Origin of the sequence: Bradyrhizobium sp. CCGUVB1N3, from assembly GCF_024199925.1 — a bacterium.
GTDB lineage: Bacteria > Pseudomonadota > Alphaproteobacteria > Rhizobiales > Xanthobacteraceae > Bradyrhizobium.
Map to the genome: position 1 here is coordinate 8,650,101 of NZ_JANADR010000001.1, position 230,686 is coordinate 8,880,786.

Here is a 230,686-nt window from a genome sequence, read left to right on the forward strand (position 1 = left end):
TTGTCGGCTTGGCGCAGGAGCTTCCATTCCCAGGGCAGCAGTTCGTGCAGGCGCGATGCGGGAAGATCGGCGATACGGGCGAGGACGTCGGCGAGCCAAGCCTTGGGATCGACGTCGTTGAGGCGACAGGTCGTGATCATCGTCAGCATGATGGCGGCACGGTCGGCGCCACGCCGGCTGCCGGCGAAGGTCCAGTTGCGCCTTCCCAATGCGATGCCTCTCAATGCGCGCTCAGCACAATTGTTGGTCAAGCAGATCCTGCCATCGTCGAGGAAGCGGGCGAAGTCGTCCCAGCGCCTGAGCATGTAGTTGATCGGCTTCAGGACCTCGGAGGAGCGCGAGAGGGTTTCGCGCTCACGCAGCAACCAAGCGTGCATGTCCTCGAGAAGCGGCTTGCTCTTTTCCTGGCGCACGGCGCGCCGCTCGTCGGCGCCGCAGCCGTTGATGGCGCGCTCGATCTCGAACAACGCATCAAGGCGTCTGACCGCCTCCAGCGCGATCGGAGAGACCGGTTTGCCCTTCTTACCTTCCCGAGCTTTTTTCTCGATGTCAGCCAGCTCGAAGAAGCCCCGCCGCGCATGGGCAAAGCAAAACGCCGGCGTAATCGGCAGCACCTTCTTCTGCGGGTCGAACAGCGGCTCGAAGCGTTGTAGCAATCGGCTTGCAGGATACCGGCTAATCGCGAGGTGGCAGTAATGTGAAGGAACGTCGGCTCGGCGCGTGAACATCGAGAAATTCCGCGGATTCCGTGCGGGCTTTGCTCCGCATTATTTCTCGGCGACCTTTGCAGTCTTTTGACCAGCAGAGGAGTCGATGGTGCTGAAATCCAATGAAGACCTGATCGCGGAGCTCAAGGCCGTACTGGCCGGCCAGCGCTATCACCCGAGGACGATCAGTAACTACTGCGGGTGCGCGCGCAGATTCCTCGATTATCTCGAACGGCGAGAAATCCAGGTTGAGAACGTGACCGAGGCGCTGGTGTCGACATACATAAGCCATGCGAGTGGGATGTTGCGCAAACGCCATGGTCGATCAGGGCCACACCAGCACCCGATCCCGCGCGCCGGAATCCATGCGCTGGTGCGGCTTGCGCAGGGCCAGTGGCCGCCCCCTCCGAAAGCAGCCTGCGCCGCCGAGGCGGTGCGATTTGCGATCTGCGACGAATACGAGGTCTGGCTTCATGAGGCGCGAGGCCTCGCCCCCGCCAGTATCAAAGCATTGATCTGGGAGGCCCGGCACTTCCTGACCTGGCAGTTCAGGCGGAACGGCGACAATAGCCTGACGAGCCTGGGGGTCGACGACATCGACCGCTATATGGATATGCGCGCACCGAAGTTGACGCGCAAATCGTTGAGCGCCGTCGTAAACCGCTTACGCGCTTTGTTGCGGCATCTGCACCGGGTCGGCGGTACTGCGATCGACCTGTCGCCGCAGGTCATCGGTCCGCGGATCTACGCCTATGAGGGGGTGCCCTCGATTCTGGAGCGAGATCAGGTTGCCGCTGTCCTGAAGACTGTGAGAAAGGACAAGACCCCGAGGGGGTTGAGGGACCATGCGATCCTGCAACTGCTCGCGACCTATGGCCTGAGGTCGAGCGAAATCTGCAACCTGCGGCTTGATGACATCAACTGGCGGGCGGAATCGATCCGCATCCGGCACACCAAGACCAAGGCCTGTTCCTTCCTGCCCCTGATGGAGCCGGTCGGCGAAGCAGTGCTTGCTTATTTACGTGCGGGGCGGCCGGCGATCGACGTCCGGGAAATCTTCATCCGCGCGCGTGCACCCTATCGCAAGCTCAAGATGTTGGACAAGATGGTACGGCGCCGACTGCGCCAGGCCGGTGTCAAGCTGCCGGGCAAGAGCGGTGCCCATGTCTTCCGACATGCACGCGCGGTCGAAATGTTGCGCGCATCGGTCCCGCAGAAGGTCATCGGTGATCTGCTCGGGCACCGGTCGGCGGAGTCCACGGTGCCCTATCTCAAGCTTGCCACCGAGGACCTCAGGGCCATCGCACTCGACGTGCCGGAAGCGGGGGTGCTGTCATGACAACATGGCCCGATCCCGAGCGGCAGTTGATCGCGCGCTATCTGGCAGGGCTTAGCCTGCGACACGCCGACAGCCGCGCCTCTTACAGGCAGGTGCTGAACAGCTTCCAGGACGTCGCTGAATGCCATGCCGAGCTCGGCAAGGATGTTCTGGTGGCTTGGCTGCAGACATTGTCCGACCATTGGATGGCGACGACGCTGCTGAACCGCACCCGCATCATCGATCGGTTCCTCGATCACCTTCTGAACATCGGAGCGATCGAGCGCAATCCCGTCACCGCCTCGTGCGAGGCATGCAATATCAAGCGATGTCGGCCGGTCTGGCGCGCACTAGCGTCGCATGACCCCGAACAGGCCCTTGCCGAACTCCGCCAGCCCAAGCCGTTCGGCAGCATGCTGGGCGGGATCATGGCCGAGCACGTCGCGCTGATGCGCAACAGAGGATACAAATACACCTCGCAGCCCGCATGGTTCTTGCGGTTCGATCGGTTCCTGCAGTTGAATCCTGCGTTGCAGGATGAGCCGGTCGAGGTGATGCTGGAGCATTGGAAGAAGGCAAAAACCACACTCAATCACGCTGCGGAATGTGAGAAACTGGAGCGGATCCTTGCGAGGGTCCTGCGTCATAAGAATCCGTCGCTCCCGCCGCGCCGCCCGAACCCGCGTCCGCAGAAGGAATTAGCGAAACAGTGGCGCAAGCCTTACATCTATACGCCGACCGACGTGCGGCAGATGCTCGATATTGCCCGTTCCTATCCTTCGCAACGGGCCCCGCTGCGTGCACCGAGCCTCCATGCCATGCTCCTACTGGCCTATTGCGCAGGGCTTCGGCGTGGCGAACTTGCCCGTCTCGATCTTGGTGACGTCGACTTCCACGCCGGCACAATCACAATCCGGCAAACTAAGTTCTACAAGATGAGGATACTGCCGTTGCCCGACAGCGCAATCGCCGAGCTTCGGGCTTATCTCGATTTGCGGCGGCAGGCCGGTGCACCGCAGGACCCGCACTCCGCCCTGTTCTGGCACGAGGGGCGCAACGCCCGCTACACAAAGCAGGTCATCGCCTTGTTGCTCGTCGACGTGATCCGTCGAGCGGGGCTGAAGCCGCCAGAAGGGCGAACGGGTCCCCGTCTTCATGACCTGCGCCACTCAATGGTCGTGCACCGTATCCTCGAATGGTACCGCTCGGGCATCAATCCGCATGACCGGCTGCCGTTCCTCGCGACATATCTCGGCCATAAGGATATCCACTCCACCCTCGTCTACATCACTGTTACACAAGACCTGCTGCATCTTGCGAACGAGCGGTTTAGGGCCGTAGGCGCGCCATGCCTCGATCTGGGGCAGGAGGTGCGGCCATGAACAAGGCGAACGCGTTCCCGGATTTGATGCGTGCGTTCTTCTACGAATGGCTCGTCGAGCAACGCAATGCATCGATCCACACGGTCCGGTCCTATCGTGACACCTGGCGGCTGTTCCTGCGGTTCGTCGCACAGCGCACGGAAAAGAAGGTGGCGGTGATCACACTGGCCGATCTGACTGCCGACGGGGTGGCTGCCTTCCTCGGTCACGCCGAGCACGACCGCGGCGGTACGATCGGCACGCGCAACTGCAGGCTTGCCGCGATCCGCAGCTTCTTCAACTTCGTCGCGACCAAGGACCCCGCATCGATCGCTCAGTGCGTGGAAATCCTTCACATCCCGGTCAAGCGGGCGCCGGTATCGGAACCCTGTTATCTGGACCCGGCGGAGGTAGCAGCGATCCTTGCCCAGCCGGACCGCTCCACGCTCGAAGGCATACGCGATCACGCACTGCTCTCGTTCCTCTACAACAGCGGGGCACGGATACAGGAGGCTCTCGATCTGTGTCCCGGGGCGATCCGGTTCGATAGCCCAAGTTGCGTTCGTCTTACCGGCAAGGGCCGCAAGGAACGCATCTGCCCACTCTGGCCGGAAACCGTGCTGTTGCTGAAAAAGCTGCTGGAGCGACAGCCGCGTGCATTGGACCAGCGGCTGTTCGTCAACCGCTATAGCGAGCCGCTCAGCGCATCCGGCGTTCGGTTCAAGCTTGCTGCCTACGTGAAGGCGGCGGCCGAAACCACACCAACGTTGCGGACTAAGCATGTGACGCCGCACAGCTTCCGACACGCCACCGCCGTACACCTCGTCTCGGCGGGAGTCGACGTCACCGTTATCCGTAGCTGGCTTGGTCATGTGAGCCTCGACACCACCAATCACTATGCCAGGGCCAATCTGGAAACGAAGCGAAAGGCGCTGGAACAGGTCAGTGCTCCGGAATCGGTACGACATCCCCCGTCATGGAAGCGGGATACGAGCCTGCTCGCCTGGCTCGACACGCTCTGAAATAATGTGAAGGAACGTCAATCAAAGACAGCATCAATCCCGCATCCGGCGGCGTTCCTTCACATTACTGCCACCTCGCGATTAGCCGGCAAATGACGAGCTCGCCATTTGCCGGCGAAGGCGGCCAGATGCTTCTGGGGATGCTCGCCTCGTCGGTCGCTCGAGGCGTAATAGAGCGCCGCCGGCGGCGTGGGGCCGGCGAAGGGCCGGTCATCCCGCACATAATGAGATGGACGGTCCCCGCCCTGATAAGCTCCGAACGCATCCAAGAAGGAGGACAAGCTATGCCTATCATGACAATCGGGCTCGATATCTCGAAAAGCTGGTTTCAAATCCACTGGATCACAGAGGATGGAGAAATTATCCGCAAGAAGCTCGCTCGCGGGAAGGTTCTCGATTTCTTTTCACGGCTTCCAAGTTGTCTCGTCGGTCTTGAGGCTTGCGGCAGCGCTCATCATTGGGCTCGTGAACTAATAAAGCTTGGACACAAAGCACGTCTTATGCCGGCCCGCTATGTACGAGCCTACGTAAAGACAAACAAGCATGATGCCGCGGATGCGGAGGCGTGCTGGGAAGCCGTCCAACGCCCCGGCATGCGCTTTGTCCCTATAAAAACGGTCGAACAGCAGGGAATTTTAATGCTACATCGCACGCGCGATTTGCTCATTCGACAACGCACAGGCGCGATAAATGCTCTGCGTGGTCATTTGGGCGAGTTGGGCATCGTGGCCGGAAAGGGAAAAGCGAACGCGAGAGAGCTCATGACACTCGTGGATGTTGATGAGCGCATTCCACAGAGCGCGCGTAGCGCCCTGTCAATCCTTGTCGATCAGATCGAAGACCTTGAGCTTCACATTGAAGGCTACGAAAGGATGATTCTTGCAACCGCCAAAGACAATGAAGTCTGTCGGCGTCTCATGAAGGTAGTAGGCATCGGCCCATATGCTGCCACCGCGCTGGCGGCATCGGTCGACCATCCACAACAGTTCGCTTCGGCAAGGCATTTCGCTGCCTGGCTTGGATTAGTACCGAAGCAGCATTCGACCGGGGGTAAGGAGCGTTTGGGTGGTATCAGTAAGCGCGGCGACGGCTACATTCGTAAATTGCTGATACATGGCGCCCGAGCAGCCGTTCATCGCGTCCGTATCCATCAAGTCACCAATACCTGGATAGCAGAGCTGCTCGGCAGGCGTCCCTTCAATGTCGTGACGGTTGCGCTTGCTCACAAAACGGCCCGGATTGCTTGGGCGATTATGGCCAGCGGTGAAGATTACTGCGCGCGAGTATAAAACGAGCGTGGTTCCGTTTGCGAGGGCGGAAGCAGAGTGATGGCAACCGGTCGGACCGGGGTCGGCTAAGCCCGTTGGACCTATCGAGCTTCAGAGCTCGTCAACGTAATTGGGCGCCGATCCGCGGATCTCATCAAGGCTCGTGGCATTGCCATAAAGCCGGATAGATAGCTGCAAACGATCGTTAGTCAGAACAAAGCAAATGTACCTTGCAAAGCGGGGACCGTCCATAGATAAGTCCAGATCCGCCCGGTCGTGCACTTGCCCTTCGCCAGGATACGGATGGTGGTGTCGTCGCCATGGAGGCGCTCGGCAGCGAGCACATGGCGTTCGATCAGGTGGAAGAGCGGCATGACGGTGAAGGTCCCGTGGCCGACCTGGTCGGCCAGCGTCGACAACGGCAGGTCGATCCCCTCGCACTTGAAGCGCGCACTCTGCCGATTGAGCGGGATATGCATGCCGAACTTATCGAACAGGATCGTCGCCAGCAATTGTGGGCCGATGAAGCCGCGCGGCGTGGCATGGAACGGCGCGGGCGGCTGGCTGATCTTCTCGCAATCGCGGCAGGTGAACTTCTCGCGTACCGTCTCGATCAGCTTGAAGCGGCGCGGGATCTCCTCCAGCGTCTTGGTCACATCCTCACCGATCTTCGCCAGCCGGGATCCTCCGCAGCAGGCACAGGTCGTTGGAGCCTCAATGACCACGCGCTCGCGTTCGATGTCATCCGGCCATGGCTTGCGCACCGGCCGCTTGCGCATGAAGGGGCGGACCTTCTGCGTCTTCGCCGCTGCGGCCTGCGCGGCAAGCTCATCCTCGCTCGCCGTGATGACGAGTTCTTCAAGCTCCAACTCCAACTGCTCGAGCAGCCGTGCTGTGCGCTCGGAGCGCTGCCCGTACAGTTCGCGTTTGAGCTTCTCGATCCGCAGCTCGAGATGCGCGATCAGCGCCTCGTTGTCCGACAGCTCCGCCCGCGCACTGGCAGCCACCGCCTCGGCTTGCAACCGCGCCTCACGCTCGGCCTGCAGCGCCGCCAGGGCACTCACAAGGTCCGATGGAAGATCGTCCGGCTTCGATATCATGAAGCCATTGAATCAGATCAAGCAGCAGATTCAAACCCGTAAAACGGCTATCCGACCCGCGCCGGACGCTGGGTTTCTTGTGGGTTGCGCCAATCGATCCCGGACAACAGATAGCTCAACTGCGCCGGCGAGATCGTTACCGAATCACCGGCAACCGATGGCCAGATGAACCTTCCTCTCTCGAGTCTTTTGGTAAACAGGCATGCTCCCTGGCCATCGTGCCAGATCATCTTCACAAGATCGCTGCGGCGACCGCGGAAGACGAACAGATGACCGCTGAGCGGGTCTTTGCGCAGCACCTCCTGCACTTGGAGTGCCAACGACGGAAAGCCTCTGCGCATATCCGTGTAGCCTGTCGCGAGCCACACTCGCGCGCCTGTCGGAACCGGGATCATCGGCGCACCAGAGCATCGAGAACTCGACGCAGCGCGTCTCCATCAACGTCGCCATCGACCCGGATGCGATGTCCGCTACCAAGATCAATCTCGATGATGCCCTGGATCCTCCGCCGACGCGCCGGCGCCGTCGTCAATGACGCTTCGACCACATCCCGCGGCGGTACAGACGGCCCAATCTCGACCGGCACTAACGGCGCTATACTCGTCTCACCGTGCTTGCAAAGCTCTTTGCGCCACCTGAACAGCTGGCTCACATGAAGGCCGGCCATGCGAGCCACCTCGGAAACAGTGGCTCCGGGCTCGAGCGATGCTGCAACTAGCCGTTCCTTCTCATCCTGCGACCACCGACGCCGCCGCTCGACCGATGTGATCACCTCTGCCCGCGAAATCGTCATAGCGCTTCTCCTAGGATTGCCCCTAGGACCTGCAGCGTTCGCGTCCGTCAAACAAGGCGGCCCTCAACGGAGGAATACGCTGAAAACGTACTGTGAGGGGGCGAACATTGTCTTCACGCGTTGCCGACTGGGCGAGCGTCGCCACACTGCTCCAGACGGCGAAGATGAACCACGTCGATCCGTTCGCCTGGCTCAGGCGGTTGAGACCCCTGATGGCCGCATGCAAGAGCTTGGCATCAGTCGGAAAGGTGATGGCCTTCGGTTGCACCGTGGTGTCGACGGTGACCCGCTTGAGGTCCTGGCCGCGTAACGCGCCCGGCCGCGTGCGCCACCCGCAGGCTCTCAGCCAGCAGCAGCTCCAGCTTGTCGCCGAGCCGCTTGCGCCAATGGCTCAGGTCCGAGCGCTCGTGCGGGAAGGTGTGCTGGAAGAACTCTTCGCCGGTGAAGAACTGTCGAGTGGGCCGAGGGAGTTTCACCCTCAGCCCCTCACAGAACCGGACATGATACTCTCGCATCATCCGGCTCTTGTCACCCAACCGTTGCGTGACCAAGGCGCGTCCAGTGGACGAAGAATGAGGGATTGCGCTTCGCAATGCTGTTCAGTCGCCGCAGCTCCGTCCCCGGTGCCTTTTGAACGACTTGTACTTCCGCCGGAGCCAGGCCCCGAGACGTTCATCAAAGTACGTGAACAGCTTCCACATTTCCGTTGGATAGAAACGCCCATAATACTGCCACCACCCTTGAAGGATCGGATTGAGTATTCGGGCTATATCAGCCAACGGAAGCGGCGCATGCTGTGGCAGGCGCCAGCTCCTTATCCGCTCCCGCATGCGTTTGAGCGCCTGCGGGCTAACTGCGGGAAGGAAGCGCGTGAAGAGCTTTCCCCAACGGTTCTTCGCCCTACGGGGGTGACAGCAGCGTCTGCCGGTGTGTCAGCGCGCTCGTTAGGCGCCCTAGATAAAGAGGCCTCGAAGCGTGGGTTGTTCTTAGAGCCAGAGCAACGATCGATATCCATCCGGATATTCCCGCGTTAAATGTCACTTAACTGACGTTGTCTACCCTCATTTCGTGGGATTGGTAAACTCGCTTATATGGATGTGGGGCACATCCAGTTTGTGGATAAATAACCTAGCGCTGCGCGAACTGGAGGTGCCATCGGTTTGCGACCATTGTCGCCAATGGCAGTCATGATCCGTGCCGGTTCTCGCGCCTTGAGGATGGCCACGATGGCGTCAGGCTTGGTCCGTTCGAAATACGGGTCGATAAATTTGTCACGACAGCCCTTCGGCGCTTCGACAATCGGGATGTGGCGTTTCTCGGTCCGCTCCGTCACCCAGCGTTGAAACTGATTGGCGATGCCGCGCAGTGTGTCTCGGGTCATCGGTTATAGCTGGCGATAGGTATTGAAAAGGCCGACCACCCGCTCGGACTGCTGGAACGGTTGAATCAACTGGTGGATGCGTGCCATGTCGACGCCTTTCTCGGGTCCTGGCGTGCGTATCAATGAATTCTGAAGGAGATCGCCTATGTCCGCTGTCCGGGCCAGAACGGAAGGGCGCGGTGCGCGGTCAACCCGACGCGAGCACATCGAATCGGTCCGATGACCGGCATCGGGAGGCTTCGAAATCGATGTAGCGGAGAGTCTCAGCAGGTGAAGTGTTTAAGCGACGCGAGCCTAAGCCTCCAATCTGTCGGTTCGATAAAAGCGCTGATGGTGTTTGTCGACTTCGCTGACGCACCCGGCGCCTTCGGGAGCACGGAAGGGGTGGCCGATCACCTCACTGGGCCCGTGCGGGGTGACGATCACTCTGCCAGCTTGTTTGGGTGATACATCAGTTCCGAGTTACAGAAACATCGCGCTGCGATGCCGAGGGGCGCTTGACGTGTGGCACGCTGCGACAGTGGCTGGAATCCGGACGGCAGATTCGGCGCTGACCGAATATTCGCGAACAGCGATTAAGCCGATGCGGCGAGATCGTTTTGGCCAATAACGCATTTCTCTCAATTTGTCCTGGTCGGCAGGCAGCACCGTCTATCCGAGAGCGCTACGCAAAAATCTGCGACCGGAAGAGCGTGCGTTGGTCATCTTTGAGTAGGCACGACCCAGCTCTCTAGGGATGGCTTTCCTAGTCCTCCGTGCGGCCTACCACCATCAACCCGCGAGGGGTCGGCTATGCGCGCATGCCGCCGCTGCGCCTTCGGCTGCGCGGTGATCGCGGCCGCTTGAGGACACTGACGGACGCCATCGAGCGGGATCGGCCTCGCTCAGGATGGAGCCTTCAAATATCGCACGATCTTTCCCTTGCACAGTATAACGCCTTCGATCTCGCCCGCACTCTGATGGTACCGGTCACGCTTTTCCAAGTCGAAGGCGCATACGGCGTGATGCCGAGCGACGAACTCGACGACGCCGACGTGATCCTCGTCCACGAATACGATCCACACGAATTCATCCCGGCTCGTTGAGCCCGGTTTTCCCCTTGTGTGCCGCTTGCGAGCGGGCGGCCGCAAGGGAGGCTGCGCCGCGGCGGGCCGAATGCCCCGCATAATTCATCACTTGCCAAGCCGCGCCCTTGCCCCCTTCGCTCTTCGCGGCAAGGGCGGATGGTCCCGCAAGCTGCGGGAGTAGGAAATTCAAACGGGAAAGGGCCGGTACAGCGCCGGGAGGCAGACATGGAAAAGAAGGACATCGAAGAGCTGAAGACGCGTGTGCCCTGCGCTTCCGTGCTGGAGAAGGCCGGGTTTGCGATCGATCTGAAGGAAAGCACGCGCAAGGCCCTCAAATATCGCCGCGGCGGCGACATCATCATCGTCATCCATGACGGCAAAGGCTGGTTCGATGCGCTGTCCGACGCCAAGGGTGGATGTATTCTCGCTGGTGGAGCATCTCGACGGCCTCGCATTCCCGGACGTGCTGCAGCAGGTCACGGATCTCGTCGGCTTTGTGCCGACCGAACCTGTCTGGACACGAAAGTCCAGCGAGCACCAGCCCGATCTCTGTCTCGTGGATCGCTGGCGTGCGCGACGTGGACCATGGCGAGGCTCGCTGACCTGGTGCTATCTGCGCGACCGGCGTGGCATTCCGGAAGCGATCATCAGTGCCGCCATCCGCTATGGCGGATTGCGCGAAGGCCCGCACGGCAGCATGTGGGCAGCCCATCTCGACGGCGACGGCGTCGTGACCGGCTGGGAAGAGCGCGGGCCGGAATGGCGAGGCTTCGCCAGCGGCGGCAGCAAGGTGCTGTTTCGGTTCGGACCGGCCAATGCAAGTCGCATTTACGTCACGGAAGCCGCGATCGACGCGATGAGCCTCGCCGCAATCGAAGACCAGCAGCAGGATAGCCTTTATCTCAGCTCGGGAGGCGGTTGGGCGCCGGCGACGGTTGCCGCCATTCGGGTGCTGAGCGCGCGGTCAGGTGCACGCCTCGTAGCCGCGACCGATAACAATCGGCAGGGCGAGGTCTATGCCGAGCGGCTCGCGGTCATCGCGCAGGAGGTCGGCTGCGACTACCAGCGGCTTCGTCCCTGCGCCGATGACTGGAACGAGCAGCTAAGGACCCGCGCCTAATCCTCGCGTTTTCGAAACATCCGAGAGCGAAACACAAAGGCTCGCGATTTCGCTTGATGCGTACTCGGCAATGGTGCGCAGCAGGCGCGTATCTGCCGTGACGAATCTTGATCCGGTTCTGTGTGTCGCAATCAGATAAACGCAATCATAGGTCGGATGCGAAAGCTCGATCGCTCGGCGCGTTGCATCGCGATGCTGGCGTCGACGACGAGCGGTCAAAGCCGTTCGGACAACCGGTATTGGGCGAGGCCAAGCCAGGTGCGGGTGGCAACATCGCCGCTGTCGCCGTCGCTAATTCGTCGCCTGACGGTTATACGCTCGGACTGGTCACCGGTGCCCACGCGATTTCGGGCGCGCTGTATAAGACGTTTGCCTATAATCCGGTTGACAGTTTCGAGATGGTTTCGACGCTCGTCTTTTATGGGCTCGTCGTTGCCGTGCGATCAGACCATCCGGCAAAGACCTTGCCAGAACTGATCGCGCTCGTGAAACAAAAGCCCAACGAACTCAGTTTCGGATCGGCCGGATTTGGCAGTACCCATCATCTCGCCGGCGAACTCCTGAACACGACCGCCGGCATCAAGATGGTCCACGTGCCCTACCGCGGCGATGCGCAAAGCATGACAGCCTGCTTAGTGGAGAGGTCCCGGTCATCATTGGCACGACCGTCTTGTTGGCCGGGCAAATCGAAAGTGGAGCCGTCCGTGGGTTGGCCGTGACGTCACCTTCGCGCACGCCCCTGTTGCCGAACGTGCCGTCGGCCGAGGAAGCGGGCCAAGCGGGATATGACGTCCGGACCTGGGCAGGACTCGTGGCCCGGAAAGGCACACCCGCCGACATTGTGAGCAAATTGAACGCAGAAGCCGCCGCGATGCTTAAGGATCCCGCCGTTAAAAAGGCGCTTGAGACCGCAACCGGTGGCGAAGCGCGCGGAAGCACTCCCGTGGAGATGCGAACGCGAGATCGTGAAATGGTCGAAGATCATTGATGAAGCAGGCATAGCTCGCATCGATTGAGGGCAGTTCGTAGCAATCCTTATCGTCCATCATCGGCGAATCATCACCGACGATGTTGACTCTTGCCTTTCGTCGCGAGATTCCCGGTTGCGGGGAAGGCCGGCGCCGCCACGGCGACGAACATTTTCGATTATTTAGTATCTTTTTGAATTAATTTGATCGTGTGGCCCATTGGAGCTTCGTCCCGGAGAGGGGGATGCTCTTCCTGCCGGCGATTGAGGACGTCATGACCATGCTATTCCGGAACGCGGACTTGCTTCCTGCCGCGATAGCGCTCGGCGCGGTGCCTATCGCCAATCGCGATCCGTCATCTTCCGGCTTTTGGCTCGGCCTTGCGATGGCGTCGGTCGCAGCCATCGCAGTCATCGGGGCACGATTTTGGAACAAGAGGGACAATATCCCTTTGGACGAGGATCGTCTTGCGATCAGTGCCTTTTCCACCATCGTGGACGGGGTCGCGGTGTTCGACAAGCAGGGCTGCCTGACCGCGAATGACGCGGCGGCACGAATTCTCGGCTTGAAGAGCGGGCGCGATATGGTCGGCCTTCAATTGAGCGCCATCTCCCTCGACCCCCAGCCCAATGGCAAGAGCGTCGGTCAGTGCTTCGCGGAAACCGCAGCCGTCGTCGCCAAAAACGGAAGCGCGACGTTCGAATGGTGGCTTCGCCGGACGGATGGAACTCCTGTTCCGATCAGAGCCGGCCTGGTGCCCGCCACGTGCAGGGGCAAGCAGATCAACATCTGTTCCTGGCAGGACATCTCGGCCCTGGTCGAGATACGTGACGAGCGCAAGCGAACGATAAATGCGCTGGCCGATGATCTTGACAGGAGCGTCATGGGAGTTGTCGAAGCGGTCTCGTCACAGGCCGCCGAACTCAACCACGCGGCGGGCTCTCTGTCGTCCTTGGCCGAGCAAAATGAAAGCGAAGCAAAGGCAGTTGCACTTTGTTCCGAGCAGGCGTCGGTAAGCGTCCAGTCCATGTCCTCTGCAGCGACGGAATTGTCTTCCGCCATACAGGAAATTGGTCGCCAGGTTGAAGATTCCGCCACGGTCACACGGGCCGCAGTCACGGAAGCAGGCCGGGTGGACCGCATCATGAGTGAGCTTGCGACCGCTTCACAGAAGATCGGCGACGTGGTCAATCTGATAAACGCTATCGCAAGCCAGACCAATCTGCTTGCCTTGAACGCGACGATAGAAACGGCCCGGGCGGGTGAAGCCGGCAAGGGGTTCGCGGTCGTCGCTCAGGAGGTGAAAGCTCTAGCAAGTCAGACCGGCAAAGCGACGGACGAAATCGCCGTGCAAATCGGATCTGTTCAGTCCGCCTCTCGTGAGGCGGTCGAGGCCATCAAAGCCATTTCGGTCACAATCAACAAGATCAGCGGCATCGCATCGGCCATCGCTTCGGCCGTCGAAGAACAGGGGACCGCCACCACGCTCATTGCCCGGAACGTCCAACAGGCCTCAGACAGCGTCGACCAGGTAAGCGGAAGAATTGCGACTGTCACCCGGGCGTCCACAGAGACTGAAGAGGCCTCGAGCCAGGTCGTCAATGCCGCGCAGCATCTCTCTCAACACTCGGTGCGGCTCAAAAGTGACGTTAGCGACCTCGTTCTCAAGATGAGGGCGGCTTAGAAAGCGTTCCCCGACCTTAGTTAAGTCGCGATGGACTTCTGGAGGCCCACGCCCTTACCGCCTCACGGCGAGTTCTGGTCGGCACGAACGACTTCCGCGCAATGAGAGAAATGGAAGTGATCGCTGTTGGACCGGAATGACAGAAGGCAGGGATGTAGCGGTCAGGAGACTGATCTCCTCGCCATCTTCGAAACGGAGACCGGCTTGCGTTTTGCGCTTCATGTGGAAGTCAAGCATCCCGGGGATAGATTTAGGGAGGGCGGACGTCAGGCCACCGCGTATCCGATTAGAGCACACTGTTGGGCAACTGGCGCGCCTGCCAAGGTTTTGCGACACTCGATGGCCACGACCGCATTGCTATATGGTGAGGCAAAGCTCGGCGAATACGCAGCTCATGCTTCGCACTTTGCGACCGTTCTCACTTTTGAGGAAATCAAAAAGCACTTCCCGCATGTTGCGCCGTAGCGGAGGTTTGATCCGCAGCCGCTCGACGTCAATAGAACTCAAGATGGCCTATGCCGCTGCGGTCGCAGGTGAGGGGAGCGCGAAGCCGAAGCCAATGAAGGATGTGCCGCGCTCTGTCGGCGCGCTTAGCAGATCCTATTATCAGAGCGACGCATTCCGCACTCTGGGTGAGGGTAGCTAGTCCGGCTATCGCGGGCGCCTCGAGCAGATGCGACGCGACCACGGCCACCGTGCCGTCGCCAGTCTGACGAAGGAACGCATCGATGAGAAGATCCTCAAACCGCTATCCAACAGGCCGGGCGCAACTCAGGATGGATGCGAGCTGCAACGACGGCGGCCAGGCTCCCACTCGACTGCAAGCCGCACGGCTTGCGCAAGGCCCTCGGTCGCCTGCTGGCCGATGCCGGTGCAACCGCCCACGAAATCACGGCGGCACTCAGCCACCTGACGCTGACCGAACTGGAACGTTACACGCGGGAAGCCGACCGTCACCGGGGTGGCCGTCGCGCAAACCTGTTCTAGGGCGACCTTGACCACAAAGGTCTTCAGCCGAGGTAAACACGTCATCACGCCGCCTCGAAGCGTTTGGGAAACAGGCCGCGCTCGCGCGTAAGGACTACGAGGACCGTCGGCGCCGGCAGGCGCAAGGTGTGTTTCGGCGTGGGGTCTCAACCATGATCGGCATGGGGGTCCCATCGTTTCAATTCAATGAAATCAATGGCCTGAAGGGGTCCCGACGACGCCGATGGGGGTCATTTTTCGATCAGCATTCACAGCGTTTGCTCGACGCATGGCAGGACGACACCCTGCGAGCCTTCATGGACCCGTCAAAATCGGTCCATGCGGAGGCCTTTGCAACTGGATAGCCGCTTTACAGCTCAACCCCATGGTCCGCGAGAATCTGACGCGTCAGGGGGCCCTTGATCTCGCGGGCGATCTCGTCACGGATCTGCGCTCCGAACTCCCGCTCGGCATCTCTGTTGCCGATCAGGTCATGATCGGCAAGCCGTTGCTGGAGGCGGTTGTCGAACTCTTCGCCCATTGCCTCGACGAGCCGATCCTGCATCTGTGCGTGGGCTTCGGGGGCGATCCGGCTCACCACCGTCTCCCAGGGCTGCCAGCGGGTTGCCAGATAGTCGGCGAACCCCGTCGCCTCCTCCTCGCGCACCCGCGTCTCGGCCATGCTGAGATCGTAGTCGGTAACCCATGAGACGCCGAAGAAGCGCATGTCCGGGGCGATGTGCCGTAGCTCCAGCTTCTCGCGCAGCTTGACCTGATAGGCGAGATAGACCTCGATCTCGTCGACAAAGCGGAGCGAGTTGACCTTCTCCCGGGCGATTCCCTCGAGCGCGCCCAGGCGGAACAGAACGCGGCCCTGTTCGACGAGATCACCGAGCCGATGGTCATAGGCGCCGCCCTCGACGTCAGCGCTCAGTCGTGCGCTCTGCATGCCGTTCCAGGTCAAAGTGATGCGATCCTCGCAGCTCTCGCTCGCCCCGAAGGCCTGCTGAAAGTAGTGCTGGCGCAATTGCGGCCTCATCGCCGCCTGCTGCAGATCTTCGATCACGGCCTGCCGGAACTGGGGATTGCCAGAATTTACGGTGTCCCGCAGCCTGTCGAGAAAGCGCGCGTATTCGGGAGCACCCGCCTCCTCGGCGAAGTTCTGCCAGGCGGCCAATGACTCCGGCGCCTCGTCGAGCCAGTCCGCCACCACTTCGGGCAGCGGCCGCGCCTGAGTTTCCGCGATTGCCTCGTCCATCGAAAAGAAGACCCGAGGACCGACATAGCCTGGCGCATTCAGGGCCGCTGCCAGATTCGTCCTCACCCGCTCGGAAAGCGAATTATTCTCCAGATAAGCCATACACCCAGAACCCAGCTGCGTTAGCAGGGACTCCGGCAGGCTGGCCAGCCGGTTGTCGCGCGCCTCGAGCACCTGGAGCTCGGCCGGGAGGGTCTCGGGCAGACTGGTCAGCCGGTTGCCGCTGGCATGAAGCCTCTGGAGCTCAGGCGGGAGGGTCTCGGGCAGGCTAGTCAGCTGGTTGTCGCGGACGAAAAGCAACTGGAGCTCGGAAGGAAGACTCTCGGGCAGGCTGGTCAGCCTGTTGCCGTCGGCTTCAAGCTCTTGAAGTTCGACCGGGAGGTTATCAGGCAGGCTCATCAGCCGGTTGCCGCCGACGGCAAGTAACTGAAGTCCAGCCGGGAGGGTCTCAGGCAGGCTGGTCAGCCGATTGCCGCGAACGTCGAGGTCCTGGAGCTCGGCGGGTAGCGTATCTGGTAGGCTGGTCAGGTGATTGGCGCCGAGGGCGAGGGTCTGAAGGCCCTCCGGAAGTGTTGCGGGCAGGTTGGTCAGCTGGTTGCCGCCAAGGGCAAGTATCTGAAGTCGAGCCGGAAGAGTGTCCGGCAGGCTTGTCACCCGATTGCCGCGAACATCTAAGTGCCGCAGCTCGGTCGGCAAGCTTTCTGGCAGGCTGGTCAGGTGATTGAAGCCGACTTTGAGGGTCTGAAGGCGCTCCGGGAGTGTTGGGGGCAGGCTGGTCAGCTGGTTGCGGCCGATGGTGAGTGATTGAAGTGCCGGCGGCAGGGTGTCGGGCAGGTACATCAACTCGTTGTCGCTGACGTCGAGCGCCCCGAGATCGGGCGGAAGGGCGGGGGGCAAGGTCGTCAGGCGCAGGTGTGATAGGTCCAACTGTGGATAGAAGGCCCAAGCTTTGATTCGTCTTACGGCCTCGTGCCGGTCCTCCCCTTCTGTCTGCTCCTCTTCGCCAGCCCAACTGTTCAGGACCTGGCCAAGCTGCGATCGGTGGAGGACGGGATGTTCAACGTTCGTCGGATTGCTGGCAGGGGAGGCCTGCCGATCACTCAAAACTTCGCCCCACCGCGCGGGCGCCAGCGTGAGCCAGTGCCCTTCTTCTGAAGTATTGCTATGGCCCCGTCCAGGCTCTCGATCGAGGCTCAATTCCCCGAGATCATCCTCCCAAGGCAGGCCAAGCGTGGTTGGCCACTCATCATCGGCTTGCTCCGACGAATACTCCTCCCGATCGAGACTATGCGTCGGCAAGTGGACAGCTGAATCCATGCCGTGCCGATAGCCCATGACACTGAAATCGCCCTCTGGCACCAGGCCACGGCGATTCGCCGCCGCAAAAACCCCATGCTCATTGCAGCCCTGTTCAGATTCAACGGGCGGACTTGAGGGCAGCTGCGACGTGCCTTCGTCGACGAGGTCTAACCAGTCCGCATCTGTGTTCGACACTGCACAGGGGTGGCCGGGGAGATGTGGACTGCGGGCCGGGAGCTCGCGCAAGTGCAACTCGTTTAGCTGCTGCTCAAACCCCATTTGGTTCGCTTGCGGCTGCTGCACCTCATCGCGGTCTGTCCGCGCGAAATCCGGCGCTTCAAACGGGTTGTCATTGTTTAACCGATCCATCCCATTCTCCCTTGGCCAGATCCGAACAGCTACGCCGGATCCAGATCGAAACGTTCTGACTAAGAGGCGTAGTTTTCGAGAAGCTGACGAGAAATTAGAATGGGGGTCTCTGCCGATGAGGTCCCGTCGCGGGATTGGTAGGAATTGAAGGTGGAGTAGTCTCCGAGGTGATCAACCTCGAATTATCCGGCGTTGGAGCGCCGGACCGGAGACCACGCTGACCAGCAATATCACGAAGTCGCATGCCCCACAGTGTGAAGGAGAGATGGCTCCCCAACTTTTCGACGATTGGTTCGATCCGATTGAAACTGCTGTGCGGGAACGAGCGCGGGAATTTATTGAAGAATTGATCCGCGGTGAGCTTGATGCGGCCCTTGCCCGTCCGCGAGGCCGAGAAAGGCCATCAACTGGCGGGGATTGTCGAAGCGGGAGAAGTCGCCGACCTCGGCAACCACCGTCACGGCAACGATGAAGGCGACGCCGCGCATGGCCTGCACGGCCTCTACGAACGGCGTCATCGACCATTGTGGCGCCAGGTCCTCGATCCGCTTGGTCAAGCAGTCCACACGGGCCTCAGCGTCGGTCACGGCATGAATGTAGTCCTGCAGAACGATTTGGCTCGCCGGGTGATCGAAGCGCACCGTGGTGAGCCAGCGACGATAAGCCAGAGTCCACCCCTTCTTCCCGGCATAGATGCGGCCATGTCGGAGCAGGAAGCCTTGGAGATGTTGCCGCGCCTTGCCGAGCACACGCATCCCCGTGGCGCGGGCTCTCACCAAGTCGCGCATGGCCTCATGCGCCGCATCCGGAATCCACACCGCTGTCAGCTCGCCGCTCCGGTGCAGCTTGGCCAGCATCGCCGCATCGCGCCGGTCGGTTTTTACCCGATCCCCGGCCTTCATCAGGATCAGCGAGGGGGCCACCACAATGCAGTTGTGCCCCAGTCCCGTCAGTTGTCCCGATGCAGGCCATATCCGCAGGGGCCGGCTTCGTAACAAGAACTGACCTGCCGGTCACCCTTGCCAAGCTTCTTCGCCAGCTTGGCGATTTGATCGGCGCGATTAGGGATGATCCCCAAGTTAGGAACTTCCCCGCCGCGCATCCCTTCCGCCACTGCGACCGAAATCGTCGCCTTGTGCACATCCAGCCCTACGAAAATGCTATCGTTCATCAGGCCCGCTCCCCATGCTTGAGGCTCGGCGCCGGACCATCCGGCGCAACCCTCGATAGGAGCTTGCCGCGGGGCGGGCCGCCCGTCACCTCAGAGGGCAAACATAGGGTCTAGGCTAGTTAGCTCGAGTTGGACTATGATGGATTGGAGTGAGAGTTTAATGCTCTCGATGAGACAGGGCGGTGTGTGCATCGGGAGGTCAAAAAAGTCCATTGAAGACAAATGTGACACGCCGTTCTTGAACTAATTGCGCGCGTCCCAGGACCTCGCACCGGGCGCAGAGCGGCCGTTTGCGAACCTTGGTGAGGTGGCGACTGCCGTCATGGTCGTCGAGTCCCGTGTACGGTTCGCATAGGACCGAATGCATAGCGCGCAGACGAAGCCCAGTGATTCAGCGCTGGCCAACCGCAGAACACGATCTAAGCGGGATGTGGGTGCGACATCGTGGCTTCGCGCTTTGAGGCAAATCATCGCTGAATTTGACGCGACTATGCAGCGGATTGGCGGATTTCTGGCATGCGGCAATAAGGCTACCCGCCGTTGCGCGTACTGGCATAAGCTGCACATCACAGCTATCCAATCTTCCAATACCGTCTGCAACCTAAGCGATACGCTCGGAGCGCGCGTAACGATGAAAAGGGTGTGCGCGAAAGAGGGAGCCCAGTACGTCGTCTGCGCCTCCAGCCTTCAGCGCCAAGAAGAAGGGACCAGGGCAATGTGTCCAGCGCATAGTCGACATCTGCTGAATTCTGTGCCGTAGCAGAGGGTAGGCTCGCGTATTGGAGTTACATCATGCTGCGGGCGGGTCTGGATCGCTGCGACGGGTTGCTGGATGCGAAGGCCGGCGAGATGGTCTTCGTTTCGGGCGGCACCTTCCGGATGGGCTCGGACCATCATTATCCTGAGGAAGCGCCAAGCCATCGTGTATTCGTCGACGGTTTCTGGATCGACCGCACGCCGGTGACCAACCGGCTGTTCAAGCAATTCGTCAACGCGACCGATCACGTCACCGAAGCCCAGATCGTTCCCGACGCGAAGGATTATCCCGGCGCGGTGCGCGACATGCTCTATGCCGGATCGTTGGTGTTCTCGCCGCTCCCGCGCATCACGGATCTGAAGGATTGGAGCCAGTGGTGGACGTTCATGCGCGGCGCCAATTGGCGGCATCCCTACGGTCCGAAGAGCAACCTCCGGGGTCTCGACGATCATCCGGTCGTCCACGTCTCCTATAGCGACGCGCTCGCCTATGCGCGCTGGGTGGGCAAGGATCTTCCGACCGACGCGGAATGGGAGTTCGCCGACGCGGCGGGCTCGACGGTGAGGAATTCGCCTGGGGCAACACGCTGACGCCGGGCGGCAAGCACATGGCCAACATCTGGCAGGCAAACTTTCCTGTCCAGAACCTCGGCGAGGATGGGTTCGAGCGCACCTCGCCGGTCATGGCCTTTCCCCCGAACGGCTACGGCCTCTACGACATGATCGGCAATGTCTGGGAGTGGACCTCGGACTGGTGGTCGCCGAGGCATCAGACCGACGCGGCGAAGCCCTGCTGCATCCCGCTCAATCCGCGCGGCGGCCGCGAGGAGGCGAGCTTTGATCCATGTCAACCAAACATCCGTATTCCCCGTAAGGTTCTGAAAGGCGGGTCGCATCTTTGCGCACCGAACTATTGTCGTCGCTATCGCCCCGCTGCGCGTCATGCGGAACCGGTCGATACGTCGACCAGTCATGTCGGATTCCGGTGTGTGGTGCGGGTGTCCGGTTCTCCGCCGTCGGAGGGGCCCCCTAGGAAAAAGAAAGTAGGAGTATCAAATGCGCGACGACCTCAAAGACAAGCGCAAGGCTGCGGTAAATCCAGTTGTCAACGGCCCGAGGCCGTTGCTTCGCGGGCTGCTCATGGCGGCTCTGGTCGCGACGAGCCTGTCTCCTCTCATCAAGTTTCCTGCAAACGCGCAGCAGCCGAGTTCGGCGAAGCCCAACATCCTCGTCGTCTTCGGGGATGACATCGGTCAGTCCAACATCAGCGCCTATACCCGCGGGGTGATGGGTTACAAGACGCCGAACATCGACCGTATCGCCAATGAAGGCATGATATTCACCGACTACTATGCGGAGAACAGCTGCACGGCGGGACGGTCCACGTTCATAACGGGGCAAGTCTGCTTGCGGACCGGCCTTTGCAAGGTTGGCATTCCCGGCGCCGCGGTTGGCCTGCAGGACCGCGACATCACCATTGCCCAGGCGCTCAAGCCCCTTGGCTACGCGACAGGGCAATTCGGCAAGAACCATCTTGGCGATCGTGACGAATATCTGCCGACGAAGCACGGATTCGACGAGTTTTTTGGCAACCTCTATCACCTGAACGCGGAGGAAGAGCCGGAGCGTCCCTATTATCCCAAGAACGATACCACCTTCACCAAGAGCAACTCGCCGCGTGGCGTGCTCAAGGCCTCCGCCGACGGCAAGATCGAGGATACCGGGCCGCTCAATCGCAAGCGGATGGAAACCGTTGACGACGAGACGACGGCCGCGGCAATCGATTTCATGCAGCGCCAGGCGCGGGCCAACCGGCCGTTCTTCACCTGGATGAATACGACGCGCATGCATGTGTTCACCCATGTGCGCGCATCCATGCAGGGACAGAGCGGCATGCCGGGCAACGAATATGCCGACGGCATGATCGAGCATGACGGCGACGTCGGCAAGCTCCTCAAGGCGCTCGACGATCTCGGTATCGCCAACAACACCATCGTGGTCTACACGACCGACAATGGTCCCAATCAATGGTCTTGGCCGGACGCGGCGACGACGCCGTTCCGCAGCGAGAAGGACACGAACTGGGAAGGCGCGTTTCGCGTTCCCGCCATGATCCGCTGGCCCGGCCGTATCAAGGCCGGCGAAGTCTCCAACGACATGGTTTCCGGTCTCGACTGGTTGCCGACCCTGCTCGCCGCGGCCGGCGACACCGACATCAAGGAACGCCTGCTGAAGGGCACCGATCTCGGCGGCAAGACCTTCAAGGTCCATCTCGACGGCTACAATCAGCTGCCCTACCTGACCGGCCAGCAGCCGAAGTCGGCACGCAGCGAATTCTACTATTTCAACGATGACGGCGAGGTGGTTGCGTATCGCTTCAATGACTGGAAGATCGTGTTCTGCGAGCAGCGTCAGCCGGGAGGGTTCGTGGTTTGGGCCAACCCGTTCACCTGCCTGCGTGCGCCGAAGATCTTCAACCTGCGAATGGATCCGTTCGAGCGCGCTGACGTCGTCTCGGACCAATATTACGACTGGTTCGCCAAGAACGCCTATCTTGCGCAATACGGCGTATGGCGTGTGGCGCCGTTCCTTCAGACCTTCAAGGAGTATCCGCCAAGCCAGCGGTCGGCGAGCTTCAGCATCGATCAGATGATCGACGCGATGATGAAGAATCTCGACAAGACGGCGCCGAAATAGTCAGCGAGCACAAGCGCTCCGGCCGCCGATCCGGGCGGCCGGGAGACCACCCTCATCAGCGGACAGCCATGCCTGATCTCAAGATGAACCGGCCGCAAACCGTGACAGAGCCGGGAAGCACGACGAAATCGGCGGCCCGTGATGCCGTGCTCGAGCTCAAGTCGCGCATCGGAAAGGCGGTGCTGGGCCAGGACCACCTGGTCGAGAGCATGCTGATCGGCCTGCTCGCCAATGGCAACATGCTGATCGAGAGCCTCCCTGGACTCGCCAAGACCCGTGCGGTCAAGACCCTTGCGAAGAATCTGGCGGCCGATCTGTCGCGCGTGCAGTTTACGCCTGACTTGCTGCCATCGGACGTGACCGGCGCCGAGATCTACGTCCAGACCGACAAGTGCGGCCAGTTTCAGTTCCAGAAGGGACCGATCTTCGCCAACCTCGTGCTCGCCGACGAGATCAACCGCGCGCCGGCCAAGGTGCAGTCGGCGCTGCTCGAAGCCATGGAGGAGCGCCAGGTCACCGTCGCCGGCAAGACCTACAAGATGCCCGACCTGTTCATGGTGCTCGCGACCGAGAACCCGATCGAGCAGGAGGGCACCTATCCCCTTCCCGAAGTGCAGCTCGACCGCTTCCTGATGCATGTCGTCATCACCTATCCGGACGAGGCGACCGAAGGCGAAATCATCGCGCTCAATCGGGCCGAAAACGCCCAGCAGCCGAAAGGCCACGCAGCCGAGCCACCGCCGATCCCGCAGCAGGCGATCCTGAATGCGCGCGGCGAGATCGACGGCATCTTCGTCTCCGATCTCGCGCAGAAATACATCGTCGATGTGATCTACGCGACGCGCTTTCCTGGCCGCTACGGCGAGCCCTTGAGCAAATGGATCCAGGTCGGCGCCAGCCCACGCGGCAGCCTCGCGCTCGACCGCTGCGCCCGCACCCGCGCCTGGCTCGATGAATACGACTTTGTCACGCCGGATCATGTCCGTGCCGTCGTCCATGACTGCCTGCGGCACCGGATCATCCTCAGCTACGAGGCGGTGTCGCAAGGCGTCACGCCCGACCAGGTGATCGACAAGATCGCTGAATTGGTCGCAGCAGCCTGAGGCCAGCATGACCGGGACATCAGCCAAAACGCCAGGTGTCTATGTCGGTCTCGATGATCTGATCGCGCTCGAATATCGCGGACGCAAGATCTCCTTCCTGCCGCGCCAGCCAGTGCACAGCCTGCTCTCGGGCCGCTTCGCCTCGCGCATGCGCGGCCGCGGCCTGAACTTCGAGGAGATCAGGGACTATCGCGCCGGCGACGACGTCCGCTCGATCGACTGGAAGGTGACGGCGCGTCTGCGCAAGCCGCATATCCGCGTCTTCAACGAGGAGCGCGACCGGCAGACCATCCTCGTGGTCGACCAGCGCCTGTCGATGTTTTTCGGCAGCCGGCGCGCCATGAAATCGGTGACGGCGGCAGAGGCCGCAGCGATCGGCGCATGGCGGGTGCTCGGCGTCGGTGATCGCGTCGGCGCCGTCGTGTTCGGTGATCGTGACCTCGTCGAGGTAAGGGCGCGGCGCAGCCGGGCGACGGTGCTCCAGATCCTGGCAGCCATCGTCTCGTACAACGAGGCGCTCGGCGTCGGGCGCGGTCTGGTCTCCGCGCCGGCCATGCTCAACACTGCGCTCGATCATGCGAGGCGCCGGGCGCCGCATGATGCCGCCGTGGTCATCATCAGCGATTTCGACGGCGCAGACGATACCACGCGCGAGATGGTCGCCGCTATGGCCCGGCACAACGACGTGATCGCCGCGCTGGTCCATGACCCCCTGCAGAGCGACTTGCCGCCTTCAGCCAGCATGACCGTGACCGATGGCGAATTGCAGATCCGGCTCGAAGTTGGACGCCACAGCGTACGCCAGAGCGTATCGCAGGCCACGCAGGAGCGCCTGAAGGGTATCCTTGCCTGGACGCACGACCTCGGGGTACCCGTGCTGCCGCTCAGTGCCTCAGAGGATACCGCTGGCCAGGTTCGTCGTCTTCTTGGCGGCTTGTCGGCCCGTCACGGCGCAGGCGCCGGCCACAATCGGACGGAGGCGGCCCTTGGCTGAAGCTCCATCCACGACAGCCGATCCCGTAGCCGGCCTGATCGACTTCGCGCTGCCGCAGGAGGTGAGCCTCTGGCCGGAGACCTGGGAGGCGCGGCTCGCAATTGTCCTGCTGCTCGCCGCCATCGTCGCGGGCGTGTGGCGCTTCGCGCATCTGCGCCGCGTCAACCGCTATCGCCGGGAAGCGCTCGCCGAGCTCGATCGGATCGAGCACGCCCGCAATTCCGGACCGTCGGAGCTGCTTTCGAAGCTGACCGTGCTGGTGCGGCGAACCGCGCTCGCCGCCTTTCCGCGCGAGCAGGTGGCGCCTCTGGTCGGGCCGGCCTGGCTCTCCTTCCTCGACCGCAGCTATGGCGGCGAGGAATTCGCCGGCGGCGTAGGCCGCCTGCTCGTGAGCGGGCCTTATCAGCAAAGTCCGCTGGACTGGGCCGAACTGCAATCGCTGCTTCGTCTCGTCCGTCGCTGGATCAGGGGGCACCATGCTTGAATTCGCCTGGCCATGGCTGCTCGTGTTGTTGCCTCTGCCGATTCTGGTGTGGTGGCTGTTGCCGCCATACCGGGCGCGCCAGGCCTCCGTTCAGGTGCCCTTCTTCGACCGGCTGGCGGCTGCGACCGGACAGACGCCGCAGCGGGGCGCTGTCGTGCTGGAACGCCGCGCGGTGCAGATGATCGTGGCGGCAGCAATCTGGACGCTGCTCGTTGTGGCACTGGTGCGGCCGCAATGGGTCGGCGATCCCGTGACACGCGATGTCTCCGCGCGCGATCTGATCCTTGCCGTCGACATATCCGGGTCGATGGACCAGCGCGACTTCAAGACGCCCGACGGCGCGACCCTCACGCGGCTCGACGGGGTCAAGCGCGTCATCAAGGATTTCATCGCGCGCCGCAAAGGTGACCGTGTCGCGCTGATCCTGTTCGGCACCAGAGCTTATGTGCAGGTGCCCTTCGCGCAGGACCTTCAGACGGCGCAGCAACTGCTCGACCAGAGCGCGGTCGGCATGGCCGGCCAGCAGACGGCGATCGGCGACACCATCGGGCTTGCCATCAAGACGTTCGCGGCCAGCACGGCGAAGCAAAAGCTGCTGGTCCTCCTGACCGATGGCAACGACACGGCAAGCCGGGTGCCGCCCGAACACGCCGCCGACATCGCCCGCCAGAACGACGTCAAGGTCTACACGATCGGCGTCGGCGATCCTGCGGCCTCGGGCGAGAACCGCGTCGACCTTGCCGTTCTGCAATCCGTTGCGACCACCACCGATGGTCACTTCTTCCGCGCCGAGGACGGCGCACAGTTGCAGGCGATCTATGCCGACATCGATCGCCTCGCGCCGGCCAAGCTTCAGACCCAATCGTGGCGGCCCAAGCTGCCGTTGTTTCAGTGGCCGCTGGGGGGCGCGGTGATGCTTGGCCTGCTGCTGTGGATCGCGCTTCTCCTCGGCAGCGAATGGCGCCGGATCAGGACCTCCAGCCATGCATGACGTTGCCACAATCTCCTTCCACCTCTTGCGTCCGCTCTGGCTGCTCGCGCTGATCCCGCTCGCCATCGTGTTCGCGGTGCTGCTGCGACGGCAGAATGTGCGCGCACAATGGAGAAATGTGATCGCGCCGCACCTTCTGACGCATCTTATCGTGCGGCCGCAGCGGGGCGCCACATCAATCCGCTCTATCTCGTTGCGGCGGCCCTGATGCTCGGCATCATCGCGCTGTCCGGCCCGACCTGGCGGCGCGAGCTGCCGCCCTTCGTCGAGGACAAGGCGCCGCTGATGGTCGCGCTCGCCGTCGATTTCTCGATGGGCGCGACCGACGTCGCGCCGTCGCGACTCGAACGCGCCAAGCAGAAGATCAGTGATCTTCTCGCAGCGCGTGCCGGCGCCCGAACCGGGCTCATCGCTTACGCTGGGACCGCGCATCTGGTGATGCCGCTGACCGATGACCGTTCCGTCATCGCGCCGTTCCTGGGCGCGCTTGCGCCGGGATTAATGCCGGCGGATGGCAAGAACGTCGCGCGCGCGATCGCCCTGGCCGCGGATTCACTCGCGACCGAGCCGATCGCCGGCACCATCCTCCTGGTCGCAGATGATCTCGGGACCGTGGATGCGGCCACGGTCCGGCAAACGGCCGGGCGGAACAATCTCGTCGTGCTGGCGGTGAGCGCGGACGCGCCATCGCTGCCGGCCGGCACGGATGTCGTGCAGGTCAGTGTCGACGGCTCGGACGTCGTGCGACTGGAGCGCCGGATCGAAACACGCTTCCAGGCCGCGCAAGGCGATGCGTTCGGCACACGATGGCAGGATGAAGGCTACTGGCTCTTGCTGCCGCTCGCATTCCTCAGCGTGATCTGGTTCCGGCGCGGCACGACGGTCGCCTGGGCGCTTGCCCTGATCATCGTGATGCATGCGCAGCCCGCGAGGGCGGAAGAGACCCATCGTTTCGTCAATCTGTGGCTGACGCCGGATCAGCAGGGGCGGCTTGCGTTTGACCGTGGTGACTATGCCGCTGCGAAAACTCTGTTCGCCGATCCGATGTGGCGCGGCATCTCGGCCTATCGCGCGTACGACTTTCTCGCCGCTGCCGAGGAATTTTCGCGCGTTGAGACGCTGGAGGGCAAATTCGCGCTTGGCAATGCGCAGGCGCAGAACCACGCCTATGAAAAGGCTCTCAAGGCCTATGACGACGTGCTGAAGGAGCAGCCCGGCAATGCCGCCGCGAAGGCCAACCGGGCCATCGTCCGGTCTGCGCTTGATGCGCAAGAAGCGAAACGCCGCAAGCAGGGGCAGGACGACAGTACGCCGCCGGATGAGAAGGCCGACGAGATGAAAGTCGATCCCAACCAGAAGGGCGGCAAGAAGATCACGGTCACGCCGCAGGACGTCACCACCGCCGGCGCAGCCGAAGCCTGGATGCGCCAGGTCCAGACCTCGCCTGCGGATTTCCTCAAGCTGAAATTCGCGATCCAGGCGGCCGCTCCGGAACAGGGGAGGGCGTCGCGGTGAGAGGTTGGATCGGCTCCATCGCCCTGCTGCTCGCGGCCGTGCTCCCGTCGCAAGATGACCGCGCGCAGCAGGCGACTGCGCCCGAGCCGATCGTGCAGGTGACGATCGATCCGCCGCGCGTCGTGGTGGGACAGCAGACCACGCTTGCGATCTCGGTCATGGCGCCAAACTACATGACATCGCCGCCCGAACTGCCCGGCTTCCAGGTCCGCAACGCAGTGACCCGGCAACTGCAAAGCGTCAACACCAATGAGCAGCGGGACGGCGTGTCCTATGCGGGTGTTCGCTTCGAATACGCCATCTCGCCGCAGGAGCCGGGCTCGTACGCTGTCGCCGACCAGAGCGTCAGGATCAAATATGCCGCCGAGCCGCCGGCCACGCGCGAGGTGACCGTCGCGCTGCCGCCTGTGTCGTTCGAAGCGTTCATTCCGGACGCCGCGCGCGCGCTTCAGCCGTTCGTATCGGCCGACAGCATGACCGCCGAACAGGAGATCCGGCGTTCGTCCGACCAACTCAAGGCCGGCGACGCGGTCACGCGGACGGTGACGATCAAGGCAGAAGGCACGCCTGCGATGCTGCTGCCTCCTCAGCAGTTCCCTGCCATCGAAGGCCTGCGGCTTTATCCAGCGCAGCCGAAGCTCGAGGATAGGATTGACGGACGAACCGATGTCATGACGTCGACCCGCGTCGATTCGGCGACCTACATGCTGGAACGGCCGGGCGACTATGCGCTGCCTGCGGTCGAGATCGGCTGGTGGAACAATGCGAACGGCAAGGTTGAACGCATCCATCTCGATGCCGTGCCTCTCGCGGTTGCCGCCACCGCCGGGGCGAGCCAGATGCCGACCGATCGATCGGGGCGGGCATGGACATGGTCCGACATACGTGAACTCGTCGCGGATCACTGGCTGATCGTGTTGCTCGCGGCGGTTATCGCCGCATGCCTTGGCCTGATTGCGCCGCGTGCGATCAGGCGCATTGCGGCCGATCATCGCCGCCGGCACGAGGCCTATCGCCGGTCGGAGATGTTTGCCTTCAACCGGCTCCGCCGCGCGATCCGCCATCGAGACGCAGGAGCATCGTATTTCGCGCTGCTTGAATGGCTGCCGCATCTCAACGCCTCGCCGCCTTCGAATACGGCCGGCGCCTTCAAGGTCGCCGCGCGCGATCCGGAGTTGGACCGTCAGATCGGCGCGCTGGAAAGCGAGCTCTTCGCAAATCGGCGCGATCCGGCTGCCTGGTCTCCTCGACAACTTCTGCACCGCGTGGTCGCTGCTCGCCGCAGCCTGCGCCCGCGCGCCAGGCACCGCGACACGACAGCTTTACCTCAACATCTGAATCCGGTTGGGACTTCGAATGCCGCCGCGTATCGGAGCAGAAAGCCCGCCAGATAGGCGAAGCACAAGGAGACCACTTAGACGGAACGGACGATCAAGGCTCAACATCACGAGCGCTAACCAGACTCGAGAAGATCAAGGAGCGACGAATGACCAATGAGACGAAGAAGCAGGATAACGCCGTCGCCGATTCCACTTGTAGCGACAAACCAGCGATTCATCGGCGGGCCGTGCTACTCGGCACGTCGTCGATTGTCGCGACGGCAGCGCTGACGTCAGACGCTCTCGCGCAAGCTCAGAAGGCCGCTCCTGCGGCAGCGCCGCCTGCCGGTCGCAAGCCCAACATCCTCGTGATCTTCGGCGATGACATTGGCATTCCCCAGATCAGCGCCTACACCATGGGCATGATGGGCTATCGCACGCCCAACATCGACCGCATCGCGCGCGAGGGAGCGATCTTCACCGATTCATACGGCCAGCAGAGCTGCACCGCGGGCCGCGCCTCCTTCATTCTCGGTCAGGAGCCGTTCCGCACCGGCCTGCTCACGATCGGCATGCCCGGCGATCCCCACGGCATCCAGGATTGGATGCCGACGATCGCAGATGTCCTGAAGACGCAGGGCTACGCCACCGGCCAGTTCGGCAAGAACCATCTTGGCGACCGCGACGAGCATCTGCCGACGAAGCACGGCTTCGACGAGTTCTTCGGCAATCTCTATCACCTCAACGCGGAGGAAGAGCCGGAAGGCTATTTTTATCCGAAGGACCCGAACTTCCGGAAGCAATATGGCCCACGCGGCGTCCTCAAGGCGACAGCCGACGGCAAGATCGAGGACACCGGTCCCCTGAACACGGCGCGCATGCCGACGGTGGACGAGGAGTTCCTCGGCGGCGCCAAGGACTTCATCGGGCGTCAGGTCAGGGCAAACCGGCCATTCTTCTGCTGGTTCAATGCGACCCGGATGCACGTCTTCACCCATTTGAAGCCGTCGTCGCTCGGCAAGACCGGCAAAGGCATTCACGCCGACGGCATGGTCGAGCACGACGGAATGGTGGGCGAACTGCTCCAGCAGCTCGACGATCTCGGCATCGCCGACAATACGATCGTGCTCTACACCACGGACAACGGCGCCGAGCTCGCATTGTGGCCCGACGGCGCCCAGACGCCCTTCCACGGCGAGAAGGGTACGACATGGGAAGGCGGCATGCGCATTCCGATGATGGTGCGGTGGCCGGGCGTCGTGAAGCCCGGCACGCAATACAACGAGATCATCTCGTTGATCGATTGGTTCCCAACGCTCTGCGCCGCTGCCGGCATCCCCGACATCAAGGAAAAGATGAAGGCCGGTTTCGCCTGCGCCGGCGGCAAGAGCTTTCGAGTTCACCTCGACGGCTACAACTTCATGCTGTTCTTCAAGGGAGACGCGAAGGAGCCGCCGCGCGACGCGATCTACTACTTCGATCAGGGCGGCAATCTCAATGCCATCAGGTGGAATGACTGGAAGCTGAGCTTCGCGACGGCGTCCAAGGGCAATATCGCGACCGCGACCCGCGAAGTCCCCGCATGGTCGCTGATCGCAAACCTGCGCGTGGATCCCTACGAGCGGGGCATGGAGGAGGGCGGCGGAGCGATCGACTTCCTTGCCCGGAACATGTGGCTGATCGTCCCGGTGCAAGGCAAGATCAAGGAGTTCTTCTCCGACTTCAACCAGTTCCCCTATCAGGAAGGCAGCTCGCTGAACGCGAGCGGCATCAACTACGGCCTGCTCCGGCAACAGGCTGCCTTGAAGCGGCTTAATGAGCTCGAACGCTTGAAGCCGCAGTAGTGGGAGGATAACGGGGAAGAAGGACCAAGACCATGATGGCTCGGCTCGGCGCTGCGCTGCTTTTATGTCTCGCGATCATCACGGCTGCGGAGGCGCAGCCGGCCAATCCTCTGCCATCCTGGAACGACGGCGCGGCGAAGACGGCGATCGCCGATTTCGTCGCGCGCGTCACGCGAGACGGCGGCGCGGACTTCGTTCCGCCCGCCGAACGCATCGCCGTATTCGACAATGACGGCACGCTGTGGTGCGAGCAGCCGATCTATTTCCAGGCGGCATTCGGCTTCGGTCAGGTCAAGTCGATGGCGCCGCAGCATCCTGAGTGGAAGCAGAAGCAGCCGTTCAAGGCATTTCTTGCGAACGACAAGCCGCGCTCGCGGCGCAGGGCGAGAAGGGTCTGCTTGCGCTACTCGCGGTCTCCTATAGCGGCACGACGACGGACGCCTATGCAAAATCGGTCGCCGATTGGCTCGTCCAGGCAAGGCACCCGCGGTTCAATCGTCCCTATAACGAGCTGGTCTATCAGCCGATGCTGGAGCTGCTCGCTTACTTGCGCGCCAACGGCTTCAAGACCTTCATCGTGTCCGGCGGCGGCGTCGAGTTCATGCGGGTGTGGGCCGACAAAGCCTACGGCATACCGCCCGAGCAGGTGGTCCGCTCCTCCGGCGTCACGCAGTTCAAGATTGGCGCCGATGGAAAGCCGGTCCTGATGAAACTGGCGAAGATCGAGTTCATCGACGACGGTCCCGGCAAGCCGCCGGGCATCAATCGCTTCACCGGCCGCCGCCCGATCCTCGCCTTCTGCAACTCGGACGGCGACCAGCAGATGCTGCAATGGACCGCGGCAGGACCGGGCGCGCGCTTCCTCGGCATCGTCCACCACACCGACGCGCAGCGCGAATATGCCTACGACCGCCAATCGAAGGTCGGAAAGCTCGACAAGGCCTGGAACGAAGCCGTGCAGCGCGGCTGGACCGTTGTGGACATGAAGCAGGACTGGAAAACGGTGTTCCCGTTCGAGGGTGGCAGCACAGGAGCGTCGCGATGAGGCGACCGTCATGAGCGGCTACGATATCTTCGCCTGGATCGTGCTGGTGATCCTGCTTGCCAGCGCGATCGGCGTGGTCTGCATCGCCGGCTGGCTGCCGGGACATATCGCCAAGTCCCGCAACCATCCTCATGCGCAGGCCGTGATGGTCGCGGGCTGGATCACGCTGTTCTTCGGCTTCGCGCTGTGGCCGATCGCATTCATCTCGGCCTATCTCGACGTGCCGACGCGCAAGGCGGGAGATGCGTGATGGCCATCGCGATCCTCAATACGTATCTCGTGCTGCTGTTCCTGCTGGTGCACTTCAAGATCGTGCGCTTCAACCTGTTCTGGAAAGCGTCGCCTGCGATCGTGATGGTTCTTGTGCTGTTGGGGTTGCTGATCCCGATGGGGTGGGGTGCGCCGCAGGGCAATGCGCTTGTTGTGCGTAATGCGGTGTCGATCGTACCTGATGTGGCGGGCGAGGTGACGGATGTCCCGGTCGTCGCCAACGTACCGCTCAAATCCGGCGACGTCCTGTTCAAGATCGACCCGACGCCGTACGCGGCGCAGGTCAGGGCGATCGACGCGCAGTTCAAGCTGGCCAAGACGCGCCTCGGCCAAATGACGCAGCTCTACGAGCGCGACGCCGGTCGCGGTTTCGACGTCGAGCAGCGCCAGTCCGAGGTCGATCAGCTCTCCGGCCAGCTCGAGGCCGCGCAGTGGAATCTCGACAAGACCGTCGTGCGCGCACCGACCGACGGCTACGTCACCAATCTCGCGCTGCGCAAGGGCGCGCGCGTCGCCAACCTGCCGCTGTCGCCGGTAATGGCCTTTATCGACACCTCCAACACCATCATCGGCGTCCAGATCAACCAGATCGACGCGCGCCATGTCGCGCCGGGGCAGGAGGTAGAGGCCACCTTCAAATTTGCGCCCGGGAGGATTTTTCCTGGCAGGGTCGAGAGTGTGCTGCAGGCGATCGCGACCGGGCAGGCGCAGACGTCGGGCACCGCCGTCGTGCCAAAGGCGATCGAGGCCGCGCCCTTCATCGTGCGCGTCAGGCTCGACGATGCCAATTTCGCCACGCGCCTGCCGGCCGGCAGCGCCGGAACGGCGGCGATCTACACGGATCACCTCAAGCCGACCCATGTGGTCCGCCGCGTCATCCTGCGCCAGGTCGCGATCCTGAACTACGTCAATCCGTTCTGAGGGACTGCATGATGAGAGCCATCGTTGGAGCCATTCGCCATCGCACAGATGACTACGAGTACGCACGCGCAAGGCCCGTCACCAGAGGAGCTCGCCGCGCGCAACATCCAGCGTCGTGCGGTCGAAGCCATGATCTGGAGCATGCCGGCCGTGAATGCCGATTTGATGCTTGAGACCATGTTCAAGAAGGCGCAGATAAGGGGGCAGGCTGGCAAATACCTGATCCTGCCGCCGGGCAGCGAGGTTCCATCGGGACAGATCGCTCTTCAATCCGACGCGTTCATCGGCTTTGCGCTGCGGCGCTCCAATCTCGCCAGCCACAGTTACGCGGACGTCGCCAAGTCGGTCGCCTATGGCAAACAGATCAAGGTCTATCCGCTCGCGAAAAACCGCCACCGCCCAATTTCACCGACGCCTATGACGTCCTGTTCGATTCCACGATCCCCTCAATGCGAGTTTCTATCGTAGCCTCGATGCGTGCAGAACCAACCACCCTGGCTCGACCGCGACCGCGCCATGATCGATCAACTCGCGGCCATCGGCATCGAGAAGGGCAAGACGTTCAATCCGGCTCAGAAGACGGTCATGTTGCTCGACCAGGCGGGGCACGCGAGGCGCATGCGCTGCTGGCGCAGGTCTATGACGCGGGCTTCCCGGTGATCAACCCCGGCATCCGCAGGTTTCCTGCCGCGCTCTCGGAGATGGTGAAGGCGGCGAGCGGTAGCTACGGCGACCCAAATGCCTATTCGGTCGACACGTGAGGGGTGACCTACACCTTGGGCTACACCAGCACCAAGTGGCTCGGTACGGCGCAGTTCTATCTGAGGGCTAACAAGGACAAGGACGGCCAGGATTTCGATAGCCGCTGGGACATGCGATGGAGCCGCGGCTCGACGATCCCGTGATCACAGCCATCGCGCAGCGCCTGACAAGACGCTCGGTGTGAATGCCGATCGAAAAATGACCCCCATCGGCGTCGTCGGGACCCCTTCAGGCATTTGATTTCATGCAATTGAAATGATGGGACTCCAAGCCGATCATGGTTGAGACCCCACGCCAAAACACAATGCCGCAGAAAGAGCGCTGCGCGGCGTGGCTGTGGGCAGGCGCAACTGGACCTTTGCGGGCAGCGAGCGCGGCGCTCAACGTTGCGCCGTCATGCTGACGATGATCACTACCTGCCGTTTGAACGACGTCGGTAGGGTCGAGGGCCGGCGCGACGCACGGCCAATCATTCATGGCCGTGCACGTTTCCAGCCCCCTCCACCTCGCACGCAGCGTGCAGATTTCCCGCACTGCGCGCCCCCATTTCGCTTCACTTCAAAGCTTATGAGACCTATCACGCTGGGGCCGCTTTCGCCGCGCCGTATTCCACCTTGTAGCCATTGAACAGCTTTAAGGTGTTATACAACCACGGACTACTCCACAGCTTCCAACCGAAGCCCTGTCGTTTCCGAGCGTGCGCCAGATGGCGCCTGACCTTCTTCTCCAGCCACTCTTTGATGTAGCGAAAGCACTCGCTTGAGTGCCCGACCGCGAAGTAATTCACCCACCCCCGGAGCTTCGGATTGATCAGGCTTATCACCCTATCAACCGGTTGCGACCGGTGTCGGCGAAACACCTCCTTCAAGTTCCGCAAAAGCGCCGTCCGCTTCTTCAGCTTTGGCGTATACTGCGGTCGCATCACTCCGCGCAGACTGCAGAGATAGCGAAAGTCGAGCCGATCACGCTGCCCTCCTCGTGTGCATACGAGGAATCGGGGAAGTGAACCGCCACGGGTTTGCCGGAGGCTCCAACTCCTGAGAGGATGGAGCCATGACAAGCAAGACGACGAACAAGTTTTCACCCGAGGTCCGGGCTCGTGCGGTTCGGATGGTTCTGGATCATGCGAGCGAGCACCCGTCGCGGTGGGCGGCCGTGACCTCGATTGCGGCCAAGATCGGCTGCACACCGCAGACGCTGCACGACTGGGTCAAGAGGGACGAAGTCGATAGCGGACACCGGGCCGGCGTTCCGACCGACATGGCCGAGAAGCTGAAGGCGCTGGAGCGGGAGAACCGTGAGCTTCGGCAGGCGAATGAGATCCTGCGCAAGGCGAGCGCGTATTTTGCGATGGCGGAGCTCGACCGCCGGTCCAAGCCATGATCGCCTTCATCGACGATCATCGTGGGGCGCATGGGGTCGAGCCGATCTGCAAGGTCTTGCCGATCGCCCCTTCGACCTACCACGCCCATGTGGCCAGGCGGCGCGATCCTGCCAGGCTGTCGGCGCGCGCCAGGCAGGACGCTACCCTGAAGATCGAGGTTCGGCGGGTGTTCGATGAGAACTTCCGGGTCTATGGCGTGCGCAAGGTCTGGCGGCAGCTCGAGCGGGAAGGCTTCGATGTTGCCCGCTGCACGGTGGCGCGACTGATGCGGGACATGGGTTTGCAAGGAGTCATCCGCGGCAAACCCGTCAAGACCACGATCAGCGACAAGGCCGCGCCATGCCCGCTGGATCACGTCAACCGCCAGTTCAGGGCGCCAAGGCCGAACGTTCTTTGGCTCTCCGACTTCACCTATGTCGCGACCTGGACCGGCTTCGTCTACGTCGCCTTCGTCATCGATGCCTACGCCCGCAGGATCGTGGGGTGGCGGGTCTCGCGCACGGCGCATGCGGGCTTCGTGCTCGATGCGCTGGAACAGGCCCTGCACGATCGCCGGCCGGTCCATCGCGGCGGGCTCGTGCACCACAGCGACAGGGGCAGCCAATACGTCTCGATCAAATACACCGAGCGTCTGGCTGAAGCTGGTATCGAACCTTCTGTCGGCAGCGTCGGGGACTCCTATGACAACGCTCTCGCCGAAACCATCAACGGCCTCTACAAGGCCGAGGTGATCCATCGGCGCGGGCCATGGCGCAGCTTCGAGTCCGTCGAGTTCGCGACGCTGGAATGGGTGGACTGGTTCAACAACCGAAGGCTCCTCGAGCCCATCGGCAACATCCCGCCGGCCGAAGCCGAGCAACGCTACTACGCCATGCTGGAACAACCCGCCATGGCGGCATAACTTAAACCAAATTGCCTCCGGCAAACCCGGGGCGGTTCAAAGCGTATGTTTGGAATGCATTGAGAAAGGAGGGAAATGTGATGAGCCTGCTTCCTGCTGGGAGGAAGCATGAGCCCAAGCGGCGGTGACCTGCTGTCAACTGGCAGGGTGACGTAGCCCGCAGGTAAAGGGGATTGAGGCGAAACCGTTACGCCGAGATGGTTCCCGAGGCTGAGTGTCGGAAGGTTGAGGAACACGAACCGGTTCATCCGCGTCTTTGGGCTGAAATGTCGCCACCGCCTACACGGTTTAACAGGCGGAATGCTGAATGGTGTCGAAGGATATGTAGCCGGAGGCACCCGAACGCGAGCGTACAGGTAAGGCGTCTTGCGTGGGCCGAGGCGAGAACACAGCCAAACCTGAGGCAACGGCATCGACTTGCAGCAAGCAAGGGAAAAGGCTGCGACCGGCAATCTCACCGATGCGCTGGTAGTCCAACATATGAACGAGGGAAGGCATGAGCGGAATGGCAAGGGAGTTGCCCCCGATGTCCGCGATGTGGGTCATGATCGGAATCACGACGGCGGGGTGCGAATGCTGATCGAACATTGCCCCCCATCGGCGTCGTCGAGACCTTTCAGGCCGTTGATTTCATTGATTTGAGATGACGGGACCCCTACGCCGATCATGGTCGAGACCCCACGCCGAAACACGCTCTGCTCGCGCCAGCTTTGCATAATGGTCCACAATTTAGGCGGTCCATCGCATCCGCTTTGAAACTCAGTGTGCGGTCAGGTTACCGTCAGACCCGATCTGTATGCTGCTGGAAGTTAGAGCGCGGTCACTTCCGTGACCGCTCGCATGCAGATACAACACAGGAGAAAGACCTATGCCTGTAATCCGAGGCACAAACTCCGACGATCACTTGAATGGAACGCCCGACAGAGACTATATCGATGGCCGAGGTGGGAACGACTGGCTCTCTGGTGGCGCGGGCGCCGATGATTTAGAAGGCAATAAGGGCAATGATGCGCTCTCTGGTGGTGACGGTGACGATTATCTGTACGGCGATGAAGGCAACGATACTCTGTTCGGCAATCAGGGCAACGACAACTTCATCTTCACGAGCGGGGGCGGCAAGGATACCGTGAGGGACTTCACGATGGGGGACAAACTGCACATCGCGGATGGGATCAATAACACTAACATTCATACGGTTGCTAACGTTGTCGATCACATCCACGCGGTTGGCCCGGACACCACGGTTGTTGACCTCGGAAAGGGCAATTCGATCACGCTCTCCAATGTAAATGCTAACGATGTTCAGCATCACCCGGAGAATTATTTCTCCATCTCGCATATCACCGATCTACTCATCTGACTTGCTCGGTCAGCTTGGGCAGGCCGCGAGGTTTTCGTCCATGCCGTGATCGACAAGGCGGACGGCGTTGTTTTCCGCTGCACGCTGGATGGATCGGAGTCGCAGCGTTTTCTGGAGATCCCATCCTGGATGTTCGATCGCGCGGCATGTGCCTGCGGTTGCTGCCTGACGGCAGAGCCCTTTGTCAGCCTGGAAGCGCTCAACGCGTTGTCGGCGCTACTCGATTCAGTGGTCAAGAGCGCGGCATCATCATTGAATGAACCGCTTTGCGGTGCATGCGGAGTCTCTCACCACCAAAATCGGGGAGAGGCTCATGGCAAGCAGGACGGCGATATCGGCGAACCCGGTTCGGCGCAACCGGCGGTTCGGCATGCATCAGATGGGCCTGTTCGCGGGTGGCATCGCGCACAGCGCCGTTGGGGTCAGAGTGGCGGGAGTTGCCGAAGGAGGCGCAGGATGCGCTGGTGAACCGTAAGCGGCGTGTCTCCCGCACCTTGTTGCTGTTGAGCAGATCGGCAATATGCGTTCCGTCTTGACGAGGGCGGTTTGCATAGATGATCGGGCGTGTTATCGCAGCGACGGGTTCGGCGGCGCTGGAGCGACGAGGTCAAAGGACGGATCGTCTCGGAATCCTTTGTGCCGGGCGCGATCGTCTCGGACGTCGCGCGGCGCCACGGTCTGTCGCCGCAGCATTTGTCGATCTGGCGCAAGGCGGTGCGCGACGGGTTCCGACAGATCAAGCAGGCACGCGGCTTCCGCCAGTTCCTGTTGCCGGGCCTGGCAAACGTGCGTGCCGAATGGGCGATGATCTGCACCGCCCACAACCTCGTGAAGCTCGCTAACCTCGCAAGGCCGCATCAGCGGGATTTCGTGTCAAAATGCGCCAACCAGAAAGCTATCTGGACGGGTTCCTAGCCATGTGCGTAAGCTGAGCTGTTCGCAGTTTATTTCCGAGGTGAGGCGCATGTTCACGCCGAATGAGATTGGCGCACAGTTGATGCATATCGAGCGTTCGCAAAACGAAAGGAACGTTGATGTTTTGGAGGAGCATGATCCGGCCGCAGTCGCGGAGTGCGTTCAGCAGTTCATGCTAGTCAAGGAATTGCTGACCGCGCCCATGCTCGGTACTTCGTGACAGAATGGTGAATTACTTCTCGATGTGGCGAGTGGCTCCCAAAATCGTGGACATTTCCGGTCGCAAGGTCTCACCGTCATGATGACGCTGGAACCCGTTCTTACCCCGCATGGTTTGCTGACGCTGCGACAAACGGCGCAAGCTCCTGCGTTGGAGCCCGATCAGGGCTTGCGGCTGGAGAAAGCATTTTTACGGGGCTCTGGGCACGGATCGTTGTGGCTCGGCGCCAACGAAGTCGGGACGGTTCTCCCACCGGTGTTGTCGTATTGGCGAGAGCTTGGAATGCGCTACATGACTGCACTGTGCGTTCTTCCTAATATTGGAGACGGCCGTATCAAGCCACCTGTGCCGATTCCCGCCGATAGCGAGTTGGACACGATGGCAGCGGTCGTTCCGCCCATGACCGGCGCGGAATATTTGTCAGCGGCTGTCCTTGCCGATCTTTGGCGAGGTATGGATGCGGCCTTTGATGCCGAGCTGCTGCAAGCCAAGCTCTCCGTGCAGGAGTTTCTCGAGAGTCGTCATCCGGCCTGGAACCTGGTTGGACGCGTTTATTTTAACCTTGCGGAGAACCGGAAGGACGAGGAGGCCCCGTTCGCGTTTCTTGCGACCTACACGACCCGGCTTTCGGCTGAGGCCAGGGCCCAGCATCTGCCGCTCGGCAAGGCCTTGCAGGAGTATGCCGGCGCGAGAAACCGCGAACGCCTGCTGTCGCTGCTGATGCCCGTCCAGCGCGCCTCCGAGAGGTGCCTCTGGCTGAAGACCATGGTCGATGCGGGTGATATCTTTCACCCGCTGCGCTGGAGCCCACAGCAAGCTCTGCAATTCCTCAAGGATGTTCCCGCGCTCGAAGGCGCCGGGGTGATCGTGCGGATGCCAGCGAGTTGGCGCATGAACCGCCCGGCGCGCCCGCAAGTGAAGGCGACAGTCGGGGGCAATGCGCCATCACAAGTAGGAATGGACGCACTGCTCGACTTTCAAATGGAGGTGACGCTCGGGGGCGAAAGCCTCTCGAAGGCCGAGATCAAGCAACTCCTGGCTCATTCCGACGGATTGGCCTTCATCCGCGGCAAGTGGGTGGAGGTAGATCATGAACGACTGAATCGCACGCTTGAGCAATTTGAGGCCATCGAGTGCCGCGCCGCTGCCCATGGTCTTTCGTTCGGTGAGGCGATGCGCATGCTGGCTGGGGCTGGCATTGTCGGAGATGAGACTGCTGGACCAGCCGGCGTTGACTTGAGCCAGACCGTGGCCGGCCCCTGGTTGGCGGAGAAGCTGGCCTCCTTGCGCCATCCCGATCGGTTGTTGCGGGTCGGTCCCGGTCAAAATCTTCGGGGCACGCTGCGACCCTATCAGCAGTCGGGTGTGCAATGGCTCTATCTGCTGACGCAGCTCAAGCTTGGGGCCTGTCTTGCCGACGAATGGGGCTCGGCAAAACCATCCAGGTCTTGTCGCTGCTGCTGGTGCTCAAGAACGAGGCGAAGGAAAATTGCAAGCCGTGCCTGCTCGTAGCCCCCGCCTCTTTGTTAGCCAATTGGGCCGCGGAGATTGGTCGATTTGCGCCAAGCTTGAAAACAGTCGTGGTCCATCCATCGGCTGCCCCGTCCGAGAAACTGAACGCATACAGTGCGGACGAATTCGCAGACGTCGATCTCGTAATCACAAGCTACGGCTTTCTGACGCGCACGCCTTGGCTAGAAGCTACACCGTGGCAGTTTGTGGTGCTCGATGAAGCACAGGCCATCAAGAACCAGGCTGCCAAGCAGACAAAATCGGTCAAGAGGCTCAAGGCAGAAATGCGCATTGCGCTGACCGGCACGCCCATCGAGAATCGGCTCGGTGACCTTTGGTCGATCTTTGACTTCATCAATCCTGGCCTGCTGGGATCGTCGAAGGACTTTTCGGCATTCGTCAAACGCCTCGCCGACCGGCCACATAACTCTTACGGTCCGCTCCGCGATCTGGTGCGCCCCTATATCCTGCGACGGCTGAAGACCGATAAGAGCATCATTGCTGACCTGCCCGACAAGACCGAGGTGAAAACCTTCTGCCCATTAAGCCGCAAGCAGGCGGCGCTTTATCAGCAAGCGGTGGCAGAGCTGGCCAGCCATCTCGAAGAGGTCGATGGAATAAAACGAAAAGGCATCGTCCTGGCTTTTCTCATGCGGTTGAAGCAGATCTGCAACCATCCATCGCAGTGGCTCGGGGACGGCCGGTGGTCCGAGCACGACAGCGGCAAGCTCGGCGTCTGCGCGACATCGCGGAAGTGGTTGCTTCTCGGCAGGAAAAGGCACTTGTCTTCACCCAATTCAGGGAGACAACGGCGCCGCTTGCGGCGTTCCTCGGGTCCGTATTGGGAAGGCCCGGCCTTGTCCTGCATGGCGGGACGGAGGGTGCGCCAATTTCAGGAAGACGAAAACGTTCCGTTCTTCGTGCTCTCGGTCAAAGCAGGCGGCACCGGGCTCAATCTTACCGCAGCCTCGCACGTCATCCATTTCGACAGGTGGTGGAATCCGGCTGTCGAAAATTCGGCCTTACAAACCCGAATTGCTCAAGCTCCTCCCGAAAGCGCGGACAACGAACCTGCAAACCGTGCTGCCGTGGCTCTACTGCACCTACCATCAAAAGCCCGACACGGACATAGACGCAAAAGACGGCGAACAACCGTCAGTCCAACGCGGCGGGCGTGATCAGACCCGCAGGTTTTCAGCGCTGTTCTTGCCACGCTTGGGGTCGACTTTGACTTCATAAGAAATCTTTTGGCCTTCTGCCAACCCAGAGAGTCTAGCGCGTTCTACGGCGCTAATGTGGACAAAAATGTCGTTTCCGCCGTCGTCTGGAGCGATAAATCCGTACCCCTTTTGATCATTGAACCACTTCACAGTACCTGTTGCCATACGATCACGTCCTTTGCCGCTGCGCCCAGTCCGAGCGCGGGTGGGTAATGGTGCCGAGAAACAGAGCAATTGGCGTGCCGGACCGAAAATGCTGATCCCACAGTGATGGTGAGCATCGGGTCGACGTCAATGGACGCAAAGCTGACAACCGTGCGCGACTGCTAACATTCTCAGGCTAGCTCGATCAGTGTCGATTACTCGAAGGCATCACACGGCGGGATCGGTAAACGTCCGGTTCGCCTCACTGGGCTCCCATCACCCGCCGCTCCGGATCAGATCGGTACGTCTTCGAGACCAGCACAGAACGCCGAGTTCTCGATGAATGACATCGAATGTGAATCGGCGATTGCCGCGAGGTTCTGCAACGGCATGATGCGAGCGCCGTGTGCGGCAGTTGAATGTGCTCGACCCGATTAGCTCGCATATAACCGGGTTGTCTTAGGCTGGTCGCGCAGAAGGTTGACGCCGGTGTCGTCGTATTCATCCGTGTCAGGTCGATGACACAATATCCGCAACTCGACGCTGAGCCGCGGGGCTCGCACCAGCGAGACTGCACCTTTCTGTCGCCATTAAAGCTTTCACTGCGCAACTTTTTCAGGTGGCACACTCATTGCTAGTTAGGTCCCAGATCCCTGCTGGAATGAACGCGTTTGCGGCCGCCGGCGGACACCAGCCCAGCGCCGCACTGGTCATTAGGCGGCGGGGATGGCTGCGCGGCGTCGCCAGCTCAGCAGGAGGAGAATCATGGGTTTCTATCAGACGGAGCCGTTTAACACGGCAAAAGCCAGCTTCATCCACGGACCCGACGGATTCGGGCTATTTCTGGTCGAGGTTGAGGGTGATGCGCCGAACTTCACGACAGGAATTGCCCTAGTGCGCGATCCGCATTGGGTCGGCGGCCTGAAGATCGACGTGATGGGCTGGACGGGACCGCTCGGTGAAGGGTCCACGCCCTTTGCGGTCAAGGGCAGCTTCCCCGGCCATTATGTGCCGCAAATCGTCGTGTCCGGTAGCAATGGCACGCGCCTGATTCCGGTGAAGGCGATCCCGGCGGAAGAATCTGACGACTACGTGCGGCAGTTGGCCGGATGACCACAGCCGATCACCCGATCAATCCCCTTAAATAGGAAAGGATAGCTCTATGCCGGATACGACAACCAAAGACCACGTCGGATTGTTTCACGCCTGCTATCAGATTGGCGAAAGCCGCCCCGGAGGCAGAATCTTCAAGCTGGATCTGGTTGTCGACACGCCGAACAGGCGGATCCAAGGCTTCGGCAGCATCACCCAAGCTGTTAATCCGCCGCTCGATGTCACCACCTCCCTGCAAGGCAATTACAGCCAGCTGCCGACGCTCCCGCCGGCTCCGGCACTACTTCTAGTACTCCTTACTGGCTACCCGCCAATCCACTGGCCGACGCATGGCGGGCTTGGACCGCAGATTCTGCCCAACGTCGATCTGCGCATGACCCTGGTCCCGAACTGGCAATCGGGAATCGCCTCCTACCGCTATCGCAGCGGCCACGGCGATTGGCAGGAGATCGAGGCCGCGCCGGTCAAGCTGGTGTCTCCAGCCATCGCATGAACGATGGGCGGCGGCGATCAAGGTGAGAACGACGACTCGCGGCTGCCGTCACAGAAGAAGGCGCCGAGAGTGGCCGACACGGTTTTGTAAAGGACACCAAGCGCCTATCAACGTCCCTCGTTAGGGAAACGATTAATTGCCTAGAACGGAGTCTCGCACTGCAGGCAAGGCAACCAGGGAACAACACATGTCAATATGGACCACCCAGAACTAGAGTCTTGCGTCCTTTGGGGCGAGCGATGCGATTGTAACGGCAAAACAAAATCGCACTCAAAGTCAGGCTGAATTAGCGAGTTCGCTTGCTTGCTTCCACAAGGTCACCTGTAAGTTGCCTTACAAAAGGCGCTGGGAATGCGGTTGGAAGTCTCGCATGAAGCTCGTACGTGTGATCATTGGCTTGGTTCTCCTGGCCGGCGGGCTGTACGTCATCATCGGCGAGCACTTCGCTGGAACTTCGGCAGACGCCACGGTAAATGCTCGACTTTACGTCGTGCGTGCCCCGATCGACGGCCGGGTAACGCTCGCTGTCAAGAGCATTGGGACGCGCATAAACGCGGGGGAACTCGCGGCTGAAGTCACCGATGAGCGCTTCGATATCGCTCGACTTCTTGAGCTTGAGCGCGAGCGGGACAATCAACGCATCGAACTCAAACGGATTGCGGGGCAGCGTGACGCGCTATCGCGGTCGAGAGCCGGATTTGATGCGCAGTCAACCGACTATCAGCGTGGCAGGATTCGGCAGATTGAGGCGCGGATCGCTGAGACGAAGGCGACGCAGGATGCAGCAGCTGCACGCCTGCGCGAGGCGGACGCCGAATTCAAGCGCGCCAATGAATTGAACAATCGCGGCGTTCAGACGGTGGCCAACCTGGATCGGGCGCGCGCGACCTTCGATGTCGCGCAGCAAGACCTGGAAAGCGCGCAGCAGCGGGTCAACTATTTCGAGACGGAACTCGCCTCGGCCCGCACCGGCGTCTTCATAGGTGAATCCTACAACGATGCCCCCTTTTCGACGCAGCGCATTCGGGAACTCGATCAGCGACTGGCTGAACTGCATGTCGACGAGGAGCAGATCAAGGCGCGCATCGCTCAATTCGATCAGCAAATCGATGCCGAGCGTCTGCGCGTCAATCGGCTGACGTCCGCGACGCTCAGTGCCAAGGTCCCGGGTCTGGTCTGGGATATCCTGGTGGACGATGGCGGGTATGCACGGCGCGGACAAGACCTGGTCAAGCTCGTCGACTGCAACAGCCTCGTCGTCACCGCGGGCGTATCCGAATCGCTTTATGACAGCGTTTCCGTCGGCGCGGCGGTGCAGTTTCGGCTTTTCGGCGACGAGCGAATTTTCGATGGAACCGTCACCCGGCTCGGCGGAGCCGGTGCGTCGCCGCTTTACGCAAATCTCGCGGTGGGGCCCAGTCCGCAGCATCTGCAGCGCTTCGACGTGACAGTGACTGTGCCGGGCCTCGCACAACAAGCCGATCTTGGCTGCGCCATCGGGCGCACCGGGCGTGTTGTGTTTTCGAGCGGCCCGATCGCCCAATTCCGTCGCTTTCTCACACGGTACGGCCTCTAATGCTTCTGCTATCGCCACTCCTCGCCGCCCTAGCCTTAGGCGCCGTCATCATCGGGCTCCGCCTGACGGTTCTCCCACTGCTTAACCCAAGTCGATGGTACTGGCGCACCCTTCTGCTTGGAATGGCGGCGCTTCTCTCATGGCGCTACGTTGTATGGCGGTTTACCGAGACCTTGGTGCCGCTTGACTGGACCCCGGATGCCCTGGTCAGTTGGGGCTTCGCAACTCTCGAGGGCCTGACTGTTCTCTCCTCGTCAATCGCATTCGTGATCCTCTCGCGGGTGAGGGAGCGCACGGCAGAGGCCGACGAATACGCAGGATGGTGGTCACCTGGAGAAGCGCCAAGCGTAGACATCTTCATCACGACCTACAATGAACCGCTTGAGATACTCGAGCGGACAATCATCGGGGCCAAAGCCGTGCGTTTTCCAAAACTTCGCGTCTTTGTCCTTGACGATGGCCGCAGGGACTGGCTCCGGCTCGCCTGCGAGCGGCACTCTGTGGGATACATTGCGCGCTCCGACAACGCGCACGCCAAGGCAGGAAACATCAACCACGCACTTGCCGAGCGTGCCCGGGATCCAGATCGATCGGATTTTGTCGCCATCCTGGATGCGGACTTTATTCCACACGTCGATTTCATCGACCGCACAGTGGCGCTGTTTCACGATCAAAGTGTTGGCCTGGTTCAAACGCCACAGCACTTTTTCAATCCGGACCCGATCCAGCACAACCTCGGCATCAGCGCCGGGTACCCGGATGAGCAACGACACTTCTTTGACAATGTGGAACCGGCAAGGGATGCCTGGGGAATCGCGATCTGTTGCGGCACCTCGTCCGTGATGAGGGTGCGAGCAATACAACAGATCGGCCTGCTTCCGACGCAAAGCGTGACCGAGGACTTCCTGCTCACGCTCAAGCTCGCCGAAAACGGATGGCAAACCGTCTATCTCAACGAACCGCTGACCGAGGGTTTGGCTCCGGAGGGACTCAAGGAATACATCATCCAGCGGGGCCGCTGGTGCCTCGGCCTGATGCAGATTGTGCGCAACTGCTACAATCCATTTGGTTCCCATCGATTAGGTTTGATGCACCGAATCAGTGTCATCGATTCCGTTCTCTATTGGCTAACAACCTTTCCCTTCCGCTTGGCGAGTCTGATTTGTCCGCTTCTGTACTGGTGGCTCGGTATTACGATCATGAATGCCTCGCTCGTCGATATCATCAGATACTATGTCCCGTACTACGTCATGGTCCTGGTGGCCCTGAACTGGCTCTCGAAGGGGCTGTTTATCCCCATTGTCAACGATACGGCGCAGGTGATCGCCGCTTGGCCGATCTGTCGGGCCGCGGCGATCGGTCTCTTGACGAGAGGACCGCATAGATTCTCGGTGACAGCCAAGGGCGGCGACAGAACGAGGGTCGTCGTCCAATGGTCATTGATGCAACCGTTTCTAATCCTGCTTGGATTGACCCTTGGTGGCCTGATCGTGCCGCTGAATTCCGATTTCGTCTTCAATACCTCGTCGACAGCCAGCGACGGTGTCGCCATCGTTCTGTTCTGGACGGTCTACAACGTCCCAGTCTTGCTGGTGGCGATCGCGGCGTGCATCGAACGACCCAGATATAACCGACCGCAGCGCCAGGTGCTTGAACCGATCACGTTGACGATCGGAGATGATCGACACCGTGGCTGGCTCGTGAATCTCGGGCCGGAAGGCGCTCGCATCAGCGGACCATTCGGTCTTTCGGTAGGGGCGATAGGCAAACTGACCATCCCAGCTATCGGCGATGTCGAGGCGCGAGTTCTTGCGGTAACTCGTGACGGTTACCGGCTAAGATTTTCGTCGAGCACCGAACAGCAGGCCCAAATTATCAAAAAGCTCCACACCGCCCGGGCCCTTCCGGGATCCGATCGCGGCGACCTCGTTCGCATCATCCGCGAGTTGGCCCGGGCTCTGACCCGTTGAGGAGGCGTGATGGCGAACAGACGAATGAGCTTGCGCACGCTCGTGTTCTTTGGCGGTGCAACGTTGATGCTGGTTCCGGCTATGGTGACCGCGACATTGTACGCCGCGATCTTGGAGCAGCGCGGCGAGGAACTGCAGGTCGAAAAGTTGACAACCCGCGGCGAACTGAGCGCGAACCTGCTGGCGCGCCGCATCTATGGGGTTTGGATGGACGTGGCCCGACTGGCGGAGCTGATCGATCCTACTGACCTCGCGAACGCTCGCGAGCACATCCAATTCCTGAGCCGCCTGGATAGCCGCTACTCATGGCTCGGCATAGCCGATCTTGAGGGAAAGGTGCTGGCGGCCAGGAACGGGATGCTTGAGGGCGCAAGTGTTGCGCAGAGGCCATGGTTCAGACGCGGCCTGGATGCGCCGGCTGCGGTCGATGTCCACGAGGCGCAACTCCTGGCAAGCCTCTTGCCTGCGTCCCCTGAACCCTATCGGTTCGTCGATCTGGCTGCACCCGTGCGGCATGATAGTTCCGTTGTCGGCGTGATCGGAGCGCACCTCAATTGGACATGGGTGGAGGAGGGGATGGCTGCTTTGCAGCCGCCTGGAATCGATGTGCTGCTGCTGTCGCGGGACCGAACCGTGCTGTTTGGCCCGACCGATCTCGTCAACAAGCGGCTAAGCGTCGGCTCAGCGCTTGCCGCCAGCCGCGTCACCAGAGCGTTTTCGAACGAGCGGTGGCCTGACGGCAAAGACTATTTCACAGTGATCGTTCCGAGCATTGGTTTTGCAGATCTTCCGAGCTTCGGCTGGTCTCTCCTGGTCCGACAGAACGCCGACGACGCCATGTCATCAACCCGCGAACTGATCCGATCTTTCTGGATCACTCTCGGCGCTGGCGCGGTTGTCGCGCTGGCGCTGCTCCTATGTGCCGCCCAATGGATCAGAACGCCGCTGCGCCGGCTCTCGGAATCCGCCGAGGCCATCCTGCTCGATCCTGACTCGCCTCCGCCGCACCAGGAGACCAGGTTTGAGGAAGCGGCAAGGCTAAGTGATGCGCTGGCTCACGTGCAGTCCAAGCTGATGGGGCGTCGCTCCAACTCGTAGTTGCAGTCCCATGAACGAGAGTGGAGCAGCGCCGTGACTCGAACGATGATAGGAGGGACCTTTGTCAAGCGCGCTTGACATTGTGGGCCGCGCCTTTCGTTGGATGCCCCCTGCATGGCAATCGTCGCGCTTCGCGGCCGCAGGAGTGGCCGCGACCAGGCGTATTTCCCGCATCACCGCACGGCCCGCTTGACGTCGGCACGCGCGAACGGCCAGTTCTGGAGCGCATCGTCCGTCAAATCTCCGGCAACGGCCAACGCAGCCCAGCCGCCGCGGCGCGCGTCAGATTGTCCGGACGTTACTGCCGGCGATCCCCAGCATTGCCGCAATCTCGCGGGCGCTGCTTCCGCCTCTGGCACGCCGCAGCACGCAGCATCTGTCTCAATTGTCTCATGGTCAGTCTTCTCTTTGCCGGCATCAAGCTCTCCTCGTTCGCCACGAGGCGCTTGATGCCAAAGTTGCTGACCCAGGGCGGGTTCGCGGCCTCTCCCGCTTCATCGGCTCCGCATCAATGCGAGACCAGACGACGTGCGAGTGTTTGCGCCCAATCTCTTCATGGAAGCCACCCTGTGTTTCTGCCCCCTTTCGCGATGGTGCATGTTTCGCGGGATCGTGAGCACGGATTTCAGAGCATCGTGAGCAGAGATTTCAGACGATCGTGAGCACGGATTTCGCGGGATCGTGAGCAGTTTTTCAATGGCTCAGCCCGCTTCGGCCGACAACTCAACCGGCTTAGGAACTGCCTCGTCAGTGAACGAGGAAGGCCGATGCCCACCCAGAGATTGTCGATGCGCCGGATCAAAGAGGTTCTCCGCTTAAAACATGTTCAAGGCTTGCCGGAGCGAGCCATCGCGCGCACCCTGGGCATCAGCAACGGTGCCGTACACAGCTATCTGCGCCGAGCCGGGGCTGCCGGGCTGAACTGGCCGTTGCCGACGGGAATGACCGACGAGGACGTGGAGCTGCTGCTTTTCCCTGCGCCGAAGCCTGCGGCGCTGAGCCCCCAGCGGGCTGTTCCCGACTGGGGCTATGTCGACAAGGAGCTGCGTCGGCGCAACGTGACCCGCCGGCTGCTGTGGGACGAGTATCGCGCCACCCATCCCGATGGCTTCGGCTATACTTGGTTTTGCACGACCTACGAGGCCTGGAAGGGGCGGGCCCGACCTTCGATGCGGCAGACCCATCTGGGCGGCGAGAAGGTTTTCGTGGATTTCGCCGGCGACACCATCGACGTCATCGCCCCCTTAACCGGGGAAGTGCAGCCGATGAAGCTGTTCGTCGCGGCTATGGGCGCCTCCAATTATACATACGCCGAGGCCTGCCCAACCGAAGGGCTCGCTGACTGGATCCGGGTCCACATCAACCTTTTCACTTTCCTCGGCGGCGCGCCGACGTTCGTGGTCTGCGACAATCTGAAGGCCGCTGTCACCAATCCCGATCGCCACGACCCCGGCCTCAACCGAACCTATGCCGAGATGGCGAGCTATTACGGCACGGCCATTCTCGCAGCCCGGCCGCGACGCCCAAAAGATAAGGCAAAGGTCGAAGTTGCGGTGCAAGTCGCGCAGCGATGGATTCTGGCGCGGTTGCGCAACCAACGCTTCTTTTCGTTGGCGGAGCTGAACGCAGCAATCAAAATCCTCGTCGTCGAACTCAATGCCCGGCAGATGCGCGACTTTGGTGCCAGCCGTGCCGAACTGTTCGCCGACCTCGACAAGCCCAAGCTCACAAAGCTGCCGGACCTGGCCTACGCTTTCGCGCGCTGGAAGCGATGCCGGGTCGGCCCCGACTATCATATCGAGATCGACGGACACTGGTATTCCACGCCGTATCGGCTCATCCGTGAGCTTGTCGATGCGCGCATCGACGATAGGACGGTCGAGATCTTCCACAGCGGCCGCAGGATCGCCAGCCACGCCCGCGCGCCCAACCGGCGGGGCCACACCACCGTCACCGAGCACATGCCCAGCGCCCATCGCCGCTACGGCCAATGGACGCCCGCCAGAGTGATCGCCGCCGGCGATCGGATCGGCCCGTCGACCGCCGCCTTCTTCCAGGCGGTGATCGCGGCCCGGCCACATCCCGAGCAAGGCTTTCGCACCTGCCTCGGCATTCTGTCGCTCGTCAAAAGCTACGGCGCCGAGCGCGTCGACGCAGCCTGCCGGCGCGGCATTCTGATCAAGGCGCGATCCGTCGCCTCGATCCGCTCCATCCTCCAGAACGGCCTGGATCGCACCTTTCTCGACGAGCCCTCCGAACACCAACCCCTGCGCCACGGCAACATCCGCGGCCGGGATTATTTCCACTGAAGCCAAGGAGACCCGTATGCTCAACCATCCCACCCACGAACGCCTGATCGAACTCGGCTTGAGAGGCATGGCGAAGGCCTTCGAGGAGCAGCGACGATCGCCTGATCTCGAAGCCTTGCCGTTCGAAGATCGCATCGGCCTGCTGGTCGACCGGGAAGCGGCGGAACGCGACACCAGGCGGCTCACCACGCGCCTCAAGCTGGCCTCGCTCCGCCAGAATGCCTGCGTAGAGGACGTCGATTTGCGCATACCGCGGGGTATCGACCGGGCCGTCTTCGCCAAGCTCGTCAGCGGCGACTGGATCGATCGCCACGAGAATTTGCTCATAACCGGGGCGACCGAGCTGGTTGCATGATGCACATCTCCCTATGTCATTGATAGTCGAAGCTTTGTTGCCGGATATCTTGTGATACTGCACGACCGTTCTTTGCCGCAAGCCGAACTTCGTGCAGGTCGAGATCAGTCTCCCGGATCACATACGGTGCGCCGACGCAACTTTGCTTAGCCGGCAAGACGCCATCCTTGATCAACCGTACCACCGTCATCTTGCTGACGCCCAAACGACTGGCCGCCTCATGCAGGATCAGCTCTCCGCGCCCGCTGCGCTCGCCGTCTCGATACACAGCGACATTATGATCGTTGCGGAAGACGCAAACACGCTGCTGCGTCCACGTGTGGCCCTTCGCCGTTCGCATGCCAAGTCGATTGAGGATGGAGGCGATGCTCCCGTCCGGTAGCAAACGCGCTAGATCACGGATTAACTGTTCGATCGTGGCACTGGTCTTCCAACGATGCTGCCCGGCGCGGTTTTTCGCGACTTCCAGCATAGTGTGGTCGCCGCCCTTCCAGTGCAACTTGAGATGCAGCACGCCTGGCTCGACTGTAACGATGATCTCTTCAAGCACCGTTCTCAATATCCGCTTGCGTGTCGCGACCGAGGCGTCGGGATGCTTCCAAAGTCGCGCAACATCCGTCCCTAGCGCCAAAATCTCCGCACGAACAGTTTCGGTTACAGCGGGTGGAAGAGTCTCTCGAACGAGGCGTATCTCCTCCTCAAGGCGTGCCACCTCGGCTAGCCGTTCATTCCAGCGTCGTTCGAGATCTCCTGCAACAAGTCTATTGTCTGGATCAACGGCATCATATTGTCGATGAGCTCGAGCCGCCTCATAGCGCGCCTGTTCAAGCGCAAGCTCAATCTGTCGGAGCCGCTGCGCGCCATCGTGCTCGCGGTCGGCAATCGCTTGCAGCGCTGCTTCTAGGCCAAGTGGGGCGATTAGTGCCAACACCTCGGTTGATACTGCGGTATCGATGCGCATGTTGCCGAACGCAATACATTTCGTCCGACGCCCATGATTCACGACGGCATCGTTGCAGAGGTATCGCGCAACGCCTCGCAATCCGTTGTGTTGTACCTTGAGCTTACGTCCGCAATGTCCGCATCGCAGCAGGCCGACCAACAATCCACCACCGTTGCGCACGGACCCCGGCACCATCTCTCCCTTCATGTTGGCGTTCCCGTTGATGGTCCGCTGGTTCTTCTCATAGTCGTCCCAGAAGATATAACCTTCGTGATGATCACGAATCAAAACCTCCCATTCTTCCCGCGGCCGGCGCACGCTGCGCGTGATCAGTTTGCGCCCAGCTTCCACGCGAACCTGTGATCCGGTCCGGCCAAACACATAAGCGCCAGCGTAAATCGGATTGGTCAATAGTCGGTGGACCGTATTGTAACGAGGCAACTGCCATTCTACCATACGGCCACGCGGCCCATGCACGATAATCGGCATCTTCAAACCCTCGTCGCACAGCCAAATGGCCACCTGACGGACGCTGCCGAATTCGGAGAACTTGCGGAATGCCAGATGAAGGGCTTCGCGTACACGTTTATCGGGGTCAATCTCCAACCGGTCATCAGCGCTGCGCACATATCCGACCGCTACGCTCGTGTGAAGGTCGCCGCGTGCGGCCTTGAGGCGTAAGGCCTCTTGCGAACGCTGGCGCAGGATCGAAAGTTCGAGTTCGCTGAATGTCCCCTTCATCCCCAGCAGCAAACGATCGTTGATAAGCTTTGGATCGTACACGCCGTCTTCGTCGATAATCAGGCTGTTCACCAACGAGCAGAACTCCAAGAGCGTGTGCCAATCGCGTCCATTACGGGCTAGCCGTGAAGCCTCGATGGCGAGCACGGCGCCGGCTGCGCCGGTGCAGATTGCGGCTAACAGGCGCTCAAAGCCCGGGCGCGCGGTGCCACCGCCAGAGCGCCCCAGGTCTTCATCGATGACGATCACATTGTCCCAGCCAAGAGCTCGCGCACGCGTTGCGAGCGCGTACTGTCGCCGGCGACTCTCCGGATTGTTGGCAAGCTGATCGGACGTTGATTGTCGTACATAGACATAGGCGCTCCGCGACAGGTGATGAGGCGCGATCTTATTCATCGTTCACCTCGCTTACCTTTGCGCGGCCTGCGCCGCACTCGTCGAGCAACAGCTTGAGTAGACTCACGATCTCGGCGCGAACTATCGGGCCGAGCTGTTGCCGCTGTATTGCGTTTGTTGCGAGCTCCAATAGATCGAGTTGTTGCTGCTGTGAGTTCTGCTCCATGATCGTCTCCACCCGTTCGAATCGTGTCCGGAGAAGACGATAACGATACAAGTTGTGCATCAACGAGACCACGAAGCTCACGCAGCGAGTCTAACGAAAGCCGTGGGACTTCGACCGTTCGCAGGGCCGCTGCGCTGCTCTCAGTCATCCACGCCGGAAGCAAAACACGGCAGCCATCCGGCTGTTCGATCGCAAAGTGAAGGCGCCCCCCGTGAATGAGCCGCCTGTAGGCGACAACACATTCTCCAGCGTGAGGATGATGCGGATAGCGAATAACAACTTCAAACGGCTGTTCGTGGGCAGTATGTCGTGGGCCTGACCGGATTGGGCAAAAGTTGGTTAGCCTGTGCTCTCGGCCACAAGGCCTGCCGCGACAATCGTTCGGTTCTCTACCATCGCGTCCCAAGATTGTTCGAAGCGTTGGCGCTCGCGCGCGGCGATGGACGTTACGCCCGCTTGCTCAAAACCCTTAGCCGCGCCCAGGTTCTGATTTTGGACGATTGGGGACTGTCGGTGCTCACCGCCGCCGAGCGGCGAGATCTACTGGAAATCCTCGAGGACCGCCATGGCCGTGCCTCCACCATCATAACCAGCCAACTCCCCGTGGACACATGGCACGAAGTTATCGGAGAGCCAATGACTTCATGATGCCTCCTTCTTCGAACGCTTGGTGCGTCGTACCCGATTACGAAGCTGACTGATTTGGTCGTCTGAGAGCTCGATCTGCCATGGCTGGCCTTTGGTTAGCTGCCGACCTGCCAGCAATCCCCGCGCGAGATAATCGAACACCGTCTGCGGGGTCACCCCAAGCTCAGCCGCTGCGCCCTGAATCGAGAAGCTGCCGTCGGGCCAGCGCATCGGATTCTTGTCCACGCCGTTGATTTTAACGGTGGGAATGCCCCAGCGGGTACGTAATAGCCAGACATTCTCGCCTTTGAAGTCGCAGCCTCGAGCCGCGACGAAGCCTTCCTGATTGAGTATTGCCGCGATCTCGCCATCCATTTTGTGTTCAGCGTTCAACTCGACGATCCGTTGACGCAATCGAGCAATGTCGATGTAATCGCGGTAGGTGTGAACGCGGCGTTGCACGTGATGCTCGCTGATTGCGCCGGTCTGCCAGACGATCTTGAGCCACACCTGACCTTGGGCTCGCTTCTGATCAAGAACGACTTGGCGGATGACAAATCGAAGAATGCGCTTGCGATCAGCTGCCGACGTGGTCGCCGCGTTCCAAATCCGCGGCAGGTTCTCGGCGAGCGCTTGTAGCCCTGCGCGTTCCACTGGGCCAATCAGAAGCGGCTCTTGCGCGCGCCAACGCGCATGCTCCTGCTCGACCGCCTCGACGACGCGCAGCCTCTCCTCCCAAGCCCGCTCGAGTGAGCGCGCCACAAGACGGTTCTCGGGCTCTACGGCGTCATACTGACGCCGAGCGCGCTCGGCGTCGTAGCGGGCGCGCTCCACGCGAAGCGCCCACTGGCGCTCGAGCTGACGGCTCTCCTGCTCCAGTTGGCCCGCGGCTGCGATTGCGATCTCAATCTGATCCGGCACCAGAGCATCGAGGACCATCCGCTCGACCAGCGCGTCAACCGCCAAGGCCCGGACTTCCTGGCACATCGCACTGCCTTGCTGGTCCCGATCCGAGCGGCAGCAATAGACCGGATAGTCGGCATTCGGGCCCGTGTAGCGCATGCTCATGCGCCGTCCACAACGACCGCAAATCCCAATTCCCTGCAACAGGGCTGCCCCCTTGCGCGGTACACCCGAGTGTCCTGCCTCAAAGCGGCAGATGTTATCCGCCAGTCGCCCCTGGTTGGCCATGAACTCCTCCCAGCCGATATAGCCTGGGTGAGCGGCGTGGAGGCATACCGCCCAATCCGCGATCGCCACCTTGACCGTTCCCGTCAGCGATCCCGGCCGGCATCGGCTCGGATCCTTTTGCCGGCGGCCATAAACATAAGCGCCAGCATAGGCCGGATTCTGAAGGATATTAAGGACGCGTGTACTATCTGGCGCACGCCAGACGATCTCGTGTGGAGACGGTCCAAGCAGCGGTCGAGCCGGCAAGAACAATCCGTTCCTGTCCAAGTAACGCATCACACGGCGAGCGCTTTGCAGTTCCCGGAACTTGGCGAACACGAGATGCAGACGAGCCTGCACCTCCTCATCGGGATTGAGAATAATCATGCCTGCTCGATCGTAGGCGAGCCCGGCTGGCAGAGGTAGCCGCAGTTCGCCCCGCGCCGCCTTCTGGCGCTCCCCTTGGTGAAGGCGCATCCGAAGTTGATGCAACTCCGCCTCGCTCATGATGCCGGACAAGCCCAACAGCAAGCGGTCGTGGTAGGCGCGTGGATCGTAAAGCCGCTCGCCATCCGCAATGAGCACACCGAATACCGAGCACAGTTCGAGAAGCTGATGCCAGTCCCGGTTGTTGCGGGCCAAGCGAGAAGCGTCGAGACTCACCACAAGACCTGCGTTGCCAAGGCCGATCTCGGCGATGAGCTTCTGGAAACCATGGCGATCCACGCCGCCAGCGCCGGATTTGCCCAGATCCTCGTCAATCACCTGGACGCGCTCAGGCGGCCAGCCCAGACCGATGGCACGATCGACAAGGCGGTACTGCAGCTCGGTGCTCTCCTGATGTTGGCGCACCTGGTTCACGGATGACTGCCGCACGTAGACGTAGGCCAACTTGGCTCGGTGTGCGGTCGTGAGCCGCTCGTCAGCGATGTTCGATCTGATCAGCACGACCCAGTCCCCTTCCGGGCGTGCCGGGGATCGCTTGCATTCGCCGCATCAGCGCGGCGATTGTTTGAGCAATCTGCGTTTGCGTCGCGGTCGACAGATTCGGCCAAAGGCGCGGAATGTCGGCTGTCGGATGGCCGGAGGGATTTGCCAACGTCGGCAGGGGTCGATACGCAACGTGACCTGGAAGCGGTCGGTGGGTCATCGCGAATCACCTTCTCGTTGAGAAGGCCCAGACTCGCGCTCAAATGTTGCATCAATGGGATCAGCGTACGCACACTGATGCGCGGCAGATCGGCCGCGTTCGGGCAGGAAGTGATCGACGTCTCGGCAAGGTCCGTCGACGCGATCCGAACTCCCCGCCGTCGTCCGTCCGGCAGCGCGACAACAACGTAGGCGGGACCACGTCCCGACCGCTCCTTCAGCACTTCAAGCCGGTGCCCGAACAGAAAATGATGCGGGTCGGTGATCGTGACGTGAGATACGACCCGGTCAAGAATAGGGGCACTCTGTAGTGTTCGGTGATCCCACGCTCGCCGACGCCATTCTGGATCGCCTCGTCCACAACGCTCACCGCCTCGAGCTTGCCGGCGAAAGCATGCGAAAACGCAACGCCAAAACCATCACCCTTGACGAGCAGCCGAAACGCTGACCCTATCACCGCCTCGGCCGGAGCGAATTGCTCACGATCGTCTGAATTCAGCGCTCATGATCGCGCGAAATCGCTGCTCATCATCAGTGAAATATGCACGATGGCCCGGAGTTCATCCGGCGACAGCTCAATCCCTATCGGCCGGTTTGGCGCGTGATGACTGATTTTCGAATCAGTCATCACGCGCTATCTTCTTGTTTGAAACATGACTTTCTCGGAAGGCCGATATCCACCTTTCCGGGGCATGCTCAAGGAGCCGTCATATGCCGATGCTCCCCGAACAACCGAGCACGTCGACTCACCCATGCAGGCTTCTTGTCCCATCTTCAGCAACCACCGTGCGGCCAGACTCGCGATTAAGCAGCGCGTGGATACCGGCGGCCGGGACGGCAGCACTGAACAAGTAGCCTTGTCCTTCTGTACAACCATTGGCCACCAGATAGGCGAGCTGGCCTGCGTCTTCGATGCCCTCGGCCGTGGTCGTCAAGCCAAATTCCTTTGCGAGGCGAAGGATAGCACGAACGATCACCCGGCTGTCGGTACTGTCGTCGAGATGCGACACGAAGCTGCGGTCTATCTTGATCTTGTCGAGACGAAACGAAAGCAGCTTGCTAAGCGTAGCATAACCCGTTCCGAAGTCATCGAGCGCGATGCGGACGCCCGCTTGGCGGAGTACATCAATCACGGTCTTCGCAACCCCGATCTTTTCCACAAACGCGCTCTCGGTAATTTCAATCTCCAGGCGACGCGGACTGAATCCGGTTTGCCCAAGGATCGATAAAATGCGCTGTCCAAGCGCGGGATCACGCAACTGAATGGGCGAAATATTGAAGGCGAGCGTAAGCGTCTCCGGCCACGCATTGGCATCGAAACAAGCGCGACGAAAAAGTTGATCTCCAAGAGCGTTGATTAGGCCCGTTTCTTCTGCAATCGGAATAAACACGTCGGGCGGAATATGCCCAAATGTCCTGTTTTCCCAACGCGCCAGCGCCTCGAACCCGTTAATGCAATTACCCTTGAGCGAAACCAGCGGCTGGTAGTGCAGCTCGATAATATCGGCCGTGATAGCACTGCGAAGTTCTCGCTCGATCTGGATGCGCCGCTCGACATGCATGTCCATCTCTGGTTCGAAAAAGCGAACACACGACCTGCCATCGCCTTGTGCGCGATAAAGTGCACGCTCTGCGCGCCTGACCAATTCATGGAGATTGAGGCCGTCGATCGGAGCGATGGCGACACCAATTCCAACACCAAGCTCGGCCATCGCAAAGGTGTCGGCGGCGGACGCCACAATACGGCGCGCCAGATTGGTGGGATCCTCAGGGGAGCTAATGTCTGGCAGGACAATCCCAAATTCGTCGCCTCCAATCCTCGCCAGGACGCCATCCTTGCGCAAGATGTCGGTGAGCCTGTTGGCAAATTCGCATAGCGCCTTGTCCCCAGCTGCGTGGCCATGCGTGTCCTTGATCCTCTTGAAGCCATCAAGGCCAACCATCAGAACGGCGACTTGGTGGTGCGTGTTGCCGGCGATGCCAAGGCACGCATCAAGTTTTTCATCAAATAAGCGACGGTTAGGCAGGCCCGTCAATGGATCGTGTCGCGCCAGATCGCGCGCTTCTCCTTCCGCAATGGCTCGTGCTTTGGTTTCGCGCACGAGATCTCGATAGCGGCGGACACTAAAAATTGTCAGCGCAACGCTCAGGAAGAACGCGACGAATACGATGTCGTCGAACGCCGAATCCGCATAGCCGCGTCCGAGCTGAAACAAAAGAGAGCCAAGCTCATAGACATGCGCCGAGATCGAGGCAAGAACGACGCCCCCAAAAAGAGCAATGAAATCCCTCGCGGCAGAACTACGCCAATCGAACCAATCAGCGCGCAATATCCGTGATCGTGGAGTTGAGAAACTCATTACAGTCGAACCTTCGCTGACGCTGGTTGTTCCAGAGCGCATCCTCAGAGGTCGTATATACGATAACGTACCACCCGAGAATGTGTCGAGTTCGAAGCTCGAGCAACGGCTTCGCGAGCCGCGGCGATAAACGGCCGTCGGATCGCGATAGTCGTTCCCGGCAAGTGTTTTCGAGCGACCCTGCAAGGTGCACAACGCGGCCGAAGCCACGATTCGCACACTCAAGATGCCACTTCAAGCCTTTGAGGGCTCTGGGCCGCGCGAGTGGCAAGAGCGAATGAAGGGCAGCTGCATAATGGCTTACCTGGCGCAGCGCGGCATAGGCGACCTCCAGCAACTGCATGTTCCTAGGTCTTGAGCAGCGAAGAATACGGCGCGCCTGCTCGACCAGCTCCAGCTCGAACCTTGCGACCGCGAGCCATTGTCCTACTCGCGACGTTGATGGATAGGGCGGCTCGCTCGACCGCGAAAAGCAAGACGGGATCTACGATATTCGCCGTCACGGTGGTCCGAAGGCAGCAGGAGCACCATGGTCGCGACCCGCGAACCTTCTCGGTATCGCGATGGTCGACGAAGAACCTTCCGGTATCGTCGATGAGAGTCTTATAGAAGTCGGACGCCACCGGCTCGCTCACACCAAGTTCGCGTGCGACATCCGCGATCGGTCGGGTTAGAGTGTTGTCCCAGTGGCCCTCCCATCCAGAACTTGACGGCGCGACTTGCCAGGTTCTCCGGACCTCGCGATCGACAACAGCCGCTTCTCTCGCCCAAAAGAAGGCGGCTTGCGATCGCGACAAGTTGCTCGCCCTGGATTGGCAGAATCGGAAAGGCGACCCTGCCCACGCCGTCGACATCGATCGCCGGCATGCAGATCTCGCGCTTCCCGCCAACGGCAGAAGTCACCTGAACGCGTGACGGAACGAAAGCTGTTGAACAACGCCGTACCGACTAACGACATGGCAATTCCCGGCAAACAGCCTACGCGACAATCACACGATTGCGACCTTCAAATTTTGCGCGATACAGCCGCTGATCGGCGACGTTCAGGAACCCGTCAAGCGTGTCTCCATCGCGCCCGAACTCCGAAACCCCAACACTGATGGTGAGGCCGACCGACGGTTGAGCTCCGACGTCGAACGCAGCCCCTTCAATGGCCGATCGAAGGCGCTCGGCTACCGTGCAAGCCGCGTCAAGCGTCGCTCCCGGCAGCAACACCATAAATTCTTCACCGCCAACGCGCGCGACAGAGTCGTAAGGGCGGATCGCCTCCAGACACTTTCGCACGAATGCGCGGAGAACCTCATCGCCGACACTGTGGCCACGTGAGTCGTTGATATGCTTAAAATGATCGAGGTCGATCGACAGCAGAGATAATGGAGCACCGCTTCGTTTGGTCCGCGCGATCTCGTCGCCGATATGCTCGATGAAATGGCGCCGATTTCCGGCACCGGTCAGTGGGTCAGTGGCGGCAAGGCGTTCCAACCTTTGATTGCTCAGTTGCAATTGCTGTAGCGCTCTTTGGGTCTCGGCCATCGATTCGGCCAAGCGGGCCGTCATTTCGTCCTGGCTATAGATGGTCGAGAATGATTGCGTCGTTCGGAAAGCCTGGACAACGCCATAGCTTAGCAGGAAGAACCCGCCAGCAAAAATCGCGTGGGCGAGCCACCACATATGATTCCAAGGCGCCGCAAGAATGAATGCGAGCGACGATAACGCAAACCACGCGACCGAAATGCCGAAAATAAGCATGAGCGGGGAGTGAATCCGCCTCGTCAGCATAGCCGCGACGTTCAGCGCGCTGAATACCAGTGCGCCGCCCTCCATGGACAAGCGTACCGAGGGATGTCCCGCATAGGGGGAGTAGGCGATCAGCGCGACGGCTATGTCCATCGTTAAGAACAGGCCGATCCATATCAGCCATGCGCGCGCATCGGAACGCTTCTCAACCTCGTCTGACGGCTGGTTGTAGCTGAGTAGCCCAACGAAGAGCAGAATCGACATCACAAGACGCGACGCTGGCCCATAGAGCAGAAACAGCCAAATATTGCGGTGTGCCATCCCGGTGAAGGCGCCGTGCGGCGAATAGATCAGCACGAAACCGAGAAAACCCAGCGTCAACCAACGCAACAGAGGTTCGCCTGAAGACTGGTAGCAACGCCACGTCACATAGGTGACGAACAGTCCTTCGAGGGTGGCGACGGCAATCGCGAATTCGTGGAACAGGTGATTTTCGAAGGTTAGCGTAGGATCCTGATGGAAATACAGATAGGCGGTGAACTGGGCGGGCATCAGGGCGAAAGCGATGAGGAGAAGGCGCATATACGCCTGTGTGACCAGCCGGAGCGCCTTGGTCGGTTCGTGTACAGCAAGACTGGTGTTCATATGCATATACCGTCTCCCATGATGACCTGCGGTCGTTTCATGGACTCTTGAACGTCTCCGAGGGATACTCTGTCCCAGAGCACCGTTGGTCCCTGCTGTACTACCCAAATGAAGGAGCCATGGAGCGTCGCGGTCGGAAGGCCATACATGCCAACGCGCGCGGTCACCACTGGCCGGTGCTTTCCGTCCATCTGCTGCACCCCGTCGAACAGTCGGCGGCGTCGATAGGATCCGCCTTGTCGTCCAGGATCTGCCCAGGTCCCGCCGCTGGGATCAGCAGACCGTAGGCTACATTTGGCTACATTTATGTGTTCGAGCCCATCACGTTCAGCCTGCCCGCTCCGCTGACAGTCAGCGTGTCGTGTGTGTTCAACAGATGGTCCCAGCTGCTGCCGCGAGTTGTTACGGTCTGCGGGGCGTTCGAAAACGCACCATCGGAAGACGAGATAATCACGAGCCCGTTGAGGAAAGGTTCTGTGTATGACGTACTCATCCGTCTGCCCGCCGCCCGCGCCGCGGCGACATCGGTCCGCTACTGGTTCGGCTCCGAACCAACACGTTTGATGAGCAACGCCGTAAGCGTCAGCACACTTGGATTGACAAGTGTCTTGTAGACCATCTGAGGCCTCCTTCGTGTGGAATATGCCCGCATTGCACACCAAGGCTGTTAGCATACCTAAGCCTGTTGAGTTAGCCGCCTGCCAAACCTTGTAGGATTCTAACGCAACGAGATCTGCCGGCAAGCGCTACACTTGCGATGCTGGCACGCAACTTGCTGGGCTATGACGACATCACCGAATTCCTTTCCAGCCACCATCCACCCGCGGTGATGTAGGGCGGCCTCGCCTCAGGCGGGTCCGCTCGCTCAAAGATGCATGCTGGTGTGTTGCGTGTAAGCGACGTTTTGACTCGTTTTGACCCCACCTTGGGACAAGCGCCTGATAAACTCTCAGGTCCATGTCCGCGCGATTTGCTCATTCAGCTGAGACATGTCGTGAAGCGCCGTCGCGTCTTGGTGGGCGGATGACGGATCGTGTGGTAGGTAGTGGAACGCCACCATTCCAGCCGCGATTGCGGCTTGGATACCAACATCGCTGTCCTCTACCACCGCACATTGGCTTGGCGTAAAGCCCCTTTCTTGTGCGGCATGGAGAAAGAGGCCAGGCTCGGGTTTCCAGATGCCGATATCATAGGAGCTGAAGGTGCGGTCAAAGTAGGATGCAAGTCCGCTTATTTCGAGCGCCTGTAGCATCTTCGCTGGAGGTCCATTGGATGCAACGCACTTGGAATGGCTCAAGTTATCAAGCATCGCTACAACGCCGGGCATAGGCTTTAAATCGCGCGCAAATAACTCTGAGACGCGCCCGCGGTGGTTGTCTTCAAACGTATCGGGCAGGCGTCTGCCGATACGATGTTCGATGTCGGCGAGAATAGCCGAGAGCTTTTTGCCGCGGTATCGTTTGACCAATACCTCGCCAGGATCGCTCAATTCCGGCAGCAGGTCGAGAAAGGCTTGACTACAAAGGGTCTCGCTGTCAACGAGCGTGCCATCCAGATCAAAAATGACGCAGATATCTGGCATCTGCAAAAACTCCCACTGCCGTTTCAAGTCGTCCCAACCTTAGTGTCCGACCGAAAAATAAGTTGAGTGATATCAGCGAGTTCTGATTCCATTGGTGTTGCGAAGCATCTGGAGGGGTTGCTTCCTGTGCGGGCCAAGCGCGGGCGGCGCCCGAAATGGAGCTATCGCGACATCGTCGAGGCGGTGCTCTATCTGCTGCGCGGCGGGTTGCCGTGGCGCATGCTGCCGCCCACTCTGTTTCCACCAATGACCACGGTGCAGTACTATTTCTACCAATGGCGCGACAGCGGATTGTGGCAATCGATCAACCACGCACTTCTGATGCTGGCGCGCGAGGCGATCGCCGGCGCCCCTCGCGAGTGCTCGTGTTGGGTGCCGAACCACGCGCCGCCAATCTAAAAACGCTCTCTATTATGCGGAGCCGATATCGTCCAGAAGCGAGCAAAACCGCCCATCTTCGTGTCGACTCCGCATAATCATGACCGCCGCATAGTTGCGGAAGTCGACCGGCTTGGTCGCCACCATCACTCGAACCGTTCCGGATGGACCAATCACCGGCCAGCCTTCAGCGCGTGAACGATGGCCGCGATCATCGTCGCATCCGCGCCACGGCCGACCCGGATCGTGACGCCGTCGACCTCAATCTCGATCATTCCGACGTCGGACCTGGACTTGCATCGCGGCGGTTTGGGCTCGTTGCCAAGAACAGGCGTCTGCGCGACCGCGCCCACCACCGCCGGCACGAACTGCAAGTCTTCCGATCGGGAACGCTCGGCCGCGGCTTCTCTCAGTTGGCGGCGCCAACCAAACAACTGCTGCGGCGATAATCCATGGCGCCGAGCCACGGCACAGACCGAGTCACCACCCGCAACGATCTCGGCAACAATCCGCGCTTTGTCTTCGTCGCTCCACTTCTGCCGTAAGCGTCGTTCCGCTTGGCTCTTTGCCGCTTACACCTTCTGGATGACGATGCTCAATCGTTCCGCTCCAGACGCGCCGCCAACCCTCGCGGTTGACCGCGACTGGAATGGGCGTGCTCGATCGCCTCGTCAACGACAAACCAAAAGCGAGACAGAAAACGCTCTCGCACAATCTCATCAAGATCGCCTAGCTCGGCAGTCATCTCGCCAGCGCCAGCGATCCGCCCCCCGGCAATACGGTCTTTTGGCGCGGGCTGTCGCGCCTCACCGACATCGCGGTGGGCGCGACGGTCAGTCGGAGAAGAAATTGATACGCACGTTCAGCTCAGCATCTGCATGATTTGGAGCGATGGGGCATCTTTGACCAGTGAGATGAACAAACTTGGGTCAGGGATTGTGTGCTCGGCCAGCCGCTACGCTCGGTGGCCAAGCCTCCTCGAGTTTCATCTTTTCGAGCATAAGATCCGTGACAAGTTTGCGCAGGCGCCGGTTCTCGACTGCGAATTCTTCCAATGCACGACGCATTTCATCTATGCTAGGGGGAGGCGAACTCGTGCCCGCGTTACGCCCCTCCGAAGATTGCCCCTCGTCCTTGCTGAGCGGCAGTTTGCGCCAACGATGGAGCGTCATGATGCTCACGCCAAGCGTCTTGCAAATGGCCACCTGCGAACTGCCTCCTCCGGCCAGTTCATTTGCCTGAGCGAGTTTCAGTTTGATCTCTTGATGAGAATGTTTCTTCATTCGGACCACAAAACAATTCCGAGTAACTCGCCGCCAGCTTGAGCAGGGGGCAGGCCAATGTCAAATAACATACATGCAACGTTAGATAACTTACAAATGTCACTCAAGTGGCGATAAAGGAGTGGCGATAAAGCTGCCATATATTGGTGGTCCTAGGTGATAATCGCCAATTAGTAGTTGGTTTGATGTTGATAGGTGCTGCAGCGAGATGCAGCTGCCGCTCGCCGCGAACCGTCGTCGAGCAGATGGGTCGACTTCATCCTTGACAGGGATGGAATGCGGACATAACATTCGTCCTAACAAATAAGAGCGCATTCGTTATGCGTTGCCGATTGCGGGGCGAATGCAAGCTCTTAAATTTGGCTCAAGTTAGAGTATATTCAGCACGTTCAACGGCTCGTCGCATCTTCCTCAGTAAAACTTGAAGGGGGGGCCCATGGCCGTCTCGTACCTGACGAAAACTGAACTCGATGATTTTCTCCACCATAGCGGAAACCACATCGAGCCGAGTGTTAGGTCGGCATTGATCGACTCGCTCCAGCATAGCGGAGTATTTAGTGATTATCCCGGGGATGCCTCGAAGGCTGTGTTTCAATCTGGGCCGTTCTCGGGAGGGAGCGTTGCGCCGGGTGTTCAGATCCTTGACGTTTCGCAGTCAACGACCGTCGAGACCACGTCAGACCTGAAGGCGATTATTTTGAATGACGCTGGCGGCAAGAGGCTCGATGTGATTGGCGGGCATAATGATGTGTTCATCGCTATGGGGAAAGGTTCCGATAGCGTAAACTTATATGATTATGGGAACGATACGGTCTATGGAGGTAGCGGCAACGACGTTATCCGCGGTGGACACGGTAACAGCTCACTGTGCGGCGGCGCGGGTAACGACAGTATCTATGGTGGTAGCGGCAACGACACTTTGGTCGGCGGCAGCGGTAACGACTATCTTGAGGCGGGCACCGGCGCTCAGCTGCTCGAGGGCGGCAGCGGCAACGACATTCTGCGAGATTTATCGTCGGGCCACAGCACCCTTATCGGTGGTGATGGTAACGATACGCTAATTGGCGTCCAGGGCGATGTCTTTGAGGGCGGTGACGGCAATGACGTCTTCTGGGTCTACGGCGGCGAGTCAGGAGCGAACTCGACGCTGCGGGGAGGAGACGGCAACGATACATTCTATCTTCAGACCCACACTGGAAATGATACGATTATAGGCGGCGCAGGCTCGGACACCGTGGATTTCGCCGATCGCTCCTCCCTTGATGTCACCAAGGTCGATGTCGACGAGAAGACAAAATCCTACACGCTGCACTTCGAGGACAGTCAGACGGTGGTGGTCAGTGACGTCGAATATCTCCACTTCACCGATGGAGACGTGCAGTTGCCGAAGCTCTGAACCGGCGCCTGCAAGCTGCGCCGAGAAAGCTCCGCTGCTGAGAAAGCCCCGCTCATGGCGGGGCTTTGCCTTTGAGCTGAGCGGCTTTCGCATCTTATGTACGATGTCCTTTCGCTGGTGCCTGTGTTGTGGTTTGCTAATGTTGTCATCTGGCTCTCTCGCCGCGACTGGTGCGGGCGCGGATTAGTCTCTCACGATGAAGCGATTGCTCAACGCGGGCTCAGGATCCGGTACGGCGCAGCGCATCGCCCCGATGATGCTCGAACACGGTTGGGAAGAGACCCGGTTCGACATTGACCCGAACGTCGAACCAGATGTGATCGGCTCGATCCTTGAGTTGAGTGGCGCGTTCAAGCCTCAGTCCTTCAACGCGGTGTGGACATCGCACGTGCTCGAGCACCTGTATGCCCACGAGGTCTATCCTGCATTGCGGCAGTTCCATCAGGTCCTTAAGCTCGATGGTTTTGCCTTGATCATGAGCCCGGATCTGCAGTCGGTCGCTCAATTCATAGTCGACCATGGCATCGACGCAATAGCCTATCATTCGCCGGCGGGGCCGATCAGCCCGCTGGACATGCTCTATGGCCATTCGCGCGCGATCGAGAAGGGGCGCGTCCATATGGCCCACCGCACCGGATTTACGGCCGAGCGGCTCGGTAATCTCCTGCTGATGGCCGGGTTTCCGACCGTTTCGATCATCAGCCGAAATTTCGAGATCTGCGCGCTCGCGCTTATGCCCGAGACCGACGGTGAGGCCGTCCAGAGGTCTTTGTTAGAATCCGGCTTCAATTTTCAGGAAGCCCAAGCGTGAGGTATCCGTGAGTGTGGCCAAGCCATCCCTTACAATTTGAACGATAAGTGCGGTTGGCTTTTTCCGCCGTTAAATGTTATTATGGTAGCTGAATGTTAGTGTCCTAACATAATTGGCAGATCACTTGACCCCCATGACCGCCCACGGTGCCGATGACCGGAACTTGGCCGATGCGGCGCCCGCATCGGCACTTGGGTGCCTGATTATCATCGCACGACAGCACGGGCTGCACCTCACGTCCTCACAGCTCATCCAAGACAACCTGCTGCCGGACGAGAATGTCACAGTGCATCAGCTTGTCCGCTGTGCGGAGAAAGCGGGCATGCGCGCGAAGTGCGTCAAGCTCAATTGGAGCGGGCTCTCTCATCTGAAGAAGGCGCTCCCGGTCATCGTTAGGCTTCGCAATGGGAGCCACATGGTACTCCTGCGTGTGGAGGGAGGCGTCCACGATACGCGCATCGTGCTGAGAGATCCGAATGCCGCGGAAGACGCGCTGCTCGTTGTCGACCAACCACGATTTGCAGATATCTGGTCCGGCGATATCGTCCTGATCAAGCGCAACTACGAGATATCGGACGAAGCGCAGCCGTTCAGTTTCGGCCTGGTAGCCGCGCTGTTATTTCGCGAACGCCGCATGGTCCGCGACGTCGCGATGGCCGCATTGATCCTCGGGCTCCTCGGCCTGGCGCCGATCATGTTCTGGCGCTTATTGTCGGACAAGGTGATCTTCTACAAGGCGTACAACACGTTCTATGTGCTCTGCGTCGCGATGCTGGTGGTCATAGCCTTCGAGGCGACGTTCTCGTTCTTGAAACAGTTCCTTGTCCATCGCTTGACGACCAGGCTGGACGTCAAATTGTCGACCTACGTCTTCGAAAAGGTCCTCAATCTTCCCATCGACTATTTCGAGCAGACGGCCGTCGGCCTCGTCGCGCGCGACATTCGCGAAGTCTTTCGCATCCGCGCGTTCTTGATGGGGCAACTGTTCGGCACCATTCTCGACTCTACGACGCTGGTGTTCTTCCTGCCCGTCATGTTCTTCTTCAGCCCGGTCATGACGTTCGTGGTTCTCGCGTTGTCGACATTGATCGTCGCGTGGCTCGTCCTGATGTTGCCGAATTATCGCAAGGCGTCGACTGCCGTGCTGGCTGCGGAGGGCGCGCAGGGTGCATTCTTGGTTCAAACCTTGAATGGCATCCGGACGATCAAGTCGCTCGCGCTAGATACGCGGCAGCGCCACATGTGGGATGTTTTGGTCGCACGCGTCGCCAAGGCCCGGCTCGTGGAAGGCATGACTGGAAACGCCATCCAGTCGGTGGTGCGTCCGCTGGAGCGGCTGGCCGTCAGCGGCTCCTATGCGCTCGGCGTCTATCTCGCGCTCGAGAGCAACGACCCGGTCTATATCGGGGCGCTGTTTTCATTCCTGCTGCTGTCGCAGCGCGTCTCGGGTCCGCTGATGCAGATGGCACAGCTCATCAATCAATACGACGAGGCGCGAAGTGCAGTTGCAATCGTCGGTAATCTCGTTAACCTTCCAGCGGAAGAGAACCGTTGCGGCCATGGCGTGCGGTCGCCGCTCGAGGGCAAAGTGGAGTTTTCCGGCGTCACCTTCAAATACAAGGGAGCGCTATCGCCGACGCTGAACAACATCTCCTTGGAAATCCCGCTGGGGACTACTTTGGGCGTGATGGGCAAGAGCGGATCCGGCAAGACCACGATTACGCGTCTGCTGCAGCGGCTGCATTCCGACTATGAGGGATTGATCAAGATCGATGGCGTTGATGTTCGCGAGTACGACATCGACCATCTCCGTCGTAACGTGGGTGTGGTGCTCCAGGAGAATTTTCTGTTCAGTGGGACCATCCGCGAAAACATCGCTGCGGCCAAGCTGGACGCGTCGTTCGATGAGGTGGTCAGGGCGGCTAGGCTCGCGGGTGCGCAGGAATTCATCGACAAGCTGCCGCGTGGCTACGAGACGCATATCTATGAAGGTTCGCCGAACCTCTCGGGAGGGCAGCGGCAGCGGCTCGCGATCGCGCGTGCATTGATCGTCAACCCACCCATCCTGATTCTCGATGAGGCGACAAGCGCGCTCGACGCCGACAGCGAGGCGATCGTGAACGCCAACATAACGCGCATCGCGCATGGCCGGACTCTGATTATCATGTCGCATCGCCTGTCGTCCCTGACAAAGGCCGACGCAATTCTCGTGCTTAATCGTGGTGTGGTCGACGATATCGGGCGGCATGAGGAGCTCTTGGCGCGCAACGATATCTACAGTTCGCTGTGGTATCAGCAGAACGCGCATTTGATGCCGGCAGCCGGCAACGATCGAGCAAGATTCGGGAGGCCGACGCTTGTCTCCTAATGGCGCGCTTGCGACCGTTCGCCAATTTCAATCGGAAACGGATGCGATCCGAGAGGAGGCTGAGCCTCTGGTCGCACGAGCAACACTGTTTGTGCTCTCGGCCTTCCTGGTCACGATCGTTGCCATTCTGGCTCTGACGCGGATAGATCGCGTCATCACCAGCGTTGGGGGGCGGATCGTGCCGGTGGGACAGATCAGCGTCCTTCAGGCGCTGGATCCATCGATTATTAAGACGATTGACGTGCGGGAAGGCGAGCAGGTCCAACCGGGACGGCTTATTGCAACCCTGGACGCGACCTTTACGTCGGCGGACCTGACCCAGGCGAAGTCGCAGATCGCTAGCCTCGAGACTCAGGTGGCGCGCGATGAAGCCGAGCTGAACCAGCATCCGCTGGTCTTTGCGAGCAAACCAGGCCCGGACTACCAGAAATACGCAGCCTTGCAGAAGGCGCTCTATGATCAGCGGATGGCGCAATATACCGCTCAGATCAATAGTTTCGATTCGAAGATGAAGCAGACCCAGGCGACCATGGAGAAACTTCGCGGGGATGATGCGCGATATCGGCAGCGTGACGAGATCTTGCAGAAGATCGAGACCATGCGCACGACGCTGGCCGACCACGGCACGGGCTCGCAGCTCAATATGTTTATTTCCCAGGACACAAGGCTTGAATTGCTGCGGACCCTGGAGAACACCCATAGCAGCCTAATCGAAGCCCAGAATACGCTCGCCGCGTCAATCGCGGACCGTGACGCCTTCAAACAGCAATGGTTTGCGCAACTGAGTCAGGATCTCGTGACGACCCGCAACAAGCTCGATGAGGCGAGAGCCTCTTATGAGAAGGCGCTCAGGCACCAGGATCTGGTCCGATTGACCGCCGCCGAAGACTCGGTCGTGTTGACGATCGCAAGGCTCTCGGTCGGGTCGGTGCTGAAGCCCGGCGATCCCTTCATTACCCTGATGCCGACCGACACTAGGCTCGAGGCTGAAATTCGCATCGCCTCGCGCGATGTCGGTTTTATCCGGCCCGGAGACCCCTGCACGATGCGGATCGATGCGTTCAATGCCGCCGAGCATGGTACAGCCGAGGGCAAAGTGCGCTGGATCAGCGAGGGCGCCTTCACCGCCGACGATGATGGAAGGCCTATCGAAGCCTACTACAAGGCGCGGTGCTCCGTGGACTCGACGAACTTCAAGGATGTCCCGAAAAACTTCCGCCTCATTCCTGGCATGACGCTTGCGGGAGACGTCCATGTCGGCACGCGGTCGGTCGGAATGTATCTGCTTGGCGGAATGCTGAAGGGCATCCGGGAGGCCATGCGTGAGCCATGACGGCATTGACTCGATCGCTCCTCCAATGGCTTTGGCGCGCCTCTCGCAGCTCTGACGAAATGCGGCGTGGTCCGGCTGAGGCAGCGTTCGAGCGCGGCCACTATCTGGAGGCACTAAAGCTCTGGAAGCGAGCTTCGCAAAACGGCGACGCGGAAGCGGACTATCGGATCGGCATGCTCTACGCCAAGAACCAGGGAGTAGCGGGCAGCATTCCCGACGCCGCGGTGTGGTACGAACGTGCGGCGCAGCGAGGTCACGCCGAGGCGCAATATCAACTCGGCCTGATATATCTGTACGGAGTTAACGCCAGCCTCGGACCGAATAGGCCGGAGACCTGGCGTCAATCCTCCGCCGCGCGATTGGGCGATACCGCGTCGAATGTGCATCACCTGATATTCCCGCACGGGACCAGTGTCGCTAAGGACATTTGCGCCGCGTTTCGCTGGATATCGGCCGCGGCCGAAGCCGGCAAAGCGGATGCTCAGACCATCCTGGGCAATCTCTACAGCGAAGGGCGGGGGTGCATGAAGGACTTCGCTGCTGCACTTCGATGGTATCGGGCGGCAGCCGATCAGAAATTTGCACCAGCCGAGTTCGCGCTCGGCGATGTCTATTATCAGGGGCGCGGCGTACTCGTCGATTGCGCGCAGGCTGCGATCTGGTATGGCAAGGCCGCCGCGCAGGATCATGTGAGGGCACAGATTGGGCTCGCATTCATGACGTTGAAGGGTATGGGCTTGCCCGAGAACCCGACTGAGGCTGCTCGCCTGTTCCAGAGAGCGGCCATGCATGATGATCCGATCGCACTCTACAACATCGGCTTGCTACGGCTTAGCGGCAAGGGCGTCGCCAAAGACATCGATCGCGCCGAGACCGCGCTGCGCGAGGCGGCGCGGAAGGATTACCTTCCGGCAATTCAGGCACTCGCGGGATTCTATTCGAACGGAGCCGATGCTGAGCCCGATTCGCGGGAGGCGGCGGCTTGGTGCGAGAAGGCCGCTGAGCGGGGCGATGTGCGGGCGCAATTCCTAGTCGGCCGGTTCTATGCGACTGGTGTCGGTGTCTCGCCCAACATTCGTCGGGCCGCAAAGTGGTTCGAGCGCGCGGCCGAGAACGGTCACTTCACTGCCGCTTTCAACCTTGCAATCTTCTATCTCAATGGCTCCGGCGTTCAGCGCAATGTGGAGGCCGCGATCAAATGGTTCGAGCGCGCTGCCGATGGCGGCTTCTGCGCGGCGCAGGTGCAGCTCGGAAAGCTCTACTCGATGGGGGCGGGCGTTCCGAAAGATCAGGAAATGGCGTCCGAATGGCTGAGCAAAGCCGCCGGCAGCGGAGATCCTGACGCCAAGACCGCCTATGCGCTCTTCCTGCTTCATCAGAATGCGTCCGATGATGACGTTGCACGCGCGCACTCCTTATTGGGAGAGGCCGCCGAGGCCGGTCATCCCCCGGCGGCGTTTCAACTAGGCGCGCTGAAAATGGGTAGGTTCGGCGGGACCGTCGATATGCTAGGCGCCACCCCATGGCTCACGCGCGCAGCGGATGCCGGCCATGTCGAGGCGCAGTATATGCTGGGACTCCTCCATCTGGATCCGAAGAGCGGCGCCGAGAATGCGCAGGCAGCAGCATCATGGATGGCCAAGGCGGCGCGCGCGGGGCATGCAGCCGCACAATTCCGGCTCGCCGTCATGTACTGCACGGGCTACGGGGTGGGCCTGGATCTTGCAGAGGGTGTGAACTGGTACGAGGCCGCTGCAGAGCAGGGACATACGGTTGCGCAGTACAACCTTGCCGTGATGCTCGGGAGGGGACAGGGGCGCGAGGCTGACGTGACGAAGGCGACGGAATGGTTTCAGAGGGCCGCCGAGCGTGGCATGGCCGAAGCGCAGGTTGCGCTGGGCGACGCGTTGATGTCGGGCCGGGGCACCACGCGGGATTGCGACGCTGCGGTGAACTGGTATCAATACGCGGCGAGGCAGCGCAATGAGGGCGCCGTGCGCCGCCTCCGGTCGATTGGCGCGACAAGCGACAGGACCTTCACACGGGAGACAGAATCTCTGCGCTAGTCATCCTTCGAGTCTTAGACCTTCAATCTTACGACTCGACGTCGTTATTCAGTGAATTCTGCTCGACTTCTGAGGCTCAGTTCTTGCATCGCAGTCGTCGTGCGGCGCAATAGTCGCGTTGGTGATTGATCGAAAAATGGGAATGTCCAAATATACGTCCTTCGCTGAGATCGAAGGCTTGCTTGATGCCACGCCGTACTTCGATCCGGAGTGGTACGTCCGGCATAACTCGATCACCTTGGCACCCGATCAAACTCCCGAGCAGCATTTTAGGGACGTGGGGTGGGCCGCCCATCTCCAACCGAGCTTCTATTTTTCGCCCAGATGGTACTTGTCAAAGTATCCAGACATCAAAAGGGCTGGGATGAATCCCTACTCTCACTTCTTGCTGAGGGGGATCAACGAGGACAGAGAGGCCGCCGAATTTGTGAAGAGCGGAGAGCTGACTTTTGACGCATCAAAAGTGAGGCAGATTGTAAAGGAGTCAGGCCTTTTCTCCTCTGAATGGTACGTTTTCAAAAATAAGGACGTTGCGGGAGCAGGTATCGACCCTCTCTCTCATTTCAACGGGAAGGGATACCGCGAGAACCGGACGCCAAATCCAATTTTCGATTTGAAGTTCTACAAGTTGGCCAACAGCGATTTGGAGGCTTTCGGCTGGAATCCTCTTCTGCACTACATATTTGTTGGCTCGCTGAAGGACCGATCTCCGAACGCGCTGTTTTCTCATGCATGGTACTCAACCAAGTACGGTCCATTCAACGAAGATCGAACGCCCTTGGCTGACTTTTTATTGCACCTGGACGATCGGGATCCTAGTCCATTCCTCAATTCGGATTGGTATCTGAAAACGCATCCCGATGCTGCGGGCTACCCCGGAGGACCGCTTAAGCATTATCTGGAGATCGGATTTCTAGAAGGACGCGATCCATCGCCAGATTTCGATACTAACGGCTATATCAATGCAAACATGGACGTGAAGGCGTCCAAAGCAAATCCTTTGGTTCATTTCCTTCTGTTTGGGCAAAAGGAGGGGCGGGCTCCAAAACCGGAAGCCCGCAACCGACAAACCACACTATTTCGTGTCGGTGTACCCGAGTATGGCCCATTCGAGCAGGTGTTCTCATACGATCGAAAGGTTGTGGGATCTCCTAAGATCGCAGTCCACCTCCACTTGTTCTACCCCGAGCTATCCGAGGAATTGGCCGACTATCTAGCTAACATTCCGATCGATTTTGACCTCTACATATCTGTGCCTAAATCGGTCAATGACCTGCTGAGCATAGAGGCGCACTTCCGAATGCTTCTTCCGAATGTAGATCTGATCGACGTTTGGCATTGCGAAAATCGTGGTCGAGATATGGCGCCCCTTTTTGTGGATCTGGCTGATGAGATCCTAAAGTACGATCTGCTTTGTCACCTCCATTCAAAACGTTCGGCGCACAACTTCGCACATGGCGATTGGCGACGGTTTCTCTGTCACCATATTCTCGGATCGGAGGAACTCGTAAGATCTATTCTCAATCAATTTGAAACGCGGCCTGGTCTCGGACTGTTGCATCCGCCATACCATGGGGCGCTTCGCAGCCAACCAAATTGGGGCAAGAACCGAGCCGTTGTGGACGCTGCGCTCGATCGTATAGGCCTGGAGTACACCGGAGACGTGTGCCCGGATTATCCAGCCGGTTCATTTCTCTGGGTACGGCCACCTGCGATTGCGCCAATCTTAACCGCAAAGCTCACACTCGATGAGTTTGCTCCCGAAGAAGGACAGCTAGATGGAACGTTTGCCCATGCGCTTGAAAGGCTTTTGGGCATTGTTCCATTGACCCTTGGATACCAGGTAAGCTGCATCTCTGTCGACGTTGCGCACAACCTCACGAGCTACTATCACCCGAAGAGGCTCTATAAGCCTCTCGAGCGAGATCGTACGGAGGATATCCTGCAATATCGCGCCAGCCGGAAGAATAAGGGACGTGGGCGAACTGCTGTTTGCACAGCCGTGTTTGGAGATTTCGATACTCTGCTTCTTCCAGAAGTTTTGGAGGACGATTGCGACTACTATTGCTTCAGCGATAATCAAGTCGATGGTTATGGCGTATTCAACATTATACAGGCAGACTACCGCGATCCTGATCCGCGACGAAGCGCGCGTTACGTCAAAACGCACTTGACTAATTATTGCGTCGACTACGAGAATTTCGTCTGGGTCGATGCAAACGTCCTTATTCGGCGGACCCTCCAGCCCTATTTGGATATGCTAGGAGGCGATATTTCTCTGGCGGCAATCGCCCATCCGCTTCGAGAGACTTGCTTCGAAGAAGCGTCAATCTGCAAAGAGATGAAGCTGGACGAAGCCGATCTTATCAACGAGCAAGTCCGGAGGTACGTGACAATCTCCGAGTTGGCGTCAAGCCAACTGATCGAAACAAACTTCTTCTGCTTCCTCGGACAGCGCAAAGAAATTCGAGAGATGTTCAGGGTTTGGTGGACCGAAATGGACCGCTTCAGCCGCCGAGATCAGATTGGTATCAACTACGCGATCTTTAAGAGTGGCGTTAATTGGAAGCCTGTGTTCGCAGATCGACTCTCGCTTCGGGATGCTCCCGATTTCTGCCTCTTTGAACACGGCATGAATAAATGGCCCGGCCGGCCACTCTCGGATCAACCGTGGTACAGGCCTGCGAGAGTATCCTTTGCAGAGGGGGCGCCCTTGGACCGGAGGAGGGGCGCTAAAGACAAGACGGCAGCCAAGCGCTCCGGCGTGCGCGAGCCGACAGTGGATATCGTTGTCTGCGTCCATAACGCGCTAGACGACGTCTTGAAGTGCATTCGGTCGTTGGTCGATCAGGCGGATCACAACTTTAGACTTATTTTGGTTGATGACGCATCTGACAAGCCAACCAAATTGGCGATCGAGCGCTTTCAGTACTCTTGGCTAGAGCATACGATCCTACCACTTGCTGCGCGCGGCGGTTACACGAGGGCGGTGAATGCAGCACTGCGCCAATCGAAAGCGGATGCGGTCGTTCTACTCAATAGTGATACGCTCGTTCCTCCTACAGGCATTAGGAAGTTGCGCAGTGCTCTTTTCAGCTCGGATGCTCGCGGAATAGTTGGTCCACTCTCAAATGCTGCAAGCTATCAGTCCGTGCCTAGCGTTAAGGGAGCTGTTGGACAAACGGCCATCAATCCTTTACCCGAAGGCATGACTGTTCACGATTTGGATCAGCATCTTGAAGCGAGCTGGAATGGGATCTATCCGCTGACGCCCCTAGTCCACGGGTTTTGTCTGTGTATCCGACGAGCAGTGCTCGAGGCGATTGGCGAGTTTGATGAGAGTGCGTTTCCATTTGGATATGGAGAGGAGAACGATTTTTGTTTTCGTGCGGCGGATGCTGGCTTTGAACTGGCCATTGCCACGAACACGTACGTTTTCCATGCAAAGTCCAAGAGCTACTCCGATGCCGAACGAACCAAGTATATGGAGGCAGGCGCTGAGGCATTGTTCAAGAAGCACTCGAAACGGCGGGTAAAGGCTGCCGTGAAGTTTATGGAAGAGAATCCGCTCTTGAACAGCGTTCGTTCCCTGGCTGCTGCACTGTTTGATGATAAGGAAAAGCAGGTTAGCCAGGCACAAGCAATTAAGGAAAACGTTAGCCTAGGGCTGGAGGTTGTTGGGAAGTTGTGAGTTAGGTGGAGCTAAACCGATGGAACGACCCGTGTTGGAAGTGGACGGCAAAGTGCTTCCTCTTCCCCCGAGAGACTTGCTATTTATGAACGAAACTTGGGAGAGCTTTCCCAAGAATGGAGCGGGTCTTCTTGCTTTGGGCACTCGGGTTCTGCAGCTTCGCGGACGACCGGTTATCGACATTGGTTGTGGCTTCGGCCGTATCGCATACGCCCTAGCGGCAAAGGGATATCGCGGCAATTATTGGGGCGCGGACGTGCTTGCGCCTCAGATCAACTGGCTGCAATCCAATTTGTCTCCGGTGCTGCCAAATTATGAATTTCATCACTTTGACGCAATGAACGATCGCTACAATGCGTCGGGCAAGCTAGAAACGGAAGACTTCAGAATAGATAGGCGATACGCATCTCCTGATGCGATCTTTGTCCTAAGCGTCTTTACACATATGTATGAAGCGGACGTGATCACCTATCTGAAGGAAATTGTATCGGTCATGGATGAGAAGAGCGTGATATACGCTACATTCTTTCTATCGAATGGCGAGAGTAGGCGTTTGGAATCGCTCAAGCAGTCTTCATATCCAATGAAGTATGTGTTGAATGATCACTGTTCCTATTTCAACGCGGACGATCCGTTGCACGCGATCTCTTTTGATGAGATCTGGTTGCGAGAGGTCCTGGCTGAATTGGGCCTTCACACTGCGGCCGCATTCTATGGTACTTGGGCGGGAAGAAAGAGCGTCTTAAGCTTTCAGGATTCGCTCTTTTTGATGAAGGCTTAGCTTCCAGGAGGCCGTAGTTGGCCGGAGGCCGGTTGGCTGCAATCTTGCTGCCGAAGGTCGCAAGCCGTGGGAGCGCCTAGGTCAGGTCTTAGCTACACCCACAATCTTGGTACGTAATCTCTTTGGGGGCGGATTGGTGCCCAATCGAAATATCATCATGCTGTCGAGTAGCTCGATTGAGACCAGCCTACGTCGCAGGTCGGATATTTCAGTCTGATGTTGATTGATCCATTTGGCATCGTCGAATGATTCAGACGTTCCGGCTGCAACGAACCACTCATGCAATGTATCGAACTGTTGAATCAGAAAATTCGACAGGTCGGCCTTGCTTGGAGGTGCCTGCCAATACGCGGCATGAGTGTCCTCAATGACGTAGGCGCATCTAGTTGATCGTATGAGTGCCTGGAACGATGCGATCTGGTCGGAGACGAGGTGACTTCCATCGTCGATAACGATGTCGAAGCCCCCAAATTGTGCCGAGAGGTCTGACAAGAACCGTTGATCGCCCTGGTCTCCGATTGCGACCTTTATATTCGCTTTTTCGTACGTCTTGCAGTGTGGATTCTTGTCGACGCCTACAATAACGCTATCTGATGAAAAGTATTCACTCCAGAGGCGAAGAGAGCCACCGCGGTAGACGCCAATCTCAAGCAAGGCAACTTTTGGTGGAAGTCCGAGAAACAGTTCAGAGTACTTAGTGATATAATGTTCCCACTTATCGATGTCAGGGCGCGAATGCTTGTAGAATCGTTCCGCCAGTGTCGGCGATCGATTGTTAAAAGCGCGCGAAACAAGTCGACGTAGTCGCATCACAATCCATTCTGCAAACGTTGACTCTTTGAAGCGGTCGGCACCTATACTGCCTTCCCTATGGAGACTATATTACCAATGCTAGAGTTGCAACGAACTCTGTTGCGCTTCTGGAAAGCGATTCTTGTATTCGCGGTGCTTTGCGTTCTCGGACTTGCTTGGGCTGCAGATGAGAAGCGGCCCGCGATTGTGCTGGTAGATACTGTTTGGACCGGCACGAATTCACGATTTTCAAGTTTGACCGTGGGGGAGCGCGCGTTCATCGTATACTACAGCGCACAACGAAAATTCCGCGTTGCTTCCATAGATCTTGTCTCGGGAGCGGTGCAGCGTATTGAGCTTCCAGGTCGAACGCCTGGCTGGGACAGCCACGATGATACTAAGCTAGCTCTTGACGACCATGAAAGGCTGCATGTCATCTTTGTGAACCACGCTCAGCCTTTGAAATACTTTCATTCAGCGTCCCCGCTTTCGATCACAGACTTGTCACCGGCGTCAATGACGGGAAGAAACGAGGGGCACGTGACCTATCCCTCTTTTCAGAGGCTTGGAAAACGTCTGTTTATGGTCTTTCGGAATGGGGTAAGTGGTAATGGGGCGTGGTACGCGAATGTACTCAATGGTAGGAACTGGAGTCGCCTTTCCGAAGCGCCCCTCTTCTCTGATAGGATGGAAGATAAGTCCGTGAGTGCATACCCGACGCCGTTCGTAGCAGGGCCGAACGGTGAGATCAATGTCGCGATTGTCTGGCGGAAAACCCCGGACGTGGCATCAAATTTCAGAGTTTGCTTTGTCAAAAGTGGCGACCTTGCTGCTTGGAACAGAGCTAACGGTGATCCACTCTTCGGCTCAATCAATCCAACGAATTGCGATGTCGTAGATGATGTGGGTGAGGGGCAAGGCCTAGTCAACAATGCCCAACTGAACGTAACCACGGAGGGTACTCCGCTCATTGTCTACACAAAGTTCGATGAAGGCCGGAGAAATGGTATATACCTTGCGTATAAGATGGGAGGTTGGAGAACTGTAAAGCTGATTTCTTCCAGTAGCTCAACCGATATTGTTGGGAGGGGATCGCTCCCTGGACTTCCATCGTTCTCAGCGCCTACCATCGCAGGCGGAGTTGGCAAGATTCGCGTGAACTTTCCGAGTGAGGCAGCCGCTGACGTGAGCTTCAACGCAAGCGCTCTCGGTCTTGCCGATACCAAATCAAACGATGTTCCCAGGTTCCAATTTCCCGCAATATCGACCGACGATCTCTCCGAGCCAGTAACGCTTTCGTCAGTTGCGGAGCCCTATCCTCCGCACAGGTACGACGTCGTTTTTCGCTGGGTCTCGCAAGGACCGCATTCAGACATTCCTCGATCTTGCACCGATTCTCAGCCGCACGCTTGCATGCCGAGACCTGCACAGCTGTTGGCCTATATCTTCAAGCGTTAGACGACTTGGGCAAGCGCGGGAGGACTTGGCCTGCCAGTCTCGTTCGCTTCGCCGCACGCGGGAAGCCTACGGCAGCTACTCGGTCAACCCCAGCCGGTTCGCGGTATACCGACGCTCCAGGATCGCGTGCCACCACGGCTTCTGCTCGATATACCAGCGCACCGTCTTGTCGATGCCGCTCTCGAAGTTCTCCACGGCGCTCCAGCCGAGATCGCGTTCGAGCTTGGAGGCGTCGATGGCGTACCGTATGCACACGAGGAGGGCCGCGTGATCGGCTGGTGCGCGCGTAAACAGTCCGCTCTATGATCGTCGCGTGTGAGGTTCAGGCCGCCCGCTGATCGGCAGTGGCCTGTTTTTTAGCTTCGAGCAGGCGCTTCCACTGACCTTGCCCCCAAGATTTATCCAGTCCTGAGTTCGCTCTGGCTGGTGGATTTACCCGAATGGTCGGTGGTAGCGACGGGAGCTGGTGCGGAGCCATCGGCATAGCGCAGCGCCAGATCCCGTCGCGGGTTGCAGGTGAATGCGAACTCCGATGGTGTCTTCCATCCGAGCTGCGAGTGAGGTCGCGCATCGTTGTAGTCGGCCCGCCAATGTCCGAGTTCGACCCTTGCCTGGGCCAGCGAAGTGAATAGCGTCTCGTTCAGCAATTCGTCTCGGAGCCGGCCATTGAAGCTCTCGATGAAGGCATTCTGCGTTGGCTTGCCCGGCGCGATGTAATGCCAGGCGACGCGGCTCTGATCGGCCCATGTCAGGATGGCGTTGCTGGTCAGTTCGGTGCCATTGTCGCTGACCACCATTTTGGGCTTTCCGCGCTCGATGATCAGCCGGTCAAGCTCCCGAGCCACCCGGGAGCCGGACAGCGAGGTATCGGCCACCAACGCTAGGCACTCGCGCGTGCACTCGTCGACCACGGTCAGGATGCGGAAGCGGCGGCCATCGGTGAGCTGATCCGAGACGAAGTCGAGCGACCAGCGGTCATTCGGCGCTATCGGCACCACCATCGGCGCCCTGGTCCCGAGCGCTCGCTTGCGGCCACCACGGCGACGGACCACGAGCCTCTCTTCCCGATAGAGCCGGAACAGCTTCTTGTGGTTGACCAGATAGCCCTCCCGCTTGAGCAGAACATGCAGGCGCCGATAGCCGAAGCGACGGCGCACCTCGGCGATCGCTCTCATGCGTTGGCGTAGGGCAGCATCATCCGCCCGGGTCGTCCGATATCTAACGGTCATGCGGCAACAGCCGATGGCTTTACACGCCCGCCGTTCGCTCATCCCGTGGGCGTCCACGAGATGGGCGACAGCTTTCCGCTTCCCGGCGGGCGTCACCACTTCTTTCCCAGGAGGTCCTTCAACGCCGCATTGTCCAGCATGGCGTCGGCCAAAAGTCGCTTCAGCCTCGTGTTCTCGTCCTCCAGCGTCCTCAGCCGTTTGGCCTCCGAGACCTCCATCCCGCCAAACTTGGCTTTCCATTTGTAGATGCTGGCGTCGCTGACACCGTGCTTGCGGCACAGATCTGCAACCGACACGCCAGCCTCGTGCTCCTTCAAAATCGCGATGATCTGCTCTTCCGTAAAGCGGCTGCGCTTCATGCTCTGGTCCTCATATGGGCCAGAGCGAACTTCAATCTGGATTAAGTCCAGGGGGCAAGGTCACCACTCCCAGGGCAGCAGTTCGTGCAGACGCGAGGCGGGCAGATCAGCGATACGGGCCAGGACGTCGGCGAGCCATGCTTTGGGATCGACGTCGTTCAAACGGCAGGTGGTGATTATCGTCAGCATGACGGCGCAACGTTGAGCGCCGCGCTCGCTGCCTGCAAAGGTCCAGTTGCGCCGATAGCGGTACGACGACCCCACCTCGTTTAGGTGGGCGAGATGAGCGAGACTCGTGCGTGGATAGACAACGTGAGGGACGCTCATTCCATGCATCAAGACAGACATCACGACAGGCATGATGCCGCCTCCTATCAGCGGATCGAGGTGATCACGGGGGAGAGGCGACGGCGCAGTTGGAGCGATGCGGAGAAGGCGCGGATCGTGGCCGAGAGCGCCGATCCGGAGACGAGCATTTCCGAGGTGGCTCGACGCAACGGGGTCAACCGGGGACTGCTCAGTGTGTGGCGGCGCCAAGCGCGGCTCGCGTCGAGCGAAGTGCCGCAGTTCGTGCAAGTCAGGCTCGACGCCGCCGTCGAGGCGCAGCCAAACGCGATCGATAAGGCGCAGGTTCTGGTGAGTCCGGCCGAGCGGATCGAGGTGATGATCGCGGGCGCGACGGTGCGCGTGCCCGTCGGCGTCGACGCCGCGACGCTGGAGCGCGTGCTGGCGGCGGTGAGGTCGACGCGATGATCTCGTTTGGTCCAATGGTCCGCGTGTTCGTCGCGACGCAGCCGATTGACTTTCGCAAAGGCGTTCATGGCCTGGTCGCGCTGGTAGCGGAGGGATTAGGCGGCAAGCCCTACACCGGCGACGTTTATGTCTTCCGATCGAAGCGATCGGATCGTTTGAAGCTACTGGTTTTTGACGGCTCGGGAATGGTTCTAGCGACGAAGTGGCTCGAGAATGGGAGCTTCGCCTGGCCACCTGTTCGCGAGGGTACGATGCCGGTGACGGGGGGACAACTGGCGATGCTGATCGAAGGTCTTGCGGAGTGGTCGCGTGTGGTCCCGAAGGTGACGAAGCGGCCGACGAAAGTTGCCTGAATCGTCTTGTTTTGCTGGCGATTGCGAGTGTGTTCATGTAGCTCTGCGATATGGCGCTTCGCCCTGAAGATCTCCCCTCTGACCCTGCGGCTCTCGCCGAGATGGTGCTGGCTTTCGAAGGCGAGAACGACGATCTGCGCGCAGAGATCGCCACGTTGAAGAGCCTGATCTTCGGCGCGCGATCGGAGCGCTCGGCGATCGTCTGCGCCGAACAGATCGCGCTCGATCTGGAACGGACTGCGGGCGCGCAGCCTCCGGCCAATGACGACAAACCGGACGCGCGGAAACCGAAGCGGCGCAAACCCAGGCGCAACATCGGCGCGCTACCGGCGCATCTGCCCCGGGTCGAGCGGGTGATCGAGCCGGCGTCCACGCTCTGCCCGTGCTGCACGGGACAGATGCATCGGATCGGCGAGGAGAGCAGCGAAGCGCTCGATCGGGTTCGCGCGTGGTTGCGTGTACTCCGCACGATCCGTCCCAAATATGCCTGCCGCGCCTGTGAGGGCCCGATCGTCCAGGCCCCGGCACCGGTGCGGCTCGTCGAGGGCGGCATGGCGACGACGGCGCTGATCGCGCATATCGCCGCGGCCAAATATGCCTGGCAATCGACGCTCTACCGCCAGACGCAGATCCTGGCGGGCCAGGGTGTCGTCGTCGACCGTCAGACGCTGGCGCGCTGGATGGGGAGCGCGGCGTGGCTGGTCAGGGGCCTCTACGATCTGCAACTGAAGACCATGCATGGCTTCGAGCGGCTGTTCTGCGACGAGACGCCGCTGCCAGTTCTCGATCCGGGACGCGGTCGCACGAGGATCTGCCAGTTCTGGGCGCACGCGACGGACGATCGGGCGTGGAAGGGGCCGGCGCCGCCGGCGGTCGCCTACGTGTTCGCAGGCGGTCGCGGCAAGAAGGAGATCGTGGCGCAGTTGGCCGGCTTCGAAGGCGTGCTGCAAGTCGTGTGTGGACGCCCCGGTAAATGCAAGCAAAATCTCACTTCGGTACAGGCATGTGGTCGGGTGCTGACGTGTGTCCGGCCTCGTGATGCGACTTCGACACGTCGCGGGCCCTTATGGAATGCGTGGATCGGATTCAGTTCGGCTAGGCGTGCTTGTTGGCACTCATCGACTTAATAAATCTTCCAATCCAGTCTCTGACCGTTTGCCCATAATCCTCCGGTAGACCTTACCACATTCCCGACGTCTCGCTGCCTCTGATTCTGCGTTACGCAGTACCAGAAGCCGGAGTTTGATAGACGCCACCGTGGGCCATCAAGGCCCAAGCGATACGCGCCATTTTGTTTGCCAAAGCGACTGCGATCAGCTTTGGGGGCTTCTTCGAAACCATTCTCGCCAGCCAGGATCCGGCTGGCGCTCCATATCGTCTTGCCCATCGCACCACGGCGGTTGCACCAAGAACAAGGAGGCGTCGAAGATCTCGTTGGCCCATCCTGGAGATTTGGCCGAGCCTATCCTTACCTCCGGATGAATTCTGTTTAGGCGTGAGACCAATCCAGGCCGCGAAATCACGGCCTTTGGAAAAAGTCGCCGCCGAGGGCGCTAAGGCTTCCATCGCTGTGGCGCAGATTGCGCCGATGCCCGGAATGGTCATCAAGCGTGAGGCGACATCGTCCTGTCTGGCACGAACCCGTAGTCCTTTCTCCAGCTCTGCGATCTGTTTCGACAGGGATTCAATATGCTCTAGGAGATCCTGGCAAAGGCCGCGGGCGAGATCGGGCAGGTCGTGATATGTTTCCATCAGCTCCTTCAAACGAGAGATGTGTCTGATACCCTGAGCGACGATCAAGCCGTATTCCATCAGATGTCCGCGTAACGCATTGATCGTCTGCGTTCGCTGCCGAACCAACAGGTCGCGAACCTTGAATGCCATGGAAGAAGCCTGCTTCTCGGCACTCTTGACGCCGACGAAGCGCATCGTTGGGCGCGACGCGGCTTCGGCGATCGCTTCCGCATCTGCAGCATCGTTCTTCTGGCGCTTGAGGAATGGCTTCACGTAGGAGGGATTGATCAGCCGGACATCGTGACCGAATTTACCGATCTCCCGTCCCCAGTAATGAGCACTGGCGCAGGCCTCCATCGCGACCACACAGATTGGCAAGCTGGCGAAAAACTCGAGCAATCTGCCGCGGTTGAGCTTCTTGCGTAGAACAACCTTCCCGTCTGGCCCCGCGCCGTGGATCTGAAATACGTTTTTTGCCAAATCCAAACCAATGATGCTAATCTCGTTCATGGACGTCCTCCTTGCCGGGTCTTAAACACCCGCACTTTGGCACATTTGATGCCGTCGGGGGGGGCGTCCACTCCATCGGCTATGCCGCCTACGCCTCGCTGGTGGGCGATGCGAAGATGTCGGGCCAGATCCAGCTGGCGTATTGTCTCGTTCACGCGCGCCGCAACTTCGTGAGGGTGCACAAGACGACGAACTCACCCTTCGCCGCGGAGGTCATCGAGCGCATCGCAGCCGTCTAGGCGATCGAGGAGAGGATCCGCGGTCTCGGCGCCGGGGAACGCCGCGCGGCGCGACAGGCCGAGACGAAGCCGCTCATGGAGGCGTTGAAGGCTCGTCTGATCGCGGTGAAGGACGGGATCTCCCGCCGCTCGACGCTCATCAAGGCGATTGATTACATGCTCGAACGTTGGCAGGGTCTGATGGCGTTCCTGGATGACGGGCGGATCGAGCCGGACAGCAACACGGTCGAGCGATCGATCAGGCCGATTGCGATCGGAAAAAAGAACTCGTTGTTCAGCGGCGACGACGAGGGCGCTTCATACTACCCATCTGTCTATCTCCTTATAATTCAAGGCATTTCTGGTTGGCGTCGCAAGACGACGGACTGCGGCGCGATCGCCTGCGAGAGGCATCTTGGCGCACGTCCGGTCGCGTGAGATCAGATTGTTTGATGATCCATGTCGAGCCCTTGCATAAATGCTCCGCAGGCAATCGTCCCTCAATGATCATGCGACGTATCGTCGATGGACTGACGTCGAGCATCTCTGCTGCTTCGATTAACGAGCGCTCACCTCTATCCTGGCGTTCCCCCTCACGATAACGGGCGATCTCGCGGGTTCTGCGCAACGAACATACGCTCGTCCTCGTCCAGGACGCCCCGTGCGGGGTTGTTTTTCCGGAGCGATTAAGCAAGGCGGCGATCGAGTAGTCAGGCATTTGACGTGCGAGCATGCGCACAAGATCCACTACCTCGATGTCGGTCGTCCAACGCGTCACGCCGACACGGTTCTTCTTAACTTTCAGGCGGGTGTGATCGCCACCTTGCCAATGATGATGAGGTTCAGATGCTGATTGTCCTGATCCAGGTCGACGACGATTTCCGACAGCACTGTACGCAGGATCTTCTTCTTGATCTCCGACGTAACACCGGGGCGCTGCCAAGCTCTATTCAGATCGTCCCCGAGCTTAAGCAGCGCTTCGCGATCGCCGGCGCTAAGTCCAGGAGAAGGCGAACTGGCCAAACTCTCGATTTCTCGCTCAATTGTACGCACAGCTTGGATGCGCTCGTTCCAGCGACGCTCAAGTTCACCAGCGACGTGACGATTGTCGGGGTCGACCGCGTCATATTGGCGATACGCTCGGTTTGCTTCGTAATGCGCCTGTTCAAGAGACCTTTGGAGCTGAAGCAGTTTTTCCGACTGTTCGGCGCCCTGAGTTTTCATTGCATTTAGCGCAGCCTCAACGCCAAGCGGTTGAAGCCGCTCCAGCACCTCTCGCGCCACCATCCGATCGAGGCGCATTCCACCGAAGCCAAGACAGGCTGCGACGGCCGCCTTGTTGAAGTCTCCGCGGCAGACATATCTCTGCGTGTCGCCGCCTCTGCCGGAATACTGAACGTATAACCGCCGGCCACATCGCGCGCAGCGCAAAAGCCCAGGGAGAAGTGCTTCGCCGCGTCGGACGGCTCCTCGACCCAGGTAGCTCTTGCCGTTGGCATTGTCCGCAATGAGGCGCTGGTTTCGAACAAACTCATCCCAGGAGATGTAGCCCTCGTGATGGTCGCGGAGCAGCACGTCCCAGGCTTTCCAATCTCGTTGGGGATTTCGCTTTACCTTCTTCCGACCGTTCTCGACCGTCATCCAGACACCCCGTCGTCCGAACACGTAGGCACCGGCATACACAGGGTTGGTGAGCATGTGATTCAACGTCGTGTAGCTTGGTGTACGCCATTCGATTTTCGGATCGTGCGAACCTCCCGCGGCGAAGGGTAGTGCGATCTTCTCCTGGAGCAACCAGAGCAAGACCTGCCGGATCGATTGGAGCTCCACAAACTTCCTGAAGACAAGATCCAGGGACTCGCGGACACGTACGTCCGGGTTTTTCTCGATTCGATCATCCTTCGTCTTCACATACCCGACCGCGACCGTCGTGAAGTGCTCGCCGCGCCGGGCCTTTTGTTTGACGGCTTCGACTGATCGCTGTCGAATGACGCTGAGCTCCAGCTCGCTCATCGTGCCCTTCATCCCCAAGAGCAATCGATCGTTAATCGACCGAGAATCATAGACGCCATCTTCGTCGATAATGAGCGTGCCGACGGAGCCGCAAACTTCCAACAACGTGTGCCAGTCTCGACCGTTTCGAGCGAGGCGGGAAGCCTCGATTGAAAACACCGCACCGACGCGCCCCTCGCAGATTAACGCCAACAACCGCTCGAATCCACGTCTTGCAACGCCGCCGCCGGACTTGCCGAGATCATCATCAATAACCTCGACATCGCTCCAGCCGAGTGCGCGTGCGCGTGCCTCAAGGCCAGGTCTTCGATGCGGCGTCGATCAACTTGAACACCATCAGCTTGGCGGTTTTCGGCGAGAGCGATCCTTTCGTTCGCACCGTCCGGTGCCGCACCGTGGCGAACACGCTCTCGATCGGATTCGAGGTGCGCAGATGAACCCAATGCTCGGCAGGGAAGTCGAAGAACGCGAGCAGCACCTCACGATCCTTGATCAAGCACTCGACCGCAGGTCCGTATTTGGCACGGTATTTCTCGACGAAGGTGTCGATCGCGGTTTCGGCTTTCGCCCGGCTCGGCGCCAGATAGACGTTCCGCAGATCGTTCTTCATCGCGCGCTGCACGGATTTGGCGACCTTGTCGAGCACGTTGCTGACTTTGTGGCACCAGCACCGCTGGTGGCGCGTGCCAGGGAAGACCTCGTCGAGGGCCTTCCAGAACCCCAGCGCGCCGTCACCGACCGCCACTTGGGGAGCGATCCGCAGGCCGCGCTGCTTCACATCGATCAAGAGCTCACGCCAACTCTGGGCGCTCTCGCGGGCGCCGACCTGGAAGCCGACCAATTCCTTGCGGCCCTCCGGCGTCGCGCCGACCAGCACCAGGATACATTCGCTGTGATCCTCCATCCGGGCCTGCAAATAAACCCCATCGGCCCACAGATAGACGTAGCGCCGCGCCGACAGGTCACGTCGCTGCCAACGCTCGTACTCGGCCTGCCAGTCGGCCGTCAGGCGTGCAATCACCGACGGCGACAGGTTCGGCGCGTCCTTGCCGAGCAGCGCCGACAGCGCCTCCTGGAAGTCGCCGGTCGAGATGCCGCGCAGGTAAAGGATCGGCAGCAGGGCATCCAGGCTCTTCGTCCGCCGCGCCCACAGCGGCAGGATCGCCGAGCTGAAGCGGATCCGATCGGCTGAGCTGGCGCCGCGGTCTCTCACCTTGGGCCGGGCGACCTCGATTGCGCCGATCCCCGTGGCAATCTTGCGCGTAGGGCCATGGCCGTGCCGGACCACACGGGCGCGGCCACCCGGCAGCTTCAGCTCCGCCGTCGTCTCCAGAAACGCCTGCAGTTCGATTTCGACCGCCCTGGCGAGCAGATCACGGGCTCCATTGCGCAGGATTTCTGTCAGTGGATCGTCAACCGCCGACCGCTGACGGAAGGGGAGAATCTTGGTAGTCTCGTTCATGGCGTATCGCTCTCCTTGAGGTTCTGGCAGGCTGGACACCCGCCTCGATACGCCGCCTCTCTCAACCCGTCATCACCCAGTTTCGGCCATAGCTCTGACGAGATAGGCCCGCACGAACAGCATGCGACTGTGGCAGAGCCGGACGTGGGCGACCTTCACCATCACCGTGGTGCCGCTCAAAAGCACGACCTCGTGGCTCCAGTCGAACTGATAGGCTTCGCCTGGCGCAAAGCTCAGCGGGACATAGGCTGATGCTGTCGAGGTGCCGCGCTCCCGGCTCCAGCGTCGCGCGTAGCGACGAACCGCGTCATAGCCGCCGTTATAGCCCAAGCCGCGAAGCTCTTCGAACAACCGGATCAGCGTCAGCCGTTCCCGTGCCGCCTTGCTCTCATTTGCCGCCAACAGCCGGTCAAGCTCGGAACTCCACGGCCCCATCTTCGGGAGCGGCTGCGTCTCCCGTTCGTACCGAAACTCCGTTGCTTGAGAACGAATAACCTTGCGGACCACCTTCCGCGACACGCCGAGTTCTCGGCAGATCGCCATGATCGGACGACCATCAACAAAATAGGCGCGACGGATCTTGGCAATCGTCTCCACTACCAGCATCCCAACCTCGGCTTCCATGACTCAATGGAAGCCACTGTGGACCCTTGCCCCGGGGTCCCGATTGGATGCCGATTACCCCGAATACGGGGTCCTTATTCCATGCCGAAACACAGAGAAGAGCCGGCCCGTGGCGGTCGTGCTGCGGCCCGGCAAGACGCCGGGCGGCGTCGAGGTGCGTGCCCATCTGCGCCGCCTGATACGGCATATCCGGACGCGGTGGCACAAGACGCGAATTACGTTCCGTGGCGACGGGCACTATGCTCGGCCGGAGGCCATGACGTGGTGCGAGAACAACGGCATCGACTACATCTTCGGTCTGTCCGGTACCAAGCCTCTCGCCAGAAAAGTCGACGAGGTCGCCGACGACGTTCGCACGCGACGCGCCATCGAGAACCTGCCTGTTCTGCGCGGCTATACCGAGACGCGCCACAAGGCAAAGTCCTGGGATCACGAACGGCGCACTGTCGCCCGTATTGAGGCGACGATGCTCGGCCTCGACATCCGCTTCGTCGTCACCAGCCTCGATGTCGGCTCGGCCGAGTGGATCTACGACAGCCTGTATTGCGCGCGCGGCCAAGCCGAAAATCTGATCAAGCTGCATAAGACGCAGCTCGCCTCCGATCGCACCAGTTGCCGTTCGGCGCTCGCCAACCAGGTCCGTCTCGTTCTCCACACCGCCGCTTATTGGTTGATGCTTACCGTGCGCGGCGCCATTCCCAAAGTCCGGGAATTGGCCACTGCCGAGTTCGCGACGCTGCGTCTTCGTCTCTTGAAAATCGCAGCCCGGGTCGTCGAAACCGCGAGCCGCATTCGCCTTGCGTTCGCCGCGGCATGCCCCGAAGCCGACCTCTTCCGCAGCTTGCCCGGCGCGCTGCTCCCGCTCGGCCCGTAACCGACCGGGCCTGCGCCCGCTCACCCGCCCCATTCCGCGGCGGCACGCTGCATGCTGGTCGACATCTCGTTGGCCACCGTGCTTTGCTCCTCGATGGCGGCGGCAGTGGATGTCACGTATTCGCTGACATCATTGATTGCCTGCTTGATAGAGCTCAGCGCACTCACGACATCGCCCGATATGCCATTGAGGCTGCCCAGCGCCTCACCGAGGCCGCGCAGGCGATGAGCGGTATCGTCGAGTTGATCAATAACATCACGGGGCAGATCAATCTGCTCGCGCTCAATGCGACGATCGAGTCTGCGCGCGCTGGCGAAGCCGGACGCGGTTTCGCAGTCGTCGCTTCCGAAGTGAAGAGCCTCGCCAACCTTCGTGCAGGACAAAATGTCCCGCTCGCGCTACGGTGTGCTGCGTGGTCTGCATCTGCAAAATCCCCATCACCCATTGCAAACTGGTCGCCGTGCTGCGAGGCAAGGTCCTCGACGTCGCCGTCGACATACGCGTCGGGAGCCCAAAATTTGGACGTCACGTCGCCGTTGAATTGAGCGACGAGAACCGGCGGCAATTATGGGTTCCGCGCGCGGCTTCGCGCACGGTTTCCTGGTGCTCTCAGAGACCGCGGACTTTTTCTACAAATGCGACGATTTCTATAGTCCCAAGAACGAGATCTCGATCCGCTGGAACGATCCCACGATCGGCATCAACTGGGGGTATCGAACGTCGCTGTCGGGGAAGGATGCGGACGCGCCGCTCCTTGCCGACTCGAAAAACCTTCCAGCCTACGGGCAAATCTGATGCGGATATTGTTGACAGGAACCGACGGCCAGGTCGGAGGCGCATTGCAACCACTCCTGGCAGGGCTCGGTACGATCGTTGCGCCTGGCATCGCGGAGTTTGATATGTCCAAGCGTGAACGGCTTGTCTGCGAGCTCGACATCTTCAAGCCCGATCTCATCATCAACCCCGCGGCCTAAATCGCCGTAGACCGCGCTGAAGACGAGCGCGAGGTCGCATTCCGCATCAATGCTGGAGGCCCAGAGGTCATCGCCCAATGGGCGGCGAAACACCGCGTGCCGCTGGTGCATTTTTCCACCGACTATGTCTTCGACGGCTCCGGGGAGGCCGCCGTGGCGCGAGGATAGTCCGACGGGCCCGGCTTTCGGTCTATGGCGCGAGCAGGCTTGCCGGCGACACTGCCATTCGCGCGGCCGGCGGTCCGCATCTGACCGCGCGCACCTCCTGGGTCTACGCCGCCAAAGGCGCGAACTTCCTGCGCACCATCGCGCGGCTTGGGCCCGAGTGCAAAGAGCTGCGCATCGTTGCCGACCAGATCGGCGCGCCGACGACGGCGAGGACGATCGCTAGTGCCATTGCTGATATCGTGCTGCCAAATCTGTGAAACCTGAATGAGCACTTTGCGCGCAAAGGCGGCGTCGTCAATCTCGTCTGCACCGGCCAGACCAGTTGGCATGGCTTTGCGAGCACCATCGTCGCCGGCCTCAGGTCGCGCGGTCTGAAGCTCCAGGTGGAAACGATCGTTCCGATCGCCACGGCTGATTTCCCGACCAGCGCGATGCGGCCCTGCAACTCCCGACTCGACCTGTCGCGCCTGAACAGACAATTCGGAGTGATCACGCCGGCCTGGCAGGTGGCGCTGTCGGTCGAACTCGACGATTTCGTTCAGGAAGAAGCTGCGGGTATTGAGCCGGCGCGCCCGCTCCAGCGGCGAGCCTATTCATGATACAGTGGCGGATCGAGCAAAGAGCGCGCGGCGATCTTGAGGGGCGATGAGGCGCTGCCTCAAAACCCCAACGGCACGTCGCGCGCTGGCGCAAGATGATTGTAGCGAGGGTTACGCGGCCCCGGCGGCCAGGCGAGGCCGCTGTAGGGAATCCCATCGCGCGACAGCTGCGGATTGTAAGTGGGGTCCTCGTTGAGCCACTCACCCCAGCGCGCCCGAAGCAGGCTAAGTTCGTGCTCGAACCGGCCGCGTCGATCGGCACGATCATCCACACCGCGGCTCGCCGATTCGGTGTGGACCAGCTTCGCATGCGGCGTGAAAACGATGCGCTTGCCCGCCTGGCGCAGCCGTAAGCAATAATCCACGTCGTTGAAGGCGACGGCAAAGCGCGCTTCGTCCATTCCACCAACGGCAAGATAGTCGCTTCGTCTCGTCGCGAGGCAGGCCGCAGTCACGGCGCTGCATTCGTGCGCCACCCGGAGTTGATCGAGAAAGCCCGGATCGTTGGCGAATCTGTCGGTAAAGGCGTGCGACGCCGCAAAATTCATCCCCAACACGACACCGCCATGCTGAACGACGCCGCCAGGCCAGGTCAGGAGCGCGCCGACCGCACCGACATCAGGCTCGGCCAGCCGCGTCAGCATCTCCACGAGCCAATCGTCGGAGCTCGCTTCGATATCGTTGTTGAGCAGACACAGCACGTCGCTGTCGAGAACCGTGCAGGCTTGATTGTTGAGCCTTGCGAAGTTGAAGGGGCCTTCGACCCGCAAGGTCCGCACGCCGCGTCTCGCCAGACCTGCAAGGTAGGCCATGGTGTCCGGATCGGCACTGTCATTGTCGACGACAAGAATATCTGCGCGGCAGCGATCGACCGCGGGCGCGATGCTGTCGAGACAGGTCCGCAGGAGCGGGAGACGATCGCGGGTCGGTATGACCACAGTGACGCGCTGATACGCCATCGCTCGACCAATTCGGACCGCTGGAAAGAGATGGCCGCGCTGTGGAATCACGTCCGCGCTGATGCCGCGTGCGTCGAGGTGCATCTGGCTCGCCGCGGCAAGCTGGTAGCTTGCGTTCGCTCGATCGAGTTTAGGCAGCGTTGCCAGCGCTCCCGGCAAGTGAAGGATACAATCTTGGTGCGGACCAGCGTGATCGAGCAGGCAGTTGAAGAGGCGGTAGAGATTGTCGGGGCGGGCCTCGAGGCCTGTGCGCAGGACGTCCCGTCGCGCGGCGAACAGATGCGCACAATAGCCTTGCTCGAGCATTCTCTCATAGTCAAAGGCGGGAAAGGCTAGCGGCCAGAGTCGGCCGTCCTCGGCAAGAAAATCGAGATCGCCGTACAGGGCGATCGCATCCGGATAGGCGGCGAATGCGGCAGCGATTCGCGCCAGGGCATTTGGCTCGAGCACGACACCTGGCATCGCGATGACGATGTGATGTGCATCGAATGCGGCATCGTCCAGAAATTCCAGGATAGCGTCGGGGTCGACGGACAGCGGCTTACCGTCGATCACGCCTGCCATCCATCTTTCGTGGGTCTGGGCGTCCAGCGCGGCGAGGGTTTGCTCAGTGCCGGCGGCGCCGGCAACGACTACAGCGAGCGAAAGGCCACTCTCCTGCGGCGCCGGCAGCGGGAAGCGATCGCGCCAATTCACGTAGTCGGAGAGGGGAAGCGAAGCTGGAATGAGTTGATCATACAGCTTACCGCGCAGACGCTCGGCACCATAGCCGCCAAGGGCGTCGATCATTCCGGTGAGACCGTCAGGAAAGGCAACAAACACGGTCGTCGCCGGGATTGGCTCTCCGTTCCCCCTGCGCAAGGAAATCCTGTGAACGCGTCCGTTGGCAAAACGTTGGGGAACGTGGAGATGGAAGGCGCGTACGATCCGACGTGCGGCGGGTTCACCGCTATGGGTCCAAGCTGTAGCGTGAACCTGCGCGACGGCCTCTCCGTCAACAATCGCTTCCAAGAAGAGAGCGGGTTCGCTGTCGATCCAACCTTCGAAATGCAGCCCGCCAAGCCAGCGTAACTCGCATGTCTTGCGCAGATCAGCGAGACTTGCGTGGTCACGCGCGAGATCAAGAGGGCGGCCGACGGGCGCGTCAAGATTGGCTAGGCGCGCCTCGAGGGCGCGCGCGGCGCGAAGCAAATTTGGCTCGATCGCGATCGCGAACCCGCAACTCGCCTCGAGTCCTTGTTCAGCAAGCGCGGGAACGAAGGCGTCGGCATAGGCTGTTCTGAACACCAGCCCGTCTAGCAAAATCTCTACGGTGAAGCGGCGCTCCGGCGCCTGGGGCGAGTACACGAAGCCGGACAACGTGCCATCGCTCGCGAGCGCAAGGCGGCTGACAAGCTTTGGCGTGATCAACGGTTCGATCTGGGGGCGAGAGAGACGCGACATGCTCATAAAGGCGTGATCCAGTCGACCACGCAGTCGACAAGCCCTGCCGCGTCCACGTTGGCTTCAATGGCAAGGTCGCCTTTGCGGGGTTTCAGCGCGCCTCCGGACCAGTCGCGATAAGCGACCGGTCGTGCCGCCTGTTTGGTGGTTTCGACGAGAGGATGACCGAACGCGGGCTGCTCGAAATCAGTCAGGAGCCAGCCCGGATTGTACGGTGCAAGGACCTTACCCAGTTCATCCGCAGCAACCGCGCCCGTGACGAAGAGATTGGGCTGCGACATCAGGCGATCATCGCCGCACGTTGCCCCGGCGATGACGATCGGTAGCCAGGGGGCGCGCCTCCTCAGACGATCTGCCAATGTTCGTATCGTGCGCAGGGATACGGGCGATGGCATAGAGGGGACGATGACGAGAGAATTACCTGAGGCGGAGAGCGGAGGCAATGTCAGCGAGCATGTGGCCCAGTCATGTAGGACGGTCTTGCGATTGGGCCATCTTTTTTGCGCAAAGGCCTTAGCCGCTTTGCTGGGGACGAGAAGTAGGGTCGTCTCGGAGGGCAGGGAAGCGATCTCGCTCATGCTATCCGATATCAGCCAGCGATGGACCGGAAGATTTAGGCCCCGAATCAGCTCGATCAGCCGCGGCGGCGGGGTCGGCTCAAGGAGCTCGACACGTGTTGGTGATAACCGCATTAGGATTTCGTCGGCACTGGCGAGATCTGCCCCTGGGGCGAGGCTCAAACGCGTGGCCTGCGGCAAACCTCCATCGGCAGCCCTGAGATGAAGAACGTCGTGCTCCCGCAGGAGGAGGATCGCGCGCTCGCCATGCAACCGAAGATGGCGTATCCGCGCATCGGTTACAGCAGGGCAGGTCCGCGCGCTCGCGAGCACCAGCACCGACGGCTCCGCCGGCCATGGTAGCGCGCGCTCGAGCGCCGCGCGCGCTGGCCGTAGTGGATCGGCGATTTCAAAGGCGCGGCATTCCTGGCGGTAGTTCTGGAATCGCTGGTCCAAAATGACGAGATTGCGAAGCACAAGACCTCGCTTTTCCTCTTGAAAGGATTTCGAGCCATGATGGCCGACATAGACCGACGGTGCGCAAATATTGCGGAAGCCGTTGGCTCGCGCGCGGAGGCAGAGATCGACGTCCTCAAGATAGCCACGCTCAAAATTATCCGAGAACTCGCCCACACTGTCGAGGCAGGCGCGCGTCACATAGAGGCAGAATCCGATGCCGCTTGCGACATCGATTGCGCTGCCCGCGTTGGTGATGCTTGCGATGCGATCAATCGCGACGATCTCGTCATAGCCGGGCATCGGATTGACATCGTTTGGCGTTGGAAAGGAGAAGATATCGCCGTTATTGGAGAGCGGAGTGACAGTTCCGATATTCGGTGCGGAACGTGCTGCATCAGCCAATCGATCGACGAAGCCAGGTGGGACGAGCGTGTCTGAGTTGAGCAGCACGACATCGCCCGTCGAGATCTCACTCAGCGCCTGATTGATCGCGCCGACGAAGCCGAGATTGACCTCGTTCACGAGAAGGCGGATCTTCCCTGCTGCAGCGAGTTCGCTCAGATAACGCCGCAGCCCCACTTCGGGACTGGCGTCATCGATGGCGAGTACCTGAAAGGCGTTCTTGCGGGATCCCAGCGGGCGCCTTGCCTTGTCGAGACTCTCGAAGCATTCGATCGTTGCTCGTGTATCCTTATAGACGGGAACGATAACGGTCGGATCGACGTTCGATCCGAGCTTGGTGGAAGGGTGGGGAACGGAACGAAGGCTCACCGTCGAGGCGAGGTTGGGTGCCACGCGTCGGACCTGAATGATCTCTTCGCCGCATCTCAACGTCACGATCTGAGGTGCTACGGACGGCGGCCGTCGAACCAAAAAGGTCGTCGCCAGCACGTCCGCGCTCGCCAGAGGGTGAAACGGATTGGGCTCGAGAATGCTCGTCAGTGTGCCGTCTTCGGTTGCAAGGCTTATTTTGACGGGGAGAGACTCGGTCCAAGCGACCCAGCCGGTCACGTCATTGTCGAAAACACAGCAGGCCGCCCAATGCCGGCCCCCCGCGCGCCGTAGCTCCGCGATGGCAGCTCGAAGGATGGCCGGATTGGCTTCGCGACACATCAGTTGAGCGGCTGCGGCCCGTCGCCGATCGTCGGCAGCCCACGACAGCATCCGGCGGTTGGCGCCGACATCGGAAGGATCGACAACAAGCGCCTGCTCAAGGTCGGCCAAGGCAGCTTCGCTAAGTCCAAGCCGCCAAGCGGCCTCGGCGCGGAGAACGAAGCAGTGTGCTGCTGGTGGAGGCGCAACTCGAATGCGTCGATCGACGTATTTGAGCGCCGCCGCGAAGTCCTGCGCGGTCAGCGCCTCGGCTGCGAGGCGTTCGAGCGTGATATGCGCGCAAGGCCCACCAAGCGAAGGGACGTTAGTGACCGAGTCACGAACCATGCGGTGGTCCGATCTCGTTAGCCGACGGAACTCCCTTGGGAGCTCGACTGCGGAAAACACGCACCCTGCCCGAGCCGACTGGCTGACGTGCCGGCTTTGCGGGCACGACATTGTCCACTGCTGCTATTCGGTTGACGCCGATACGAATGCCGACCAGAGGCTCGCGGCTGGCCGGCCCCGACAGCACCACCCGTTTGCCGACAGCGCGCAAAGTCGCCGCGTTCAGGAACGTCGCTTCCGCTACGAACTCGAATCCATCGACCCCGCTGATTTCCAGCACGACGGCCGTGATCGGCAAGGCTCGTCCGCGGGTGCCAGCATAAGTCCCGAGTGAAACCATTTTGCCGCTGCCCGCGTGGCCATTGGCGAATTGGACCGCATAGCGAATATCGAGGCCCACAGGCTTCTCCGGCCAGTCAAGGGCAATTCCTTCGATGCGCGAAGGGGCCGTTGGACCTGCAATCCATGCGTTGGGCGCGACGACAACATCGCCGCGACCTGCAACGTGGCCGAGGACCTTGAGGTCCCCCATTGCAACATTTGCGTGCAAGACCGCGCGCTCACTTTGCGCGACGAGTGGTGCGCGGCCGGATGGAATCGGTTCGATACGAACCATAGCCGCGCGCGATCCTCCCGTTCGCATCGGCTGAACCTGAATCTGCAACGTGCCGGGCGTGTTGACGCGCACCATCAGACCGCAATTGGGCGCCCAAAGGTATGGCTCGCTCGCATCGGGATGCATGATAATTTCCATGCGCCCCTCATGTCCCTGCGTCGGCACAACCATAACGCGAGGCGGGAAGGCAAGATCGTCCGCTCTCGCGTAGCTCACGAAGAACAATCCCCGATCGAGACTGACGACTTTCTGCTGCTCAACAGCGTCCATCATTGCCCTCCAAATCCGATCCGATTAACAGGATTGCTGTTCGTTGCCGACTATCATGCCTGAACCATTTGAGAAACGGAGGGTCTCTCAGCGAACGAGACGCTTTTAGGGAGCGTTCGTAAGCGAACGGCGATACCGCCATTCCGGCGGCAACAGATACCGTGGGCATCTGTTCGGTTTTACATTGAGCCGCTCCGCCATTTGACAAAGCCTATTAATAGCTCGATCACATTCGCACTGTCATTGACGCTGATCAAGTTTCGACGGCAGCTTTGCCATAGTTGACGCGGAGTTGTTTGGTGCTCATCAAGGAGGCTCACGACAATTGCGATGGATGTAAGCAGCCCATCAAGACGGATGAGCACAACCAACGTCTGTCATGCATTTGTCATATGAATTTCAATCTGGAACAGCAGAATGTGTCCTGGACTTCGAACCCTTGAGGACACAAGTGGTACAGCAGTTTAGGCTTCGGGAACTGGCCGAGGGCTGATACAGTTACGTTTTGATTTTATAGCCATCCAAATTGGCGCCTTACCAAATGAGCGAGATGGAAACGGACCACTTTTGCACTTCGTTATCGGCCCGATAGAAGCGGGGCTTCGCGGCCGACCATTAGTGCCACCGACACTTCCTCATTGCACTTATTCACGTTGCGGCCACGCCCAGAGCTTCCCTGATGAAGATTCTGTTCGTTCACAATAATTTCCCGGCTCAGTATCGCAACATTGCGGCTGCCTTGGCCAGGGAGCCTGGCTTCGAGCTTGTCGCGGTCGGCGCACCGACTTCAAGATCGATGCCATCGGTAAGATTGATCAGATACGCACTTCCGAAAGCTGATGTTTCGAGAACGCATGCGTTTGCGCGACGCTTCGATATTGACTGCCGGCGCGCGGAGCAGGTGTTGTACAGTCTTTCGAACTTGGTGACGTCGGGGTTCTCGCCTGATCTGATCTTCGCCCATCCGGGATGGGGCGAGACCCTGCCGTTGCGTACGTTCTTCCCAAAGGCACGGTTGCTCCTCTATTGCGAATTCTTTTACGGGCCGGAGGGGCGCGACATGGGGTTTGACCCGGAGTTTCCGATGCCCGGACTTGATGGCCACGTCGGGCTCCAGTTGAAGAATGCGACGACCCTGCTCGCGCTCGAGGATTGCGAAATGGGCATCTCGCCAACGAGATGGCAGCAATCGACCTTTCCCCCACATTATCAAGGCAAGATCGACGTGATCCACGAGGGCGTCGATACGGCGCGCATGCGGCCGAACCCCCAAGCGTGCCTAATACTACCGAATGGTCAGCACCTTTGCCCTTCAGACGAGGTCGTGACGTTTGTCGCGCGCAATCTAGAGCCGCTGAGGGGCTACCATATCTTTATGCGGGCGCTGCCGGAGATCCTGAGGCGCCGGCCGAACGCGCAAGTCATCATCATCGGCAGGAATGGCGTGTCCTACGGGCTACCCCCCCCGACGGGTACAACCTGGAAATCAACGTTCCTTGATGAGGTGCGTGATCGCCTCGACTTGTCCCGTGTGCATTTCATGGGCGGCGTCTCGTATGAAACCTTTATTGCAGCCCTTCAGGTGTCATCTGCCCACGTCTATTTTACCTATCCCTTCGTGCTGTCCTGGTCGATGTTGGAAGCGATGAGTACGGGGTGTCTAGTGATCGGCTCTGACACGGCACCCGTGCGGGAAATCATCAGCTCCGGCAAGAACGGTTTGCTTGTCCCATTTTTCGCAGTGGACGAGCTTGCCGGACGGGTTATTGAAGCCCTGGAGCAGCCGACCAACTTCGCCGGGCTGCGCCAGAGCGCCCGCCACCACGTCGTCGAGCACTATGACGCGGCGCAAGTGTGCGTCCCGCGAATGCGCCGCCTTCTGGACTCAGGACGAGAGTTCGCGTCATCCCAGCGCCATTACGCACCAATGCCTGCGCGGAGTGGCAACAAGGGAGTGACTTAAGCCCGCGGAATGAGCCGCAGGTCACTGAGATGATATCTCTCGTGGCGTATAGTGGCAGCCCCCTGATTTCCTGAAGTGGACTCCGGATTTTGGACCGGCGGCTCAGGTGGTGCGGATGCCGTTCCGTTTTGATAAACGGAGCGGACCATGAAGAAGACGAGACGGACAATCGATGCGGCGCTGAAGGTAAAGATCGCCTTGGAGGCGCTGCGAGAACAATCAACGGTGACGGATCTGGCGCAGCGCTACCAGGTGCATGTGAATCAGATTTATGCCTGGAAGAAACAGCTTCAGGATCAAGCGGTTCGGACGTTCGACGCGGGCGCTGGTCGGGATGGCGAGGCGGCCCACGAACTGGAGGTCGAGAAGAGAGCGCGTCGACATGATGCAGTTCTGGTCAAGGGAGCGCAGATTGTGCTGCTCGCCGCCTGAGCTAGTCGCCACATGCATATGGATCGCGTCTCGCTCAAGCGGAGCGACCAGCAGTTAAACCTTGACAGCGCTCGCCTCTCAGTTTGACGACAATGGCCGGGGGATGTTTACTGGATCAGGCTTCAAAAGAACGTTTGCAAGTACTCGAGACAGAAGAACGATCGCTATTCCTTCTTGGTCGCTACAACTACGCTCGGCGTCTTAAAACCCTGAAGTGCCTCATCCCATAAGGCTTGACGAATCTCGGCGAGTTCCGCTATATGTAGTATGTCACGGTCTTCCAGTCCAGATTTCGTTGGATGGAAGCTAAGAGGGAACCCGGTGCGCCTGCAACGGCTACTCCGAGGCTGCCCCCGCAACTGTAGGCGGCGAGCGGTTGTCATCATGGTCACTGGCGCGACAGCGCTGGGAAGGCCGACAGCCCGCAGCGACCCGCGAGCCAGGAGACCTGCCGCGACAGAACGAACGTCCTCGGGCGGGGTGTCCGATGAGGCGCTTGCAACCGGGGACATTTGCCCGGTCCCGCAAGTCGTCCGCGCGGCCCCAGCCCCCAAACATCGTGGGGTTGCCGATGTCGCCGTCTTACGATTTCGATCAGCATGGTCATCTCGTTGAGCTGCCGAGTGTGCGGCCCCCAGCCCAGGCAAAGCCTATCGCGCCTGAGCTGTGTCTTGTGCCGACGCCATCGCCGGCTCCGCTGCCTTGGCCGCTCGCGCCATCGCCAAAGCCGTCCGACCTCACGCTCGATCGGTCGCGCAACGACCTGCTGACGTCGTTCGGCAAGCTGACGCTGACCGACCGTTATCTGCTCGCCGGCGAGGGCCTCCAGGATATGTTCGCGCGGGTGGCTTGCGCCTTCGCGGACGATGTTGCGCATGCCCAACGTCTCTATGATGCGATGTCTCGGCTGTGGTTCATGCCGGCCACACCAGTGCTCTCCAACGGAGGCACCACGCGCGGCCTACCGATCTCGTGCTTCCTTAACTCGGTGTCGGATTCGCTCGAAGGCATCGTCGGCACCTGGAACGAGAACGTCTGGCTTGCCTCGAACGGCGGCGGCATCGGCACCTACTGGGGCAATGTTCGCTCGATCGGCGAAAAGGTGAAGGGCGGCGTCACTTCAGGCATCATTCCGTTCATCCATGTTATGGATGGCCTGACGCTGGCGATCAGCCAGGGCTCGTTGCGGCGCGGCTCGGCGGCGGTCTATCTCGATATACACCATCCCGAGATCGAGGAGTTCCTCGAGATCCGCAAGGCATCCGGCGACTTCAACCGCAAGAGCCTCAACCTGCATCACGGCATCAACGTCACCGACGAGTTCATGCGTGCCGTGGGCGCCGGCACCGCGTTCGCTCTGCGCAGCCCGAAGACCAACGAGGTCGTCCGCGAGATCGACGCCCGGCAGCTGTGGCAACGCATCCTTGAGAACCGGCTGCAGACCGGCGAGCCCTATCTCTTGTTCATCGACACCGTGAACCGCGCGCTCCCCAAGCACCAGCGCGAGCTCGGCCTCAAGGTCTCGACCTCCAACCTTTGCAGCGAGATTACGTTGCCGACCGGCATCGATCATCGCGATGAGGAGCGCACCGCGGTGTGCTGTCTGTCGTCGCTCAACCTCGAGACCTGGGACCAGTGGAAGGAAAAGCCGGGCTTTGTCGAGGACGTCTTGCGTTTCCTCGACAACGTGCTCACCCACTTCATCACGGTGGCGCCGGACCGCATGGAGCGTGCCCGCTACGCCGCCCTGCGCGAGCGCTCCGTCGGCCTCGGCGTGATGGGCTTCCACTCGTTTCTCCAGGCCAGGGGCATTCCGATGGAGAGCGTCCTGGCCAAGTCGTTCAATCTCAGCATGTTCCGAAAAATCCGTCGCGATGCCGACGCGGCATCCGTGGCGCTCGCTCGCGAGCGAGGCCCTTGCCCGGATGCGCTGGAATGCGGCGTGATGGCGCGCTTCAGCCACAAGATCGCGATCGCGCCGACCGCCTCGATCAGCATCATCTGCGGCGGCACCAGCGCCTGCACCGAGCCGATCCCGGCCAACATCTACACCCACAAGACGTTGTCCGGTGCCATCTCGGTGCGTAATCCGCATCTCGCCAAGGTGTTGTCCGCCAAAGGCGCCGACACTTTGGCGACCTGGCAGTCGATCATTGCGCACGAGGGGTCGGTCGCCCATCTCGACATCCTGTCGGAGCACGAAAAAGCGATCTTTCGCACCGCCTTCGAGATCGACCAGCGCTGGATCGTCGAGCTTGCCGCCGACCGCGCCGCGTTCATCTGCCAGAGCCAGTCGATCAACCTCTATCTGCCGGCCGACGTGGATAAGTGGGACCTCCACATGTTGCACTGGACGGCATGGAAGCGCGGGGTGAAGAGCCTCTACTACTGCCGATCAAAATCGATCTCGCGCGCGGCGTTCGCCGGCAAGATCGCCGACCGCGATAAGGCCGCGCCGCTGCAGCCGCCGCAGCGCACGGACTATGAGGAGTGCCTCGCATGTCAGTGATCGATCTCTCGTCCGTCGATCCTCGCACACTGATCGGCAAAGGGCGCGTCGGCCTCCTCGACTCGACCGGCAGCTATGACGTCGATCGCTACGCCTGGGCTTACGAGTTCTGGAAGCGCCAGCAGCAGACCCACTGGATGGGCGAGGAAGTGCCGCTCGGGGCCGACCTGAAGGATTGGGCGTCGGACCGCGTCACCGCCAACGAGCGCGCGCTGCTCACCCAGATCTTCCGTTTCTTCACCCAATCGGACATTGAGGTCGGTGACAACTATCTCAAGCGCTACATTCCGATCTTTCAGCCGCTCACCGTTCAGATGATGATGGCGGCCTTTACCAACATGGAGACGGTCCACATCGACGCATATGCTCTACTGCTCAAGACACTCGGCATGCCCAATACCGAGTTCGAGGCGTTCCGCGGCTATGCGGAGATGCGCGCCAAGGCGGACTACATGCACGAGTTCGGCGTTGACACCGTGGCCGATGTTGCTCGCACCCTGGCGATGTTCGGAGCCTTCACCGAAGGCATGGCGTTGTTCGCGAGCTTCGCCATGCTGCTCAACTTCCCGCGCCATAATAAGATGAACGGCATGGGACAAATAATAAGCTGGTCAGTGCGCGACGAGAGTCTCCACTGCGAGGGGATCATTAAGCTATTTCACGAATGGCACTGCGAAACCGGGGCGGTGACGCGCACCGTCCGCGACGACGTTGTCGACGTCGCCAAGACCATGGTGAAGCTGGAGGAGAGCTTCGTCGATCTCGCCTTTGGTCTAGGCAAGATCGAGGGCATGTGCCCTGAGCAGATCCACGCCTACGTCCGCTATGTCGCCGACTGGCGACTGACCCAGCTCCGGATTGCTCCGGTCTTCGGATTCTTCGAGGCTAAGGAGAGCAGCTTCATCCAAGTCAAGGCGCATCCGCTGCCGTGGCTTGTCGAGAGTCTCAATGGCATCGAGCACGCAAATTTTTTCGAGCAGCGCGCCACGGAGTACTCCAAGGCAGCGAGCCGCGGCAGCTGGGACGGCGAAGACGGGGTGTGGGAGGCCTTCGGCCGTATATAGATAGATAATCCGATCCTTGTCCCCTGAATCCGGATCGTGCCGCTTTGGGAATCCCTGCCGATTCATTTCCGGTATTAGCTGCAGGCCTCTTTGAGTGATCGTCGGAGCCAACCGATGAAGAGATCGTCTGTTCTGAACGCGTCCTTCTCGCTTCAATCTCCGCGATGGTGGCAAGTGCGACGCTCATTTCAGTCTGAACCTCAGACCATTCTCGGAGCACCGCAACAGCGTTCTCGAAAGCCTGTTCACTGGTCATAATCTCCATGAAGCTGCGCTTTGAGCCGCGCGGCCGAGTAGTCCTGCGGGGGACGCACGGACGGCTTAAAAGTGTCATTCGGCCTGCAAGGTTGGACGCCGTAAGGCCATGAAGTCGAGATGTCCCTGGAAGGACGGATCGCGGCTGCCGAACGGGCGATCGTCGCGCGCAGGTCCACAGCCGGCCGGTTACATTTCCGAAGCGTTGTCTTGTGAGCTTTTGCCAAGCTCGTCGACTTCTCCTATGGGTCAAAATGCGACCTGCGCCCAACGTCCGCTCCCAGGCCAAACCAGACGTTCAAGTTCGGCAAGCCGGAGTGGGCGGACTCGTTGTTGGCTTAAACCGACTCGTCTTTGCCTTTGGGGCATATCAAGCAACGCAAGATCGACGCCGTTCAGCCCGGTGATGGTGTTGCGCAGGACCGGCAGCATGGAGTAAGAGCGCCAGCGTCGGCATGGCGGCAAGAATCCGAACGCGGAAAAGTCGAAGCCGAACCAGCGAAACGTCAACGATGCAATGGCGAGCAGAAGCGGGTGGAACAGCGCGAGCAGCACTGGCAAGTCTATGCAGCCCGCGGTGACACGCGGCAAGACGGTTGGTGGCTTAAGACTTCGAAATTGGTAGTGACGTTGCTGGCGTCTCGGTGCGAAACGTACCGTTACAACTCCATTCGAACACGCTTGCCGCGGGGCCACACTCGTTCGTCCGCGCCGTACAAAGTTTGCGCGGCGATCGAGAACAATCTGTCGGCGCGACGTTCTCCAAGGAATGTAACGATCTCTAGCACCTGTTGATCAGCGCTTAGTCTAAGTCTAGCTTGGCCGACCGCTCCGCAACAGCTGCCGATAACCATGTCTGGCCGCCCACTTGGCACGAGCGAGATGGGTTTCATACGCGCGGCGGGCACGCTCCGGTTCATGTTCGGAATCAATGTGCAACACGACCTTTGCAACTTCTCGCCAGTCGGCGTCCTCTGCATCTGCGTCCAGAAGGCGCATATAGGTGACAGCGTGTTCTTGGTCGTAGGGCGTCAGGATCGAATCCGTTGGCGCTGCATCATTGACATCCGGATCGAGCGGCGGATTTTGCATGGCAATTTTCCCAAGACGAGATCGGGTCAATGACGGTGCTTGGCTAATTTCAGGGTGGGGGAGCGCAGGCGCTAGGTCAAGATCTCATCTGAGCAGCGCACGGTCCTCCCAGCACACAATCAGTTGTCAGTCGACGTGATGAACTCTCGCCGATCCTAATTTTGGGATACCAGATCCTCTTCCTAGCTCGAGCTCTGAGTTTGTCCTCTGAACCGGGGGTAAGGTCGTCGGAATTTGGTGGGCGATGATATGAACGAACGCCACCGAATGCTCGATGGTGGGTTCCGACGAAATTACTCCATCCTGTGGCGGGCGTCGCGTTTCTGACGGACGGCGAGTTCCGCAGACGTCGCCGCCTGCTCGCCGTGGCATTTTATGGTTTGTGCAGTGCTTGGTTCAGGATCGTAGCCAGCCGCACGCCCGCCTTGCTCAGCTGAATTCCGACGTCATTTGTTGCGGTCGTGACATAGTCGTCCGTCAACCGAAAGCTTCCACGCGCGTTGGTCGCTGGAAGCTGTCCATACGCATCATCCTTCGACAGCGCGAACAGAGCTGGCCCCGGTTGTTTGGACAGCGCCCCGCGAAAATTAAGTGGATTCCTGCCGGGTTATGCTGAAGGCGGGGCTTTACGATTTTGCTGTGGCGTCGGGAGGGCGTAAGCCCGACCAGAGCCGCAGCAAAATCGTTGGCGACGATCATGCGGCCGTCACCATCGTTTGCGCGCCGAAGTAAGCCTCGTCGGGCGTGCGTTCGTCAAGGCTCGAGTGAGGACGTCCTCGGTTGTAGAACGCCAGATATTTGGAAATCGATGCTCGCGCCTCGAGCACGCTGTCGTAAGCACGCAGATAGACTTCCTCGTATTTGACAGTGCGCCACAGCCGCTCGACGAACACGTTGTCGCGCCAGGCACCCTTGCCGTCCATGCTGATGGCGATGTTCGCGTCCAGCAGCACGCCGGTGAAGTCGAGGCTGGTGAACTGGCTACCCTGATCCGTGTTGAAGATCTCGGGCCTGCCGTGCTTCGCCAACGCCTCCTGGAGCGCTTCGACGCAGAATATCGTCTCCATCGTGATCGATACGCGATGGACCAACACCCGTCGGCTGAACACATCGACGACCGCCGCGAGGTAGACGAATCCACGTCGCATCGGAATGTAGCTGATGTCCATTGCCCAGACCTGGTTCGGCCGCTCGATCTTCAATCCGCGCAATAGGTACGGGTAGATCTTGTGGCCCGGTGCGGGCTTGCTCGTGTTCGGACGGCGATAGATCGCCTCGATCCCCATGCGCTTCATCAGCGTCGCGACGTGGCGGCGGCCAATCTGCATGCCCTCACGCTGCAACAGCGATCGCAGCATGCGCGCCCCTGCGAAGGGATAATCGAGGTGCAGCTCATCGAGCCGGCGCATCAAGACAAGGTCCTCGGCCGAAACCGGCCGAGGTTCATAGTAAACCGTACTGCGGGCAAGGTTCAGGACCTTCGCCTGGCGCACGACAGACAGATCATGGTCGCGGTCGATCATCGCTTTGCGCTCAGCAGGCCCGCCTTGGTGAGCGCGCCGGACAAAAAATCGTTCTCCAACGCAAGCTCGCCGATCTTGGCATGTAACGCCTTCAAATCGACCGGCGCCTCGGCCGGTCCGTTGTCCTGCCCAAACACTCCGGCGGCGCCTTCCAGGAGTTGGGTCTTCCAGGTCGTGATCTGGTTCGGATGGACATCAAACAATTGCGCCAGCTCGGCCAACGTCTTCTCCCCCTTCACGGCCGCCAAAGCCACCTTTGCCTTGAATGCCGGAGAATGCGTCCGGCGACTCCTCTTCGTCATCTTCGCTCCTGATTCGCGGCAAGAAGCCTCGCCGCTCTCAGGCAGAAAATCCACTCAAGCTACTGTCCGAATTTGCGGAGCCAGCTCTAACGTCTTCTTGGCCCAGTCGGCAGGGCTTCCTGACTGCCACTGCGTCTGCTGATCCTTCGTGATATGCCCGATGAGATCGGAGGCAATCGTCTGTGAAATCGGGCCCCAGCTGGTCTACAAATTCGGGATCCCAGAAATGATAGCGATTGTCTGCACTGAGACAACGGTGACCGTCGCCGCGGGTACGCGCCGCGCGGCTAGCGGCTGGCATTGCAAACATCGACCACCAGGGACCTGTCCACCGATGGCGTCGGCACTACACAGGTTGTCGACGGCGCCGCGATGCAATCGCAGCGTCACAGGCCTGAGACATGCGGTGCTTAAAGTAAAAAAGACTACCGCGGAATATCGTTATGGCACGTACCTTCTCTCAGTGGCTCGGCGACTACTCTGATGCAATGGGTCTGGATGACGTTGGCAGATTCATGCTGGATCGAACACTGATTGTGCACGAAGTTATTTGCACGTTCGTTCATCCCTGCGGGGACCTGCACGACATAGCAGCCGTGCTACTCGACGCAGGCATGATTTCGACGGTCGCCAAGCATGATTTGGTTGAGCTGGCATTATCCCGAAATCTCGAGAACTTCCTGCTTGGTGCACCGCTGTTCTTCGTCAACCCGTCGAGTCAACACCTTGTCCTGGGTCAGAAGTTCGAGTTTGCACAGATCGACCCGTCGACATTCGCGCCGTTGCTTGATGCGCTCGCACTGCAGGCCAAAGCTTGGCGTGACGGGGGGAACGCCGCGCGATGACGGACAATTCAAATATCGCGGATTGTCCAGCGGCGACTGAGGCGCGATGCGGGTGCGCAAGCGATCCAACCCCTCAAGACAAAGCCGCTGCAGGCCAAGGCCAGGAGGAACAGGCCGGGCGCTGCGCGACAATTGACATTTCAAATGTGGCGGACCGCACGGAGACGGGGCCGGGCGAGTGCACAGGTGACACCCCCTCTATACGCATGTGGGAACGCATGTGGGATCGTGGCAGCGCGAGCGGGCCGCCGACGCTGACCGATGGCCAGCGACGAGCGCACGAAAGTGCATCTGAACAACTGTCAATCGCCTGTGAAATTGTCGCTGAGGGGACATCAGACTCTGAAGATCCACACGCCGAACAGGACGTTGCTGAACACGCAGAGCCGCCGTTCCTGGACGGAGTATTGCTGCCAACAGATGTGGACGCCCGGACGGAGCATCAAGACGCTCCCCCTGCTGGCCGCGCTCGATGGTGGGCTTGGACGGCCGCGCTATTGGGTGCGAACGGAGCATGGGGGGCGTCCGAGACCTTTGTTGGCCGCCTCGGTGAGGCTTTGGTGAGCGTACTTTCCGGTCACCCGGAAGATCCACGGAAGGTCAACGATTTGGCGATGGCGGCACATGCTACGGTCAACCTGGCGATGGGATTGGTCGCGGGTGCACGAGCGGGCTTGCACGTCTGGCGGGGGAGAGGCAATGCGGAAGCCTATCGGACGGGGTTTCGCGGTGAGCGGTCAGCGCTATCGCCGGCCCTCGCGATGGCGGGAACCCCTACCGTGCCCGCAAGCCAGCTCCTGCGTCTCTTGTTCAGCGCGATAGCGGCCGTGCTGACATTCGTCCTCGCGGCGCGCACCGGCATGATCGCGCTTTGGTACCTTCGAACCTCATCGGACGACAAGGTCAGCGCCTACCAAGCCGTGATTTTGTCCAACGCCAACACAGTCTACTGCTACAGTCGTGAGGTCATGAACCTCGTTGCTTTTGTCTTCGAGCTTGTTTCGCACGACGCCCTGCTGAGTCGGCCAGGATTTGCGGGCAGTATCGTCGAATACGGCGGCAACTGGGCAGTACAACGCTGGGCACGAAAGCGCTACCGCATCGACCCGGCTCGAGGCTCGGACCTTCGCTGGCCACCAATGTCCGCTTTAGCCGAGGCCGTCGACGTTGCCTTTATCTCCGCTGCTGCTCGTCTTGCCGAGCCGGACAGGCCCGTACGAATTTGGCGTGGTCGTCTGGCCGAGCGGGCCTCTGCCGAGGCAGATCCGCAGTCAACGCTTACCAACATTGATGCAATCGATCGGGTGACACAACGTGCCGTTGGTCGGCAACTTGTTGGCGAAATCTCGAATGTCCTGCCCGCGGAATTGCGCTTGCCATTGCTCGGGCTGCTGGCTGCGGGAACGCATTTGCGCGAACTGGCCTGGCAAGCCGAAAACGCCAGTCGTGGCCATGGTTCCGGGAGGCTCCCTAGTGATCTCGAGGCGCTGCCGCTCGTCGGGGGGCCGCCAAATGCAGGCCGTAGTGGGGTTCCGCCCACGCTGCGGCAAGAAGGTCAAGAAGGTATGGAGCTCCCGTCCCGAGGAGATGAGCGACCGGCGACTCCTGGATCCAGCGCCGCTTGGAGCCACTTGGATCTGCCAACCCAGTTGTCGGACCCCGCGGTTGACATACAGGCCAGCGTGCACGCGGAAGACTTGCCGCATGCAGACGACTTCACAAATATCGTCGGTCTGGGATGGGACCATAGTTGCCAATCAGCCCCCGATGTCCTGATCGGCTCATTGAACGGAAAAGGCCTCCTGCCGACGTCACCCCTCCAGTCACGAGCACATATTTACATCCATGGTCGTCCTTACACGCCGCAGCTGGGGCAAGGAACAGGGCAGGCGACCCCAAACAATCCGGCGGGACTTGGCGCTACGCTCATCCCTGGACGTGGGCTCGAATCCCACGCGCCCGTAGCAGCGGGGCATCGAAGGTTTCGCGGGGGATATGGAAAAAACATCGACACCGCCATCGACCAGGGCTGCGACGTCTGCGATGCCGACAGAGGATGCCAAAGGCTGTGGACTCTGGTCGTGTTTCAAGTCAGGGCTTGGCAAAGCCCTCCGAGGAAGTCGTCGCGAAAACTCGTCCGAGCGTCCGGATCAACGGGATGAACAGGCCTGCGGATCGGGCATCCCAGTGCAGCCTCCGCTGGCGCTCCGCCGCACGGAGTGGCTGGGTGACGAGCATATCACAGCGGATTACACGCTCCTGGAGCGGGAGTTGCAGAGGGACAATCCGGATCTCGCCGCCCGCACGCGGTTCCTGCGGCCCGCGCCGGCTCATTTGCTGCGCTTGACCGACGACCCGAGCGTCCTGCAGGAAACCTTGCAGGTGATCGTCAATGACGCGCATGGTAACGATACCGCCAACTTCCTGTTCGTGCCAGTGAACAATGGCGGTGCCAGTAGCGACGGTACGCATTGGTCGCTGCTACTCGTTGATCGCCGCGAGCCGGAAGGGATCGTTGCCTATCACTACGACTCATTTCGGAAACCTTCTCACGGCGCCGCGGCAAGACAGCTTGCAGTAAGGCTGGGCGCTCGCCTCGAGACCGCCCGCATAACCCAGCAGCGGAACCATTATGAATGCGGCGTCTTTGTGGTGGACGCCACACGGACGCTGGTTGGACGATTGGCGGAAGGACAGCGGCCTGATGACCAGCCGCTTCACCTCGACAACCTCGTGGCCGATCGGCGGGCGCTCCGGGATCGACTGAGCGGTCGTCCGCATTCGCAACGCCGAACTCGCTGATACGCTCGGGCTGATGGAGCTGACTGGCGCGTCTCTGCCGGCGACGCTGGGGACAAACAATCTAATCTACTCGTGCGCGGCGAGTTCGATGATCGTCGCTGTGTCGATGATCCTGCCGGCCAGGTCCTTGATCTGGATATCGTTCCCGGATTCGGCCAGTTCATCGGCCTTGGCGAGAGCCTGCTTTGCGGAGGAAACGACAACCCTGACAGCTTTCACGAGATGAGTTTGTATTTCTTGCTCGGCTTCCGGTGTGGCTGCACCTCCGGATCGGACGTCCGGTGGTTGAGCGCCCGCATGATGCCGATCCAAGCGAACATCGTAGGACCACCTTGCTCGGCCACAAGGATTAGCGCCTCCATAGCCGCTTGCCATTCCGGAGCGTCATGTACGGGCTTGAGAGGCTCGGCGATGTACTCGCCAGCGTCGCGCAGCGACACCAGCTCGCCGCCACGCACTTTGATCGGATCGTCAAAATGGGCGGCCCCACCCCCGATCTGTCATTCCTAGCGTTTAGCGCTAGGGGCGCTTTTTTGTCCACAGTGTCAATCGCGACACGCAGCGTCGGCGCGACTCGCCGTGTCCTTCATGGCGCTTTCTCCCTTAGCCTTGAGCCCGTCGCGAATGGCGGGCTCCCTTCGATAGCGCCTCAGTTGGCGGTCTCGGCCTGTAGGAGCCGGACATAGTTCCCGCTCTCATGCAACTCCAGCCAGCCGTGCTCGACCGCTGTCTTGATGCCGACGGCGAACTCCTCGCCGCTGGCGTTCAGCGTGTAGAGGAAAGGGGCACTAATCTTCTCGATATGGATGCGGCCGTCCTGGACAGGCTCAATGCTCTTTGCGAGTTCGACCAACTTGCGCGCTGCCGCTTCAGGATTGGCGAGGGGGCGTTCGGCGGTGAGTTTCATGCGGCGATCAGGCGGTGGGCGGAGCGAAAGTGGGAATCGAGAATTGGGTTGCTGATTGCCTCACCGCAGAAGCAGCGCGCAATCCCGTCCGGTCTCTGTGGGCAGCGGCAGCGCCTGATCATGCATCCGGTCCTTCCAGTCGGTCCAGTCGCGTTGCCGGCGCCAAGCCTAGTGATCGGCCTCCGTGCGCGCGCTACGCGAAGTGATGGACCGGAATCCCGTTGCAGGTGACCGTGAGCCAGCCGGGCGGATCTATGGTCGGCGCGGTAACGACCGGCAAATATTCGATTGCGGTAACCGAGAAACAGGAAGAGACTTTCACGGTCGGACCCAACAAGCCTCCACGGCTATCACCGAAGGAGGAGGGAATGACCGCTCATAATCCCCTGGTACGAGGAGAATCGCTCGTTCTTTGATCCAGCGCAACAGCAGCCGCTTCTTAGATGGCTTAGTTGCGTTTTGCTGTGAGTGTCCAACGGCGGGCAGATGGAAATGTCGCGCAGCATGCGACTCGACATCCTCGCGATCCTGATCGCGTTAGCGGCATTGTTTCTTGTTCGCGGGCACAATGCGGACGGATCTAAACTGGTTGCAGGCGGCGCCCCGGAAGGACATCGCCTCGCGGAAGCGTGGTGCAAGTCGTGTCATGCAATCCAACCGCAGATCGCAGGAATGTCGGATCAGGCACCGCCTTTCGCGGCAATCGCAAACAGGCCTGGAACGACCGCGCTTTCGCTGAAGGTATTTCTGAAGACCAGCCACCAGAACATGCCGAATTTGGTCATCGCGCCTGATCAGGCCGAAGCTCTCGCCAATTACATCCTTAGCCTAAGAACTATGGACTAGAGTGCTTATCGGCGCGATCGAGCCCTGCCGCCTTGCAAGGTCTCAAAGAACGCCACGATCGCGTCGATCTGGTATTTCTAGCTTGGTGTTGTGCAGAATATCCATCAGCCGGTAGCTCTTGAGGGGTGGGTTTCCGAAGGCGATGCCGGGCTGCCTGAACTCGAACAGGACGCTGATCGCGACCGGCATTCCCCGCAATTGGCCGAATATCGCGGCGATTTCGTCCTCACTGCAGATAGCTGCATGGGCGGGGTGTTGAGGCGACGAGGCGGGAGCTCGCGGCGCCAGGCGGAGGCCGGCAACGACCTCATGTTCAATCCACCGTCGCACCTCAATGGGTGCATTGCAAATCTGATCTGCGGTCAACGTAATTCCGATCATGGCGATGCTCCTTTTTTCCAGCATAGGACGTCGCCCGGGAACGATGTTGATGCTGATCAATCGGAGCAAACGGTGACGCCAAGCGATTTAATTGTCTCGCGCAGGCGATAACAAAAGTCCTCCAGGAGGGTTTGGAGATTCTCGGCGCTGGTCATTTTTTCGATCCCTTTCCGACCGGCGCGAATATCTGATTGGCGGGCGGCTGCTGGTCAGTCGGCAGGCCTATGGCGATAAAGCTGCGTTTCAGCGAGGTGTGGCAGGCATTGCAGCCGTCGGTTAGTGTGCGCATGGAGGCGGTGAACCTACGACCATCCCCAGCGTCGATCGCATCTGCGATTGAGAGCAGCGGATCCTTCATCGTGGTTACGTTGCTTACGGGAATGCCCGGGTAGAATACGGCAGCTTGGGCCAGACTATCCGTCAACTGTCGCAATTCGTACGCGGCCAGTTCCCAGTTCTTCGATTTGCCAGCGAACCACAGTTTCAGGTGCTGAAGCTGCGCCGCGTTCATGACTTCGACCAGGCGGGGCGCATATTGTCTGACAGTTGGGGAAGGTTCGAAGTCCGATTGGGCAGTCGCGGATGTGCCGGCGCTTGCCAAGATCGCAAGAGCCAAGCACGAATTCCGTAGGGTCATTTGACTGGTCTCCAGAAATGCTGTTTCCCTGAGCGGCTTGTGTGCCGCTCGCCGAAGCCCCCGAGCCCTCACTGCTCCAAGGTCTTCAAGAACGCCATGAAATCGCCGACCTGATCGGCATCGAAACGAAACTCCGGCATTGTCGGGTGCCCCGTGACGATCCCCTCGGCCAGGGCCTCTTGCAGCATCTCGATTGGATATCGTTCGTGTAACGTCCTGAACGGGGGAGCGATCTTGAGGGGGCTGGGGCTGACCTTGTCGGTCGAGTGGCACTTCGCACAGTACAGCAGCGCAAGACGCCGGCCTTGTTCGATGCTTGAAGCCGCAGTCGGGCTTGAGGAGAGAAGCAAATTCGCGGCAAGCATGGCGCCTGCCATGGCACGTACAGTGCTCTTCACATCGTGCTCCATCAGTGCGACATCATGACATGAACGGTCATACTGCGGAACGTCTCCTGCGTGACGCCGCCGAACACGGTTTCCTGAAGTCGAGAATGGCCGTAACCGCCCATGACCAGTAGGTCGACGCTTTCATCCGCGGCGATCGACAGGATGCTCGCTTGCAGATCGCCGGAAGCGAAACGGTCTTTGCCGGCAAGCCCTTCCGCGCGAGGTGTTTCAGGAGGCGTTCGGGCGATGCGTCAGACGGGACCTCGGATGCATTGAGGGTGATGATCGTCAGAGCGTCTGCCTCGGTGATGAATGGCATCGCGTCCCGCAAGGCGCGGGCGGCAACGCGACTGCCGTCCCAGCAGATGCCGACGCGTGCCGCCTTGAACGTGCCCCGGAAAGTATGGGGAATGAACAGCAAGGGCCCTCCCGACTGCATGAGGAGTTCCTTCGGAAGCTGGTTGTCGAACGTATCGACATCCGGGTCGCCTTGTGACACGATCGTCAGATCATAGAGGCGCGCCGTTGCCCCAGCTTTCGAAACGGTCTCGCCAACAGTCTCGCTCAGCGCGTATTTTCCGTAGTTGATTCGAGCGTTCTTCGCCTCGACCTCGAAAATGCCCAGTGCTGCTTGGGCGCGTTCCAGCGCATGTTCATATTCGAATTGCAAAGACGCTGCGACGGCTGCGCCGCCTTCAGCAACAAACGGCACGTTCGTCGACGCATAACCCGTCGCAAGTGCATCCAGATGCGCGCCAGCACTCATCGCCAGGGAAACGGACGCATCAATGGCGGGTCGCGGTGACCGCTCTGTTGGAATGTGCACCAGTAGGTCTTTGAACATGCGTGCCTCCCGTTCCGATCTTGTTCAAGAACAGCACATGTCGCCATTGAGGGTCTTGACTCACGTCAAAACGGCAGGCGGCCACCGGATTTCGTTTCGAGGCCGAGGAGGGCGTTACTGACTTGAAACCGCCAGGCGCTTGGCAATCTCTGCTGAAACGAGATAAGCGAGCGCAATGGCGATTATCGTCGTCAAGAGTGCCGCGGAAGGCGCGGTAAAGCCGAACAGTGCTGCCCAAGGGCCGAGCGCAAGCCCCACGCCTGCGATGAGGGCGCCGAGCGACGTCGCGATCAGGATGATGTGAGGTCGGTTTCCGCGCCAGGGCAGCCGGCGAGACCTGATGATGAAAATCACCAGGATCTGCGTCGATATTGATTCCACGAACCACCCCGTCTGAAACAGTGCCGCATCAGCTTCAAATAGCTTGAGAAGAACGGCAAAGGTGACCACGTCAAACAGGGAAGAGACCATTCCCATGATAATGGTGAAGCGAAGGATATTTGCCATGTTCCAGGCTTCCGGTCGCGCGACATCTTCGCGGTCGACCTCATCGAAAGGAATGCCAATTTCGGAGAGGTCGTAGATCAGGTTGTTCAACAGAATTTGCAGTGGCAGCAGTGGCAGGAACGGAAGAACGATCGAGGCCAAGGCCATCGAAAGCATGTTGCCGAAGTTGGAGCTCGTTCCCATTCGGACATACTTCAGGATGTTGGCGAATGTCCTGCGGCCTTCGCGCACGCCGGCCGCAAGGACTGAAAGATCTGGAGCGAGCAGGACCATGTCGGCGGCTGCGCGGGCGACTTCGGTCGCGCCCGTGACGGATATGCCTACATGGGCTGCATGGATCGCCGGGGCGTCGTTGACGCCGTCTCCCATGAAGCCGACCACGTGGTGGCGATGACGGAGTGCGCCAATGATCCGTCGCTTCTGATCGGGATCGATGCGGGCAAACAGGTCGATATTATCGACCCGGGCCACGAGCGCTGCATCGGTGAGCCCGGAGATCTCAACTCCGGTCATGATGCGATCCGACTGAAGGCCCACCGAACGAGCGACGTGAGAGACCACTGCGCCGTGGTCACCCGAGAGAATCTTTACCGTTATGCCCAGCGAGGTAAGCGCTTCAATGGCTGACGCTGCATCCTGCTTCGGTGGATCAGCGAAGACACAGAACCCGATCATGGTCAGATCCGCCTCGTCGCCAATGGCAATCGTCTGCTGTCCAGGCGGAATGGATTTGACGGCGACGGCTAGAAGCCGAAAACCGTCGCGGGCATATCGATCCTGGATGTCTCCCATTTGTTTCTGCCAGGCGGCGTCGAGCGGATGGGCCAGACCATCGATCTCCACGGCGACGCAACGGGCCAGGATGGCTTCCGGAGCCCCTTTTGCGATCAGGATGTGTTCGTCGCCTCGTGCCACCAGCACCGACAGGCACCTTCGCTTGAAGTCGAACGGCACTTCCGAGAGTCGAACCCAGCGTCTATGCCGCCGTCTTTCGCTGAGAGTATCGCCTGGTCGAGGGGACTTCTGACCCCGGCTTGGAAGGTGCTGTTGAGGTATGCGAGGCTCAGAATGCGATCACTAGGTCGCCCTTCTGGATCGACATGCGCTTCAAGCGTGATTTTGGCCTCCGTCAGCGTGCCGGTCTTGTCCACACAGAGCGTGTCCATCGCACCCAGATCGTGAATGGCCGACAATCGCTTGACGATAACTTTTCGATCCGCCATGCGCAGAGCGCCTCGGGCGAGCGTTACGGTCATCAGCATGGGCAGCAGTTCGGGTGTCAGGCCAACGGCGAGTGCGACCGCGAACAGGAAGGACTCCATTGCAGGACGTTGCGCGACGAGATGTGTCATCAATACGAAGAGGGTGAGAAACAGCGTGAGCCGAAGGATCAGCAATCCAAGCTTGCGGACACCCTGCTCGAGAGATGTTGGCGGCACGTTGGCTGCCAGCGCTGCAGCGATCGCACAAAATCGTGTGCCCGCTCCGGTCTTCACGACCATCATCTCGCCGCTTCCGCCGACAGTGCTGGTTCCGGCGAACAGGGCATTCGTCGCTTCCGCTGGCATCGCCGCGGAGCAGGGGGCATTGGTCTTGAAGGCTGGAAACGGTTCGCCCGTCATCAAGGCCTCGTTGACCTGCAATTCCTGAGCGTCGAGGACGATGCCATCGGCAGGTATGAGGTCGCCGATACGGAGTTTCACGATGTCTCCGGGGACGAGCGCCGTCACCGGTATCGTAACGTCCTTGCCGTCCCGGACGACGTCGGCCTGAATAGCAACGGATTCCCGCAACGCTTCGGCCATCAACTCGGCGCGATGCTCCTGAACGATATCCAGCGTGAGGGATAGAGACAGCACGGTTGCGATGATTACAAAACTGCCAAAATCGCCGCTTAGTCCGGATACGAGCGCGGCCGCCAGCAGCATCCCAATCAGGGGATTCCAAAGGCGTTGGCCAAGCTTGTGCAGGACCAACCGGCGTTGAGAGGCACCAGCGTGGTTTGCTCCGAAGATCGCCAGGCGCCGGTCCGCTTCGACTTGCGATAGCCCGTTCGGACCGGAGCCGAGCGCGCGGCAGAGGACGTCTTTTGGTGTTTGCCAGAACTCGGCAGCGGCCAAAGCCTTGGCCGCGCTAGGCTGCTCGATCATCGAAGGGCTCGCCGGCTTGTTGGTCGCTTGACCAGAAGGTAAGAGGCAGCTCAATCTTTGGGTTGATGCAGCTCAAATTCGGTCTCAGGCAACACAGTTAGGTTGCAGAGGCCAAAAGGAGCTCACCATGTCGCCTCCAGCATCCGTCAAGCGTCGGCTTGCGGCGTCGACTTGGTCTGGCGCATGCGGTCGGGGTTCTCCTTCAGCGCACCAGCCACTCCTTCAGCGCACCAACCAAATGGGACACCGACCTCACGGTCGATGGCTTCCACGCGGTCCATCAGGATATGAACCGAGGCATCGCCAGCGATGAGCCTCTCTTCCGGCAGATGCAGCGGACGCGGCACGAATCCGATCTCGCGCGTGCCTTTGTCGTCATAGTCGTAAATGTCGAGCGCCCAGTGCGCGTACACGCGTTCGGCCGAAGCGCTCGATTCGTCCCAATCCTGGAAAAAGCGATTCTCACGTGGCATGTAGTCGAACCAGTCCGGTACCAATTCCAGGAACGGCGTCTCGGTCGTGCCCTCTCGCGTCACTTCCCGCACCACCCGGCGTTCCATCTCCGGCCGCCGCGCCTCGCGCTTTTCGCGCTCGAGGCGCGCGCACGGCGTCAGGAAGCTCCGGACGTGGACGACACCGCTGCCGGCGCGGCCAAGCATCCGAAAGACCGGACCTTCGATGACCTTGTCTTCCGACATATCGTCGTGCGCGATCCATGACGGATCGAGCAATTCGTTCTTGCCCCAAGGGCGGTACGTTGGATTGACGATCGGCCCGGCACGCCATTCGACTTCCCGGCCAAGACGGATTTGCACATAGTCCGCGGCGCCTGGTCCAGTCGGCGCGAAGGCGTACACGCTGTTGCCGTGCCACTCCGAGATCTGAAGATTGCTCTCGCGCAATCGTGTCCAGAGGGCGCCGATGTCGTCGTTGTCCTTGGCGAGCTCGGCTTCCATCCACGGCCGGTATTCTGCGATCCGTGTTCCGTCGGCGCCGATCACCGAGCGTGTGTCGCGCCAATATTGGTCGTCGAGGCCGACCGCCGAAAAGTAAAATCCGGGGAATGCCTCTGTCAGCGCGGCTGCCAGCGCCGTTTCGTCAGCTCCGGCCGAAAGACGCGCGAGGACCGCCTCGATCGTGGCGGGATCGGGAAGTCGTGCTGGAATATTCTCCGAAGCCTCATCCATGATTTGATCCTATCATCGTATCTTTGTTCGCTGCGCGCTCGATCTCTTCCATCGACGCTAAGATGTGCTCGAACGTAAGCGGCAAGCTGAGCTTTCAATTACCCACAGTTGACGGCCGATTTAGACGATGCTCCCGGGACAAAATCTTGAATCGGCAGAATCTGTTGTGATTCCTTGTTGAGCACCTGATTCGGAAGCGCGGGGTGCTCGATGGGCTTGGTATTGAAGGAGCGCGCGAAGGCGCGTGCTCCGCGATCGAGGACCGGTATCGAGACGTGGGTTGATCGGGAAGTTGCGGGATGCGAGTTTAAGGATGAGCGGCTTGGCCGCCGGTTCGGCAAACTGCTCGCACAAATCGGGAGCGACATGGGTCAGAGCATCCCGCTGGTTTGTCAGGATTGGGCCAACACCAAGGCCGCCTATCGCTTCTTGTCCAACGAGCGGGTCAACGAGGCGGATATTCTTTGCGGTCATTTCGAGGCGACGCGCGGTCGCGTGACGACGACGGAGGGGCCGATCCTTGTGCTCCATGACACGACGGAATTCAGCTTCAAGCGCGACAGGCCGGAACTGATTGGCTTTAGGGGCTTGACCGGCCTTGGAACACCAGAGGAGGTCCTACAGCGGTGCGTACACAGTGCGGCATCCTTGATGCATTCGAGCCTCGCCGTGACGACCGAGGGGCTACCGCTCGGACTGACGGCAATCAAGTTCTGGACACGCAAGAAGTTCAAGGGGACGACGGCGCTGAAGCGAAAGATCAATCCGACACGTGTTCCGATCGAGCAGAAGGAGAGCATCCGCTGGCTGGAGAATTTACGGCAATCGACCGACCTTCTCGCGGCCCCTGGACGATGTGTTCATATCGGTGATCGCGAGAGCGACATCTATGAGCTGTTTTGCCTCGCCGAGGAGGTTGGAACGCATTTCCTGGTGCGAACCTGTGTTGATCGGCTTGCCGGAGACGGCAATCATACAATCGCCGACGAAATGGACGAGGTTACGGTCAAAGGCCTACATCGGATCGAGGTCAAGGACGACAAAGGCGATCCGGATGAAGCGCTTCTCGAAATTCGTTTCCGCAAGCTTCGAATTCTGCCGCCGATCGGCAAGCAGAAGAAATATCCCGCACTCACTCTAACCGTGATCCATGCTCAAGAGCGGGGAACGCCGAAGCGGCGAAAGAAGATCGAGTGGAAGCTCCTCACTGATCTCCCGGTCCAATCGCGCAAGGACGCTATTGAGAAGCTCGGATGGTACGCGTTGAGGTGGAAGATCGAAGTCTTCCATAAGATCCTCAAATCGGGCTGCAAGGCGGAGGAGTCGAAATTGCGAACCGCTGAGCGTCTGGTCAATCTGATCGCGGTATTTTGCATTGTGAGTTGGCGCGTCTTCTGGATGACGATGCTCAATCGTTCCGCGCCGAATGCCCTACCGCACACGGCGCTGACAGATCCCGAAATCAGGCTTCTTGATCACTTGGCGAAAGACAGAGGTGGCGATCGCTCTCGACGAAGCACGCTCTCGCGCTATGTCGTCAAGATCGCGCGGCTTGGAGGGTACTTAGCGCGTGCCAGCGATCCGCCTCCAGGAAATACCGTGATCTGGCGCGGGCTATCGCGGCTAACCGACATGGAGCTGGGTGCCACGATCGGACTCAAAATTGTGGGTAATTGAAAGGTCTCTTTGCCGCTTACGGTTCAGGCCCTGCTGGACAACCTGGTCTCGCGCGGGCTCGACCCGACGGCGCCAAGACTGTTCATCGCCGACGGCGCGAAGGCGTTGTCGAAGGCGATCCGCCGCACCTTCGGTTCGGCCGCAGCGATCCAGCGCTGCCAGATCCACCAGGCGCGCAACATCATGGAACGCCTGCCGAAAGAGCATCATGCGGCCACCCGTCGGGTGCTGCGCCAAGCCTGGGAGCTCGATGACGCCGACAAGGCTGAAAAACTGATCCGCAATCTCGCGCGTCGACTCGACCAGCAATGGCCCGGCGTAGCGGCAAGCATCCTCGAAGGCCTCGATGAAATCCTGACTGTCGTCCGGTTGAAGTTGCCGAAGGAGCTTCGTCGATCGCTCGCCTGTACCAACATCGCCGAGAACATGATGGGCACCATTCGCCGTGTCACGCGCAACGTCAAACGCTGGCGGGATGCCGGTATGGCCTTGCGATGGGTCGCGGCCGGCATGATCGAGGCCAACAAGGGCTTCCGACGATTGAAGGCGCATAAGCAATTGTCGGTTCTGCGTGCGGCTCTTCAAGCTCGCCACAATCGCATGACGATCAACCCCGTTGCCCACGTCACGAGGGCCGCGTAACATTCATTCCGGCAACGTCGGCCCGACCTAGTTCAACAGCGATCGGGACATCCCCACGCCACCGCTTCGCCCGCCTTCGACGCGGCGGTGCAGATGGCACGCTTGTCGGCCTTCATCACGTTCAGCCAATGGGCGAGGTACTGCGCATGGTCGGCACGCGGCTCAACCGCAATCCCCAGCTCCGCGCAAAGGAACGCGGCGCAAAGCTCCACAAGCTCTTCCATGGCATAAGCCCCGCTGCCGAACCGCCCGGACAAATCGCGGCCGCAACGCTGAGCCGGACCCGTCCAGTGGGTCTTATGCCGATATCGGCATAATAGAGAGCGTTTTTAGATTGGCGGCGCCGCGCCGAAGCTTCAAAATGCGCAGCTGCCAGCGCGCCGGTAATCTAAAAACGCGTTGGACGAAGCCGCCTAGCTCGCTGGTGCCGCTATGGAAATTGGATGCCGCTTCCCAGCGGAGAGCCCCGTCGCTGGGGCTCCGGGGACATGCTGGATGCGGTCTTGATAGCGAAACATTCTCATCGAGATATGGTCTCTCCATCGGAAAGACCGGCGACGCCTGCGTCTGGAGGGCTCGATGTCGGAAGCGCGACAATAGGTTGCCTGCCGTCTACCTTGGCAGAAAGAAAGGAAGATGATCGATGATTGGAAAATCCCGCCCGTCATGAAGTGTCCCGAAAAGGTGGGTCTTGTGACGCAACGGGCGCGAGCACCTCAATGCACACCATCTGCCCCTGACGGCAAAAGGGACATTCCCGCAGGGAAACGCCGGTCAGCTCCTCGACCTTGTCGCGATAATCGCGCTCTTCCTTCGGCTTTATCGGCGCGTCGGACTGCTGCATTCCGAGCAGGTCGCGGCAGCGGGCGAGTTTTTGCTTGCGGTAGCGGTTGCCCATGAAACCATAATAGCGGATGCGCTGAAATCCCTCGGGCAAGACATGGACGAGGAAACGCCGGATGAACTCCCCGGCGTCGAGCGTCATCACTTTTTGCCGGTTCTCGTTGCGATAGTCCTTCCACCGGAAGCGTACCTTGCCATCCTCGATATCGACGATCCGGTTGTTGGCGATTGCCACCCGGTGTGTGTAGCGTCCGACATATTCCAGAACCTGCTCAGCGCCTGCGAAGGGTGGCTTGGCATAGACCACCCAGTTGACCCGGCGGGCGGGATCCAGATAGCGCCGGAATGCGAGGGGATCGTGCAGCCGTTCCAATGACGAAAAGAAACGCAACTCGCCGGCGTCGAATGCCCTTTGCAGACTTTCGAGAAACAGTCGCCGGAAGAGTCGGGAGAGCACGGCGACTGGCAGGAAGAAGCCGGGACGGCACGCGATCCAGCGGCTCCCGTCCGGCGACAGCCCGCCACCGGGCACGACGCAGTGCAGATGGGGATGATGGCTGAGATTCTGCCCCAAGTGTGAAGCACCGCGAAAAACCCGATCTCCGCGCCGAGATGTCGCCGATCGGCAGCGATGGTTCGCAACGTCTCGGCGGCTGCGTGGAACAGGATCTTGTAGACCGTGCTGGCATTCTGGAAGGCAATCGCGGCGATCTCATCGGGAACGGTGAAGACGACATGGAAATACTGGGTATCGAGTAGCTCTTCCCGCCGAGCCTCGATCCATTCCGCTCGGGCGAGCCACTGACACTTGGGGCAACTGCGGGAACGGCAGCTGTTGTAAGCGATCCGTCGTTCGCCACAGCGGTCGCACTGTTCGACATGGCCTCCGAGCGCCGACGTTCGGCAGCGCTCGATGGCAGTCATTGCTGCGCGGCATTCGGTCGATAGCGAGGCCCAGTGCTGCTCGCGCCAGGCAGCACCGTAGCGACGGAATATATCCGCGACCTCCGGACCTGAGCGGCCCATGAGATCGCCCGTCAGAAATGTTTGTGCGCCGGCGGCGAGGAAGCCTTGGGGATCGGACGCGGCAGCAGTTCAAGCGGGCTCGTCGCTGCGCAGACCTTGTTGGTAGCGATCCGCAGATATTGAGCGGTCGTTGACAGGCTGCGATGGCCGAGCAAGAGCTGGATGGTGCGGAGATCGGTTCCAGCTTCGAGCAGGTGCACTGCAAATGCGTGCCGCAGGGAATGAGGTGTTACCGGCTTGGACAGCTTCGACAACAGATGTGCCTGGCGGCAGGCGGCATCCACGGCGCTTGTCGATATCGGTTCTCCAGCAACGGCACCGGGAAACATCCATGCCCCCTGGGACGCACGGCGCGCAATAGTCCGTCAGCGCCTCCAGCAATCTGGCCGACAGCATGACGTAGCGGTCTTTCTGTCAGGTGAATCGGATTCTAGATCACGACCAAGCCCAATTGCGCCACCTTCTCGAACGCGTCGGGGCCGATGCCGTCGCCATGTTCGATGCGAACGCGCTTTTCGCGCCAGGTCGCGACGGGCGCAAGTTCGGCCATCATCTTCAGCACACGGTCGGTTTTGGCATCGCCGACGACATGTAGCGCGAGCTGCGTCGGCCGCGTCAATCCAAGCTGCAGGATCTCGCGCAATTGCGCGTCGGTGAAGTCAGACCGCCCGCGCCATCCGGGCGACCGACATAGTCTTCGCGCTGCACGGAATCGATGGCCGCCCACGCGTCTGGAATGCAGCGGGCCGTTGAGATAATCCAACTTTGTAATTCTTCATCAGACGCGACGTTTATTGCACAAAGAGAAGCTCTGATTGGATGGAATGCGACAATCTTGTCTCTATGCTCGCGATCACCAATCAGCTTTTGTCGAAAGCAAGTCTCTCGCCTTTCACCAGTTTGAACTCCGGCTATTTCTTCGCCGCTAGGCGTTTCTCAAATTGTGCCGCCCCTCGAGGCTCCGCCATCAGCAGCACGACGTCGATAAAGGTCAGGATAGCTGATCCCTGATCAAGCTCCACTTATGCCGAAAACGTCTGGACTTGAACATTCAAAGGATAGCCTCACCGACGCCCGCAGTTGGCACGCGTTTTGAACGAGAGACCTCATCCAGAACAGCTACAGGAGTCCAAGTGTTATCACATAAGGTCATTGCGTATCTGCGACCTCGACGTGCGAGTTTGCTAATGCCCGGCGACATCGGGAACACGATTCAGCTGCAGCTGCTCCTACCGAGAGCGGGCCCGCGATTTCCTCTCATCGCAAACTCTAAAGCCCCTGTGCGGCTCGCTACGAGCGGGGTTGCATGCTGCCGGCGCTCTATCGGAGTGGACAAACGCCAGCCTGCTTTGGGAAGGAGTGTGATGACCTTCCTAGACCCAGGAAGCACCTGAGCCCGCCAAGAAACATTTCAGTTCAAGGATGACCCGCTGACGAGCTTTGGTCCCGCAGGGTCGCTAGTGCGACCGTCTGAGGAAAGAGAAGAGCTCGAAACGCGAAAACGAGATGCAGCCGACGAAACCTCCATTGGTGCCCTCTTCTGCGCATGTTCAAAAGGACTCGTCGTCCGTTCTAGCTTTGCAACTCTGACGCCCAGATTGAGACTTGGAACAGACATCATGACAGCGGAGACGGAGATCAAATCTGCGCACGCAAAAATGCAGGCGACTACCGTCTGGACACTGGTGCTCGGCTTTGCCGCAGATCCGTTGGCTCGATGGAGCTGGCCTGCTCCAGACCAATATCTTACGAGCATGCCTCAGTTCGTTGAGGCCTGCGGCGGACGAGCATTCGAACATGGCACGGCATACGTGACGGGAGGGGGGCACGCCGCGGCGCTCTGGCTGCCGCCCGGCGTGCAGCAAAATGAGGTGGCACTCGACGCAATTATGGCTCACTCCCTACGTCCGGAGATCAGCGAAGATATGGCACAGCTACGGCTGGGAATGGTCGAACATCATCCACCTGAGCCACATTGGTATCTGCCTCTCATTGCCGCCGATCCGAACTGGGTCGGACAGGGGCTTGGCACGTTGCTAATGGAACACGCTCTTAAACGATGTGATTCGGAGGGTGCCGCCGCATATCTCGAAAGCTCAAATCCGGAAAACATTCCCTTTTACGAGCGCCACGGCTTCAAGGTCATTGGTGAGATACAGCGTGGTGATTCGCCCACGCTAACGCCAATGTTGCGGACAGCCCATTGAGTGGTATCCGGCGAAGAGTAGCTTCGTACGCTTCAGTCCTATTGGTTAGCCTACGTTGCCAACCTTGATCTGGTTGCACTTCGTTTTCGACACGCTGAGCGCCAGAGCGGAGCGGGACAGCCGCCATGTGATCCGGCAGATCTGCTGAAGTTCTATCTCTACCGCTATATCAATCAGATCCGCTCCTAGCGTCGCCTCGAGCGAGAGGCCGGGCGCAATCTGGAACTGATCTGGCCATTGCGCGGGCTCGTTCCGGGCTATCGACCATAGCCAATTTCCGTAAGGAGTCGGCCGTTAACAAACTGGATTGAGCTGGGCCTGGCAAGCGAGCGTTCGCCATGGCAATCCCAGGAACAGGCGCAATAAGTCCCTGAGCCAGGCGAGGATGCGGCGCAAGTTGTGGCCGACGACTGAGAGGACGACGTTGGCGGCATCACCGGCGCGGCCTTTAAGGTAGCAGCGACCGAGGTGGCCTTCGGCCTTGAGGTGTCCGATGATGGGCTCGATGGCGGAGCGGCGGCGCAGCTCACGCTTGATGACACCGAAGACGCCGCGCTTCTGGCCGGAGGTGAAGACGCGGCGGGGATTTTGCGCGTCGTGCCCGCGGTATACCAACGCATCCAATCGTTCGTATCATTCCACCCGCTGAAGTTCGATTCCATACCACTCTTTCTCAGATTAGATGAGATAGGTCTTCATGGCCGACCCAAAGCTGAGTTCGGCAGCACGGGCTGCAGGATTCAGCTTGAGAATGTCGATCGTTTAGGTTGACATCCGGGCTGCCTGCTCGCTGGCGCGGCGCCAGCAACGTAACCAATTGGCGCGCCCTACCAACAGGGAGGCTTGAATTCAATTTGCGGCTTTCACCCACGACGATTCCAGAGACAGAGAAGAAAGATTGCGTCATCGGAGATTGCGGCTGTCGGCTGAAGGGCGGCACGCTGCACATCGGATCAAGCTTGGCGCGCCCACGGAGGCGAGGCGGAGCTGTCACAGGCTGATCTCGACTGCGCGTTTGGTCAGGCTCAAATTTGTCCGCCCGGAAATTTGGTCCAAGCCCTTCGCGCGTCAGGATTCTCACTCTAAAATTGAAACAGTGACTATGAACCTGTACCTATTTCAACCCTACAACCTGACGCTAGGTAAGCCTCAAGCCCTGTTGGGTAACAACCTAGCCGGCTATTGCGGTTGCGCGCCCGCATCGAGGACTAGGGACCGCCCCGACGATCGGTGATCTCCTGTCGCTTCAACAGCGAATGCGCGCTAGCTGCGGGCTTTCAACAGGCTGCCCATCCGGCTCCGGTCGCGGAAGCTGAAATTGTCGAAGCTTTAGCACCCCGCAAGAGGAACCCGATGGACATCCATGAGAATGCCTGGCTTACGCCGCGAGGCCGAGAGCGCGTTGTTCGGCTGGTGCAGAGCGTGCTGACGCCGGAGACCTCCGAACGAGCCGCAGGCGTCTGCCCGCGGACCGCTCGGAAGTGGATTGATCGTTGTTGCCCCGCCGCGTTCCTCACCCGGATTGATGGTGTGGAACGGCCCCATTACCGACAGCATCAACGCTCTAAAACGCGGATCGTTGCTGGCAACGCCACAAGGTAGGAGCCGTTCCGTGAAGCAGATTAGCACCATCGGGCGGCAGCATCGACAATAAGGATGGTCTGCGCCGATGCTGTATCGGTCGTGGCGCTTTGTCCTACCAATCTCAGCTCGATTCTGGGTCCGCTCCGCACATGTCCACTGAATAGCGCTTCCGCTTGTCCGAGCGGCAATTCCATCCATTCGGCGGGATCAGGATTAGGTATCGGCCATCCATCCTCTCTCTTACGGCACCGTCGATGTCGAGCACCTGATAACGTATGCCTCGTTCGTCAAGCGCTGCTTGGACGCAATGTAGGTATTCGACATCTCCCGGCATCCGGTGGGTCGTTCCCGCACCTGCGGTGCACATCTGCAGGACGCCGCGGTGCGCCTGCACATCGAAGGCAAGGATGTGGCTGCACAGACAGGCGAGCACGTTTTCGTTCACCAGGATATTCCAGAACGGGTGAGCGTATTCGTGGCCGATCTCGCGTTGATACGTGCCACAACAGAAACTGGTGGCCTTCGCCACGCGGATGAAGCGCGGGGATGGAATTTTTGACAGAGTTGATAGCCTTTCATTGCGCGGCATCGATTCATCGATTGCGCAACAAACAGCTGATTCTCGCCGAACGGCGCGTCAAGCTCGGCACTAAAACCTCAATAGCTGTCAATCGGCATTGAACTGGGACCCCGCGTATTGCCTCAGGAAGGAATGTTACCCGGGATGAAGGTCTGCGAGCTCCGCAGACCGATCTCGAAGCTGCGGCGAACTCGGTGGAGGGGCTGTGGACGGGGCGGAGTGATCATTACACGCAGCGCCGTCCACAGCCCCGGCCCGTATTTCCTCCAGCGGCATGGATACGATGATCGTTTCCGCCACCTTCCGCCGGAAGGACCGAAGCCGGCGTTGAACGATTGAATGCTGCTTGTCGCTAAACGAAGGATCGATGGTGATGAGCCTGCGTACGATGGCCAGCGCAGTGAGCTGCGGTTCGACAGCGAGCCAATTCTCGATCGTCGAGAAATGGGGATCGAGCTTCGAGGGCATGCGAATGCGCTTTTTGTATCGTCGTTTCGGCCGACGATGTGTGGCGCGTACCTCGGTGGCCGTTACCACGGTGCCGAGCGATTGGGCAAAAATCAGCGGATCAGCCGGCGATACGCCGACCGTCGTCACAAGACCGCGCTTGCCGATGCGTTCGCCGAGCTCTTCCTGCGCCGCACGGATGTCGGCAAGCAGTTGCACGGGATCCAGAGTGCGGTATGCCGCGCGCAGACGGCGCTTGATCGCCGATGCGAGTTTCGGGTGTGCCAGCGCACGTTCGTACGGCGTAGCCGGCGGATGATAGCGTTTGATGACCTTCGCGCCCTCGCGGCGCTTCTCCTTGAGCTTGAATGACGGCTGGAAGAAGTTCACAAGCAGGCGCGCCGCCGCGTAGAGACGCGCCATCACACGGGCCGTCGCGACCCCATCGAACCGCCCGTAGCCGACGAGCCGCCGCACCACCGCGCCGTTCTTCTGCTCCACGAAAGCCTGATCGTTCTTCTTGTAGGCGCGGGACCGCGTTACCTCGATCTGCTGTGCTCGGCACCATGGAACAACGACGTCGTTCATGAACGCGCTGTCGTTATCGAAGTCGGCACCCCGGATCACCCACGGGAACAGACTTTGTGCTCGCGTCATCGCTTCGACGACGAGGCTACCATCGCGGGTCACCAGGGGCAGACATTCCGTCCATCCCGTGGCGATATCCACCATGGTCAGCGTCTGGATGAACGAGCCGGCCACGCTGATTCCACCATGCGCGACCATGTCGATCTCACAAAAACCAGGCGGCGGGTTGGCCCAGTCGTTGAAGGTTCTGATCGGCACCTCGCGTCGAATCGCCGAGTAGAATCCAACCCGCCGCCGGCGCCCCCCGGCAGCCGCAACTTTGACGTCGATCAACATTCGATCGATCGTCGCCGCACTCATCGTTACCAGTAGCGCGCGCTCTTCGCTTGTCGGCCTCAGCCGACCATGCCGCTCGAGTGCAGGCAACAGCGCTGGGATCATCGATACTAGGCGTTTGCCGCAGACGCGATCCGAGGCTTCCCACAGCGCGACCAGCGCGTCGCGCACACTGGCGTATCTGCGCCGCCGACTTCTCGCTGGTTCGGTTGCGCCGGTGACTTCCTCTTTCGATGGCGGTCCGGTTCGATCCCTTGCAAGCGACAGTGCTCGCACCGCGTGCTTGCGCTGCCAACCCGTCGTTGCCGTCAACTCATCAAGGATGCGTCCCTTCTCAACTCGCCCTGCCGTACGGTAACGCTTCGCCACCGCCGCCAAAACCTCGCGCCGTGCGCCCATGCTGATCCCGCTTGCCATTGGCGCCACCGACCTGATTCGGTGACGCTGCCCCAGTCATCGGCGCGGAATCCTCCGGTACGCAAGAAGGTCGTCGCAGATCTCGACCCGTGGATCGCCACGGCCAGCTTGAGCCTGATCGCCTCTTTTGCGAGTGGCATCATCAGGGACAAAGCCGCCGTCCGTGCCGCCATCACCGAACCTTGGTCCAATGGCCAGACAGAAGGGCAGATCACGAAACTAAAGCTCGTGAAACGCCAGATGTATGGACGGGCGAAGATCGACCTCCTGCAAGCGCGGCTGATAGGCGCCATCTAGTTGAGGCAAACCGTCATCGAAGTTGCGTCAGAGCCCTTATTCCATGCCGAAACACAGCATGTGATGCCCCGCGTGCTTGGCCCCAACCGTCGTGGATTGCACTTCGCGATCTACGACGCTGGAATCGCCAGCCATGGGCACCAAGTCGCGCGAGGTGATCTTGGCGTGGTCCGATCATGAGCGCGACGATGCGCGCTCATGAGGCGCGGGAGCTCGCTCTGAAAGCCGCCCGGGAGGCCGGACCGGGCGGAGGCCGAAGCATGGTCGGTGCGCATGGAAGCAGGATAGCGGCACTTCAATCGATTAGTCTGACCTCGACAGCTCTGTACCTTGAGCGCTGTCTGTTGAAGCGAAGAGCGAAAGTCACGCGCGTGCCCGGCACCAGATCAGGCCCTGCGCAGTCGCGAAGTTCCGACATGTGCATGAACAGATCTTCGCCGTTGCAGTCATCAGGCCGGATGAAGCCCCAGCCCTTTTCAACGTTGTACGAGATTACCGTTCCAGTCCGCATCTTTGCTCTAACATTTCGCGACTCGATATATCGCCGCCTAAACGGCCTGCGCGGCTGCTTCGGAGCTGCGGATACACTTTCCAGCCCTAACTTGCCCGAGCAAAGAACTCGTGGACATGGCGGTCTCCTTTCCCGCTTAGGGAGATACTAATGCTGTGGTACTAAGCCGTTCGTGTTCGTACCCGCGTAGCGACGGGGCGGACCAGACGCTAGCGGCGACGAGCCCGCCCCTAACATCACCGCATGAGCATTCGGTGATGCTGTCCAGAACCGAGCAAGGGCCGTGCCGAATCGAGAACTGGAGCTTCTACAGGCGCTTCGTAGCGGGGTTCTAGGGTCAAGTTGTCGGCGTTTGTTTGAAACTCGACAGTCGACGCGATACTCCGTCCCTGCCAGGTCCCGCCGACCTGCGGACCAATGGCAGGATCACGTTCGCCGTGTCCGATCCAGGCTCCCGGTTCGTCCGGACGGTTTGCGACAACAGGCGCCATCCTGACGCCTTGAGGTGACACAACCAGTGATAAGATAAGTGTCGGGCAGGAAGGCGGCCCGACTTCGGTCCGCAGGAGCTTGCCCGGCGCTCAACTGCGGAAATGAATGAGGCCACGAGACATGCAGCCCCGCGGCCTCGCCACCGGAATATAGCGAAAATACAGTTTAACTATCAAACTCCCCGCCGGTGTTCCTTCAGTAGAACACCATGTTCCAAAGATTGACAATCCGGGCGGCTACGGAGAAAGGCGCGCAACCGCCAATCGTAGCGCCGGATCTTTCGCGGCTGGCACAGCAACCCGTTCTCGTCGTGCCCGGACGCCCCATAACGTCGCCATCTTCCCAATAGGTTTTCAGACCCATAGGCACTGTTTGAGCCGGCAGAAGCAATGCTCGATGCTGTTGCGCTGTTTGTAGGGGCGTTACCGTCGCGGGAATGGTGATCCTGCGGGTGTGGTTTGATGGTATCACTGCTGTTGCGCCGATTTATGCGATGATCGTACGCAGAACGGCCGATTGCCGAGCACCGCATCGTTCAGTGCCGCTCGCTCACCGGACGCTTCTTGATGCGAGACCTCGATCAAACAAGAACCGCTACCTTCCATTTCGCAATTCTTCCGGCCGCCGTGGCAGCCGATGGATGCCCTGTTGTCGTTCTTGCGACGTCAAACCTCCGGCGCTTCGCATTTTTCGGCTATTTCGCTTCCCAGATGTCGCTTCCACTCAGTACTTTCGGGATAATGTCCGCGTTGGACTTTCGCGGCTGCAACCTTGGCTTCCGGGCCGCGATTGCGGCTGTCGTTCGTTTGATCACAGTCTCAGCCGTACCGTGGCGGCCGGAGCTGCTCCAGTCCATCCTCGATCACTCGGAGGTCTTCAAGTAGAGAAGATCGCGACTGAGCCGGGTTGGTGCTGGATGTGGACTGTAGTGTTCCCAGCAACTGGCCGCGAAGTTTTCGCATATTTTCCAGGGCTTGCCGGTTCTTCAAACGTACATAAGCGGAAACGATCGCTTCGATGGTTGTTGGCAAATGGGTTGCTCCGAATACAAAGCTCTAAAATACGTTGCATCGTAACCCATTCAAGACAACCTGCAAGACCGCTCGATGAACACGTTGTCCATCCAGCCCGCGACCGTCCATCGAGATCCTGACGCCGGTGGCGGCCAACGTGCTGGTGTAGCGGCGTCAACAGGTAAAGGCGTCTAGATCGGCGAGCGGTGGCATGAAGCCGAGCGTGCTGCAATCGACGCAGGATCGCGAAGAGCGGCGAGAGGATAACGCGCGCTCAGGCCGTACGTCGGCTGGTCGAGCTCGGGCTGAGGACGAAGAAGTGAGCAGGAATGCATTGAACGATTTGAGGTGACCATGAAGCTGCTGATCGCGCTAATCACGCTGTTTTTTGCGAACGGCGCTTTTGCTCAAGCTGCTCCACCCAGAACAGCAAAGATGCCATCCACTCATGTTAAGCCGCAGGCGCCGCTGGGTTGTAAACTAGTCGGGACGGTCAGAGGCACGAAGATCTGGGCAGGTGATTGCGTTGCTGCGACATCACCAGTGGACACGCCAGCGCCGTCATCACCGCCCGGCCCGTCAGCCGAAGGCAATGCGCCCGCAGAGAAGCAGTGATGGGCTCAAAGGCGCTCACGCGAGTCGCCGGCTTCGGGCTGAGGGCGAGGAAGGGCTGAAAGTGAGCGATTCGGGCTCGTCATTGGGCCCACCGGATATGAATGGTTGGCGTCATAAATCTGCAATCATAGCGTGCTACGCTGATCATCTTGACTGCAAGCTCGGAGTGAAATAAAGGGCGGGGTTTTCTCAGTTAGAGACTTATCAACTGGATAATCGGCATATGGCCTACGATTTGGCTACGGTGCAGATGCTCCGCAGAGTCCTTGATGAAGTACTTGTTAGCCCCAGGTTCACTCGGCAGAAGAACCGCTCTGCGCTCGAGATGGCTGAGTACATTCTGTGGCTTGCCTCTCGGGGGGAGCGCGAGCCATCAGCGATCAAACGGCGCGTGCTGGATGAATTTTTGACGAACGCTAGTAGCTGCAGCGCAAAGCCAAGACTGGTGGGCACGGCTTCGGTAGCGGCTCAGGCGACGGCTGGCCCGTGAGTTAGCGCTGTGGGTAACAGAGCGCCTGATTCCCATACGGCGTTCTGAACGGCTGCCGTTTCGCGATATTCCTATCACGCGGGATTGGCCAACGATGGTGAGAGGATCCACGTCTGAACGGGGCATCCTCAAGCGCGGTCTTTCTGGTCTACAACTAGCAGCTTTGAAAAAGCTCGCGGATAGCCCAGCTGACAATTGGTGGAAGGAGGTGCTGGAGAGCAAGGATCTCTTGCTTGCGGTCGGGAATGGATACCTGAACGCTTATGTCAAAGGTTAGAGCGTCTTCAAAATTGCTTTCGAAAACGGCGGCAGCGGCGATTGCAGCCAGCTTCCGCGATCCACTAAAAATATCTGGTGAAGCTGGAACTTGAGAATAAGGATCCATATATGTCGTAGCCGTCCAGCGCCGGCGGCGAGCAGAGTGCCGCAAGGGCGAGTTGGCGGCCAAGCGCTTTCGAGCCCCACTGTGATACGCCAATGCCGCACGACCGTCGCATGCGGCACGCGATCAGGTGACGTGATTGCGATCCGGTCGGATCGTTGGGCGATCGGCGGATGTACCTGATCTCAACGATCCGGGAGAAGCCCCGGCGGGCTACGGCTCGCCGGGGCTTCCTTGCCTGTGTGGGGCTGTCGTTCTTACGAGATGCCGTCGGCGCGGTCAGCCGAGAGGTCGGGTTTGCCTGAAATGGAAACCGCTCGAAGTGAACCGCCTGGCCACGGCACGCACGTCACGTTCGCATGTTTCGAGCGCGATCTTCTGGGCGAGCATGACGTCTCCGATCGGCAGAGCGCCGGCCGGCGAAAAACATAATCCCTCCCCCAGGCGGCCTCTTTCGTCGATCTCGCACACGTTCACCGAGGCCCCGAGGTGGATCCTGTATCGCTGTCCGCTGTCATTTCCGACGACCTCGAAGTAGCCCTTTTGGGCGAACTGCTCCCGCTGCGCCGGCGACAACCATTGCTGCAAGAGGCGCAGCGACCGGCCCTCCGGCGTCCGCTCGGCGCCGTGCCTGATGATAAGGGCCCGCATCGCTCGCCCCCGGGAACGGCCGCCCGGCGGCATCGATCGAAAGCCAAACATGGCAGGAACGCCGACTTAGCCGCCGACCAGCCTGGGGAAGAAGACGGTTTCTTCCGCCTTCGGGTCGAACGATCGGATCTGCGAAACCTGACCTGGACCGGTCCGGACCGCTGCGGTAAACCCGATATTCGTCAGTTCGTAGAACCGCTGCTCCGCCTTCGCCAGTTCTTGTGCGTCGTCGAGGTTGAAAGGATGACGGCTGTCGCCGCTGTGGTCCATCACGATCTGGATTGCCATAATCGCCCTCCTCGGATTGCTGATAGCCATGGGACCTCGATCGAGTATCGAGCCAAAGTCGTGGATTTTCAAGGGTGGAGCATTCCATCGCAAGTTGCCGCTGGTCTACTGATCGCAGCGGCGTGCAGCCCAAGGCCGTTGCGCATCCGACCGACGCGCGGCTGATGCATCGGGCAATCGTCAAGCTCATCGGGCTCGCCAAGCGCGCCGCCATCATGATCGGCCGCAATACCCACGCTGTCCAGTTCAAGCGCGCCCGGCGCCAACTCAAGTGCCTGCGAACACGGCTTGGCCGGATCATTCGCGGCATCCGCCGCAAGATTGATGGCGATGCGGTGCTGGAAGCTCGCTTCGGCCCGCTGCTCGGTTAGCGCAGCAGGTGCGCAGCCAGGATCAGGATCGGCGCAGTCCAAAGGTCCATGCGTTACATGCCCCGGAGGTCGTGTGCATCGGCAAGGGTAAAGCCCGCGCGCCTTACGAGTAACGGCATGGACACGCCGCTCTCAGCAGCAACATAAATCTCCGGCAAGAGAAGGAGCACAAGCCATGTCCGCTACGAACATTGTCATGATCGGCATCGATCTAGGGAAAAACACATTCCATGTGGTGGGGCTCGATGCTATGGGAGCAATCGCCCTACGCAAGAAGCGATCGAGAAATCAGCTGGAGCAGTCGCGGGCCAATGTTCATGGACCGCAACTATCTCAAAGGCTGTGCCGGCAACCGAACCAACGCACTCGCGGGGGCCGGCTACAACGTGTATGGGGTTAGCTCCTGTCAAGAGCTCAATCCCTGCAGGTATTTCGCCTGTCGTCGTCAGGCGCCAGAACGCAATGAGCAATTTGCGCGCCAGCGCCACGATCATGGTCTTGCGCGTGCAGCCGCGCGCGCCGGCCGCGCGAGCCCGGAACCATTGGGCCAATGCGCTGTCCTTTTGGAAAAGGAGAGGGCGCCAGGCCAGTTGGATCGTCCCACGCCGTACCCGGGCGTTGCCAGCACGAAGGCCCTTCTCACGTCTTCGCTTGCCGCTCTCATCGGGAGCGCCCGTGAGGCTCGCGTAACGCGCGACCGCTCTGCGATCTCTCAATTGCCGGGAGAGACACTCATGTTCGACCCTGTCCACTGTTTCGATTCCAACGCCAATGATCCGCTCCAGCAATTTGATCATCGCGTGCGCGCCGCTCTCGGAAACCTGCAAGCGCTGCAATCGAGCCGCCTCGATCTCCCTGATCTGCTCTCTGATGAGGCCAAGACGGACCATGTCCCGGCGCATCTCGGCGACAGTGTTGGGCGGCAGCGGCACTCCTTCCGGCGTGCGCAGCGTCTCGAGCCGTTTTGACGCATGACGCAGCAGCGCCGGCTTAAGATTGCGAATACCCAGGCGAATGAGACATGCCTTCATTCGATTGACAATGCTGGTTTGTTGGCTGACGAGGTTCTCACGCTCGCGGTTCGGGGGCCGACGTCCTCTTCATCGAGACTTGGGTTTGCTGCCATTTGGCAATGGTTCGGCTCGCCGCGCAACCAACTGAGCACGGTTTGCAGGTTCGTTGTCCGCGCTTTCGGAAGGAGCTTGAGCAATTCGGGTTTGTAAGACCGAGCGCAGCCGTGGGCACGAAAACCCAAGGGATCACAAACCATTCCTCATCGACCAACGTGTCTTCCGTCAGCCTAGTAGAGCGCGCGGTTTCGTCGCGCCTCGAGTAGAAAATGGCTGTTGCAAACGTCTAGAGCACGTTGTTTTTTACCGGAATCGGGATTGATCGGGATAGGGGGGTGCCTCACGACACCGCCCCTCCCACACCACCAGGCATACGGGTCCGTACCATGGCGGTTCGACCGAGTTATGCTTCGGCGGGCACGTAGAGTCGGGGAAGCCCGAGTTGATCGAACGCGTGGTTGCGCAGGGCTTTCTGGATCACCGGATGTCCTGACATGCGCCAGGGCCCCGTCGATGCTGAACTGGCGGTAGTCGCTGCTTGGATCTTTGAGACGCCACGACGGCGCAGTTCCTTAAAGCGATTGTGCCCGTTCCGCCACTGCCGCCAAAGATACATGCGTAATCTTCGGCGGATCCATGCTTCCAGGTTCGTGAGCACCACGGGGGTCTGGCAGAAGCCGAAGTATCCGCGCCAGCCGATGAGGTATGGCTTTAGATCTTCGACCAACCGCGACAGACTGACCCCGCGCGTCCGGCGGGTCATGTCCCGAATCCGCGCCTTGAACACATCGAGGGCCTTTGGCGCGATGCGCCTCTCGCCTCCGTCGTTCGAGACGCTGAATCCCAGGAACTTGCGCTCCTCCGGGCGTGCCACCGCGCTTTTCGCCTCGTTGACCCTCAGCCGCAGCTTGTGGGTCAGGAACCGGCTCACTGAAGTCATGACCCGTTCACCGGCGCGGTAGCTGCGAACATAGATGTTGCAGTCATCGGCGTAACGGCAGAAACGGAGACCGCGTCGGGCCATCTCCTTGTCGAGGTCGTCGAGCACGAGGTTGCTTAAGAGGGGCGAGAGCGGGCCCCCTTGCGGGGTCCCTTCCTCCACCGGTCGGACCAAACCATCCTCCATCACCCCGGCCTTGAGAAAGGCCCGGATGAGTTTGAGCACGCGTTTGTCGGTCACCCGTTTGGCGACGCGCCCCATCACGCTGTCATGATTGACACGGTCGAAAAACTTTTCGAGATCGAGATCAACCACGATGTTGTAGCCCTCGGCGATGTAATGCTGCGCCTGGGCCACCGCTTGATGAGCGGAGCGTTCCGGTCGGAAGCCGTAACTGTACTCAGAGAACGTCGGGTCCCATCGCTCTTGGAGAACTTGCAGCAAGGCTTGCTGGATCAGTCTGTCGACGACGCATGGCACGCCGAGCTTTCTGACCCCGCCGTCCGGCTTGGGTATTTCGACCCTCTTGACCGGTTGCGGCTGGTAGGTCCCCTCGAGCAGCTGGGATCGAATGTTTGGCCAGTGCTGACGCAGGTAGCCTTTGGCGTCTTCGATGGTCATCCCATCAACGCCGGGGCCGCCCTTGTTTCCTTGCACACGTTTCCACGCTATTTCGAGATTTCCTCGGGCGCACACCTCCTCCATCAATGGTTTCGCAAAAGCCGGGCTTTCGGGGTTTGGCTTCGCCACGAGTGGTTCGGTCCCTTCGCATCCGCGGCCACGGGTTTCACCCCTGTCCTCGGTTGCCAAGGCCAGCTCGTACTGGGTCTTCTGCCGCTTTCCACTCATGAGTTGCCAATCCTATTTGCCACTCTCAATCGTTCGGGCCTTCGGCCATCGTTTCCGGCTCAGCCTATCCGTTGCTCCGCCTTTCGGCCTTGGAGTGCCTCAATAGCCTTGCCGACTGCTTGACCTGATATGCCCTCTGCTGACTTCTGCCTCGCGGTCAGATGGTCTTTCGGCCACCTCAGTCGCCAGAGGCGACACGCGGCAGATCTCCCGGGGTAAGCTCAGTCGCCTTCGGCGCACAACCGCCGGATCTACGCTTCGCGTCGTTGATGGATATGGACTTCGCGATTCGTTGCCCGCTCGTCCGACGCTTGCGCCTCGTATCCGGTTTTTGTTCATCGGCTCGCGCCTTTGTTTCGCGCTTCCTTCAGACTCCGCCTCGCGGCGACAGCCCTTGCGCATCACTACCCTTCACCTCCATCAGGTTGGTGGAGGACTTTCACCTCCGAGCTACTGAACATGCCCGGCACACAACGAAGCCGCTGTCGCGGCATGTAGGGAGGCATAGCAAGGATTGCCTCCTGTCTGAGAGGATTGCGGGTTTTCGAAGCCCAACCCTTCAGACAGGAGGTTTTCCGATGGCTGAGATCAGCCCACTTCGCCGCCGCATGATCGAGGACATGACAGTCCGCAATCTGTCACCGGCGACGCAGCAATCCTACCTCAACGCCGTAGTGAAGTTGAGCCGGTATTTCGGTCGCTCTCCCGACCGCCTCGACCTGGAGGATATCCGTGCCTTCCAGCTTCATCTGGTGGCGACGGGGATGTCCTGGCCGGCGCTGAACCAGATCGTCTGCGCGCTGCGGTTCTTCTACGGTGTGACGCTTGGTCATGACACCGTTCCGGAACGCATCGCCTATGCGCGCCAACCGCGCAAGTTGCCGGTCGTGCTGAGCGCCGACGAGGTGGTGAACTTTCTGGAGGCGATCCCGAGCCTGAAGAGCCGTACCGCGCTGACCACGGTCTATGCCGCCGGACTGCGCGTATCGGAAGTGGTCCTCTTGAAGGTTGTCGACATCGACAGCCAACGGATGTTGGATGTTGCGTCATACTACACCTTCAGTGTTTTTGAGAGGGTCGAAGAGGTCCGGAGCAACTGCAGGGACTTGAATTCGTATGCCTTTTGCCCGTCCGCGATAGACGTGAACGGCCTTAAGCTCGCCGCGCTTTACACGTTGCAAGATGGTTTGCCGCGAGACGCCGAGTAGATTCATGGCCTTGAACATCTTCACGTAACCTTCCGGCGCGCTCTCCACAAAGCGCGACCGCAGCTCGTCATTGATACGGATGCGCCACGGCGCGCCAGGTGTGATCTGCTCTCCGGCAATGAAGCCATCGTTGAGGCTGCGATGCAAAGTAGAGGGTGCGATCCCGAGAGCGCGTGCTGCTTTCTCGATCGTCATGCACTCGCCGTCCTGCACTTGCTGTTTCGGCTCGAAGCACGGGATCTCCCAGTGCGTCCGCAGGCTCGACACACGATTTGCCGTAAACGACAGTCCTGTGGCCGTTGTACGGCCTTGGCGATTGAGGATGCCGGCGATCTTGGTGTCGGGATAATGTGCAGCCAGTCGTCGCAGCAGATCGATCGTATCGTCGGCGGTGCGGATCGGCGATGGATGCGAGTGCGGCAATGGGACATTAACTTCACTGAAGAGACCGCCGCGCCAACGCAGCGTCAGGTGAGCATTGTATTTATCGCGCTCGACTCTCAAGGTGACATCGTCGAGCAGCGTGCGGAGCAACTCCTTGCGATCGCGATCGCTCGTCGTGGGAGCGAACCAGATACGCTTGAGGTCTTTACCGAGTGCAAGGATCGCGTCGCGTTCTTCGTGCGTAAGCGAGCGCGGTCGGGCATGTTCGCGGTCCGAGAGTTCGGATTCGGCAGTCTTCAGTTCCAGCAGAGCGCTTTCCCATTCGGCTTCGAGTCCACGCGCGACGAGTCTATTCTCCGGGTCCACGGCGCGATAGCGTCGCTCGGCGCGCTGCGCCTTGTAGCGCGCGCTCGACGTCGCGACGGAACTGCGCGAGAGTCGTCTCGTGATCGGCGTCGAATTGCTCGATCGCCTGGAGCGAGGCGTCCATGCCTGCGGGCGCGAGAGCCGCAAGGAACGCTTCGGCGACAGCCGCATCAATCTGCACACCGCCGATGTTGAGGCAGTACTCGCCCCGGCCGTTGACGATGTTCTTGCCGGCGCAGTGGTATCCGGGCGCCGAGAACCGGCCGCTGTAGTGTACGGCCAGGCGCCGACCGCAGTGTCCGCATACGGCGAGGCCTTGCAGGAGTGCTGCGCCTTCTCTCACGGCACCCCCGCTCTGGTGCGGTCGAGGACGGATGTTCTGCGCCAGGCGTTTCTGGTTCGCCTCGAAGGTATTCCAATCGATGTATCCGGCATGATGGTCACGAATGAACACCGGCCACTGCTCGCGGTCGCGTTGTCTGATGCGCTTTCGGATTCGACCGCTCGCATCGAGATAGCATATCTGCTGGGTGCGGCCATACACATAAACGCCGGCATAGAACGGGTTGGTGAGGACCTGGTGGATCTTTGTGTAAGTGGGGGCGACCCAGCGGAGATCGACAAGGCTGTTGGAGTGCAGCGGAAAGCGCAGGCCTTGCGAGCGGAACCACAGCCACACGCGTCGTGCCGAGCCGAATTCGGCAAAGCGGCCGAAGACAGCATGGATCGCGGCTTGCACCGACTGGTCAGGATGCAACAGCACCTCCCCGTCGGCGTCGCCCCGTACCAAGCCCACCGGCAGCCCGCGGTGCAGTTCTCCGCGTGCGGCCTTGTTGCGGATGCCACCGAGCAGGCGCGCACGCAGCACATGCGGCTCTGCCTCTGACATCGTACCTTTGAGCCCGAGCACCAGGCGGTCATTGAACAAGCCCGGATGATAAATCCCATCTCCATCACCGATGAGCGTGTGGGTCAGGCCACATAGATCGAGCAGACGGTACCAATCAGCATTATTGCGCGCTAGTCGCGAGACTTCCAAGCCGAGCACGATGCCAACCTGGCCGAGGCCGACCTCCGCGGTCATACGCGCGAAGCCGGTGCGCTCGGAAAGGCCGGAACCGGAAATACCGAGGTCCTCATCGATGACCTTCACCTGATCGCGTCGCCAACCAAGCCGCGCGGCGCGTTCGGCTAACTCGTACTGACGGGCAGTGGACTCGCGATTATGCTCGACCTGCGTCGTACTGGACTGACGCACGTAGACGATTGCGCATCGGCGTAGGTGCTCAGCGGTGATCTTGCTCAGTTCGTTCATCGTTGTGATCTCCGGCAGTGGCGATTGCTCGGGCGATTAGTCGGGCGAGTCGCAGCACGAGATGTGCGCGCTGCTCTTTATCGAGGGCCTCCCATACGGGTACGGCCCCGCGCTGAGGTGGTGGGTCGAGAAAGCTTAGCTGCTGCATGGCTGTCCTCCGATTCCGGTGGCAGGACAGTATGCGCGGCATCCAATTGCCGCAGCAAAGCGTCGACGATCGTCCGGGCGTGCAGCAGCTCGGCGTGGGAAGCCAGGAATGCCGCTCGAGCGCATTGCGGGCTTGCACGCGGTAAATGTTGTGCGATAGGCAGATCTGTCCACGCGGCCGGTACAAGGGCACGGGTACCATCGGGCAGTACAAGCGTCAGATGAAGTTCGCCGCGTCGATGACACCAGCCAAGCACATTAAGCGCAGATCCCTCGAAGGGATGGCGCGACCGAACGATGGTTACCTGATCGGGATAGTCGTCGAGATGATGAGCGCGGTGGTGGGTAATCTGTCGAGTAGTCTTTCGGGAGTCTCGATCATGATCGGGTCCTCCGGTTTGTCGAACATCGAGTCGGTGATCCGCGCCTGATCAGCTTGATCCGGCGCTGGTTGAAAGCGGGCGTCTTGGAAGACGGAGCGGTGCACCCGAGCGAACAAGGAACGCCACAAGGCGGATCGATCAGTGTACTTTTGAGCAACCTCTACCTTCATTACGTTCTCGACCTCTGGTTCGAACGCGTGGTGAAGGGTCGGTTGCGGGGCGAAGCCCGACTGGTGCGCTATATCGACGACTTTGTGATCTGCTTCCAATATCGATCGGACGCCATCCGCGTACAGGAGGCCTTGCGTCTTCGGTTGGGGAAGTTCGGCCTCACTCTAGAGCCGACCAAGACCAAGTTGGTCGAGTTTGGTCGGTTCGCGCAAAGACACGCGGGCAAACGCGGCAGAAACCGCCCGGAAACAATCTACTTTCTGGGTCTGACGCTCTATTGCACGCGAAACCAAAAAGGCAACTTCAAGGTTGGGATGCGCACCGAGAAATCTCGGCTAAAGCGCAGCCTTATGTCTCTGCAGGAGCTGATGCGGCGAATACGGCATTACAAGATCAGTGACCAGGCCGGTGAAATCAACGTCGTCCTGCGCGGCCACTATGCCTATTACGGCGTCGCCGGAAATCTCCGGAGTCTCGTAAAAGTTTATCGGGCCGTGGAGCGTTACTGGCGCGGAATGCTGCGCAGCCGCAGCTGGGCAGGCCGACGCCTCACTTGGGACGCCTTCAACCAAATCAAAGAACGGACACCGTTGCTGAAGCCTAAGCTGCGCCTCCCTTATCGGGAGCTGCAAGCGCTTGCAGTGCTGTGAACCAACTGTCGAAGAGCGTCGGTGCGGGAAATCCGCACGCCACGTTCTGTGGGAACCGGGGGCGGGCGACCGCCTCCGGTGACCCGGTGCCGAGAGGCGTTCTCTATGAGACGCCTCCGGCCTACCCTATTTGAGCAGATTGAAGGCTTGCCGCAGCATTTCTACGGCCAGCCGGAAAAGCCGAGCGAGACTGTCGAGCGCATTGCTCACGCTGAAGCGTTCTTTGCGGCAACTGGCGCGAACATTGTCCATGGCGGTAGCCGCGCCTGCTACGTGCCGTCGACCGACAATATTCACATGCCCTGCATCGATTTCTTTTGTGATGCAATCAGTTACTATGCGACGCTCGCGCACGAATGTACGCATTGGACGAAACACGAAAAGCGCCTCAATCGCGATTTTGGCCGCAAGCGCTTTGGTGATGAAGGTTACGCAATGGAAGAATTGGTGGCCGAACTTGGGGCGGCTTTTCTCGCTGCCGATCTCGGCCTCACACCAGAGGTGAGGGAGGATCATGCGTCCTATATTGCCTCGTGGATCAAAGTTTTGAAGCACGACAAGCGCGCAATTTTCACCGCATCTTCCCATGCGCAGCGCGCGGCCGATTTCCTGCATGGATCGCAGCAGGAGGAGTGCGCTGCGGCTTAGGCGGGGAGGGCGTCTGCCCCTACCGAAGCCCCTGCTCACCGGCGCAGCCCAAGGCTGCGCCGGTGATGCTAGTTTGCCCGGACGCTTGCTGGTGCGCGGACGGATCACGATGCTGGTATGTTTGTCGAGATGATCCACAACCTTGCGCAATTCGTGGCACCTGCGACGCCTTCGTCGAAGCCGAGATCATTGGGTATCTCAGCCGTCCTCGCACTCGAAGCATCGCCAGACTGGTGGGCCCTTGTCTCTTTGCGGCGAGACCAAGGTCATCGCTTGCTTGCAGCGGGGGCAGATAGGGATCGAGGCTGATCGAGGCATGTTGCAGTGCGTTGCACAGCTAAGCCGAAGCCGGACTAGGTGGGGGCTTGGTCGGTGACAATGATGAAGCTAAGTCACTCCGCAGTTTTGACACAGCCTCACCATGAGCCCTTTCCGCTAGCCGCTCAGCGAATTCGAGTACTTGTTTGCGTTCGGCCTCATCGCATATGTGTAGAAACGCCCGCATCAGCCGGAGCCCCTGCAATTCAAGCAAGCCGGATGAACAGTTGTCGTTCATAGTTGAAGTCCTTGCTACGATCGGCTTCTCTAGGCGTTTCTGCGCCAGATTGCAACGGTGGTTCTGGGCCGCTGCAGGTTGCAGACTGTTTCTTGTTTTGCTGCCTGATCCCAGTCAGCGATACGGGACGAGTCCAATGAGTTAGCAGTTTCGCACCTAAAAGGTCCATCCAAGCTTCAAACCCGACACGTGAAAGCGCTGGGATCGGCCGTAGCGCAGCCACGCACAGTCCATTACGATTGCCTGCATGAAGGAATCAAAGACGCAGCTTGAACTCATCGGTTGTTATGACTGCGGGACGCCGGTCGCCTTTTCGGCCGTCGCTTGCCCTACATGTGGGTCGAGCGAGCCGCTCGGGCCTTACGTGCATAGTCCGCGAGAATTGAAGCTGCACCGGATTGAGGAGAAGAACGACCAGACCTTGATGAGCATGACGCTCTTGTGTTGTGGGATCGGGCTCTTCTTCGGTGCGCTGATCGGAGGGATTTGGGCGGCCTTCGTGCCAGAGGGGCGCCTTGCGGATTTTTTGGGGGGCTGTCGCCATCCGACTTTTCATGCATTTTCTCCAGGAGGCCTCGCAAAGATCGCCGAAGATCTATCCGCCTACGTCGAACTATCGCGGCGTTGGGACGGAAAGCCACCTACCAAGGCTAGGAATTGATCCGAAAGAAAAGAACACGTCACATATGGGTTATGAGCGTCGTGCTCGACAAAGGTTCGGGGTGCTAAATCAACCGCAATCTGTCCTCATCAACGACATTGATCGACTGGCTGACCCGTCGCTCGCAGTAATGCTCCGCGTTCAGATCTGCTGCAGCCGCAATCTCATCCTTTCTCATGGAAGCGCATGATGGCTTGCTGATGGACGCGGTGTGGCAACGATTTTGGGCACAGCTCTTGGTGACCCCGCCGGGGTCCGCCCCTCCTACGGCATCGATCTCGACGTCCGGAACAAGGGCTTGCGGCGTCTCACCGCAACTTTGAAAATATAGAACTGACATTCTAGGATTCACAGGCGCCACCAACACGAGAGGGCTATGGTGTCCGAAATTCCGAGCTATGCCATTATCCTAGTGGCAGGAGTCGGTTCGCGCCTGCGTCCTTTGACCGAGGTTCGACCAAAGCCATTAATTGAAGTGGTTGGTATCTCGATCTTGCGCAACGCTCTCCGAAATCTCGCGGCTCTTGGCGTCGCCGAAACGACGGTCGTAGTCGGGTATCGCAAGGATGACATCATAGCGTCGTGCGGCGATACATTCGGAAAAATGAACATCAGCTACGTCGAATCTTCACACTTCGATCATACCGGGAGCGTCCATTCGCTTTGGCTTGCACGCGAGACCCTCGTAAAAGGCGACATATTCTTGCTAGGGGGCGATGTCTTTTTCGAGAGTTCCGTTTTTACTCGGATGCTCGATCATCAGGGTGATGTCGCAGCAATCGACATCTTCAATGAAACGATGACCGGATCGGCCGTGATACTCTCTGAGGGCGGTTACCTGCGCGAATTCCGGATGAACCAGGGGAGTGTCGACCTATCGACGGAACCACTCTACAAGTCCATCAACCTCTTCCGCTTCGGCAAGTCCACTCTGACAGAGAACCTCGTCCCGCGGTTAGATGCCCATTTTGCTTCCGGCGGCCGCACCGCCTATGTCGAAGAGGTTCTTGCTTGGCTGATCGCCGATGGTGAGCTGCGGATAAAGGGCGCGCTTTGCGATGGCCTTAGGTGGTCTGAGATCGACAGTGCAATAGACCTCGACACAGCCAACGGATTTTCAGAGGCCAGCGACGAAAGCCCTGACTTGCGAGCTGCAAACTGCCGCCGTTTGCGAATGAAGACCGATTTCCGGAGCGGAAGGACCCCTCAAGTCGAAATCGTTGATCCAGAGAGCCCTTTCGATGATAGCGCGACCTACTAATAATCCATCTGCGGCAAGAGATCATCAAGCGACGCGGCCGCACGCAGCCGATCCGCCTTCTGTCGCCACCTAAATGGGCACCAGATCGGCTTTCCAAGCCGGGCCGGCAAGGGGGGATTGGGATTGGCGGCCAATATCGATGTATGCCGCCAGCTGACCCGCGGGGCTGCAGCCCAAGTTCCCAAGTTCTGGGGCAAGCATAACGTTACCGCCTAGCGGACCGTCTATGGTCGGCACTCCACTCCCTGGCTCCATGTAGACGGTGTAGATTTGGCCGTTGATCCGCAAATTTGTGCTCTCAAGCGGTGTCCTCGGCACGTCGCCCCTTCTGATCAGAGCGCCGACCAGGAAAGGCGGAGCCCGGTCGCGGCGGTGCTCCCAGCCCAGGCCGACGAGGTGCCCGACCTCCCCCGAGGATTGACCCACGAAACTCGGAGCAGCCTCACCAGACGACGATGGCCCACAGATGTCTGGCGGCGGAGCATTCAAATCCCGACGCGACGGGAGCTCCGTACCTTCTTGCCGCACCGTAGGTGAAACCCTGCTGCTGCCTGCAGTTGGCGGCACCCCGACCGGCGGCGGCGCCTCGGGATCACTGGAGTGCCTACTGGCACCACGGCCACGACTGGCGTTTTCGGCTTGCCAGGTCAGTTCGCGCAAATGCGTTCCGGCAGCCAGCAGTCCAATCCATGGCCTACGCAATTCCTCGGGCACGACATTCGAGATTTCTCCAACAAGTTGCCGACCGACGGCACGTTGTGTCACCCGATCGATTGCATCAATCATAGTGAGCCTTGACGGCGGATCTGCCTCGACAGAGGTTTCCTCAGCCAGACGACCACGCCAAATTCCTACGGGCCTGTCGGGCTCGGCAAGACGGGCGGCACGTCGACGGCCTCGGTCGCAGCGGATATTGCCGGCCAGCGGAGATCGAAGCCTCCCGCGTGGTCGATGCCGTTGCGTTCTCGTACCCTGTGTTGTCCTGACAAGTTGAAGCCGTATTCTCCGATACTGGCCGCGAATCCTGGCCAGCTCACCAGGGCATCGTGCGAAACAAGTTGGAAGACATAAGCAACGAAGTTTGCGACCTCACGGGTGTAGCAGTAGGCTGTGTTGGCGTTGGACAGAATCACGGCTTCGTAGGCCTTGACCTTGTCCTTCGATGAGCTTCGAAGATGCGAAAGAGCACTTATGCCGGTGTGCGCCGCGACGCCGAATGTTACCACGGCCGCTGCCACGCTGGGTAAGAGACGCGAGAGCTGGCTTGCGGGTACGTTGGGCGTTCCCGCGACCGAGAAGGCCGGCGATTGCGCTGACCGCTCACCGCGAAACCCCGTCCAATAGGCTTCCGTATTGCCTCTCCCCCCGCCAGGTGTGCAAGCCCGCTCTTGCACCCGCGACCAATCCCATCGCCAGATTGACTGCGGCATGTGCCGCCATCCACGTATCGTCGACCTCCCGTGGATCTTTCGGGTGATCGGAAAATACGTGCACCACCGCCTCACCAAGGCGACCAACAAAGGTCTCGAACGCACCCAGGGCTCCGTTCGCGCCCAATAGCGCGGCCGTCCACCCCCACCATTGGGGCCGGCCGCTCGGGAGAGCATCTTGATGCTCCGGCCATGCGTCCTCAGCAGGTGGCGGCGCGACGCCGTCCGGAAGTAGCGACTCTACCCGCCCCGCAGCATCCTCTTCTGCGGCAAGCGGGCTTCCAGCCTCTGACGTCCCCACACTGACAATTTCACTCGTCATGGACAGTTGTTCAGATGTGCTTTCGTGCGTTCGTCGCTGGTCATCGGTCAGCGTGGGCGGTCCGCTGGCGTTGTCTCGATCCCAAACGCGCGAAGGCGTTGGATCGCTTGTGCATCGGCCCTGAGTGACAGGCTCCGCTGCACGGTCCGCCACATTTGAATTGCCGGTCATCGCCCCCCGCTCCGCCCGTCCCGCCAGGCTTTGGCCTGCAGCGCCAGCGCATCAAGCAACGGCGCGAACGTTGGCGGGTCGATCTGCGCAAACTCGAATTTCTGTCCTAAGACAAGGTGTCGACTCGACGGATTGACGAAGAACAGCGGCGCGCCGAGCAGGAAGTTCTCAAGGTTTCGGGATAATGCAAGTCTGACCAAGTCATGCTCGGCGATCGTTGTGACCATGCCTGCGTCAAGTAGTACGGCGGCTATGTCGTGCAGCTCCCCGCATGGATGAACGAACGTGCAGACAACGTCGTGCACGATTAGCGTTCGATCCCGGGCGAAGTCACCAACATCGTTCAGGCTCATTACATTGGAATAGTGACTAAGCCACTGAGAGAACGTGCGTGCCACAAGCGATTATCCACATCAGTCATTTTCACGTGTGCTGCAGAAGTTGACGAACGAGGAGAAGTTGAAATGACTTAGCCTAATTGAAGACGAGCTGTGCGATTGATGAGGGTAGGCCCCTCGGGATCGGCTTTCAGGAGCGGGTCTCAAACCACTTCAAGCTGCTGCGGCCAAAATCCGTGGTGGTGAGCGTTGAAGACAAAGCGCGGGGAAGACCCCGCGCAGGTATGTGTCCGGGAGACGAATGAAAATGAACCCTTCGATCACGCGTCGTTATACTTTCAAGTACCGTCAAAACCAGGGGTGGTGATTCTCCTGCGATAAACCTGTCGGAGGCCTGATGACTGGACAGGTGGCGGTCGGCGTAAAGGGGGCGTGAACCGGATACAGGCGATTGCACGGAACTGCAGGAACCAGTTCTCCGATGCCAAGGGAGAAGCACAAGCGGCCAAAACCGCGAGGCGAGAGTACCGATGCGGATAACTGGGGCGGACCGACCCGTACGAGCGTTGAAAGTCTGTAATGGGACTGGAGCAAAGGGGTCGGGTCAGGCGGTGGCATTCACCGAAACAACTGGAAACAGGATGAACTCGACGAATGCGACAAACAAACCGTTCAACATCGAGAAACGTCTCGTGTACGAGGCGTACAAAGCGGTCAAATCCAACAAGGGCGCGGCCGGAGTGGACAAGCAGACGATCGACGAATTTGAGAAGGCTCTGTCAGGAAATCTGTATAAGATCTGGAATCGAATGAGTTCGGGAAGCTACTTTCCCCCACCGGTGCTCGCCGTCTCCATTCCGAAGAAGACTGGAGGCGAACGGATTTTAGGTGTGCCCACTGTGAGCGACAGAATCGCGCAGATGGTGGTCAAGCAGGTCATTGAGCCGATTCTAGAACCAATCTTTCTTCCAGACTCCTACGGGTACAGGCCGAACAAATCGGCGCTGGATGCTGTAGGGGTCACGCGACAGCGGTCCTGGAAGTATGACTGGGTGTTAGAGTTTGACATCAAGGGTCTGTTCGACAACATCGACCACGATTTGATGCTCCGGGCTGTCCGGAAACACATAACGTGCAACTGGGCTGTGTTGTACATCGAAAGATGGCTCAAGGCGCCCATGATGAAGGAAGACGGAGCCATCATCGAGCGAAGCCGCGGTACCCCGCAAGGGGGAGTGGTCAGCCCGACTCTGGCGAATCTTTTTCTCCATTACGCGTTTGATCTCTGGATGACGAGGACGCACCCCGACCTCCCGTGGTGCCGTTATGCAGATGATGGACTGGTGCACTGCCGTACCGAGCTAGAAGCAGAAACCCTCAAGGTTGAGCTTCAAGCCCGGTTGGCAGAGTGCCATCTGGAGATGCATCCAACGAAAACCAAGATCGTCTACTGCAGAGATGGGAATCGCAAAGGCAACTACCCGAATGTCAGCTTTGACTTCCTCGGATTTTGCTTTCGCTCCCGTCAGGTAATGAATTCCCGAACCAACTCGCTGTTTGGAGGATTTACTCCAGCAGTCAGTCCATCGGCAATGAAGACCATGCGGGAAACGATTCGGGCCTTGAACTTGCGCCGGCAGACACACCTGTCCTTGCAGGACCTAGCCTCAGAGATCAATCCTCTCCTCAGGGGATGGATTGCATACTATGGGCGCTATACTCGGTCGGCACTGTATCCCTTCCTTCGATACGTCAATCAGACGCTCGTGGCGTGGGCGGTGCGGAAGTTCAAGCGCTTCCGCCGCACTAAAGCTGGTGCGAGTCAGTTCTTCCTAAGACTCGTCAAGGAAAGTGCGGAACTCTTTGTGCACTGGCGACTCGGTATGACTGGGACGTTTGCCTGATGGGAGCCGGATGACGGGAGACTGTCATGTCCGGTTCTGCGAGAGCCCCGGGGTGAAATTCCGCGGGGCTACTCCCCTTTAAACCTTGCACGTCTCAAGCGTGTGACGTGCCGAATACATCGACGCTCACGGCTCCCTCGAAACCAGCGGACCAGTGAGGTCATCGGCGCGTAGGCCCATGATGAAGGGCGATGTTTTCAATGGCGAGCGCTGGCCGCGCTAGCGCGCGCCCTTGGCGGCGGTAATCTGGTCGTCGCCGCGCAGATGACACTCTCTCCCAACTTGGTGTAACCGAAAACTTGTCGGCTCGCTTCTGCGAGCGGCGGTACGAATGTTGGCGTTATCCTCGGTTGAGCGCCAGTTAAGAGAATCACATGACGCAAAATGGATAGAATCAATGTGGCGCCCATACAAAATTGGTGACCCTGTTGGTGTTACAACAATAGGCCGCCGTGATGAGGCGCGGAAATTCGCTTATTCCTGATCAAACCTTACGTATCGGAAATTGGTGCTCGACTTTGCGACTGCTAAGCGAGATGCAACAACATGCGTTCGGTCAACTACCAAAACTAGTAGGCGATTTAAAAGACGGAAGCATGCTGACCAGACACGTCGAGAGCACGCTGCAGCTTCCGGCAGAACTCCTAGATTTGCCATCGTCATTGGTGGATCGCTTTCAGACGCGTCAGCTTCTTGAAAGCTGACCTCCCTAACATGAGAGCCTGGGTCGCTAGACGGCGCTGTCGCCTATCGACCGTAACGGAAATGAACGTCGGGCCTGGCGCGCAGGACATGGTGGCGACATTTTTGGTGAGCCGCCAGGCAGTGGGCCAGGTCCCGGTCAACATTTCCATCAGGTCTTGCTTGTTGTTCGTCGTGAACACGGCGGCGCCACAAGACGCACTTGTGACGGTCATCAATGTCACATCGGGGATGCACTATGTCGCTCAGCAACCTTTCGCCAGCCAGCAGCGGAAATCAGCCTCAACCGGCGTTTACCCCCGGGGCCACGTTGGCTCTGGGACCTTCTGCGTAGACGCCGGGCCTGACCCAGCAAAGCGCATTTTCGAACTTTGGATTGCGAGGCAGTTGAGTGAGCGCCTTACGAGATGAACAGTCACTCAAAGGTCGACGTACCCCAAAAGTTCGGCATCCTTCTGACCGATAGGTTGGACTCGGGCTCCTCAAACAACCTCCACCCTCACATCCGAGGATAATGCTATGCAGCTCAACACCTCTTCGTCATCCGCCAGCGCGGTTCCAGCTCTGTTCGTGCTTGCTCCGGGAAACACGGCCGTGAGTCCTTCCGTGCAGCCGCCCGGCCAGCAAGGCGACCCCTTCGAGGCCATGTTGTCCAGTTGCGCGCGGGAAGCTAAATCCGAGCTGCCGTCCCCGCCACCAGAGCTGCTGGACCCGAAGCTGCCTGTGCCGGAGGATCCCTTGGATCTGCTGCCGGCGAATGTGAAGGCGGCGGTTAAGGCAGCGGAGGAGGGCGTTCCCGCACCGGAAATGTCGAACGTCACGTGGAATGGTGGCACGCTGACCAATGCCGAGTTGCAGATCGTGGCAGTGCTGAACCGGCACAAGGACCAGCTCGACTGGCTCTCGCTGGCAAACAAGGTCAACGAGGCAAACAAGGTCAACGATCCGTCGACGCCGCCGGATCTGAAAGCCGCAATCGAGGGATTGCTCCAGGACCGCAACCTCTTCGATGCGATCACAGGGCTCGTTCCCCCCTGTGGGATCACAGGGGCCGTTCCCTGTGGAGTCCCATTCGCCCTTAGGTTGGGCACGTCCGCCGCCGACGATTTGTCCCACTTCTGCAGCCATCATCCGCAGGTTGCCGCATTCCAGGAGCAGCAGGCGCACGGCTACGAGCAGAACTACATTCCCTCTGATGGTACCGGAAATGGCCAACCGTCAGTCATGACCGTGAACGACGCAATGCGCGAGCTTTACCGGTATTCCGACTGCCTGCCCAAGAACCTGAGCCTGGCGGATTTCAAGCAGATCGTCGACGGCAACGCTCAAACAGGCAAGAGCCCGCCGCAGGTGATCGCGGCGGCTCAATACTTCCTCGACCACCCGGATGCCTGGAAGCAGCTGTACGGTGGTGCGATTGATCAGGTCCACAAAGAGGATTTCCTTCAAGTCGCTTCATCGTCGATGGGCCTCACGCAAACCGAGCTGAACACGCTCGACACGATCAACAAGAATCAGGGCGCCTTCTTTGGAGGCGGCGTGCTGACCCGGGACAAGCTGGCGAGCATGGCCGAGGACAAGAGTCTTGATCCGAAGGTACGGCAAGCGGCCTCGCAGCTGCTCTCGGATCCGCTATTGTTCGCACTGCTGAACAATTCGATTACGGGCTACAAGACCCATCACAAGTTCTTCGACTTCGGCGGCGGCCATACCGTCGATTCTGGCAATATCAGCAACAACGACTTCACGAACTTCTACAGCAACATGTCGGCTGCGAACCGCACCGTTCAGCAGACCAAGACCCATATTCCCAAAACCGCGGCCGAGCAGTCCGCGGTGGCGGACATGATGATGGGCGTGGCCGACCAGCCCGATATCAAGTCTGTGAAGAAAAATGGCGGCGCCCTCATGCATGCGCTCGACGACGTGACCAAAGTGGGCTCGAAGGTTCTTGATTGGACCGCCACGGCGGTCGGTGCGCTCGGCTTCATTCCGGGTCTGGGCGAACTGGCCGATGCAGCATCAATGGTCATCGAGTGCGAGTCGCAAGCGGCGAACCTTTTGCACACCGCTATTAGTGGGGGCAATATGAAGCAGGCGCTGGAAGAAGCCGGCCTCGGTGTCGCGGCGCAGGCGATTGGCTGTATCTCCGGGCCCGAAGTCAAAATCGCGATGCGCGAGGGGCTAGCGAAAGAACTAATTGAAAGGGCCGCGAATGCCGGGGTCGACTTGACGGTCTCGCAGGCGCAATCCCATGCGGAGGACTATTTGAATAATCTGAAGGAGCGCCTCGAGGCCAGTCCCATGCAAGCCGCATAGGCTCCGAGCCAGGTTGGCACGACGGCATCGTCGCAGAAGGTGGCCTGACGGGCGCACTTGCACTCCTCGATACGTGGAGGGCTGCGCACTGCTGATGTTTCAGGTTAACTCGCTGTGAGGGAGAAAGCGCGAGAGCGTTAGCTTTCCTTGCGTCGAATCTGAATTGGCGTTCGCGTTCAAATCGTCCGTCGGCTGTTGCCAGTCCCGGCTATTGCGGGCGAAGCGCGAGACCTCCCGCGCACAGACTGCGCCGACCTTGCCGAGGCAGACTTCGGCCACCATCCGCTCGGAGCCCGCGCGTTGGACGCTGCCGGCAGCGGAACGTCCAAGATCATCGTCGATCACCTCGATCTTGGACCACCCCAGCGCCGTCAATCGGTCGCGCATCGCGTATTGCAACGCGCTGCTCTCACGATTGTGCAAAACCCGATGGGCGGAGGACTGGCGCACATAGAGGATCGCCTTGCGCTCAAGGTGGTGAGGGCGGACCTTGTCACTGACCATGACCGTCTTCTCTCTTCGCGAGCGTTGCGCTCAGCCGCGTATGGTCCAGCACCAGCTGCGTCATTAGGTTCACCAGCGCATCCTGCGCCTCCTTCGGCAGCTCCCGCCACTCTAGAACCCCAACGGCGCTGTGCGCGATGCCACCCGCGAACAGGTCCATCTGATGCATGCCGAACCGGGTTCGCCGATATCGCCGTCCTGCTTGCCATGAGCCTCTCCCCGATTCTGGTCGTGAGAGACTCCGCATGCACCGGAAAGCGGTTCACTCAATGATGATGCCGCGCTCTTGACCACTGAATCGAGAGGCGACAACAACGCGCTGAGCGCTTCCAGGCTGACAAAGGGCTCTGCCGTTAGGCTGCAACCCCGAGCACATGCCGCGCGGTCGAACATCCAGGATGGGATCTCCAGAAAACGCTGCGTCTCCGATCCATCCACCGTGCAGCGGAAAACAACGCCGTCCGCCTTGTCGATCACGGCATGGACGAAAACCTCGCGGCCTGCCCAAGGGTGATGCCGGTACAGAACCTCACGACATACGGTCCCGTGGGGGTTCTCAAGCCTTGTTGTACAATTGCCGCCGTCCACATTCGAGCCTTGACGGCAGCACACCGGAGCAAGCCTACTTCACCTCGCTGCCGCTCCGCACGGCAGCCTAACCCCGGCAGAGGCTCCACTTATCGATGCGGAGATTCTGTTCAGACAACCGGGACCAGCTCACTGGTCCGGAGCGCCCTGCTCGCAAAGATAGGTGTGCAGCGCCTGCACGCATGCATCTGCGTTCTTGTTGTCCCGCTTTTCGCACGGAACGACGGTGAGATCGGCTTGGCGATAGTTGGGCGTGCGCTGCGCGACGAGTCCCTCGAAGCGCAGCTTCTTGATGGCCGACGTGTTGGAGCTCTCGGCGAGGTCGCTACCCTCCGCCTGGTCTATCCGCAGCAACGGACGGCTGGTGTCGTTTGCAAGGCGCTTCCATATCTCGTCTCGGTTGGTGTCAAGCCAGATCGACACCGCCTTGTCCTGGATGAGGCGCCGCGTTTCCTCGCGCTCGAACGCCCCACCGCCGGTTGCCAGCACCACGTTCCCTTTCTCTACGAAGTGCGCGATCAGGCTTGCCTCGCTGTCCCTGAACCACTGCGTGCCTTTGGCATCGAAAATCTTCGATATCGACATGTCGGTGGCCTGCTCGATCTGTCTGTCGGAATCGATGAAGGGCAGCCCCAGTCGTCTTGCGAGATACCGGCCGATGGTGGATTTGCCGGCGCCGGGCAGGCCGACGAGCACGATGGGCCGCGCACCGAGAGCAGCGACAATCTCTTTTGCAATGCCCGACCTCTCTGGCCTTCTTTTTTGTTCTTCGGCAGCTCGCAGTCCAAACGCTGCACTGGCGCCGCCTCTGATACCCGCTTCGCCGCCCCAGTGGGGGATGTTCCTGGCGCCATCGGGGATTGCGACCTCCTTGCAGACGGCTTGCACGCTCTGTGTGAGCTCCTCCGCCTTACCTTGCTCCAGCGCATCGCCGCTCGCTTGCTTGCGAAGCTTCTCCAGCTGCTTGTAGGTATCGTGATTGTCAATCTTGGCCCGGTAGCTGTCTGGCGTGTGGAACTCCACCTCGAAGCGGTAATCCTCCGGGGTGGCGAGCACGGTCTTGATGCCGACGAAGGTTGGATTGCGCATCCTGAACCAGTTGGTCGTGCTGACCTCGACGTAGCCCCGCTCCTCGAACGCCAGCATGGCCGCCTTGAAGGCGCGGGTAAAATCCATGTCAGGGACTTCGAAGACATGACGAACGGCGTTGCTGATCAGCTGTGCGGCACCGCCGGATGTGGCGCTCATGCCGGTGAGTTGGTCTGTAATGGAGCTTTTTGATTTCAAGCGATTGTCGAGATGGGGCATATTCACCTGGACGTTTGCTTTCCTGAGGATTCCGGTAACCCAGAGTGTCGTCGCGGTGATTTTCTCCTCTTGGGCCCGAGCGCGGTCAGCCTCCATTTGGGCGCGCTCCGAGGCCTCGGAGCGGGTCAGCGTGACGGTCATGGCGGAATTCCCGGCGACCGGCTGTCGATCAAAGGGGCCGGGCAGAATCCGCTTCTCCACCGCAAGCTTGATCGAGGCTTCCATGATTGAAGCCGCCAGCGTGGGATTGTCCTTCAGATCCTCCAAGGTCGCATCCGCATCGAACCTGCCCTGGTTGAGGGTCGCCGCCAGCCCCTTGCTGTAGGGCACCGACTTCAGGTCCGGCGTCTGTTGCAGGAGCCGCTGAAGCGCTTGGCCCTTTTTCATGAAGTTGCGAGCACCCGTGTCGGATTTACAGGCGTCGGTCCCGACCTTGCTGCCGAGGCTTAAGAGATTATTTGCGCTTTGCAGGAGGTCGTCGGCGTCGTAACCATCCGGGCGGGGATCGATGCGCGCAGGATAATGGTCGAGCAAGGCCTGGACCCTGTGGCGTGGGTCAGGCGTTGCCGGATAGGTCGCCGCCAGCTCCGGGAAAAGCTCAGAGAGCGCTGGGCTCAGCGTCGGGGTTGGGTCGCTCTCGCTTTCAACGTCCTCGGACAGGACCTGCTGATCCGCGCTCGCGGCCCACGCCTGGAGGCCGGAAACGAGCAGCTCGGCGACTTCCCCGGCGACCGGATGGTCTGCGACCTCGATCTCCTCGCTCGCCCGCTGGAGCTTGTCCTGGATATCCTGGCCACGCACCTGGTCCTGGTTCAACAGGTCACGGATGTCTCGCCTGAGCTCGTGGTGAATGCCTTCGAAAGTCCCAAACACGGCGCGCTCGGCAAACCAGTGTCGGGCATCATGCGATTGGGCCAAAAAGTCTCGCTGCAGGCAGCTGTACGTCTCCAGAACGTCCTGCGTCGCAGCGAGGATCTGGCTGGCACGACCGAAGTGGTAGAGCTCGCCCTCAATTGCCGGCGTATGCGACTTTGGCGGCTTGAGCGAGCGAAGTCCGCGCGCTTGCTCGGCCTGATCGAACTGCCGGACATGCTCATAAAGCTGCGGCCGGTCGGCGATGACAATGGCGGTGTCCCCGTCGAAGTCACCGTCAAGCTTCTTCTGTTCACCGATCGGAATGGCCACCAACGAGCCCGGGGCGAACAGCTCGGTCGCCTGGAGGATACCGACGCCGTCGACCGAGGTGTCCTCGGTGACGCGGTCCTTGCGCTTGGTCCAGTTCGAATGGGACTTGACGTCCTCGGCAGACATGACCAGCCCGTGGCCGGCGTAGTTGGCCGGCCACATCTGGTCCGGCACCACGATCAGAATGCCCTTGGCAAAAAACGTCGGATCGTCGGCTGACAAGTGCTCGGCCGACTTTTGGGCGACGTTAAAACTGTATTGCATGGCCACGCACTGATCCATGAACGCCGCCGTCGAATCGCCGTCCACTGCCGACCTGACCCGTCCGGCTTCGAACGGGCGCAGGTTGGGCTTGTCATAGGGGGACCGCCCGAGCAGCACGCCACTCGTTCCCGTCAAGGTGTCGCTCTTGAGCGTCGGCACATGGAGGCAGCCATCATCAGACGGTACGGCGACTGCGCCGGGACCATCGATATGACCGGCGGTCACGGTGCGAAACAGCTCTTCAGACGTCAGCTTGTCCTCTTGCCTGCGCTCGAGCCAATTCATGGCCTTCTCGCGCGCCTCATCCGCCACCTGCGCGCTGCGCGGATAATGGTGCAGCGCGGAGGCCGGCAGCGATGATCGCCTTCCTTCCCCAAAGGCATGCATCCGATCGGGACCTTCGCGGCGGCCGGCCCGGCAGACCGCTGGCATGCGCTCGGCCAGCGAGGCCTTGATGAAGCCGCAGCCGTCATGGGGGCGCAGGGCAATCGGGCCTTGCGGCCCACTCAGCTTGAAGGGATGCTCCTTGCTGGCAGGGCGGTCCGGCAGCAGCAACAGGTTGAAGGTGCCCTCCAGCGCGTAGTCGTGAGGCTCGAGATCTTTGATCGCCGGTGGCGCTGCAAACCCCCTGCGCTGAGTGTAGTAATAGGCCTCTTTGAAAGGCGCCCAGGCGCGTGACAGCTGCTCGAACGCCGTGCCGGGTGCGGTGTTGGCATAGGGAATGGCCAGCAGCTTCCCTCCGGAAGACGCGGCTGGCTGCTCGCCTGGCGCGCGGGCGGCGATCTGCGACACGGTCGGTTTTGGTGGTTTTAACTTGCTGCCGCCGAACAGGTCCATACGGTATGGCACCCCTTCGACGGTGACCGTGCGTGCCAGCATGAAGGCGCTCGGCCTTGCCGGCAGCTGGATCGCAACCACCGGCAACGCCCCCGACGTCAGGCGATGAAAAATCGAATACCGCGTCTCGGGCTCCGTGGCCACTCGCCGTCCCTGCAGGTCCACCACCGGCAACTGCATCAGTCCCGCGTCTCCCTGGGGCGGCCTCGGCTCGTGGTCCATGGATCGCAACACCTGATGGACGTCAAAGACGGACGCAGAATGTTGCGCCTGGATTTTTGGCGCATCTTGAGCCATGAAGGGGTCCAGCACATCGACCGGACTTTCCGCCTCGATCTGCGCGATCAGATTCCAGCTCATATTGGAAAGATCGCTTTGAATGAGGTCGCGTGCGCCAGCCAGGATCTCCCTGGTCCCGCGCCGCAGCTCTTGCTGCCTCATCCGCAAATCGGACTTTTTGCCCTCGACATACGGTCGTCGGTACAGATTCTCCAGGACCGCGCGGGCCTTGAGCACCTGATAGATCGACAGCGCGGGGCAACGGGTCGCCAGTGGTCCACGGGTCCGCTCCGCTTCGCTCGCGATGAGATGCGCCGCGATCTTCTGCTCCACGACGGGCTGGACGTCGTTCAGCAGATATAGAGCTTGCCTCCGGTGCCCGCGCAGCGGTTTCTGCGAGCTGCGGGCCAGCGGCAGCAGAGCTACGCACAGATTGCCAACGGTTTCGAGGTTGTTCTCGGCGGCAAAACCAGGGGCACGGCTCAATTCCGTAAGGCGATTGAGCCCTGTCGATGCGAGCAAGCCGAGATCGTCGAACAGTCGGACCTTTCCCAATGCCTTGCAAATGTTGGCGATGCTCAGAACATCGGCTTGCTCCAGGCGATCCGTGGCATAGTGAAGGTGGTGCGCCAGCTGATGGAGCCGATCGCTCAGCAACGCAGTCTCTGTAATCTCTGCAGTGTCCTGCTCCCTCGTGACACTTCGCCCGAGGGCATTGGCAATCATGCTGAGCTCAGGCGTTGTGAAAGCACCGAAGCGCCGGCCTCCCGTACCGAGATTGCGCGCGATGTCTACTACTGCCTGGTGGCACGCCGCCTCGTCCGGCCACCTGCTAATGCCGTTCACCAGGTTCGTCAGTTCCTGCGAATTGAAATCGGAGAGCTGGTGGAGAGGCACCGCACCCGCGATGGCGACGACGGCCTCGCGGCAGGCCGCCTCGTCCGACCATTTGCTGAAACCGTTCACCAGGTTCGCCAGGTGCTGCTGAGTAAAATCGGAGAGGTCGCGGCAACTGATCTCACCGGCGATGGCGACGGTGGCCTCGCGACAGTCCGTCGCTTCCGGCCATTTGCTGAAACCATTGACCAGGCTTGCCAGGTGCTGCGGAGTAAAATCGGAGAGCTGGCGACGACGTACCTCACCGGCGATGGCGATTGCGGCCTCGCGACAGGTCGCCGCTTCCGGCCACTTGCTGAAGCCGTTCACCAGGTTCGCCAGGTGCTGCGGTGTAAAATCGAGGAGCCCGCGGCGACGGATCTCACTCGCGATTGCGACGATGGCCTCGCCACAATCCGCCGCTTCCGGCCATTTGCTGAAACCGTTCACCAGGTTCGCCAGGTGCTGCGGTGTAAAATTCGCCAGGTGCTGCGGTGTAGAATCGGAGACGTGGCGAGGGATCGCACCCGCGATTGCGATTGTGGCGTCGCGACAGGTCGCCTCTTCCGGCCACTTGCTGAAGCCGTTCGCCAGTAATGCCAGCTCTTGACCGATGGCCGTCTGAAGCAATCCGCTTTCAGCGCAACAAAATTCTGCGATCTTGACCGTTCCGTCGCGGCATTCCGTTGCCCGGGGATGCCGACCAAACGATGATGCGAAAAGGGAAAAGGTCCTGACTTCGACCTGCGTCAAGAGCGCCTTGTCAAGCCGCGATACCTGAGCCGCTAGGGCTCGACAAGCTCTTATGCCGGCCTGACCTCCCGCGTCCCGGCTCACCGCGTTGCAAGTCGTGGCGTACCCCCATGACGATCGGATATTTTCTTCCAACTGCGCCACAAACCGAGCATCAAAATGGCCAGCCGCGTTTTGCAGAAATTCTGAAAGGTCCTTCCCCTTCAGCTCCCCGTTGTGATGCACCACTTTACGTGAGAAAATACCGATGTTGCGAGCTCTGGCGATTTCTCTTAGCGCCGCATTTAGTTTATCTGAACGTCTAAAATGCCTTTCCGATATTGCGGCTTGGACGTTCTGCACAGTCGCATGGTTGATACGCGGCCTTTCTGGTACATCACTTGGGTCGGAGACGGATTGGCGATGTGCCGGCAGCGCGACTCTTTGCGAACTTTCGGCCGCTCGATGGGCGTGCCACCGATCGCCATCCGAACGCGACAGACTTGCTTCCCGATTTGGCGCGCCTCTGTAAGATCCATGTTGCGATTCCGAGCCGTCTCGCGGGATTGGCTGCGCAGGCACATCGCCCATGCGCCACCTTCCTAGCCTGCCACTTCGCTCGGGCACGGATTGCGTATCCGGCGGAAGCGCCGCTCTTTGCGAGCTTTCGGCCGTTCGATCGGCGCGCCACGGCTCGCCATCCGAGGGCAAGGAGTCCGCCTCGCCACGTGGTGCGCCACTGTCAGGTCGACAGGGTCGCTGCGAGCCTGAACCCTGGACGACCTGCGATGGCACATCGTGCACGCGCCCTCCTTCTGGTCCGCCACGCCGATTGGAGACTGATTGCGTGTGCTGCGGGCGCGCGCTTGTTTGCGAGCTTCCGGCCGCCGGATCGTCACGCCAGAGCTCCTCATCAGAACGCGACGAACTGGATTCCGGCAAGGAGCGGAAACGACGACGGCTTCCACCCATTGCGCCCTGCAGCGCAGCGCGAAGGATACGATGCGCGCCGATAGGGGGACCGGCAAACCGGTCCGCACCGCTGGCGGGTTGCGCGATACGCGATCTGGAAGCGCCTGAATCCTGAAGCTCAGAGCGAATCCGCTCCACAGCAGACTCGAATGATCGGGTCTCTTCGCCGGGGGCACGCGCCGCTCCTGCGCGAGAGCCGTCGGCGTCCCCACCTTCGTTGGCGCGTTCCGAACCGAGCGAATTCCCGCGCTCGTCAATGCCCCTCATAATCCAACTCCCGATTTAGAGGGACTGGGCTGCCTGCGCTTGCAATTCGACGGCCATGCCGACTGGACCACATATTATCGCGTCTTACCTGACGTAGAGCTGACCGACTGGGGAGCGTCGAAGCTGTCGTCTACGGGGCGCCCACTCGCTGAACGCGGAGCGAGCCTGGGAAGCCTCCCGCCGTCGCACTCCGCGCGCTGCTTCTGCTTCCTGGCGGATCGACACACGCAATTCCGATTCGGTGTACCCGGGCGCGAAGTGTGTGTTTGTTGCGGTTCTATTGGCGAAAATAGAAGTCGATTGACCCGCGCAATTCTCGTGGCAGTCTCGTCGTGAAGGCAGAGAAAGCCTGCCTTCGGGGTGTGAGAACCTCTCGGTTAGCGTAACGGTGTCACGTCACGATGCCGCCTTTCGACCCTATGGGCCGGGAGGCGGCGGCGGAGTCTATGCTTAGCATGGGCTCTGGATGTCAAAGCCTTGCGGCCAAAGGCCGTCGCAGTCGTCTAACCGCGACTTCTCAACTCCCTGCTCGCCAGCGGAAGGTTCTCTTCCCGGTGTCTTTCCGAGCTTTCCGAAAGGAAGTTTCTGTGAAGCGTTGCGTTTGTGTCCTCTGTCTTGTCTTGGCCTTCGCTACTTCTAGCGCGGCCGCCGATCAGCCGAAGACCGTTTCGCCGAAGAGCGACTCGCTTGGAGGCATGATCTTCTCCGGCGCCAACCATTGCTGCGTCGGCATTGGCACCGCAACTCCCGCGGCGCACCTCGACGTTTATCAGGGCGAGCTCAAGGTCGGCTCGTCCGGCATTGGCTGCGCGGACAAGAACGCGGGCTCTCTGCGCTACGCCGATAAACACCTGCAACTGTGCGACGGAACGAGCTGGCGAAATGTCAGCCTCGATAAGGCTGAATGAATTCGCGCGACGCGCTGCGCGCCGCAGTGGTTCTGACGACCTTGGCGGGAACACTTTGCCCGACCACGGCATCGTCACAGTTCGCCAGCCGCCCGGGCTACTCTGTCGGAACGGCGGGCGCCGTATGTGACGGCAGCAATATGCTGTACGGCTGGCCAGATGCCAACGGCCAACTACTGAAATGCTCCTCGAACGTCTGGAGTATCGTTACCCAGACCGCAGGCGCAGCAGGCTCAAACGCCCAGGTTCAATTCAACAGCGGAGGCGCGCTGGCGGGCGATAGTGGCCTGACCTACGTCAATCCGAACCTGACGATTGGTTACGGGAGCCTGTACATCGGGACGAGCGTCGCGACGGCCGGCGCACTGTTCATCGGCGGCATGAACAGAGTCAGTTACCCGAGCGCCGATACCTACGCTCAAGGCTCGTCGATCGCCATCGGTCCCTCGGCGCTTGCGAACATGCCTGCGATGACGGGTGGGTCATCCATTTACGGTAACATCGCCATCGGCTCGCAGGCGCTCAGCAGTGCCAGCATGACAACGGCAGCCGTTTCTAATACAGCGGTGGGGTTTCAGGCTTTAAGGGCGAACACGTCCGGAAATTCCAACACAGCTTTCGGCACAAGCGTTCTTGCTGCAAATACGACAGGTACATCGAACACGTCTGTTGGCGCAGCCGCTCTTAACCTAAATACGACGGGCGCTTCAAATACCGCTGTCGGCGGTGGAGCGTTAAAAGGCAATACAGGTGGTGGAAGCAATACCGCGATCGGCGCTCTGTCGATGCGCAATACAGGAGCCAGCGGGAACACCGCAGTTGGCGCCACATCGCTCTATACGAATTCCAGCGGAGCCAACAATACCGTAATTGGCAGCGGCGCGTTATATAACGGCTATAGCGGATCGAATAATACGGTTCTTGGCTACAGTGGCGCTAGTGCGACACTGACCGCCGGCTCGAATAACATTCTGATCGGCACAAACAATTCGGTTGATACGCCAGCATCGGGTACCAACAATTTCCTCAATATCGGAAACCTGATCTACGGCACCAGTATCGGTACTGCGGCAACCGCAGGTAACGTCGGCATTGGGACGACAAGTCCGATGTCCTCTTTCCACGTCATGAACAGTGGCAGTGCGACCAGCATTTCGATTGGTAACCCAGGCACAGGGCATACGTGGGGGAATCTTGGCACGTCTGCCGATGCCGGGGGATATTTTCTCGTTCAGAGCGTAGGCAATCAAGGCACGAGCTATGGCAACCTTGTGTTGGAAGGCAACGGTGGCAATGTCGGTATCGGGACGACGGCGCCACAGACGACACTTCATATACTTAATGGAGGTAGTAGCGGCCAGTCATTCTCCAATAACGCGGGACTGATCGTTGAAGACAATGGCTCCCTCAATAATTATTATGTGTTTCAAGTGGCGACTGCGGGGGGAGGTAAGTTTTTTAATCTCACAAATGCAGGCAATGTCGGCATCGGCACGACTGTGCCGCTCAACAAGCTCGATGTTGCAGGTGGTCATGTCATCGGTGCTGGTTATGTCGGCACCACCACCGCGCCCGCCAACGGCCTCATTGTGCAGGGGAACGTCGGGATTGGCACGCAGACAGCGCTGAATGCGCTGGATGTTAATGGCGGCAACATAAGCGTGAATAACGGGGGAATGTATTTCGGTTACGCCAATAGTGGTTCTTATCCGCTTCGTATCGTGGCTCCAAGTTCGGCCTCGGTAAGACTGCAGATCGGCGGCCCGGGCGGCAGCATTCTTTTTGCCAGTAACACTGCATCTACGACTGGGGTTTATGCAAACTCCGGCGCTTTGTCATTGTATAACGGACCTCTTGCTGTCGGCACAACAACAGCTTTGAATATGCTCGACGTCTCTGGCGGTTCAGTCGTTGGTGCGGGCTATATCGGCACCACCACCGCGCCCTCCAACGGCCTTATCGTGCAGGGGAATGTGGGGATCGGCACGACAAAGCCACTCAACATGCTCGACGTTGCAGGCGGTCATGTCATCGGTGCGGGATATGTCGGCACGACTACTGCTCCGACGAATGGCTTAGCCGTACAGGGAAACATCGCTTTAGGTACGTCAGCGGCGGGAGCTGCCCTGACCATTGCCTCAGCTCCGGCAATGGCCTTGAGCGTCGTGAACAGCGCCGCAGCTTCACTGGGCGGTATTACCAACAATGCGGTTTTTCGTGCTCAATCGGGCGGCGCAGGCAGCCAGGGCTACGTGTTCACCAGCGACCTGAATTCCGGCATCGGTAATCCGGCAACCGGCAATGTCGTCGTAGTTACGGGCAGCGCCGAACGCGTGCGTGTCGATTCATCCGGCAATGTCGGAGTCGGCACCAACGTTCCGCTCGCCTCGCTCGATCTCAGCCGCAAAACTGACGCAGCACTTCTTCCCGTCGGCACTACAGGACAACAACCAACCTGCAACAGCAACACGACAGGAGGCATACGCTACAATTCCTCGACCGGCTATCCGGAATACTGTTCGGGGTCAGCGTGGATCCCTTTTAAGGTTACCGGCGCGCCGCCGGGCTCGGGATACTTTGTCTTGAGTGTCGGCACCTATAACGGCAATCTTGGCGGTTACTCGGCCGCTGGCGGCAATACCGGCCTTGCTGCTGCAAATGCAATCTGTCTCAGCGAACTGACAACAAATACGAGCTGGTGGGGATATACGACAGCAAATGCCGCCGGCATTTTGACGTCATCGCATGTGTTTGCGTTCTTGTGCGACGGCACGTCATGCAACACCCCTGCGGCCAGCACGACCTATTATTATGGAAATGCAAATGACGTGTCCGCCGGCGGTGGAACGTTCACGACGGATGCAAGTGGACTCGGGCCCAACGACAGCGCTGCCTGGACATTGGGTTACCGTTGGGGAGGTGCAGGAACCACCGGCGGCATTGCGTGGACAGGACGAGGTACCAGCACAAATACAGCATGGCCAAGTACTAGCAGCGCAAGTGCATGTACTGCTTGGACATCCTCTTCAAGCGGGGTCAGCGGTGTGATTGCGCAGCCCGGCTTTACAGATTATCACCGCTGGGGTAGCGCAACAGCCACGTGTGACCAAAGCCGGCGCCTTATTTGCTACGTCAATCCGTAGTGAACAAAAGGCGGCGTCTTGATGTGAATTGCTCGAGACATCGGACCCGCTCCCAATCTTGTTCGGGCGCGCCGCCGGCTCGACGAACGCTTGGTCAACCTCAAGTGCAGCAAGTACGTTGCAGCGGCTGGACGGATGCGACCGTAGGCAACCCAGGACAAACCGGAGGGTTCACCAGCAGCGGCACTGGGCGTTGGAGTAGTGGTGCCAATTCATGCGGCACAGGCTACTATCTCATCTGCTACGTCAATCCGTTGTCGTCTTGTCTGAGAATAAAGAGCGATCCGCGCCGCGAGCCAATCCGGCGAATCCGCAGCCGCCAGCATCACCTGCGCAGGCGTCCCACCTGCCCCAGCGCTAGTGTCGTAACGAGTCGGCCGTTAACAAGCCGGATTGAGCTGGGCCTGGCAAGCGAGCGTTCGCGATGGCAATCCCAGGAACAGGCGCAATAAGTCCCTGAGCCAGGCGAGGATGCGGCGCAAGTTGTGGCCAACTGCTGAGAGGACGACGTTGGCGGCATCGCCGGCGCGACCTTTAAGGTAGCAGCGACCGAGGTGGCCTTCGGCCTTGAGGTGTCCGATGATGGGCTCGATGGCGGAGCGGCGGCGCAGCTCACGCTTGATGACACCGAAGACGCCGCGCTTCTGGCCGGAGATGAAGACGCGGCGGGGATTTTGCGCGTCGTGCCCGCGGTATCCTTGTCGACATAGGCCCGCTCGATCGCACAGCCGGTGAGTGTCTCTGTGCGGTCGATGACATCGCGCAAGGTGTGACCGTCGTAGGGGGTATTGGGCAGCGACTTGGCGTGCAGCACGAACAGGCCCCCGGGAGCACGGCGATTGTTGGTGACGATGGAGGCCTTCACCCCGATCTATGGACCACGCCCGCGTTGCAAGAGGAATCGACAAAGGGATGAAGCGGTTTGCGCCAATCTATCCGGCTTCAATTTGGGGCTGTTGCCCCGAGCCATCATGGATATCCGCCCACTTCTGTCCTCAATAACTCGCCGGCCTCAAGAAGGGCCATGGAGTCGAACCAGGCTTCAGAAGTGTCGGTGGAACCGTTTCTCCATTCGTCCTTTCCGTCTCGCAAACCTCGGCGGGTTATTGTGCCTTCTGATCGGACCTTGGATCTTCCTTTCCGGCCCTGTTTCTTATGCGGTGCGGCCCAAGAGGTTGGCGTCGTAGTCACGGCCCTTTGCGAGCATGCTCCAGGCTATGCGCGCGAGTTGTGCGGCCAGGGCAACAACCAAGACATTGGAGTGGAGCCGCTTGGACGCTGCCTCCAACCAGGCTCCGAAGCCATGCCGAGGCCAACTCTGACGCTGCAGAAGTACGGCTCTGGCGCCCTGAATGAACAGCGTTCGCAGGTACCGATTACCGCGCCTCGATATGCGCCCGAGAATGGTTCGATCGCCGGTCGAGATTTGCTTCGGTACCAGACCAAGCCATGCTGCAAAGTCCCGGCCCTTATGGAAGGCATCACCGGTTCCGATGGCGGCGACCATCGCGCTTGAGATGATCGGCCCGACGCCGGGCGCACTCATTAGGCGGCGACAGTGTGGATCTTGATCAGCGAGTTCGTCGATTTCTTTCGTCATTGACGCGACCCGTCGGTCGAGATGGCGCCAGTCCTCGGCCAAGTCTTGAATGAGCTGGATCACTCGAGGCGATAAGTTGTCCTTTGGCGCTGAGAGAATCTGAGGAAGTGCCAGTCGGAGCGCTGCCGCTCCCTGCCGGACTGGCAGCCCTCGCTCAAGCAAAAAGCCTCGGATTTGATTGATGACCGCGGTTCTTTGCGTCACCAATCGACTGCGAACTCTGTGCAGTGCCTGCAAGTCAAGTTGCTCGGCCGACTTCAACGGGACAAAGCGCATGGTCGGGCGCTGCGTCGCCTCTGCGATGGCTTCGGCATCACGGAAGTCATTCTTGTGGCCCTTGAGGTATGGCTTCACATACTGTGCCGGCAAGAGCCGTACTTGATGGCCTAATTTCTCCAGCTTGCGCCCCAGGTGGTGTGCTCCTGAACAAGCCTCCATTCCGATCAGGCAGGCGGGAACATTAGCCAACGACTGCTCAAGCTGATTTCTCGATCGCTTCTTGCGCAGGATGATTGCACCCGTGGCATCGAATCCCACCACATGGAATGTGTTCTTGCCTAGGTCGATACCGATCGTGACAATGTTCGTATGGGACATGGCTCGTGCTCCTTCTCTTGCCGGGGCTTAACGTTGCCGCTGAGAGCGGGCGTGGTCCATGCCATTAACTCGTAAGGCGCAGCGGCCTTGCCTTTGCCGATGCACTCCACCTCCGGGGCATGAAAGATGGGATGGTTGCCGTCCATCCCTGACGGCATCGCAATGTGCCAAAAGGGTGGTTCACAGCCACTGAGCGGAAAGGACGACAACCGTGACGAAGGATACGATGATCGGCGTGGATCTGGCAAAAAATGTTTTCCAACTGCATGGCGCGTCGATGACGGGGCACGTGAAGTTTCGCAAGAAGCTCTCGCGAGCTCAATTCCACAAATTCATGGCTGAGCAGGCGCCGAGCGTGGTGGTGATGGAGGCTTGCGGCGGGGCCCATTTTTGGGCTCGGCAGATGATCAAGCTGGGACACGACGTGAAATTGATCTCGCCGCGCTACGTCAAGCCGTTCTTGAAGCGTCAGAAGAATGACGCGGCCGACGCCGAGGCGATCGTTGACGCGGCGCAGCGTCCGGAAATGCGTTTTGTCGAAATCAAGACCGAGTCTCAGCAGACGCGGGCGGTTCTGTTTCGAAACCGGGAGCAGTTGGTTCGTCAGCGCACCGAATTGACGAATGCCTTGCGCGCGTATCTCTATGAATACGGCTACATCGCTCCGCAAGGAAGCCCAGGCATAAAACAGATTCACGACATACTCGACCAGGAGCGGGGTGATTTGCCGAAGCTCGTGCGTGACCTCTGCCGCGATATGTTGCAGCAGATCGCTGAAAAGACCGCACGGATCCAGGCCATGCTGGTGCGACTTAAGGAGCTAGCTACGGAGACCGAGACGGCAAAGCGCCTGCAGACGATGCCCGGCGTGGGCCCGATCACCGCGCTGGCGATTGAGGCCTTCGCGCCGCCGATGGAGACATTCAGATCCGGCCGAGATTTCGCCGCGTGGCTGGGGCTTGTGCCACGGCAACATTCATCGGGTGGTAAGCAACGGCTTGGCCGGGCGTCGAAGGCCGGCCAAGTGGACATACGTAAACTCCTGATCATTGGCGCGATGTCCCGCCTGAGCTGGTTGGGACGCAAATCCATAAGCGAGAAAACCTGGCTGGGTCGCATACTGCTCAGAAAGCCGCGTTTGCTCGTGGCGGTCGCACTCGCGAACAAGATGGCGCGCGCCATCTGGGCGATGCTGACGAAAAAGGAGAACTATCGAGATCCGGCGCTAGGGGCCGCTGCATGACGATCAGTCCGCAGCGGGCCTCAATCTAACGCCGGTACGTTGGGGAGTGTGAGAAGACGACGACTTGCATGGGCAAATGATCGAAAGATCTGGATCAGGAAACCAGCTGTATTCCTGGAGCTTCGAGCTCGAATGAAAGATTTGGACTTGATCCGCAGATCACCATCCCGGCCGGCGGCATCTGAAGGGCCGCACATGAAGGCCTCACAGAAGCGCGCACTCGATCACATGCTTGCAGGTCAAAAATCTTCTTGCATCACGGACGGCAACCACAGAAGAAGGAATAGAGCTTCCAGCCGCGCTGGCGCTGCTGTTGTGAGCGGATCTGGCTGGCTCGTCCAAGGGGGAGTGCGAACGCCTCTTCCAGTGTTGGTTGGTCCTCGATCTTGCGACGGATGTCGCGGATGATCCGGCCCAGCCGGCTGCGCAAGATACGCAACTGCCGCTGATGCCGCCCGAATTGTTTGGCATGAGCGTAGCGACCCGCCATCATCGCGGCTGCCTTGGCCACGCGAGAATAGGATTGCCGCAGCCTGACGCCGTGCTGTCTCGCCAGGCGGTTGAGACCCCTGATGGCCGCATGCAAGAGCTTGGCATCAGTCGGAAAGGTGATGGCCTTCGGTTGCACCGTGGTGTCGACCGTGACGCGCTTGAGGTCCTGGCCGCGTAACGCGCCGGCCGCGTGCGCCACCCGCAGGCTCTCGGCCAGCAGCAACTCCAGCTTGTCGCCGAGCCGCTTGCGCCAATGGCTCAGGTCCGAGCGCTCGTGCGGGAAGGTGTGCTGGAAGAACTCTTCGCCGGTGAAGAACTGGAAATACGGATCGTGGACCCAGCGCTCGCACACCCCCTCATCGGACAGCCCGTAAATGTGCTTGAGCAGCAAAAGCCCGATCATGAAGCGGGTCTCGATCCCGGGCCGGCCGTTCTCGCTGTAGAGCGGAGCGATCTCGCCGTCGATCCAGTCCCAATCGACCTTGCCGGCGAGCAGAACCAGCTCGTGCTTCATGTTGATGATCTGGTCCAGCCGCGCCCGGAACAGGTCATTCGATCCCGTGGTCTTGTGCTTCTTCGGCCGCATCGTCTTCTCCGATGCACCACAGAAACATGGCCCGCAGCAAAAGGAAATCCAAAAACCAATTTGCAGGGTTTGGAAGCCTCAAGCCCCAAATCCCTGCAATATCCAACGCCACCCAAACCCAAAAACAGAGTCCAGCTCAATCGCTTAGAGCCTTGTTCACGGGCGACTAACGAAGTGCCGCAACTGCGAACGTCCAACAATGTCACTCAAACAGATGTGCGGCATCCATGCGCGTCGTTGCAATAAGTTGATCAATCCTCCTGGACTGCGCCTCCAGTCGCTTTCGAGTTGTCTCGCTTTCGGTCCGGCCAATGAGAAGCCGAATGCATGCGTTTGCGCGTTCAAGGAAGACAATGACGTCACGCAGATCGTTCGCCGTACGAATTCCTTCACTGTGGATCTTCGAAAGCAAGGATGCCGCAAGGCTCATGAGTTCGGAAGCTTCCGAATGCGACCGGTCTTGTTCGGACCTGCCTGGGTCGGGGTAAGGAAAGTTCAGGATCGTAGCCATCTAATCATTAAATCTGAATAGGTGATCCCGCGCTCATGGTTACCTTGTCGAAGGAATCAAAACAAGAGTGGATGAAAAATGACAACAGCCGCAGAGCGAGCGCAAGCAAAAACGTCGGGCTGGCACATGCGCAATGACCTCTCGCTATGAGAGTGCCGGTCCTAAACGCGCTTGGCTCTGACGGACGGCTCGACCGTAAGGCGGTAGGCGATTAGCCGGGTGCCGTCGAAAACCTCCAGCGTGCTATTGCAGACCGGGCAGCAGTACTCGCCTTTCTCTCCAGGCTCGGACCATAGTTCGAGACGACGGAAACCCGCGCCGCACGCAGAACACGTCACGTCACTTTTTCTTATGACCGCGTCTCGCGCTCCAAAATTGTCACGAATCTTTAACGCGCGTTTAGTCGCCACACGAACTGATTTTGAGGACGCCGGCCGGTCCATGGCATTTCATGCAGCTTGGAATACGCTCAAGCTCGATTTAGTCTGCGCGACCGCTGCAATCCTGCGTGACGGCCCGAAAACGCGCGATATCAGCGCGTCTGAAATTCCTCAGGACAATGCTCGTAAGATGCGTCCTCCGCTACGCCAGTCAACGTAAGGTGTTGCTCTCGACGCGGCGAGAACTAGGCGTCCGGCTCCACTCCGTTATTGGCCATTCCGCAATCCGAGCTATTGGGCCACAGATACAAAATCCGCGGCGGAGCAAAGCTGTCGCCGACCACCGGTCACTCGACGAATTGCAGACTCTTCGCTGGCATGGCTGCCGCATGCGCCCAAAAGTATTGCTTGCCAGCGTGGCGCTATCGACGGTTGAGCAAGTCATTGATTTTCTGCCGGCTTTCCTGCTTTTGATAGTGAAGTTAACGTCTTTTTTGCCTCCACCGCCCAAAATATCGGCGTTTGCTTATTTTGAGTACGAGCAGGGTCGGAGAGCTAAATCTCCAAGTCGCGCAAGACGACAATTCAAGCAGAGTATCCCCGGAATCTCGCCAGTCGGTAGTTTTGATCATCCCGCCCGTTGAAGCGTGGCCTGTTGGCGTGCGCTTCCGATAAGTCATCTTTATTTGGGGGAAAGCCGATGTTCGGTCGAAAAGTTCATGGTTACGCTCGGGCGCAGCTCGACGCCTTCAGCCGTTCGCAGGCCATGATCGAGTTCAAACCGGACGGGACGATCGTCACGGCCAATAAAAATTTCCTCGACGCTCTCGGGTACCGGCTGGACGAAATCCAAGGTAAGCACCACTCCATGTTCGTACCGGCGGACCAGCGCGACACCGCCGAGTACCGCGCGTTCTGGACGGCGCTGGCCCGCGGCGAGTTCCAGGCGGCGGAGTTCAAGAGGATCGCAAAGGACGGCCGCGAGGTCTGGATCGAAGCATCCTACAATCCGGTGCTCGGCGGTGACGGTAAGACGGTGATGGTCGCTAAGATCGCGACCGAGATCACCGCGAAGAAGATCCGCAGCATGACGGACGCCTCGAAAATTGCCGCGATCGGCCGCGCGCAAGCCGTCATTGAATTCCGGCTCGATGGCACGGTCGTCACCGCCAACGACAATTTCTGCAAGGCACTCGGCTATTCGCTCGCCGAGATCGAGGGCAAGCATCACAGCCTGTTCATGCCGCCGGCCGAGCGTGACAGCGCGGCCTATCGCGAGTTCTGGGCCAAGCTCAACCGCGGCGAATACCAAGCCGGTGAGTTCCAGCGCATCGGCAAGGGCGGCCGCGACGTCTGGATCCTCGCCTCCTACAATCCGCTGCTCGACGACAACGGCAAGCCGTTCGGCGTGGTCAAGTTCGCGACTGATGTCACCGCGGAAAAACTAAAGAATGTCGACCTTGCCGGCCAGCTTGCCGCGATCGACAAGGCTCAGGCGGTGATTGAATTCAACATGGACGGCACGATCATCACCGCAAACGAGAACTTTCTGCACACGGTTGGCTACTCTCTTGCCGAGATCAAGGGCAAGCATCACAGCATGTTCGTTGAGCCTACGGAGCGCGACGGCGCGGCCTATCGCGAGTTCTGGGCCAAGCTCAACCGTGGCCAGTACCAGGCGGCCGAGTACAAGCGCATCGGTAAGGGCGGCAAGGAGGTCTACATCCAGGCCTCCTACAATCCGATCCTCGATCTCAACGGCAAGCCGTTCAAGGTCGTCAAATATGCGACCGACACCACCAAACAGGTGCTGGTCCGCCTGGGCAATGAACGGGTCCGCGGCATGATGGAGTCGGTTGCCGCAGGTTCCGAGGAGCTCAATGCATCGGTGCGTGAGATCTCGGAGGCCATGACCAAGTCACGCGAGACCGCGATGAGTGCGGTGGATCAGGTCGCCGCCGCCGATGCACAGGCCCAGCGCCTCACTGAGGCCGCGCAGGCGATGAGCGGTATTGTCGAGATGATCAACAACATCACCGGACAGATCAACCTGCTCGCGCTCAACGCCACGATCGAGTCCGCGCGCGCGGGCGAAGCAGGCCGGGGCTTTGCGGTGGTCGCCTCCGAGGTCAAGAGCCTCGCCAACCAAGCCAAGCAGGCGACCGACAAGATCGCCGCTGAGATTGGTAGTCTCAACGGTATCTCGGGGGACGTTGTCGGTGCGCTGAATTCGATCAAGCAGGCCATCAACAATGTCAGTGAGTATGTGACGTCGACTGCCGCTGCCATCGAGGAGCAGAGCACAGTGACGAACGAGATGTCGACCAGCATGCAGCGCGCCGCTGCAGAAGCCGCTGCGATGGCGAACCAAGCTTGATCGTGAAGGATCGCCAGACCGGCAACATCATCCCCTTCATTCAGCGAAAGCTGCCAAACTCCGCAATCAAATGCGTTTTGCGAGCTTCACACCCACGCGCGCAGGACCGACCATTTCTTCGCGATCCTGAGATGCGAATTTGCAGCTTCGTAAAGGGCGTGACGCATCATTTTGTCGCCGCACTTGCTGGTATCAGGCAGATCGCGCTATGGCGCCCCGGATCGTAAGATCCAGAAGATGCCGTTAAGTACACGGCGGTCATTCACCCGCGGTGCGCCCCGCGACTTGTTCGGCAACATTGGCTTGATGGCAGCCCACTCGCAGTCGGTTAGTTCGTAGCGCATGATTCGAGCCCCAGTTTGGGAGTTTGAATCACGGCTCGGACGGCAAGCTCAACGTGAGCTCGCCAAGCAGGCGCTTTCCGCCCGAAAGCAGACGTACTATCTCACCTTGAGCTTTGTCACGTGACCCATTGCAGACGTCAGGGCCTCAGTCGCGCTTCGTTTTCTATCCTGAACGACCTCCGCAGTCGGCACTCGCGACGTTGTTGGCTGGGGCGCGCAAACGGGCAAGCCCCAGCGAGCGGATGGTTCAACGTGCGCTGGAAACGTTTGTAGGCTGCATGACGCGCTTGACGACGTATTGGCCGATACTGCGCCCCATGTCCTCACCGACCTTCGTTGAGAACCGATAGTGGAAGCCTGCCGAGATGCGGGCCTGCGACACCTCGTCGGTCAGCGCCCACATATTGGTCCAGCTGTGCCTGACGCCCGGGGCAGTCGGACTCGTCAAAGTGACTTCCGGTACGTCGGCGGTGCCAAACAGCTGTTCGACGACCGACGCGATCGTCCCCGACATGATGCAATGTGCACACGGATATTCCGGATGCATCGGCGTGTTATCGAAAGGCTGCCAGGCAGCGTCTCTCTCGGTGTTGGGATTGTCGTCGATATCGCCATTCCTGATGGCGGTGATTGGGCGCCAAAATTCGTAGTGATACTTGGCGTCGAACACAGCCACAAAGGCATCGTTTCTCGCGATCGCCACGAGCGCCATGAACCGTGCGCCGTCGACGAGATCGAGGTTCTTCGCCGCGGCCAGTTGGCGCACCACGGGATAATAGATGACCGGCCCGGGCGTGAGCCAGAAGCGGGCATCCTCGGTTTGCCGGGCGGAGCGCAGGGTGCTGGTGCGCCCACCGAGCAGTTTGATCTCGTTATAGTCGGCAGCCCATTGCTCGCTGCCGAGCGGCACCGGTGGCTTCGGTCGGAACTGCGAGGCGCTCGTCAGGGCAAATGGCTTCAAATTTGGCCACGTGAACCCGACCACGGGCGCTGTCGGGACATAGCCGCCGGCTACCGTCTTGGAGCGATACGTGTCCGTGGCCTGCGAGCCGTCGTTCGCTCGCGCCTCAAGGACCTGCGCCGCCACCGCCTCGCCGAGGCGGACACCCGCCGACTTTGCATCACCGCTCGGCATGGCAGCGAGATAAGCGGCCAAGCTAGCCTTTGGCTCTGCGGCCTCGGGATAGAGACCAACCAGCACCATGCCGGCCGCCGTCGCCGCGGCGGCCTCCTTCGAGGCTGGTCCGGGCAACGGCATCTGCACTATACATGGCTGATAGCGGCGCTCGATTGCGTTCACCGCATCGAACATCGCCACGTGCACCATCGCCATTGTCCGCTCGGCCTGTGGCGGCGGAACCTGCTTGGCCGTCACGAGTGACACAGCTGTTTCGTTCCAATCGCTGATCACGTCTGCACAGACCGAAGTCGATATACATGACGCTGCGATTGCCAGAAGAACTGCCCTTTTGTGCATCGCATCCTCCACTCGCTTCATGGTCAGCGGGCGGCATGCCCGTCAACGCGGGCGGACTATGGCCGGGGACGATGAGCCCCGTTAGTCCAAAAACTGGAGCAGCACGCCCGCGCCACCTGGAGTATGATGCCGCCATGATGCGCTATGGCCAGTTCTGCCCGATCGCCAAAGCCGCCGAGATCGTCGCCGAGCGGTGGACTCCGCTCGTCGTGGCAGAGATGCTTTCCGGCAGCACGCATTTTAGCGATATCCGGCGCGGCGTTCCGCTGATGTCGCAGACGCTGCTATCGAAGCGGCTCAAGGAATTGGAACGCGTCGGCGTCGTCGAGCGCCGCGGCACCAACCCGCGGCGACCCGAATGGCATCTCACACAGGCCGGCCGCGCACTTGCGCCGGTCATTCAACATCTGGGCGAGTGGGGTCTTTGCTACGCGCAGGACCCACTTCAGGACGGCGACCTCGACGTAACCATTCTCACGTGGAATATCAGGCGGCGCGTCGATCCGAGCGTGTTCGGAGTGCGCCGCGTGACGGTTCAATTCGACTTCACCGACGCTCCGAAGGCAAAGCGCCGCTGGTGGATCGTCAACGATCGAGGGACTGTGGATCTCTGTCCGACTGACCCCGGCTTTCCGGTTGACGTTTACATCACAACGGATATCCGGACGATGGTCCACGTCTGGGTAGGCAAGCTCGCGCTCGGGAGGGCCATCAGCTCCGAACGGATGGAAGTTATCGGGCCGCGGAAGCTTCGCGAGCGATTAGGGGCGTGGTTCCTGTACAGCCCGATCAACATGAATGGGCTCTCAAATCCGCTCCTGACATCACCGCCAGGCAACGAGCAGGAGCGAGGCAAGCTGGTTCAAAAAACGAACGCAAGTGAGCCACGAATATCATGAGCGCAAACGCTGCTGGAGACGCGCGAGCCGCGGAGACTCGCACCGCGGTTGACGTCGCGCGCGAACTTGGGCCAATCTTGGCGCAACGCGCCAACGAAACGACAGATGAAGACCGGTTCATCGCCGACAATTTCACGCTGTTGAGATCAGCCGGCCTGGTCGAGGCTGGTGTCCCTGCCGAATTAGGCGGTGGTGGCGCCAGTATCGACGAGCTGGCGGAAATGTTGCGGACGTTGGGCTATCACTGCGGTTCGACGGCGCTCGCACTTTCTATGCATACCCATCCGGTCGCCACTGCCGCCTGGCGGTGGAAGCACCAAAAGGTCACCACGGTCGAAGCGCTGCTCAAGCGAATTGCAACAGAGCACATCCTGCTGGTTACCAGCGGCGGATCCGACTGGATCGCGGGTTCCGGCAAAGCTGAAAGGGTAGACGGAGGCTATCGCATAACAGGGCGTAAGGCGTTTGCGTCTTGCGTGCCGGTCGGCGACCTTTTCATGACCAGTGCCATCCTGGAAAATGAGGGCGAGCCACCAACGGTTCTTCACTTCGGTATCCCATTGAATTCTCCGCAGGTGAGGGTCCTCGACACTTGGCGTGCGCTAGGCATGCGCGGAACGGGCTCGCATGACCTGGTCATCGAGGGTCACATTGTCCCGGATTCTGCTATTGCCGCGCGGCGGAAGGCCGGCGAATGGGATCCGTTATTCGAAGTCATCGCGACAATCTCCATGCCGCTTATTTATTCTGTCTACCTTGGTGTCGCCGAAAGTGCGCGCGATATTGCGCTTTCTCTGGCAAAGCAGAAGCAAGTGACTCGTTACGTTCTCGAACGTGCCGGCCGCATGGACACGGAGCTGGCTGCCGCTCGTCTTGCGCACGAGTCGATGCTTGGAGCCGTCCGGCTCAATGCTCCGTCTGCCGACACGGTCAACAGAGTGATGATCGGCAAGCAACTTGTGACGCGACATGCGATAGGAGCCGTGGATTTTGCCATGGAGCTCGCCGGTGGTGTTGGGTTCTATCGCTTGGCGGGATTGGAGAGACGGTTTCGCGATATCCAGGCGGCACGCTATCATCCGCTAAAATCTGAGCCACAGATGGAATACGCCGGCGCGATCGCGCTAGGGCTGCCGGTCGACCGAATTTTCTGAGACGCTCGCGCCAGCATGATCTGATTTTGACGGTAGCTGTTCTTCTGTTCACGCGAGAGTCGAAGTCTGCTTCTGGGCCCTTCAGCGACCTCGGGAGATGTCCGCTTTTCCGCCGCTGTTGGGGGGGGACATCAGGCGGCCAGCCGCTTGATGAGTACGCGGCCTAGCAAAGCTAACAGTTGAGTGGAACTCCAGCCTTAAGCTGCTCCTTCACTACGACCGATGATCGGTTTGTGCAGGAAATGTCGCTCCGCGTTGAGATTTACAACAGGCTCTGTAGTCCAAAGGGACTCACTTTATCGCTCAACAACTTCGAGCCTAAGAGGCTGTTGGTGCGTGATCTGAGGTGAACCGCCACGGGTTTGCCGGAGGCTCCAACTCCTGAGAGGATGGAGCCATGACAAGCAAGACGACGAACAAGTTTTCACCCGAGGTCCGGGCTCGTGCGGTTCGGATGGTTCTGGATCATGCGAGCGAGCACCCGTCGCGGTGGGCGGCCGTGACCTCGATTGCGGCCAAGATCGGCTGCACACCGCAGACGCTGCACGACTGGGTCAAGAGGGACGAAGTCGATAGCGGACACCGGGCCGGCGTTCCGACCGACATGGCCGAGAAGCTGAAGGCGCTGGAGCGGGAGAACCGTGAGCTTCGGCAGGCGAATGAGATCCTGCGCAAGGCGAGCGCGTATTTTGCGATGGCGGAGCTCGACCGCCGGTCCAAGCCATGATCGCCTTCATCGACGATCATCGTGGGGCGCATGGGGTCGAGCCGATCTGCAAGGTCTTGCCGATCGCCCCTTCGACCTACCACGCCCATGTGGCCAGGCGGCGCGATCCTGCCAGGCTGTCGGCGCGCGCCAGGCAGGACGCTACCCTGAAGATCGAGGTTCGGCGGGTGTTCGATGAGAACTTCCGGGTCTATGGCGTGCGCAAGGTCTGGCGGCAGCTCGAGCGGGAAGGCTTCGATGTTGCCCGCTGCACGGTGGCGCGACTGATGCGGGACATGGGTTTGCAAGGAGTCATCCGCGGCAAACCCGTCAAGACCACGATCAGCGACAAGGCCGCGCCATGCCCGCTGGATCACGTCAACCGCCAGTTCAGGGCGCCAAGGCCGAACGTTCTTTGGCTCTCCGACTTCACCTATGTCGCGACCTGGACCGGCTTCGTCTACGTCGCCTTCGTCATCGATGCCTACGCCCGCAGGATCGTGGGGTGGCGGGTCTCGCGCACGGCGCATGCGGGCTTCGTGCTCGATGCGCTGGAACAGGCCCTGCACGATCGCCGGCCGGTCCATCGCGGCGGGCTCGTGCACCACAGCGACAGGGGCAGCCAATACGTCTCGATCAAATACACCGAGCGTCTGGCTGAAGCTGGTATCGAACCTTCTGTCGGCAGCGTCGGGGACTCCTATGACAACGCTCTCGCCGAAACCATCAACGGCCTCTACAAGGCCGAGGTGATCCATCGGCGCGGGCCATGGCGCAGCTTCGAGTCCGTCGAGTTCGCGACGCTGGAATGGGTGGACTGGTTCAACAACCGAAGGCTCCTCGAGCCCATCGGCAACATCCCGCCGGCCGAAGCCGAGCAACGCTACTACGCCATGCTGGAACAACCCGCCATGGCGGCATAACTTAAACCAAATTGCCTCCGGCAAACCCGGGGCGGTTCAGAGGCCAGCAAACTGGACCATTTTTGGCTAGAGTTTTCGCTGCCGAATCCCCTCGGCTGGGAGGAGCGTAACGACGATGAAGGCCTCAGATCAAAATCGGCGAGAGCAAGGACGAGGATTTCCGACTACGCTTTCTCGCCCTCGTCGAATTCGACGCTCGCGAGGCCGACGAGGCGGAGCCATGTGATGATGAAGTCGAGGACGTTGCCGATGTGGCAGAAGAAACGGCGGCATGAAACTCACGACGCTTGCCGAGCCACAGCTGGAATTCGGCACGGATACACACATTTGTCCCCGCACCGGGATCGAGCACTTGGGCGTCTACGACCAGCCGGACGAGTTGCGTCGGACTGAGCTGCGGATCGGGTGGTTGGTCGCGGAGAGGGCATAGACCTGCTCGACGAGTGGCTCGAGAAGTGTCGAAATGGGATCGAGCGCGAGCAAGGAGTCCAAGCTTCCACCCAACCCGATGGGGATGGAGGTCAGTGAACCGCACGCAAGGGCTGCTGCCGTCGCGAGGCGGGGTCTGAACGAAGCGTGGATCAAAGGTGCGAGCCGATGAATAAAAACCGGATATGAGGCGCAAGCGTCGGACGAGCGGGCGACACATTGCGAAGTCCAAATTCATCAAGGATGCGAAGCGTAGATCTTGCCCGAGGCGAATTGGTTGGCGATGAGATTGAGAATACGCCGTCGAGAAACACGCGGCTCCCCTTCTTGAGAACTGAACGTAGTCCCAGTTGGTCCAACTGTGAGATCTTCTGACCTCGTCAGCTTCTCGCAAGCTTGCCCTGCCAAGGTGCGAGCCTAGAACTTTGGATTGCGAGACAGTTGAGTGAGCGCCTTACGAAATGAACAGTCACTCAAAGCTCGATCTCGTTACGAGGGAGAAGGCGCGAGAGCGTTTGCCTTCCTATTACCCGGAATCAGGGCTAAGTGATACGGCGGCCGTTTGAAACGGCGTTGACGGACCTTTTTCTTGGTCCAGACGAAGGGCTCGGCTTGTCGTGGTACGCGCTGACGTAGGCATCTATGTGTTCGTGAAGCTGCTTGAGGCTTGTGAAGGAGGTGCCGCTATCGCTGCAGCATTGGCGGCGAAGAACCTCCGTCGAACCTCCTCCAGACCAACCGGTTCAAAATGAGCGCGATCTCCTCAAAGACGCTTCCTCGCAGTCGGCCAACGTATTCCGTGGCCAATGCTGATGATCGTCGCGCCCGCTCTCGTTTACCCTTTGTCACGGTAATCGCATCGGCGCTCACCCTGTTCAGTCCCGTTCTTGCTGCCCCTAAGACCAAATTCTGCGCTTCATTAGACGAGACGACAGCATCCTCATCTTTAGACTGCGTCCGGTGGTATTTCGCCTGCCACATGGGAGTGCCGTCTCCGAACCCAAAGCCCCCGTACGACCAATTGCCGTACCTCGAGCGCGCAAGGCTGCTCGCCGCCGCTACATTTCTGGTCGCCGAGACAACATGCGAACACTTCAGCTACGCCGAAGCCTGGTCTGCCCTGCAAGCTCACATGCAAGATCCGCCCGAGCCGTCACGCTGACCTCAGCCGCATCCTCAGGCGCTAACCTCGTCGGGTGTTGCCGCGAGGGCGATCGCGTTGCCCTGCGGCTTGCTCATTTTCGCCTTGCCATCAACGCCCGGAAGGCGGCCCATGCGCGGGATCAGCGCCTGGCGCCTCGGGTAGTACTTCGCGATCAGCCAGGCGATTGATGCGCCGGACAACTTCATTGGTCTGCTCGATCAACGGCGCCTGATCTTGGCCGACCGGTACGGTGCTCTCTCGCTGGATGGCTGGGACAGCCGCATAACCTACTTCCTGGTGCGTCAGCCGGACGCGAGCCTGCCGGATGACACGCGGTGAATTGAGGAATGGGCTAGAGCCCTAATAGTACAGACCGCGCCAGACCATCGCGCGGCGGATGTTTGCGAGCGACGTAAGTACGGCGTCTCTCTCGCACGTGCCGGCCTCGAATTCCGCCAGAGCGTGCCGCATGTTGCCGTCCAGATTGCACAGCTCGTCACGCGTCAGATGCATCAGTTCGGTTATCGTCCAGAGCAGCATCGTTTCCTCCATCGCTGGACCGCGCCAATCGCGGCCGTCTGACGGAGGCCATTGCGACGGACGAGGCGGGCGCACCTTGGGCGGGAGCGAAGCGGACGAGCGCAACGCGCTTGCGCCCATCAGCCGAGGCCGGTGCGAAAAGGCCGGAGAAGCACGCGTGGCGTGGTCAATGGATGGAACTGACGCGCTCGGGACGGCTCAACAATTGATATAACCTAACGTCTGAACGGACGGCGGAGGGTCACCGAGACGGAAATGCGAGCGGATAGCGAGATATCCGGCTCCAAGTTGATGATCCGTGACGTCGCAAGCCCAGACAACATTTCATGGGCGCGCCGGCTGCGCCGGGCAGGTTCTATGCCGCCCGCTTTCGCGGGCGGCATAGAGCCCCCGAAGGAAGCCGGGGTCTCGGCCTTTCAGGTAACGCCCCTTCGCGCAAGACCTGATGAGCTCCGCGCCGGAGGCACTCGCTGAAAGGGCTCGCCTTCCTCCTACGCCAAGGCTTCGGAGGACAGGTCGGCGAACGCTATCACTGCCCATCCAGACGGGTGCCTTTTTAAACCGGTCGCGTCGCACCACTCGTCCCGCGTGCCGCCTGCGGCGTCGCTATGCTCACGCGGTCCGGGTGCCATTTCAGGTGGGCGATGCGCCTCTGGCGCACGCCGGTCGGCACTTCGTGCCGCATCAATTCAGGCTTGATCCGTCACTGCGCAGGAGATGACGGTAGCCATGCTCGCTCATCCACCGGGCGCGGGCCAGATGGCTGTCATAGGCCAGCCTTGCACGATCAGGTTCACGGTCCGGATCGATGCGCAGGACGACCTTTGTGACCTCCTGCCAGTCGGCACCTTCTCTATTGGCGTCGAGGAGGCGCCAGTAGGTGACCAGATGTTCCCAGTCGTAGGGTGTCAGGATTGATTCCGTTGGCGCCGTATCGGCGATATTTGGATCGGGGGCCAGCCTTTTCATAGTACCTCACGCCAATTCAGATGATCATCTATCGTCGAAGTCATCGCACAACCGGCGGACAGTACCGATGTCATGGCTCCCGTCTAGTCTCCCAGAAACGTGTATAATGTGATGCGCCCGGTGCATCAAAACCTTTGTATTTCCTGCGTCGCATGAGTGCACCTTAAGCATCCGCCAGTGCGGCTAATGCTGACGAGCCTCAACGGTTGCGCCCATGTCTTCGACCTGGTCGAGAAGCCTTAAATAATTTCGCAAGGTCGCGGTCACCTCTTGGATGAACTCTTCGCGATCATCGTCGTCCGTAATCAGATAGAGAACTTGAGCGAGCGTGCCGACCGCTTTCAGGAAAGCATCGCCACCATCCTCACCAGACGATCGCAGAATTTCGTCGGCAAGATCGAATGTATAACGCAAATTCCTGGTTATGCGTTGCTCGACTTCATCATCAGTCATCACTGCCCTTTGTCTCAGGACCTGGAATTGTGGGCGGGCGATCGAATCTCGGCAACATCGATAATCGGGAGGCGCATCGCTCTTCCGTGAACAGGCGACTTCTTCCCGGTCGCACGTGATTGGGGCGGGCTGATGGCGTTGCAACCTGCGCGGTTATGCATCGCGTGATGCATGGGGCGCATCACGGAAGCCGGCGGAGAAGATGAATCTATCCGAGGTGCGCTACGCGCGCTTTTTCTTTTCCCCAAGCATTCTTTCGCCGCTGCCGCGGCCAGCACTTAGGGCTCCGCCCTCGGCGCGGCGCAAGGGCAGGCCCTGAAGGGTTTTGGCTCCCCCGCGTGCATTTTTGAAGACTTTTGCGGCGCGGCGCCCCCAAAAAAGTTGCTGCGCAACTTCCTTCACCCTTGCGCCTTGCACACCCGCTGCTCGCCGCGAGGCAGGGGTTTTGGCGGCTCTTTGCCGCGCACAACCCCAGCCACGAAGGAAAAACACCATGAGCAGCAGAAAGACCGTTCCCGCCGAAGCCCGCAACATCGTGATGGTGCCGCTCGGCAAATTGAAGAAGTCGCCGAAGAATGTGCGGAAAGTCCCGCATACCGATGGTGAGATCGCGGCGCTGGCCGCCAGCATCGCATCCGTCGGCATGCTGCAATTTCCGGTGATCGAGCCGGAGCTTGGCCCGAAGCACAAGCCGACCGGCAATTTTCTGGTCAATGCCGGTGAGGGCCGACGCCTTGCGCAGTTACTGCGGGCCAAGCGCAAGGAAATCGCGAAGGACGAGCCGATCCCCTGCGTGATCGATACCGAGCACAGCGCGACCGAGATAAGCCTCGCCGAAAACACCATCCGCAGCAACATGCATCCGGCCGACGAGTTCGAAGCCTTTGCCGAGCTGAACCAGAAGGAAGGCATGAGCCCCGAGGACATCGCGGGCCGCTATGGCGTCACCGCTGCCGTCGTCAAGCAGCGGTTGAAGTTGGGAGCCGTCAGCCCCTCCCTGCTCACGCTCTACCGCGAAGGCGAAATGAACCTCGATCAATTGACGGCCTTCGCCATCACCGACGATCATGTGCGGCAGGAACAGGTCTGGGCCGAACTCGGCTGGGACAAGAGCCGTCAGGCCATCCTGTGGGCACTGACCGAGGGACAGGTCGCGGCGGACGATCGGCGCGTAAGCTTTATCGGTCTTGAAGCTTATGAGGCAGCGGGTGGCACCGTCATCCGCGATCTGTTCGATGAGGACGATGGTGGGTACCTCACCGATGCGCCCCTGCTCACCCGCCTTGTGCGCGAGAAGCTTCAGCGCCTCGCCGAAACCGTCATGGCTGAAGGCTGGAAGTGGGTTCAGGTGGATGTCGAGTATGACTATCAGCGTACGGCCAGCATGGCGACCATCGATACCGTGCCAAGGCCGCTCAGCGACGAGGAACAGCAGCAGTTCACCGCCTTGCAGGAGGAGCTTGAGCGGATCAGCAATGAAGCCGAAGAAAACGGCGAGGCGGAAGACACCTACGCCGAAATCGAGCGGCTGGAGGCCGAGATCGCCAAGTTCTCCGAGGAAACGTTCCTTCCCGAGGGCATCGCCCGCGCCGGTGCGTTCGTCGCCTTGGGCAATAACGGCGAGGCCCGTATCGAACGCGGCTATCTGCGACCGGAGGACGTCAAGATCAAGGAAGGTGAGGGCGGCGCGGACGGTAAGCCCGCCTCGCAGACCGCCAAGGAGGCGGATGGTCTGTCGGCGGCGCTCACGGCCGAGCTGACCGCGCACCGCACGGCGGCCCTGCAAAACGATCTGGCGCAGGCTCCCGACCTCGCGCTGATCGCGGTCACGCACGCGCTAACGGCCAAGGCCTTCTATCGCTTTGCGGACGTATCGTGCCTTGGGCTTTCGCTGAACGAAGCTTCGCTCTCAGGCGCGGCATCGGATATCGCGGACAGCATCGCGGGTAAGGCCATTGCCGAGCGCCACGCTGCATGGGAAGCGCGGATGCCGGAGAGTGGCGAGGCGCTCTGGGCGTTTGTCGCTTCCCTCGCCATGAACGAGTTGCTGGCCCTGCTCGCTCATTGCGCCTCGCTGTCGCTCGATGCGGTGCAGCGGCCCGGTTCGCATTCGCGTGGGGCCGCGCTAACCCATGCGGACACGCTGGCAAAGGCCATGCCGCATGACATGACGCGCTACTGGCAGCCGACCGTCGCCAATTATCTCGGCCGCGTCAGCAAGGAGCGCATCCTTGAAGCCGTTCGCGAGGCCAGGGGAGAGGACGAGGCCCGGCACATCGCCGGTCTCAAGAAGCAGGCGATGGCCGAACTTGCCGAGCAGAGTCTGAGCGGCGAGAACTGGCTGCCGCCCCTGCTCAGACCAGCACCGAGCGCCGAGCAGGCCGATGCCTGATCGCAAGGGAGAGCCGCCGTTCGCGGCTCTCCTTCTTCGCGGCTCAATATTCAAGCCATTGATTTTGCTTGAGTAATCACAATATCGTTGTCTTTTGTCAGAAATCGCTGTATGTTATCTGACAGGAGAATTGCCATGCAAACCGTTGCTGCGCGCGTCATCGAACACGCCAACTCACAGCCGGAAGGTGCCTTGATCAGCGCCAAAGAACTTCTGCATCTTGGCAGCCGGGCGGCCATCGATCAGGCTCTCAAGCGGCTCGAATACGAAAAGGAGCTCATGCGCCTGGGCCGGGGCCTTTATGTGCTGCCCGTCAAGACGCGGTTCGGCACGCGTGCGCCTGCGCCGGAAAAGGTGGTTGAGCGCCTTGCCGCAAGCCGTGCGGAAACCATCGTTCCGCACGGAGCGGCTGCCGCTAACCGCCTCGGTCTTACAACCCAGGTGCCGACCAAACTGGTCTATTTGACCTCGGGCCGAAACCGTCACTTCAAACTGGGTGCGCAAACGGTCGAGCTTCAGCACGCGCCGCAATGGATGCTGTTGCCGACGCAGCCGTCAGCCGGGCAGGCCGTGCGAGCGCTTGCGTGGCTGGGACAAAAACGTGCGGCCGAGGCCCTCACTGTGCTGAAACAGAAATTACCCGAAAGCACCTTGCAGGAGCTGGTCGCCCTGCGACCCGCTCTGCCCGGCTGGATGTCGAGATCGATCAGCCAGAAGTTGGTGGCCAATGGCTGACCAGCAGCACGAATCCTATCTGGCGCTCTCGCGCGATGATCGTCTTGCAGCGCTGGGTGTCGCCTCGACCGCCTCAGGACGACCGGCCCATCTGCTCGAAAAAGATATCTGGGTGGTCTGGGCGATCGAGGCGCTGTTTGGATCGCCGCTGGGTGGGCACCTCGTCTTCAAGGGCGGTACGTCCCTTTCCAAAGGCTATGGTATCATTCAGCGATTCTCGGAGGATATCGATCTCACCTACGATGTACGGCAAATCATTCCCGATCTGGCGACCGGTAACCCGCCCATCCCGGCGAATAACAGCCAGGCCAACAAGTGGACCAAGCTGGCGCGCGAGCGCCTGAAAGTCTGGGTCAAGGATAGTGCGCTTCCCGTCTTGCAAGACCATGCGAAGGCAACGGGCGCCAATGTCACCTTTCGGGTCGAGGACGATGTCATCTTTATCGATTATGACCAGCTCGCCCAAGGCACCGGCTACGTTGCACCCCATGTGAAACTCGAATTCGGGGCGCGCTCGACCGGCGAACCGGCCGAAAGCCGCGCCATCACCTGTGATGCCGGGAATTTCGTGTCGGGCGTTATCTTTCCGAAAGCGACGCCGCGCATCATGCTACCCAAGCGCACCTTTTGGGAAAAGGCCACCGCCGTCCATGTCTTCTGCCTGCAAGGCATTGAAGGTGATCGGCTCTCGCGTCATTGGCACGATCTTGTCCGGCTCGATGATGCCGGTATCGCCGAAGAAGCGCTCAAGGATACGGCCATGGCCAGAGAAGTCGCCGACTGGAAGGCCAAATTCTTTCGCGCGCGTGACCGCGACGGCAAATGCCGTTTGCCGCCGCCTTCGTGAACCACGCACGCGCCTTGTCCATGTCTTTAGGCACGCCAAGGCCGGCCGCATACATCAGACCAACTCCGTATTGGGCATTGCCGTAGCCAGCGTTCGCCGCCGCCATAGACCACCGCATTGCCTCTGCGTAGTCCTTTTTTGTGCCGATGCCATTCATATACATGGTCCCGATCATGTATTGCGCCTCAGGAACACTTTGTTCGGCCGCCTTCTGAAACCAGGGAAAGGCCGCAGCCTCGTCTTTCGCGACACCGCGCCCATTCAGGTACATAAGACCCAGGGCCATCTCAGCGTACTTGTCATTATGTGCGGCGGATTTCAGGTACCATTGCTGCGCCTTGGCGTAATCGACGGCGGTACCCTGGCCACGCTCGTACATATGGCCGAGCTGATATTCAGCATCGCTATTGTCCTGCTCCGCCGCCTTTGCGAACCAGCTCATGGCTTGCGCGTTATCGGCAGCAACTCCTTGTCCGTTCAGGTATAGATTGCCAATGCTCGCCTGCGCGCCGGCATGGCCCTGTGCTGCGGCGCGCTGATACCAATCTATGGCCTGCCTGTAGTCCTGGGGAACGCCGATGCCGTTCTCATAGCAAGCGGCAACGAATGCTTGAGCCCACGGCATCCCGCGCTCCGCCAACGGACGCAAGTACTTCTGTGCCTGCGCGTAATCATGCCGGGCTAGCGCGTCCTGGCCTTTTCTGGCTAGCTCCCGGAGTTGCGGATCTTCCTGAGCGCTGACCGATTGAGCCTGTGCCAAGGGTGGGCCCGATAGTGCAAGCCCGCTCATCAACAACAAAACGGCGCAAAACCGGTTACGTTGACGCGCCAAGCGCGACTTGCCTAGCGATACTTGTTTCAGCATTTGAGTTTTCCAAAATGAGAGCGCAGCTTCATGACGTCACCGGCATTCCGCACGGCCACTTTTCTCGTCCAGATCCGTCTTGATGACCCAGCCCTGCGTGGCGTGCGCGGCATCGCCTTGCGTGCGCGCCTTCTGCCAGCTGGTGCCGCTGTTCGTCTTCACGATGTCGGGTAATACGATAAGAGACTTGAATAGGACGGCCGTGCGCGCGTCCTCCACGCCGTCGGTTTTGAATCGAACAAGGTCCACCACACAATGCGGATTGGATGCCACCACTTGGTCACCCGTCGCATTGAATGCGGCAGCTGTGACGTGCTTCGTGAGCTTCCAAACTGCGCCGTAGAAGGATTCGAGCGGATCGAGCCAGGCCGGTCGCTGCGCTCCGGAGAAAGCGAGATACATCTCGGCGCACATCACGACGGTAAGGCCGAAGCCAAACCAAAAGCCGATTAACCGCCCGAAAAAATAGAGATCGGTAAACGAGAACGACGGACGCGTGCGTTCGGTCTCTGAATCCCCCTTCGACATCAACCCACTCCGTCAATCTGCGTGCGCGATAAGACGGGATAAATGTCGAATTGCTGGGCCTTCGATGAAACAGAATGGCCGATAGTGTTTCAGTCTGACGGAAAAGCCTTGAAATTGACTGAGAAGAACCGCTAGACTCTACGGCGAATTTTCTGCCGATTGCACGTTCTTCGCAGATTTACAGGGGACTCTCGTGCTGCACCTCTATCGGCCATTTTGTTGCAGCCGAGGCGACCATGCACCACTCCCCCCATCAAAGTGGCAGTCTGTTCGGTCCAGGCGGTAGCCGGAAATACCTGAACGTTTTTGAGCTTCGCCGCTTCGTCGCGGCGGCCCTTCGGGCGCCGCCCAAAATACGCCTCTTTTGCCTCCTGCTGCGCTGGACCGGTGCCCGCATATCCGAGGTGCTGGCGCTGGTGCCGAGGTCAATCGACTACGAGGCCGGCGTTGTAAGCATCGTCACTCTGAAGCGACGGAAACCCGGCATTGTCCGGCAGGTCCCCATCCCGCCCTGGCTCGTCACTGAGCTGACGTCCGTTTTCAAACTGAAGTCGGCGCAGCGCGACCCCCATCTTGCCGCCAGGCGGCTTTGGCGATGGAGTCGCACGACGGCCTGGCGCTACGTGAAGGCGATCATGATCCAGGCCGGTATCGTCGGAATGCAGGCAATGCCGAAAGGCCTGCGGCATGGTTTCGGTGTCGGCGCTATCCGGGCAAAAGTGCCATTGACCCTTCTCCAGCGCTGGCTTGGCCACGCCTCGCTCCGCAGTACGGCTGTCTATCTCGACGTGTCCGGCGCCGAAGAGCAAGAAATCGCGCGCCGCATGTGGCGAGGCTTGTAGGGACGAGAAAGCCTTGAATTGAGCCGGCTTTTACGAAACGTTTCGCCCTCCATCTCGCTTCAAAAGGATACTCTTGATGCGGAAGGAGCACAAACATGCGCAACGATCCCCAACACGAAATCTGGAATCCGTTCTGCGAACTGGTTGATGGACTTTCATCCAAGGAGCGTGCTGACAGTGAAAGGTCTCGCGCCTGGGCTTACTATCTCAACGGAGGTGGAGGCGAACCTCGATACTTTGACTATGAGGGCTGGCTTAAGATGCAGGAGCGCTCGCGGTGAACGCGTGGCGGCCCTTCGTAGTCAAAGGAAAACCGAGCGCGGCCATAAGGTCGCGCTCGGAGTCCTTCGGTCATACTACAGCTCCTAGAACTCAAGGAGCCGTTCGATGGTCTCGGTAGCTTCCATCATCAATCCCAGGAACTGGACTTGGTCTCGATGCAAGCGCGCGAACTCGCTCTGCTGGGTTGGTATCCTGCGCCTTCTTGTCGGCCGCCGCAGCCTTCATCTCGTAATCTTGCAAGGCGGCCGACGTCTTCGAGTAAGCAGTCTCGACACTAGCCTTCTGCGGACCCCGGCTCTGACGAATTGCTGTCCGCACATTAGCGACCTCTTGGGTCCGCGAAGACTCGGCATTCTTTCTGATGGAGTCTGCGTCGTCAGAGGCGCGCTTGGCCGCATCGCGATCGGATCGTAAACCTTGGTCAAAGGTGGACGTATGCTCCGCGACGATGGCAGCGTTCTTCTCGGCAGAAAGTGCCGTCAGACGTGCGGAAACCTCGGGTGCAAACAACGTCTGACCGGCGATCGTTCCGAGCACGACCGCAACCGTCAGGCCGACAATCGCGCGGAACGTAATCGCCACGAACCACGCGATGTCTTCCATGCCAAAACTTAGCTGCGCGCCGGCCTTGATGACTTCCTGCTTGCCGGCGTAGTAGAGGCCGCGAACATGCAGGAATGCGTCGATCCTTTGGAACAGGAAGGTGAGGCCGCCGCCCAGCATGACATGGACCGGACTTACGGCCCCCGCTTCGCCGAACACAGTATGCAGGGCGATCGTGAAAATGCCGAACAGGTAGAGCAGCAGCGCAAGCTCCGCCAGTCCGCGATTGCACTGGGTCGTAACATCGCTTTCGTCGGCGAAGCGTTCAAGCAAGGCCGGCCGCAAGCCGACGATGCCGGTTTGAAACTTCTCCTTCCGCCCCAGCCTGATGGGCTTCGAAGGTTGAGAGCGAAGAGAACTGTTCTGCAATGAGCCCATTCCGCTAGGGGGAGGGCCGAAGGGATCGTAAGTCATGTATGGTTCTCCAGATTAGATGCGAAAGACACGAGGGGTTCCTTCCGGCGTCCGAAGGCGGACGTCGGCAGATCTCGTTGAAGGGCCTGTTGGGGCCCGGCTTACAGAAGAGGTCGCTTACTTGGCGGGCGGTGGCACACGGGCAGCACTGCCGCCGGGCCAGGCCAGGACTGGGTAGGAGTGGATCAGCCGCAGGGTGCGGAATTCCCGGCACGCATTCAGGTGACCGGCGTAACCGTTCGGACGGAAAGAATGCCGGAGGACGCCAGAGCGGATGGGGCGGTTCAGTACACGTGCTGCACGGTCGGTAATCCGACCAAAGAACGCCAGAAGCGTGTCGTTACGGCTGGTTTGTCGGAGCATTTCGTCCTCGTCTGAAAAATCTCAGAGGACGATCATGCGCACGACGAAGCGCGGAATTCGCGCCGTAAGGGGCGCGGAGCTGCACAAGCGCAGCGCGGAAGCGAGCGGCTTTGACGGCGCCGCGCGCGTCGGCAGAACCGGGCGGAGAGAGGACGCACCCGGGCGGCGATGAAGGATCGAAGCGAAACAGGACACGCCAACCAGACGGTTCGCCGCGTTAACCAGGGATTACTCACGGGACTTCAGACGCAGTAATCACCGCTGTGGAATCACTCGTAAGGATCGGGCATTGCCGAACATTCCAAACACCGTGCGGCTCGCACACGCTATCGAAAGCCTTCTCAGCACAGGAGGTAGCGATGATCGACTTCTTCAAGAGCGAACGGCAGAAGTATCGAACGAGGCTAAGTGATGCGCAGCTTGGCAGATACCCGTCGCTTTCGGGCTTTGATGCGCGCAGCGCCGAGCTTTACGGACAGGCCTTGCCGCGCGGCGTATTGCTCCCGCGGCTCGAGCGGGACCGCGAGCGCATGACCTTCTGGATGTCGCCCTCACAGTTGCTCGGCTATCGTTTTCGATTAGGACAGATCATACTTGGCAAGCTTGCCAGCACGTATCTCGGACATCTCGACGATCGGCCCATCGTGACCATCGGGGGAGCGCGTGCCGGCAAGACCTCGACGGTGCTGGAGCCAAATCTCTATCTCTATCCCGGCTCGATGCTGGTGCTCGATCCCAAGGGCGAGCTCGCACGCACGGCGCGCTTCCGCCGGGCGATGGGACATAATGTGTATGTGCTTGACCCGTTCGGTCAGTCAGGCGAGCCGAGCGCCTGCTTCAACCCCCTTGCGGAACTCGATCCGCATGATCTCAATTTGGTGGATGACGTCATCTCGATCGCCAATGCGCTGGTGCCGGATGATGGCGATGCCCGGGCGAAGCACTGGAACGACAGTGCCCGCATGCTGCTGGTAGGCCTCATTCTATGCACGCTGACGCTTCCGCGAAGCGAACGCAACCTCGTGACGGTGCGCGAGCTTCTGTGTCTGACGTATGCGCCGCTGCTGCGGGCGGCAACCGCTGCCGCTGACCGCGCTTTTGCCGAGGCATCGCTTCAAGGAAAGCAGCAGTATTTCGATCGGAACAGCTTTGCGATCAAAGAATTGCTGGATCGAATGGCCGGGATGGGCGGCCGGTTCGGCGGCATCCCTGCCGCGATCGGTCAGCGCTTCAAACAAACGCCGCAGCAAGAGCGAGGCTCCATATTCAGCACGGCGGCGACTCACACGGATTTCCTCGACAGCCTGCCCTTGCGGGCCACCCTGGGGCGATCTGACTTCCGGCTCTCCACATTGCGCGGCGACCGGCCGGCGACGATCTTTATGTGCTTGCCGGTCGGCCGAATGGAGCGCCACGCGCGCTGGATGCGGATCATTGTTCAACTCACTTGCACCGTGCTTGAAAGCTTTGGCTCGTACCCGCGTGATCTGCTGCCGATTCTGTTTCTGATGGAAGAGTTCGCTGTGCTTGGCCACATGGACTTCATGGAACGCGCGGCGGCGTACTTCCCGGGCTTTGGCGTCAAGTTATGGGTGGTGCTGCAGGACATCACACAGTTACAGCGCCACTACAACAAAGGATGGGAGACCTTTCTTGGCAACTCTGGATTGGTTCAGCTTTTCGCGAACGGCGACCAGGAGACGCTACGCTATGCGGCAGACCGGCTTGAAAAGCTGATCGAACCGTCCGAGCTGCGTTCTGCTTTCATGCGCGAGCGGTTCAGCCAGCTACTGCTGATGCAGGGCATGCCCCCGGCGGCTGCACTTCGGCTCGGGCACGAGGACGTAGATATGATCCGCGCTCGGGCCGAGGCCGCAATCAGGCCCTCTATTGCCAGTGCATCATAACGGCTAATAGGCCGCCGGGGACATGACTTCCCGGCGGTCCCAAAGCTGCTCGATGGCAACCGTCAGATCCGCGATCAGTATCTCGGGCGTGTGGTCATTCACATCAAGCCGGTTTGCGGTCATTAGTTCGACAAAGCGCGTTCCGACGACCGCGCAGATATTCATCTGATCGGCCGTATCCGGCACTTCGAGAAGCTCCGGATGATTCTCGCCGAATTCTTCCGCGAAGAACACATCCTGCCCGTCGATAATCATGCAATCAGGCCGGATTTCGACGCTATGGCGAGCCTTGATCTTGAAGCAAAGCACAAGCCAGTTGGTCAGACCGATTGCTGTAAGCCCCAAAAGACCGGGGCCAGAGAAGAGCGCATCGACCGAAGAAACTTGCCAGCTGGCTGCGGCCGTCACTGCACTGCAGATGGCGACGCGCCATAATCTCAAGGGCACACCGAGATTGAGATCGCTGTACTGGATAAGGACCCCGCCCTCCGGCGTCAGCATGCGGGTATAGCCGTTGAAAGGGCTACGCCGCACACCTGAGTGCGCGTTCACCCAAAACGGGGCCGGGGCCGCCGCGCCGTAGCGTTCAATGTCATTCGCCAGCTGCGGATCAAATTCGACGGATCGCGGCGTAAAACCTACCTTGGTCATGCTCTAAGATAGCATCGCGACGCGCGTTTTCGAACAAGGGTATCGCCGGTTTCCCAGACATTCCCGCGCAAGACGATGGCTTTCAGAAGGTAGGCTCTCCTGGCACCAATTCCTACTGCTGGAGATGCGCCAGCGCGATCCTGATATCGAAGTAGCCCATATCGGCTTTGTCCGCATCGTCCAGCGCGCGTACGAGCATCGCCTTACATTGATCTTTTCCGCCCTGCAACAGCATCCATCGAGCCAAAAAATACCACGGTCCCCACGGGTCCGGGTCGGTCCGTTGCAGCGCTTCGCCAGGCGTCAACTGGCCGGCAAACAGCGAAACGACAGGACCGAATTCGTCCGATACTTTGGTGCGCTTAATATTCTTCTTAAGTTCTTCCTGTGCCCCCGCAGCATCCGCGACCGCTCGCAACAAGAATAGTCGCAGGGCAACATCGGGGGATTTTATGCCCCGCTCTAGGGCCAGCCGGTAATCACTTAGAGCGAGGTCGGCGTTTCCAAGTTCTTCGCGCGCTTTGCCTCGCTGTTGCAGAACCAAGCTGGCAAACGGATCAACCTTGAGCGCCTCATCATAATCTGCGATCGCCCGCACATAGTCGCCGGAAGCGTAGAAAGTATCGCCGCGGTCGCTCCAAGCTATGGCGCTGCGTTGATCCCGCCGAATGAGGCTCGAAAAGTCGGAGCTAGCATTGGTGAAGTCTCCGAGCGCCCGATATGCGATGGCGCGCTTTCGAATTAGGTCCGTTGGAGGATCAGACCTGTCTCCAACGATAGCGTTGTATTCCCTTACTTCGTTCGCATAGTCGCGCTTGTCGGCGAATATGCCCGCTCGCATCATATGCGCTTGCCAGCTTGAGATGCCGTCGTATTCTGGCAGCACCTTTGCAAGATCTTCGATGGCTTGGTCGGGCTCATCCCGGACGTGAAGTCGTCCGATCTCTAGCAGCGCAGTTGCGAGTGGCCAGCCGCGTGGATGGAGCGCAAGTGCAGACTTGAAGTCAGCAAGAGCCTTGGATGGGTCGTTCATCTCATAATATCTGCCGCGCCCCAGATAGGCCGCGATCAGGTCGTCACCACAATTAATCGCCCTGTTGTAGTCGACCAACGCCGCTTGCGCATCCCGGCGCTCTTCGAGGAGTCGCGCGCGATCGAGAAAGATTCGCGTGCGGCATCCTGCGCTTTCTAAAGCCTCTTGATATCTTTCGAGAGCCTCGTTTGATTGACCGATGGCAGCGGAAATCTGAGCGCCCAGCCAATAAATTTGGGCCAAAGCGAAACGATCGAGCTTCTCTTTGACGCTCGCGACTGGGTACAACGCCTCTCGCAAACACTCGCTTTTCGCGATGGCCAAACATTTCCAAAGTCTCGCCGTACTAATATCGATGGCGTCTTCGCCTAGCTGTTCTGACTGATCAAGATCGTCCTTGGCACCGCGATCCCCAAGCGCCAGCCGGGCCAGCCCTCGGCCCAGATAACCCTGTGGCTTCCGGGGTCGTTGCCGTACGGCCTCGTTGAAGTCTGCGACCGCAGCAGCGAATTCTCCCTTACTGAGATATGCAGTCCCTCGGGCCAGGGATATCAACGGAAGGGCCTGATCGACTCGAGAAGCCTCTTGGATCTGCCCTAGAGCATCATCGGCTCTCGCCAGGGAGATATACGACACACCAATGCCAGCGTAGGCCGTCGCAGTCTGCCTATTCGTTCGCAGCGTTGTTTCAAACTCGGCAACCGCAGCATCGAATTGATACGCGGCCATGTGCGCCACGGCGAGAAAATATCGAATGCTTGATCGGTTGATTTGATCACTACCATCGTTTTCGATGGCACTTTTGAAGTCACTGAGCGCTTCTTCGACCCTGTTTAGTTGGAGGTGGACGATGCCGCGATTAACCCAAGCTGGCGTGAATTTCGAGTCGGCTTTGATAGCTTCGCTAAAGTAGGTCTGGGCGCGCTCGTATTCACCTTGATCGGCGGCGATCACGCCGAGGCCATTGAACGGATAGGCTCGTCTTATTGCGGACTTAAGGGCCAGATTGTAGTCAATCGTTGCAAGATCAGTTTTGCCTTGAAGAGAGAACGCGTACCCGCGGTTAAACAAGGCGGCCGCGAAATTTGGGGCAGCCTCGATGGCTCGGCTAAAATTCGCAATCGCACGGTCAAGGTCCGGGTGTTCTCGCTGGAAGTAGATGACGCCAAGATTGTTTGAGGGAATGGGAGAGCTTTTGTCTGCCGCGATCGCCCTCTCGTAGTAGGAAATAGCTTCAGCCGACTCGCCCTGTTGCTCCAATGCATAACCCAGGTCGCTGTAATCCAAGGCCGTCGGGTCGTTCGCGATCACCTGCTGGAATTCGGTGCTGGCTCGGGTGAAGTCGCCGTTCTGGTTTGCGAGTCGACCGAGCTGGCGGTGAACGTCGGCTGCAGCTTTGCCTGCGCTGAAACCATTCTTGACCCTGTCTTCAATGATCGACTGGATCATTTGACCGGCATCGGCTGTCTTTGCATCAAGCCTCAGTTTATCTACCTGCATCAAGCGCGGATCGATGGCTATGCTCACTGGGGCAACCACCCCGTACCAGGTATAGTTCGGCGTCAAATCGCGCCACATCTTGGGATCGGTGACCGCGGCATATGGTTTAGCGTACGACAAGCTCTTCAGGAAGTCCGTTACCCGCGAGGTCGTTGCTTGGGCTTGCGGCGTGGGCAGCTGGCGGCGCCGTTCGGAAAGTAGATAGGCTGTAACCGGGATCACAATGACGAGAACGACGCTCGTCAAAAGGACGGCTGATATAGCGATCAGGTACGGCTTCAGACGAGACCCGTGAGCAGGGCTCTTCGCAACTGGACCACCCGGTGCCGCAACTTCCGCAGCCAAAATGGTCTGGCTCGGAATCGGAGGTGGGGCTGGAGTAAACCCTATCGGGGCAGAAGCAGCCTCCGCATCCACTGCTGCTGGGGAAGCAAGCTGATCGGGAGGAAGCCTATCAACCTCGTTGGCTTGTTCGACATCGCTCCGACTTGATTCCGAGTCGGCGGGCTTTAGCGGGGCGGATTCCGCGGCCGACGCCGCGTTGTCGGTGGCCGGCTCGTCGGATTCATTTCGAATTCGCTTTTGTGCGGCCTCGAGAAAGGGGACCCAGGTGGTGATATCCTCCTTGAAAGGCGCGGGATCCCGATAGATTTCGAGATCCTTCAGAAATGTATGGATATGGCCAATGTGTTTGAGATCGATCGCGATACGGGGCGCGTTGCCAAGGTAAGCATTGCCGTTCCCACCGAAGCCGAAGAGATAGTAGTATGGTCCCACTTTATGCGGGTTCATAATTTTCGGTCGGCTTCCCGGGAGATCTTTTCGAGTTTCCGCGTATTCGAGAAGCCGCTTCTTCGTAAGGGAGGAATCTATGGCTGCGCGAAAGTTGAGGGCTTCAATGGTACGGTTGACCTCATCGCGCACGTCGCTCATGGGTTTCGAATTCAGGTCGACTTTTTTGGTCACCTCAGCCTTGGCGGCCGTTTGAAACGCGCTTGACCCTTCGTCAGCGGAATTCTCGCCCATCACGAATCCTAAGCCTTACCTTGCGCGGGTCTTTTACAGGCAAAAGTGGTGCCGGGGGATAGCCACACGTTTTTAAGCCTACAAACCCTTCCAGCCGTCGCTCCGTAACCAATTGAAAATATTATGAAAGTAATTTCAATAGTTGTGATAACTATAATTACACGTTTAAATTGTAAATTGGCATTGAAAGAGGTTTGGCGTGAAAACGGACAGAATTGAGCAAACGACAGAGTTAGCGACTGGCGTCGTCGTCTACGAAAATTACTTCCGTGAGAGAGAACGGCATCGTCTGGCGACCGAAGGTCCGGCTCTCATTCACCGCGATCCTAGAACCGGAGCCGTGCTTGCCGAAGCATATCTCGAGGAAGGCAAGAGACACCGCACAGACGGACCGGCAGTAATCGAGCGAAATGCGAGTGGCGCGATCATTCGTGAAGTCTATTGTGTCAAAGGCGTGCTCCACCGAGATCCTCTTGAAGGACCGGCGCTGATCGAACGCAAGAGCCCGCACAATCCCGACCAGATTACCAGAGCGGAATACTATGTTATACTAATCCGCTGAGGTGGTGACTCACGGTGGGGCTTTCCAAATCAGCGGGTCGATGATTCAACATGGCAATTGGAGGGAGTTGCCATGGGCCAGCCGATTGCGGTTCGGACGGATTTGACGGCGGTTGAGGTGCGCCGGTTAGCGCGGCGGGCGAAGGACAGCGATCAGGTTCGGCGGCTTCTGGCGATTGCTGCGGTGCTCGATGGCGCCTCGCGCACGGAGGCCGCCAAGGTCGGCGGGATGGACCGGCAGACGCTACGCGACTGGGTGATCCGGTTCAACGAGCAAGGGCCGGATGGTTTGATCAATGTCCCCGCGCCAGGTGCGCCGGCGAAGCTCAACGAGGAGCATCGGGCGTTTCTGGCGCAGATCGTGGACGAAGGGCCGATCCCGGCCATCCATGGCGTGGTGCGCTGGCGGGCGTGTGACCTGATCATGCGGCTGCACGAGGAGTTTGGCATCTCGGTATCAGACGACACGGTCTATCGCGCCCTCAAGGACCTCGGCTTCTCACACGTCAGCGCCCGGCCGAGAGCTTACAAGCAGGATCCCGATGCGATCGAGGCATATAAAAAAACTTCCACTCCAGCGTGGAGGACATCCGCAGCAGCCTTGCGCCGGACACGCCGGTAGAGGTGTGGTTCCAGGATGAGATGCGGGTGGGCCAGAAGAATAAGCTCACCTATCGCTGGGCCAGAAAGGGATCGCGGCCGCGGGCAGCCCATGACCAGCGTACGCAATCGACGTACCTGTTCGGTGCCGTATGTCCTGAACTCGGAACTGGCGCCGCTCTGGTACTACCTTTCTGCAACACCGAAGCAATGCAGCTTCATCTCGATGAGATATCCACCAAGGTCAGCCATGGTGCCCACGCCATCATCATCCTCGATCAGGCTGGATGGCACGGAGCGAAGCAGCTGAGCGTTCCGCACAACATCTCGCTGCTGCCATTGCCGCCGCGTTCGCCCGAGCTGAACAGCCAGGAGAACATCTGGCAGTTCATGCGCCAAAATTGGCTGTCAAACCGCGTCTTCAAATCCTACGACGACATCGTCGACCACTGCTGTTACGCCTGGAACACCCTCATCGCGCAGCCGTGGAAGATCATGTCGATCGGGCTCCGCGATTGGGCTTACATCGGTCGATCATTATGAGGATTGGTATTAATGGGCGGCCGCACCGACGTCCCAGTGCCGGTCCATGGCGCGTGATTTACAACAGTGCGGGCGAGGTTGAGTTGCAGGAGTTCTGCACCACGGAGGCTTTGACGGCGCCGAGCGCGCGAGTGCGGGGAGCTAGAAACCTGATTATTCGGGCAACAGCGAAGCTCGCACCCTTGCCGAAGATGAGTAACAAGAAGGTCTGGACGGACGTCTTGGGCAAAGGTCGTTCGACTCAGGTCACCGAACGAAGCACTGGCATCATCCTTTATGAGGCCTATCGACTGAATGGCGTGCTGCACCGCTCCGAAAATGAAGGACCGGCGCTCACAACATACGATCAGTTCGGCAAGAAGGAATACTATTATTTGAAAGGCCAACTGCACCGGGATTCGGGACCGGCATTCCAAGACGAGTGGAATGAAGCCTATTATCAAAATGGGCAACTCCACCGGGACTCGAAGGAGGGGCCGGCCCGCAAAGACGAATTGACTGAGGAGTACTATGAGAATGACCAACTCCACCGGGATCCTAAAGAGGGGCCCGCTTTCATAGAGCGCGGCGATGTGTCGGAGTACCTCGAATACTGTTGGGAGGGCGAGCTCCATCGCGACCCGCAAGACGGCCCGGCCAAAGTCTTCAAATCGTCTGGACTCACGTTGGTCGAATACCGCGTCCACGGCAAGCCGTCACGCGATCCGCGAGTTGGTCCCTGGCTCCTCGTCACTGAGTCGGAAAGATCCTGAGACAAGAATTTTGCGAAGGCGACAGGCAGCCGACTGCCCTCGTCGAAGCGAAACCGGTCGTCGCGCAGCCGCTGGTGGTCGCTACAACGGCGGAAAAGGCAGTCACCGAACATCCCGAGCCCGAGATTGCGAGTTTGTACCGCAAAAGTGCGCTCTGTACGTGCCTTTCGGGGAAGCCTGCGGCTCGCTTGTGACAACCCCGCTTGAGCGCCTCGGCCTGGAAACGGGCATCGAGGCCGCCATCGGGGCGGGCTCAAAACCGAAAGGAAATATCATGAGCAACAAGCAACCAACACTGATCGCCTACAGCGTCAAGCAACGCGAGGGCAAACAAGACTTCTTCCGCCGGATCGGCGCTGCGTTCCCGCACGAGAAGGGCCAGGGTCTGACGATCGACCTCGACGCCCTGCCGCTCGGTGGGCGCATCGTTCTTCTCGAACCGAAGGACGACAAGGCTGAAGCCAAAGCGGAAGGAGAGGCTTAATCAAGCGTCTTAGCTTCAGCCGATTGCGCGAAGCTTCTCGACAACGGCCGCCGCCAGGCGGCCGTTTAGGGAACGCCGGCGCCCTCCGACAAGCGGGTCAACGTCATCGTGCGCTTTCGTCATGACCGCCTAGGACTAGTGGCTCTGCAAAGTGATTTTGACGGGTTGCGTCCCGGGCGGTCAGATTAGTTCGGGCAGGCTTTTGGGATCAACGAGGACCTCGATGCTGCGAGGTGTTCTTGGCTGCCTTCTGATGAGGCCAGCTCGCTCCAGCGTCAGCACCATTTGGTGAACCGACGGCGGGCTGACGCGAAAATATTCTTGCATGTCGGTTTCCTGGGCGGCGGCGATCAGGATGAGAACACGCGTTCTCAGGCTGTTTGTCGCTCCATAATCCCCCGCAAACGGAGCGCATTTCATAACTCGAGGCCGCGGTCCCCGAGCACCTTGCGCATCAACGCGCCCTTGATCTCGCGGGTGATTTCTTTGAGGAGATCGGGTCCGAGCGCCTCCGCGGCTGCGGCTCTGAGCTCCGGTGCGGCATCGGTCAGGTGATGATCGGCGAGCCGTTGCTGCAGGCGCGTCTCGAACTCCTCGCCCATCGCATCGGCGAGCCGTTCCTGCATCGCTGCATAAGCCTCGGGTGCAATGCGGCTCACCACGGTTTCCAAGGGTTGCCAGCGGGTTACCAGATAGTCGGCGAATCCTGCCGCCTCTTCGTCTCGCACGCGCGTCTCGGCCGCAATGAGGTCGTCCTCGGTGACGTAGGAGACGGTGAAGAAGCGCATGTCCGGAGCGATATGCTGCAGCTTGAGCCGCTCGCGCAGCTTGATCTGATAGGCGAGATAGACCTCGATCTCGTCGACAAAGCGGAGCGAGCTGACTTTCTGCCGGGCGATCTTCTCGAGCTGGTCCAAGCGGAACAGCACGCGGGCTTGCTCGATGAGCTCGTTGAGCCGCTCGTCATAGGCTCCGTCCTCGACATCAGCGTTTAGACGTGCGCTCTGCATGCCATTCCAGGTCAAAGTGATGCGATCCTCGCAGGTCTCGCTCGCCCCGAAGGCCAGTTGGAAGTACTGCTCGCGCAACCGCGGCCTGATTGCCGCCTGCCGCAAATCCTCGGCCACCGCCTGCCGGAACTCGGGGTTGCCATAGTTCACGGTGTGCCGCAGCCGGTCGAGGAAGAGGGCGTACTGCTGGGCGCCTAGTTCATCAGTGACGGTCTGCCAGGCGGCCACCACCTGCGGCTCGCCCTCCAGCCAGTCCGCGACGACCTCGGGCAGAGGCCGCGGCGGCGCTTGCTCCGATCCTTCGTCTCTCGAGAAGTAGAGGTTTGGGCCGGCATAGCCCGGGACATTGCAGGCTGCCGCCAGATTGGTCCGTACCCGCTCGGATAGCGGGTTACCCACCAGATCAACGACGCACTCAGGGCCGAGCCGCGTCAGCAGCGTCTCGGGCAGGCTGGTCAGCTGGTTGTTGCTCGCGCCGAGAAATTCGAGCCCGGGCGGGAGGCGGGCCGGCAGATTGGTCAGCCGGTTGTAGCTAGCGTTCAGCTCCAGAAGCGTGGCCGGAAGGTTATCGGGCAAAGTAGTCAGCTGATTGTCGTAAACGTTGAGGCGCAAGAGCCCGGCCGGGAAGGCGGCCGGCAGGTTGTTCAGCTGGTTGCGCATGGCGTAGAGCACACGGAGATCGGTCGGAAGGGGGTTGGGCAAGCTGGTCAGCTGATTGCCCCAGATTGTCAGACGCTGGAGCGCGGCGGGAAAGGCGGCGGGCAAGGCTGTCAGGGATAGCAACGAAAGGTCCAGCAGCGCATGGGCCGCGGCGGCATCAAGCCAGGCTCGCGTTCGTCTTACGGCCTCTTGCCGATTCTCCTGTTCACCCTGTCCGTCGTCGGCAGCCCAGCCCTCCAGAACCTGGTCCTGCGCCGTTTCGCGCGAAGCCCGAGCCTCGCGGTTCGTCGGATCGCCAGCGGCAGAGATGCGCGCCCTGGTCAAGGATCCAACCCACTGCGTTGCGGCCCGGGTGAGCGTGCATAGGCAGCCTGGCTGTTGGTCTCGTTCGGAAGAGACAGTCGTAACGCCGTCCCCCGGTTGGTCCTGTCCTGGGTTCATCGATGCGTCTCTCCGGTCGCCAAAACAAGGGGAATGCAAGGGAGCGGCGCTTCTCGAGGCCCGTAGCCCACAATTTTACAGCTTCAACCTCGCATTGATCAGGATCAATCGAGCAAGTCTCTTTGTGTACTCGTGAGCCGGTGACGCGTGCGACGTCCTTCAATTGCTGGTTATTTTGTTCCTGCAATCGGCGTGCCGCTCGCGAAAGCGTTGCTGCCGTGTCGAGACCAAAAAACAGCGGTTTTGCCGCCACAGCAGCGGAACGATCAGGTTGCTTGGTTCGGTTTGTCGCATCGACGTTTCAAATCAGACAGAATGGTACGCGAGAATGGGAGCTATCGACGAATCTTGGTGACGGAAGGGGTGCGCGCGATCAGGCCCGCCGTTTTTGTGGGTTCGAGCCAAAAGGACCTCAGGGCCTTCCCTGCGGCCGTCCGGAGCGAGATCGGCCAATCCCTTTTTGAAGCGCAACTCGGTGAACGCCCACGTAACGCAAAGCCTTAGGGAACGCCGGCACCCTCCGACAAGCGGGTCAACGTCATCGTACGCTCTCGTCGTGACCGCCTAGGACTAGGGGAGGCCGCCGCTTCGGAACGTTTGGCAATCTCTAGCAGCACGGATTGCCGCCGAGGCTGGTCGAGGAACGACGTCGTAAAGACGCAGCGACGGAGGCATTCTTCAAGGAGTGTGAAGCCAAAATTGCAAGGTCGGAAGAGCAACGCATCGATCAGATGTACGATGAAATGATCGAAGGCTGCGCCATGCAGGCCCATTCGCTAGGAATGATGGCTTGGGCTGTGGTGATCATCGGTGCGATCGTTCTTTTCGTGAACGTGTACGTTTCGCTTCATGGTAGCGCGCCATGAGACCTGTAGCCGCTACGCCTTCGCCGCAGTCGGATATGTTCGCTCAAGTTGCGACACGAGCATAAATCTCCTTGGCATTGTTTTATTGCTTGACATACGACGAGTATTTCTAATGCTGTCCAATTCGAAATGTCGATTCTCTCCGGTCATCCGCAAAGTAAGTTTGGCGGATTTTCTGCCGGTGAGCCGAAGCGCCTTGGGGGGTAACGGTGGCTAGCGCGGAAAAATTCTTTAGCGACATTAAAGACCATCCGGACCGTTTCTATATCATCCACTATTCGTCTCAGTCCTTATTCGACGCCGAAGCGGGCGCGTTGTCGCCTCGAATCACTTCCATCGTGGTGCGGCACTACACCTCGGGGCAGACTGTTAGTTTTTCAACGCACACAACCGCAGAATATCTCCACATCCCACCCGATGAGGTGGAAGGGAAATACGACGAGATCGAGCGGGAATTGCTTACGCATTTCTACAACTTCGTGCGCGATCGGCGCGAGAAGTACTGGGTCCATTGGAATATGCGGAATGTTACCTTTGGCTTTGAGCATATTGAACATCGATATCGGGTGCTTACAGGTCAAGAACCGCCGAGCATTCCGATAGAAGTGCGGATCAACCTGAATGACGTTTTGAAAAACCGTTATGGCGGCGACTACGCTCCAGATCCAAAAATGCTGTCGTTGATGGAGCTAAACGGCAGCAAGGTACAAGGCTTCCTGTCCGGCAAAGAGGAATCTGAGGCCTTCAAGGCCAAAGACTTCATCAGAATGAATACGTCCACCATTGCTAAGGTTGGTTTCTTTAGTTTCGTTATTACACAGGCCGTCAAGGGAAAGCTCAAAACAGCCGGCCATGGTCTCTTGAACTTCATCGACAGATTGCTCGAAAGTCGGAAGGCGCGGCTGGTCGCGGGTATCAGCGCATGTGTTGGCTTGCTTGTTGGTCTTGTCCAGCTCGTGATTTGGTTGCTGCCTACGCATAGTTGAAGGTTGACGGGAGGATTCAGCATCGCTTGCCGCTTACGGTCGGAAAAGGGTGATAAAGAGAGCGCCGTGGGTTGACACGGCGCTTTTTTGTTGCCGCGCCGACGCCCAAAGTTCCATTTTTCAGGGCGCTCCTCGGGCGCAATCGCCAATGATTTGACCGCCTTTGGGTGATTGGGCGTGAAGTCGGAAACTCGGGAAAGTGCTTGTTTTACGCTGTTTAGTGAATGTCAGTGATGTCGCGGGAGGGATATGATTTCGACTTCCAAGCTGAATACGACGGTTCGATTCCCTTCACCCGCTCCAACGTCCCTCTTCACCCGCTCCGCTCGGGGTCTTCAATACTCGGGCCTCATGGATTAGGCTTGCGCGGAACGGCTCGTTCTTCCTGACTGGTGATGAATTTCAAAAGCTCCGATCTGCGCGCGTGGAGCACCGAGCCGAGCCGAAAAATTGGCAAGTTACTTTTTTGCGCCAGGTAATAGACCTTGCGAAGCCTGCGCTGGGTTACCTTCTTGTACAGGAATTTTGTGATAGCGCGCGCTCCCTCCAGCATGTCATCACCGAGTTCGTCTTCAGGGTTCTGCGGGACCGCGTTCGGCTCCATATGTCCTCCTAAATGCTGTTGGTGGGACCCTCGCGATTGCGTGGGACATTCCCGGTCAGCAGACAGGAGTATTAGCCCTTAACCGATACTGATTTGGTTGGTCAGCCGGAGCTGCCAAAAACCGGTAAGTCCATCATCTCCGTTGCACGCATTCCTTTCAGAGGGCGCCATGGGAACGCACGCATTGTCTTTTTTTGGTAGCTCTCACGTCAATTCGCAATTCACTGCTTTGCCAAACATTCCCAGCCGCTACGCTCGCCTGCATACGATTGTAATCAGAATCCGTTACCTGCCACACGTTCGTGTGTGGAGTCCGGCGAAGTGAATCAGAGCGTGATGCATAGGATCGAGCGTCAGATTTTGTAACCTTTGGTATTCCCAGAGTTTTCGAAAGCGCGATGCGCTTACGTGCGGCCTAATGATGTCGGATGAGGGACATCATGACAATGGACCGCAAGCATCAAGCAGACCGTGGCCGCAGAAGGAGCGACGCGGCTTCCGCTTCCGTTGAGGGCTCGGAGTTCGTCAATCGGATCGTTGACCGTGCGGCCGGTGGCGATTTCCTGGACCAGACCATTGCAGTCTGGCAGCCCTATGCGGACCACGCCCTAACGCGCGAGGATGCGCGGGAGATGGTGCACAACGTCGTTGGCTTCTTTCGCGTATTGCGCGAATGGGCCGAAGAAGAACGTCGTGACGCGGCAGCGGCAGAATCATCGCCACCATCTATCCAGCTCGGTGACGCTGAGTCGAATGGGGCGTAATCCTCTCGTAGCAAGCGACGCTGCAAGACTTCCAGACGTGCCGGAAGCTGATGTTGGGAATCTTATTGCGCTTGCATCGGCTTCCTGATTCAATTGCTTGAACTCTCGCCGTCAGGAAGCCTATGAAAAGGAAAAAGGAATTGAATGGTGCGCTGGCCGCGAAGAAGGCGGTCGCCTATGCGCGTGTCTCGACCAAGGAGCAAGAAAAGGAAGGTTTCTCGATCGACGCTCAAAAGAAGCTGTTGGCCGGTTACGCGCAGGCGAATGCGCTGGTCGTCGCGAAGGAGTTTGTGGATGTCGAGACCGCAAAACTGAGCGGCCGAACCAACTTTGGCGAGATGATCCGGTACCTTAAGAAACATCCGGACGTCCGCGTCATCCTTGTCGAAAAGACGGACCGGCTCTACCGCAATCTCAAGGATTGGGTGACGCTCGACGAGGTCGATATTGAAATCCATCTGGTCAAAGAGGGCGTGGTGCTGTCGCGCGAATCTCGGTCTTCCGAGAAGTTCATGCACGGCATCAAGGTACTCATGGCCAAGAACTACATCGACAACCTTTCGGAAGAAGCCCGCAAGGGCATGGCCGAGAAAGCCCAGCAAGGCTATTGGCCCACCAGCGCGCCAATCGGCTATCTCAATACACGCAATCCCGAAGGCAAGAAGATCATCGAGATCGACGCGAAACTTGGGCCAGCCGTCAAGAAGCTCTTCGAATGGTACGTCACCGGCGATTATTCGATTGGGCAACTCGCGCAAAAGGCGCGCGCCGATGGCCTCGCCTCGCGCGTTACGGGAGGTCCGGTTGGTACCGCGCAGATACATAACATTCTTCGCAATCGGCTCTACACCGGCGAATATGAGTGGCATGGCAGCGTCATAAAGGGCCGACATCAGCCTTTGATCTCGTACGATCTTTGGGAGCGCGTGCAGCTTCGGCTTGAGGATCGCGGCAACCGCAAGCTGCGGCGTGGACCGAGAGAGTTCGCCTTCTCGGGCCTTATGAACTGTGGCCACTGTGGCTGCGCCCTTGTCGGAGAGATTCAGAAGGGCAAGTACATCTACTATCATTGCACCGGTTACAAAGGGAAATGCGGCGAGCCCTACGTTCGCGAGGAAATCATCGCCGGCAAGTTCGCCGAACTGATGGGCCGGCTACACTTTTCAGAGAAGGTCCATGAATGGATCGTAACCGGGCTACATCAAAGCCACGTCGATGAAAGAAAGGAACACGACGCGGCGGTGAAGCGGCTTCAGGCCGAATACGATCGTCTGACCCAGCGCCTCGGCGCCATGTATGTTGAACCGCCCCGGGTTTGCCGGAGGCAATTTGGTTTAAGTTATGCCGCCATGGCGGGTTGTTCCAGCATGGCGTAGTAGCGTTGCTCGGCTTCGGCCGGCGGGATGTTGCCGATGGGCTCGAGGAGCCTTCGGTTGTTGAACCAGTCCACCCATTCCAGCGTCGCGAACTCGACGGACTCGAAGCTGCGCCATGGCCCGCGCCGATGGATCACCTCGGCCTTGTAGAGGCCGTTGATGGTTTCGGCGAGAGCGTTGTCATAGGAGTCCCCGACGCTGCCGACAGAAGGTTCGATACCAGCTTCAGCCAGACGCTCGGTGTATTTGATCGAGACGTATTGGCTGCCCCTGTCGCTGTGGTGCACGAGCCCGCCGCGATGGACCGGCCGGCGATCGTGCAGGGCCTGTTCCAGCGCATCGAGCACGAAGCCCGCATGCGCCGTGCGCGAGACCCGCCACCCCACGATCCTGCGGGCGTAGGCATCGATGACGAAGGCGACGTAGACGAAGCCGGTCCAGGTCGCGACATAGGTGAAGTCGGAGAGCCAAAGAACGTTCGGCCTTGGCGCCCTGAACTGGCGGTTGACGTGATCCAGCGGGCATGGCGCGGCCTTGTCGCTGATCGTGGTCTTGACGGGTTTGCCGCGGATGACTCCTTGCAAACCCATGTCCCGCATCAGTCGCGCCACCGTGCAGCGGGCAACATCGAAGCCTTCCCGCTCGAGCTGCCGCCAGACCTTGCGCACGCCATAGACCCGGAAGTTCTCATCGAACACCCGCCGAACCTCGATCTTCAGGGTAGCGTCCTGCCTGGCGCGCGCCGACAGCCTGGCAGGATCGCGCCGCCTGGCCACATGGGCGTGGTAGGTCGAAGGGGCGATCGGCAAGACCTTGCAGATCGGCTCGACCCCATGCGCCCCACGATGATCGTCGATGAAGGCGATCATGGCTTGGACCGGCGGTCGAGCTCCGCCATCGCAAAATACGCGCTCGCCTTGCGCAGGATCTCATTCGCCTGCCGAAGCTCACGGTTCTCCCGCTCCAGCGCCTTCAGCTTCTCGGCCATGTCGGTCGGAACGCCGGCCCGGTGTCCGCTATCGACTTCGTCCCTCTTGACCCAGTCGTGCAGCGTCTGCGGTGTGCAGCCGATCTTGGCCGCAATCGAGGTCACGGCCGCCCACCGCGACGGGTGCTCGCTCGCATGATCCAGAACCATCCGAACCGCACGAGCCCGGACCTCGGGTGAAAACTTGTTCGTCGTCTTGCTTGTCATGGCTCCATCCTCTCAGGAGTTGGAGCCTCCGGCAAACCCGTGGCGGTTCAATAGCATCCATAGGTGCGCTTCATGTCTGCGCCAGAGAGTCGGCAAGCCTTCCCTCAGCCAAGTCTCTAGTGCCGCAAGGTAGAACGCACCAAAAACGAACATCGCGGCCCCAAAGTAGACATCGAAGACTGGGGGTTTATCCGCAGCGAACTGGCCAATTGCAATCCCCATTGTTACCCCACCAAAGCCTGCACCGAATTTGATGAGGCTCCAGACAGCAAATTGCTCGATATGCCACACGAACATCGGCTTCGAGGCTGATCCCGACAAGCCGCTCAAAAAGTAAGTCAACAGCTGCGGGATGATGCCAATAGCGAGAAGACCGCTGACCAACGTCAGTTCTTCCTGTACGTTCACGAGGTAACTGAGCAAGGTCTTGCACGTGCTGGCGTACTCGCCGCAAACCGAAGTTACCTGAATTTGCTTTATCGTTGCGACATAGGACAGCCCCGAAAAAATGACGAAGAACAAGGAGAAGACGTACCAAATTGCATAGATTTCGCGAGGGTGATTATCTTTTAGCTGCCAGAGCGCACGGTAGAGAGCGAAAGTTAAGGCGGAGACAGCAAACATCCTTCCAAGCAGCTGCTCGTGCGAGACGACGAAGTCTCCGACGCTAGAAATAATTTCTGACATGGATGAAAGGCCCCGCAGATCCCCGAAGCGACAATATTGTGCTGGCCTCTGATGTATACGACTTCTCTCCGTGCGATTCACTTGAGGCGGTAGGCAAGAATCCTTGCTCCGTGCATTTCCTGGCGGTGCATTGGTCGAACGACAGAGAGATTACGTGCACTCTCTCTCGGTCCATAACTGGACCAAATTCCAGCACCATTAAAGATTGACGCCGCCCCGGATAAAGCTCTACTACGGGCTGCTCACGTGCCCTGATTGGGTCATGATAGATGATGCTAGCAAGCCGTTGCATGTTGGTCGCATCGCGCATGAAGGGGCGCGTTCCCAACAATCCGGCCTAATGCAACCGACCGCAAAATGGCGGTCTGATCCCGAACGAAGACTACGCGGCCGGGCTCATCTCGGCAGTGGTGGGAATACTTGCTTGCCGCGCGGGACCAAATGATCCCAGAATTCCACAGCGATTTTTGTTGGCTTGCATAGTCGTGCCCGCCTAATAAGCCGGTCCGGCGACAAATTTGGTGCTGATATTTCCGCTATCGTTGCGTTGGTGCCAATAACCTTCCTACCTATGAGCACTACAATCTCACACTCGCGATCCAAGCACCTCCGGGACGTTTGTCGATCTTCGTGCAATTTACTTCAGTTAGTGCTCGTCTAAACCGTCAGTGTTGGGCTCTTGGTGGCTTCGTCTCTTTGGCCTTCTCGCCGACCTCATCATTATCATCAGAACTCTTGAGGTCAGCTTCTGATGGCGCTTCTTCTTGCGGCCGGACTAATTTCCGCACCGCGGCGTCACATTCCATCTCGTAGCAAGTTCCGATTACGACCCCACCAGCGATGATATTGAAGAGCGCTCTGCCGTTTTTGGAAGCCGCTTTGGAAAGAGTGACTGCTGCGCCCTGTGAGTAGGCGGCAGTCGTGAATAGACAGGCGATACCCAGCAAGGATGCCATCAAAGCAAATCTGCGCATGGGGTGGCTCCGCGAATGACTCAATAAACTCGCCTACAATTGACGAAAAGCAGTGCGAATGGAAGTGCTGCGCGCCCTCCGTCCGCCCGTTCTTTCGTGCACATGCTGCCGATCCGAATTGTTGAGGCGGGTCAACCGCCCTTTGTCATGGCCGCGATGGCAGAGCCGAAGTCGTTCAAAAGGTTTTCGCGTTTCCGGACGACTCCGGGACTCGCTCCTGAAAGTGACCGAACGCAAGAAGCCGCGACGCGAATCCGTGACCCGCAAGTCCTTGAAGTGCATAAGATTGTCCCCTCCGCTCGTCGCGTTTACATTCGATTGCACCGCGTGGCATGGAATCCCTCTACCGCGCTAATCGGCTGAGCTTAGTGGTATCCCAAGCCGAATGCATCTGCCGCTGGCCTGCGCTTCTCCGGCTTGATGGCACCCTGGTTACTCGATGGGCGATCAGCCGCGATGCCTTCCAAGCCTATATCGACCACGTGCTGGCGCCCGAGCTCAAATTTGCAGATATCATTGTTATGGACGACCACCTCTCGGGCGATCAGGGAGCAAAGGTTCGCGAGTCAGCCGAGCGGGCACATCCTGCTCTGCGTGGTGCCTTCAGTCCAAAACCGTAGCCCGCGAAGGCGTGTTCCCAAACTCAAAGGCGCACCTGGCCGCTAGGCGTACCGTCGACTGCCTTTGGGCTGCGGTCGCGCGTCATCGATCTCTTCACCCCGCACGAAAGCTCAACTGCTTCTCGGCCCCCCGGGCCACGATCCAGGACTCATCGGAAAAGGTTCTGACCGCGCTAGGAACGTTCCGGTTTCCCGACGAGCGCGTGGCTGCCTTTCCTCGATCGCGCTCGAATAAAACTGCGCCGAGGAAATGCTCAGGTTACCCGAGGGCGCGACTCACGAGCGAATGTTGCGCGCCTCAAGAGAGTCTTTGAGGGGCACGGCGAACGAAGTGGAGAGCAGGTTATTGCCTTGGAACCTAAGATCATCGTGCTCTATGTCATTAGATTAGGGCCAATTGCGCGCCGTATGCGGGGCTAGACAGAACTTCCTTTACAATCAATGAGATGACTTGGAATGGGGCGAGAAGTGAAATTTTATTGAATCCGGCCCGAGACTATGATTGTAGTAGTTCAAATGCTCCAATTTGCACCAGTTGTTATGTGTCAATCGCTCAAGGCGAGAGCGGGGAAGATTGCCGGCATCTCTATGCGGATTCTTGCCTTAGCGCGGCGGACCTCGGGGCAACTCAGCGTGGACAAGGAGATACTCGGATGGCTGAACAACGTGCCGTCGTCGTTATTGGCGGGGGCGTAGTTGGCGTGAGTTGCGCGCTCATGCTGGCGCGGGAAGGGCACAGCGTCACCGTGGTCGAGGAGGGGCGCGTCGGCCATGGTTGCTCTTGGGGCAACGGTGCCCAATACAATGCGGGATCGGCACTTCCCATGGCTCATCCCGGTGTCATGTGGCGTGCACTGCGCTGGTTCGCTGATGCTAATGGCCCGGTGCGCCTCGCCCCGCGTGAGTTGCCCTGTACCCTCCCATGGCTGGTCCGCTTCCTGCGTACTGGGCGTCCGCAAGCCTGGGAGGCGGCGTATGCGGCGCTGCACGCTCTCAACCGGCCGTGTGCCGCTCTGTATCGCGACATGCTCGGAGACACCGACTGGAATCGATTGTTCCGGCCGAACGGTGCCCTCCATGTATGGCGCGACGAATCGCCGAGCGCGCTGGAAGAACTGGTGAGCAGCCTACGGACGCAGCATGGCGTGGCTTTTGAGAAGCTCAGCGCCGAGCAACTGCGCGAGTTGGAGCCGGCTCTGTCCCGCGACTACCGGCGTGGAATCTACTTTCCCAACAGTGGTCATGTGACTTCACCCCCTGCGCTGGTGGAGGGGCTGATGGCGCGAGCCGCTGCGCTTGGCGTTTCAATTCGGGCTGCGCGTGTCGAGGCGATAGAGCCGGGCACGGAACGGGTAACGCTACGGACGAGTACCGGGCCTCACAGCTGCGACACAGTGGTTGTCGCGGCGGGGATCGCTAGCCGCGATCTGGCGCGCTCCCTGGGAATTTCTCTGTCGCTGGCCAGCGAGCGCGGCTATCACATCACAATGTCCGGCATTTCCGGAGCCATCAGCCGTCCCGTGACCGATGCGGCTTCGGCCTTCGTTGCCACGCCACTGGATGAGGGGCTGCGCATCGTGGGAATCGCCGAGTTCAATGCTCCCGATGCGCCGCGCGATGCGAAGCAGAGTCTCAAACTGCAGGCGTATGCGCGCGCAATGCTGCCTGCCATATCGATCAATCAGGCAACTGACTGGATGGGCGTACGACCGTCGACGCCTGACAGTTTGCCGATCATCGGTCCCCATCCCCAGCATCCCGCGATCCTGTTCGCCACCGGCCATGGCCATATGGGCATTAGCGGTGCCCCGATGACGGCCGCCATTATCTGCGACCTCGTCGCCGGCCGCGCGCCGCGGCTCTCCTGCGCTCCCTATCGCGTTCGATAACGACAAAGCAGCGCAAGATTGCGCTTGCATTGTGCTGTGTCATTGATATGATACATTTATAAATTGACATAATACAAATAAAACAGAGGAGACCTCAATGAACCGCTTGGTGCGTGCGATTGCCGCTGCCGCCATTGGCGTGGCTGCCATTCTCGGAACGACCTCTGCGCCGGCGCGGGCCGAAAATCCGTCTCTTGTGCTCGATCGCATCAAGGCGAGCGGGAAGCTCAAATTCCCGGTGATGGTCGCGGAGGAGCCCGGCTACATCAAGGATCCGCGTACCGGCGAATGGTCGGGATTCTTCGTCGACTGGGGCAAGGATATCGCCAGTCTGCTTGGCGTTCAGATCGAATATTACGAGACGACCTGGGGCAACCTCGCTGCCGATTTCCAGGCCGGCAAGGTGGATCTTGCGGTGGCTCTCAACCCCAATCCTCGCCGCGGCCTCGTCATCGACTATGTGCCAGGCGCCATCGTCGAGGGCATTTGGGCTCTTGTCGCGCGTCCTGGCTTTACGCCCAAGACCTGGCGCGAGATGGACAAGAAGGAAGTGCGCGTCGCCGTGCAGAAAGGCGGCACGATGCAGGTGATCGCCGAATCCGTGATCCCGAACTCAACCATTGTCGTAGTGCCCACGCGCGACCAGGCGGTACTGGAATTGCAGTCAGGCAAGGTCGACGCGATGATCGTCGCCGACCAGGACGCCGCGCTTCTCGACTCAAAAGGGGTCGGCAAGGCCGTTGTGCCCATGCCGGTGCTGCGCAACCCCGCGACGATCGGCATCCGCCGCGAAGCCGGAAATGAGGGGTTCTCCAACTTCCTGGCCAACTGGATGTCGCAGCAGAATTCACTTGGTCTCGCCTGCTCGCGCATCACTCACTACATGCTCGAGCGCGGCATCGACATGAAGGTAGTTCCCCAGTCCGGCAAGTATTGCTGACGCCATGCGTACGAGCCGCCTCTTTACTGTCATCGACAGCCACACCGCAGGGCATCCCACCCGAACGGTCATGTCGGGCATCCCTCCGTTGCGCGGGCAGAGCGTCCGCGAGCAGCGGGATGATTTCCGCAACAACCATGACGGCTTGAGAACGCTGCTGCTCCATGAACCGCGCGGGCATGCCGCCATGGCGGCGGCGGTGCCCGTGCCCTCCCGCGACGCGGACCAGGGGCTGTTCTTCATCTTCTCCTACGTCTACGCCGACATGTGCGGTCATGCCACGATCGGTTACATCGCCAGTCTCGCTGCTACGGGAGCCCTTCCGCAAGGCTTTGAGCAAAACGGGATGTCCATCGAGACCCCGGCGGGCATCGTTCATGTGACCGGCACGTTCGACGCCGGACGGCTCACTTCGGTCCTGTTGCGCAATGTACCCTCCTACGTTCTTGCCTCCGACGTCGTTTCGGAGGTCAAAGGCCTTGGCAAGGTGACCTGTGACGTCGCTTATAGCGGTATCACGTATGCACTGGTCGCCGCTGACCAAGTCGATCTTCCCTTCGACATCGACCATGCCAGCGGATGGTGCCGCGCGGGCATGGCGATCAAGGAAACGCTCAATGCCCGCAGCGGGGTGCCGCAGGTTGGCAGCATTCTCTTTCATCATCCCATCGAGGAGGGTGCCCGGCACCTGGTCGTTTTGGCCGGCAACAAGTTTGACCGTTCACCGTGCGGCACTGGCACTTCCGCCCGGTTGGCCCAACTTCACGCCCGCGGGCAATTGGCGGTAGGCGCCTCATATCGGGCCGAGAACATTCTCGGTGTGCCCTTCGAAGCGAAAATAGCGGAGTTGGCTAAGGCCAGCGACGGCAGGCCGGCCGTCATTCTGGAGGTGCGCGGCATGGCTCATGTCACCGCATTTTCCACTCTCGTTCTGGAAACAGACGATCCGCTGCCTGCCGGCTTCCTTCCCAACTGACGGAGAGTGCCATGAAATTCGATCCGTCCATCGTCTTCGCGAATTGGGACATCCTTGCCTACGGCCTGCTCGTCACTCTGAAATACACGATCTACACCTGCGCCATCGGACTCGCGATCGGCCTCCTCGTGGCGCTGCTTCAGCTCACTCCATGGCCACTCGTGCGATGGACCGGCCGAGTCTGGGTCGAGTTCTTCCGCAACATCCCGCTGCTGGTGTTGCTGATGTGGACCTATTACGCGCTGCCGATCTTCCTTCAGATCCAGATCGGTAAGGAAACGGCCGGTGTTCTGGGTCTCGGGTTCTACGCCAGCGGCTTCTATGCCGAGATCCTGCGCGCCGGCGTCCAATCGATCGACCGTGGCCAGACCGACGCCGCCATCGCTTTGGGCATGGGGTACGTGCAGCGCATGAAGCGCATCATCCTGCCGCAGGCGCTCCGTCGCATGGTGCCGCCGCTGATGGGCCAGACCATCATGCAGCTCAAGAACACGACGCTTCTGTCGGTGCTGACCATCCCCGATCTGCTTTATCAGGCGGGCTACATCGCCAGTTTCACCTACCGGCCGATGGAGGTCTATACCGTCATCGGCGCCGTCTTCATCCTCTTGCTGTTCCCCCTCAGCGCTCTTTCTCGCCGATTCGAACGCAAGGAGGCCGCGTGATGACGGTCACATCCACCGAAGTCGTACTGAGCGTACGCGGCATCGAGAAGTCCTACGGGAAGAATCATGTACTGCGTGGCGTGGATCTCGACGTCCATCGCGGAGAGGTGGTCTGCCTGATCGGCGCGAGCGGCTCGGGCAAGACCTCGCTGCTGCGCTGCATGAACCTGTTGATGGAGCCGGACCAAGGCGAGATTGTCATCGAGGGGGCGCCTCTGTTCCGCAGCACCGGTGACGAGCGGCTGAAGCTCTCCGGCAGACAGGTCAGTGCCGTGCGCACCAAGACCGGCATGGTGTTCCAGAGCTTCAACCTGTTCCCCCATCGAACCGCACTGGAGAACATCATCGAAGCGCCGCTAGTGGTGAAGAAGGTGCCGCGCGCCGAAGCCGAAGCTCGAGCACGCGAGCTCCTCGCGCGCATGGGCCTTCCCGACGCCGGGCACAAATACCCTTCGCAATTGTCGGGCGGCCAACAGCAGCGCGTCGCCATCGCCAGGGCGCTCGCTATGCAGCCCACCATCATGCTTTTCGACGAGCCGACCTCGGCGCTGGATCCGGAACTGGTGGGCGAAGTGCTCGCCGCTATCCGCCAGCTGGCCGCCGAAGGAATGACCATGGTCATCGTCACCCACGAGATCGGCTTCGCCTATGAGCTGGCAGACCGTGTGGTCTTCATGGACCAAGGAGTCGTCGCAGCCAGCGGGGCTCCGCGCGAACTCCTGCTGTCGAACGCAAACCCGAGGCTCGCGGCCTTCGTCGGACGGTTTACCGAACAGGCCCGTCTTCTCGGCCCCCTCACTTCGCCGGCGGCTGCACCTTCAACCGCATCTTCCAACAAAGGATAGTAGATCATGACCAATGTGAACTGGGGCGGCATCTTCCCCGTGCTCGTCACTCCCTTCGGAGCCGACGGCTCCATCAACGAGGCCCGATACAAGGCACTCATCGACGACGCGATCGCCAACGGCGCGCAGGGCGTCGTAGCGGCCGGCAGCACCGGAGAATTCTATGCGCTTACCAAGACCGAGCGCGCGCGCCTCTACAAGTTGACCGTCGACCACGTGGGCGGCCGCGTTCCCGTCCTGGCAGGCGTTGCCGACTTGCGTGTCGAGGATGTGCTGGAAGCATGCCAGTCGGCCGTGGCGGCGGGCTGCGCGGGCGGCATGATCCTGCCGCCGATCTACGCCATGCCGAGCCCGCGCGAGATCGTGGCCTTCTTCGAGTACATCTCCCGGAACACGTCGCTGCCGCTGATGCTCTATAACAGCCCGCGTCGCGCCGGCATCGATATCACCCCGGCCCTCGTGGAGCAGCTTTCGGCGCTGCCGACCGTCGTCGCTATCAAGGATAGCTCCGGCGTGATCACTCAGGTGTCAGAGCTCGTGCAGCGCGTGGGGAACAGACTTCGTGTCTTCGTCGGCTACGAGACAATGATCGTGCCGGCTCGCGCCGTTGGTGCTCACGGAGTGGTCGCTATGGCGCATCAAATCGCCGGGCCTTTGATCCGCGACTACTGGGACAAGGCTCTGAGTGGCGACAAGGCATTGGATGATCTCGGCCGTGACGTCTTCGCCTTCTATCGTTGCTTCCAGTCCGGATCCTATTACGCGGCCATCAAAGAGACCATGAGCCAGCTTGGCCGGGGCGCGGGTGGTCCGCGCCTGCCGCTGCTGCCGCTGGCCGACGAACAGAAGGCGGCCATCGCGAAGATCATCTCCGATGCCGGTCTTACTCGCTGGGGGAAGACTTAAGGGGCAATCAGTCATCCGCCATCAGAATCGGTAGCGGCCCCCACCAACTGCGCGAGCAAGAACGATTCGCATCGGAGCCGCATCGACACAGGAAGTCGATCCAATCGGGCTCTCGTCCACTCGCGTCTGAGCTCATCATATCCGTCTAAGGAATAGAATATGTACACGAAACTGGCACTCCTCATCGATGGCGAATGGATCGAGGAAACCAATGCTGGAAGCGAAACCGTTCTCAACCCGGCCACGGAGCAGCCTCTCGGCAAGCTGCCGCACGCCGGAACGGCAGAACTCGACCGCGCACTTGCAGCGGCAAGCCGGTCCTTCGAGAGCTGGAAGCGCACCTCGCCTTATGAGCGTGGGCAGATTTTGCGCCGCGCGGCTGGCCTGATGCGAGAGCGTTTAGACCACATCGCGACGGTACTGACCCTGGAGGAAGGTAAGACCCTCGCGGAAGCAAAGGGCGAGATCACCGCCGCAGCAGAGTTCTTCGACTGGTTCGCGGAAGAGGGGCGGCGCAGCTATGGGCGTGTCATCCCGGCGCGCCTGCCCGATATGCGCCAGACGGTCACGCAGGAGCCGGTCGGGCCCGTCGCTTGCTTCACGCCCTGGAACTTCCCAGCAGTAACGCCCGCGCGCAAAATCGCCCCCGCTCTTGCCGCCGGATGTACTTGCATCATCAAGCCGGCTGAGGAAACGCCGGGTACCACGCTGGAAATAGCGCGGGCGCTCACCGACGCAGGGCTCCCCAAAGGCGTGCTGAACGTGGTCTTCGGCGTACCGGCGAAAGTCTCCGAATATCTGCTGCGCTCCCCCATCATCCGCAAAATCTCGTTCACGGGATCAACACCAGTGGGACGACACCTCGCTCGGCTCGCTGGAGAGACCCTGACCCTCGCCACCATGGAGCTCGGCGGTCATGCACCGGTGATCGTCGCAAAAGACGCCGACGTGCAGCGCGCCGCGGAGCTCTCCATGGCCATCAAGCTGCGCAACACCGGCCAGGTCTGCACATCGCCGACACGCTTTTTCGTGGAGCAGCCGGTTTACGAAGAGTACCTCGAACACGCGCGTGCCTACGTCGAGAAGCAGGTCGTGGGCGACGGCCTGCAAGCGGGCACCACGGTGGGTCCCGTCGCCAACACACGCCGCGTCGCAGCGATGGACGACCTGATCTCCGATGCCTTGTCCCATTCGGCGCGCCTTGTGGTCGGAGGTGAACGACTGAAGGGAACAGGTCTGATGTATCGGCCCACGATCCTGGCGGATATGCCCGACCGGGCGAGGGCTATGAGCGAGGAGCCGTTCGGCCCCCTTGCGCTGGTACAACCTGTTGATGATCTAGAACAGGCCATCGCACGGGCGAATGCATTGCCTTACGGTCTGGCCGGATATGCCTTCACCCGCTCTGCCGCAACGGCGAACCGGATAGCGGAGGAGATGGAGGTCGGCGTTATCGGCATCAACCAGATGGTGGTGACGATACCCGAAACGCCGTTCGGTGGAATCGGCGACAGTGGCTGGGGCCGCGAAGGCGGCATCGAGGGTCTGGAGTCCTACACTGTTAGAAAGTATGTCGGCCATCTTCATGTCTAGCAGGCGATGAGCCCGAAAGAAAAAGGAGCGCGGGACATGAGCCTGGATGGACCAATTTCGAGCTGGCGACCTCGGCAACTCGCCTCTGAGGGGCCGCGCTACCTCGCCCTGGTCAATGCTCTGGAGCAGGACATTGCCGATGGCCGGCTGTCGGACGGTGATCGCCTGCCGCCGCACCGCGACCTGGCACGGGAGCTTAGTCTGTCCGTCGGGACCGTGAGCAAAGCCTATCAGGAGGCCGAACAGCGCGGCATTGTCAGCGGCCATGTCGGGCAGGGCACCTTCGTCCGGCGCCGCTCCGCCACCCGAGTCGAGCCGACGGCAAGACATGAACCGGTCAATTTGGCGTTGAACGTACCCGTCGAGGCAGGCGAAACGCAAATCCTGTCCGCGATGTTCAGTGAGGTGGTGCGCGAGCCTGATCTTGCGCCGTTGATGCGCTACCACCCCCATGGCGGCATCTGGAAGCACCGCGAAATCATCGCTGCTTCGCTGTCCGACAACAGCTTCACCGTCGAACCGGCAAGGCTGTTTCTTTGCAACGGCGCCCAGCACGCCTTAGACATCGCCCTGCGCCTGGTGGCAAAGCCCGGCGACAGCATCTTAGTCGATACCTTCACCTATTCCGGCTTCAAAGCCATCGCCGCTGCCAGCCATCTAAACTTGGTGCCCGTGGAGATGGACGGCGAGGGAATAAATCCGGAAGCGCTAAGACAGGCGTGTCACGCGTCCGGGGCGCGGGTGCTCTATTGCATGCCGACCTTGCAGAGCCCAACGGCCCGTACCATGAGCCTCCCCCGCCGGCGGCGCATCGCTGAACTGGCCGAGGAGCTCGATCTCGCCGTCGTTGAGGATGACGTTTACAGCTTCTTCTTCTCCGAGCGTCCGGCGCCAATCGCCTCGTTGGCGCCAAGCCGCACCTTCTACGTCACGTCCTACTCCAAATGCCTTGCGCCAGCCTTCCGACTCGGCACGCTGTCGGTACCGACAGACTACATTGCTCAAGCCGAGCTCCTCCTGCACGCTTCCGCCTGGTTCGTGGCTCCGATACTAAGCGAGGTGGTGGTGCGGCTGATCGAGAGCGGCAAACTGGAAGAACTTCTGCGTGAGCGGCGCCTGCAGGCGCTCGAGCGTTACCGGGTGTTCCTGGACGTCTTTCCCAAGGCCGCAAAGCTTCAGTCCCCGGCCTTCTACGGATGGTTGCCATTGCCGCAAGGGTGGTCCGCAGATCAATTTGCCGCCGCCGCCCGAGGTCGCGGCATACTTGTGACCCCACGCATCGCGTCCGCGGTTGGCGAGGAGGATCCCCGCGCAACCCGCATCTGCCTTGGCGCGCCAAGAGATATTGCCGCACTTTCTGATGCGCTCCAGACTCTGCGCGATATCCTGGCTCGCCATCCAATAAACGTGGTTTCTGTCGCCTAGCCTTCGCTCGCTCAGCTTTCGGTCCGTTCCGGCCCGGTCATCGCAATGTGGTCAAACGGAGCGAATGCGAGCCAGCTTCGTGGAAAGGGCAACGATGACGATGGCACGAAAGCCGTTCTCGCCCCCATGATGGCAAGTCTCTTGAGGAGATCCAAAGATGCCGAGCACACGGATCACAACGGGCAGGTGGGCTCGTGGCAGCGAGCAAAAGGTTATCGAAACGGTCCAATCGGCGCTGCTCTCCGCGCTGAAGATACCTGACTACGATCGCGATGTAGTCCTCGACATCTACGATGCCAACGTCCGGATCATTCCCACCGGCCGATCGGACCACTACACGCGTGTCGAAGTCGTGATGTTCTCCGGCCGATCGCTTGAAGCAAAGCGTGCACTCTACAAGGCTTTAGTCACAAACCTATCCGCGCTCGGGGTGCCGAGCTATGCGGGAAACTGGGTGATGACGGACTGAGATAGGCGGCGTATCGAGGCGGGTGTCGAGCCTGCCAGAACCTCTCAAGGAGAGCGATACGCCATGAACGAGACTAGCAATATTGTTGCCCTTCGTCAGCCCGACGATATCGACGATCCACTGACCAATATTCTGCGAGCTGGTGCTCGGCAACTTCTGGCGCAGGCCGTGGAGGTCGAAGTCGAGACGTTTCTTGCCACGGTGAAGGATTTGAAGCTGGCCGACGGGCGCGCCCGTGTCGTGCGACATGGTTACGGCCCGGCGCGGACGATTGCGACCGGCATCGGCCCGGTCGAAGTGGCGCGGGCAAAGATTCGCGACCGTGGAGCGGCCAGCGATGGCGAGCGGATCCGGTTCAGCTCGGCGATCCTGCCGCTGTGGGCGCGGCGCACCCGGAGCCTGGATGCGCTGTTGCCGGTGCTGTATCTGCGCGGCATCTCGACCGGCGATTTCCGGGAGGCACTGACGGCCCTGCTGGGCAAGGACGCGCCAAACCTGTCGCCTGCGGTGGTTTCTCGGCTGACGGCCGAGTGGCAGGGCGAGTACGAGCGCTGGCAGAAGCGCGATCTGTCGGCGCGACGCTACGTGTATGTGTGGGCCGATGGCGTCTTCCTGCAGGCGCGCATGGAAGACCACGGCGAATGCATGCTGGTGCTGATCGGCGCGACGCCGGAAGGCAAGAAGGAGCTGATCGGCTTTCAGGTCGGCGTCCGCGAGAGCGCGCAGAGCTGGCGTGAGCTCCTGATCGACGTGAAGCAGCGCGGGTTGCAAATCGCCCCTGAAATTGCCGTTGGTGACGGCGCGCTCGGCTTCTGGAAGGCGCTTGACGAGATCTGTCCCGGCACGCGGCACCAGCGCTGCTGGGTGCACAAGACCGTCAACGTCCTGGACAAGGTCCCGCTCTCGGTGCAGGCCAACATGAAGAAGGACCTGCGCGAGGTCTATTGGGCGCCGAACCGGGCGGCCGCCGAAGCGGCGATCGACATCTTCGCCCAGAAATATCGCGCCAAGTACGGCCGGGCGGTCGAATGCCTCGCCAAGGACCGCGACGCACTGCTGGCCTTCTACGACTTCCCTGCCGAGCATTGGGATCACTTGCGCACGACCAACCCCATCGAAAGCGTGTTCGCGACCGTGCGGCACAGAACCGTGCGGACGAAAGGATCGCTGTCGGCAACGACCGCCAGGCTGATGGTGTTCAAGCTGGTTATCGCCGCATCAAAAACCTGGCGGCGGCTCAAAGGCACAAATCAGTTGCCGAAGATCATCGCAGGTGTCAGATTCAACGACGGCATCGAGGTCATCCAAATGCCGGCAACCCACGCCGCCTGATCACCTCGTCACCCAAAATTCTGCATAGCTCCGGGGTGCCAGCCACAGAGATCAAGATCATCTTGCTTGAAGTGCCAGCGGAGAATTGGGGACTCAGAGGTGGCTACCCTGCATCGGAGATTGATCTGGGCTTCAAGGTTGACGTCTAGTCGAACCGGCAACTCAGCGACTAGGGGACGTGAAGATAATGGACGTGCAGGCGGCTAGCCTGGGAATCTGCTGTTCTACCAATCGCAGCAATCGGGTGTTGCGCGTCCCCGCAACCAAATAAACCTCTGATTTTGTGAGGTTTTTAGAGAGCCGCCCTTCGGGGCGGCTTTCTTGTTTTCAGGCCGTGTCGCCACCGTGTCGCCACGGGTTGCTTTGTGTTCGACCCACCGCAACGCCAAACACGTCCTCGCCCAGAAGGCACAACTCTTGATATTCTTCCTGCGCTGAAGCGTGCAGGGGGTGGTTACGTGAATCTATCGTCACCTTGGGACGTATTGAAACCTATTGCGGCAAGGATGCCGTCTGTCGTGCGCGAGCACGAAGTCGCTGCAGAATGAGATTCCTATCCTTTTTTCCATTTCCGATAGTCCATCCCGTCACGAGGAAACCATCTTCAAGCTCTTGAATTCGCGTAACCTCGCTTGCCTCTTGAGCCGGAGCTAGGCCAATCGGAAAAGTATACGAATTTTCGCCTGTGCTTGCATCCACAGCGTAGACCCAAGGCTTGTTCGGGCCTTTTTCGAAGTACGATCCGACCAACAGGAGCAAGTCGTACTTAGGCCAATACATGATAGACCGCGGTTCATGACGAAAGATCGATTTCGCCGCCGCGTATTTGCGGGTCCAAAGTATTCGCTCCTTATCGTCAAACACGATAATCCGCGCGCTGGACTCTCCCTTATCTTTCTGAACCACCAGGGCCGCCCATCGCTGAACGACACCCTCTTTAGTGATGCGGGAAAAACGTAGAAGGTACCGTCCTTCCGAGGTAGCTTAAAGAAAAGGCGTTGTGGATCTATATCAACTTCGGCAAATTGATCTAATCGCCATAGACGCGCATGCCATTCATCATCTGGTCCGATTGCATTGCCGAGGGCATATCGTTTCTCACCTAGAGTTTGCTTACGACGTGCGCGGCTGTTTGCTTTGAGACGCGCCGCGCAGCCGCGTGGACCTTGATCACTGCAGAAGAATTGGCGCGCGAAAAGATGACGCCGCAACTCGCGGCGTCTCCAATTGAAGCTCAATCAGGCGCACCAACGATTGAAGTGGAGCAGCCGGATGCCACCAAGCCGATCAAGTCTCCCGTTAGCGTCCATATTCGCTTTAAGCCCCATGAGGGCGCTACTATCGTTCCGGAAAGCTTTCGAGCCAAGTACGGTTGGCTCGGCATTGATGTGACGGATCGAATAACTGCAAATGCGAAAATTGATTCGTCAGGACTGGTCGCCAACAACGCCGAGGTTCCGGCTGGAAAATACAAACTGACGCTCCAAATAGAAGACAGCTTGCACAGAGTCGGTACGCGCGTCCTAGAATTCAGCGTGCTTTAGCTGGCCGTCCCAATATTTTCTCAAGTCATTTCATAGACTGAATGGTTAGTTCAGGAAGAAGCGAGCCGTTAGGCGGTCTCGTGTCTCATTGCAGGGGAGCCCGGACGATGATTGACCAGAAACTCAAGTTGGCTTGCGGTAAGGGCATATGCTTAGCCAGTATTTCATTTGCTTTAATCTGGAGTAGCGTCGCGTTCGCGGATGTTAACCCAGGCACTCAGCGAGTCTTAGACCGTCTCACCGATACGTCACAAGCGATTGTCGTCGAGGGTCGAAAGGGCGTCCAAGCGGAACTCCGCGCCTTTGAAAAAATCGGAAGCACGTGGACGGAGAAGTTTCACGCACCTGCTGTCATCGGTAAAAAGGGCTTCGCTCCCGAGGGCGAAAAAAAACGAGGGCGACCTCCGTACCCCTGCGGGGATCTACACGGTAGGAACGGCGTTCGGCTACGGACCCAACATGAAAACGACCGTCCCCTACCGCCAAGCCACGGCCGAAGATAAATTCGTCGATGACGTGGCGTCCGACCAATACAACACTTGGGTGCATGGAGGCACGAGCGCCAAAAGTTACGAGCAAATGAAAAGGGCGGATGGACTCTACGAGTTCGGTTTAGTCGTGAACTACAACATGAATCCAATAGTCAAAGGCAAAGGAAGTGCAATCTTCATTCACGTCTGGAGATCGAGCACAGATGGTACGGCGGGCTGTGTCGCACTTGAACGCACAAATATCGTTCGCTTGCTTGAATGGCTAAAGCCTCAGGCCCGAGTCGTCCTTGATCCGGATTCGCTTTGACAAAAAGCCCGCACCTGCACTTCAGCGAGCCCTGACTTGTAATGCACAACGCGAGATCGAGCGCTTCGACCTGGCCGTCTAGGTAGGATAAGTCTTCGTCGTTCGTTGTCGTCCAACTGCACAATCGAGCCAGATAGCGCGTTCTTGAAGAGGATAACCAAATATAGAGTAGGCGTTGTCGATCTGGTGAGCAGCTTGTTGTCTGCCTGCCTAGCATAAACGTCACTTATTGATCCAACACCGAGTCTACTCACAATGCGTGGCCGCGCGAGCAAGATTTGCCGGAACAGATCGGATCGAAGACTTTAGCCATATGGTGAGAAGTGTATCGAGTGAACCTTTTCAGCGCACCTGGCTTTTGGGGCTTCGCATTCTTGTGGGCTCGGATCTCGGCTCAAACTTCAAGCCGTCGCTGTTGACAAAGAACAGCGGGCCTGACTGAACCGAACTAAAAGCCGCTGCCGTGAGAGGCCCCCCGAAGCAAGCTCCTGTATCAATGTTGACGCGAGTGGCTTGAACGTCGGGAGCACGCGTCGCCGTTGGCGTATGGCCGTGCACCACGAGAGCGCCGTGCCAGAGCCTTGAGGACAGGAACGGTTCACGTATCCACAACATGTCGTCCTTGGATTGGGCCTCCAAGGGAACGCCGGGTCTTACTCCGGCATGAACGAACAACCTGTGCTCGTCGCGAACTTGAAGAGGCAGCGTTCTCATCCACGCGAGGTGCTCTGCCGGGAGATCGGAGGGGTCGTCGATGCCGTAAGCATCCAGCGTTTCCTCCCCGCCGTTCGCCCACCATTGAATGAGGTCGGCATCGGAGCGGCTCCGATCCGCCGCGAGGCAAAGCATTATGGTCGTGATTGCCCAGGAGGCAGCGGAATCGCGACGGGGCGCTGGCCTGTTCTCGCATTAGGCAGGCAATCACTTCGTCGGAGGCGGGCCCTCTATCGACATAGTCGCCCAGGAAGAGGAAATTGTGTTCGATGTCGCCCGCGCTGCTTCGGCAGGCGTCGAGCAGAGACCTGAGTTCCTCGAAGCATCCGTGGATGTCTCCAACCGCGAAGGTCAGGCGTTCGTTCATATTGACCTCCCATTGCAAATCAATCTAGTTGACATCAACAGGGAAGCTTCGCCACGCAAATATTTTTTGCAAATGTTCCATAATGTGTAAATTTCTCGGGGCCTCAATTGAATATAGGGAGATTGGAATGAGCGGGGGCGAGGTCGCGTAGTGAGATTGCGAATCCATCGGGGGACGCGCGAGATTGGTGGCACCTGTATCGAGCTGGAGAATGAGGGGGCCCGAATCCTGCTCGATCTCGGCCTTCCGTTGAACGCCAGCGATTTTGCTTCCACGCCGCTGCCCAACGTCGATGGGCTTTCCACCGTCGGCACCAGCCTCCTCGGTATCGTCCTGTCTCATGGTCACCGGGACCATTGGGGTTTGGTGCCGAAGGTAAACCCCGCGATTCCGCTAATCATGGGGAACGCGACCGAGAGCATTATTCGGGCCGCCGCCGATTTTGTCCCTGACGCCGTCGCCTTGAACGCAAGTCAATACCTTGAGCATCGCAAGCCAATTCAAATCGGCCCTTTCACTATCACGCCGCGCCTCGTGGATCATTCGGGCTTTGATGCCTACGCCATGGAAATCACGTCCGGCGGCAAACGCGTATTCTATTCCGGTGATCTTCGCGCTCACGGCCGGAAACGTAAGCTGTTCGACGCGCTGATCAGCGACGCGCCTCGCAACATCGACCTCATGTTGATGGAAGGATCGAGCCTCGGCCGTTTGTCTGACGACGAGACGTTTCCGTCCGAGGAGGACCTTGAGGAGACGTTCGTCACGCGCTTCGAGCAGACCGAAGGCATCGCCCTAGTCGCCTGCTCGGCCCAGAACATCGACCGGGTGGTCACGATCTATCGCGCGGCGAAGCGAACGGGCCGCAGTCTCATCATCGATGCCTATGCCGCCGAGGTGCTGAAGGCCACAGGGCGCGACAGCATTCCCCAGCCCGCGCCGGGCTGGTCGAATCTCACAGTCTACATCCCGCAAAGACAGCGAGTTCAATTGAAAGCTAAGGGGATCGCGTCCCTGGTCGATGGCTATCGCGGCTTTCGGATCTGGCCCGGGCAACTCGCCGGGAGCGCCCCGCGCTCAGTCATGCTGTTTAGGGGCTGGATGATCTCCGAACTCGATCAGGCCGACGCGCTTGCGGGCGCAAGGGTGTTCTGGTCGCAATGGGACGGCTATCTGGCCGAAGGCCATGCGGGGGCAGCCTTGAGGGCCGATTGCGAACGCCGCGGCATTCCGTTCGAAACGATACATACCTCTGGACACGCTGGTCCATCCGACCTGAAGCGCCTGGCCGCTGCGGTGGCAGCGAAGCGCCTGATCCCGATACATACGTTTGAACGGCTTCGGTTTCCGAAACTTTTCAGCAACGTGGAATTGGCAAACGATGGTGAATGGATTGAAGTCTGAACTGAACTTCCTCAAGCGCGGTCTGTCCGACTCTCAGATCGCAGGTTTGAAAGCGCTCGCGCATAGCCCGGCTGACAATTGGTGGAAGGAGGTGCTGGAGAGCAAGGATCTGCTGCTCGCAGTCCGAAATGGATACTTGAACGCTTATGTCAAAGGTCAGAGCGTCTTCAAAATTGCTTTCGAGAAAAGCAGCAGCGCTGGTAGCCAGCCCCGCCTTGCCATCCACTACAAGTATCTGGTGAAGCCGGATCTTGAAAAAAGGGACCCGTATGTGTCGTTCGATGGAAAGGCGTTCGCTCTCAACCCAGCCGCCATCGTGAACACCGAGTATGAGTCCAAGCTCACCTTGCCGCAACTGATCAAAACTGCTGCGCGATTTGCCGGACCCGAGAAAAGCGGCGTGCACAAGATAGCGAGGAACGAGCCGAAGGTTATTGATCTCGAAATTGCGTTCACGAAGGCCGGAGAGAACGGCGATCTATCTGCGCCCCGGATGGATATCGCCGTCTTAGTGCCGGGAAAATCGGGCGGAGCGGAACTGGTATTCTGCGAAGCAAAATGCGCGGACAATCCCGAATTGTGGAGCCTGGAAAAGCTGCCCAAGGGAGGAAAGAACCTTCCGCCTCTCGCGCGTTCCACGGCAGTGATCGCTCAAATCAGGAAGTACGAGCAGTTCATTCAGGCCGACGAGAACCAGCAAAGCCTGGTTGATGGCTACGTTATCGTCTGCAAGAATCTGATGGAGCTCAGCGCTCAAAGCTCGGGCAGGCAGGTCGATGACCTCGTCAGGCAGGTTGCAGAAGGGAAACTCGCACTATCGATCCACCCTCACGTTTATCTCCTGATCTACGATTTCGGCCAGGACGAGAAGGACGGCCGGATCAAGAAAAAGCGGCAGGAGCTGAACAAGGCAGGAGTAAGGACCATTGCCAAGGGAAAACCCAGTGACTTCCAGTTGGCGGATGACATATTGCGCGCGAAATGAAGGAATGGATAGTGATGCGCCGCGCCACAGTGCTTGAAGTCCGGGCTCAGTGGTGCGAATACGTTAAGGCGGAAGGTTGAATGATGCGAAGAACCTTAGTCGCAATTGTTAGCTCCGCTTGGTTTTGCGTCGCATCGACATACGAAGCGAAGGCGGATCAGTGCGACGCTGTCGCGGGAGAACTCGCCGCACATGTGCCGGGCGTCAATATAGCTCGCCGCAGCTCTGTCGCTGTATTCGCTCTTCACCCCGCGGTGAAGTACTCATCAATTGGCTGCCTGAACGCCAAGAGCGTGAACTTCTTTGCCGATGTCGAAAACAAGTACCCGAGCGCAAGCTTCTTTGACTACTTCGGACGCGCCGCAGCGATTGCACTGGGCGGAGCTGCCGAGGAGTTTCGAGAGGGGGCGGTTCGCTGCCTCAAGCGGGCGTTGGTGAAGAGCGGCGATGATATCGATTTGCAATACAGCGGCCTTTCGTTTCAGTGCTCGGCTGACAGTCTATCCTCAAGTGTGGTCGTGCAGAGGGACAAGTGATCGGAAAACAAAAATAGTGCCCGGCAAGCCTCCTTAATATGCCTATATCGTCCGAGAACGCCGAGCGAGCCAACCCAGACCGCGCGGCAGGGTCTTAGCGTGCCGCGCGGTGCTGCATCAGCAGCTATCGTCGATGGCCCAGTCCTATCCCCAGGTGCAACGCTTTCTGGCGAAGGGCTCCTACCGAGCGTTTGGTAAGCTTTGCTATTTTGACCACTGGAGTTCGCGTGTGTGTACCGAAAACCTCATCCGAGTGTGATACCGCGTTGGAATCGCCTAAGCTGGCGCGATGATCGGGCTGTTCTGCTTCGCTCTGGCCGCCCTGGCCTCGCCATTCAGGTCGAAGTTGCGGCTTGAAGCCGAGAACGCGGTGCTGCGACATCAGTTGATTGTCTTGAGACGCAGGCGGCGTAGTCGCCTTCGGCTCACGAACCTTGATCGCTGGTTCTTTGTCCAGCTGTATCGCTGGTTTCCAGCAATCCTGAAGGTCCTCACGATCATCCGGCCTGAGACGCTTGTGCGTTGGCACAGAGCCGGATTTCGATGCTACTGGCGTTGGAAGTCGCGCCCACGGGGAGGGCGACCGCCAGTCGAGACGGAGCTGCGCGTCTTGATCCGGCGCATGAGCGTCGAAAATCCGCTTTGGGGCGCGCCACGCATCCACGGCGAACTGCTCAAACTCGGGTTTGAGGTCGCGCAGTCGAGCGTCGCCAAGTACATGGTCAAACGCCGGGTGCCACCCAGCCAGGGATGGCGAACCTTCTTGCACAATCATGTGCCAGATGTTTCCGCCATGGACTTGTTTGTTGTCCCGACCATTAGCTTCGGCCTGCTCTATGCTTTCGTCGTCGTTCGGCTAGACCGCAGACATCTTGTTTGGATCAACGTCACGGCACATCCAACCGCCGAATGGGTCGCGCGTCAAATAACGGAGGCATTCCCCTGGAATGAGGCTCCGCGCTACATGATCCGGGACCGGGATTGCATCTACGGTGCGGTGGTGACACGCCGACTGCGCGCCATGGGTATTCGCGACAAGCCCATTGCACCAGCCTCACCCTGGCAGAATGGCTTTGTCGAGCGGCTGATCGGATCGATCCGGCGCGAATGTGTGGACCACATCATTGTCCTGGGCGAGGCACATCTGCGCCGGATTCTGAAATCTTACGCTTGCTACTATAACACGACACGAACGCACTTGGCCTTGGATAAGGACGCGCCCGTTTCTCGCCCAGTGCAGCGAACCGGTGTGGTCAGGTCACTTGCCATCCTGGGCGGACTTCATCACCGCTACCTCAGGATTTAGGTTTTCGGTATACACAGGTGATGTCAAGAACATCACGGCCGCCGCAGCATCGGTCGGCTTGAGCCGCGAGCATCTCAGCCGCGAGCTCAGCCGGCCGCATATTTCCAGCTACTTGCATGCGAAGGTGCAGCGCCATCTTTCCGTTGCGGCGACGCGGGCCGGCGCTGTCAAGGTCGACCTGCTGGAAAGCCCCAACGAAATGGTCCGCGACCGGGCGAGCTCGTTTGTGCTCGGCCTGGCAGGCATCCAACCGACCAACCAGCCGAGCGTCAACGTCAACATCGAGGTGAATGCCGGTTACGTCATCGACCTGTCCGACGACCCCGCGCCCCCGATGCGGACGATTTCCCCATGAGCGATAACCAGACTTCCGCCATTCTCGGCCTCAAGACCGTTCGTGCCACCGCTCGTGAATGGAAGGACCAGGCCGCGCAATGGCAGAAGGTGTGCTGGCCCTAGGTGAACCATTGCGGCGAGAACGGCAGCGGCTCCCACCAATTGGGCAAGCGCGAGATATGCTTGATCTCAACGAATTCGTCTCCCCAGCTCCATTGCTCCATCAAGCGCTTTCGAGCCTGGTTCATCTTGTCATACTCGCGGGTTTGATTGTCGGAGAACAGCTTGTTGCGTTGGCCGTTCTTCCGGAACGTATCGCTGCTCGGCCAGTCCGGCTGATCGTAGATCTGGCCATTCGCGCCGATGACAACGGCGCGCTGCCCGCGCGAAACGATCCTGGCGGTCAGGCTGTCCGATCCGCTCTCGATTCCGTATGTCTGTTCTTTGGTCGCGATGACTTCGGGCGTGAAGTCGAGGAAGTCCTGCCGCGCCATCATGAACCCGTTCGATCGGATGTTCGGATTCGGATAGCCTGGCATCGCCAAGACCTCGGGTGGATTGTTACGGCTCCAGGCGCGTTCGAATTCCGCCTCGATCGTTTCGGCGTCGGCGCCATAGATCGGAGAGGCAATATTCGGCTGATGCTTCTTGATCTCATGCCCCCAGAGCTCCGTCACTTCTTCATCGACCGGCGCGCCGTGGATCGCAAACCAGACTGTTTTCGATATCGCCTTGAGACTTTGGCGGAAGCTTTCGTATGAGGCCGTTCCGCCAGCAATGCCGATGCTGGGGTCGGTCATGGCTACGTTGAGTTTCGCCAGCCAATTGTCGGATTCGATTTCGGTGAACGTATTGAAGCAGCAGATCATCCGATGAGGAATTCGTTCCGCTGCGAGGCGATAGGCGCCGATGTCAAAGCTTCGGTCAGGCATCGAGAACGCGCGGTGCTTGATCCCGCGAAACATTATCTTGGGGCTGAGTGACCAGCGCGGAAAGCCCTTGAAAACTACAATCAGATCATGATCCGCCCCTGCGGGATACCGCTGATACGATTCGACAAACCGCCGTACTGGTTCTTGGCCCTCGGCGCGCCTCGCCAAATAGATAACCGCAATTGACAAGCCAGCCTCCCTCAACGGCTCCGGGAAACGAGCACGCTCCCTAGAGCGCAAGTTTTAGGCGAAGCTGCTTGTATCACAATCACAGCGAGTCACAACTAAAACGAGTCTCGTGTGGTGAGACTCGCAAAAGGTGTAAGCGCGGATCGGTTGGGGCTTCTCTAGAATCGGAGGTCGCTTATCGATGCCCGCGCACACAGACTGGAGGGCAGCGCGAACGCGACTCGGCGCCCGCGGCGTAGTCGAACGCTGTCCCTACCGCGCCCGCGCTGCCCAGAAGTTTGCTGCCCCGTGACTCTCGGACTCCCGGCGCTCGCGTATGGGAAAGCGCTGTCACCACAGGCCGCAAACCTTTAGTGGCCAGCCTCCGCCTTGGAGTAGCGAGACTGACCACCTTCACTCCCGAGAGGCTGAAACTCTCAAGGGAGCGAGCAAGGAGTATCGCGGAGAAGTGCCGCAAGCACCTACCAGGATGGGTTGGTGCCGATCTCCTGTGGCCTGGGGCAAATGCGCCATGGCGACTGAATTAGACTCGATTTTTGATGTGATTGAGCAACACCGCGAGCTGTCCGCGCAATACGATGCCCGCGGTATCTTTATCCGCGAGACTAGTCGAAGGCCCCGAATTTGATGCAGCCGACGCAATCAGCGCGGAAGGGAGGTTGGCTCTCGAGCAGTACGCAGAGGTGCTCAATCGACGCCGCGATCGCGGCGACCAGTACGAGTGCGAAGTTCTCCCCTGTCATAGCGAGAAATGAAGGGCAACCGGAGGGCGAGCGCAAGCGCCTCGTGGTGCAGATCCTCACCTCGCTCGCGATTGTCTCGCTTCGGGACACGATGCTGGACTGGACCTGCTGGCCCCTCACGGCCTTAGGGGATTTTGATGCGCAAAGCAGCGTTCCCACCGGGTGTAATCCGGTAGCTCCCGCCGGTACTCCCACGTTCAATCCAGCCCTTCGCCACCATATTTAGGATGGTGCGGCGGCCGGTCGGTCCAAGAGCTCTCAGCGTCAGTTCGCGGCCGGACCGCAGTTTCTGCAGCACGTCTCGCTCAGGGCTGGTCGGCAGATGGCTCGCGCGAGCCGGCATCTATTTCTTCGCCTTCAGCCCGAGTTCGACCAAGCGGCGGATGGCTTCGGATAGCGTCGGTTTGTCCGGCTGGTTTTCTGCCCACCTGACGATTGCGGCGCGCGTCGCAGTGTCGGCACGAAAGCCCATCAGCGGCGTAATGCCGGTTCGTGGCCGGCCCATGACTTTTTGTTTAACAGTTCTTGCTTTCTTCATGCTTTTTGTATAACACAAAGACAAGCCGAGTGGAAGCTCTCACCTTCCACCCGGCTCTAACCCCAGTCAAAGAGGATGCATTTCCCATGATCGAGGCTGATCCGCGTGTTAGCACGCCACCCTTAAACTCGTCTGCAAGCAATATCATCGACTTGTCTACGCGCAGTTCGGCGCGTCCTGCCGCTCCGATGCCGCCTATCACTACCGACCCGGACGACCTCGACCGTGCATCGAAGATCATGCGTGCTGCGGTCAAGTACGGGGAACACGATCACCTGCTGGTCGAACGGTTGCATCGGTGTTGCTCTTGGTTCTTCATACGCCTCTCAGGTGTTTGGCAACTTTTTTAATCTCGCCGGAAGTCCAACCAGCACAACGGGCATTGCTGCGAATGGCCCGGCCGGAGTGGCATCAAGCAACATTTTCGCCGGTCAGGCGAACGCAATAAACCTGCAAGCGGCCTCGACTATCCCGCCGCAACATGCTCGGCGCCTTGGCCGTGCTGCCCGTTGCACTGCCGGCCGCCGCTGCGGTGCCCGATCCAGTCTTCGCCGCGATCGAGCGATACAAGGCGCTTTCCATCGAATACACCGCGGCGGTGGATAAGTGGGGCGACTTGGAGCCCGATGATGCCGACTGTCCGGAAGCCGAGGACGAGACGTCCCGGACGTCTGCCGCGCTGTTCGATCAGATGGACCTCATTTTCACCTTCCGGCCGTCGACCGTTGCCGGCGTGGTGGCCTTGCTGAAATACATCACAACGCTTGAGGAGTGGCAGATGCCTCCAGGGCTCGAGGAAGGCGGGAGCATGAAGGCAATGCAGACGCTTTGCACCTGCCTTGCCGCTGCGATCGAGCAGAGCGAGGTGTGGGCAGCCGGCCTCGCAGTTCTGCCTCTGGAGGGCGGCTCGAGCAATAGCGGATCATCTTCCGGTCGGCGCCGACGATCGAGCAGGCCCGCCGTTCCGACAGGCTCATGACGGCCTGCAGATGCGCGACCGCAGCGCGCTTGGCGGCGGGCCCTACCATTAATGGGATGGTCCGCCCCGTCCTCCTCCCTCATCATGGGAGAGGTCAGATCAATAGAGAGGAGCGTACTATGACCCATCGCAATTTGCCGCGGCCTGCGGCTGTCTATGGAATCGACATTGGCAAGAACCTGTTCCACGTCGTTGGCCTGAGCTGCGACGGCACACCTGTTCAGAAAGTTCGCTTTCGACGGGACACCCTTCTTCAGTTCTTTTCTCGCGCACAACCAAGCATAGTCGGCATGGAATCCTGCTCCGGTTCACAGTGTTTTCGCCCGGAAGATACAGGCATTTGGTCACAAGGTGCGCCTGATCCCTGCGCAATTCGTGAAGCCCTACGTGAAGTCAAACAAGAACGATATCATCGACGCCGAGGCGATCGTTGAGGCCGCGACGCGACCGACAATGCGCTTCGTCGCCGTTAAGGAGGAGGGCCAGGTCGATCTTCAAGCGCTGCATCGAATCCGTGACCAGATGGTCGGCTCGAGGACACGCCTGATCAATCAGATGCGGGCTTTCTGCCTCGAGTACGGTGTACCTTTGCGTCAGGGTGCCCGAATATTCAAACTCGAGTTGCCGCGCGCTTTGAATGACGAAGGAAACGATTTGTCACCAGTGATGCGTCGCCTGGTCGGCGATCTCTTCGCCGATCTCCGCCGCCTCGAAGAACGGATCCGCGAAGTGACACAGGAGATCGAAGCGGTCGCCGATCGAGAGGACGTCACACGCCGGCTGATGACAATCCCTGGTATCGGCGCATTGGGTGCGACCGCCGTACTTGCCGCGATCGGTGATGGGCTGCAGTTTCGCAAGGCCCGCGACCTTGCTGCCTGGCTGGGGTTAGTGCCCAGACAACACTCGACCGGCGGAAAACAGACGTTGCTTGGCGTCAGCAAACGCGGCAATCGTTATGTGAGAAAGCTTCTAGTGCATGGCGCGCGATCCTGCTTCCGGCATCTGGACCGGACGCGCGATCGCTTGGGAAGCTGGCTCGACGGGCTCCAGGCTCGGATGCATCCGAACAAGGCCGTTGTCGCTCTAGCCGCCAAGATGGCCCGCATTGTCTGGGTGGTCTTGAACAAGCCCGGAGCTCTCTACGAACGCAGAGATCCTGCTTTCACCTGACGCTTCTGGCTTCGATTGCAAGGCTCGGGAACAGTGATGACGAAACAGTGGATCAACATGCCGGAAGCCCTGTGCAAAAAAGCGGGCTTCGTGCCCGAACCATTTATTGGGAACGGCGTGCGCGGATCTCATCATGGCCTGGCTGCAACAGCAGTCCACTCGCGAGAGGCCGGATACATTTATGCAACTGGAAGCGTCATTTTTGCTGTTACGAACCCTTGCACGGACGGGGCGGACCATACATTTTTTGAAAGAAGCTCGCGAAGGGCGGCCACATCGAGCATCTGCTCGGCCAGGAGCTTTTTTAGCTTCGCATTCTCCTCCTCCAGCGCCTTCAGCCGCTTCGCCTCGGAAGCGTCCATGCCGCCGAATTTGGCCTTCCAATTGTAGATTGTCGCCTCGGAGATCCCGTGCTTGCGAGCCAGGTCAGCCGTCTTCGCCCCAGCCTCATGCTCCTTCAATATCGCGATAATTTGCTCTTCCGAAAACCTTGCTCGCTTCATCTGTCCGTCCTTCTGTGGGCCGGACTCTAACTCCATCTGGAGGAAATACGCAGTGGCAGGTCAATGTGACGGCACGTGATTGACGTGCGTGGGGCCATTGATCGGCCCGAAGGAGACAGCGCGAACGCGACTCGGCGTCGACAGATCCCGTAGCCGACGCTCTTCCCGCGCCCGCGCTGCCAGACACAGGCCGCGCGGGGTGCAAGTCCACGGGCATGCCCCTCAAGTTGTATCGGCGAATGGCCTCCCCTGCACCTACCAGGATTGGTTGATGCCTTGCGGTACTCCTCCGCGATACTACTTAGTAGCCCCCTTGGGAATTTAGTAGCCCCCTTGGGAATTGAGCCTCTCGGAGGGCCAAGGCGGTCAGCTTTGCTAGTCCAAAGGGGTAAGGCTGGCCACCAAAGTTTGCGGCGCGTGGTAGGGACAGCGCTTCACGCGAGCGCCGAGTCATCGCCGCAAACTTCGCTGGCAGCGCGGACGTGGTAGGGACAGCGTCGGGCACTCTCTCGCGCATCTCTGACTGGCGCCGAGTCACGTCCGCGCTGCTTTTTTTTTGCGGTTTCCCCCTATTTGTCGCAGATGTGCGCGGAAACAACTCGGGAGGTCGAGGCCATGTACTTCTATCTGTACCAGGACGCGGGTAAACAGTGGCGTTGGACGTTGCACGCGGGGAACGAACGCAAAATCGCCAATTCCGGCGAGGGCTATCACAACAAAGTTGATTGCCTTGCTGCCATTGAGCTTGTGAAGAGTACGGACGCCAATACTCCCGTGCGGGAGTAACGCCGCGAGGAGACTTCGCACCCCGCGCGGCCTGTGCTTGGCAGCGCGGGCGGGTAGTGCGTTCCGAATGCGTCGATGGCCGCCGCAGTGCGTTTAGGCTATTTCTCGCTCAAGTACTTCTTGACCTTGGCCACCGACGGCCCCACCGCTCGAACCGCGCCTGCCAACTGTTGGCCGGACACGTTGAGCTGTTTCTTCCAGTATTCTCTTTCCCATTCCTCGTTCAGGTTGATCCTGCTGCGGTCGGGATTACCCCGCTTCTTGAGATCGTCCGCCATCGTCGCTCCTGTTTACTTGTCGCTAGTCTAGCGACTTACTTCCGGCGCGTCGGTTTCGACGGCCTCTTATGGTCGGGCCGCTGAGTCAGAGCTGATGCCGAAACCGTCTTGATCTGCTTGTTGGTCAGCGAGCCGGGGTTGCGAAGTCCTTTCGAAGCAATCGACCCCACGCCTTTACCGGTACGTTCATTTTTTGCCATTGGAGCACCTGCAGGTTTCGCGACTCACGAGGAGCCACAA

The 230,686-nt window shown here is 59.8% G+C and carries 183 protein-coding genes, 40 pseudogenes, 1 riboswitch and 3 other annotated features (1 of these 227 running past the window's edge); of the genes and pseudogenes, 128 read left to right on the forward strand and 95 right to left on the reverse strand.

Annotated features, from left to right (window positions below):
* A pseudogene (locus NLM33_RS40865) lies at positions 1-673 on the reverse strand (IS66 family transposase); its annotated part reaches 25 nt to the left of the window's first position; the annotation flags it as partial.
* 143 nt (positions 674-816) lie between these two features.
* Between NLM33_RS40865 and NLM33_RS40870 the strand changes: the two are divergent.
* The 4 genes from NLM33_RS40870 to NLM33_RS40885 all read left to right on the forward strand — a co-directional run bounded on the left by NLM33_RS40870 (position 817) and on the right by NLM33_RS40885 (position 5,697).
* The gene (locus tag NLM33_RS40870) at positions 817-2,046 is read left to right on the forward strand and encodes a site-specific integrase (protein WP_254106089.1); all 1,230 of its coding nucleotides are present in this window, start codon (positions 817-819) and stop codon (positions 2,044-2,046) included.
* Positions 2,043-3,407: a tyrosine-type recombinase/integrase gene (locus NLM33_RS40875; RefSeq protein WP_254103412.1), complete on the forward strand. Its 1,365-nt coding sequence runs from the start codon at positions 2,043-2,045 to the stop codon at positions 3,405-3,407. The genes NLM33_RS40870 and NLM33_RS40875 overlap by 4 nt, the downstream gene beginning before the upstream one ends.
* Positions 3,404-4,408: a site-specific integrase gene (locus NLM33_RS40880; RefSeq protein WP_254103411.1), complete on the forward strand. Its 1,005-nt coding sequence runs from the start codon at positions 3,404-3,406 to the stop codon at positions 4,406-4,408. Before NLM33_RS40875 ends, NLM33_RS40880 begins: the two co-directional genes overlap by 4 nt.
* Positions 4,409-4,692: 284 nt before the next feature.
* Positions 4,693-5,697 carry an IS110 family transposase gene (locus NLM33_RS40885; protein WP_254104067.1) on the forward strand — a complete coding sequence of 335 codons (1,005 nt, stop codon included), beginning with the start codon at positions 4,693-4,695 and terminating at the stop codon, positions 5,695-5,697.
* A gap of 230 nt (positions 5,698-5,927) precedes the next feature.
* On the opposite strand, the pseudogene NLM33_RS40890 reads toward NLM33_RS40885, so the two are convergent.
* From NLM33_RS40890 to NLM33_RS40915, 6 genes and pseudogenes are all read right to left on the reverse strand, one after another.
* Positions 5,928-6,776 (reverse strand): annotated as a pseudogene (locus NLM33_RS40890) (transposase); the annotation flags it as partial.
* A 47-nt stretch (positions 6,777-6,823) separates the two neighbouring features.
* The gene (gene tnpB / locus NLM33_RS40895) at positions 6,824-7,171 is read right to left on the reverse strand and encodes an IS66 family insertion sequence element accessory protein TnpB (RefSeq protein WP_254104069.1); all 348 of its coding nucleotides are present in this window, start codon (positions 7,169-7,171) and stop codon (positions 6,824-6,826) included.
* Positions 7,168-7,569, reverse strand: coding sequence for a transposase (locus NLM33_RS40900; protein WP_254104071.1), 402 nt, complete (start codon positions 7,567-7,569; stop codon positions 7,168-7,170). Before NLM33_RS40900 ends, tnpB (NLM33_RS40895) begins: the two co-directional genes overlap by 4 nt.
* Before the next feature lie 178 nt (positions 7,570-7,747).
* Positions 7,748-8,030: pseudogene (locus tag NLM33_RS40905) on the reverse strand (IS5/IS1182 family transposase); the annotation flags it as partial.
* A 138-nt stretch (positions 8,031-8,168) separates the two neighbouring features.
* Positions 8,169-8,399, reverse strand: coding sequence for a group II intron maturase-specific domain-containing protein (locus NLM33_RS40910; RefSeq protein WP_254104073.1), 231 nt, complete (start codon positions 8,397-8,399; stop codon positions 8,169-8,171).
* A 257-nt stretch (positions 8,400-8,656) separates the two neighbouring features.
* A complete protein-coding gene (locus NLM33_RS40915; protein WP_254104075.1) occupies positions 8,657-8,950 on the reverse strand; it encodes a hypothetical protein in 294 nt (97 codons plus the stop codon).
* 800 nt (positions 8,951-9,750) lie between these two features.
* Here NLM33_RS40915 and NLM33_RS49980 point away from each other — a divergent pair.
* From NLM33_RS49980 to NLM33_RS40940, 5 genes and pseudogenes are all read left to right on the forward strand, one after another.
* Positions 9,751-10,035, forward strand: a complete 285-nt coding sequence (locus NLM33_RS49980; protein ID WP_371930053.1) for a helicase — start codon at positions 9,751-9,753, stop codon at positions 10,033-10,035.
* 207 nt (positions 10,036-10,242) lie between these two features.
* Positions 10,243-11,137, forward strand: a pseudogene (locus tag NLM33_RS40925) (DUF3991 domain-containing protein).
* A 122-nt stretch (positions 11,138-11,259) separates the two neighbouring features.
* Positions 11,260-12,125, forward strand: a pseudogene (locus NLM33_RS40930) (tripartite tricarboxylate transporter substrate-binding protein).
* A 224-nt stretch (positions 12,126-12,349) separates the two neighbouring features.
* Complete coding sequence (locus NLM33_RS40935) at positions 12,350-13,789, forward strand: methyl-accepting chemotaxis protein (RefSeq protein WP_254104077.1); 1,440 nt, start codon at positions 12,350-12,352, stop codon at positions 13,787-13,789.
* A 780-nt stretch (positions 13,790-14,569) separates the two neighbouring features.
* The gene (locus tag NLM33_RS40940) at positions 14,570-14,776 is read left to right on the forward strand and encodes a hypothetical protein (protein ID WP_254104079.1); all 207 of its coding nucleotides are present in this window, start codon (positions 14,570-14,572) and stop codon (positions 14,774-14,776) included.
* A gap of 349 nt (positions 14,777-15,125) precedes the next feature.
* Here the strand turns inward: NLM33_RS40940 and NLM33_RS40945 are convergent, their stop codons facing one another.
* The 3 genes from NLM33_RS40945 to NLM33_RS40955 all read right to left on the reverse strand — a co-directional run bounded on the left by NLM33_RS40945 (position 15,126) and on the right by NLM33_RS40955 (position 18,852).
* A complete protein-coding gene (locus NLM33_RS40945) occupies positions 15,126-17,681 on the reverse strand; it encodes an NEL-type E3 ubiquitin ligase domain-containing protein (protein WP_254104081.1) in 2,556 nt (851 codons plus the stop codon).
* 335 nt (positions 17,682-18,016) lie between these two features.
* Entirely contained in the window at positions 18,017-18,604 is a 588-nt protein-coding gene (locus NLM33_RS40950) for a transposase (RefSeq protein ID WP_371930054.1), read from the reverse strand.
* A gap of 26 nt (positions 18,605-18,630) precedes the next feature.
* A complete protein-coding gene (locus tag NLM33_RS40955; RefSeq protein ID WP_254104083.1) occupies positions 18,631-18,852 on the reverse strand; it encodes a hypothetical protein in 222 nt (73 codons plus the stop codon).
* Between the two features lie 792 nt (positions 18,853-19,644).
* On the opposite strand from NLM33_RS40955, the pseudogene NLM33_RS40960 reads away from it, so the two are divergent.
* From NLM33_RS40960 to NLM33_RS41005, 10 genes and pseudogenes are all read left to right on the forward strand, one after another.
* Positions 19,645-20,609: pseudogene (locus NLM33_RS40960) on the forward strand (formylglycine-generating enzyme family protein); the annotation flags it as partial.
* Positions 20,610-20,748: 139 nt separating this feature from the next.
* The gene (locus NLM33_RS40965; RefSeq protein ID WP_254104085.1) at positions 20,749-22,305 is read left to right on the forward strand and encodes an arylsulfatase; all 1,557 of its coding nucleotides are present in this window, start codon (positions 20,749-20,751) and stop codon (positions 22,303-22,305) included.
* 83 nt (positions 22,306-22,388) lie between these two features.
* Entirely contained in the window at positions 22,389-23,408 is a 1,020-nt protein-coding gene (locus NLM33_RS40970; protein WP_254106129.1) for a MoxR family ATPase, read from the forward strand.
* A 7-nt stretch (positions 23,409-23,415) separates the two neighbouring features.
* Positions 23,416-24,402: a DUF58 domain-containing protein gene (locus NLM33_RS40975; RefSeq protein WP_254104087.1), complete on the forward strand. Its 987-nt coding sequence runs from the start codon at positions 23,416-23,418 to the stop codon at positions 24,400-24,402.
* Positions 24,395-24,886 carry a DUF4381 domain-containing protein gene (locus NLM33_RS40980; RefSeq protein WP_254104089.1) on the forward strand — a complete coding sequence of 164 codons (492 nt, stop codon included), beginning with the start codon at positions 24,395-24,397 and terminating at the stop codon, positions 24,884-24,886. Before NLM33_RS40975 ends, NLM33_RS40980 begins: the two co-directional genes overlap by 8 nt.
* Complete coding sequence (locus NLM33_RS40985) at positions 24,879-25,877, forward strand: VWA domain-containing protein (protein ID WP_254104091.1); 999 nt, start codon at positions 24,879-24,881, stop codon at positions 25,875-25,877. Before NLM33_RS40980 ends, NLM33_RS40985 begins: the two co-directional genes overlap by 8 nt.
* Complete coding sequence (locus tag NLM33_RS40990) at positions 25,870-26,085, forward strand: hypothetical protein (RefSeq protein ID WP_254104093.1); 216 nt, start codon at positions 25,870-25,872, stop codon at positions 26,083-26,085. The genes NLM33_RS40985 and NLM33_RS40990 overlap by 8 nt, the downstream gene beginning before the upstream one ends.
* A complete protein-coding gene (locus tag NLM33_RS40995) occupies positions 26,085-27,392 on the forward strand; it encodes a VWA domain-containing protein (RefSeq protein WP_254104095.1) in 1,308 nt (435 codons plus the stop codon). Before NLM33_RS40990 ends, NLM33_RS40995 begins: the two co-directional genes overlap by 1 nt.
* Positions 27,389-28,786, forward strand: coding sequence for a BatD family protein (locus NLM33_RS41000; RefSeq protein ID WP_254104097.1), 1,398 nt, complete (start codon positions 27,389-27,391; stop codon positions 28,784-28,786). The genes NLM33_RS40995 and NLM33_RS41000 overlap by 4 nt, the downstream gene beginning before the upstream one ends.
* 92 nt (positions 28,787-28,878) lie before the next feature.
* Positions 28,879-30,555, forward strand: a complete 1,677-nt coding sequence (locus tag NLM33_RS41005) for an arylsulfatase (RefSeq protein WP_254104099.1) — start codon at positions 28,879-28,881, stop codon at positions 30,553-30,555.
* Positions 30,556-30,617: 62 nt separating this feature from the next.
* On the opposite strand, the gene NLM33_RS49985 is transcribed toward NLM33_RS41005, so the two are convergent.
* Positions 30,618-30,869, reverse strand: a complete 252-nt coding sequence (locus tag NLM33_RS49985) for a hypothetical protein (RefSeq protein ID WP_371930184.1) — start codon at positions 30,867-30,869, stop codon at positions 30,618-30,620.
* Between NLM33_RS49985 and NLM33_RS41010 the strand changes: the two are divergent.
* From NLM33_RS41010 to NLM33_RS41040, 7 genes and pseudogenes are all read left to right on the forward strand, one after another.
* Positions 30,795-31,600: pseudogene (locus NLM33_RS41010) on the forward strand (HAD family hydrolase). The gene NLM33_RS49985 and the pseudogene NLM33_RS41010 sit on opposite strands and share 75 nt — an antisense overlap.
* Positions 31,601-31,610: 10 nt before the next feature.
* Positions 31,611-31,850, forward strand: coding sequence for a DUF3302 domain-containing protein (locus NLM33_RS41015; RefSeq protein WP_254104101.1), 240 nt, complete (start codon positions 31,611-31,613; stop codon positions 31,848-31,850).
* Complete coding sequence (locus tag NLM33_RS41020; RefSeq protein ID WP_254104103.1) at positions 31,850-32,791, forward strand: HlyD family secretion protein; 942 nt, start codon at positions 31,850-31,852, stop codon at positions 32,789-32,791. Before NLM33_RS41015 ends, NLM33_RS41020 begins: the two co-directional genes overlap by 1 nt.
* A gap of 141 nt (positions 32,792-32,932) precedes the next feature.
* On the forward strand, positions 32,933-33,259 hold the full coding sequence (locus tag NLM33_RS41025; protein ID WP_254104105.1) for a hypothetical protein: 327 nt from the start codon (positions 32,933-32,935) through the stop codon (positions 33,257-33,259).
* Positions 33,260-33,307: 48 nt separating this feature from the next.
* Positions 33,308-33,451, forward strand: coding sequence for a hypothetical protein (locus tag NLM33_RS41030; RefSeq protein WP_254104107.1), 144 nt, complete (start codon positions 33,308-33,310; stop codon positions 33,449-33,451).
* A 104-nt stretch (positions 33,452-33,555) separates the two neighbouring features.
* Positions 33,556-33,696: a hypothetical protein gene (locus tag NLM33_RS41035; protein ID WP_254104108.1), complete on the forward strand. Its 141-nt coding sequence runs from the start codon at positions 33,556-33,558 to the stop codon at positions 33,694-33,696.
* A gap of 157 nt (positions 33,697-33,853) precedes the next feature.
* Positions 33,854-33,988 (forward strand): annotated as a pseudogene (locus NLM33_RS41040) (transposase); the annotation flags it as partial.
* Positions 33,989-34,130: 142 nt separating this feature from the next.
* Here the strand turns inward: NLM33_RS41040 and NLM33_RS41045 are convergent.
* Positions 34,131-34,475, reverse strand: coding sequence for a group II intron maturase-specific domain-containing protein (locus NLM33_RS41045; protein WP_256570589.1), 345 nt, complete (start codon positions 34,473-34,475; stop codon positions 34,131-34,133).
* Between the two features lie 131 nt (positions 34,476-34,606).
* Between NLM33_RS41045 and NLM33_RS41050 the strand changes: the two genes are divergently transcribed.
* A protein-coding gene (locus NLM33_RS41050; protein ID WP_254094988.1) for an IS3 family transposase occupies positions 34,607-35,838 on the forward strand; the annotation gives its coding sequence in 2 pieces (ribosomal slippage) (positions 34,607-34,898 and positions 34,898-35,838; 1,233 coding nt in all).
* Positions 34,891-35,007: a sequence feature (AL1L pseudoknot), on the forward strand. Its footprint overlaps the gene before it by 117 nt.
* 288 nt (positions 35,839-36,126) lie before the next feature.
* On the opposite strand, the gene NLM33_RS41055 is transcribed toward NLM33_RS41050, so the two are convergent.
* Positions 36,127-36,426, reverse strand: a complete 300-nt coding sequence (locus NLM33_RS41055; protein WP_254104112.1) for a hypothetical protein — start codon at positions 36,424-36,426, stop codon at positions 36,127-36,129.
* 280 nt (positions 36,427-36,706) lie between these two features.
* Between NLM33_RS41055 and NLM33_RS41060 the strand changes: the two genes are divergently transcribed.
* The 5 genes and pseudogenes from NLM33_RS41060 (at position 36,707) to NLM33_RS41080 (ending at position 41,023) form a co-directional block, all read left to right on the forward strand.
* Entirely contained in the window at positions 36,707-37,198 is a 492-nt protein-coding gene (locus NLM33_RS41060; protein ID WP_254104113.1) for a calcium-binding protein, read from the forward strand.
* Between the two features lie 723 nt (positions 37,199-37,921).
* Positions 37,922-38,038: pseudogene (locus tag NLM33_RS49990) on the forward strand (transposase); the annotation flags it as partial.
* A gap of 124 nt (positions 38,039-38,162) precedes the next feature.
* A complete protein-coding gene (locus NLM33_RS41070; RefSeq protein ID WP_254104115.1) occupies positions 38,163-38,333 on the forward strand; it encodes a hypothetical protein in 171 nt (56 codons plus the stop codon).
* Between the two features lie 78 nt (positions 38,334-38,411).
* Positions 38,412-39,845: an SNF2 helicase-associated domain-containing protein gene (locus NLM33_RS41075; protein ID WP_254104117.1), complete on the forward strand. Its 1,434-nt coding sequence runs from the start codon at positions 38,412-38,414 to the stop codon at positions 39,843-39,845.
* Positions 39,782-41,023: a DEAD/DEAH box helicase gene (locus NLM33_RS41080; RefSeq protein WP_371930055.1), complete on the forward strand. Its 1,242-nt coding sequence runs from the start codon at positions 39,782-39,784 to the stop codon at positions 41,021-41,023. Before NLM33_RS41075 ends, NLM33_RS41080 begins: the two co-directional genes overlap by 64 nt.
* On the opposite strand, the gene NLM33_RS41085 is transcribed toward NLM33_RS41080, so the two are convergent.
* Positions 41,024-41,230, reverse strand: a complete 207-nt coding sequence (locus tag NLM33_RS41085) for a cold-shock protein (RefSeq protein ID WP_254103045.1) — start codon at positions 41,228-41,230, stop codon at positions 41,024-41,026. It lies immediately after the preceding gene.
* A gap of 744 nt (positions 41,231-41,974) precedes the next feature.
* Between NLM33_RS41085 and NLM33_RS41090 the strand changes: the two genes are divergently transcribed.
* The 7 genes and pseudogenes from NLM33_RS41090 to NLM33_RS41120 all read left to right on the forward strand — a co-directional run.
* A complete protein-coding gene (locus tag NLM33_RS41090; protein WP_254103044.1) occupies positions 41,975-42,322 on the forward strand; it encodes a hypothetical protein in 348 nt (115 codons plus the stop codon).
* Positions 42,323-42,371: 49 nt separating this feature from the next.
* Positions 42,372-42,815 carry a DUF1842 domain-containing protein gene (locus NLM33_RS41095; protein WP_254104121.1) on the forward strand — a complete coding sequence of 148 codons (444 nt, stop codon included), beginning with the start codon at positions 42,372-42,374 and terminating at the stop codon, positions 42,813-42,815.
* Positions 42,816-43,185: 370 nt separating this feature from the next.
* Positions 43,186-44,391, forward strand: a complete 1,206-nt coding sequence (locus NLM33_RS41100) for an HlyD family secretion protein (protein WP_254104123.1) — start codon at positions 43,186-43,188, stop codon at positions 44,389-44,391.
* Positions 44,392-44,567: 176 nt separating this feature from the next.
* Positions 44,568-46,361 carry a glycosyltransferase gene (locus NLM33_RS41105; protein ID WP_254104125.1) on the forward strand — a complete coding sequence of 598 codons (1,794 nt, stop codon included), beginning with the start codon at positions 44,568-44,570 and terminating at the stop codon, positions 46,359-46,361.
* A 30-nt stretch (positions 46,362-46,391) separates the two neighbouring features.
* Entirely contained in the window at positions 46,392-47,459 is a 1,068-nt protein-coding gene (locus NLM33_RS41110; RefSeq protein ID WP_254104127.1) for a cache domain-containing protein, read from the forward strand.
* 767 nt (positions 47,460-48,226) lie between these two features.
* The gene (gene istA / locus NLM33_RS41115; protein WP_254104129.1) at positions 48,227-49,768 is read left to right on the forward strand and encodes an IS21 family transposase; all 1,542 of its coding nucleotides are present in this window, start codon (positions 48,227-48,229) and stop codon (positions 49,766-49,768) included.
* Between the two features lie 16 nt (positions 49,769-49,784).
* Positions 49,785-50,114, forward strand: a pseudogene (locus NLM33_RS41120) (ATP-binding protein); the annotation flags it as partial.
* Positions 50,115-50,139: 25 nt separating this feature from the next.
* On the opposite strand, the gene NLM33_RS41125 reads toward NLM33_RS41120, so the two are convergent.
* Together NLM33_RS41125 and NLM33_RS41130 are read right to left on the reverse strand one after the other, a co-directional pair.
* On the reverse strand, positions 50,140-52,203 hold the full coding sequence (locus NLM33_RS41125; protein WP_254104131.1) for a recombinase family protein: 2,064 nt from the start codon (positions 52,201-52,203) through the stop codon (positions 50,140-50,142).
* Positions 52,196-52,369, reverse strand: a complete 174-nt coding sequence (locus NLM33_RS41130) for a hypothetical protein (RefSeq protein ID WP_254104133.1) — start codon at positions 52,367-52,369, stop codon at positions 52,196-52,198. Before NLM33_RS41130 ends, NLM33_RS41125 begins: the two co-directional genes overlap by 8 nt.
* Positions 52,370-52,681: 312 nt before the next feature.
* Between NLM33_RS41130 and NLM33_RS41135 the strand changes: the two are divergent.
* Positions 52,682-53,005, forward strand: a pseudogene (locus NLM33_RS41135) (ATP-binding protein); the annotation flags it as partial.
* A gap of 6 nt (positions 53,006-53,011) precedes the next feature.
* Here NLM33_RS41135 and NLM33_RS41140 read toward each other — a convergent pair.
* Positions 53,012-55,114, reverse strand: coding sequence for a recombinase family protein (locus tag NLM33_RS41140; RefSeq protein WP_254104135.1), 2,103 nt, complete (start codon positions 55,112-55,114; stop codon positions 53,012-53,014).
* 517 nt (positions 55,115-55,631) lie between these two features.
* Here NLM33_RS41140 and NLM33_RS41145 point away from each other — a divergent pair.
* A pseudogene (locus NLM33_RS41145) lies at positions 55,632-55,763 on the forward strand (ATP-binding protein); the annotation flags it as partial.
* 298 nt (positions 55,764-56,061) lie between these two features.
* Here NLM33_RS41145 and NLM33_RS41150 read toward each other — a convergent pair.
* From NLM33_RS41150 to NLM33_RS41160, 3 genes are all read right to left on the reverse strand, one after another.
* Positions 56,062-57,645, reverse strand: a complete 1,584-nt coding sequence (locus NLM33_RS41150) for a bifunctional diguanylate cyclase/phosphodiesterase (RefSeq protein WP_254104137.1) — start codon at positions 57,643-57,645, stop codon at positions 56,062-56,064.
* Positions 57,646-58,653: 1,008 nt separating this feature from the next.
* Complete coding sequence (locus NLM33_RS49515) at positions 58,654-60,063, reverse strand: GGDEF domain-containing protein (protein ID WP_305880507.1); 1,410 nt, start codon at positions 60,061-60,063, stop codon at positions 58,654-58,656.
* A gap of 943 nt (positions 60,064-61,006) precedes the next feature.
* Positions 61,007-61,639 (reverse strand): HAD-IA family hydrolase, encoded by a 633-nt coding sequence (locus NLM33_RS41160; RefSeq protein ID WP_254104139.1) that lies wholly within the window; start codon positions 61,637-61,639, stop codon positions 61,007-61,009.
* 108 nt (positions 61,640-61,747) lie between these two features.
* Here NLM33_RS41160 and NLM33_RS41165 point away from each other — a divergent pair.
* Positions 61,748-61,978 (forward strand): annotated as a pseudogene (locus tag NLM33_RS41165) (transposase); the annotation flags it as partial.
* A 212-nt stretch (positions 61,979-62,190) separates the two neighbouring features.
* Here the strand turns inward: NLM33_RS41165 and NLM33_RS41170 are convergent.
* From NLM33_RS41170 to NLM33_RS41180, 3 genes and pseudogenes are all read right to left on the reverse strand, one after another.
* Positions 62,191-62,391, reverse strand: a complete 201-nt coding sequence (locus NLM33_RS41170; RefSeq protein WP_254104141.1) for a hypothetical protein — start codon at positions 62,389-62,391, stop codon at positions 62,191-62,193.
* A gap of 30 nt (positions 62,392-62,421) precedes the next feature.
* Positions 62,422-62,547: pseudogene (locus NLM33_RS49415) on the reverse strand (transposase); the annotation flags it as partial.
* A 399-nt stretch (positions 62,548-62,946) separates the two neighbouring features.
* The gene (locus tag NLM33_RS41180) at positions 62,947-63,300 is read right to left on the reverse strand and encodes a transposase (protein ID WP_254104142.1); all 354 of its coding nucleotides are present in this window, start codon (positions 63,298-63,300) and stop codon (positions 62,947-62,949) included.
* Between the two features lie 436 nt (positions 63,301-63,736).
* On the opposite strand from NLM33_RS41180, the gene NLM33_RS41185 reads away from it, so the two are divergent.
* From NLM33_RS41185 to NLM33_RS41215, 7 genes are all read left to right on the forward strand, one after another.
* On the forward strand, positions 63,737-64,696 hold the full coding sequence (locus tag NLM33_RS41185) for a calcium-binding protein (protein ID WP_254104143.1): 960 nt from the start codon (positions 63,737-63,739) through the stop codon (positions 64,694-64,696).
* Between the two features lie 196 nt (positions 64,697-64,892).
* Complete coding sequence (locus NLM33_RS41190) at positions 64,893-65,507, forward strand: methyltransferase domain-containing protein (protein ID WP_254104144.1); 615 nt, start codon at positions 64,893-64,895, stop codon at positions 65,505-65,507.
* A 133-nt stretch (positions 65,508-65,640) separates the two neighbouring features.
* Positions 65,641-67,875 carry a peptidase domain-containing ABC transporter gene (locus tag NLM33_RS41195; protein WP_254106131.1) on the forward strand — a complete coding sequence of 745 codons (2,235 nt, stop codon included), beginning with the start codon at positions 65,641-65,643 and terminating at the stop codon, positions 67,873-67,875.
* Entirely contained in the window at positions 67,865-69,208 is a 1,344-nt protein-coding gene (locus tag NLM33_RS41200) for an HlyD family type I secretion periplasmic adaptor subunit (RefSeq protein ID WP_254104145.1), read from the forward strand. The genes NLM33_RS41195 and NLM33_RS41200 overlap by 11 nt, the downstream gene beginning before the upstream one ends.
* A 59-nt stretch (positions 69,209-69,267) precedes the next feature.
* Complete coding sequence (locus NLM33_RS41205; RefSeq protein ID WP_254104146.1) at positions 69,268-71,274, forward strand: SEL1-like repeat protein; 2,007 nt, start codon at positions 69,268-69,270, stop codon at positions 71,272-71,274.
* 142 nt (positions 71,275-71,416) lie between these two features.
* Positions 71,417-74,965 (forward strand): rhamnan synthesis F family protein, encoded by a 3,549-nt coding sequence (locus NLM33_RS41210; protein ID WP_254104147.1) that lies wholly within the window; start codon positions 71,417-71,419, stop codon positions 74,963-74,965.
* A 19-nt stretch (positions 74,966-74,984) separates the two neighbouring features.
* Positions 74,985-75,746, forward strand: coding sequence for a class I SAM-dependent methyltransferase (locus NLM33_RS41215; protein WP_254104148.1), 762 nt, complete (start codon positions 74,985-74,987; stop codon positions 75,744-75,746).
* A gap of 81 nt (positions 75,747-75,827) precedes the next feature.
* Here NLM33_RS41215 and NLM33_RS41220 read toward each other — a convergent pair whose 3' ends face one another.
* Complete coding sequence (locus tag NLM33_RS41220) at positions 75,828-76,556, reverse strand: hypothetical protein (RefSeq protein ID WP_254104149.1); 729 nt, start codon at positions 76,554-76,556, stop codon at positions 75,828-75,830.
* Positions 76,557-76,634: 78 nt separating this feature from the next.
* Between NLM33_RS41220 and NLM33_RS49995 the strand changes: the two genes are divergently transcribed.
* On the forward strand, positions 76,635-77,996 hold the full coding sequence (locus tag NLM33_RS49995; protein ID WP_371930056.1) for a BNR-4 repeat-containing protein: 1,362 nt from the start codon (positions 76,635-76,637) through the stop codon (positions 77,994-77,996).
* 75 nt (positions 77,997-78,071) lie between these two features.
* On the opposite strand, the pseudogene NLM33_RS41225 reads toward NLM33_RS49995, so the two are convergent.
* The 3 genes and pseudogenes from NLM33_RS41225 to NLM33_RS41235 form a co-directional block, all read right to left on the reverse strand.
* Positions 78,072-78,242, reverse strand: a pseudogene (locus NLM33_RS41225) (dTDP-glucose 4,6-dehydratase); the annotation flags it as partial.
* A 152-nt stretch (positions 78,243-78,394) separates the two neighbouring features.
* Positions 78,395-79,584, reverse strand: a protein-coding gene (locus tag NLM33_RS41230; protein WP_254104150.1) for an IS3 family transposase whose coding sequence is annotated in 2 segments (ribosomal slippage) — positions 78,395-79,335 and positions 79,335-79,584 — 1,191 coding nt in all. Because the reading frame shifts where the segments join, the coding sequence is not laid out codon by codon here.
* 60 nt (positions 79,585-79,644) lie between these two features.
* Positions 79,645-79,827 (reverse strand): annotated as a pseudogene (locus NLM33_RS41235) (transposase domain-containing protein); the annotation flags it as partial.
* Positions 79,828-79,866: 39 nt separating this feature from the next.
* On the opposite strand from NLM33_RS41235, the gene NLM33_RS49420 reads away from it, so the two are divergent.
* From NLM33_RS49420 to NLM33_RS41250, 3 genes are read left to right on the forward strand one after another with little or no spacing between them, the layout of a single operon-like run.
* Positions 79,867-80,337 (forward strand): transposase, encoded by a 471-nt coding sequence (locus NLM33_RS49420; RefSeq protein WP_371930057.1) that lies wholly within the window; start codon positions 79,867-79,869, stop codon positions 80,335-80,337.
* A complete protein-coding gene (gene tnpB, locus NLM33_RS41245) occupies positions 80,334-80,690 on the forward strand; it encodes an IS66 family insertion sequence element accessory protein TnpB (RefSeq protein WP_254104151.1) in 357 nt (118 codons plus the stop codon). The genes NLM33_RS49420 and tnpB (NLM33_RS41245) overlap by 4 nt, the downstream gene beginning before the upstream one ends.
* Before the next feature lie 50 nt (positions 80,691-80,740).
* The gene (locus NLM33_RS41250) at positions 80,741-81,817 is read left to right on the forward strand and encodes an IS66 family transposase (protein ID WP_254104152.1); all 1,077 of its coding nucleotides are present in this window, start codon (positions 80,741-80,743) and stop codon (positions 81,815-81,817) included.
* A gap of 91 nt (positions 81,818-81,908) precedes the next feature.
* Here NLM33_RS41250 and NLM33_RS41255 read toward each other — a convergent pair whose 3' ends face one another.
* Positions 81,909-82,934, reverse strand: coding sequence for an IS110 family transposase (locus NLM33_RS41255; protein WP_254104153.1), 1,026 nt, complete (start codon positions 82,932-82,934; stop codon positions 81,909-81,911).
* Positions 82,935-82,945: 11 nt separating this feature from the next.
* Here NLM33_RS41255 and NLM33_RS41260 point away from each other — a divergent pair, with 11 nt between their 5' ends.
* Positions 82,946-83,173, forward strand: a complete 228-nt coding sequence (locus NLM33_RS41260; RefSeq protein ID WP_254104154.1) for an IS66 family transposase — start codon at positions 82,946-82,948, stop codon at positions 83,171-83,173.
* A 3-nt stretch (positions 83,174-83,176) separates the two neighbouring features.
* A complete protein-coding gene (locus tag NLM33_RS41265; protein WP_371930171.1) occupies positions 83,177-83,590 on the forward strand; it encodes a transposase in 414 nt (137 codons plus the stop codon).
* Here the strand turns inward: NLM33_RS41265 and NLM33_RS50000 are convergent.
* The 4 genes and pseudogenes from NLM33_RS50000 to NLM33_RS41280 form a co-directional block, all read right to left on the reverse strand.
* Positions 83,496-83,885, reverse strand: a complete 390-nt coding sequence (locus NLM33_RS50000) for a helix-turn-helix domain-containing protein (protein ID WP_371930172.1) — start codon at positions 83,883-83,885, stop codon at positions 83,496-83,498. The genes NLM33_RS41265 and NLM33_RS50000 overlap by 95 nt on opposite strands.
* Positions 83,886-83,953: 68 nt before the next feature.
* Positions 83,954-85,417: a recombinase family protein gene (locus NLM33_RS41270; protein ID WP_254106133.1), complete on the reverse strand. Its 1,464-nt coding sequence runs from the start codon at positions 85,415-85,417 to the stop codon at positions 83,954-83,956.
* A gap of 46 nt (positions 85,418-85,463) precedes the next feature.
* A pseudogene (locus tag NLM33_RS41275) lies at positions 85,464-86,676 on the reverse strand (IS256 family transposase); the annotation flags it as partial.
* A 53-nt stretch (positions 86,677-86,729) separates the two neighbouring features.
* Positions 86,730-87,233 (reverse strand): annotated as a pseudogene (locus NLM33_RS41280) (IS21 family transposase); the annotation flags it as partial.
* Positions 87,234-87,336: 103 nt separating this feature from the next.
* Here NLM33_RS41280 and NLM33_RS41285 point away from each other — a divergent pair.
* The 6 genes and pseudogenes from NLM33_RS41285 to NLM33_RS50020 all read left to right on the forward strand — a co-directional run.
* Positions 87,337-88,125 (forward strand): annotated as a pseudogene (locus tag NLM33_RS41285) (IS1380 family transposase); the annotation flags it as partial.
* 194 nt (positions 88,126-88,319) lie between these two features.
* Positions 88,320-88,493 (forward strand): annotated as a pseudogene (locus NLM33_RS41295) (methyl-accepting chemotaxis protein); the annotation flags it as partial.
* A gap of 1 nt (position 88,494) precedes the next feature.
* Positions 88,495-88,920: pseudogene (rfbC, locus tag NLM33_RS50005) on the forward strand (dTDP-4-dehydrorhamnose 3,5-epimerase); the annotation flags it as partial.
* Positions 88,920-89,267, forward strand: a pseudogene (locus NLM33_RS50010) (NAD(P)-dependent oxidoreductase). The pseudogenes rfbC and NLM33_RS50010, both read left to right, overlap by 1 nt.
* Positions 89,177-89,524, forward strand: coding sequence for a sugar nucleotide-binding protein (locus tag NLM33_RS50015; protein ID WP_371930058.1), 348 nt, complete (start codon positions 89,177-89,179; stop codon positions 89,522-89,524). Before NLM33_RS50010 ends, NLM33_RS50015 begins: the two are co-directional and overlap by 91 nt.
* 3 nt (positions 89,525-89,527) lie before the next feature.
* Positions 89,528-89,866 (forward strand): sugar nucleotide-binding protein, encoded by a 339-nt coding sequence (locus NLM33_RS50020; protein ID WP_371930173.1) that lies wholly within the window; start codon positions 89,528-89,530, stop codon positions 89,864-89,866.
* Between the two features lie 59 nt (positions 89,867-89,925).
* Here NLM33_RS50020 and NLM33_RS41315 read toward each other — a convergent pair whose 3' ends face one another.
* The 3 genes from NLM33_RS41315 to NLM33_RS41325 are packed head-to-tail and all read right to left on the reverse strand — an operon-like array spanning position 89,926 to position 95,556.
* Positions 89,926-92,274 carry a glycosyltransferase gene (locus NLM33_RS41315; protein WP_254104156.1) on the reverse strand — a complete coding sequence of 783 codons (2,349 nt, stop codon included), beginning with the start codon at positions 92,272-92,274 and terminating at the stop codon, positions 89,926-89,928.
* Positions 92,271-94,724, reverse strand: a complete 2,454-nt coding sequence (locus NLM33_RS41320) for a glycosyltransferase (RefSeq protein ID WP_254104158.1) — start codon at positions 94,722-94,724, stop codon at positions 92,271-92,273. The genes NLM33_RS41315 and NLM33_RS41320 overlap by 4 nt, the downstream gene beginning before the upstream one ends.
* The gene (locus tag NLM33_RS41325) at positions 94,714-95,556 is read right to left on the reverse strand and encodes a hypothetical protein (RefSeq protein ID WP_371930174.1); all 843 of its coding nucleotides are present in this window, start codon (positions 95,554-95,556) and stop codon (positions 94,714-94,716) included. Before NLM33_RS41325 ends, NLM33_RS41320 begins: the two co-directional genes overlap by 11 nt.
* 733 nt (positions 95,557-96,289) lie before the next feature.
* Between NLM33_RS41325 and NLM33_RS41330 the strand changes: the two genes are divergently transcribed.
* The 4 genes from NLM33_RS41330 to NLM33_RS41345 all read left to right on the forward strand — a co-directional run bounded on the left by NLM33_RS41330 (position 96,290) and on the right by NLM33_RS41345 (position 101,578).
* Complete coding sequence (locus NLM33_RS41330; RefSeq protein ID WP_254104161.1) at positions 96,290-97,573, forward strand: glycosyltransferase family 4 protein; 1,284 nt, start codon at positions 96,290-96,292, stop codon at positions 97,571-97,573.
* Positions 97,574-97,720: 147 nt separating this feature from the next.
* Positions 97,721-98,005 (forward strand): transposase, encoded by a 285-nt coding sequence (locus tag NLM33_RS41335; RefSeq protein ID WP_254104163.1) that lies wholly within the window; start codon positions 97,721-97,723, stop codon positions 98,003-98,005.
* A 256-nt stretch (positions 98,006-98,261) separates the two neighbouring features.
* Positions 98,262-98,476: riboswitch (cobalamin riboswitch) on the forward strand.
* Between the two features lie 100 nt (positions 98,477-98,576).
* Complete coding sequence (locus NLM33_RS41340) at positions 98,577-100,514, forward strand: ribonucleoside-diphosphate reductase subunit alpha (protein ID WP_254104165.1); 1,938 nt, start codon at positions 98,577-98,579, stop codon at positions 100,512-100,514.
* Positions 100,505-101,578 (forward strand): ribonucleotide-diphosphate reductase subunit beta, encoded by a 1,074-nt coding sequence (locus NLM33_RS41345; protein ID WP_254104167.1) that lies wholly within the window; start codon positions 100,505-100,507, stop codon positions 101,576-101,578. The genes NLM33_RS41340 and NLM33_RS41345 overlap by 10 nt, the downstream gene beginning before the upstream one ends.
* A gap of 504 nt (positions 101,579-102,082) precedes the next feature.
* On the opposite strand, the gene NLM33_RS50025 is transcribed toward NLM33_RS41345, so the two are convergent.
* The 3 genes from NLM33_RS50025 to NLM33_RS41360 form a co-directional block, all read right to left on the reverse strand.
* Entirely contained in the window at positions 102,083-102,388 is a 306-nt protein-coding gene (locus NLM33_RS50025) for a hypothetical protein (protein WP_371930059.1), read from the reverse strand.
* A gap of 258 nt (positions 102,389-102,646) precedes the next feature.
* Positions 102,647-102,925, reverse strand: coding sequence for a DNA -binding domain-containing protein (locus tag NLM33_RS41355; RefSeq protein WP_146986646.1), 279 nt, complete (start codon positions 102,923-102,925; stop codon positions 102,647-102,649).
* A 695-nt stretch (positions 102,926-103,620) separates the two neighbouring features.
* A protein-coding gene (locus tag NLM33_RS41360; RefSeq protein ID WP_254095161.1) for an IS3 family transposase occupies positions 103,621-104,750 on the reverse strand; the annotation gives its coding sequence in 2 pieces (ribosomal slippage) (positions 103,621-104,498 and positions 104,498-104,750; 1,131 coding nt in all).
* A 443-nt stretch (positions 104,751-105,193) separates the two neighbouring features.
* Between NLM33_RS41360 and NLM33_RS41365 the strand changes: the two genes are divergently transcribed.
* From NLM33_RS41365 to NLM33_RS41375, 3 genes are all read left to right on the forward strand, one after another.
* A complete protein-coding gene (locus NLM33_RS41365; protein WP_254104169.1) occupies positions 105,194-105,595 on the forward strand; it encodes a CesT family type III secretion system chaperone in 402 nt (133 codons plus the stop codon).
* Positions 105,596-106,155: 560 nt separating this feature from the next.
* Positions 106,156-107,757 (forward strand): hypothetical protein, encoded by a 1,602-nt coding sequence (locus tag NLM33_RS41370; protein WP_254104171.1) that lies wholly within the window; start codon positions 106,156-106,158, stop codon positions 107,755-107,757.
* A 25-nt stretch (positions 107,758-107,782) separates the two neighbouring features.
* Positions 107,783-108,397: a Ulp1 family isopeptidase gene (locus NLM33_RS41375; RefSeq protein WP_254104173.1), complete on the forward strand. Its 615-nt coding sequence runs from the start codon at positions 107,783-107,785 to the stop codon at positions 108,395-108,397.
* 66 nt (positions 108,398-108,463) lie between these two features.
* On the opposite strand, the gene NLM33_RS41380 is transcribed toward NLM33_RS41375, so the two are convergent.
* Positions 108,464-108,709 (reverse strand): hypothetical protein, encoded by a 246-nt coding sequence (locus NLM33_RS41380; protein ID WP_254104175.1) that lies wholly within the window; start codon positions 108,707-108,709, stop codon positions 108,464-108,466.
* A gap of 337 nt (positions 108,710-109,046) precedes the next feature.
* Positions 109,047-109,304, reverse strand: a complete 258-nt coding sequence (locus NLM33_RS41385) for a hypothetical protein (RefSeq protein ID WP_254104177.1) — start codon at positions 109,302-109,304, stop codon at positions 109,047-109,049.
* 504 nt (positions 109,305-109,808) lie between these two features.
* Here NLM33_RS41385 and NLM33_RS41390 point away from each other — a divergent pair.
* The gene (locus NLM33_RS41390; protein ID WP_371930060.1) at positions 109,809-110,150 is read left to right on the forward strand and encodes a c-type cytochrome; all 342 of its coding nucleotides are present in this window, start codon (positions 109,809-109,811) and stop codon (positions 110,148-110,150) included.
* Between the two features lie 42 nt (positions 110,151-110,192).
* On the opposite strand, the gene NLM33_RS41395 is transcribed toward NLM33_RS41390, so the two are convergent.
* The 7 genes from NLM33_RS41395 to NLM33_RS41425 form a co-directional block, all read right to left on the reverse strand.
* A complete protein-coding gene (locus NLM33_RS41395) occupies positions 110,193-110,531 on the reverse strand; it encodes a hypothetical protein (protein WP_254104181.1) in 339 nt (112 codons plus the stop codon).
* Between the two features lie 151 nt (positions 110,532-110,682).
* Positions 110,683-111,147 (reverse strand): hypothetical protein, encoded by a 465-nt coding sequence (locus NLM33_RS41400; protein ID WP_254104183.1) that lies wholly within the window; start codon positions 111,145-111,147, stop codon positions 110,683-110,685.
* A gap of 89 nt (positions 111,148-111,236) precedes the next feature.
* A complete protein-coding gene (locus tag NLM33_RS41405) occupies positions 111,237-111,533 on the reverse strand; it encodes a cytochrome c (RefSeq protein WP_254106134.1) in 297 nt (98 codons plus the stop codon).
* Positions 111,534-111,577: 44 nt separating this feature from the next.
* Positions 111,578-111,805, reverse strand: coding sequence for a universal stress protein (locus tag NLM33_RS50030; protein ID WP_371930175.1), 228 nt, complete (start codon positions 111,803-111,805; stop codon positions 111,578-111,580).
* A gap of 710 nt (positions 111,806-112,515) precedes the next feature.
* A complete protein-coding gene (locus NLM33_RS41415) occupies positions 112,516-113,862 on the reverse strand; it encodes an HAD-IC family P-type ATPase (protein ID WP_254104185.1) in 1,347 nt (448 codons plus the stop codon).
* Positions 113,796-115,058, reverse strand: a complete 1,263-nt coding sequence (locus NLM33_RS41420; protein WP_254104187.1) for an HAD-IC family P-type ATPase — start codon at positions 115,056-115,058, stop codon at positions 113,796-113,798. The genes NLM33_RS41415 and NLM33_RS41420 overlap by 67 nt, the downstream gene beginning before the upstream one ends.
* 146 nt (positions 115,059-115,204) lie before the next feature.
* Positions 115,205-116,245 carry a hypothetical protein gene (locus tag NLM33_RS41425; protein WP_254104188.1) on the reverse strand — a complete coding sequence of 347 codons (1,041 nt, stop codon included), beginning with the start codon at positions 116,243-116,245 and terminating at the stop codon, positions 115,205-115,207.
* A 210-nt stretch (positions 116,246-116,455) separates the two neighbouring features.
* Between NLM33_RS41425 and NLM33_RS41430 the strand changes: the two genes are divergently transcribed.
* Together NLM33_RS41430 and NLM33_RS41435 are read left to right on the forward strand one after the other, a co-directional pair.
* The gene (locus NLM33_RS41430; protein ID WP_254104189.1) at positions 116,456-117,922 is read left to right on the forward strand and encodes an IS4 family transposase; all 1,467 of its coding nucleotides are present in this window, start codon (positions 116,456-116,458) and stop codon (positions 117,920-117,922) included.
* Positions 117,923-117,940: 18 nt separating this feature from the next.
* Positions 117,941-118,564 (forward strand): annotated as a pseudogene (locus NLM33_RS41435) (transposase); the annotation flags it as partial.
* Positions 118,565-118,596: 32 nt separating this feature from the next.
* Here NLM33_RS41435 and NLM33_RS41440 read toward each other — a convergent pair.
* The 4 genes and pseudogenes from NLM33_RS41440 to NLM33_RS41455 all read right to left on the reverse strand — a co-directional run.
* Positions 118,597-118,851: pseudogene (locus tag NLM33_RS41440) on the reverse strand (zincin-like metallopeptidase domain-containing protein); the annotation flags it as partial.
* Positions 118,852-119,228: 377 nt separating this feature from the next.
* A pseudogene (locus NLM33_RS41445) lies at positions 119,229-120,433 on the reverse strand (IS91 family transposase).
* Between the two features lie 11 nt (positions 120,434-120,444).
* A pseudogene (locus NLM33_RS49520) lies at positions 120,445-120,847 on the reverse strand (tyrosine-type recombinase/integrase); the annotation flags it as partial.
* A gap of 16 nt (positions 120,848-120,863) precedes the next feature.
* Positions 120,864-121,160 carry an amidohydrolase family protein gene (locus tag NLM33_RS41455; RefSeq protein ID WP_256570621.1) on the reverse strand — a complete coding sequence of 99 codons (297 nt, stop codon included), beginning with the start codon at positions 121,158-121,160 and terminating at the stop codon, positions 120,864-120,866.
* An 892-nt stretch (positions 121,161-122,052) separates the two neighbouring features.
* Between NLM33_RS41455 and NLM33_RS41460 the strand changes: the two genes are divergently transcribed.
* Positions 122,053-122,640, forward strand: coding sequence for an N-acetyltransferase (locus NLM33_RS41460; RefSeq protein ID WP_254104191.1), 588 nt, complete (start codon positions 122,053-122,055; stop codon positions 122,638-122,640).
* A 294-nt stretch (positions 122,641-122,934) separates the two neighbouring features.
* Here NLM33_RS41460 and NLM33_RS41465 read toward each other — a convergent pair.
* Positions 122,935-123,249, reverse strand: a pseudogene (locus NLM33_RS41465) (IS5/IS1182 family transposase); the annotation flags it as partial.
* A gap of 744 nt (positions 123,250-123,993) precedes the next feature.
* On the opposite strand from NLM33_RS41465, the gene NLM33_RS41470 reads away from it, so the two are divergent.
* Complete coding sequence (locus tag NLM33_RS41470) at positions 123,994-124,242, forward strand: leucine zipper domain-containing protein (protein WP_254104192.1); 249 nt, start codon at positions 123,994-123,996, stop codon at positions 124,240-124,242.
* 103 nt (positions 124,243-124,345) lie between these two features.
* Here NLM33_RS41470 and NLM33_RS41475 read toward each other — a convergent pair whose 3' ends face one another.
* Positions 124,346-124,813, reverse strand: coding sequence for a hypothetical protein (locus NLM33_RS41475; protein WP_254104193.1), 468 nt, complete (start codon positions 124,811-124,813; stop codon positions 124,346-124,348).
* Positions 124,814-124,939: 126 nt separating this feature from the next.
* Positions 124,940-126,592 (reverse strand): transposase family protein, encoded by a 1,653-nt coding sequence (locus tag NLM33_RS41480; RefSeq protein ID WP_254104194.1) that lies wholly within the window; start codon positions 126,590-126,592, stop codon positions 124,940-124,942.
* Positions 126,593-126,667: 75 nt separating this feature from the next.
* Between NLM33_RS41480 and NLM33_RS41485 the strand changes: the two are divergent.
* Positions 126,668-126,889, forward strand: a pseudogene (locus tag NLM33_RS41485) (transposase); the annotation flags it as partial.
* Between the two features lie 295 nt (positions 126,890-127,184).
* Here the strand turns inward: NLM33_RS41485 and NLM33_RS50035 are convergent.
* Complete coding sequence (locus NLM33_RS50035; RefSeq protein WP_371930061.1) at positions 127,185-127,400, reverse strand: cold-shock protein; 216 nt, start codon at positions 127,398-127,400, stop codon at positions 127,185-127,187.
* A gap of 1,859 nt (positions 127,401-129,259) precedes the next feature.
* Between NLM33_RS50035 and NLM33_RS41490 the strand changes: the two genes are divergently transcribed.
* Positions 129,260-129,520, forward strand: coding sequence for a hypothetical protein (locus NLM33_RS41490; protein WP_254104195.1), 261 nt, complete (start codon positions 129,260-129,262; stop codon positions 129,518-129,520).
* Between the two features lie 644 nt (positions 129,521-130,164).
* Here the strand turns inward: NLM33_RS41490 and NLM33_RS41495 are convergent.
* From NLM33_RS41495 to NLM33_RS41505, 3 genes are all read right to left on the reverse strand, one after another.
* On the reverse strand, positions 130,165-130,395 hold the full coding sequence (locus NLM33_RS41495; protein WP_254104196.1) for a hypothetical protein: 231 nt from the start codon (positions 130,393-130,395) through the stop codon (positions 130,165-130,167).
* Between the two features lie 276 nt (positions 130,396-130,671).
* Positions 130,672-131,094: a hypothetical protein gene (locus NLM33_RS41500; protein ID WP_371930062.1), complete on the reverse strand. Its 423-nt coding sequence runs from the start codon at positions 131,092-131,094 to the stop codon at positions 130,672-130,674.
* Between the two features lie 15 nt (positions 131,095-131,109).
* Positions 131,110-131,331, reverse strand: coding sequence for a hypothetical protein (locus tag NLM33_RS41505; RefSeq protein WP_254104198.1), 222 nt, complete (start codon positions 131,329-131,331; stop codon positions 131,110-131,112).
* A 122-nt stretch (positions 131,332-131,453) separates the two neighbouring features.
* On the opposite strand from NLM33_RS41505, the pseudogene NLM33_RS41510 reads away from it, so the two are divergent.
* A pseudogene (locus tag NLM33_RS41510) lies at positions 131,454-131,812 on the forward strand (IS5/IS1182 family transposase); the annotation flags it as partial.
* Between the two features lie 65 nt (positions 131,813-131,877).
* Positions 131,878-131,997, forward strand: a pseudogene (locus tag NLM33_RS41515) (IS110 family transposase); the annotation flags it as partial.
* On the opposite strand, the gene NLM33_RS41520 reads toward NLM33_RS41515, so the two are convergent.
* Both NLM33_RS41520 and ltrA (NLM33_RS41525) read right to left on the reverse strand, forming a co-directional pair.
* Positions 131,951-132,733, reverse strand: coding sequence for a transposase (locus tag NLM33_RS41520; protein WP_371930063.1), 783 nt, complete (start codon positions 132,731-132,733; stop codon positions 131,951-131,953). The pseudogene NLM33_RS41515 and the gene NLM33_RS41520 overlap by 47 nt on opposite strands.
* A 442-nt stretch (positions 132,734-133,175) precedes the next feature.
* Positions 133,176-134,561 carry a group II intron reverse transcriptase/maturase gene (gene ltrA / locus NLM33_RS41525; protein ID WP_254103265.1) on the reverse strand — a complete coding sequence of 462 codons (1,386 nt, stop codon included), beginning with the start codon at positions 134,559-134,561 and terminating at the stop codon, positions 133,176-133,178.
* A 578-nt stretch (positions 134,562-135,139) separates the two neighbouring features.
* On the opposite strand from ltrA (NLM33_RS41525), the pseudogene NLM33_RS41530 reads away from it, so the two are divergent.
* Positions 135,140-135,592 (forward strand): annotated as a pseudogene (locus NLM33_RS41530) (tyrosine-type recombinase/integrase); the annotation flags it as partial.
* A gap of 15 nt (positions 135,593-135,607) precedes the next feature.
* Here the strand turns inward: NLM33_RS41530 and NLM33_RS41535 are convergent.
* Positions 135,608-136,519, reverse strand: a complete 912-nt coding sequence (locus tag NLM33_RS41535; protein WP_254104054.1) for a hypothetical protein — start codon at positions 136,517-136,519, stop codon at positions 135,608-135,610.
* Complete coding sequence (locus NLM33_RS41540) at positions 136,503-137,834, reverse strand: recombinase family protein (RefSeq protein ID WP_254104055.1); 1,332 nt, start codon at positions 137,832-137,834, stop codon at positions 136,503-136,505. Before NLM33_RS41540 ends, NLM33_RS41535 begins: the two co-directional genes overlap by 17 nt.
* A 368-nt stretch (positions 137,835-138,202) precedes the next feature.
* Here NLM33_RS41540 and NLM33_RS41545 point away from each other — a divergent pair, with 368 nt between their 5' ends.
* From NLM33_RS41545 to NLM33_RS41565, 5 genes and pseudogenes are all read left to right on the forward strand, one after another.
* Complete coding sequence (locus NLM33_RS41545; protein ID WP_254104199.1) at positions 138,203-138,412, forward strand: hypothetical protein; 210 nt, start codon at positions 138,203-138,205, stop codon at positions 138,410-138,412.
* Positions 138,406-139,185, forward strand: a pseudogene (locus tag NLM33_RS41550) (reverse transcriptase domain-containing protein); the annotation flags it as partial. The gene NLM33_RS41545 and the pseudogene NLM33_RS41550, both read left to right, overlap by 7 nt.
* Before the next feature lie 132 nt (positions 139,186-139,317).
* Positions 139,318-139,833: pseudogene (locus NLM33_RS41555) on the forward strand (ArdC family protein); the annotation flags it as partial.
* Positions 139,834-140,636: 803 nt separating this feature from the next.
* Positions 140,637-141,050, forward strand: a complete 414-nt coding sequence (locus NLM33_RS41560; protein WP_254104200.1) for a hypothetical protein — start codon at positions 140,637-140,639, stop codon at positions 141,048-141,050.
* 376 nt (positions 141,051-141,426) lie between these two features.
* A complete protein-coding gene (locus NLM33_RS41565; RefSeq protein ID WP_254104201.1) occupies positions 141,427-142,311 on the forward strand; it encodes a sugar phosphate nucleotidyltransferase in 885 nt (294 codons plus the stop codon).
* An 851-nt stretch (positions 142,312-143,162) separates the two neighbouring features.
* Here the strand turns inward: NLM33_RS41565 and NLM33_RS41570 are convergent.
* Both NLM33_RS41570 and NLM33_RS41575 read right to left on the reverse strand, forming a co-directional pair.
* Complete coding sequence (locus tag NLM33_RS41570; protein ID WP_254104202.1) at positions 143,163-143,741, reverse strand: hypothetical protein; 579 nt, start codon at positions 143,739-143,741, stop codon at positions 143,163-143,165.
* A gap of 489 nt (positions 143,742-144,230) precedes the next feature.
* Complete coding sequence (locus NLM33_RS41575) at positions 144,231-144,632, reverse strand: CesT family type III secretion system chaperone (protein ID WP_254104203.1); 402 nt, start codon at positions 144,630-144,632, stop codon at positions 144,231-144,233.
* A 581-nt stretch (positions 144,633-145,213) separates the two neighbouring features.
* Between NLM33_RS41575 and ltrA (NLM33_RS41580) the strand changes: the two genes are divergently transcribed.
* Together ltrA (NLM33_RS41580) and NLM33_RS41585 are read left to right on the forward strand one after the other, a co-directional pair.
* A complete protein-coding gene (ltrA, locus tag NLM33_RS41580) occupies positions 145,214-146,476 on the forward strand; it encodes a group II intron reverse transcriptase/maturase (protein ID WP_254103067.1) in 1,263 nt (420 codons plus the stop codon).
* Between the two features lie 1,221 nt (positions 146,477-147,697).
* Entirely contained in the window at positions 147,698-149,497 is a 1,800-nt protein-coding gene (locus NLM33_RS41585; RefSeq protein ID WP_305880508.1) for an HrpF/NolX family T3SS translocon protein, read from the forward strand.
* Positions 149,498-149,596: 99 nt separating this feature from the next.
* Here the strand turns inward: NLM33_RS41585 and NLM33_RS41590 are convergent, their stop codons facing one another.
* The 3 genes from NLM33_RS41590 to NLM33_RS41600 form a co-directional block, all read right to left on the reverse strand.
* Positions 149,597-150,001 (reverse strand): recombinase family protein, encoded by a 405-nt coding sequence (locus NLM33_RS41590; protein WP_254104204.1) that lies wholly within the window; start codon positions 149,999-150,001, stop codon positions 149,597-149,599.
* Positions 149,991-150,161: a hypothetical protein gene (locus NLM33_RS41595; protein ID WP_254104205.1), complete on the reverse strand. Its 171-nt coding sequence runs from the start codon at positions 150,159-150,161 to the stop codon at positions 149,991-149,993. The genes NLM33_RS41590 and NLM33_RS41595 overlap by 11 nt, the downstream gene beginning before the upstream one ends.
* A gap of 557 nt (positions 150,162-150,718) precedes the next feature.
* Positions 150,719-156,433, reverse strand: a complete 5,715-nt coding sequence (locus tag NLM33_RS41600) for a shikimate kinase (RefSeq protein WP_254104206.1) — start codon at positions 156,431-156,433, stop codon at positions 150,719-150,721.
* A 1,571-nt stretch (positions 156,434-158,004) separates the two neighbouring features.
* Between NLM33_RS41600 and NLM33_RS41605 the strand changes: the two genes are divergently transcribed.
* Both NLM33_RS41605 and NLM33_RS41610 read left to right on the forward strand, forming a co-directional pair.
* The gene (locus tag NLM33_RS41605) at positions 158,005-158,217 is read left to right on the forward strand and encodes a hypothetical protein (protein WP_254104207.1); all 213 of its coding nucleotides are present in this window, start codon (positions 158,005-158,007) and stop codon (positions 158,215-158,217) included.
* Complete coding sequence (locus NLM33_RS41610; protein ID WP_254104208.1) at positions 158,214-161,360, forward strand: hypothetical protein; 3,147 nt, start codon at positions 158,214-158,216, stop codon at positions 161,358-161,360. The genes NLM33_RS41605 and NLM33_RS41610 overlap by 4 nt, the downstream gene beginning before the upstream one ends.
* A 380-nt stretch (positions 161,361-161,740) precedes the next feature.
* Here NLM33_RS41610 and NLM33_RS41615 read toward each other — a convergent pair.
* A pseudogene (locus NLM33_RS41615) lies at positions 161,741-162,228 on the reverse strand (IS5/IS1182 family transposase); the annotation flags it as partial.
* A gap of 285 nt (positions 162,229-162,513) precedes the next feature.
* Positions 162,514-163,557, reverse strand: coding sequence for an IS110 family transposase (locus NLM33_RS41620; RefSeq protein WP_254104209.1), 1,044 nt, complete (start codon positions 163,555-163,557; stop codon positions 162,514-162,516).
* A gap of 211 nt (positions 163,558-163,768) precedes the next feature.
* On the opposite strand from NLM33_RS41620, the gene NLM33_RS41625 reads away from it, so the two are divergent.
* Positions 163,769-164,800 carry an IS110 family transposase gene (locus tag NLM33_RS41625; RefSeq protein WP_254104210.1) on the forward strand — a complete coding sequence of 344 codons (1,032 nt, stop codon included), beginning with the start codon at positions 163,769-163,771 and terminating at the stop codon, positions 164,798-164,800.
* Between the two features lie 277 nt (positions 164,801-165,077).
* Here the strand turns inward: NLM33_RS41625 and NLM33_RS41630 are convergent.
* Positions 165,078-165,878 (reverse strand): annotated as a pseudogene (locus NLM33_RS41630) (IS5 family transposase); the annotation flags it as partial.
* A gap of 1,591 nt (positions 165,879-167,469) precedes the next feature.
* On the opposite strand from NLM33_RS41630, the gene NLM33_RS41635 reads away from it, so the two are divergent.
* Complete coding sequence (locus NLM33_RS41635) at positions 167,470-169,146, forward strand: PAS domain-containing methyl-accepting chemotaxis protein (protein WP_254104211.1); 1,677 nt, start codon at positions 167,470-167,472, stop codon at positions 169,144-169,146.
* A gap of 209 nt (positions 169,147-169,355) precedes the next feature.
* Here NLM33_RS41635 and NLM33_RS41640 read toward each other — a convergent pair.
* A pseudogene (locus NLM33_RS41640) lies at positions 169,356-169,490 on the reverse strand (transposase); the annotation flags it as partial.
* Positions 169,491-169,737: 247 nt separating this feature from the next.
* On the reverse strand, positions 169,738-170,823 hold the full coding sequence (locus NLM33_RS41645) for a vanadium-dependent haloperoxidase (RefSeq protein ID WP_254104212.1): 1,086 nt from the start codon (positions 170,821-170,823) through the stop codon (positions 169,738-169,740).
* A 278-nt stretch (positions 170,824-171,101) separates the two neighbouring features.
* Between NLM33_RS41645 and NLM33_RS41650 the strand changes: the two genes are divergently transcribed.
* From NLM33_RS41650 to NLM33_RS41660, 3 genes are all read left to right on the forward strand, one after another.
* The gene (locus NLM33_RS41650; protein ID WP_254104213.1) at positions 171,102-171,866 is read left to right on the forward strand and encodes a helix-turn-helix domain-containing protein; all 765 of its coding nucleotides are present in this window, start codon (positions 171,102-171,104) and stop codon (positions 171,864-171,866) included.
* Positions 171,863-173,020, forward strand: coding sequence for an acyl-CoA dehydrogenase family protein (locus tag NLM33_RS41655; RefSeq protein ID WP_254104214.1), 1,158 nt, complete (start codon positions 171,863-171,865; stop codon positions 173,018-173,020). The genes NLM33_RS41650 and NLM33_RS41655 overlap by 4 nt, the downstream gene beginning before the upstream one ends.
* Before the next feature lie 397 nt (positions 173,021-173,417).
* Positions 173,418-174,649, forward strand: a protein-coding gene (locus NLM33_RS41660) for an IS3 family transposase (protein ID WP_254094988.1) whose coding sequence is annotated in 2 segments (ribosomal slippage) — positions 173,418-173,709 and positions 173,709-174,649 — 1,233 coding nt in all. Because the reading frame shifts where the segments join, the coding sequence is not laid out codon by codon here.
* Positions 173,702-173,818, forward strand: a sequence feature (AL1L pseudoknot). Its footprint overlaps the gene before it by 117 nt.
* 360 nt (positions 174,650-175,009) lie before the next feature.
* Here the strand turns inward: NLM33_RS41660 and NLM33_RS49425 are convergent.
* From NLM33_RS49425 to NLM33_RS41685, 6 genes and pseudogenes are all read right to left on the reverse strand, one after another.
* On the reverse strand, positions 175,010-175,141 hold the full coding sequence (locus tag NLM33_RS49425) for a hypothetical protein (RefSeq protein WP_256570590.1): 132 nt from the start codon (positions 175,139-175,141) through the stop codon (positions 175,010-175,012).
* A 426-nt stretch (positions 175,142-175,567) separates the two neighbouring features.
* Positions 175,568-175,764 (reverse strand): annotated as a pseudogene (locus tag NLM33_RS41665) (hypothetical protein); the annotation flags it as partial.
* A 490-nt stretch (positions 175,765-176,254) separates the two neighbouring features.
* Entirely contained in the window at positions 176,255-176,428 is a 174-nt protein-coding gene (locus tag NLM33_RS41670; protein WP_371930064.1) for a hypothetical protein, read from the reverse strand.
* A gap of 154 nt (positions 176,429-176,582) precedes the next feature.
* A complete protein-coding gene (locus NLM33_RS41675; RefSeq protein WP_254104215.1) occupies positions 176,583-176,762 on the reverse strand; it encodes a hypothetical protein in 180 nt (59 codons plus the stop codon).
* A gap of 684 nt (positions 176,763-177,446) precedes the next feature.
* Complete coding sequence (locus NLM33_RS41680) at positions 177,447-177,731, reverse strand: DNA -binding domain-containing protein (RefSeq protein ID WP_254104216.1); 285 nt, start codon at positions 177,729-177,731, stop codon at positions 177,447-177,449.
* A 183-nt stretch (positions 177,732-177,914) separates the two neighbouring features.
* On the reverse strand, positions 177,915-178,184 hold the full coding sequence (locus NLM33_RS41685) for a hypothetical protein (protein ID WP_254104217.1): 270 nt from the start codon (positions 178,182-178,184) through the stop codon (positions 177,915-177,917).
* A gap of 493 nt (positions 178,185-178,677) precedes the next feature.
* Here NLM33_RS41685 and NLM33_RS41690 point away from each other — a divergent pair, with 493 nt between their 5' ends.
* The 3 genes from NLM33_RS41690 (at position 178,678) to NLM33_RS41700 (ending at position 182,158) form a co-directional block, all read left to right on the forward strand.
* A complete protein-coding gene (locus tag NLM33_RS41690; protein ID WP_254104218.1) occupies positions 178,678-180,576 on the forward strand; it encodes a ParB N-terminal domain-containing protein in 1,899 nt (632 codons plus the stop codon).
* A gap of 135 nt (positions 180,577-180,711) precedes the next feature.
* A complete protein-coding gene (locus NLM33_RS41695; protein ID WP_254104219.1) occupies positions 180,712-181,311 on the forward strand; it encodes a DUF6088 family protein in 600 nt (199 codons plus the stop codon).
* On the forward strand, positions 181,304-182,158 hold the full coding sequence (locus NLM33_RS41700) for a nucleotidyl transferase AbiEii/AbiGii toxin family protein (protein ID WP_254104220.1): 855 nt from the start codon (positions 181,304-181,306) through the stop codon (positions 182,156-182,158). Before NLM33_RS41695 ends, NLM33_RS41700 begins: the two co-directional genes overlap by 8 nt.
* Here the strand turns inward: NLM33_RS41700 and NLM33_RS41705 are convergent.
* Complete coding sequence (locus NLM33_RS41705) at positions 182,058-183,023, reverse strand: tetratricopeptide repeat protein (protein ID WP_254104221.1); 966 nt, start codon at positions 183,021-183,023, stop codon at positions 182,058-182,060. The two genes, NLM33_RS41700 and NLM33_RS41705, sit on opposite strands and share 101 nt — an antisense overlap.
* Positions 183,024-183,059: 36 nt before the next feature.
* Positions 183,060-183,551 carry a hypothetical protein gene (locus NLM33_RS41710; protein ID WP_254104222.1) on the reverse strand — a complete coding sequence of 164 codons (492 nt, stop codon included), beginning with the start codon at positions 183,549-183,551 and terminating at the stop codon, positions 183,060-183,062.
* A 236-nt stretch (positions 183,552-183,787) separates the two neighbouring features.
* On the opposite strand from NLM33_RS41710, the gene NLM33_RS41715 reads away from it, so the two are divergent.
* Positions 183,788-184,393, forward strand: coding sequence for a tyrosine-type recombinase/integrase (locus NLM33_RS41715; RefSeq protein WP_254104223.1), 606 nt, complete (start codon positions 183,788-183,790; stop codon positions 184,391-184,393).
* A gap of 95 nt (positions 184,394-184,488) precedes the next feature.
* Positions 184,489-184,674, forward strand: coding sequence for a hypothetical protein (locus tag NLM33_RS41720; RefSeq protein ID WP_254104224.1), 186 nt, complete (start codon positions 184,489-184,491; stop codon positions 184,672-184,674).
* A gap of 91 nt (positions 184,675-184,765) precedes the next feature.
* Here NLM33_RS41720 and NLM33_RS41725 read toward each other — a convergent pair whose 3' ends face one another.
* Positions 184,766-185,692, reverse strand: coding sequence for a DUF4407 domain-containing protein (locus NLM33_RS41725; protein WP_254104225.1), 927 nt, complete (start codon positions 185,690-185,692; stop codon positions 184,766-184,768).
* A gap of 722 nt (positions 185,693-186,414) precedes the next feature.
* Between NLM33_RS41725 and NLM33_RS41730 the strand changes: the two genes are divergently transcribed.
* Positions 186,415-187,962 carry a type IV secretory system conjugative DNA transfer family protein gene (locus tag NLM33_RS41730; RefSeq protein WP_254104226.1) on the forward strand — a complete coding sequence of 516 codons (1,548 nt, stop codon included), beginning with the start codon at positions 186,415-186,417 and terminating at the stop codon, positions 187,960-187,962.
* A 3-nt stretch (positions 187,963-187,965) separates the two neighbouring features.
* Here NLM33_RS41730 and NLM33_RS41735 read toward each other — a convergent pair whose 3' ends face one another.
* Both NLM33_RS41735 and NLM33_RS41740 read right to left on the reverse strand, forming a co-directional pair.
* Positions 187,966-188,613, reverse strand: a complete 648-nt coding sequence (locus NLM33_RS41735) for a hypothetical protein (RefSeq protein WP_254104227.1) — start codon at positions 188,611-188,613, stop codon at positions 187,966-187,968.
* Positions 188,614-188,725: 112 nt separating this feature from the next.
* The gene (locus tag NLM33_RS41740) at positions 188,726-192,172 is read right to left on the reverse strand and encodes a tetratricopeptide repeat protein (protein WP_254104228.1); all 3,447 of its coding nucleotides are present in this window, start codon (positions 192,170-192,172) and stop codon (positions 188,726-188,728) included.
* Positions 192,173-192,371: 199 nt separating this feature from the next.
* On the opposite strand from NLM33_RS41740, the gene NLM33_RS41745 reads away from it, so the two are divergent.
* The 4 genes from NLM33_RS41745 (at position 192,372) to NLM33_RS41760 (ending at position 195,112) form a co-directional block, all read left to right on the forward strand.
* The gene (locus NLM33_RS41745; RefSeq protein WP_254104229.1) at positions 192,372-192,734 is read left to right on the forward strand and encodes a hypothetical protein; all 363 of its coding nucleotides are present in this window, start codon (positions 192,372-192,374) and stop codon (positions 192,732-192,734) included.
* A gap of 72 nt (positions 192,735-192,806) precedes the next feature.
* A protein-coding gene (locus NLM33_RS41750; RefSeq protein ID WP_254096555.1) for an IS630 family transposase occupies positions 192,807-193,876 on the forward strand; the annotation gives its coding sequence in 2 pieces (ribosomal slippage) (positions 192,807-193,293 and positions 193,293-193,876; 1,071 coding nt in all).
* A 53-nt stretch (positions 193,877-193,929) separates the two neighbouring features.
* Entirely contained in the window at positions 193,930-194,628 is a 699-nt protein-coding gene (locus tag NLM33_RS41755) for a hypothetical protein (RefSeq protein ID WP_254104230.1), read from the forward strand.
* Between the two features lie 274 nt (positions 194,629-194,902).
* On the forward strand, positions 194,903-195,112 hold the full coding sequence (locus tag NLM33_RS41760; RefSeq protein WP_254104231.1) for a hypothetical protein: 210 nt from the start codon (positions 194,903-194,905) through the stop codon (positions 195,110-195,112).
* Between the two features lie 180 nt (positions 195,113-195,292).
* On the opposite strand, the gene NLM33_RS41765 is transcribed toward NLM33_RS41760, so the two are convergent.
* Both NLM33_RS41765 and NLM33_RS41770 read right to left on the reverse strand, forming a co-directional pair.
* Positions 195,293-195,532 carry a MarR family transcriptional regulator gene (locus tag NLM33_RS41765; protein ID WP_371930065.1) on the reverse strand — a complete coding sequence of 80 codons (240 nt, stop codon included), beginning with the start codon at positions 195,530-195,532 and terminating at the stop codon, positions 195,293-195,295.
* Entirely contained in the window at positions 195,529-197,106 is a 1,578-nt protein-coding gene (locus NLM33_RS41770; RefSeq protein WP_371930066.1) for an NEL-type E3 ubiquitin ligase domain-containing protein, read from the reverse strand. Before NLM33_RS41770 ends, NLM33_RS41765 begins: the two co-directional genes overlap by 4 nt.
* A 737-nt stretch (positions 197,107-197,843) precedes the next feature.
* Here NLM33_RS41770 and NLM33_RS41775 point away from each other — a divergent pair.
* Both NLM33_RS41775 and NLM33_RS41780 read left to right on the forward strand, forming a co-directional pair.
* Positions 197,844-198,089, forward strand: coding sequence for a hypothetical protein (locus NLM33_RS41775; protein ID WP_254104233.1), 246 nt, complete (start codon positions 197,844-197,846; stop codon positions 198,087-198,089).
* A gap of 209 nt (positions 198,090-198,298) precedes the next feature.
* On the forward strand, positions 198,299-199,075 hold the full coding sequence (locus NLM33_RS41780; RefSeq protein ID WP_254104234.1) for a hypothetical protein: 777 nt from the start codon (positions 198,299-198,301) through the stop codon (positions 199,073-199,075).
* Positions 199,076-199,424: 349 nt separating this feature from the next.
* On the opposite strand, the gene NLM33_RS41785 is transcribed toward NLM33_RS41780, so the two are convergent.
* Complete coding sequence (locus tag NLM33_RS41785) at positions 199,425-199,679, reverse strand: DNA-binding protein (RefSeq protein WP_254104235.1); 255 nt, start codon at positions 199,677-199,679, stop codon at positions 199,425-199,427.
* Positions 199,680-200,119: 440 nt separating this feature from the next.
* Here NLM33_RS41785 and NLM33_RS41790 point away from each other — a divergent pair, with 440 nt between their 5' ends.
* Positions 200,120-200,443 carry a hypothetical protein gene (locus NLM33_RS41790; RefSeq protein WP_254104236.1) on the forward strand — a complete coding sequence of 108 codons (324 nt, stop codon included), beginning with the start codon at positions 200,120-200,122 and terminating at the stop codon, positions 200,441-200,443.
* A 122-nt stretch (positions 200,444-200,565) separates the two neighbouring features.
* Entirely contained in the window at positions 200,566-201,819 is a 1,254-nt protein-coding gene (locus NLM33_RS41795; RefSeq protein WP_254104237.1) for a recombinase family protein, read from the forward strand.
* On the opposite strand, the gene NLM33_RS41800 is transcribed toward NLM33_RS41795, so the two are convergent.
* From NLM33_RS41800 to NLM33_RS41810, 3 genes are all read right to left on the reverse strand, one after another.
* Positions 201,783-203,014, reverse strand: a protein-coding gene (locus NLM33_RS41800; protein ID WP_254094988.1) for an IS3 family transposase whose coding sequence is annotated in 2 segments (ribosomal slippage) — positions 201,783-202,723 and positions 202,723-203,014 — 1,233 coding nt in all. Because the reading frame shifts where the segments join, the coding sequence is not laid out codon by codon here. The two genes, NLM33_RS41795 and NLM33_RS41800, sit on opposite strands and share 37 nt — an antisense overlap.
* Positions 202,614-202,730 (reverse strand) — a sequence feature (AL1L pseudoknot). (Overlaps the previous gene by 117 nt.)
* 12 nt (positions 203,015-203,026) lie before the next feature.
* Positions 203,027-203,701, reverse strand: coding sequence for a hypothetical protein (locus tag NLM33_RS41805; RefSeq protein WP_254104238.1), 675 nt, complete (start codon positions 203,699-203,701; stop codon positions 203,027-203,029).
* A gap of 665 nt (positions 203,702-204,366) precedes the next feature.
* Positions 204,367-204,675: a hypothetical protein gene (locus NLM33_RS41810; protein WP_254104239.1), complete on the reverse strand. Its 309-nt coding sequence runs from the start codon at positions 204,673-204,675 to the stop codon at positions 204,367-204,369.
* Positions 204,676-205,007: 332 nt separating this feature from the next.
* Between NLM33_RS41810 and NLM33_RS50040 the strand changes: the two genes are divergently transcribed.
* From NLM33_RS50040 to NLM33_RS41875, 13 genes are all read left to right on the forward strand, one after another.
* Positions 205,008-205,295 (forward strand): hypothetical protein, encoded by a 288-nt coding sequence (locus NLM33_RS50040; protein ID WP_371930067.1) that lies wholly within the window; start codon positions 205,008-205,010, stop codon positions 205,293-205,295.
* A gap of 653 nt (positions 205,296-205,948) precedes the next feature.
* Positions 205,949-207,184, forward strand: a complete 1,236-nt coding sequence (locus tag NLM33_RS41820) for an FAD-binding oxidoreductase (RefSeq protein ID WP_254104240.1) — start codon at positions 205,949-205,951, stop codon at positions 207,182-207,184.
* Positions 207,185-207,281: 97 nt separating this feature from the next.
* Positions 207,282-208,124, forward strand: coding sequence for a transporter substrate-binding domain-containing protein (locus tag NLM33_RS41825; RefSeq protein WP_254104241.1), 843 nt, complete (start codon positions 207,282-207,284; stop codon positions 208,122-208,124).
* Positions 208,125-208,128: 4 nt separating this feature from the next.
* Entirely contained in the window at positions 208,129-209,100 is a 972-nt protein-coding gene (locus NLM33_RS41830) for a proline racemase family protein (protein WP_254104242.1), read from the forward strand.
* A gap of 11 nt (positions 209,101-209,111) precedes the next feature.
* Entirely contained in the window at positions 209,112-209,765 is a 654-nt protein-coding gene (locus NLM33_RS41835; RefSeq protein ID WP_254104243.1) for an amino acid ABC transporter permease, read from the forward strand.
* On the forward strand, positions 209,765-210,610 hold the full coding sequence (locus NLM33_RS41840) for an amino acid ABC transporter ATP-binding protein (protein WP_254104244.1): 846 nt from the start codon (positions 209,765-209,767) through the stop codon (positions 210,608-210,610). The genes NLM33_RS41835 and NLM33_RS41840 overlap by 1 nt, the downstream gene beginning before the upstream one ends.
* Positions 210,611-210,616: 6 nt before the next feature.
* Complete coding sequence (locus tag NLM33_RS41845; RefSeq protein WP_254104245.1) at positions 210,617-211,516, forward strand: dihydrodipicolinate synthase family protein; 900 nt, start codon at positions 210,617-210,619, stop codon at positions 211,514-211,516.
* A 159-nt stretch (positions 211,517-211,675) separates the two neighbouring features.
* The gene (locus NLM33_RS41850) at positions 211,676-213,109 is read left to right on the forward strand and encodes an NAD-dependent succinate-semialdehyde dehydrogenase (protein WP_254104246.1); all 1,434 of its coding nucleotides are present in this window, start codon (positions 211,676-211,678) and stop codon (positions 213,107-213,109) included.
* A gap of 36 nt (positions 213,110-213,145) precedes the next feature.
* On the forward strand, positions 213,146-214,534 hold the full coding sequence (locus tag NLM33_RS41855) for a PLP-dependent aminotransferase family protein (protein WP_254104247.1): 1,389 nt from the start codon (positions 213,146-213,148) through the stop codon (positions 214,532-214,534).
* 157 nt (positions 214,535-214,691) lie between these two features.
* Positions 214,692-215,003 carry a tautomerase family protein gene (locus NLM33_RS41860; protein WP_254104248.1) on the forward strand — a complete coding sequence of 104 codons (312 nt, stop codon included), beginning with the start codon at positions 214,692-214,694 and terminating at the stop codon, positions 215,001-215,003.
* Between the two features lie 63 nt (positions 215,004-215,066).
* Positions 215,067-216,335, forward strand: a complete 1,269-nt coding sequence (locus NLM33_RS41865; RefSeq protein WP_254094380.1) for an IS256 family transposase — start codon at positions 215,067-215,069, stop codon at positions 216,333-216,335.
* Positions 216,336-217,501: 1,166 nt separating this feature from the next.
* Positions 217,502-217,879: a hypothetical protein gene (locus NLM33_RS41870; protein WP_254104249.1), complete on the forward strand. Its 378-nt coding sequence runs from the start codon at positions 217,502-217,504 to the stop codon at positions 217,877-217,879.
* Between the two features lie 303 nt (positions 217,880-218,182).
* Positions 218,183-218,677 (forward strand): L,D-transpeptidase, encoded by a 495-nt coding sequence (locus NLM33_RS41875; protein WP_254104250.1) that lies wholly within the window; start codon positions 218,183-218,185, stop codon positions 218,675-218,677.
* Between the two features lie 598 nt (positions 218,678-219,275).
* Here NLM33_RS41875 and NLM33_RS41880 read toward each other — a convergent pair.
* Positions 219,276-219,746 (reverse strand): metallophosphoesterase, encoded by a 471-nt coding sequence (locus NLM33_RS41880; protein WP_254106138.1) that lies wholly within the window; start codon positions 219,744-219,746, stop codon positions 219,276-219,278.
* Here NLM33_RS41880 and NLM33_RS41885 point away from each other — a divergent pair.
* The 6 genes from NLM33_RS41885 to NLM33_RS41910 all read left to right on the forward strand — a co-directional run bounded on the left by NLM33_RS41885 (position 219,654) and on the right by NLM33_RS41910 (position 224,344).
* On the forward strand, positions 219,654-219,848 hold the full coding sequence (locus tag NLM33_RS41885) for a hypothetical protein (RefSeq protein WP_254106234.1): 195 nt from the start codon (positions 219,654-219,656) through the stop codon (positions 219,846-219,848). The genes NLM33_RS41880 and NLM33_RS41885 overlap by 93 nt on opposite strands.
* A 60-nt stretch (positions 219,849-219,908) precedes the next feature.
* Positions 219,909-221,162 carry an MBL fold metallo-hydrolase gene (locus tag NLM33_RS41890; protein ID WP_254104251.1) on the forward strand — a complete coding sequence of 418 codons (1,254 nt, stop codon included), beginning with the start codon at positions 219,909-219,911 and terminating at the stop codon, positions 221,160-221,162.
* Entirely contained in the window at positions 221,152-222,147 is a 996-nt protein-coding gene (locus NLM33_RS41895; RefSeq protein WP_254104252.1) for a hypothetical protein, read from the forward strand. The genes NLM33_RS41890 and NLM33_RS41895 overlap by 11 nt, the downstream gene beginning before the upstream one ends.
* Positions 222,148-222,227: 80 nt before the next feature.
* Positions 222,228-222,683, forward strand: a complete 456-nt coding sequence (locus NLM33_RS41900) for a hypothetical protein (RefSeq protein WP_254104253.1) — start codon at positions 222,228-222,230, stop codon at positions 222,681-222,683.
* A 289-nt stretch (positions 222,684-222,972) separates the two neighbouring features.
* Positions 222,973-223,989 (forward strand): integrase core domain-containing protein, encoded by a 1,017-nt coding sequence (locus tag NLM33_RS41905; protein WP_254104254.1) that lies wholly within the window; start codon positions 222,973-222,975, stop codon positions 223,987-223,989.
* 58 nt (positions 223,990-224,047) lie between these two features.
* Positions 224,048-224,344 (forward strand): hypothetical protein, encoded by a 297-nt coding sequence (locus NLM33_RS41910; RefSeq protein ID WP_254104255.1) that lies wholly within the window; start codon positions 224,048-224,050, stop codon positions 224,342-224,344.
* 100 nt (positions 224,345-224,444) lie between these two features.
* On the opposite strand, the gene NLM33_RS41915 is transcribed toward NLM33_RS41910, so the two are convergent.
* Together NLM33_RS41915 and NLM33_RS41920 are read right to left on the reverse strand one after the other, a co-directional pair.
* Entirely contained in the window at positions 224,445-225,257 is an 813-nt protein-coding gene (locus NLM33_RS41915) for a hypothetical protein (RefSeq protein WP_254104256.1), read from the reverse strand.
* 1,275 nt (positions 225,258-226,532) lie between these two features.
* Entirely contained in the window at positions 226,533-226,727 is a 195-nt protein-coding gene (locus NLM33_RS41920) for a hypothetical protein (protein ID WP_254104257.1), read from the reverse strand.
* 86 nt (positions 226,728-226,813) lie between these two features.
* On the opposite strand from NLM33_RS41920, the gene NLM33_RS41925 reads away from it, so the two are divergent.
* Positions 226,814-227,077 (forward strand): hypothetical protein, encoded by a 264-nt coding sequence (locus NLM33_RS41925; RefSeq protein WP_254104258.1) that lies wholly within the window; start codon positions 226,814-226,816, stop codon positions 227,075-227,077.
* A 522-nt stretch (positions 227,078-227,599) separates the two neighbouring features.
* Here the strand turns inward: NLM33_RS41925 and NLM33_RS41930 are convergent.
* Positions 227,600-227,755, reverse strand: a pseudogene (locus NLM33_RS41930) (IS3 family transposase); the annotation flags it as partial.
* A gap of 70 nt (positions 227,756-227,825) precedes the next feature.
* Here NLM33_RS41930 and NLM33_RS41935 point away from each other — a divergent pair.
* A pseudogene (locus tag NLM33_RS41935) lies at positions 227,826-228,879 on the forward strand (IS110 family transposase).
* 239 nt (positions 228,880-229,118) lie between these two features.
* Here the strand turns inward: NLM33_RS41935 and NLM33_RS41940 are convergent.
* A pseudogene (locus NLM33_RS41940) lies at positions 229,119-229,382 on the reverse strand (transposase); the annotation flags it as partial.
* A gap of 615 nt (positions 229,383-229,997) precedes the next feature.
* On the opposite strand from NLM33_RS41940, the gene NLM33_RS41945 reads away from it, so the two are divergent.
* Entirely contained in the window at positions 229,998-230,168 is a 171-nt protein-coding gene (locus NLM33_RS41945) for a DUF1508 domain-containing protein (RefSeq protein WP_254103153.1), read from the forward strand.
* A 98-nt stretch (positions 230,169-230,266) separates the two neighbouring features.
* Here NLM33_RS41945 and NLM33_RS41950 read toward each other — a convergent pair whose 3' ends face one another.
* Positions 230,267-230,446 carry a DUF3606 domain-containing protein gene (locus tag NLM33_RS41950; protein ID WP_254104259.1) on the reverse strand — a complete coding sequence of 60 codons (180 nt, stop codon included), beginning with the start codon at positions 230,444-230,446 and terminating at the stop codon, positions 230,267-230,269.
* Positions 230,447-230,686: the final 240 nt, after the last annotated feature.

Bases quoted from the DNA above. Each gene is read 5' to 3' on its own strand.
- NLM33_RS41925 (WP_254104258.1), top strand. From the start codon at position 226,814: ATGATCGAGGCTGATCCGCGTGTTAGCACGCCACCCTTAAACTCGTCT.
- istA (WP_254104129.1), top strand. From the start codon at position 48,227: ATGCCCACCCAGAGATTGTCGATGCGCCGGATCAAAGAGGTTCTCCGC.
- NLM33_RS41845 (WP_254104245.1), top strand. From the start codon at position 210,617: ATGACCAATGTGAACTGGGGCGGCATCTTCCCCGTGCTCGTCACTCCC.
- NLM33_RS41340 (WP_254104165.1), top strand. From the start codon at position 98,577: ATGTCGCCGTCTTACGATTTCGATCAGCATGGTCATCTCGTTGAGCTG.
- NLM33_RS41655 (WP_254104214.1), top strand. From the start codon at position 171,863: ATGAGCGCAAACGCTGCTGGAGACGCGCGAGCCGCGGAGACTCGCACC.
- NLM33_RS41420 (WP_254104187.1), bottom strand. From the start codon at position 115,058: ATGATCGAGCAGCCTAGCGCGGCCAAGGCTTTGGCCGCTGCCGAGTTC.
- NLM33_RS41835 (WP_254104243.1), top strand. From the start codon at position 209,112: ATGAAATTCGATCCGTCCATCGTCTTCGCGAATTGGGACATCCTTGCC.
- NLM33_RS41495 (WP_254104196.1), bottom strand. From the start codon at position 130,395: ATGGATCCTTATTCTCAAGTTCCAGCTTCACCAGATATTTTTAGTGGA.
- NLM33_RS41460 (WP_254104191.1), top strand. From the start codon at position 122,053: ATGACAGCGGAGACGGAGATCAAATCTGCGCACGCAAAAATGCAGGCG.
- NLM33_RS50035 (WP_371930061.1), bottom strand. From the start codon at position 127,400: ATGCGGACTGGAACGGTAATCTCGTACAACGTTGAAAAGGGCTGGGGC.
- NLM33_RS41680 (WP_254104216.1), bottom strand. From the start codon at position 177,731: ATGAAAAGGCTGGCCCCCGATCCAAATATCGCCGATACGGCGCCAACG.
- NLM33_RS40875 (WP_254103412.1), top strand. From the start codon at position 2,043: ATGACAACATGGCCCGATCCCGAGCGGCAGTTGATCGCGCGCTATCTG.
- NLM33_RS41185 (WP_254104143.1), top strand. From the start codon at position 63,737: ATGGCCGTCTCGTACCTGACGAAAACTGAACTCGATGATTTTCTCCAC.
- NLM33_RS41475 (WP_254104193.1), bottom strand. From the start codon at position 124,813: ATGCCGCGCAATGAAAGGCTATCAACTCTGTCAAAAATTCCATCCCCG.
- NLM33_RS40945 (WP_254104081.1), bottom strand. From the start codon at position 17,681: ATGGATCGGTTAAACAATGACAACCCGTTTGAAGCGCCGGATTTCGCG.
- NLM33_RS41560 (WP_254104200.1), top strand. From the start codon at position 140,637: ATGAAGGAATCAAAGACGCAGCTTGAACTCATCGGTTGTTATGACTGC.
- NLM33_RS40910 (WP_254104073.1), bottom strand. From the start codon at position 8,399: ATGCGGGAGCGGATAAGGAGCTGGCGCCTGCCACAGCATGCGCCGCTT.
- NLM33_RS41345 (WP_254104167.1), top strand. From the start codon at position 100,505: ATGTCAGTGATCGATCTCTCGTCCGTCGATCCTCGCACACTGATCGGC.
- NLM33_RS41330 (WP_254104161.1), top strand. From the start codon at position 96,290: ATGAAGATTCTGTTCGTTCACAATAATTTCCCGGCTCAGTATCGCAAC.
- NLM33_RS41215 (WP_254104148.1), top strand. From the start codon at position 74,985: ATGGAACGACCCGTGTTGGAAGTGGACGGCAAAGTGCTTCCTCTTCCC.
- NLM33_RS41795 (WP_254104237.1), top strand. From the start codon at position 200,566: ATGAAAAGGAAAAAGGAATTGAATGGTGCGCTGGCCGCGAAGAAGGCG.
- NLM33_RS41025 (WP_254104105.1), top strand. From the start codon at position 32,933: ATGCCGGCCGTGAATGCCGATTTGATGCTTGAGACCATGTTCAAGAAG.
- ltrA (WP_254103265.1), bottom strand. From the start codon at position 134,561: ATGAGTGGAAAGCGGCAGAAGACCCAGTACGAGCTGGCCTTGGCAACC.
- NLM33_RS41160 (WP_254104139.1), bottom strand. From the start codon at position 61,639: ATGCCAGATATCTGCGTCATTTTTGATCTGGATGGCACGCTCGTTGAC.
- NLM33_RS41620 (WP_254104209.1), bottom strand. From the start codon at position 163,557: ATGTCCCATACGAACATTGTCACGATCGGTATCGACCTAGGCAAGAAC.
- NLM33_RS41670 (WP_371930064.1), bottom strand. From the start codon at position 176,428: ATGAAGTTGTCCGGCGCATCAATCGCCTGGCTGATCGCGAAGTACTAC.
- NLM33_RS41635 (WP_254104211.1), top strand. From the start codon at position 167,470: ATGTTCGGTCGAAAAGTTCATGGTTACGCTCGGGCGCAGCTCGACGCC.
- NLM33_RS41365 (WP_254104169.1), top strand. From the start codon at position 105,194: ATGGCACGTACCTTCTCTCAGTGGCTCGGCGACTACTCTGATGCAATG.
- NLM33_RS41710 (WP_254104222.1), bottom strand. From the start codon at position 183,551: ATGTCGAAGGGGGATTCAGAGACCGAACGCACGCGTCCGTCGTTCTCG.
- NLM33_RS41020 (WP_254104103.1), top strand. From the start codon at position 31,850: ATGGCCATCGCGATCCTCAATACGTATCTCGTGCTGCTGTTCCTGCTG.
- NLM33_RS41395 (WP_254104181.1), bottom strand. From the start codon at position 110,531: ATGATCGGAATTACGTTGACCGCAGATCAGATTTGCAATGCACCCATT.
- NLM33_RS41865 (WP_254094380.1), top strand. From the start codon at position 215,067: ATGAACGAGACTAGCAATATTGTTGCCCTTCGTCAGCCCGACGATATC.
- NLM33_RS41740 (WP_254104228.1), bottom strand. From the start codon at position 192,172: ATGGGCGAGAATTCCGCTGACGAAGGGTCAAGCGCGTTTCAAACGGCC.
- NLM33_RS40975 (WP_254104087.1), top strand. From the start codon at position 23,416: ATGACCGGGACATCAGCCAAAACGCCAGGTGTCTATGTCGGTCTCGAT.
- NLM33_RS41900 (WP_254104253.1), top strand. From the start codon at position 222,228: ATGATGCGAAGAACCTTAGTCGCAATTGTTAGCTCCGCTTGGTTTTGC.
- NLM33_RS41860 (WP_254104248.1), top strand. From the start codon at position 214,692: ATGCCGAGCACACGGATCACAACGGGCAGGTGGGCTCGTGGCAGCGAG.
- NLM33_RS41645 (WP_254104212.1), bottom strand. From the start codon at position 170,823: ATGGCGATGGTGCACGTGGCGATGTTCGATGCGGTGAACGCAATCGAG.
- NLM33_RS41090 (WP_254103044.1), top strand. From the start codon at position 41,975: ATGGGTTTCTATCAGACGGAGCCGTTTAACACGGCAAAAGCCAGCTTC.
- NLM33_RS41810 (WP_254104239.1), bottom strand. From the start codon at position 204,675: ATGCGCAGATTTGCTTTGATGGCATCCTTGCTGGGTATCGCCTGTCTA.
- NLM33_RS41355 (WP_146986646.1), bottom strand. From the start codon at position 102,925: ATGCAAAATCCGCCGCTCGATCCGGATGTCAATGATGCAGCGCCAACG.
- NLM33_RS41695 (WP_254104219.1), top strand. From the start codon at position 180,712: ATGCAAACCGTTGCTGCGCGCGTCATCGAACACGCCAACTCACAGCCG.
- NLM33_RS41905 (WP_254104254.1), top strand. From the start codon at position 222,973: ATGATCGGGCTGTTCTGCTTCGCTCTGGCCGCCCTGGCCTCGCCATTC.
- NLM33_RS41565 (WP_254104201.1), top strand. From the start codon at position 141,427: ATGGTGTCCGAAATTCCGAGCTATGCCATTATCCTAGTGGCAGGAGTC.
- NLM33_RS41075 (WP_254104117.1), top strand. From the start codon at position 38,412: ATGATGACGCTGGAACCCGTTCTTACCCCGCATGGTTTGCTGACGCTG.
- NLM33_RS41650 (WP_254104213.1), top strand. From the start codon at position 171,102: ATGATGCGCTATGGCCAGTTCTGCCCGATCGCCAAAGCCGCCGAGATC.
- NLM33_RS41125 (WP_254104131.1), bottom strand. From the start codon at position 52,203: ATGAATAAGATCGCGCCTCATCACCTGTCGCGGAGCGCCTATGTCTAT.
- NLM33_RS41480 (WP_254104194.1), bottom strand. From the start codon at position 126,592: ATGGCAAGCGGGATCAGCATGGGCGCACGGCGCGAGGTTTTGGCGGCG.
- NLM33_RS41220 (WP_254104149.1), bottom strand. From the start codon at position 76,556: ATGCGACTACGTCGACTTGTTTCGCGCGCTTTTAACAATCGATCGCCG.
- NLM33_RS41705 (WP_254104221.1), bottom strand. From the start codon at position 183,023: ATGCTGAAACAAGTATCGCTAGGCAAGTCGCGCTTGGCGCGTCAACGT.
- NLM33_RS41540 (WP_254104055.1), bottom strand. From the start codon at position 137,834: ATGAACGAACTGAGCAAGATCACCGCTGAGCACCTACGCCGATGCGCA.
- NLM33_RS41610 (WP_254104208.1), top strand. From the start codon at position 158,214: ATGAATTCGCGCGACGCGCTGCGCGCCGCAGTGGTTCTGACGACCTTG.
- NLM33_RS40955 (WP_254104083.1), bottom strand. From the start codon at position 18,852: ATGAACGATAGCATTTTCGTAGGGCTGGATGTGCACAAGGCGACGATT.
- NLM33_RS40900 (WP_254104071.1), bottom strand. From the start codon at position 7,569: ATGACGATTTCGCGGGCAGAGGTGATCACATCGGTCGAGCGGCGGCGT.
- NLM33_RS41945 (WP_254103153.1), top strand. From the start codon at position 229,998: ATGTACTTCTATCTGTACCAGGACGCGGGTAAACAGTGGCGTTGGACG.
- NLM33_RS41005 (WP_254104099.1), top strand. From the start codon at position 28,879: ATGACCAATGAGACGAAGAAGCAGGATAACGCCGTCGCCGATTCCACT.
- NLM33_RS41335 (WP_254104163.1), top strand. From the start codon at position 97,721: ATGAAGAAGACGAGACGGACAATCGATGCGGCGCTGAAGGTAAAGATC.
- NLM33_RS41760 (WP_254104231.1), top strand. From the start codon at position 194,903: ATGAGCAACAAGCAACCAACACTGATCGCCTACAGCGTCAAGCAACGC.
- NLM33_RS40970 (WP_254106129.1), top strand. From the start codon at position 22,389: ATGAACCGGCCGCAAACCGTGACAGAGCCGGGAAGCACGACGAAATCG.
- NLM33_RS41060 (WP_254104113.1), top strand. From the start codon at position 36,707: ATGCCTGTAATCCGAGGCACAAACTCCGACGATCACTTGAATGGAACG.
- NLM33_RS41470 (WP_254104192.1), top strand. From the start codon at position 123,994: ATGGACATCCATGAGAATGCCTGGCTTACGCCGCGAGGCCGAGAGCGC.
- NLM33_RS41915 (WP_254104256.1), bottom strand. From the start codon at position 225,257: ATGCCTGACCGAAGCTTTGACATCGGCGCCTATCGCCTCGCAGCGGAA.
- NLM33_RS49420 (WP_371930057.1), top strand. From the start codon at position 79,867: ATGAGCGAGACTCGTGCGTGGATAGACAACGTGAGGGACGCTCATTCC.
- NLM33_RS41320 (WP_254104158.1), bottom strand. From the start codon at position 94,724: ATGGTTCGTGACTCGGTCACTAACGTCCCTTCGCTTGGTGGGCCTTGC.
- NLM33_RS41950 (WP_254104259.1), bottom strand. From the start codon at position 230,446: ATGGCGGACGATCTCAAGAAGCGGGGTAATCCCGACCGCAGCAGGATC.
- NLM33_RS41195 (WP_254106131.1), top strand. From the start codon at position 65,641: ATGACCGCCCACGGTGCCGATGACCGGAACTTGGCCGATGCGGCGCCC.
- NLM33_RS41190 (WP_254104144.1), top strand. From the start codon at position 64,893: ATGAAGCGATTGCTCAACGCGGGCTCAGGATCCGGTACGGCGCAGCGC.
- NLM33_RS40935 (WP_254104077.1), top strand. From the start codon at position 12,350: ATGCTCTTCCTGCCGGCGATTGAGGACGTCATGACCATGCTATTCCGG.
- NLM33_RS41085 (WP_254103045.1), bottom strand. From the start codon at position 41,230: ATGGCAACAGGTACTGTGAAGTGGTTCAATGATCAAAAGGGGTACGGA.
- NLM33_RS41790 (WP_254104236.1), top strand. From the start codon at position 200,120: ATGACAATGGACCGCAAGCATCAAGCAGACCGTGGCCGCAGAAGGAGC.
- NLM33_RS41595 (WP_254104205.1), bottom strand. From the start codon at position 150,161: ATGGACCTGTTCGCGGGTGGCATCGCGCACAGCGCCGTTGGGGTTCTA.
- NLM33_RS41205 (WP_254104146.1), top strand. From the start codon at position 69,268: ATGCGGCGTGGTCCGGCTGAGGCAGCGTTCGAGCGCGGCCACTATCTG.
- NLM33_RS41690 (WP_254104218.1), top strand. From the start codon at position 178,678: ATGAGCAGCAGAAAGACCGTTCCCGCCGAAGCCCGCAACATCGTGATG.
- NLM33_RS40940 (WP_254104079.1), top strand. From the start codon at position 14,570: ATGCGAGCTGCAACGACGGCGGCCAGGCTCCCACTCGACTGCAAGCCG.
- NLM33_RS50015 (WP_371930058.1), top strand. From the start codon at position 89,177: ATGGGCGGCGAAACACCGCGTGCCGCTGGTGCATTTTTCCACCGACTA.
- NLM33_RS41805 (WP_254104238.1), bottom strand. From the start codon at position 203,701: ATGTCAGAAATTATTTCTAGCGTCGGAGACTTCGTCGTCTCGCACGAG.
- NLM33_RS41820 (WP_254104240.1), top strand. From the start codon at position 205,949: ATGGCTGAACAACGTGCCGTCGTCGTTATTGGCGGGGGCGTAGTTGGC.
- NLM33_RS41095 (WP_254104121.1), top strand. From the start codon at position 42,372: ATGCCGGATACGACAACCAAAGACCACGTCGGATTGTTTCACGCCTGC.
- NLM33_RS40880 (WP_254103411.1), top strand. From the start codon at position 3,404: ATGAACAAGGCGAACGCGTTCCCGGATTTGATGCGTGCGTTCTTCTAC.
- NLM33_RS41425 (WP_254104188.1), bottom strand. From the start codon at position 116,245: ATGGATGAGGCTTCGGAGAATATTCCAGCACGACTTCCCGATCCCGCC.
- NLM33_RS41030 (WP_254104107.1), top strand. From the start codon at position 33,308: ATGATCGATCAACTCGCGGCCATCGGCATCGAGAAGGGCAAGACGTTC.
- NLM33_RS41700 (WP_254104220.1), top strand. From the start codon at position 181,304: ATGGCTGACCAGCAGCACGAATCCTATCTGGCGCTCTCGCGCGATGAT.
- NLM33_RS41520 (WP_371930063.1), bottom strand. From the start codon at position 132,733: ATGAAGGCATGTCTCATTCGCCTGGGTATTCGCAATCTTAAGCCGGCG.
- NLM33_RS41685 (WP_254104217.1), bottom strand. From the start codon at position 178,184: ATGACTGATGATGAAGTCGAGCAACGCATAACCAGGAATTTGCGTTAT.
- NLM33_RS50040 (WP_371930067.1), top strand. From the start codon at position 205,008: ATGGAATCCCTCTACCGCGCTAATCGGCTGAGCTTAGTGGTATCCCAA.
- NLM33_RS41735 (WP_254104227.1), bottom strand. From the start codon at position 188,613: ATGACCAAGGTAGGTTTTACGCCGCGATCCGTCGAATTTGATCCGCAG.
- NLM33_RS41385 (WP_254104177.1), bottom strand. From the start codon at position 109,304: ATGAAACTCACCGCCGAACGCCCCCTCGCCAATCCTGAAGCGGCAGCG.
- NLM33_RS41765 (WP_371930065.1), bottom strand. From the start codon at position 195,532: ATGAAATGCGCTCCGTTTGCGGGGGATTATGGAGCGACAAACAGCCTG.
- NLM33_RS41590 (WP_254104204.1), bottom strand. From the start codon at position 150,001: ATGGTCAGTGACAAGGTCCGCCCTCACCACCTTGAGCGCAAGGCGATC.
- NLM33_RS41855 (WP_254104247.1), top strand. From the start codon at position 213,146: ATGAGCCTGGATGGACCAATTTCGAGCTGGCGACCTCGGCAACTCGCC.
- NLM33_RS41210 (WP_254104147.1), top strand. From the start codon at position 71,417: ATGTCCAAATATACGTCCTTCGCTGAGATCGAAGGCTTGCTTGATGCC.
- NLM33_RS41015 (WP_254104101.1), top strand. From the start codon at position 31,611: ATGAGCGGCTACGATATCTTCGCCTGGATCGTGCTGGTGATCCTGCTT.
- NLM33_RS40915 (WP_254104075.1), bottom strand. From the start codon at position 8,950: ATGACCCGAGACACACTGCGCGGCATCGCCAATCAGTTTCAACGCTGG.
- NLM33_RS40965 (WP_254104085.1), top strand. From the start codon at position 20,749: ATGGCGGCTCTGGTCGCGACGAGCCTGTCTCCTCTCATCAAGTTTCCT.
- NLM33_RS41545 (WP_254104199.1), top strand. From the start codon at position 138,203: ATGAAGTTCGCCGCGTCGATGACACCAGCCAAGCACATTAAGCGCAGA.
- NLM33_RS41570 (WP_254104202.1), bottom strand. From the start codon at position 143,741: ATGCCGCAGTCAATCTGGCGATGGGATTGGTCGCGGGTGCAAGAGCGG.
- NLM33_RS40990 (WP_254104093.1), top strand. From the start codon at position 25,870: ATGCATGACGTTGCCACAATCTCCTTCCACCTCTTGCGTCCGCTCTGG.
- NLM33_RS41785 (WP_254104235.1), bottom strand. From the start codon at position 199,679: ATGGAGCCGAACGCGGTCCCGCAGAACCCTGAAGACGAACTCGGTGAT.
- NLM33_RS41920 (WP_254104257.1), bottom strand. From the start codon at position 226,727: ATGAAGAAAGCAAGAACTGTTAAACAAAAAGTCATGGGCCGGCCACGA.
- NLM33_RS41730 (WP_254104226.1), top strand. From the start codon at position 186,415: ATGATCGACTTCTTCAAGAGCGAACGGCAGAAGTATCGAACGAGGCTA.
- tnpB (WP_254104069.1), bottom strand. From the start codon at position 7,171: ATGATCCCGGTTCCGACAGGCGCGCGAGTGTGGCTCGCGACAGGCTAC.
- NLM33_RS41720 (WP_254104224.1), top strand. From the start codon at position 184,489: ATGCGCAACGATCCCCAACACGAAATCTGGAATCCGTTCTGCGAACTG.
- NLM33_RS41430 (WP_254104189.1), top strand. From the start codon at position 116,456: ATGGGCTTGGTATTGAAGGAGCGCGCGAAGGCGCGTGCTCCGCGATCG.
- NLM33_RS40885 (WP_254104067.1), top strand. From the start codon at position 4,693: ATGCCTATCATGACAATCGGGCTCGATATCTCGAAAAGCTGGTTTCAA.
- NLM33_RS41070 (WP_254104115.1), top strand. From the start codon at position 38,163: ATGTTCACGCCGAATGAGATTGGCGCACAGTTGATGCATATCGAGCGT.
- NLM33_RS41255 (WP_254104153.1), bottom strand. From the start codon at position 82,934: ATGAACGAGATTAGCATCATTGGTTTGGATTTGGCAAAAAACGTATTT.
- NLM33_RS41130 (WP_254104133.1), bottom strand. From the start codon at position 52,369: ATGGAGCAGAACTCACAGCAGCAACAACTCGATCTATTGGAGCTCGCA.
- NLM33_RS41825 (WP_254104241.1), top strand. From the start codon at position 207,282: ATGAACCGCTTGGTGCGTGCGATTGCCGCTGCCGCCATTGGCGTGGCT.
- NLM33_RS41045 (WP_256570589.1), bottom strand. From the start codon at position 34,475: ATGCGACCGCAGTATACGCCAAAGCTGAAGAAGCGGACGGCGCTTTTG.
- NLM33_RS41315 (WP_254104156.1), bottom strand. From the start codon at position 92,274: ATGAGCATGTCGCGTCTCTCTCGCCCCCAGATCGAACCGTTGATCACG.
- NLM33_RS41250 (WP_254104152.1), top strand. From the start codon at position 80,741: ATGGCGCTTCGCCCTGAAGATCTCCCCTCTGACCCTGCGGCTCTCGCC.
- NLM33_RS41500 (WP_371930062.1), bottom strand. From the start codon at position 131,094: ATGTTTGGCTTTCGATCGATGCCGCCGGGCGGCCGTTCCCGGGGGCGA.
- NLM33_RS41840 (WP_254104244.1), top strand. From the start codon at position 209,765: ATGACGGTCACATCCACCGAAGTCGTACTGAGCGTACGCGGCATCGAG.
- NLM33_RS41725 (WP_254104225.1), bottom strand. From the start codon at position 185,692: ATGACTTACGATCCCTTCGGCCCTCCCCCTAGCGGAATGGGCTCATTG.
- ltrA (WP_254103067.1), top strand. From the start codon at position 145,214: ATGAACTCGACGAATGCGACAAACAAACCGTTCAACATCGAGAAACGT.
- NLM33_RS41850 (WP_254104246.1), top strand. From the start codon at position 211,676: ATGTACACGAAACTGGCACTCCTCATCGATGGCGAATGGATCGAGGAA.
- NLM33_RS41605 (WP_254104207.1), top strand. From the start codon at position 158,005: ATGATCTTCTCCGGCGCCAACCATTGCTGCGTCGGCATTGGCACCGCA.
- NLM33_RS49515 (WP_305880507.1), bottom strand. From the start codon at position 60,063: ATGCATATGAACACCAGTCTTGCTGTACACGAACCGACCAAGGCGCTC.
- NLM33_RS41675 (WP_254104215.1), bottom strand. From the start codon at position 176,762: ATGCTGCTCTGGACGATAACCGAACTGATGCATCTGACGCGTGACGAG.
- NLM33_RS41505 (WP_254104198.1), bottom strand. From the start codon at position 131,331: ATGGCAATCCAGATCGTGATGGACCACAGCGGCGACAGCCGTCATCCT.
- NLM33_RS41405 (WP_254106134.1), bottom strand. From the start codon at position 111,533: ATGCTTGCCGCGAATTTGCTTCTCTCCTCAAGCCCGACTGCGGCTTCA.
- NLM33_RS49980 (WP_371930053.1), top strand. From the start codon at position 9,751: ATGCCGCCGCTGCGCCTTCGGCTGCGCGGTGATCGCGGCCGCTTGAGG.
- NLM33_RS41585 (WP_305880508.1), top strand. From the start codon at position 147,698: ATGCAGCTCAACACCTCTTCGTCATCCGCCAGCGCGGTTCCAGCTCTG.
- NLM33_RS40995 (WP_254104095.1), top strand. From the start codon at position 26,085: ATGCTCGGCATCATCGCGCTGTCCGGCCCGACCTGGCGGCGCGAGCTG.
- NLM33_RS41830 (WP_254104242.1), top strand. From the start codon at position 208,129: ATGCGTACGAGCCGCCTCTTTACTGTCATCGACAGCCACACCGCAGGG.
- NLM33_RS41100 (WP_254104123.1), top strand. From the start codon at position 43,186: ATGAAGCTCGTACGTGTGATCATTGGCTTGGTTCTCCTGGCCGGCGGG.
- NLM33_RS41180 (WP_254104142.1), bottom strand. From the start codon at position 63,300: ATGAAGAAACATTCTCATCAAGAGATCAAACTGAAACTCGCTCAGGCA.
- NLM33_RS41715 (WP_254104223.1), top strand. From the start codon at position 183,788: ATGCACCACTCCCCCCATCAAAGTGGCAGTCTGTTCGGTCCAGGCGGT.
- NLM33_RS49985 (WP_371930184.1), bottom strand. From the start codon at position 30,869: ATGCTGCGGCGCCATCGACTTGACCTGACCGAAGCCGAATGCCGCCTG.
- NLM33_RS41055 (WP_254104112.1), bottom strand. From the start codon at position 36,426: ATGTTCGATCAGCATTCGCACCCCGCCGTCGTGATTCCGATCATGACC.
- tnpB (WP_254104151.1), top strand. From the start codon at position 80,334: ATGATCTCGTTTGGTCCAATGGTCCGCGTGTTCGTCGCGACGCAGCCG.
- NLM33_RS40985 (WP_254104091.1), top strand. From the start codon at position 24,879: ATGCTTGAATTCGCCTGGCCATGGCTGCTCGTGTTGTTGCCTCTGCCG.
- NLM33_RS41490 (WP_254104195.1), top strand. From the start codon at position 129,260: ATGAAGCTGCTGATCGCGCTAATCACGCTGTTTTTTGCGAACGGCGCT.
- NLM33_RS41390 (WP_371930060.1), top strand. From the start codon at position 109,809: ATGCGACTCGACATCCTCGCGATCCTGATCGCGTTAGCGGCATTGTTT.
- NLM33_RS50000 (WP_371930172.1), bottom strand. From the start codon at position 83,885: ATGCTCGCACGTCAAATGCCTGACTACTCGATCGCCGCCTTGCTTAAT.
- NLM33_RS49995 (WP_371930056.1), top strand. From the start codon at position 76,635: ATGCTAGAGTTGCAACGAACTCTGTTGCGCTTCTGGAAAGCGATTCTT.